At 40.2% G+C, this 230,686-nt stretch carries 158 protein-coding genes and 1 tRNA gene (2 of these 159 running past the window's edge); 91 read left to right on the top strand and 68 right to left on the bottom strand.

The window, feature by feature from the left end; all coding sequences use genetic code 11:
* From GGR21_RS01020 to GGR21_RS01090, 15 genes are all read left to right on the top strand, one after another.
* Nucleotides 1-325: the final stretch of a glycoside hydrolase family 38 C-terminal domain-containing protein gene (locus tag GGR21_RS01020; protein WP_183305469.1), read on the top strand. The gene continues 2,228 nt to the left of window position 1, outside the view; 325 of the gene's 2,553 nt are visible here — the last part of the coding sequence; the start codon falls outside the window, past its left edge; the stop codon is at nucleotides 323-325.
* A 16-nt stretch (nucleotides 326-341) separates the two neighbouring features.
* Nucleotides 342-2,675, top strand: coding sequence for a GH92 family glycosyl hydrolase (locus GGR21_RS01025; protein WP_183305279.1), 2,334 nt, complete (start codon nucleotides 342-344; stop codon nucleotides 2,673-2,675).
* 337 nt (nucleotides 2,676-3,012) lie between these two features.
* Nucleotides 3,013-4,857, top strand: a complete 1,845-nt coding sequence (locus tag GGR21_RS01030) for a RagB/SusD family nutrient uptake outer membrane protein (RefSeq protein ID WP_246347954.1) — start codon at nucleotides 3,013-3,015, stop codon at nucleotides 4,855-4,857.
* Nucleotides 4,858-4,881: 24 nt separating this feature from the next.
* Nucleotides 4,882-5,337, top strand: coding sequence for a DUF5004 domain-containing protein (locus GGR21_RS01035; RefSeq protein WP_183305281.1), 456 nt, complete (start codon nucleotides 4,882-4,884; stop codon nucleotides 5,335-5,337).
* A 14-nt stretch (nucleotides 5,338-5,351) separates the two neighbouring features.
* On the top strand, nucleotides 5,352-6,491 hold the full coding sequence (locus GGR21_RS01040; RefSeq protein WP_183305282.1) for a DUF4961 domain-containing protein: 1,140 nt from the start codon (nucleotides 5,352-5,354) through the stop codon (nucleotides 6,489-6,491).
* Between the two features lie 43 nt (nucleotides 6,492-6,534).
* Entirely contained in the window at nucleotides 6,535-9,735 is a 3,201-nt protein-coding gene (locus tag GGR21_RS01045; RefSeq protein WP_183305283.1) for a SusC/RagA family TonB-linked outer membrane protein, read from the top strand.
* 23 nt (nucleotides 9,736-9,758) lie between these two features.
* Nucleotides 9,759-11,501: a RagB/SusD family nutrient uptake outer membrane protein gene (locus GGR21_RS01050; protein ID WP_394353453.1), complete on the top strand. Its 1,743-nt coding sequence runs from the start codon at nucleotides 9,759-9,761 to the stop codon at nucleotides 11,499-11,501.
* Between the two features lie 24 nt (nucleotides 11,502-11,525).
* Nucleotides 11,526-14,618 (top strand): SusC/RagA family TonB-linked outer membrane protein, encoded by a 3,093-nt coding sequence (locus tag GGR21_RS01055; protein WP_183305285.1) that lies wholly within the window; start codon nucleotides 11,526-11,528, stop codon nucleotides 14,616-14,618.
* 114 nt (nucleotides 14,619-14,732) lie between these two features.
* Complete coding sequence (locus tag GGR21_RS01060) at nucleotides 14,733-17,780, top strand: DUF5005 domain-containing protein (protein ID WP_183305286.1); 3,048 nt, start codon at nucleotides 14,733-14,735, stop codon at nucleotides 17,778-17,780.
* Nucleotides 17,781-17,816: 36 nt separating this feature from the next.
* Nucleotides 17,817-18,704, top strand: a complete 888-nt coding sequence (locus tag GGR21_RS01065) for a porin family protein (protein ID WP_183305287.1) — start codon at nucleotides 17,817-17,819, stop codon at nucleotides 18,702-18,704.
* 164 nt (nucleotides 18,705-18,868) lie between these two features.
* Nucleotides 18,869-20,863 carry a sialate O-acetylesterase gene (locus tag GGR21_RS01070; protein WP_183305470.1) on the top strand — a complete coding sequence of 665 codons (1,995 nt, stop codon included), beginning with the start codon at nucleotides 18,869-18,871 and terminating at the stop codon, nucleotides 20,861-20,863.
* A gap of 36 nt (nucleotides 20,864-20,899) precedes the next feature.
* Nucleotides 20,900-23,173 (top strand): GH92 family glycosyl hydrolase, encoded by a 2,274-nt coding sequence (locus GGR21_RS01075; protein ID WP_183305288.1) that lies wholly within the window; start codon nucleotides 20,900-20,902, stop codon nucleotides 23,171-23,173.
* A 23-nt stretch (nucleotides 23,174-23,196) separates the two neighbouring features.
* Nucleotides 23,197-25,350: a GH92 family glycosyl hydrolase gene (locus tag GGR21_RS01080; RefSeq protein WP_183305289.1), complete on the top strand. Its 2,154-nt coding sequence runs from the start codon at nucleotides 23,197-23,199 to the stop codon at nucleotides 25,348-25,350.
* 32 nt (nucleotides 25,351-25,382) lie between these two features.
* The gene (locus GGR21_RS01085; protein WP_183305290.1) at nucleotides 25,383-26,039 is read left to right on the top strand and encodes a hypothetical protein; all 657 of its coding nucleotides are present in this window, start codon (nucleotides 25,383-25,385) and stop codon (nucleotides 26,037-26,039) included.
* A gap of 2 nt (nucleotides 26,040-26,041) precedes the next feature.
* Complete coding sequence (locus tag GGR21_RS01090) at nucleotides 26,042-27,190, top strand: glycoside hydrolase family 130 protein (protein WP_183305291.1); 1,149 nt, start codon at nucleotides 26,042-26,044, stop codon at nucleotides 27,188-27,190.
* Between the two features lie 50 nt (nucleotides 27,191-27,240).
* On the opposite strand, the gene GGR21_RS01095 is transcribed toward GGR21_RS01090, so the two are convergent.
* A complete protein-coding gene (locus GGR21_RS01095) occupies nucleotides 27,241-30,162 on the bottom strand; it encodes a calcium-translocating P-type ATPase, PMCA-type (RefSeq protein ID WP_183305292.1) in 2,922 nt (973 codons plus the stop codon).
* A gap of 453 nt (nucleotides 30,163-30,615) precedes the next feature.
* Nucleotides 30,616-32,463: a 4-hydroxy-3-methylbut-2-en-1-yl diphosphate synthase gene (locus GGR21_RS01100; RefSeq protein ID WP_183305293.1), complete on the bottom strand. Its 1,848-nt coding sequence runs from the start codon at nucleotides 32,461-32,463 to the stop codon at nucleotides 30,616-30,618.
* Nucleotides 32,464-32,679: 216 nt separating this feature from the next.
* Here GGR21_RS01100 and GGR21_RS01105 point away from each other — a divergent pair, with 216 nt between their 5' ends.
* Nucleotides 32,680-34,626, top strand: coding sequence for a sialate O-acetylesterase (locus tag GGR21_RS01105; RefSeq protein WP_183305294.1), 1,947 nt, complete (start codon nucleotides 32,680-32,682; stop codon nucleotides 34,624-34,626).
* A 68-nt stretch (nucleotides 34,627-34,694) separates the two neighbouring features.
* Here the strand turns inward: GGR21_RS01105 and GGR21_RS01110 are convergent, their stop codons facing one another.
* Both GGR21_RS01110 and xerD read right to left on the bottom strand, forming a co-directional pair.
* Nucleotides 34,695-35,243, bottom strand: coding sequence for a DUF3332 domain-containing protein (locus GGR21_RS01110; RefSeq protein ID WP_183305295.1), 549 nt, complete (start codon nucleotides 35,241-35,243; stop codon nucleotides 34,695-34,697).
* An 82-nt stretch (nucleotides 35,244-35,325) separates the two neighbouring features.
* Nucleotides 35,326-36,225 (bottom strand): site-specific tyrosine recombinase XerD, encoded by a 900-nt coding sequence (gene xerD / locus GGR21_RS01115; protein WP_183305296.1) that lies wholly within the window; start codon nucleotides 36,223-36,225, stop codon nucleotides 35,326-35,328.
* 80 nt (nucleotides 36,226-36,305) lie between these two features.
* On the opposite strand from xerD, the gene GGR21_RS01120 reads away from it, so the two are divergent.
* Nucleotides 36,306-36,608: an FtsB family cell division protein gene (locus GGR21_RS01120; protein WP_183305297.1), complete on the top strand. Its 303-nt coding sequence runs from the start codon at nucleotides 36,306-36,308 to the stop codon at nucleotides 36,606-36,608.
* Between the two features lie 9 nt (nucleotides 36,609-36,617).
* Nucleotides 36,618-36,977, top strand: coding sequence for a hypothetical protein (locus GGR21_RS01125; RefSeq protein WP_183305298.1), 360 nt, complete (start codon nucleotides 36,618-36,620; stop codon nucleotides 36,975-36,977).
* Between the two features lie 107 nt (nucleotides 36,978-37,084).
* Here GGR21_RS01125 and GGR21_RS01130 read toward each other — a convergent pair whose 3' ends face one another.
* The 5 genes from GGR21_RS01130 to GGR21_RS01150 form a co-directional block, all read right to left on the bottom strand.
* Nucleotides 37,085-38,329: a glycoside hydrolase family 5 protein gene (locus GGR21_RS01130; protein ID WP_183305299.1), complete on the bottom strand. Its 1,245-nt coding sequence runs from the start codon at nucleotides 38,327-38,329 to the stop codon at nucleotides 37,085-37,087.
* Nucleotides 38,330-38,410: 81 nt separating this feature from the next.
* A complete protein-coding gene (locus GGR21_RS01135; protein ID WP_183305300.1) occupies nucleotides 38,411-40,801 on the bottom strand; it encodes a glycoside hydrolase family 3 N-terminal domain-containing protein in 2,391 nt (796 codons plus the stop codon).
* Nucleotides 40,802-40,811: 10 nt separating this feature from the next.
* Nucleotides 40,812-41,642, bottom strand: a complete 831-nt coding sequence (locus GGR21_RS01140; RefSeq protein WP_183305301.1) for a glycoside hydrolase family 16 protein — start codon at nucleotides 41,640-41,642, stop codon at nucleotides 40,812-40,814.
* A 107-nt stretch (nucleotides 41,643-41,749) separates the two neighbouring features.
* Complete coding sequence (locus tag GGR21_RS01145; protein ID WP_183305302.1) at nucleotides 41,750-43,315, bottom strand: RagB/SusD family nutrient uptake outer membrane protein; 1,566 nt, start codon at nucleotides 43,313-43,315, stop codon at nucleotides 41,750-41,752.
* Nucleotides 43,316-43,337: 22 nt separating this feature from the next.
* Nucleotides 43,338-46,508, bottom strand: coding sequence for a SusC/RagA family TonB-linked outer membrane protein (locus tag GGR21_RS01150; RefSeq protein ID WP_183305303.1), 3,171 nt, complete (start codon nucleotides 46,506-46,508; stop codon nucleotides 43,338-43,340).
* 273 nt (nucleotides 46,509-46,781) lie between these two features.
* Between GGR21_RS01150 and GGR21_RS01155 the strand changes: the two genes are divergently transcribed.
* From GGR21_RS01155 to hutH, 8 genes are all read left to right on the top strand, one after another.
* Nucleotides 46,782-49,613, top strand: a complete 2,832-nt coding sequence (locus tag GGR21_RS01155) for a triple tyrosine motif-containing protein (protein ID WP_246347955.1) — start codon at nucleotides 46,782-46,784, stop codon at nucleotides 49,611-49,613.
* 183 nt (nucleotides 49,614-49,796) lie between these two features.
* A complete protein-coding gene (locus tag GGR21_RS01160; protein ID WP_183305304.1) occupies nucleotides 49,797-51,785 on the top strand; it encodes a urocanate hydratase in 1,989 nt (662 codons plus the stop codon).
* Nucleotides 51,782-52,603, top strand: coding sequence for a hypothetical protein (locus tag GGR21_RS01165; RefSeq protein ID WP_183305305.1), 822 nt, complete (start codon nucleotides 51,782-51,784; stop codon nucleotides 52,601-52,603). The genes GGR21_RS01160 and GGR21_RS01165 overlap by 4 nt, the downstream gene beginning before the upstream one ends.
* A gap of 4 nt (nucleotides 52,604-52,607) precedes the next feature.
* Nucleotides 52,608-52,868, top strand: coding sequence for a hypothetical protein (locus GGR21_RS01170; protein WP_183305306.1), 261 nt, complete (start codon nucleotides 52,608-52,610; stop codon nucleotides 52,866-52,868).
* A 21-nt stretch (nucleotides 52,869-52,889) separates the two neighbouring features.
* Nucleotides 52,890-53,792: a glutamate formimidoyltransferase gene (gene ftcD / locus GGR21_RS01175; protein ID WP_183305307.1), complete on the top strand. Its 903-nt coding sequence runs from the start codon at nucleotides 52,890-52,892 to the stop codon at nucleotides 53,790-53,792.
* A 97-nt stretch (nucleotides 53,793-53,889) separates the two neighbouring features.
* A complete protein-coding gene (gene hutI / locus GGR21_RS01180; protein ID WP_183305308.1) occupies nucleotides 53,890-55,134 on the top strand; it encodes an imidazolonepropionase in 1,245 nt (414 codons plus the stop codon).
* A 232-nt stretch (nucleotides 55,135-55,366) separates the two neighbouring features.
* Nucleotides 55,367-55,990 (top strand): cyclodeaminase/cyclohydrolase family protein, encoded by a 624-nt coding sequence (locus tag GGR21_RS01185; RefSeq protein ID WP_183305309.1) that lies wholly within the window; start codon nucleotides 55,367-55,369, stop codon nucleotides 55,988-55,990.
* A 4-nt stretch (nucleotides 55,991-55,994) separates the two neighbouring features.
* Nucleotides 55,995-57,497, top strand: a complete 1,503-nt coding sequence (gene hutH, locus GGR21_RS01190; protein ID WP_183305310.1) for a histidine ammonia-lyase — start codon at nucleotides 55,995-55,997, stop codon at nucleotides 57,495-57,497.
* Nucleotides 57,498-57,539: 42 nt separating this feature from the next.
* Here the strand turns inward: hutH and GGR21_RS01195 are convergent, their stop codons facing one another.
* Nucleotides 57,540-57,722, bottom strand: a complete 183-nt coding sequence (locus tag GGR21_RS01195; RefSeq protein ID WP_183305311.1) for a hypothetical protein — start codon at nucleotides 57,720-57,722, stop codon at nucleotides 57,540-57,542.
* Nucleotides 57,723-58,049: 327 nt separating this feature from the next.
* On the opposite strand from GGR21_RS01195, the gene GGR21_RS01200 reads away from it, so the two are divergent.
* The 4 genes from GGR21_RS01200 (at nucleotide 58,050) to GGR21_RS01215 (ending at nucleotide 62,821) form a co-directional block, all read left to right on the top strand.
* Entirely contained in the window at nucleotides 58,050-59,831 is a 1,782-nt protein-coding gene (locus tag GGR21_RS01200; protein ID WP_183305312.1) for a biotin/lipoyl-containing protein, read from the top strand.
* Nucleotides 59,832-60,009: 178 nt separating this feature from the next.
* A complete protein-coding gene (locus tag GGR21_RS01205; RefSeq protein WP_183305313.1) occupies nucleotides 60,010-61,344 on the top strand; it encodes a S41 family peptidase in 1,335 nt (444 codons plus the stop codon).
* 78 nt (nucleotides 61,345-61,422) lie between these two features.
* Nucleotides 61,423-62,190: a DUF5040 domain-containing protein gene (locus tag GGR21_RS01210; protein WP_183305314.1), complete on the top strand. Its 768-nt coding sequence runs from the start codon at nucleotides 61,423-61,425 to the stop codon at nucleotides 62,188-62,190.
* Between the two features lies 1 nt (nucleotide 62,191).
* Nucleotides 62,192-62,821, top strand: coding sequence for a 4'-phosphopantetheinyl transferase family protein (locus GGR21_RS01215; RefSeq protein WP_183305315.1), 630 nt, complete (start codon nucleotides 62,192-62,194; stop codon nucleotides 62,819-62,821).
* A 19-nt stretch (nucleotides 62,822-62,840) separates the two neighbouring features.
* On the opposite strand, the gene pepE is transcribed toward GGR21_RS01215, so the two are convergent.
* The 4 genes from pepE to GGR21_RS01235 form a co-directional block, all read right to left on the bottom strand.
* Nucleotides 62,841-63,551: a dipeptidase PepE gene (gene pepE, locus GGR21_RS01220; RefSeq protein ID WP_183305316.1), complete on the bottom strand. Its 711-nt coding sequence runs from the start codon at nucleotides 63,549-63,551 to the stop codon at nucleotides 62,841-62,843.
* Between the two features lie 61 nt (nucleotides 63,552-63,612).
* On the bottom strand, nucleotides 63,613-64,641 hold the full coding sequence (locus GGR21_RS01225) for an N-acetylmuramoyl-L-alanine amidase family protein (protein WP_183305317.1): 1,029 nt from the start codon (nucleotides 64,639-64,641) through the stop codon (nucleotides 63,613-63,615).
* A gap of 142 nt (nucleotides 64,642-64,783) precedes the next feature.
* Nucleotides 64,784-66,076: a phosphopyruvate hydratase gene (gene eno, locus GGR21_RS01230; RefSeq protein WP_183305318.1), complete on the bottom strand. Its 1,293-nt coding sequence runs from the start codon at nucleotides 66,074-66,076 to the stop codon at nucleotides 64,784-64,786.
* A 189-nt stretch (nucleotides 66,077-66,265) separates the two neighbouring features.
* Nucleotides 66,266-68,002 carry a right-handed parallel beta-helix repeat-containing protein gene (locus GGR21_RS01235; protein ID WP_183305319.1) on the bottom strand — a complete coding sequence of 579 codons (1,737 nt, stop codon included), beginning with the start codon at nucleotides 68,000-68,002 and terminating at the stop codon, nucleotides 66,266-66,268.
* A gap of 540 nt (nucleotides 68,003-68,542) precedes the next feature.
* On the opposite strand from GGR21_RS01235, the gene GGR21_RS01240 reads away from it, so the two are divergent.
* A complete protein-coding gene (locus GGR21_RS01240; protein ID WP_183305320.1) occupies nucleotides 68,543-68,782 on the top strand; it encodes a hypothetical protein in 240 nt (79 codons plus the stop codon).
* A gap of 259 nt (nucleotides 68,783-69,041) precedes the next feature.
* Nucleotides 69,042-71,864 carry an FAD-binding and (Fe-S)-binding domain-containing protein gene (locus tag GGR21_RS01245; RefSeq protein WP_183305321.1) on the top strand — a complete coding sequence of 941 codons (2,823 nt, stop codon included), beginning with the start codon at nucleotides 69,042-69,044 and terminating at the stop codon, nucleotides 71,862-71,864.
* Nucleotides 71,865-71,889: 25 nt separating this feature from the next.
* Here GGR21_RS01245 and GGR21_RS01250 read toward each other — a convergent pair whose 3' ends face one another.
* Complete coding sequence (locus GGR21_RS01250) at nucleotides 71,890-72,198, bottom strand: hypothetical protein (RefSeq protein ID WP_183305322.1); 309 nt, start codon at nucleotides 72,196-72,198, stop codon at nucleotides 71,890-71,892.
* Nucleotides 72,199-72,302: 104 nt separating this feature from the next.
* The gene (locus GGR21_RS01255) at nucleotides 72,303-72,563 is read right to left on the bottom strand and encodes a hypothetical protein (RefSeq protein ID WP_183305323.1); all 261 of its coding nucleotides are present in this window, start codon (nucleotides 72,561-72,563) and stop codon (nucleotides 72,303-72,305) included.
* Nucleotides 72,564-72,851: 288 nt separating this feature from the next.
* Between GGR21_RS01255 and GGR21_RS01260 the strand changes: the two genes are divergently transcribed.
* Entirely contained in the window at nucleotides 72,852-73,238 is a 387-nt protein-coding gene (locus tag GGR21_RS01260; protein WP_183305324.1) for a DUF4377 domain-containing protein, read from the top strand.
* Nucleotides 73,239-73,310: 72 nt separating this feature from the next.
* Here the strand turns inward: GGR21_RS01260 and GGR21_RS01265 are convergent, their stop codons facing one another.
* Complete coding sequence (locus tag GGR21_RS01265; protein ID WP_183305325.1) at nucleotides 73,311-73,748, bottom strand: DUF3836 domain-containing protein; 438 nt, start codon at nucleotides 73,746-73,748, stop codon at nucleotides 73,311-73,313.
* 813 nt (nucleotides 73,749-74,561) lie between these two features.
* Here GGR21_RS01265 and GGR21_RS01270 point away from each other — a divergent pair.
* From GGR21_RS01270 to GGR21_RS01410, 29 genes are all read left to right on the top strand, one after another.
* On the top strand, nucleotides 74,562-76,082 hold the full coding sequence (locus tag GGR21_RS01270) for an MAC/perforin domain-containing protein (RefSeq protein ID WP_183305326.1): 1,521 nt from the start codon (nucleotides 74,562-74,564) through the stop codon (nucleotides 76,080-76,082).
* An 81-nt stretch (nucleotides 76,083-76,163) separates the two neighbouring features.
* Nucleotides 76,164-77,234, top strand: a complete 1,071-nt coding sequence (locus GGR21_RS01275; protein ID WP_183305327.1) for a glycosyltransferase — start codon at nucleotides 76,164-76,166, stop codon at nucleotides 77,232-77,234.
* Between the two features lie 214 nt (nucleotides 77,235-77,448).
* Nucleotides 77,449-77,709 (top strand): hypothetical protein, encoded by a 261-nt coding sequence (locus GGR21_RS01280; protein WP_183305328.1) that lies wholly within the window; start codon nucleotides 77,449-77,451, stop codon nucleotides 77,707-77,709.
* An 18-nt stretch (nucleotides 77,710-77,727) separates the two neighbouring features.
* Nucleotides 77,728-79,422: a glutamine--tRNA ligase/YqeY domain fusion protein gene (locus tag GGR21_RS01285; protein ID WP_183305329.1), complete on the top strand. Its 1,695-nt coding sequence runs from the start codon at nucleotides 77,728-77,730 to the stop codon at nucleotides 79,420-79,422.
* Nucleotides 79,423-79,629: 207 nt separating this feature from the next.
* Nucleotides 79,630-80,766 (top strand): linalool dehydratase/isomerase domain-containing protein, encoded by a 1,137-nt coding sequence (locus tag GGR21_RS20850; RefSeq protein ID WP_246347956.1) that lies wholly within the window; start codon nucleotides 79,630-79,632, stop codon nucleotides 80,764-80,766.
* Between the two features lie 87 nt (nucleotides 80,767-80,853).
* A complete protein-coding gene (locus tag GGR21_RS01295) occupies nucleotides 80,854-82,269 on the top strand; it encodes a tetratricopeptide repeat protein (RefSeq protein WP_183305330.1) in 1,416 nt (471 codons plus the stop codon).
* Between the two features lie 168 nt (nucleotides 82,270-82,437).
* Nucleotides 82,438-82,510, top strand: a tRNA-Lys gene (locus GGR21_RS01300).
* A gap of 407 nt (nucleotides 82,511-82,917) precedes the next feature.
* Entirely contained in the window at nucleotides 82,918-86,016 is a 3,099-nt protein-coding gene (locus tag GGR21_RS01305) for a glycoside hydrolase family 2 TIM barrel-domain containing protein (RefSeq protein WP_183305331.1), read from the top strand.
* A gap of 652 nt (nucleotides 86,017-86,668) precedes the next feature.
* A complete protein-coding gene (locus GGR21_RS01310; RefSeq protein WP_183305332.1) occupies nucleotides 86,669-87,553 on the top strand; it encodes an AraC family transcriptional regulator in 885 nt (294 codons plus the stop codon).
* Nucleotides 87,554-87,703: 150 nt separating this feature from the next.
* The gene (locus GGR21_RS01315; protein ID WP_183305333.1) at nucleotides 87,704-88,969 is read left to right on the top strand and encodes a cellulase-like family protein; all 1,266 of its coding nucleotides are present in this window, start codon (nucleotides 87,704-87,706) and stop codon (nucleotides 88,967-88,969) included.
* Between the two features lie 143 nt (nucleotides 88,970-89,112).
* Nucleotides 89,113-92,271 carry a SusC/RagA family TonB-linked outer membrane protein gene (locus tag GGR21_RS01320; RefSeq protein ID WP_183305334.1) on the top strand — a complete coding sequence of 1,053 codons (3,159 nt, stop codon included), beginning with the start codon at nucleotides 89,113-89,115 and terminating at the stop codon, nucleotides 92,269-92,271.
* A gap of 40 nt (nucleotides 92,272-92,311) precedes the next feature.
* Nucleotides 92,312-94,000, top strand: coding sequence for a RagB/SusD family nutrient uptake outer membrane protein (locus GGR21_RS01325; protein WP_183305335.1), 1,689 nt, complete (start codon nucleotides 92,312-92,314; stop codon nucleotides 93,998-94,000).
* Between the two features lie 26 nt (nucleotides 94,001-94,026).
* Nucleotides 94,027-94,878 (top strand): hypothetical protein, encoded by an 852-nt coding sequence (locus GGR21_RS01330; protein WP_183305336.1) that lies wholly within the window; start codon nucleotides 94,027-94,029, stop codon nucleotides 94,876-94,878.
* 116 nt (nucleotides 94,879-94,994) lie between these two features.
* Entirely contained in the window at nucleotides 94,995-95,633 is a 639-nt protein-coding gene (locus GGR21_RS01335; RefSeq protein WP_221232870.1) for a GDSL-type esterase/lipase family protein, read from the top strand.
* Between the two features lie 8 nt (nucleotides 95,634-95,641).
* A complete protein-coding gene (locus tag GGR21_RS01340) occupies nucleotides 95,642-98,500 on the top strand; it encodes a glycoside hydrolase family 2 protein (RefSeq protein WP_183305338.1) in 2,859 nt (952 codons plus the stop codon).
* A gap of 111 nt (nucleotides 98,501-98,611) precedes the next feature.
* The gene (locus GGR21_RS01345; protein WP_183305339.1) at nucleotides 98,612-99,172 is read left to right on the top strand and encodes a glucose-6-phosphate isomerase family protein; all 561 of its coding nucleotides are present in this window, start codon (nucleotides 98,612-98,614) and stop codon (nucleotides 99,170-99,172) included.
* A 6-nt stretch (nucleotides 99,173-99,178) separates the two neighbouring features.
* Nucleotides 99,179-100,147 carry an ROK family protein gene (locus tag GGR21_RS01350; protein ID WP_183305340.1) on the top strand — a complete coding sequence of 323 codons (969 nt, stop codon included), beginning with the start codon at nucleotides 99,179-99,181 and terminating at the stop codon, nucleotides 100,145-100,147.
* Nucleotides 100,128-101,903 carry a class I mannose-6-phosphate isomerase gene (locus GGR21_RS01355; protein WP_183305341.1) on the top strand — a complete coding sequence of 592 codons (1,776 nt, stop codon included), beginning with the start codon at nucleotides 100,128-100,130 and terminating at the stop codon, nucleotides 101,901-101,903. The genes GGR21_RS01350 and GGR21_RS01355 overlap by 20 nt, the downstream gene beginning before the upstream one ends.
* Nucleotides 101,896-102,690, top strand: a complete 795-nt coding sequence (locus tag GGR21_RS01360; RefSeq protein ID WP_183305342.1) for a glucose-6-phosphate isomerase family protein — start codon at nucleotides 101,896-101,898, stop codon at nucleotides 102,688-102,690. The genes GGR21_RS01355 and GGR21_RS01360 overlap by 8 nt, the downstream gene beginning before the upstream one ends.
* A 325-nt stretch (nucleotides 102,691-103,015) precedes the next feature.
* The gene (locus tag GGR21_RS01365) at nucleotides 103,016-105,526 is read left to right on the top strand and encodes a beta-mannosidase (protein WP_246347957.1); all 2,511 of its coding nucleotides are present in this window, start codon (nucleotides 103,016-103,018) and stop codon (nucleotides 105,524-105,526) included.
* 11 nt (nucleotides 105,527-105,537) lie between these two features.
* The gene (locus tag GGR21_RS01370) at nucleotides 105,538-106,863 is read left to right on the top strand and encodes a sugar porter family MFS transporter (protein WP_183305344.1); all 1,326 of its coding nucleotides are present in this window, start codon (nucleotides 105,538-105,540) and stop codon (nucleotides 106,861-106,863) included.
* Nucleotides 106,864-107,615: 752 nt separating this feature from the next.
* Entirely contained in the window at nucleotides 107,616-109,139 is a 1,524-nt protein-coding gene (locus GGR21_RS01375; protein ID WP_183305345.1) for a sulfatase-like hydrolase/transferase, read from the top strand.
* 100 nt (nucleotides 109,140-109,239) lie between these two features.
* Entirely contained in the window at nucleotides 109,240-110,232 is a 993-nt protein-coding gene (locus tag GGR21_RS01380; RefSeq protein WP_183305346.1) for a glycoside hydrolase family 43 protein, read from the top strand.
* An 18-nt stretch (nucleotides 110,233-110,250) separates the two neighbouring features.
* Nucleotides 110,251-111,906, top strand: coding sequence for an arylsulfatase (locus tag GGR21_RS01385; RefSeq protein ID WP_246347958.1), 1,656 nt, complete (start codon nucleotides 110,251-110,253; stop codon nucleotides 111,904-111,906).
* A gap of 22 nt (nucleotides 111,907-111,928) precedes the next feature.
* The gene (locus tag GGR21_RS01390; RefSeq protein WP_183305347.1) at nucleotides 111,929-114,196 is read left to right on the top strand and encodes a BACON domain-containing protein; all 2,268 of its coding nucleotides are present in this window, start codon (nucleotides 111,929-111,931) and stop codon (nucleotides 114,194-114,196) included.
* A gap of 27 nt (nucleotides 114,197-114,223) precedes the next feature.
* The gene (locus GGR21_RS01395; protein ID WP_221232871.1) at nucleotides 114,224-117,388 is read left to right on the top strand and encodes a SusC/RagA family TonB-linked outer membrane protein; all 3,165 of its coding nucleotides are present in this window, start codon (nucleotides 114,224-114,226) and stop codon (nucleotides 117,386-117,388) included.
* 19 nt (nucleotides 117,389-117,407) lie between these two features.
* Complete coding sequence (locus GGR21_RS01400; RefSeq protein ID WP_183305348.1) at nucleotides 117,408-119,108, top strand: RagB/SusD family nutrient uptake outer membrane protein; 1,701 nt, start codon at nucleotides 117,408-117,410, stop codon at nucleotides 119,106-119,108.
* A gap of 153 nt (nucleotides 119,109-119,261) precedes the next feature.
* Nucleotides 119,262-120,530, top strand: a complete 1,269-nt coding sequence (locus GGR21_RS01405; RefSeq protein ID WP_183305349.1) for a hypothetical protein — start codon at nucleotides 119,262-119,264, stop codon at nucleotides 120,528-120,530.
* 3 nt (nucleotides 120,531-120,533) lie between these two features.
* Entirely contained in the window at nucleotides 120,534-122,033 is a 1,500-nt protein-coding gene (locus GGR21_RS01410) for a hypothetical protein (RefSeq protein WP_183305350.1), read from the top strand.
* A 54-nt stretch (nucleotides 122,034-122,087) separates the two neighbouring features.
* Here GGR21_RS01410 and GGR21_RS01415 read toward each other — a convergent pair whose 3' ends face one another.
* Nucleotides 122,088-126,104, bottom strand: a complete 4,017-nt coding sequence (locus GGR21_RS01415; protein WP_183305351.1) for a hybrid sensor histidine kinase/response regulator transcription factor — start codon at nucleotides 126,102-126,104, stop codon at nucleotides 122,088-122,090.
* Nucleotides 126,105-126,322: 218 nt separating this feature from the next.
* Between GGR21_RS01415 and GGR21_RS01420 the strand changes: the two genes are divergently transcribed.
* The 5 genes from GGR21_RS01420 to GGR21_RS01440 are packed head-to-tail and all read left to right on the top strand — an operon-like array spanning nucleotide 126,323 to nucleotide 134,975.
* Complete coding sequence (locus GGR21_RS01420; protein ID WP_246347959.1) at nucleotides 126,323-128,365, top strand: alpha-L-arabinofuranosidase C-terminal domain-containing protein; 2,043 nt, start codon at nucleotides 126,323-126,325, stop codon at nucleotides 128,363-128,365.
* An 8-nt stretch (nucleotides 128,366-128,373) separates the two neighbouring features.
* Nucleotides 128,374-129,927 carry a sulfatase family protein gene (locus GGR21_RS01425; protein WP_183305353.1) on the top strand — a complete coding sequence of 518 codons (1,554 nt, stop codon included), beginning with the start codon at nucleotides 128,374-128,376 and terminating at the stop codon, nucleotides 129,925-129,927.
* 42 nt (nucleotides 129,928-129,969) lie between these two features.
* The gene (locus tag GGR21_RS01430; protein WP_183305354.1) at nucleotides 129,970-131,100 is read left to right on the top strand and encodes a family 43 glycosylhydrolase; all 1,131 of its coding nucleotides are present in this window, start codon (nucleotides 129,970-129,972) and stop codon (nucleotides 131,098-131,100) included.
* On the top strand, nucleotides 131,097-132,764 hold the full coding sequence (locus GGR21_RS01435; protein WP_183305355.1) for an arylsulfatase: 1,668 nt from the start codon (nucleotides 131,097-131,099) through the stop codon (nucleotides 132,762-132,764). The genes GGR21_RS01430 and GGR21_RS01435 overlap by 4 nt, the downstream gene beginning before the upstream one ends.
* 6 nt (nucleotides 132,765-132,770) lie before the next feature.
* On the top strand, nucleotides 132,771-134,975 hold the full coding sequence (locus tag GGR21_RS01440; protein ID WP_183305356.1) for a glycoside hydrolase family 2 protein: 2,205 nt from the start codon (nucleotides 132,771-132,773) through the stop codon (nucleotides 134,973-134,975).
* 117 nt (nucleotides 134,976-135,092) lie between these two features.
* Here the strand turns inward: GGR21_RS01440 and GGR21_RS01445 are convergent, their stop codons facing one another.
* The 7 genes from GGR21_RS01445 to GGR21_RS01470 all read right to left on the bottom strand — a co-directional run bounded on the left by GGR21_RS01445 (nucleotide 135,093) and on the right by GGR21_RS01470 (nucleotide 147,299).
* Complete coding sequence (locus tag GGR21_RS01445; protein WP_183305357.1) at nucleotides 135,093-137,423, bottom strand: glycoside hydrolase family 20 protein; 2,331 nt, start codon at nucleotides 137,421-137,423, stop codon at nucleotides 135,093-135,095.
* Nucleotides 137,424-137,522: 99 nt separating this feature from the next.
* On the bottom strand, nucleotides 137,523-137,648 hold the full coding sequence (locus tag GGR21_RS20955) for a hypothetical protein (protein WP_262890036.1): 126 nt from the start codon (nucleotides 137,646-137,648) through the stop codon (nucleotides 137,523-137,525).
* A 112-nt stretch (nucleotides 137,649-137,760) separates the two neighbouring features.
* Nucleotides 137,761-139,497 carry a fimbrillin family protein gene (locus GGR21_RS01450; RefSeq protein WP_183305358.1) on the bottom strand — a complete coding sequence of 579 codons (1,737 nt, stop codon included), beginning with the start codon at nucleotides 139,495-139,497 and terminating at the stop codon, nucleotides 137,761-137,763.
* A 21-nt stretch (nucleotides 139,498-139,518) separates the two neighbouring features.
* Nucleotides 139,519-140,922: an aryl-sulfate sulfotransferase gene (locus GGR21_RS01455; protein WP_183305359.1), complete on the bottom strand. Its 1,404-nt coding sequence runs from the start codon at nucleotides 140,920-140,922 to the stop codon at nucleotides 139,519-139,521.
* 68 nt (nucleotides 140,923-140,990) lie between these two features.
* Nucleotides 140,991-142,487: a toxin-antitoxin system protein gene (locus GGR21_RS01460; RefSeq protein ID WP_246347960.1), complete on the bottom strand. Its 1,497-nt coding sequence runs from the start codon at nucleotides 142,485-142,487 to the stop codon at nucleotides 140,991-140,993.
* A gap of 39 nt (nucleotides 142,488-142,526) precedes the next feature.
* The gene (locus GGR21_RS01465) at nucleotides 142,527-144,182 is read right to left on the bottom strand and encodes a RagB/SusD family nutrient uptake outer membrane protein (RefSeq protein WP_221232872.1); all 1,656 of its coding nucleotides are present in this window, start codon (nucleotides 144,180-144,182) and stop codon (nucleotides 142,527-142,529) included.
* 9 nt (nucleotides 144,183-144,191) lie between these two features.
* Entirely contained in the window at nucleotides 144,192-147,299 is a 3,108-nt protein-coding gene (locus tag GGR21_RS01470; RefSeq protein ID WP_183305360.1) for a SusC/RagA family TonB-linked outer membrane protein, read from the bottom strand.
* A 224-nt stretch (nucleotides 147,300-147,523) separates the two neighbouring features.
* Between GGR21_RS01470 and GGR21_RS01475 the strand changes: the two genes are divergently transcribed.
* The 10 genes from GGR21_RS01475 to GGR21_RS01520 all read left to right on the top strand — a co-directional run bounded on the left by GGR21_RS01475 (nucleotide 147,524) and on the right by GGR21_RS01520 (nucleotide 160,975).
* Nucleotides 147,524-151,480 carry a hybrid sensor histidine kinase/response regulator transcription factor gene (locus GGR21_RS01475; protein ID WP_183305361.1) on the top strand — a complete coding sequence of 1,319 codons (3,957 nt, stop codon included), beginning with the start codon at nucleotides 147,524-147,526 and terminating at the stop codon, nucleotides 151,478-151,480.
* Nucleotides 151,481-151,728: 248 nt separating this feature from the next.
* The gene (locus GGR21_RS01480; protein ID WP_183305362.1) at nucleotides 151,729-152,982 is read left to right on the top strand and encodes a glycoside hydrolase family 88 protein; all 1,254 of its coding nucleotides are present in this window, start codon (nucleotides 151,729-151,731) and stop codon (nucleotides 152,980-152,982) included.
* Nucleotides 152,983-153,117: 135 nt separating this feature from the next.
* Nucleotides 153,118-153,990 (top strand): pyridoxamine kinase, encoded by an 873-nt coding sequence (locus GGR21_RS01485; RefSeq protein ID WP_183305477.1) that lies wholly within the window; start codon nucleotides 153,118-153,120, stop codon nucleotides 153,988-153,990.
* A 357-nt stretch (nucleotides 153,991-154,347) separates the two neighbouring features.
* On the top strand, nucleotides 154,348-154,905 hold the full coding sequence (locus GGR21_RS01490; protein WP_183305363.1) for a 4Fe-4S dicluster domain-containing protein: 558 nt from the start codon (nucleotides 154,348-154,350) through the stop codon (nucleotides 154,903-154,905).
* A 54-nt stretch (nucleotides 154,906-154,959) separates the two neighbouring features.
* Complete coding sequence (locus GGR21_RS01495) at nucleotides 154,960-155,805, top strand: CoB--CoM heterodisulfide reductase iron-sulfur subunit B family protein (RefSeq protein WP_183305364.1); 846 nt, start codon at nucleotides 154,960-154,962, stop codon at nucleotides 155,803-155,805.
* 19 nt (nucleotides 155,806-155,824) lie between these two features.
* On the top strand, nucleotides 155,825-157,825 hold the full coding sequence (locus GGR21_RS01500) for a CoB--CoM heterodisulfide reductase iron-sulfur subunit A family protein (RefSeq protein ID WP_183305365.1): 2,001 nt from the start codon (nucleotides 155,825-155,827) through the stop codon (nucleotides 157,823-157,825).
* Nucleotides 157,826-157,838: 13 nt separating this feature from the next.
* Nucleotides 157,839-158,318: a hydrogenase iron-sulfur subunit gene (locus GGR21_RS01505; RefSeq protein ID WP_183305366.1), complete on the top strand. Its 480-nt coding sequence runs from the start codon at nucleotides 157,839-157,841 to the stop codon at nucleotides 158,316-158,318.
* On the top strand, nucleotides 158,311-159,096 hold the full coding sequence (locus GGR21_RS01510; protein ID WP_183305367.1) for a 4Fe-4S dicluster domain-containing protein: 786 nt from the start codon (nucleotides 158,311-158,313) through the stop codon (nucleotides 159,094-159,096). The genes GGR21_RS01505 and GGR21_RS01510 overlap by 8 nt, the downstream gene beginning before the upstream one ends.
* Before the next feature lie 3 nt (nucleotides 159,097-159,099).
* Complete coding sequence (locus GGR21_RS01515) at nucleotides 159,100-160,122, top strand: 4Fe-4S dicluster domain-containing protein (RefSeq protein WP_183305368.1); 1,023 nt, start codon at nucleotides 159,100-159,102, stop codon at nucleotides 160,120-160,122.
* A gap of 13 nt (nucleotides 160,123-160,135) precedes the next feature.
* Entirely contained in the window at nucleotides 160,136-160,975 is an 840-nt protein-coding gene (locus tag GGR21_RS01520; RefSeq protein ID WP_183305369.1) for an FAD/NAD(P)-binding protein, read from the top strand.
* 115 nt (nucleotides 160,976-161,090) lie between these two features.
* Here the strand turns inward: GGR21_RS01520 and GGR21_RS01525 are convergent, their stop codons facing one another.
* From GGR21_RS01525 to GGR21_RS01570, 10 genes are all read right to left on the bottom strand, one after another.
* Nucleotides 161,091-163,094: a glycoside hydrolase family 97 protein gene (locus GGR21_RS01525; protein WP_183305370.1), complete on the bottom strand. Its 2,004-nt coding sequence runs from the start codon at nucleotides 163,092-163,094 to the stop codon at nucleotides 161,091-161,093.
* A gap of 129 nt (nucleotides 163,095-163,223) precedes the next feature.
* A complete protein-coding gene (locus tag GGR21_RS01530) occupies nucleotides 163,224-163,439 on the bottom strand; it encodes a hypothetical protein (RefSeq protein ID WP_183305371.1) in 216 nt (71 codons plus the stop codon).
* A gap of 61 nt (nucleotides 163,440-163,500) precedes the next feature.
* Nucleotides 163,501-166,893, bottom strand: a complete 3,393-nt coding sequence (locus GGR21_RS01535) for a glycoside hydrolase family 2 TIM barrel-domain containing protein (protein WP_246347966.1) — start codon at nucleotides 166,891-166,893, stop codon at nucleotides 163,501-163,503.
* Nucleotides 166,894-167,044: 151 nt separating this feature from the next.
* Nucleotides 167,045-168,439 (bottom strand): Gfo/Idh/MocA family protein, encoded by a 1,395-nt coding sequence (locus GGR21_RS01540; protein ID WP_183305373.1) that lies wholly within the window; start codon nucleotides 168,437-168,439, stop codon nucleotides 167,045-167,047.
* 548 nt (nucleotides 168,440-168,987) lie between these two features.
* Complete coding sequence (locus GGR21_RS01545) at nucleotides 168,988-170,118, bottom strand: acyltransferase family protein (RefSeq protein WP_183305374.1); 1,131 nt, start codon at nucleotides 170,116-170,118, stop codon at nucleotides 168,988-168,990.
* Between the two features lie 88 nt (nucleotides 170,119-170,206).
* Nucleotides 170,207-170,482, bottom strand: coding sequence for a DUF1905 domain-containing protein (locus GGR21_RS01550; RefSeq protein WP_183305375.1), 276 nt, complete (start codon nucleotides 170,480-170,482; stop codon nucleotides 170,207-170,209).
* A gap of 31 nt (nucleotides 170,483-170,513) precedes the next feature.
* Nucleotides 170,514-171,356: a GNAT family N-acetyltransferase gene (locus GGR21_RS01555; protein WP_221232873.1), complete on the bottom strand. Its 843-nt coding sequence runs from the start codon at nucleotides 171,354-171,356 to the stop codon at nucleotides 170,514-170,516.
* 27 nt (nucleotides 171,357-171,383) lie between these two features.
* Entirely contained in the window at nucleotides 171,384-173,969 is a 2,586-nt protein-coding gene (locus tag GGR21_RS01560) for a BamA/TamA family outer membrane protein (RefSeq protein ID WP_221232874.1), read from the bottom strand.
* A 13-nt stretch (nucleotides 173,970-173,982) separates the two neighbouring features.
* Complete coding sequence (locus GGR21_RS01565; protein WP_183305376.1) at nucleotides 173,983-174,324, bottom strand: MGMT family protein; 342 nt, start codon at nucleotides 174,322-174,324, stop codon at nucleotides 173,983-173,985.
* Between the two features lie 153 nt (nucleotides 174,325-174,477).
* The gene (locus tag GGR21_RS01570; RefSeq protein ID WP_183305377.1) at nucleotides 174,478-175,236 is read right to left on the bottom strand and encodes an NYN domain-containing protein; all 759 of its coding nucleotides are present in this window, start codon (nucleotides 175,234-175,236) and stop codon (nucleotides 174,478-174,480) included.
* 178 nt (nucleotides 175,237-175,414) lie between these two features.
* Here GGR21_RS01570 and GGR21_RS01575 point away from each other — a divergent pair, with 178 nt between their 5' ends.
* The gene (locus GGR21_RS01575; RefSeq protein ID WP_183305378.1) at nucleotides 175,415-176,740 is read left to right on the top strand and encodes a KamA family radical SAM protein; all 1,326 of its coding nucleotides are present in this window, start codon (nucleotides 175,415-175,417) and stop codon (nucleotides 176,738-176,740) included.
* Nucleotides 176,741-176,921: 181 nt separating this feature from the next.
* Here the strand turns inward: GGR21_RS01575 and mutL are convergent, their stop codons facing one another.
* The 6 genes from mutL to guaB all read right to left on the bottom strand — a co-directional run bounded on the left by mutL (nucleotide 176,922) and on the right by guaB (nucleotide 186,714).
* Nucleotides 176,922-178,766: a DNA mismatch repair endonuclease MutL gene (gene mutL, locus GGR21_RS01580; protein ID WP_183305379.1), complete on the bottom strand. Its 1,845-nt coding sequence runs from the start codon at nucleotides 178,764-178,766 to the stop codon at nucleotides 176,922-176,924.
* An 11-nt stretch (nucleotides 178,767-178,777) separates the two neighbouring features.
* Entirely contained in the window at nucleotides 178,778-180,739 is a 1,962-nt protein-coding gene (locus tag GGR21_RS01585) for an OstA-like protein (protein WP_317169854.1), read from the bottom strand.
* A gap of 29 nt (nucleotides 180,740-180,768) precedes the next feature.
* Nucleotides 180,769-182,139 (bottom strand): peptidylprolyl isomerase, encoded by a 1,371-nt coding sequence (locus GGR21_RS01590; protein ID WP_183305380.1) that lies wholly within the window; start codon nucleotides 182,137-182,139, stop codon nucleotides 180,769-180,771.
* A gap of 84 nt (nucleotides 182,140-182,223) precedes the next feature.
* Nucleotides 182,224-183,090 (bottom strand): peptidylprolyl isomerase, encoded by an 867-nt coding sequence (locus GGR21_RS01595; protein ID WP_183305381.1) that lies wholly within the window; start codon nucleotides 183,088-183,090, stop codon nucleotides 182,224-182,226.
* Nucleotides 183,087-185,102, bottom strand: coding sequence for a peptidylprolyl isomerase (locus GGR21_RS01600; RefSeq protein ID WP_183305382.1), 2,016 nt, complete (start codon nucleotides 185,100-185,102; stop codon nucleotides 183,087-183,089). The genes GGR21_RS01595 and GGR21_RS01600 overlap by 4 nt, the downstream gene beginning before the upstream one ends.
* Nucleotides 185,103-185,238: 136 nt before the next feature.
* On the bottom strand, nucleotides 185,239-186,714 hold the full coding sequence (gene guaB, locus GGR21_RS01605) for an IMP dehydrogenase (protein ID WP_183305383.1): 1,476 nt from the start codon (nucleotides 186,712-186,714) through the stop codon (nucleotides 185,239-185,241).
* A gap of 430 nt (nucleotides 186,715-187,144) precedes the next feature.
* Here guaB and GGR21_RS01610 point away from each other — a divergent pair, with 430 nt between their 5' ends.
* Both GGR21_RS01610 and GGR21_RS01615 read left to right on the top strand, forming a co-directional pair.
* Nucleotides 187,145-187,540 (top strand): DUF3244 domain-containing protein, encoded by a 396-nt coding sequence (locus GGR21_RS01610; protein WP_183305384.1) that lies wholly within the window; start codon nucleotides 187,145-187,147, stop codon nucleotides 187,538-187,540.
* Between the two features lie 99 nt (nucleotides 187,541-187,639).
* Nucleotides 187,640-189,358 carry a tetratricopeptide repeat protein gene (locus GGR21_RS01615; protein WP_183305385.1) on the top strand — a complete coding sequence of 573 codons (1,719 nt, stop codon included), beginning with the start codon at nucleotides 187,640-187,642 and terminating at the stop codon, nucleotides 189,356-189,358.
* A gap of 60 nt (nucleotides 189,359-189,418) precedes the next feature.
* Here GGR21_RS01615 and GGR21_RS01620 read toward each other — a convergent pair whose 3' ends face one another.
* The 23 genes from GGR21_RS01620 to rplS all read right to left on the bottom strand — a co-directional run bounded on the left by GGR21_RS01620 (nucleotide 189,419) and on the right by rplS (nucleotide 214,359).
* A complete protein-coding gene (locus tag GGR21_RS01620; protein WP_183305386.1) occupies nucleotides 189,419-189,871 on the bottom strand; it encodes a GatB/YqeY domain-containing protein in 453 nt (150 codons plus the stop codon).
* 27 nt (nucleotides 189,872-189,898) lie between these two features.
* Nucleotides 189,899-191,197, bottom strand: coding sequence for a cell division protein FtsZ (gene ftsZ / locus GGR21_RS01625; protein WP_183305387.1), 1,299 nt, complete (start codon nucleotides 191,195-191,197; stop codon nucleotides 189,899-189,901).
* Nucleotides 191,198-191,238: 41 nt separating this feature from the next.
* Nucleotides 191,239-192,564 (bottom strand): cell division protein FtsA, encoded by a 1,326-nt coding sequence (gene ftsA / locus GGR21_RS01630; protein ID WP_183305388.1) that lies wholly within the window; start codon nucleotides 192,562-192,564, stop codon nucleotides 191,239-191,241.
* A 55-nt stretch (nucleotides 192,565-192,619) separates the two neighbouring features.
* Nucleotides 192,620-193,354, bottom strand: coding sequence for a cell division protein FtsQ/DivIB (locus GGR21_RS01635; RefSeq protein ID WP_183305389.1), 735 nt, complete (start codon nucleotides 193,352-193,354; stop codon nucleotides 192,620-192,622).
* A complete protein-coding gene (murC, locus tag GGR21_RS01640) occupies nucleotides 193,351-194,721 on the bottom strand; it encodes a UDP-N-acetylmuramate--L-alanine ligase (protein ID WP_183305390.1) in 1,371 nt (456 codons plus the stop codon). Before murC ends, GGR21_RS01635 begins: the two co-directional genes overlap by 4 nt.
* Nucleotides 194,722-194,724: 3 nt before the next feature.
* Complete coding sequence (gene murG / locus GGR21_RS01645) at nucleotides 194,725-195,828, bottom strand: undecaprenyldiphospho-muramoylpentapeptide beta-N-acetylglucosaminyltransferase (protein WP_183305391.1); 1,104 nt, start codon at nucleotides 195,826-195,828, stop codon at nucleotides 194,725-194,727.
* Entirely contained in the window at nucleotides 195,825-197,081 is a 1,257-nt protein-coding gene (locus tag GGR21_RS01650) for an FtsW/RodA/SpoVE family cell cycle protein (RefSeq protein ID WP_183305392.1), read from the bottom strand. Before GGR21_RS01650 ends, murG begins: the two co-directional genes overlap by 4 nt.
* Before the next feature lie 84 nt (nucleotides 197,082-197,165).
* Nucleotides 197,166-198,500: a UDP-N-acetylmuramoyl-L-alanine--D-glutamate ligase gene (gene murD / locus GGR21_RS01655; protein WP_183305393.1), complete on the bottom strand. Its 1,335-nt coding sequence runs from the start codon at nucleotides 198,498-198,500 to the stop codon at nucleotides 197,166-197,168.
* Between the two features lie 95 nt (nucleotides 198,501-198,595).
* Nucleotides 198,596-199,858, bottom strand: a complete 1,263-nt coding sequence (gene mraY / locus GGR21_RS01660; RefSeq protein WP_183305394.1) for a phospho-N-acetylmuramoyl-pentapeptide-transferase — start codon at nucleotides 199,856-199,858, stop codon at nucleotides 198,596-198,598.
* Nucleotides 199,859-199,879: 21 nt separating this feature from the next.
* Nucleotides 199,880-201,331: a UDP-N-acetylmuramoyl-L-alanyl-D-glutamate--2,6-diaminopimelate ligase gene (locus GGR21_RS01665; RefSeq protein WP_183305395.1), complete on the bottom strand. Its 1,452-nt coding sequence runs from the start codon at nucleotides 201,329-201,331 to the stop codon at nucleotides 199,880-199,882.
* 12 nt (nucleotides 201,332-201,343) lie between these two features.
* A complete protein-coding gene (locus GGR21_RS01670; protein ID WP_183305396.1) occupies nucleotides 201,344-203,548 on the bottom strand; it encodes a penicillin-binding protein in 2,205 nt (734 codons plus the stop codon).
* 6 nt (nucleotides 203,549-203,554) lie between these two features.
* Entirely contained in the window at nucleotides 203,555-203,881 is a 327-nt protein-coding gene (locus GGR21_RS01675; protein ID WP_183305397.1) for an FtsL-like putative cell division protein, read from the bottom strand.
* Between the two features lie 10 nt (nucleotides 203,882-203,891).
* Nucleotides 203,892-204,803: a 16S rRNA (cytosine(1402)-N(4))-methyltransferase RsmH gene (gene rsmH, locus GGR21_RS01680; RefSeq protein ID WP_183305398.1), complete on the bottom strand. Its 912-nt coding sequence runs from the start codon at nucleotides 204,801-204,803 to the stop codon at nucleotides 203,892-203,894.
* A gap of 6 nt (nucleotides 204,804-204,809) precedes the next feature.
* Nucleotides 204,810-205,271 carry a division/cell wall cluster transcriptional repressor MraZ gene (locus tag GGR21_RS01685; protein WP_183305399.1) on the bottom strand — a complete coding sequence of 154 codons (462 nt, stop codon included), beginning with the start codon at nucleotides 205,269-205,271 and terminating at the stop codon, nucleotides 204,810-204,812.
* A gap of 246 nt (nucleotides 205,272-205,517) precedes the next feature.
* Nucleotides 205,518-206,882, bottom strand: coding sequence for a histidine--tRNA ligase (gene hisS, locus GGR21_RS01690; RefSeq protein WP_183305400.1), 1,365 nt, complete (start codon nucleotides 206,880-206,882; stop codon nucleotides 205,518-205,520).
* A gap of 199 nt (nucleotides 206,883-207,081) precedes the next feature.
* Nucleotides 207,082-207,795, bottom strand: coding sequence for a DUF4919 domain-containing protein (locus GGR21_RS01695; protein WP_183305401.1), 714 nt, complete (start codon nucleotides 207,793-207,795; stop codon nucleotides 207,082-207,084).
* Between the two features lie 168 nt (nucleotides 207,796-207,963).
* A complete protein-coding gene (locus GGR21_RS01700) occupies nucleotides 207,964-208,653 on the bottom strand; it encodes a ComF family protein (RefSeq protein WP_183305402.1) in 690 nt (229 codons plus the stop codon).
* On the bottom strand, nucleotides 208,634-209,173 hold the full coding sequence (locus tag GGR21_RS01705) for a regulatory protein RecX (RefSeq protein ID WP_183305403.1): 540 nt from the start codon (nucleotides 209,171-209,173) through the stop codon (nucleotides 208,634-208,636). The genes GGR21_RS01700 and GGR21_RS01705 overlap by 20 nt, the downstream gene beginning before the upstream one ends.
* Nucleotides 209,145-210,044 (bottom strand): peptide chain release factor N(5)-glutamine methyltransferase, encoded by a 900-nt coding sequence (prmC, locus tag GGR21_RS01710; protein ID WP_183305404.1) that lies wholly within the window; start codon nucleotides 210,042-210,044, stop codon nucleotides 209,145-209,147. Before prmC ends, GGR21_RS01705 begins: the two co-directional genes overlap by 29 nt.
* 76 nt (nucleotides 210,045-210,120) lie before the next feature.
* Nucleotides 210,121-210,477: a hypothetical protein gene (locus tag GGR21_RS01715; RefSeq protein ID WP_183305405.1), complete on the bottom strand. Its 357-nt coding sequence runs from the start codon at nucleotides 210,475-210,477 to the stop codon at nucleotides 210,121-210,123.
* 76 nt (nucleotides 210,478-210,553) lie between these two features.
* Nucleotides 210,554-211,774, bottom strand: coding sequence for a GTPase HflX (hflX, locus tag GGR21_RS01720; RefSeq protein WP_183305406.1), 1,221 nt, complete (start codon nucleotides 211,772-211,774; stop codon nucleotides 210,554-210,556).
* Nucleotides 211,775-211,791: 17 nt separating this feature from the next.
* The gene (locus tag GGR21_RS01725) at nucleotides 211,792-213,813 is read right to left on the bottom strand and encodes a glycoside hydrolase domain-containing protein (RefSeq protein ID WP_183305407.1); all 2,022 of its coding nucleotides are present in this window, start codon (nucleotides 213,811-213,813) and stop codon (nucleotides 211,792-211,794) included.
* 180 nt (nucleotides 213,814-213,993) lie between these two features.
* Nucleotides 213,994-214,359, bottom strand: coding sequence for a 50S ribosomal protein L19 (rplS, locus tag GGR21_RS01730; protein WP_183305408.1), 366 nt, complete (start codon nucleotides 214,357-214,359; stop codon nucleotides 213,994-213,996).
* 413 nt (nucleotides 214,360-214,772) lie between these two features.
* Between rplS and GGR21_RS01735 the strand changes: the two genes are divergently transcribed.
* The 6 genes from GGR21_RS01735 (at nucleotide 214,773) to GGR21_RS01760 (ending at nucleotide 221,100) form a co-directional block, all read left to right on the top strand.
* Nucleotides 214,773-215,195: a GxxExxY protein gene (locus GGR21_RS01735; RefSeq protein WP_183305409.1), complete on the top strand. Its 423-nt coding sequence runs from the start codon at nucleotides 214,773-214,775 to the stop codon at nucleotides 215,193-215,195.
* Between the two features lie 164 nt (nucleotides 215,196-215,359).
* Nucleotides 215,360-218,413 carry a glycoside hydrolase family 3 N-terminal domain-containing protein gene (locus GGR21_RS01740; RefSeq protein ID WP_183305410.1) on the top strand — a complete coding sequence of 1,018 codons (3,054 nt, stop codon included), beginning with the start codon at nucleotides 215,360-215,362 and terminating at the stop codon, nucleotides 218,411-218,413.
* Nucleotides 218,388-219,224, top strand: coding sequence for a hypothetical protein (locus GGR21_RS01745; RefSeq protein ID WP_183305411.1), 837 nt, complete (start codon nucleotides 218,388-218,390; stop codon nucleotides 219,222-219,224). The genes GGR21_RS01740 and GGR21_RS01745 overlap by 26 nt, the downstream gene beginning before the upstream one ends.
* Complete coding sequence (locus GGR21_RS01750) at nucleotides 219,217-219,894, top strand: M15 family metallopeptidase (RefSeq protein ID WP_183305412.1); 678 nt, start codon at nucleotides 219,217-219,219, stop codon at nucleotides 219,892-219,894. Before GGR21_RS01745 ends, GGR21_RS01750 begins: the two co-directional genes overlap by 8 nt.
* A gap of 56 nt (nucleotides 219,895-219,950) precedes the next feature.
* Nucleotides 219,951-220,664 (top strand): hypothetical protein, encoded by a 714-nt coding sequence (locus GGR21_RS01755; RefSeq protein ID WP_183305413.1) that lies wholly within the window; start codon nucleotides 219,951-219,953, stop codon nucleotides 220,662-220,664.
* A gap of 208 nt (nucleotides 220,665-220,872) precedes the next feature.
* On the top strand, nucleotides 220,873-221,100 hold the full coding sequence (locus tag GGR21_RS01760; RefSeq protein ID WP_183305414.1) for a winged helix-turn-helix domain-containing protein: 228 nt from the start codon (nucleotides 220,873-220,875) through the stop codon (nucleotides 221,098-221,100).
* Nucleotides 221,101-221,161: 61 nt separating this feature from the next.
* Here GGR21_RS01760 and GGR21_RS01765 read toward each other — a convergent pair whose 3' ends face one another.
* Entirely contained in the window at nucleotides 221,162-222,187 is a 1,026-nt protein-coding gene (locus GGR21_RS01765; RefSeq protein ID WP_183305415.1) for an FKBP-type peptidyl-prolyl cis-trans isomerase, read from the bottom strand.
* A 271-nt stretch (nucleotides 222,188-222,458) separates the two neighbouring features.
* Here GGR21_RS01765 and GGR21_RS01770 point away from each other — a divergent pair, with 271 nt between their 5' ends.
* Nucleotides 222,459-224,270: a DEAD/DEAH box helicase gene (locus GGR21_RS01770; protein WP_183305416.1), complete on the top strand. Its 1,812-nt coding sequence runs from the start codon at nucleotides 222,459-222,461 to the stop codon at nucleotides 224,268-224,270.
* Between the two features lie 56 nt (nucleotides 224,271-224,326).
* Here GGR21_RS01770 and GGR21_RS01775 read toward each other — a convergent pair whose 3' ends face one another.
* The 3 genes from GGR21_RS01775 to GGR21_RS01785 all read right to left on the bottom strand — a co-directional run bounded on the left by GGR21_RS01775 (nucleotide 224,327) and on the right by GGR21_RS01785 (nucleotide 225,821).
* On the bottom strand, nucleotides 224,327-224,518 hold the full coding sequence (locus GGR21_RS01775) for a hypothetical protein (protein WP_183305417.1): 192 nt from the start codon (nucleotides 224,516-224,518) through the stop codon (nucleotides 224,327-224,329).
* A 38-nt stretch (nucleotides 224,519-224,556) separates the two neighbouring features.
* Nucleotides 224,557-224,916: a hypothetical protein gene (locus GGR21_RS01780; RefSeq protein WP_183305418.1), complete on the bottom strand. Its 360-nt coding sequence runs from the start codon at nucleotides 224,914-224,916 to the stop codon at nucleotides 224,557-224,559.
* A gap of 278 nt (nucleotides 224,917-225,194) precedes the next feature.
* Nucleotides 225,195-225,821 (bottom strand): hypothetical protein, encoded by a 627-nt coding sequence (locus GGR21_RS01785; protein WP_183305419.1) that lies wholly within the window; start codon nucleotides 225,819-225,821, stop codon nucleotides 225,195-225,197.
* Nucleotides 225,822-226,110: 289 nt separating this feature from the next.
* Between GGR21_RS01785 and GGR21_RS01790 the strand changes: the two genes are divergently transcribed.
* The 4 genes from GGR21_RS01790 to trkA form a co-directional block, all read left to right on the top strand.
* On the top strand, nucleotides 226,111-226,842 hold the full coding sequence (locus GGR21_RS01790; RefSeq protein WP_183305420.1) for an energy transducer TonB: 732 nt from the start codon (nucleotides 226,111-226,113) through the stop codon (nucleotides 226,840-226,842).
* Nucleotides 226,843-227,111: 269 nt separating this feature from the next.
* The gene (locus GGR21_RS01795) at nucleotides 227,112-227,303 is read left to right on the top strand and encodes a hypothetical protein (RefSeq protein WP_183305421.1); all 192 of its coding nucleotides are present in this window, start codon (nucleotides 227,112-227,114) and stop codon (nucleotides 227,301-227,303) included.
* Between the two features lie 210 nt (nucleotides 227,304-227,513).
* Nucleotides 227,514-229,457, top strand: a complete 1,944-nt coding sequence (gene dxs, locus GGR21_RS01800; RefSeq protein WP_183305422.1) for a 1-deoxy-D-xylulose-5-phosphate synthase — start codon at nucleotides 227,514-227,516, stop codon at nucleotides 229,455-229,457.
* A gap of 11 nt (nucleotides 229,458-229,468) precedes the next feature.
* Nucleotides 229,469-230,686: the 5' portion of a Trk system potassium transporter TrkA gene (trkA, locus tag GGR21_RS01805; protein ID WP_183305423.1), read on the top strand. The gene runs 120 nt beyond the window's last position; the window shows 1,218 of its 1,338 coding nt (coding positions 1-1,218); it begins with the start codon at nucleotides 229,469-229,471; its stop codon lies beyond the right edge, outside the window.

The raw sequence follows: 230,686 nt of genomic DNA on the forward strand, positions 1-230,686 counted from the left end.
ATGGAACGAGTCTTTGGTCGCATCTTTCTATAAAGAGATTGCTCTGGTAGACAAATCGTTTTTTAATATAGATGAAACAGGGTATGAAGTTACTGCATTCAAAACCGAAAATGATAATATCCTGATCAGGCTATTCAATGCTGAAGGGGACGATTCGTTAAAAAACCTAACATTTGGTTTTCCGGTTTCCAGCATAGAAGAAGTTGATCTGAATGGTAACACTATCACAAAAAAAACAATCAAAAAGAACAGCATTTCACTCTCGATGCCTCGTTTTGGTATCAAAACACTTTTAATAAAAAAATTGACTAAAAATAAAATATAAATTTAGCCAAAATACTATGTATAAAGCAATAATCACATCTTTTGCAGGTTTATGCCTGTTGATAACGGGTTGCAGCAAAGAGGTTAAAACTACAGAAAAATCTACTCCATCTGATTACGTTAATCCGTTTATAGGAGCCAGCACCAGCGTGGGAGCAGCGGGAGTTTATCATGGATTGGGAAAAACGTTTCCCGGTGCAACCACACCATATGGTATGGTACAGGTGAATCCCAATACCATAACTGGCGGAGATAACAGTCCGGGCTACAGTTACGAACATAAGACTATCGAAGGTTTTGCTTTTACCCAGATGAGTGGTGTGGGCTGGTTTGGCGACCTGGGCAATTTCCTTGTGATGCCGGCTACAGGTGAATTGAAAATAATTGCAGGCAAGGAGGATGGAAGCATTAGTGGTTACCGCTCTCATTATAATAAAGAGACGGAGATAGCCACAGCCGGATATTATTCGACTGAACTTACTGATTATAATATCAGAGTGGAAGCTACCGCAGCTCCTCACAGCGGGATATTGAAGTTCACATTTCCTGAAAATAAACAATCACGCATACAGATCGATCTTGCCCGCAGGGTAGGTGGCACATCTGTTTATCAGTATGTAAAAATACTAGACGACAGTACGATACAGGGCTGGATGAAATGCAATCCCGACGGGGGAGGCTGGGGTGATGGTGAAGGGAATACCGACTATACCATACATTTTTACGCGCAATTTAGTAAACCGATCAGTGATTACGGATTCTGGAGTGCCGATATTCCAAATAACTGGAAACGTAAAAAGGATGATGTAGTCAGCATTCCTTATCTGAAAAGAGTATCGGAGGCGGCTATTATAAGAGATAAAAAGGAACTCGAAGGCAAACATCTTGGCTTCTTCACTGAATTTGAAACACAAAAAGATGAGGAAATTACGCTGAAAGTGGGGATATCCTTTGTGGATATGGCTGGTGCCGAAAAGAATTTCAAGGCTGAGATAATAGATAAAGATTTTGATCAGATACGTAAAGAAGCTAAAGAATCCTGGGATAAAGAACTGGCCCGTATCAAGATAGAAGGTGGAACTGAAGATCAGAAAACTATTTTTTATACTTCGCTTTATCATACAATGATCGATCCCCGTATATATGTAGATGTAGATGGCCGTTATGTAGGAGGCAATAAAGAAATATTCAATCGGACCGATTTTACAAAACGGACTATCTTTAGTGGTTGGGATGTATTCCGCAGCCAGTTTCCATTACAAACAATTATAAATCCCGAACTGGTTAATGATCAGCTGAATTCACTGATTACCCTCGCCGATCAGAGTGGACGTGAATATTACGAACGTTGGGAACTTATGAATGCTTATACCGGTTGTATGATCGGCAATCCGGCATTATCTGTTCTGGCAGATGCCTATGTGAAAGGTATCCGCAATTATGATATTGAGAAAGCTTACCAATATGCGGTAAATACATCAAAGAAATTTGGAAATGATAAGTTAGGATATACAGGTCCTCCGCTTAGTATTTCGCATACACTGGAATATGCTTATTTCGATTGGTGTGTGTCCCGGTTAGCAAAAGAACTTGGAAAAATTGATGATGAAAAACAATTTATAGAAAAAGGGCAGGCTTATAAGAATATCTTTGATCACGAAAAAGGCTGGTTTCGCCCTAAGAAAGAAAATGGGGAATGGGAAGCATGGCCCGAAAATGCAAGAACAATGGAATGGTATGGTTGTATAGAGTCCAACGCTTATCAGCAGGGATGGTTTGTGCCTCACGATATTTCGGGTATGGTGGAGCTAATGGGTGGAAAAGATAAGGTTATTGCCGATCTGACAAATTTATTCGAGAAAACTCCGGATGATTTTATGTGGAACGATTACTATAATCATGCCAACGAACCGGTACATCATGTTCCTTTTCTTTTCAATCGTTTGGAAACACCATGGCTTACTCAGAAATGGACACGCCATATTTGCGACAAGGCTTATGCCAATAAAGTAGAAGGAATAGTGGGTAATGAAGACGTAGGGCAAATGTCGGCCTGGTATATCTTGGCAGCATCGGGGATTCACCCGGTATGTCCGGGAGAAACACGGTTGGAGATTACCAGCCCGGTATTCGATAGAATCGAATTTAAACTTGATCCTAAATATTTTAAAGGAGATAAATTCAGTATAATAGCGCATGATAATTCTCCCGAAAATATTTATATCCAAAAAGCCATGTTAAATGGGAAGGAATATAAAAGTTGTTACATAGATTTTTCGGATATTTCCAGTGGCGGGACTCTTGAGTTATATATGGGAAATCAGCCCAATGAAAATTGGGGTATAAATTAGAACTTCGGATTTAATGGAATGAAACAAATTACACCTTGTCTGGAAAAATCTTTTATTATTTTATTTAGTGGTACAATCAGGTTAAAACGTTCATAAATTATAAACTTAACCTTAATTGTATAGAAAATGAGAAATACAAATCTCCCTGATTATTGTATGGAAACGAATAAGCAGAAAAAACTTCATCTGGTGGATACGGATTGTAAGATACTCTTCCTCATTTTATACAGAATGTCTGTTTTTGACAGCATAAAAATAAGTTTAAACATGTGCAGGTAATTATATCTGTCAGCATGAAAAATATAAAAATTATTTACTAACTAATTCAATTATGTATATGAAAAACATTTTCTATTCATTAGTATTTATGTTGATCATATTTTCCGGAACATCATGTAAAGATGCGAGTTTCCTGGATGAAACCGTAACATCGGATCTTGATTTGCCGAGAATATTTTCGGATAGTGCCTACACAGTTGGTTATCTGAGCGAGATCTACGTAGAACTGGGATTCGATGTCAGCCCCAGACGATTTTTTGACCGGGATGGGCTCCTTCCCCAAACATATGGAGGTCTGCAAGGTGGGTGTGATGAGGTAGAATTGAAGGTTAAACCCAAAATAACTACGGATCTGTTGTTTACGATGGGTACAGTAAATCCTGTGAATATAACCGATGATGCATGGAAATTATGTTATGAGAATATCAGAAGGGTCAACATCTTTTTCGAAGGCATTAATCATGCGCCTTTACAGGAAGGACTGAAAAGGACCTACAAAGCGGAAGCCCGTTTTCTGAGAGCCTGGTATTACGCAACATTACTGAAGCATTACGGAGGAATTCCTTTGATTGGCGATACTATATATACTGTATATGACGATATACACATGCAGAGAAATACATACGCAGAATGTGTCGATTATATTGTTAAAGAGTGTAAGACTGCCGAAGAATATTTACCATCCGTTACTTCAGGCCGCGATTTTGGCCGAATCAGTAAGGGCGCTTGCCGGGCATTGGTTGCAAGAGTTCTTCTTTATGCTGCCAGTCCGTTGTTTAATGGAAGCTCATTTGGCACGGATACAAAAACAGAAGCCGGAGAATCTTATCCTAAAGAACTGGTAGGTTATGAAGATTATGATAAAAACAGGTGGAAAGAAGCCGCGGATGCTGCTGCCGAAGTCATCAGGATGAATGCATACAAACTGTATGTGAATGAAGATTCTGAATATGGGGGAGTAGGAGCCGGATTTGCCAAATTGTTTTTCGGAGAAACACCCGAGTCGCATTGTGGACATATACTGGACTGGAGACGCCCAAGAGGCCGTGAAAGAGAAAACTTATTCCAACCACCTTCTTTTGGAGCTAACGGAATGGGTGGATTTCCGTATCAGGAGTTAGTAGATGCTTTCCCGATGAAAGATGGTTCTGTGTTTAACTGGAATAATCCTGATCATGCAAATAATCCTTATTCGAACAGAGACCCGCGGTTTTATCATTCCATTTATTTCGATCAGGTTATTCTCATAGACAGGGAGAATCCCCGGCCTGTTGATATTCACCTGAACGCAGATGGTTCCGAATCGAGCCAGGATGCTGTGCATAAAGGAACACCAACAGGTTACTATAGTGGCAAACAGTTGAAGCAAACACTTGCCGGAAACTATATTCACGGAGGAGAGCAGTCTATACCGGTTATACGTTATGCTGAGATACTGCTTAATTACGCTGAAGCCCAAAATGAATATGGAGGGCCTGCATCAGGTTTCAATTATTACGATGCAGGAGGAAACGCTATTGTGTTTTCACCTTATACAGCCCTTAAACTAATCAGGGAAAGAGCGGGGATAGATGCCGGAGATGGAAATTACGGCCTGAATCCGAATATGGATGAGAATGAAATGAGAGAGGCCATCCGTCAGGAAAGGCGTATCGAATTGGCCATTGAAGGACATCGTTTTTGGGATGTAAGACGATGGATGATTGCAGAAACTACGGATAATAAACAAATGACAGGAATGGAGGTTCAATGGCTCGATGTAGCAGGAACATCTAAGGTTTACCGGCGTTTTGATGTACGTAAACACATTTTCCGTACAGATAAGTCCATGTATTTGTGGCCTATTCCATATAAGGAAATAACCAAATCGGAAGATATGATTCAGAATCCTTATTATAATTAGAGAATAACCAAAAATCAGATAATTATGAAGATCATTTCGTATATAAAAATGATAATTGTCACCCTGATGCTTGTATGTGTCTCAAGCTCGTGTGATGACTTTAAAGACCAGTCTCCGACTATTCAGGGAGAGAGCATCAAAGATATTAGTGGTTCGTGGAAGATAGTTAAAGCATCCAGAAATAGTGTTGATATTACCTCTTCTTTCGATTTTAGCAAATTCCGGCTCAATATCAATCAGGATAATACATATTCTATAGATGATTATTTACCTTTCCTTGTAAGAGACAATGGTACATGGAATACCGATGATGCACATTTTCCTTTCAAGCTGTCTTTTCAGGAAGCAAATGCTCCCGAACCGATTGTATCTATTCTTAATTATCCCGTATCGGAGGGTAAAAGAGTGATAAAATTGACTTTTACGCCAGGCTGCCACTCTAATTCATATACTTATGAATTGGAAAGAGTATCCAACTAATAAAAATAATTGATATGAAAAGAAAAATAAATATAGATAAAAAATGGAAGTCTGTATTCGCTTTCATTGCTCTTTCCATACTACTTATTGTAGTGGCATGTGAAGTCAGTTTCCATGAAATGAAGATATTGAATGAAGATGGCCTGGCTGTAACTTCCGTAAATGCAGGAGACTCGGTGATCTTTACATTCGATGTCTACATTAATGCTACAGATGACAAAGCGAACGAAAAACTGATTGTCGGTGTGCTTACACCTAAATCATGGGATGCAAAAAATAATACTAAAATTACACTTTTAGCACCAAGCAGTAATTTAGGGAATGTCTGGCAGGAATTCGAACCAATACCAACCGGTACCTATCCGGCAGATAAAGATTATTCAGGGGTGGAATGGCCGGAAGCCCTGAAAATATGGATTAAAGATGATCCTAACATTGAGGATGCAGATATGGGATGGACTGCATTCATATCTAAAAACGGCGCCGATGTGATGGGTGGAGGTGGAGGTAGTACTGTAGATTGGAAAGACCTCAAACTTACCGTGAGAATGAAGACCGGTCCCGATAATGTGAGGAGTAAATTAGGATTTTATATCGGGAATAATAGCAATGCCTTAGGTGGCGATTTAAATGGAAGCCTTAAGTCGTATAATGACTGGACCTATTCCGATTGTTTCGAGGTCACTAATGGGGAAGGAGATCTGATCGATTTTTGTGTATTGCATTATAATTCTGCAGTACCGGGTAGTTCTACACAGAATGATTTAATCTCATTCAGATTCAATGGAGGAATAGATGAAAATCCTGGATTCTTCCTCAACGATCTTGCCTATGAGAGCGAAGTATATATAAATGCCAAGGCTTACACGATAGAGGGAAAAACATATACCCAAAAAATAAAGATGGCAAGACTTAGCGAATTTGGACGGTCATTCTCTGTGACCTGCTGGCCCGAACAGTTCTTCGGTATAGACAGAAGCGAAACGCTGAGCAGGATTGAGTACTATTTCTCAAATGAAGACGGCTCAAAATTTGTCGACTATCTCGATGATAAAATTCAGAGCGGGGTAATAACCGATCCTGATGTTTTGAATAATGGCAGGGATAGAAACAGGGAGAAAGAACCGTTTAATTTTAGCTTTACTTGCAGGTAATGAGGCGTATAATCCATTTATATTAAAATCAAAAAGGAAGTTTATGTATAAATTATATAAAGGAATTAATAAGAACGTTTTCTTGTTAATCACTATATGGATATTATTTGGACATGGCTTGGCCCATGCCCAGAATAGTAAAACCGATATACCTGGCTTTTCGGGTATGATCATCGACCAGTACGGGCGCCCGGTGGCAGGAGCTGAAATATCCGTAAAAAAGACAGGATTCAGTACATTCAGTAATGAAGAAGGAATTTTTAAGATGGATCGGACTTCAGGTAATACCCTGATGGTTTCTCACCCTTCATATATGGCTAAGGAGATCAAGCTACCGAAAGAAATCTTAAAAAACAGTGATACACAGGAAGCGGATACTGCTGTTTTTAGGATAAGGATAGCCGAAAAGTTATTTAAGAATCCTGAAACCCTTGATGTTGTATATGGAACTATGGATAAGAAAAGCTATCTGGGGTCGGCTGCGACAATGTATACTAATCAGATGACTACCACCTTATCAAGTAATATTGCGGCTTCGTTTGCCGGCAGATTGGCTGGTTTATATACAAATCAGGAAAGAGGGATGAGAGGTAGCATGATAGACGATAATTTCGATGTAGATATCTTTGTCGGAAATCGTCCCAAATTGAATATCAGTGGATATGGGGACAATACAGAATTTGGTATTACTTCCAGAACGTTAACTCCGATAGTGATTATAGATGGAGTACAACGCGACTTTTACTCACTCGATCCCGAAAATATAGAATCAATATCTATTCAGAAAGACGCCTTATCTTCCATGTCCTTAGGTATGAGAAGTTCCCGTCCGGTATTGGTTATAACTACCAAAAAACCAGTAGATCAGGGATTTCAGATATCTTTTACAGGAAAGTTCGGTATTCAGAAACCTATGAAAATACCGAAGGCACTATCTGCAGACCAGTATGTATATCTGTTGAATGAAGCATTACAAAACGATGGCAAAGAAGCTTCATATTCTTACAATGATTATATGCTTTATAAAAATCAGACCAGTCCGTATACTCATCCTAATACCGATTGGTACGACGCAGTACTGAAAGATCATTCCACTATTCAGTCATATTCATTGAATGCTACCGGAGGTAGTAAGGCGGCCCAATACTATGTAAGTTTGGGCTATCTGGAAGAAGACGGGCTGTTCCGTTCTTCTAAAACAGATAATTATGAGACAAATGCCCGCTATCAACGTTATCTGATTTCATCACGGGTGAATGTGAATGTTACGAATGATTTCAAGATAGATGTATCTCTTATGGGACGTATAGAAGACGGAAACCAGCCGGGAGAAAAGACAAATACTATTTTGTCAAGGCTTTATGAAACGCCTAATTTTGCATCTCCTGTATATAATCCCAACGGATCTTACGGGGGAACACTTTCCTGGAATAATAATCTTGTTTCTCAGAGTGTTAACTCCGGTTATATAAAGGACAACAGACGTGACGGAATGGCCGCTATAACTATGAAGTATGATTTCAGTAAATATGTTAAGGGGCTTTCCGCTACTATGCGGGGTAATATAACAACTCAAAGTATATCTGCGATACAGCGTTCAAAACGGGGATTGGTTTATCAGTATTATCCTTCGGCGACAGAAGGCAATCCGGGCTATTATGAATATTTTGGTTCACTAAGCACACAATCGAATGATTTCAAATCTGTAGGAAATTATCAACAAATGTATGGTCAGATTGCTGTGAATTATGAAACGTCGATAAATAAGCACAACATTGGTGCCGGGATATTTGGCGACATCAGAGAAGAAATATTGAACTACGACCTGCCAAAACGACCTGCTAATCTGAATGGCAATGTGAAATATAATTATGATATGAAATATTTTGCTGAGGCTTCGTTCAGCAGAAGCTATTTCAATCGCTACAGGCCAGGCAAAAGATGGGGTACTTTCTTTGCTGTAGGAGCAGGATGGGATGTAAGCCGCGAAGATTTTCTTTCGGATGTCAAATGGCTGGATCAGTTCAAGATACGTGCGGTATATGGTAATACAGGTAATGGAGTGGACAATGCCGGATATTATGACTGGAGACAAGCTTATGGCTCTGGCGACGGATACAGTAATTCTTACCTCACAGGATATAACAGAAGTACCATTGTAAGCGTGTGGGAAATCGATGATAAATTAGCAAACTGGAATCTTTCCTGGGAAAAGGCACATAAGATAAATATCGGTGCGGATATCTCTTTGTTTAATAATCGTCTTCAATTCACAGCCGATTACTATCGCGACAAGTATTATGACCTGTTGCAGACCAGAGGCAAGAGTATCGAGCTTATCGGATTGAATTACCCTAACGAAAATATCGGAAAAAATCTGGTCACAGGAGCCGAGCTCTCGATCACATATCAGGATAACATTGCTGACTTCAATTACTTTATTTCTGCTAACTGGAGCCGTCAGAAAACCGAGGTATTATTCATGGATGAGCAGGACACCAGAAATCCATTTAACCGTCGTACAGGTCAGCCGATTGGAGCATGGTTCGGCTATGTTGCCGATGGGTTCTTCCAGACTCAGGACGAAATAGATGATCCCAAGACTGCAAAACTAGCGAATTATGATATCAAACCGGGTGATATAAAGTATGTCGATCTTGACGGAAATGGTATTATAGACCAGTTTGACCAGACGGTTATCGGGAACGACAAACCATTATCTTATTTCGGGTTTAACTTCGGTTTTGAATATAAGGGTTTTGAACTTTCAGCCTTGATACAGGGTGTTTATAACCGGGATATTTATCTTGATGCCGCAGGCGGAGCTTATGTACAACCATTCTTTACAAACTCCTATACGAATGGAAGTTATGGGCAAGCTTACGAAAATGCCTTGAACCGATGGACTCCCGAGACTGCTGAAACTGCAACCTTCCCAAGACTGAAAGCCGGAGTAACTACTCAATATGGAGTAAACGATTATAATACGAATCCGGGACTGGATAGGACTTCTTTCTGGGTTAAATCAGGAAATTATATCAGGTTGAAAAATGTAGGTATTGCCTATACTTTGCCTGATTCGTTCTCAAGGAATTATTTAGGAGGATTAAGAATAAAAATATTTGTAAACGGACAGAACCTGTTAACTAAATCGGCATATGGAGATCTGGATCCGGAAGTCCTCAATTTTACAAATTATCCGAACCTCAGAAGCTTCAACACCGGAGTCAATATTAAATTTTAAGTTATCCTCAAACAATGAAAAAGATGAAACTATATAAATTTTATACGCTTGTAGGATTAATCGCGATACTGTCTTTCTCGTCATGTAATGACTATGAGGATGTGCCTATCGAGAGGTTTACCCTTGATTATGTCTTTTCACGGACAGATTCCATGGGAACTAAAGCCAAGCAATATCTGACCAATATATATGGAATGATGCCATACGGACATAACCGCATCGGAAATGAATACCTGGATGTTGCATCTGATGATGGAATTTCGGTTCAGAATACATCTGACATTTACAAGTTGCAGGTTGGCAGATACACAGCCAATGATCGCATAGCGACAGAAATGGTATGGGGTACCTACTATAATGGGATAAGGAAGTGCAACACCTTTATCCAGAATATAGATATTGTTCCTCTTAAAGACACTTTTAACGGAGGGATTTCTTTAAACAGGGCATGGAAAGCAGAAGCCCGTTTCCTCAGAGCGTTTTTCTATTTCGAATTGGTAAAACGCTATGGAGGTGTACCAATGGTAAATGATATATATGAATTGGGTTCAGATATGGAACTTCCACGAAATACTTTTGAAGAGTGTGTGGATTTTATTATTGACGAATTGGACGCAATAAAGGATAGCCTGCGTACTGTACCTATTGCCAATACTGGTGCAGATGGACACGTCGTTACCAAAGAGGCTGCGCTGGCTTTAAAATCCAGGGTGCTGCTTTATGCAGCCAGTCCTCTGTTTAATGGAGAAACACTAAAACAGGGAGATGCTCTTTTAGGATATACAGACTATAAGGAAGACCGCTGGAAAAAAGCTGCTGATGCCGCAAAATGGTTTATCGATAACTATGGGCCAGACGGAGAAGGCAAGTATAAACTGACGTCTGATTATCTCGATATGTTCCTTAATTACTATCAGGACGATTTTAAAGAATTGATCTTCTATCGTTCCGGAGGAAATAATAAAGATCTGGAAAAGAATAGCGGTCCTGTTGGTTTTTCAGGCAACAACCTGGGTACAGGGCGTAACAGCCCGACACAGGATCTCGTAGACGCATTCCTGATGAAAGACGGAAGAACTATTAAAGAAGCAATGGAAACAGGTGACTATTCAGATGAAAATATGTACAGGGACAGAGATCCACGCTTGGAATATACTGTATTGCACAACGGATCGCTGTGGCTCACTACCAATCTGGCTACTTATGAAGGAGGCATCAATAAACCATCGAATCTGGCAGTAAAAACTGTAACCAGCTATTATTTGCGAAAATTCTTAGGTAAATGGGAGACTAAAACCCAGTATGACGACGCTCTTCATGTGTGGGTTATGTTCCGCTATGCTGAAATCCTGCTCAATTTTGCAGAGGCGCAGAATGAGTATGCAGGCCCTTCGGATGAGATATATCAGGCTATAAAAGATATCAGGCAACGAGCCGGAATAGAGCCGGGAAGTGAAGGAATGTACGGATTGGAGAAAAATATGGATAAAGGCGAAATGAGGGAGATCATCCGGAACGAAAGAAGAATAGAAATGGCCTTCGAGGAACACCGCTATTGGGATATTCGCCGCTGGAAGATTGCCGGAAAGGTATTCGAAAAACCACTTCAAGGCCTTGTGATAGTTAGGAATTCAGGAGCAAACGAAATAAACAGGGTGGATGTAGTCACTGTCAATTTCGACGAGAAAAAGAACTATCTGTATCCGATTCCATATTCAGAGGTAATAAAGAATAAACATATGATTCAAAATCCGGAATGGGATTAATCTCTAATTAGCCATTAAATCGATATGAAAAGATTAATATTATTTATAATAAGTATCCAGTTCTTTACTTTCGCTTTTGCTCAGCAACAGTTTCAGGTGAGAGGTAAAGTATCATCAACTACCGGTGAGTTGCTAGTTGGGGTGAGCGTTGTTGTTGAAGGAACCACTAACGGCACAATGACCGATGTAGACGGTAATTATGAACTTACAGTAAAGCCGTCGGATAAACTCGTGTTCTCTCTGATAAGCTTCAAAAAAGTGACAAAAAACATTCAGGGGCAGAGAGTAATAGATGTAGTGATGGAAGAAGACCAGACTAACCTGGACGAGGTTGTGGTTGTGGCCTATGGTAAGGCGAAACGTATTACAATGACAGGTGCTGTCAGTGCTATCTCGGCAAGGGAAATCAGGACTATACCTACTTCGAGTGTGCAGAACGCCCTTTACGGGAAATTGCCGGGATTTTTTGCCCAGCAGCGCTCAGGACAGCCGGGAAAAGATGCGTCCGATTTTTATATCCGTGGGGTAAGCTCTTTGAATACAGATGGAAATAAACCACTGATTATTGTTGATGACGTGCAATACACTTACGATCAGCTGCAACAGATCAATGTCAACGAAATAGAAAGTATATCACTCCTTAAAGACGCTTCCACCACAGCAATATATGGTATAAAAGGAGCAAACGGTGTTTTAGTGGTAAGAACACGGAGAGGTTCGGAAGGTAAGCCCACGATTAATGTGCGACTGGAAACAGGAATTACAATGCCTGTACGTACACCGAAATTTCTGAACTCATATCAGGCTGCTCAGTTAGTGAACGAGGCTTATGAAAATGATGGTTTAATGAGTCAAAGACCGTTTTCCGATGAAGATATAAGACTTTTTAAAACAGGAGAAGACCCTTACGGACATCCGGATGTGAATTGGTATGACGCAATCTATAAAAGTACGGCCTCTCAGTCGAATGCAAATATAGATGTATCGGGAGGAACAAAGAAATTAAGATATTTTGTTACCGGGGGAATGTTCTCTCAGAATGGCCTTATCAAGAATTTTGAAGACCCGTTCAATGAAGTGAATACCAACTATTTTTACAGAAGGTTCAACTATCGTACTAATCTTGACTTTGATGTGACAAATACAACGAACCTGCGTTTGGATATGACTTCCCGTTTTATGAATATCAACGAACCCAGCAGTTACAATACAACAGGCGAGATTTACAATTTTTCTAAAATGAGACCTTATTCGGCTCCATTTATGAATCCTGATGGGAGTTATGCTTATCATTACGGAACCGATGATATGGACCCGACATTGAATGCCCGTTTGGCAAATGAGGGCTATAAGAGAACAAGGAGATACGATTCGAATATTTTATTTGGAGCGACTCAGAAACTCGATTTTATAACAGACGGGTTATCGGCTTCGGCACGTATTGCATATTCCAGTATCGATGAGAATAGCAGGCGTGTATTCCGGGATAAGAGCTGGTATCCTACCTATCATTACGATTCAAAAAGTAACTCATATTCTTTAAGTCCTAAGGGTAAATATAACTACGATCCGTATGAATTGCTGGGAGATGCCGAGAAATCTATAAAAGATTTGAATATACAGGGTTTCATAAATTACGAAAAAGTAATAAAAGAAGATCATAATCTGAAAGCAATGTTTGTCTATAACAGGCAAAGCCGTACTGTTGACAAAGACGGTCTGGCATCGGCCAGTGTTCCCGAAAACTTTGAAGGATTTACCGGAACTGTCAATTATAACTATAAAAATAAATATTTATTAGACTTTAATGTAGCCTATAATGGTACAGACCGTTTCGGAAAAGATAACCGTTATGGATGGTTCCCCGCTGTGGGTGTCGGATATAATATTGCTGAAGAGCCTTTCTTCCAGGAAAAATTTCCGAATGTGCAGTTACTTAAAGTCAGAGGATCTTTCGGTTTGGTCGGCTCGGATGTTACCCCTGGCGACCGTTACCTCTATCGGCAGATATACAAAGAAGGAGACGGATACTATTTTGGAGATAAAGCCGAAACTAAGTGGACTTCCTATAAGGAAGGCAATCTGGCCAATCCGAATGTGACCTGGGAAAAAGCCCGAAAGTTTGATGTCGGTATCGATGCGAACTTATTCAATAAATTATCTTTCACTGTCGATTATTTCTATGATTACCGTTACGACCAGTTGGTGCAAAGAGAGAGTATTCCTTTGATCATTGGCGGAGATCTGCCAAGGGAAAATCTGGGTGAAACAGAAAACTGGGGATTTGACGGGCAGATTGCATTTAATGACAAATTCGGTGATTTCGGATTCAATACTAATTTTGTATTTTCTTATGCAAAGAATAAGATTATCTATCAGGCCGAAGCTCAACAAAGATATCCATGGCTGGCAAAGACCGGTAAACCGATAGGACAACCATTCGGATATACCTGGGATGGTTATTATACTAAAGAAGATATTGATATTATCAACGCAGGTAATCCTGATAAGAAAGTAGCAGTACCAAATGTGCCGGTGGTTGCGGGAGACCTCAAGTATAGAGACCTGAATGGAGACGGAGTAATAGATGATTTTGATAAAGGGCCTATCGGAAAACCAAATCTTCCTACTACAACGTTAGGGTGGACTATAGGTGGTTCATACAAAGGTATAACACTCAGTGTATTATTCCAGGGATCTTTCGATTATAGTTTCAGTATTACAGGTACAGGTATCGAGTCGTTCAAAAGCCAGTTCCAGCCGGTTCACCTCAAACGCTGGACGCAAGAGAGAGTCGATAACGGTGAAAAAATAGATTTTCCACGCCTGACAACAAATCCTTCTACCGTAAGCAGTAGCGAAACGTATATGTCGGATTTCTGGCTGGTGAACGCTATGTATGTCCGGTTGAAAACAATCGACCTGAGCTATCAGCTTCCAGCAAAGATATTACCTAAAGGAATAGACAACGCGAGATTATACATGAATGCTTATAACTTGTTTACATGGACAAATTTCGATAAATATCAGCAAGATCCTGAAATAGAGTCGAATTCGGCCGGTGATGCGTATATGAATCAGCGTGTGATCAATTTCGGTGTTCAGGTATCGTTCTGATGGTAAATATTCAGAGACTATTACTTATCGGTAGTAATCCCGGTAAGTAATACTCTCCGGATAAAATAGTGTTTATACTCGGATACGAAGTTTAATTATTTAACCTTATTATACATGGAAAAAATTTACTTTTCTATCAGGGCTTCAAAATGGTTGCGTATTTTACCATTATCATTATTCCTGATTTCGATTGCTCTATATAGTTGTTTCAAGCTCAAGTCACTGGATCACCCTGCGACAGCAGAAACGAATAGTTACTTTGATGTGAAATTTGTTTGTGAACCCGACGTTAGCATCAAAACAGAGGGGAGAGGCTACTTTGGCGCACTTTTGCCTAAAGGATGGCGTGTACAGGATTATACTGATTATGTGGTGGCTTTTCCTGCAGGGTATAATAATATTAGCGGGCGTCTTAGCTATGACCAATATTATACTGCGCGTTTAGAGGAGAGCTTTACGGCTCCCGAAGGATATTTTTGGTGGGGAGGTCGTTCAATAGATGATCTTGAATTGATTAATTCGAGTGAAGTCAAGTGTGAAAACTTCTCATTTACATTCCGTATTTATACAGATGATAAAACAGGAGATTTTAACCTCAGGTATGTAGTCGGAACTAACGGAAACGGTGAAAATCCTGTTGGCAATGGTAAATATATTGATGAGCAACGGACAATAACTATTACACAGGGGGCGCAGTTCCCGATGAAAAAAGAATATGACTGGCAGCTTTTGGCAAATAACGGCTGGAATGAAAATGTGAAATTTTACTCAGATAAAGATTACGATGGATTCTTTACCCGCTGGTACGGTTGGAATGGTGGTGATATAGGAATATCCTCTCTATTGAATGATGGCCGCAGCATCTGGGTTTGGGGTGACTCTCACACAGGTATAGTAACGTCTGACAGAGCAAGATCAACCCAGGAAGCCCAGTTCGAGCGGAATTTCATTATTTTGCAGGATGGAGAAGACTTTAGCGCTTTTAAACTAATAAATGAAGGTACACCGGGGAATATAAAGGAAGCGGTTATACCTACCGACGATGCAGGTAATGCTTTAGATAAACATAAAGAGTGGTATTGGCCCAACGGAAGTGCGGTTTATTACCGTAATGGAGTACCCGAATTGCAAATGGTACTTAGCCGCATGGAAGCTGCGGGAGAAGGCATGTGGGGAATGAGAGGGATAGGTACCGATGTCGCTGTATTCTCTTTACCCGACCTGAAGCTGCAAAAAGTTGAAAAATATAAACACCGGACAGTATATATTGAGAAGGGTAACGATACATATAGCCTGGGATATTCAGGGCAGGTGTTCAAAGATGATGATGGCACAGTGTATGTATATAGTTCGGCAGGCGTTCCGGGTATTTGTCAGGCAAATGCGGTAGTAGCCCGTGTAAAGGATGGAGATCTTACCGGAGAATGGGAATATTACAATGCTGAAACAAAGCAGTGGTCTGCTGATCCAGAATGGCATAACGATGCTGATAAGTGGGCTAATGCCTTTATCAGAAAAGTGGAAATAGTAGAAGAGAATGGAACCCAGGTAGAAAAAATAGTATCGACAGACAAACTTATGTTTGTGTTTAAAGACGCCGGAAAATATTATGCTTTCGGGATTCCAAACTGTTTTGGCCGCGAACTATTCATCTACGACGCTGATACCCCGTATGGGCCTTTCAGGAACGAAAGGATGGTAGGAAAACTGCCCGATGAAATATCTGACGGTTATGTACCTTCTTTACCCGGAATACATCATCAGTTTTCAAAGAATGGGGAATTACTTTTCTCAATAAGTAAAAATTACGATGATAATGCAAGGGCAGAACAAGGCTTGCCACCACTCTCATGGTACGATGTCCCTGGATGTGCCGATGAGTATCGTCCTTACTTTTTCCGTATAGAGAATTGGCGTGATAAATTGAGTATTTCTAATCTCGATGCTACTGATAATAAAGGAACCCTTACTGCACAATATGAAGACGGTAGCACGAGAGCGACTGACAATGACGAGAAAACAATTTACACTGCCCCATCCGGTTCAGCATGGATTCAATATGAATCGCTTACTCCTGTCAATTTAAGACGTTATACAATTACCTCTGCTGAAGACGATCCGGATAAAGACCCTTTGCATTGGAAGCTATTGGCTTCTGATGATGGAGAAAACTGGACTGTAATTGATGAACGCTATTATGCTGAATTTAAAGAACGTTCACAAACTGTAAGCTACATTGTCCCTGTCGATGGGGAATTCACGCACTTCCGTCTCGATATACTGGCATCTAAAGGCGGTTCGGCTCTACAAATAGCTGAATGGCAGATGTTCGGTAAATTTGAATATGAGAAAGAATCTACGGCAGAGCTGGAACTGGTGGCGATGAATGATAATCCTATAGGAAGCATAGAAGACGTTATTTTTATTGATATACCTTCCATAGCTTCAAGTCCGGTTGCTATCGATTTCAAAGCTAAAGATTATGGTAATATTAAAAGCGATGACATTAAATTTATCGTTACGGAAGAAAGTCCGGGTGTAAACAGATATACAATGGAGGCCAAAGTGGAAGAATCAGGTCTGACAGTTTACAATCTGACAGTAATATCAGAAGATGAGAAAAATGAAAAAGACTATAAGCTTGTATTAAGCCGCCGGTATCCGTTCGAAGACCTTGTAAAAGTGAAATGGAATAATACCCTGATGCTTTACTTGAATAAACTGGAAAGTTATGACGTGACCGGATATCAGTGGTATAAGAACGATAGTCCGATGAGTGGAGAGACAAAGCAGACCTATTCTGCCGGATCAAAGAAAGACAATCTTCTTGACCAGAATGCTACATATCATGTTGTAATAAATACAGATGATGGAGCAATGCGGAGCGAAGCTAAACAGATAACCCTTAAAAAGATGGATGTGCAGGTTTATCCCAATCCTGTAAGATTGAATGAAGCTGTCACTGTAGAAGCGGACCTTGAAGAGGAATTACTTGCCGGGGCATTTGTGGAGGTATATAATATTTCAGGAAATAAAGTAAGCACAGCCAAAGTACAAGGGGCTTCCACGACTCTGACCATGCCTTCAGGTATTGGTACATATATGCTCAAGTTCAAGACAAACGGCGATTTTGAGAAGACACTGAAGGTAGTGGTTAAGTAGAATGAAAGGATTAAGAACAAAGAAAATATTGGAATAATGAGAAATATAATATTAAGAAGCCTGAGAGCAATTTTCATTTTGTTTGTTTCTGCTACGATGGTGTTTGCGCAAGATAGTAAACATGAATTATCTGTATCAGTTGGCGGGGGACTGTCTACCTTGTCCTACGAATCTGCAATCGGAGATAAAAGCAACAAAGCAGGAGGCAATGTCGGAATTGGCTATACCTATTTTTTTGCAAAAAATTGGGGGATAAATACAGGGCTGGAATTCTCCTTATATAGTGCAGAGATGAAAAGGGAATCATTTAATGATGTGCAAAGGTTTTTGACAGATACTTCTGATGGGGAATTATACGACTTTTATTCTTCAGTCAAAGGCTATAAAGAAAAACAGGAGGCAATGTATATCAACATTCCTTTGATGCTACAGTTTCAGCATGGGGAAAAGAATAAATGGTTTATGTCTGCCGGCGTTAAAATAGGAATCCCTGTAAGCGGAAAATATAAATCTTCAGCATCGGAGATCATCAACAAAGGTTATTTCTATGATACCGGTAATTGGGGTGAAAGCCAGGAGTTCATGGGCTTTGGTACTTATGCCAATTATAAAAATGATGAGGATATTGATTTCAATGTCGTTTGCCTGTTCAGTGCCGAATTAGGAATGAAATGGGGCTTAACCGATAAGATGTCTTTATACACGGGTGCTTACTTCGATTATGGATTGAATGATATCGTCAAAGGAGGACACGACCGGAGTTTTACTAAATTGGTTGAAACTCAGGACGGAATAAAAACATTGAATAATAGTATTTTAAATTCTTCTATAGGTTATAGCAACAATACTTTTACTCAGGAACTGACCGAAAGGGTTGTCCCAATGGCTGTAGGACTTAAATTAAGATTGTCTTTTGCTATGTAAAATAATTAATTGAATAGAACCCGGATTTGTACAGATGCAAATCCGGGTTTTCTTTTTATACGGAAAGATTAATTTTTTAAAAGGTTGTTTAGTGGTAAAACTATGGTTATCCGTCCTACCTTTAGGATGATAATCTTTTTGATCAATCCATTAATCTAATTATGATGAAGAAACTTTTTGTATTATTTATCGCTTCTTTATTTCAAATTGCAGGTATTACAGCCCAGGTAAAACTATCTCCTCTCTTTTCAGACAATATGATCTTGCAGAGAGAGACGAATGCACCTATATGGGGAAAATCTGATCCAAATAAGAATATTGAAATAACCACATCTTGGAATAATAAAAAATATACGGTTTCAGCCGATGCACAAGGTAACTGGAAAATCAGTGTAGAGACTCCTGCGGCAGGTGGCCCTTATACAATCACCATTTCAGACGGGAAGCCTGTAAAACTCAATAATGTATTGATCGGTGAAGTATGGATATGTTCCGGCCAGTCGAATATGGAAATGCAGGTGGAGGGATGGGGAAAAGTGACCAATTACCAGCAGGAGCTTGTGGAAGCGCAAAACTATCCGAATATTCGCCTGTTGCAAGTGGAAAGAGCCACAAGCCCTCAGCCACTCGAAGATATAAAAGTAGCTGGTAACGGCTGGCAGGTATGCTCTTCAAAAACCGTAGCTGATTTCTCTGCCGTAGGCTATTTCTTTGGACGTGATATACATAAGTATCAGAATGTTCCTGTCGGATTGATCAATACCTCATGGGGAGGTACTATTATTGAAACATGGACAAGCGGGGAGGCATTAGCTACAATGCCAGATTATAAAGAAGAAATAGCATCGATAAAAAAAATACCTCAATCACCGGAAGAAAGGGAAGAACTATTTTATGAGAATGTAGAATTGTGGAAAAAAGATATTGAAAAAATAGACAAAGGTTTTAATAATGGTCAGGCTGTTTGGGCATCTATTCAAAATGACGATTCCGGATGGGAGCAAATGAATATTCCCAGCATTATGCAGGAGCAAGGATTAAAAGGATTTAACGGTATAGTATGGTTCCGCAAGACAATCGATATCCCGGCTAAATGGGAAGGGAAAGAACTTACTTTGAACCTCGGGCCTATCGATGATAATGATTTTACTTATTTCAATGGGATTCAGGTCGGGCATACCGAAGGCTGGATGGCCCAGCGTTCTTATAAAATACCAAAAGAACTGGTGACGAAAGGTAAAGCGATTATCTCTGTCCGTGTGATGGATACCGGAGGAAACGGCGGCATTTTCGGCAGTCCCGAAAGTATTAATCTACAAATAGCGGATAATGACCGTTTAGCATTAGCCGGACCATGGAAATACAAAGTATCATTGAATATAAAAGAAATACCTCGTATGCCGGTCAATATGACTACCGAGCCAAATATCCCTTCTTTCCTGTTCAATGCTATGCTTAATCCGCTGATTCCATATTCTATCAAAGGAGCCATCTGGTATCAGGGCGAGGGTAATACGGGTCAGGCTTATCAATACAGGGAATTGATGCCGTTAATGATCACAGACTGGCGCAACAGGTGGGGATATGATTTCCCGTTCTATATGGTTCAATTGGCAGCTTTTACCGCACTACAGACAGAACCTGTAAATTCTACATGGGCCGAACTCCGTGAAGCACAGACACTGACTGCCCAGCATCTGAAAAATACAGGAATGGCCGTAACAATCGATATCGGCGATGCATATGATATTCACCCTAAAAATAAACTGGATGTAGGTAAACGCCTCGCTTTGCAGGCAAGGGCTAAAACTTATGGAGAAAAGATACCTCATTCAGGCCTGATGTATCATTTCTACCAGATAGAAGATAATAAGATCAGGATATTTTTTAGAAATTCCGATGGTGGATTAAAAGCCAAAGACGGCGAACAGTTGAAAGGATTTACTATTGCCGGAACAGATCATAAATTTTATTGGGCAGATGCTGTAATCGAAGGAAATACAATCGTTGTCTCATCGCCGGATGTAAAATTACCGTTAGCTGTTCGTTACGCATGGGCTGACAATCCTATATGTAATCTGTATAACGGAGCCGGACTTCCGGCATCACCTTTCCGTACGGATGACTGGCAGGGAATAACTTACGGGCAGAAAAGATAATATTCATAAAATAAATAATACGTCTTTAAATTCACCATGAAGAAAGTTTTGTCGATCGTTTTGATTTCCCTTTTATCAGCAACAGGGATTAATGCCCAGTTAAAAGATCTGGTACAATATGTAAATACCCTTCAGGGCACCGATTCCAACTTCGGGCTCAGCTATGGAAATACGTATCCTACAACTGCCATGCCTTACGGTATGCACACGTGGGCTCCCCAGACGAATAAGAACGGCGAGGGATTCAAATACATGTATGCCGACGACAAAATACGTGGTTTTCAACAGGCTCACCAGTGCAGCCCGTGGATGAGCGATTATGCCGTTTACTCATTCATGCCGATGATAGGTAAACTGGTGGTTAACGAAGACGACAGGGCTGCAAAATTCAGTCATGCGAACGAAACTGGCAAACCGCATTATTATAAAGTAACGCTCGACGACGGCATCACTGCCGAAATGGCGCCTACGACTCGTGGCGTACATTTGCGTTTTTCTTTTCCCAATAAAGGAGACGCTTATATGGTGCTCGACGGCTTGAAGGACATGAGCGAGGTGAAAATCGATCCTGTAAAAAGGCAGATTACAGGCTGGGTAAATAATCAGCGCTTTGTGAATAACTCGAGTAACTTCCGTAATTATTTTGTGGTCCAGTTCGATAAACCTTTTGAAGCTTACGGAACATGGGAAAATCAGAACAATGAGATTTTTGCAGGAGAACTTCATCGTGGAGGAAAAGGCGCAGGTGCATACCTTAAATTCAAAAAAGGTACGAAAGTACAGGCGAAAGCCGCCTCATCTTATATCAGTCCTGAACAGGCATTGCTTACCCTTAACCGCGAACTGGGCAATGATAGAACATTGGAAGTAACCAAAGCGCGCGGTGCCGAAACATGGAATAAGCTACTAAACAGGGTAATCGTAGAAGGTGGTACTGATGATCAAATCAGGACATTCTATTCTTGTCTTTTTCGTGCAAACCTATTCTCCCGTAAGTTCTACGAGCGCAACGAAAACAATGAACCGTACTATTACAGCCCTTATGACGGTAAAATCTATAATGGATATATGTATACCGACAACGGGTTCTGGGATACGTTCCGCACACAGTTCCCTTTGTCGAATATACTGCATCCTACTATGCAGGGACAATATATGAATGCATTACTTGATGCGCAAGACCAATGTGGCTGGTTACCGTCGTGGTCTCAACCGGGTGAGACCGGCGGTATGATCGGTAATCATGCGATCTCACTCCTTATAGATGCATGGGCAAAAGGCATCCGTACATTCGATCCGCAGCGCGCTTTAAAAGCCTATGCACACGAAGCTATGAATAAAGGCCCGTGGGGCGGTGCAAACGGCCGTATTTTCTGGAAAGAATATTTTCAGTTGGGCTATGTTCCTTATCCCGAATCGTCGGGTTCTACTGCGCAAACACTGGAATATGCTTATGACGACTGGTGCGGTTACGAACTGGCTCGTATGACGGGCAATCAGTTCTATATGGATGTATTCGAAAGGCAAATGTATAATTACCGTAATGTGTTCGATCCGTCGGTAGGCTTTATGAGAGGGAAAGGCATAGACGGTAAATGGCAGGAGCCGTTCGATCCTTTTGTATGGGGCGGCCCTTACTGTGAAGGCAATGCATGGCATTATACCTGGTCAGTTTTTCACGATGTACAGGGATTAATCGACCTGTTTGGTGGCCCTGATAAAATGACCACCAAAATGGACTCGGTATTTACGGTACCAAATGTTATCAAACCGGGTACTTATGGTGGTGTTATCCACGAAATGAAAGAGATGGAACTGGCCAATATGGGACAGTATGCTCAGGGTAACCAACCAATCCAGCATATGATCTATATGTATTCGTATGCAGGACAACCATGGAAAACCCAATACTGGGCGCGTCAGATAATGGATCGTTTGTATAACCATACCGAAAAAGGTTATCCGGGCGACGAAGATCAGGGAGGTATGTCTTCATGGTATATACTGAGTGCTTTAGGTATTTATGCTGTTTGCCCTGGTACCGACCAGTATGTATTAGGTAGTCCGCTATTCAAAAAAGCGACCATTACCATGGAAGACGGAAAAAAATTTGTGGTCGAAGCCAATAACAACAGCAAGGATAATGTATATGTACAATCTGTTTCTTTAAACGGCAGTCCATTAACCAAAAACTATATCACCTATAAGGATATAGTGAATGGCGGAATGATAAGATACAAAATGAGTAATCAGCCAAATAAGGACAGAGGTACAACAAAAGATGCTGCACCGTTCTCTCTTTCAAAGTAATTCCATAATATAAATATATATATATGAATAATAAGATATTAATTTATCTGTTCTTTGTTATTGTTCCTTTTGTTGTAAAAGCACAAACAGTCGAAACAGACTATGCACTAAAAGTAAATACGCTTATGGGCACCAAAGGCGTGGGCTGGGCTTCCGGTTATATGTATCCGGGTGCTACTTATCCGTTTGGTATGGTACAATTTACCCCATCCTACTTTTCAAAACAATCGGGATTTGTCATCAACCAGTTGAGTGGCGGAGGGTGCGACCATATGGGCAATTTTCCTACCTTTCCCGTGAAAGGGAAACTGGAAATGTCGCCATTCGATATAATCAGCTACCGTGTAAACCTTACAGAAGAAAAAGGTCACGCGGGTTACTACCAGACAATGGTGCAGGAAGATATTAAGGCGGAACTTACCGTAACCGAACGTACAGGTATGGCTCGTTACGAATATCCGCAGGGTCAGAATGTAGGCACGGTAATTATCGGTGCGGGAGTAGCTGCTACCAATACTGAAAATGCAACGGTTGTCATCACCGGGTCGAATACTTGTGAAGGTTATGCTGAAGGAGGTCAGTTCTGTGGATATCCTACTCCTTATAAAGTCTATTTCGTAGCCGAATTCGATGTTAAAGCTGTTGAGACAGGTACATGGAAAGAAGACCGGATAAGAGAAAAATCGACTTTTGCAGAAGGGAGGAATTCTGGTGTTTATTTTACTTTCGACGTTAGTAATAACAAGACAATCCAGTATAAAGTAGGCGTTTCCTACGTGTCGGTAGAAAACGCAAGGGAAAATCTGCGTGCCGAAAATACAGCATGGAATTTTGACGCTGTTAAAAATCAGGCGGAAGCTAAATGGAATGATTACTTAGGGCGTATAGAAGTAGAGGGAACAAATCCCGACCGTATCACGCAATTCTATACCCATCTGTACAGGGTACTGATTCATCCGAATGTGTGCAGTGATGTAAACGGAGAATATATGGGAGCCGATTTCAAGGTACACAAAACCCGTTCCAAACATTATACATCTTTCAGCAACTGGGACACTTATCGCACACAGATACAACTCTTGACGATACTAGATCCTGATATTGCTTCGGATGTGGTGATCTCCCATCAGCTTTTTGCCGAAGAAACGGGAGGTGAAGGTTTTCCACGTTGGGTAATGGCAAATATCGAAACAGGTATTATGCAAGGTGATCCTACCCCGATACTTATTGCCAATGCGTGGGCATTCGGGGCAAGGAATTATAATCCTAAACCCATATTGAAAATCATGCAGCACGGAGCAGAAATACCCGGCTCTATGTCTCAGAAAGTGGAAGTTCGTCCGGGATTAAAGCAGTACCTCGAGAAAGGATATTATAATGCTTCGGAACAACTCGAATATACGTCTGCCGATTTTGCAATAGCACGCTTTGCATTACATGCAGCCAACGACCAGTTCGTAGCCTGGCGTTACGAACATTTTTCCCGCTCGTGGAAAAATCTCTACAATCCTGAAACGGGATGGCTCCAGTCTCGTAATGCCGATGGATCGTGGAAATCGTTAGGTGATGACTTCCGTGAATCGACTTACAAGAATTATTTCTGGATGGTACCTTATGACATCGGTGGATTGATTGAGATTATAGGAGGTAAAGCGAAAGCAGAAGCCCGGCTCGATGATCTTTTCAGACGTCTCGATGCCAGTTATAATGATGATTGGTTTGCTGCGGGCAATGAACCCAGTTTTCAGATACCGTGGATATATAATTGGGTTGGCCGGCCGGATAAATGCCAGAAAATAATCAACAAGGTGCTTAATGAACAATATTCGAGTGCCATAGACGGTCTTCCGGGTAATGACGATCTGGGTACAATGGGTGCATGGTATGTATTTGCCTGTATGGGGTTATACCCCGAAATACCCGGTGTGGGCGGTTTCTCAATAAATACGCCAATCTTTAGCTCTATAAAGATTAAGATGAGGAACGGAGATTTAATGATTAAAGGAGGTTCTGAAAAGGATATCTATATCCAATCCTTGAAGGTAAATGGTAAACCCTATGAAAGCACCTGGATAGACTGGGACAATATATCGAATGGAGCTATGTTGGAATATAATACGTCTGCTAAGCCAAATTTGCAATGGGGTACTAAGGTAGATCCACCTTCGTTTCCGTAAATATGGGAATTAATCCCTAAATATGCTATATTATGAAAAGGTATTTACTTATATTATTCAGCGGTTTGCTTATTATGACAGTTGCTGGCCAGAATAACGAACAGAAAGGGTTTCTTCTTGATCACTTTGAGAGGGGGAAAATCCTTTACCTGAAAGATAACCAGGCAACTGAAAGTTATTTCAATTATGAGACTATCATAGAGAAGATGCTTTTTATAGCCCCCGATTCGACAATATATGAACTTGCCAGACCTGATATTGTCTCTCATGTAATTATTGGGAGCCGTGTATTTGAGCATATAAGCAAAGGGATGTTCTACGAACGGCTCAATGTAGATAACGGCTCTTTCTATATCAGATGGAAATCAAAAGTAATCTCCGAAAAAGAGGGGCCTTACGGTTCGTCGCGTGGAACAGCACGTATCGATAATATTACTCAAATGTCGTCGATGGGGGGAGTATATGACCTGAAAGCTGCTGAAAAGGTAAAGGTTGATCCGGCTAACATCTATTATCTTAAAGAAAAGAACAGGTTTAAGCGCTTCGACTCATTTGATGCCCTCGCCAAAAACTTTAAGAAGGACAAAGAGGAGATTAAAACATACATAAAAGAGAATAACCTGTCTTTTAAGAAAGCAGATGATGTGAAAAAGGCAGTTGAATATTGCTATCAATTAATAAGTAAATGATAATGAAGAAAAGTATCATTAAGGCAAGCCTGATTCTAATGGCTGTAGTATTAGTATCTTGTAATGAAAAGAAACAGGTAGAAAAGGTTCCGGATTTTCCCGATTGGGCTTGGGCCGGTTTCCAACGTCCGGATGGGATCAATCCAATAATCTCACCTGATACCACAACCCGGTTCTATTGCCCGGTAACTAAAGATTCGCTGGCGTGGGAATCGAACGATACCTTCAATCCGGCAGCTACTATCAATGACGGAAAAGTTGTTGTGCTTTACCGGGCTGAGGATAAATCGGGAGAAGGGATAGGTGGACGTACATCCCGGTTGGGTTATGCGTGGTCGGAAGACGGGTCGAACTTTCAACGGAAATCCACTCCGGTGTTTTACCCTGATAATGACAGCCAGAAAGAACTGGAATGGCCGGGAGGATGTGAAGACCCGCGCGTTGCTATGACTGAAGATGGCCTGTATGTAATGTTATATACCCAATGGAACAGGAAGCAAGCGCGTCTGGCCGTAGCTACTACCCGTGATTTGCAGAAATGGGAAAAACACGGCCCGGCTTTTGCAAAGGCCTACGACGGACGTTTCAAAGATGATTTCTCCAAATCGGCATCTGTCATCACCCAGCTGGTAGACGGAAAACAGGTAATAGCCAAGATTGATGGTAAATACTGGATGTATTGGGGAGAGAAGTTCGTGAATGTAGCGACTTCCGAAGATCTTGTCAACTGGACTCCGATATTGGATGAAAACGGAGAATTTATTAAGCCTGTCATACCTCGTCCGGGTAAATTCGACAGCTCATTGACTGAGTGCGGGCCTCCTGCAGTAATAACTGATAAGGGTATTCTTCTTCTTTATAACGGTAAAAATGCTGTAGGAGTTGAGGGCGATACATTATATACGGCAAATTCATATTGTGCAGGACAAGCCTTGTTCGATCTGAAAGACCCTACCAAGCTGATCGCCCAACTGGATAAGCCTTTCTATGTGCCGGAAGCAGACTTTGAAAAAAGTGGGCAATACCCTGCCGGAACAGTATTTATAGAAGGACTGGTTTATCATAACCAGAAATGGTTCTTGTATTACGGCTGCGCCGATTCGCGTGTGGCTGTAGCTGTTTATGACCCGAACAAGAAAGACGCTAAATAATAAACTGAACAAACAAGGGCTTCTCCAAATAGAAGCCCTTGTTTATTAGATTATTTCTTTCTTATCAATCTTGTTATCTCTCCGATCCACAGGACAACGGACGTACCTCCGATTATTATCCCCCAATCTCTTATTTCAAGAGGCATAGTGCGGAATACATCACCTCCGAAGGTTACAATAAGTATTTGCCCTATCAGTATAATCAGGGCAACCATTTCAAAACCTGCGCTTTTGTTCATTCCTGCGAATGCTGATTTGCCTGTTGCGTAGGCTTTTGCATTGAACATATTCCAGAACTGCAACAATACAAATACAGTAAAGAAATAGGATAAGAAGTACCTTTCCCTGTCTCCTTCTGCAACATAGCTGAAAAATGAGTTCAGATGCTCTGGGTTGGCGAAATAGTACATCATTCCCAGCAGCAGGATAACAAACAGGATGCCGGTAATGAGTATATGTCTCGCTATAGACGGAGTAATAATAAAGTCCGAATTCTTTCTTGGCTTACTGTTCATCACATTTGGATCGGGTGGTAGGGATGCCAGCGCGCCTGCTGCGAATGTATCCATTATCAGGTTTACCCAAAGCATTTGTGTGACTGTCAGTGGCAATTCCTGTCCGAATATGGATCCTAAGAATACAATTAGCAGGGCAGCTACATTTATCGTTATCTGGAAAAGGATGAAACGCTGGATGTTTTTGTATAACGAGCGTCCCCACATAACGGCGGTGGCGATGCTGCTGAACGAGTCGTCGAGCAATGTGATATCACTGGCTTCTTTTGCGACCGAAGTACCCGATCCCATAGACAGGCCTACATCTGCATAATTCAGGGCAGGAGCATCATTTGTCCCGTCTCCTGTAACAGCAACAATTTCGCCCCTTTTCTTCAGCAGATGTACCAGTCGCTGCTTATCGGTAGGGCGTGCTCGGCACATGATCTTCAGGTCTTTAACCCTGTTGTAGGCCTCTTCATCAGAGAGAGCTTCAAAATCGGTTCCTGCTATAATGTTCCTGTCCGTATCTACTTTATCTTTCCATATACCTATCTGGCGGCCGATCTCTTTGGCTGTCCCGTAGGTGTCGCCGGTGACGATTTTTACGCCTATTCCTGCGTTCAGGCATTGCTGTACTGCGTCGGGAACGTCTGTGCGTACAGGATCGGAAATGCCTGCAATCCCCAAGAATATAAGGTCATTAGCAGCTAATTTATCCACAGGGGTATTTATGTCTGTGTCGTCTATGTATTTATAGGCGAATCCTAACGTGCGCATCGCCTGATCCTGATATTCCAATAGTTGTTTGTCTATAACTTGTTTGTAACCTTCCGTAGGGATAAGACCTTCTGATGTACTTACAGATTTACTTTTTGATAAAACCACTTCCGGAGCCCCTTTCACATATAGGATCTTCCCTCTCAGTTTAGGCGAATTTACCAGTGTTGCCATAAATTTTCGTTCGGTAGAAAATGGCAACTGGTCTATAACCTGCTCTTTGTTACGGATATTGCTATATAGTATTCTGCTTTTATTGAGCCATAATAATAGAGCACCCTCTGTAGGATTTCCTAAAGACGCTGTTTTGCCCGGATTGGAAAAATCGAGATAAGCTGTGGAGTTCACTGATATATTACCTATAACCAGACGGCTGATCTCACTGTCTGTCAAACGCTGTTCCGGTACTCCGTAAAAATTGGTGCTGGCTACCTGCATTTGATTCTGAGTAAGAGTCCCGGTCTTATCGGTACAAATAACAGTAGTGGCACCCATGGTTTCCACAGCGTGCATTTTACGCACAAGGTTATTCATTTTCAGCATGCGGCGCATACTCAGTGCCAGACTGAGTGTAACGCTCATCGGCAAGCCTTCAGGCACAGCTACCACAACCAGTGTGACAGCTACCATAAATGCCTGCAGGATTTCGGTCGCAATGTGCAGGTTTACCCACGAATCGCTGTCTAATGGATCGACGCCGAACAGGTAGCCGCTGGCTGCTATGATGACAGTAATTAATGCCCCTGTCAGTAACCATCTAAGCCAACTTCCTTCGGCGACGGCTTTGGGTAATTTTACCTTTTTTCCGGTCAGTTCTATTCCATCGTAAATAATGGGCAACCATACCTTTGTCATGGCAACGATAACCCCTAAGATAGCAGCTCCCAGCAATGCAAGCTGATCTAAGGAAACAGAAACGGCAGGATTGAAAAATATGTCTTTTGCTACAAGTACCGAAAATGTAAGCACTGCGAGAACAAGGCCTACAAATCCAATGAATTTGGCAAGGGAATCCAGTTGGCGGTTAAGGGGTGTTTGCCCTTCGACTTTCTCTGTCGCTTTTTCGGCTACCTTCCCGAATTCTGTGGCATCACCTACTTTGCTTACTTCAAAAACACCGTGCCCGTTGATTACTTTCGTTCCCCGGTACACCCAGTTGGAAGGGTAGGTGACGCCCTCTTCGAAATGTTCGGGATCGGTTGTCTTGTCTATGCTGAGTTCTCCTGTCAGGCTCGATTCGTCTACCTGCATCGAGACAGCGTCAAGCAGTTCTCCATCAGCGGGAACCTCGTTTCCTATCTCAAGTAAGACAATGTCTCCGACTACAATATTCTTTTTAGCGACCTGCGTTACTATGCCGTTACGAATGACCATCAGCATCTCTTCGTCGTTTACCTGATTGAGGACGTCAAACTTCTTGTTGGCATCCATCTCGAACCAGAAAGCAACACCCGTGGCCAGAAATATGGCACAGAATATGCCGATAGTCTCTATATACTCGTTGTGTATGACAGATATTCCCAGCGATAAAAATGCCGCGATGAGCAGGATACGTATAATAGGATCTTCAAACTTCTTGAGGAAGAGTTTCCATAGAGGCTCTTTCTTGGGCGGAGTAAGTATATTTGCTCCGTGTTTTTGCCGGCTCTCTTTTACCTGGCTGTCTGTAAGTCCTGTATAATTTTTATTTCCTTCCATTTATTATGTATAAAACATTTATTTAAATCTTAACAAACAATATATTGATGTTGTTGCAAAAGGCATCAAAGATATTGTTATTCAACTGCAAATATAACCTTTACTTGTTAAATTTTTGTTACGAAACGGTTTATTGCAGGTTAGAAAATATGTATCTGTAAATATAAAAAGTTGACAAAGTTGACGCATATTTTAGTTTTTGATTATCCTTTTGTTATTGACTACACTTCGTCCCGTCGAATTCGAAGAATCGGCGGAGCCAACAGTTGTTTCTGGGGAACGAGGGTTTTCTCTTTTTTAGATGCTTGGCTTCGCTCTAGCATGACAAGTTGTAGAATCTTACAAATTTTACGCCTCCCATTCATAACTTATGACTATTTTATATATATTGATAAAGTTTTCAATTTTTAATCAAAAATAAAAGAGCAGATTTTTACTTCTGCCCTTTCTGTTTTATTCTTCAGGTTCTTTCCAGTCCCCGTTTTCTTTTATGAGTTGTACCAACCGTTTTACCGCTTCTTCGGACGGGATGTTCTTTTCTATCAGGTTCTTTTTCTTATACAACGAGATTTTACCTTTTTCGGCACCTACATACCCATAATCTGCGTCAGCCATTTCTCCCGGACCGTTTACGATGCAGCCCATTACACCGATCTTTAAGTGTTTAAGATGCGATGTAGCGCCTTTTACTAAGGCAACAGTGGTTTGCAGGTCGAATAATGTACGACCGCAACTAGGGCAGGATATATACTCGGTTTTACTGGTGCGCACGCGCGATGCCTGCAAAATACCGAACATATAGGCATCCACGTTTTTTAATGGAATATTACCTTTATTTTCCAGCATAATGCCATTGCCGAATCCGTCGAGGTAGAGTGTTCCCAGGTCGGCAGCAGCTTTTATTTGTAAGTCTTCTGCTTCGTTTTCATTATATATACGGTTGAAGATGGCAGGCGTATCGCAATCGTTATTCATCAACGTGTGGATAAAGGCGCGTTGCTCACCCACTCCGTTGATATGGTTTGTTGTAAGGATTATAACAATCGACTTGTCGGATTTCAATAATGTTATGATCTCTTGTGAAAGTTCAGGATATGACAGACGCAGGAATTTTATAGCAGATGTGGTTTCGGCTATCTTTTTCCAATTAGATGCATCGAATAGAGGATAGGTATTCTTCTCGTCTTTCCAGCCTGCGATGTCTATGATAGATGGAATGGCACGGGGTGCCTGCAATGGTAATTCCTTACCCACATATAGGTAATCGGGTAGAAAATGGCTGTTCAGTTCGAAATTGCCTTGCGAACGGTCGGATATAACCACAGGTACATTGTCTCCTCCTATACTACCAACAACATAAGTCTCTCGCCTGTCTGTAGAAAAAGGTGAAAATTTATCGCTTGCAGTAGCTATAATCTCAGGGTGGTTTTCTCTTGCAATAATGTAATTAACGAGTTTTTTTGCAACAGGTATCTCATATTCAGGGTCTTCGCTCAGCGATACACGTATTGTATCCCCGATTCCGTCAGCCAGAAGTGAACCTATCCCTACGGCCGATTTTATACGTCCATCCTCTCCGTCACCCGCTTCTGTCACGCCCAGATGCAGCGGAAAGGCCAGCCCTTCCTTTTCCATGCGGGCAATCAGCAGGCGTACAGCCTTAGCCATTACGACAGTATTGGATGTTTTCATGGATATAGCGATATCTTTGAATCCTTCGTCGATACAAATATGCAGAAATTCCATGCACGATTCTACCATTCCTTCGGGTGTATCGCCATAGCGGCTCATAATGCGGTCGGACAGCGAACCATGATTTACCCCTATACGGATAGCAGTTTTATGCTCTTTACATATATTCAGTAATGGGATAAGTTTTGCTTTGATCTTCTCTATTTCCTGAGCGTACTCTTCATCCGTATATTCGAATGTTTCAAAGGATTTCACCCTGTCCACGAAATTACCAGGATTGATACGTACTTTCTCCACAATTTTAGCAGCTGCTTCGGCTGCACGCGGATTGAAGTGTATATCTGCAATTAAAGGAGTCGCATAGCCCTGTGATCTTACAGCATCTTTTATGTTTTTCAGATTATCCGCTTCACGCACACCCTGGGCAGTCAGGCGTACATAATCGGCTCCGGCTTTTACTATTCTGATAACCTGTTCGGCGCTGGCTTCTGTGTCGTTTGTGTTTGTATTTGTCATCGACTGGATACGAATAGGATTGCTGCCACCCAGAGGGGTATTCCCTATTCTTGTCTCGGAAGACAACCGTCTTTTATAATTGAAGTAACTCATCTGCGGTTTTTTAGTTGTAATTCGAAATATTATAACAAAGATAGAGTTTTTTTGTTTCGCATTATGCAGCCTGTTTAGACTATCAGTTATAAATCCTTTCTAACAAGGTTAATTGCTTTTGGTACAGTCTCTATAGTAAATATTCGTATAAAATATAAACAAGCTCTAAAGTTCCGGATTTTAATATTTACTTTGTAATACAAAAAATTTATTACTATGAGTAAAATTCTAAAAATTGTATTTGCGATATGTTTCGTAAGTCTGATCACTTATGATCTGCACGCTGAAGTGAAATTGCCATCCATATTCTCGGATAATATGGTAATACAGCAAAATAAGCCTATAAATATCTGGGGTTGGGCTGATAAGAATGAATCAGTCGAGGTTCGTTTTATGAATCAGACGAAGAAAGTGAAAGCCGATAAATTGGGGAAATGGTCGCTTATTCTCGATGCCGTGTCATACGGAGGACCTTATATATTAGAGGTAAAAGGTAAAAGTAATAAAATCGTTTTAAATAATATCCTGGTAGGGGAAGTCTGGCTATGTTCGGGTCAGTCGAATATGGAATGGACTGTAGACAGGGTAAATAACACAGAGCGTGAAATAGAAAATGCCAATTGCCCGCAAATAAGATCTTTCAATGTAGTGAAAGCCGTCAGTATGAAGCCAGAAGAAGAACTGAAAGGAGAGTGGCAGGAATGTACGCCTTCCACGGTTCCTTATTTTTCGGCTGTTGCCTACTTTTTTGCGCGTAAGTTAAATCAGGAGATGAACATTCCGATAGGAATCATCAACTCTTCGTGGGGCGGAACAGATATAGAAACATGGATTAGTAAGGAGCCGTTCGGAAAATTGGACGATAAGTTTAAACGCAGATATGAAGCTTTTGAGATAACAGACTTCGATAAGTTTATCAAAGAAAACGATATAAATAAGAAAGCATATCTGAATGCTATGAATAATGATCCGGGTATCGCTCAGGAATGGTATAATCCTGTCTATGATGCTTCCTCATGGAAGAAAATGCAGTTACCCCAGCTATGGGAAAACGTGTTGGGACAGGTAGACGGTATTATATGGTTCAAGTATAATATTTCCTTGCCTGAAGAAGTAAATGATGATTCTGCCCTGATACGCTTTGGTACCATAGACGATGATGATGCGGTATGGATAAACGGGGAGAAGATCGGGGAGACAAGAGGATATAACAAAGACAGGGCATACAACATACCGAAAGGATTCCTGAAAGAAGGAATAAATACGATCACGGTAAAAATAAGCGATTATTCCGGAGGCGGAGGAATTTATGGGTCAGCTGACAATCTCTATCTCGAAGCCGGAGGGAAAAAATATCCTTTAGCCGGAGAATGGCTGTACAAAGAGGCTGTAACAAACAAACTGTTCAATTATGTTGGATTCTCACCCAACTCGCTGCCATCGTTACTCTATAATGCCATGATAAATCCGATTACGGGATTCGGGATAAAAGGCGCAATCTGGTATCAGGGAGAAAATAATGCAGGACAGGCATATAATTATCGCACATTATTTCCTGTAATGATCAATGACTGGCGGGCTAAGTGGGGGTATGAATTTCCGTTCTATTGGGTACAGCTGGCTAATTTTATGGCCAAAGACAATGTTCCGAAGGATAGCGAATGGGCCGAACTCCGCGAAGCGCAAACAATGACATTGTCACTTCCTCAGACAGGACAGTCGGTGATTACGGATATAGGAGACGCAAATGATATCCATCCGCGCAATAAACAGGATGTGGGATTGCGCTTGGCTCTTAATGCTTTACACAAAGATTATGGCAGAAAAGACCTTGCATACACCGGCCCTGTATTCGAAACGATGAATATAGACGGAGATAAAGCTATTATCGAATTCGGCAATGCAGACAATGGATTTGTTGTAAAAAATAAATACGGATATATAGAAGGTTTTACTATTGCCGGAGCAGACAAGAAGTTTGTATGGGCTAAAGCTTATATCGATGGCAATAAAGTTGTCGTATATTCCGATCAGGTAAAAAATCCAGTGGCTGTCCGTTATTCATGGGCTAATAACCCGGATGTAAACCTGTTCAATAAGGAAGGGTTACCTGCAGTGCCATTCAGGACTGATAACTGGAAAGGCATTACACAGCATGACTAGATAAGAATAGGGAATAAAAAAGCCGCTTCTTAAAAAAGAGCGGCTTTTCTGTATAATAAAGGATTTCTTTATTTAGCGGCAAGATATACAGCATTTTCAACTGATTGGCGGAATACCAAAACTCCGTTGTTAGAAAGCTCAACGTTTCTTTCTTCCCCGTTCGGAAGGTAAACTATGGCACTCTTGTTATCTTCGTCTATAGAGATAAGTTTAGTTGTCTTTTCATTAGCAACCAGGCTCCATGTATTTGTTTCCTTGTCATAGATAAACTGGCTTTCCTGTCCGTTTTCATCTTGGATATTGTAACCGTTTTCTAAAGTTTCAACGGTGTAAACACCATGTTCTCCCTGAACCTTTTTCACAATACCTGCTTCTACAGGATTATTTCCCGACCAGAACTCGATAGAGTTGATAACAAGGATATCAGCCAACAGAGATACTTCATATACCGGAACTATCCAGAAAGCGAAGAATACCAACTCATTAACAAATTTGTTGTCAATGGTCTGATTCCATGCCAGAAGCTTCTTAGATAAACTGAAAGAACCGATACAGGAGCTTAGTAACAATGTGCTGGCTAGAGTAATAGCGGTTAGTTTAAAAAGTCTTTTCTTCATAACATTGTGAGTTTGTGAATTAAAAAATATAAAATAAGATTACGCAAAGATATAATTAAATTTATTAAAAAAACGGAACGTTTTACCTTTTATTGCGGGGATGGTGTTCAATGATCTCCTGCCGCAGATATTCCCTGTCCATGTGTGTGTAGATCTCGGTTGTGGTTATTTTTTCATGCCCCAGCATCAATTGTATCGCTCTTATATTTGCCCCGCCTTCGAGCAGATGGGTTGCAAAAGAATGGCGGAAAGTATGCGGGCTGATTGTCTTTTTTATTCCGGCCATTTCGGCATATTGTTTAATGAAATGGAATATCATGATGCGGGATATGGCTGTGCCTCTGTTACTTAAAAAAAGAGCATCCTCGAAACCTTTTTTTACCTCTGCTTGTTTACGGTAACAGAGGTATTTTTCTATTTCGTTGATCGCCGTGTGGGATATGGGAACAAGCCTTTGCTTACTTCCTTTTCCTTCGACTTTGATAAAGCCTTCATCAAAAAACAGGTCTGAAAATTTAAGTTTAGTAAGTTCAGATATACGTAATCCGCAGCTATATAGAGTTTCCAGAATAGCCCGGTTACGCTGACCTTCCTTTGTGGATAAATCTATGACCGACATAAGATTTTCTATTTCTTCCAACGAAAGAACGGTCGGTAGCTTTAATCCAATTTTTGGAGTATCCAGTAATTCTGTCGGATCGGTCTCCATATAGCCATCCAGCACCATAAAGTTATAAAAAGACCTTATCCCCGAAATGATACGAGCTACCGACCGTGCATTTATTCCTATATCGTAGAGTTGTGCGATGAATTGCTGTAGGTCGTCAAGTGTAACATTTTCTGCCTTTATATCTTCGTTTTCGAGGAAGCCCGTCAATTTTCCTAAATCTGTCATGTAGGCTTCTATAGAATTTGCAGACAAAGACCGTTCGAGTAACAGATAATTTCTGTATTTTTTTATTATAGAATCTTTTGTTGTCATCGACATGCAAAATATAAACGCAAATATATATCTTTGCAAAGATAGTTCCGGCAAAAATCCTGATTAATTTCCTTTCGGCTATGAACATTTTGAAATCGATATTCAGATATCTTACTACCAGATATACGAAAATACAGTTGTTGATAATACTGGTTATCATAGTGTTTGCTTTCTTTATCACCGAAAGTAATATTTTTGCCCGTTTAGGTTATGATAGTAAGATCAGGGAACTGAACGGACAAATCGAATATTATCACAATCAGACCGAGCAGGACAAACAGAAACTGGAAGAACTGGAATCGGAAAAAGACCAGATCGAAAAGTTTGCCCGTGAAAACTATCTGATGAAAAAAGATAATGAAGACGTCTTCATTGTAGAATAACTATAGTTGATGAAATTAAGCCCTAAACTTAAAAATACATTTTTTCAGGTATCGGCAATCCTTATTCTGGTTGCTGCTGTTGTATACTCTTTCTATCCGGTTGTTGCCAAATATATGCTGGCAGTTGGCGCGGCAGGCTTTGCCGCCATTACCTTTACCTCACCCTACCCAGGGAAAAGTATCCGGGGGAAACGTCTTTTCAATATTCAGATATTCGCTGTAATACTGATGGCTGTGTCTGCTTTCCTTATGTTTAAGGATATGGGAGGCTGGGTAGTGACATTGCTTATTGCCGCTATTCTTACTTTATATAGTTCTATTACATTGCCTAAGGTTTATAAAAAAGAGCAGGAGGGGGAAGATTTGTAATTATACGAAACGAAAGGAATTATCTGTGGAGGAGATAATCCCTTTCATAACCACTGTTTACAATGCGCCTTATTTTAAGGCAGAGAGACGTTTACTCTGTCTGCATACTACGGTTTCATTCCCAGAGCTGAAATGTATCCCTCATTTTTTATACAATTATTAAATTTCATATTTTCCAGCAAATCTGTCATTGCTTTTCTTACTGCGGCCTGATCAGGGCGTGCTTCACGTATTTTGGCGAATGTACCTCTGTCTTTCTTTGTATATTCCACAATCAGGTCCCAATTGTCGGGTGTCGGAATAGTTACCATACAACTCTTAGGAACCATTTTCTTATAAGGCCAATAATGCCAGCCAATATTATTCCGTTCCATCAGCCGTGTCCATCCGGCGATCCACTGATCGGTATTTTCTCCTGTCTCACCCATATACATAGGTAGATTGACACTATCGCGGAAGGCGACGAAGTCCTGTATATCAGCCTGTAATGTGTCGCACCAGTAACGATGGCAGGTGTACATCAGGTTATCATCGAATTTAGAATCTTTAAAAATACTGAAGTTGCTGTTCCATTGCGCACCGCCAAGTAATACGATATGGTTCTTATCTACTGTACGGATTGCCTCGACGCATCTTTTATACACAGACTCCAGTGAATCGTTCAGATGCGGATAATCTTTCACAAAATAATGGGCGACCGGTTCGTTTAGAAGATCGTATCCGAGTATGATCGTATCATTCGCATAATGTCCGGCTATATTTTTCCATATATCACACAGTTGTTGTTTACAGCTTTCGCTTTCTATCAACCACGGATAGCCATAACTATCGTCGATGTTATCTCCTGTTTGTCCACCCGGCGCGTCGTGCATATCCAGTATCACATATAAACCTTGCTGGCGGCACCATTCCACGACCTGATCAATGAGTTCAAAACCATTGTGAGAACTGTCGAGATTCATATAGTCTTCATTTGTAAACAACTTGTAATGGAAAGGAATACGGATAGAATTCATCCCTGTCTGTTTGATGTACTTTATGTCGTCCTCTGTGATATAGTTCTTCTTAAATTCTTTCCAGAATTCTCTGGTGAAATCAGGCCCTAGCAATTCGCAGAAAGCCTCATTTATTTGTCTATAAGAAGCGGCTTCTGCCTCGAACAGAAACATATATCCTTCAGGATTAAGCCAGTTACCCAGGTTTATTCCCTGAATGAAGAATTTTTCACCATTTGGCTTTATCAGATTCGGGCCATCTACCCGTAAGAAACGGGCTGCCGTTCCTCCTTTCTTTTTTGTCTGACAACTTAAAAGTATAATAGATAAGAAAAGGAAAATTGTTGTTTTTTTCATGATATATTTTTAACGAATAAAAAAAGGCACAGGTATTATGAAAATGTGTGTTTAATCATCCTGTGCCTTCTACTTTTCACCTTATTCCGTTATGGAAAAAGAACCTTTTAATATGGCGTTGCTGTCCCCGCCAACCCAAATATTGAAATCGCCTGCTTCGGCTTTCTTTATAAGATCACGGCCATAGAAAGCCAGATCATCGGTAGTTAACTGAAACTCTATAGTTTTACTTTCCCCGGCCTTCAGAAATACACGTTGAAATCCTTTCAGCTCTTTTACCGGACGTACTACCGAACCTACTTTATCCTGTATGTAGAGTTGTGCAACTTCGGTGCCATCTACATTACTTATATTCTTCAAAGTTGTTCTTACTGTCATGCTACCTTCCATCGGGATAGAGTTTGACGACAGATTAAGGCCTGAATATTCGAATTTGCTGTATGACAATCCATAACCGAAAGGAAATAACGGATCTTTGCCTGAGTCGAGATAAAAAGAAGTATTCCCGAGAGAAGTCTGTCCGGCTTCCAGTTCTATCTCATCCAGAGTCATTACTTTTTCAGGAGCGGGACGACCTGTACTATTGTGATTGTAATACATCGGAATTTGTCCGATTTCCCTTACGAATGTCGCAGGCAGTTTTCCACTGGGATTTGCCTTGCCGAAAATAAGGTCTAAAATTGCCGGGCCACCCATTGTTCCCGGGTGAAAATTGAATAATACGGCATCGGCGTAAGGCAGGTCGCGTTCAATTGTTAAAGGACGACCTGCCATGATAACCAAAACAACTGGTTTACCTACGCTTTTTACAGCTTTAAGTAAGTCTGATTGTGCTCCAATCAGATTTATGTTTGACAAAGAATGCGCTTCGCCCGAAAGTATAGCTTCTTCGCCTAGGAACACTACGGCTACGTCGGCAGAAGTTACGGCTTGTTTTGCTTTTTCAAAATTAGAAGTGTTTTTATCTCTTGAATAACCCAATGCCGGCTCGTACACATAATTGATATGTTTATAATCTCCTTTCAATGCTCCGATTGGTGTCACGGTATAATTCTTGTCCCCGTCGAATACCCATGTCCCCATCTGATCGTGAGGCGCATCGGCCATAGGGCCTATGATTGCGATTTTTTTACTTTCGGCTAAGGGTAATGTGTTATTATCGTTCTTTAATAAAATGGCAGATTCCACGGCTGCTTGTCTTGCTGCTTTCAAGTGATCTTCTGCATACAATACGGATGATTTTTTTGTGTCTACATACGGATTTTCAAACAGTCCCATTCTGAATTTTATGCGAAGAATATTACGCACAGCATTATTTATGGTTTCCATCGACACTTTGCCTTCTTTTATCAGTTCAGGCAGATATTTGACATAAGAACCTGTTACCATTTCCATATCGAGACCTGCGTTAGTCGATATCTCGGCTGCTTGTTTGTCATTTTTCGCAAAGCCATGAGGTATCATTTCTCCTATCGAGTTCCAATCGGAGACAACAAATCCGTCGAATTTCCATTCGTCTCTCAATATATTTTTTAATATATAGCTGTTGCCTGATGCGGGTATGCCGTCATTATCATTGAATGAGGTCATCAGAGTCGCCGCTCCTGCTTTGACCGCCTCATGAAATGGAGGAAGATATACATTCCGCATTTGGATAGGGGGAATATAAGTGCTGTTATAATCACGTCCACCTTCGGCAGCACCATAGCCTATAAAGTGTTTTACACAAGCTGCGATTGATCCCGGATCTGCCAGATTTCCGTTGCCCTGGAATCCTTTCACCATGGCAGCACCTAATTGTCCCCCCAGATAGGGGTCTTCACCCAAACTTTCGGCTATACGTCCCCAGCGTGCATCGCGAGAAATATCGAGCATCGGGGCAAAAGTCCATGTAACGCCTGTCGAACGGGCTTCTACAGCCGCAATACGGGCGCCGTTTTCCACGAGTTGGGGATTGAATGATGCTGCTTGCCCTAACGGAATAGGGAAAATTGTTTTAAATCCGTGGACAACATCCCGTCCGATGATCAATGGGATTCCCAGACGGCTGTTTTCCAAAGCGGCTTTTTGCATCTTGTTTACCATTTCGGGGTCGGAAATATTCAGTAATGAACCTATTTTCCCTTCTTTGATAGGCTGGGTAAAGTTCTTATCGAGCATTTTTTCAGCTTCCTGCCTGATAAGTTTTATTTTTTCATTTTTAGTCATTTCGGAGGGCTTCTTCTGTCCCTGGCCACCTGCAATACCCATCCGGACAAGGAATGTATCCATGTCGTCGTCGCTGTATTGGGCAATAGCCTTGTCATCTACGGCAAAGAAACTCAACTGGTTCATCTGCCCTATTTTTTCGTCCAGTGTCATTTTGGATAGCAGATCCTCGACACGTTTCTCCACATCGTTTTGTGCGTAACCTGCCGAGAAAACACCCGATAGAACTAATGCGCCTAATAGACCTAATTTTCTGATTTTCATAACTCTTAGCTTATTTTTGATATACTCTTACATAATCTATTTCGTAAAGGGCTGGGAATATTGCGGGATCCACTCCTTCCCGCCCACCCCAATCTCCTCCTATGGCAAGGTTGAGTTTCAGATAGAATGGTTTGTCGAATGGCCATGTCTCCATATCTCCTTTTTTGTCATTCTGGAATGTGAAATAATGGATACCGTCAACATACCCTTTGATATAGTCTTCTGTCCATTCCACACTGTATGTATGGAATTCATTTTCTATATCTTTTATATGATGTTCTGCCGATTTTTCTGTTTTTATGGCATGGTTATAGGCTTTTGTATGTATAGTGGCATGGGTGATGCCCGGTTTATAGCCTACGTATTCCATGATGTCTATTTCGCCGTCTAGCGGCCAGTGTTGAAAATTTTCGGGAAGCATCCAGAATGCAGCCCATGTTCCTTTTCCTGCGGGGACTTTAGCCCGCATCTCAAAATAACCGTATTTCCACGATTTTTTTGTGTTCATCCGTGCGGATATAATATCGGATCCCTGATATGGGATTGCTAATTTGTAGGCTGTTATTATCAGTGAGCCATTTTGTATTTTAGCTACCGTGTCGTTGCCTGATACACGGTCTACATAGTTTTGCAATTCATGATTTCCCCAGCCATGATTTCCTGTTTCGAACCACCATTCTTTGTAAGGGAGGGTTTTCTGATTGTTGTTAAACTCATCCTGCCACACAAGGGCGTATCCTTCGGGGACAAAGCCGGAGGGTTTGGCGTACGTTTCGTTTTGAGCGTAGGCAGAATGTATGCTTGTCGCAAGAAACAGAAGAAAGAAATATATCAATTTCATGGCTTTATTTTGAAAAAGGCTGCCTGTAGGAATTGGCTTTCATATCAGGCAGCCTGTGAATAGTTTAATGAAGTGTGAAACCTTTAAGTACTCGTTTACTTTATAGCTTAATACGGATTCTGAACCAGAGAGCCCTTCGAAGCCTCAATCTCACCCTGAGGAATAGGAAGATATTTTTTATTCTCGGTCCACTGAACGCGTTCAGGTATTGCATCTATTATATAAGAGCCTCCTTTTTTATCCAATACTTTTCCTCCTTTAGCTTTTAGTACTTCGGCAGCTTTTCCAAAGCGCACAAGGTCAAAATAGCGTTTTCCTTCGCCAACAAACTCAAGACGGCGTTCCAGCAAAATATTATCGAGTGTTGCAGGAATAGATGTCAGTCCGGCACGGTCACGTACCTGATCCAGATATCCTTGAGCTGAGCCATCGCCGGTACGTAAAGCCAGTTCTGCTGCATTTAATAATGTTTCTGCATAACGATAGATGCGTAGATTGTTGTCCCAGTTAAGGTCTGAACTACCCAGACTGCCTGTATTTCCACCTATACGTCCTAAATATTTTCTCAGGAAAAAACCGGTGTTTTGGTAACGTCCGCCATAAGTAACGGTTATGTTATTAGCCGCGTTATCTGCAATGTATTTTTCCATATTGAGTATACTGAGATCGCGGCGTTTGTCGGCAGGATCAAAGGCATCGTAAGCTTCTTTGGCCACAGGCTCGAATCCCCAGCCGCCTACATAATCGGGACTACCGCTTAATCCATCGATGCCAATCATGGCCGGAACGACTGTTCCTCCGGTAGAGACGGCGCCATCGTCATCCCAGTTTCTCTTACCACCTTTAGCTATATAGTTGATGTCGAAGATTGTTTCGTTATTCCACTCATATTCTGTTTCCCAAAGATTTCCATATGGCTGTAAAGAATATTGAGTTGAAGAAATAATGTCCTTCATATATTTCAGGGCTTTACCATATTTGGATTCGTCTTTCTGATACATTACAAATTCTGCATATAACATTGCTCCCATTGCCTGTGTGGCACGTCCTGCCCATTGGGCGGATTCTTTCATCGGTAATACATTGCTGTCAAGTACATCCGCCAGATCAGCTTCTATCATGTTATATATCTCAGTAGCTGTTTTTTGTTCCGCTATATAAGGATATTCAAGATTCACATCATAATATGGGACGTTGCCCCATAATTTCCACAATACGGAGTAGTACCATGCACGCAATACACGCGCCTCTGCTATAAATTTATTCCTGTCGGCTTCAGCCATTTCCATCTCGTTTACATATTTTATGATAAGATTCGAGCGGTTGATCCCTGTATAACTGGCACTCCACGCACCGGCGATAGAATTGTTAGGATCGGACAGGTATTGTGATATCAGGTGTAGCTGGCCCTGGTCGCTGGTATTAGATCCTCCTACATATACATCATCACTCATACAGTCGTATAGGAAAGACAATGGTGCCCATCCCCGGTAGTAGTCGTACCATTGTGAAGGCTGGTATGCTGCGACTACCGATTCCATGATGCGGCTTTGTGAGTCGTAATATCCATCTACAGGCAGCTTACTGGACGGTTCGACAGATAAGAAATCGTCTCCGCATGAAGTGGCTCCGAACATAGTCAGAATAATGCCACAAGTTATTATTTTTTTCATATCGTTTATCTTTTTCTATGTATTAAAAATTAAGATTGAAACCAACAGTAAAGGTGCGTGCTTGTGGATAGATACCTCTGTCGATGCCGCTTGAATTACCATAAGAGATTTCCGGATCGAAGCCTTTGTAACCGGTCAATGTCAACAGGTTCTCGGCTGCCACATACATTCTCAGGCTCGAAACAAAAGCTTTACTTGTTAACTTTCTTGGAAGGGTATAACCCAGTTGAATGTTTTTCAAACGCATGTAGGAACCGTTTTTAATATAAAGATCCGAAACACGGTTGTTGTCATTGTTATTTGTCCATGAGTAACGAGGCATCTTATTTGAAGTTCCTTCCCCATGCCAGCGTCCCATCATCTCTTCGGATAGATTCACATAATTCAGGTCTACCCGGCGGGTTGCATCAAAAATGTCGTTTCCGATAGTCCCTGAAATCAACATACTGAAGTCGAAATCTTTCCAACCGGCCTGGAAGTTGAAACCGTATGTCCAATCCGGAGTTCCTTTACCAATTTTGGTTTTATCCTTATCATCGATTACTCCATCTTTATAGACATCAACGAAGATTACGTCTCCCGGTTCGGCGTTCGGTTGCAATTTTTCACCTTTGTCATTTACATAGGCGTCGATCTGAGTCTGGTTCTGGAAAATACCAGCAGTCTTGTATCCATAAAAGTATGGATATGGTTGTCCGTTTTCGGCACGGCTGACATTTCCTATAATATGTACATGGTCAGACATTTCAAAACCATCGGCGTTACCCAGATCGATCAGTTTGTTTTTAAGGTAGCTGATGTTGGCGCTGGTTCTGAAGTTAAAGTCTCCTACTTCGAATTTATATCCCAGATCCATTTCAATACCCGAGTTTTCCATATCTCCTACGTTACCCCATGGTAGTTTTGCGCCCAGATAATTAGGGATACTCATTTCTTTCAACATTCCGTTTGTCTTCTTTTTGAAATAGTCTACACTGAATGTCAGGGCATTTCTAAGGAAAGCAAAGTCAAGACCTGCATCATACTGTTCCGATTCTTCCCATTTCAGGTTTGGATTAGGGGTTCCTGTAGGTCTGCTACCTCCAATGATCGATTGGTTAGTACCTCCGCCAAATACATAGTTGGCATTCATCTGAACATTAGCTGCATACAAGAATGGATCGATGTTTTCATTACCATTCTTACCCCATGATAAACGAAGTTTTGTACTTGTCAGCCAGTTTGGACGGTTTTCCATAAATTTTTCGTTTGTAAGATTCCACCCCAGAGAAACAGAAGGGAATGTAGCCCATTTATTATTTGCTCCGAATTTTGATGAACCGTCGCGGCGGACAGTGAACTGGAACATGTAACGCTCGTCGTAGTTATAGCTGAGACGTCCGAAATATGAAGCTAATGTAGTAGGATCAAAAAGTCCGCCTTCTGCCATTTGCTTTCCATCGGAAGGCAATCCTGAAGTGAAGTCAATATTTGCTTTGTCTCCCATCAGACCGATCATATCGGTACCTTCTCCTTTCAAACGGCGGCCTGTATACTCTTTTGCCGACTGTCCTAAAACAACAGAGAATGAATGTAGATTGAAAGTCTTGTCGTATGTTAATACATTTTCAATTTGCCATGTAGAGCCACGATTCATTTCCGACCAAACGTTCGATTTGTCATTGTGAGCATTAGCCGCGATAAAATAAGGCTTACTCCATCCGTCAGTACCCCAGAATGCCAGGTCGACACCGTAAGATGTTTTGAATTTCAGGTTATCCCAAATGGATAATTCGGCAAAGAAACTGGCAACAATTTTATCTGAATTGTATTTTTCTCCCGGCAAAGACAAATAAGCCAGAGGGTTGGATATTTCGTTAAAATCTTTATTCGGAATATTCAATAATTTACCTGTTTTAGCATCTCTTATCGGATCGCCATATTTTTGGGTGTCGATATTATGTTCTTTTATCAGGTCTGCTTCGTTATCTGCATATACGTCCATTAATGGGGAAAGGAACATGGCATTACCCAATGCCGAGCCGGTCAGACTGTTAGTCTCTATAGATGTATTTTTAATGCGGGAATAGCCTGCATTTACACCAATTACCATTTTCTTTAACCAGCTGCGTTGATTGCTTTCGTCAAATAAGGTATAGTTTGAATTAGAACGCATAGACATACGTCTGTAGTTGGAGCGTCCATAGTCACCACCTACAATACCCTCCTGGTTATAATAACCCAGAGATAAATAATAACTGGCTTTATCGGTGGCTCCGCTTACACTTATCTGATGATTTTGTACAGGTGCATCATAGTTGAAGGTTTCTTTCTGCCAGTCTGTACCTTTTCCATATTGGGCTACATTTGCGTACATATCTCCCTGTCCGGCATAGTTGCTGGCTTCGTTCATCAGGGTGGCATATTGGGTCCCGTCGAGCATTTTGCGTTCTCTCCACGGACGTTGCCATCCATAAGAGAAGTCATAGGTAACTTTTGTTTTCCCCAGCTTTCCGCTTTTAGTGGTTACCAGTACAACCCCGTTGGCTGCCCGTGTACCATAAACAGCACCTGCTGCTGCATCCTTTAATATTTCGATAGATGCGATATCACTTGGATTCAGATAATCAATTCCTCCATCGACAGGCATACCGTCAATAATATAAAGCGGATCGGAATTGTTGATCGTACCAGTACCGCGGACACGAATTTTTGAGGCTGCTCCCGGTTGTCCGGACGAAGTTGTTACCTGTACACCCGAGACCAAACCTTGCAAGGCATTATCTACTCGTGGTGAAGGGGCATTGAGTAAATCATCGGCAGTTACTCTCGAAATAGCTGCAGTAACCACGCTTTTCTTTTGTACACCATAACCGATCACAATTACTTCATCCAACATTTGTTGTGAAGCCGTTAAGTTTACATTGAGGGTTGTCCCGGTAGCCTGATGCTCTTGTGGATCATAACCCACATATGTGAATACTATCGTAGCTCCTTCGGGTACTTTAAGTGAATACTGACCGTCAATATCGGTCATCGTGCCGTTGGTTGTCCCTTTTTGGGCTACTGATACACCAATTAAGGTTTCTCCTGTTGCAGCGTCTGTTACAACACCTTTTATTTCGGATGTCTGTCCGAATGCAACAAAAGAAGAAAACATGAATAAAGGAAGAATGGTTAGAAACATTTTCCAGAATGAGGATTCTCTCTTCATGATTGCTGAATTTAAGGTTGGTATTAAATTATTTTATTAATGGTTATTAGACTCTTTGTGAAGATTCCTTTGCAAACCTACATGCTTATTCTAATAATTTAAAATATTTTAATACATCAAAAACTCAAATATCTTTTATTTTTAATACTACATCGATACTACACTGTGTTTTTATATAATTGATAATGATATTATTGTGAAAATAATTAATTGCGATTACATTTATTTATTATGAATATTGTATATTTGATTTTTACAAAAAAAAACAATTCGATGAGGAACTCAATATATTTAATTATTCTACTTTTTTTATTCTCTCCCCCAGGAAAAGCATCTCCTGTTTGGCAGCGGACAGTTATTAATTATGAACGCAGTCAGTATAAAGCAGGTTTTCAGAACTGGATGATTGCCCAGTCTGTGAATGGGTGGATGTATTATGCCAATTCGAAAGGACTTCTCGAATTTGATGGCATTAACTGGAATTTATATCCTATTTCAATAAATGCGGTGATGCGTTCACTTAAAATAATAGATGGCAGAATCTTCATAGGAGGAAGTACGGAATTCGGTTTCTTTTCGCCAGATGAAAAAGGATTATTAACATATCATTCTCTTTCCGAAAAGACGACTAATTGGGGAGGTGAAGTATGGAATATAGTAGATGGTGGAAATGATATCTATTTTTTGTCGGAACATCATATACATATTTATAATAAGACCGGAGGTGGCATAATCACTATAGATGCCATTATTAAAATAGATTGCTCCACTCTTTATCGAGGACGTTTATATATTGGAACTCCTGAGGGAATTTTTTATTTGAATGATAATAATATGCTTTCAAAACTATCGTCCTCCAGTGTTTTGAAAGGAGAAAAACTGGTAAGCGTATTGCCTTACGATAATAAGTTATTGGTGACTACAGCACGAAAAGGATTATACCTGCTTGAAGAAAATAAAATAGAAAAAATAACCTCGATCGCCGACGATTTTATCCGGGATAACCAATTATTCTGCACATCTATATCAGGCTCGAAAATAGCATTGGGTTCTGTGCAGAACGGGGTTTTGTTGTTCGACCTGAACAATGGTTCTTACAAGGAAACCTTCAACCTGAAAAACGGACTGAGTAATAATACTATTCTTAGTTCATTTTTCGATAAAGATCAGAATTTGTGGTTAGGACTCGACAAAGGGATAGGATATGTAAACCTGAATTCACCCATTCGTCCACTGTTTGCAACTACTTCGCCTATCGGGGCAGGTTATTGCTCGATAGTATATAACGGAGATTTCTACCTGGGTACAAATCAGGCTTTGTACCGGGTAGATAAATCAGGAGAATATCAACTGGTAAATGGTTCGGAGGGGCAGATCTGGTCTGTCATGATTATAGATAATACTTTATTCAGTGCAGGAGATAATGGTATTATGGTGATTTCTCCAGCCGGAGCATATAAGATAGATGTACCGGGAGCATGGCGTGTTTCTCCTTTGGCGGCAGATCAGAACAAGCTGATTGTAAGTACATATTCAGGCTTTTCTATACTGAAAAAAGAAAACGGGCGCTGGAATTATTCACACAAAGCTCCTGATTTTATCGATTCCTGCAGAGGGTTTATTGAGGATGAAGAGAACTATACCTTCTGGGTGGTCAATACGAATAGCCAGATACAGAAAATCTCCTATGATGCAGCTTTCAGCCGGATGCTTAACCGGAAATTATATACGATAAAAAATGCGCGGTTCGATGCGAATAATATTTTCAGGAAGATTGACAATAATCTGGTGGTATGTACTACCAATGGAATATATCAGTATAGCAGGATAACAGATTCTTTCGATCGTTATCCTCAATTGGAATCAATGCTGGATGGTCCCAGATACTATGAGTTCCTATATGCAGATGTGTACAAGAATATATGGTTCGTATCCGATAAGCAGCTCAAAATGCTACCTTATCAGAACGGCTATAAAGGATATTATAATTGGGGGCTGGCAGATGAATTGATCGACAGTTACGAGAATGTTTTCATGCTGGATTCGGCGAAGGCAATTGTGTCGGTTGATAATGCATTTGTAAGGATCGATCTGGCGAAAAGAACCGATTTGCCGCATGATATAAAAACGTACATAAGGAGGCTGGTCAGTAGCCGTAATGATAGTATAATCTCTTTCGGCAATACCGAAAACCCTGTAATGCTGCCATACCGGCTGAATTCTATAAGTGTGCACTATGCTGCTACAGATTATACAAGGATTCTGAATGTTTTGTATACCTATCGCCTGAAAGGATTGGACGACGACTGGAGTGTACCTGCTGCTACCACATCAAAGGACTATACAAACCTGCCCGAAGGAAAATACACATTCGAGGTAAAAGCTATTGTCAATGGGAATATAAGTTCTGCCATCACCTATATAACATTTACAATACAGCCGCCATGGTACAGGTCGGTATGGGCCTATCTTTCTTATGCCGCTCTGTTGATCCTGTTCCTGCTTGTTTTATACAAAAAAACAGTCAGCAAACAGAAGAAGATCATTCACCAGAAAGGTGAAGAGCTTATTGCCCAGTCGAAACGTTTTGAAGCTGAAACCAGGCAGAAAGATGAAGAAATTTATGAATTGCAGCACGAAAACCTGAAAAATGAATTGAAGTATAAAACCCAGGAGATAAACGGATACATATTGAACATTATCAGGAAGAATGAAATACTTGAGAATGTAAAAAAAGATGCATTGAATATTTCTAAAGCAATTGACGAAGATAAGCAGTTACCAATAATACGCCAAAAGGTAATGCGCCTGATTAGCCAGATCGACAGCAATATCGAGCATGATGATGATTTCGAGGTTTTCCAGTCTAACTTTGATCTGATCCATAAAGATTTCTTCAAACAACTGGATGAGAAGTTTCCGGAGCTTACACGAAATGATAAGATCTTATGCGCCTATCTGAATATGAATTTATCGACGAAAGAAATAGCCCCGTTATTGAATATTTCTGTCAGGGGAGTGGAAGTCAACCGTTACCGTTTGCGCAAAAAAATGAATTTAGACAGGGATGTTAGCTTGTCCGAGTTTTTGCAAAATTTAAAATAGCTTTTCTGTCATTTTGATAGTATTTGTGTTGTGTATTGTTCTTTTAGGTTTGAATGTGTCTTGTTGCGTCTAATGTATATGGGGTATTATATGATCTATTTGTCAATAAAATATACTTAAATCCTTTTATTCTAAAAATATAAATCTTATCTTCGAAAGTCATAATAGAGAATCGAAGATAGTATGGAAATAAGGCTTGATAATCGATTACCGCAATACCCTTCTTTCGCCGAAGGAATACGTCGTGCACCCGACAGAGGTTATAGGTTGACTCCGGCTCAGACCGAAGTTGCATTGAAGAATGCTTTGCGCTATATTCCAAATGAGTTACATGAAAGATTGGCTCCCGAATTTTTGGAGGAACTCAAAACGCGTGGACGAGTGTATGGCTACCGCTATCGTCCGCAGGGGGATATTTGCCCGAAACCAATCGATGAATATAAAGGTAATTGCATTGAAGGAAAAGCTTTTCAGGTGATGATTGACAACAATCTGTGCTTTGATATTGCTCTTTATCCCTACGAACTGGTTACCTATGGCGAAACAGGGCAGGTCTGTCAGAATTGGATGCAATACCAACTGATAAAGAAATATCTGGAAGTTCTTACATCTGAGCAAACACTGGTCATCGAATCAGGTCATCCGCTTGGATTATTCAAATCGAAACCCGATGCCCCACGTGTGATTATAACCAACTCTATGATGGTCGGCATGTTCGATAATCAGGCCGATTGGGAAATCGCTGCACAGATGGGTGTTGCAAATTACGGGCAGATGACAGCCGGAGGATGGATGTATATAGGTCCGCAGGGGATTGTTCACGGTACGTTCAATACTTTGCTGAATGCCGGACGCCTGAAGCTTGGTATCCCTCAGAATGAAAATCTGAAAGGCTACCTGTTTATTTCTTCCGGGCTGGGAGGAATGAGTGGAGCACAACCAAAAGCTGCCGATATCGCAGGGGCAGTTTCTATTACGGCAGAGGTGGATTATTCACGCATCGAAACCCGCTATAATCAGGGATGGGTGCATCATATTGTGTCGCATGAAAAGGATGCGTTTCAGCTGGCACAGAGAGCCCAAAGAGAAAAACGCCCGTGTTCCATTGGCTATTATGGTAATATTATAGATTTGCTCGAATATGCAGAGATCAATAAAATACACATAGATCTTCTTTCCGACCAGACATCGTGCCATGCTGTTTACGAAGGGGGCTATTGTCCTGTAGGCATTTCTTTCGAAGAGCGCACCCGTTTGTTGAAAGAGGACAGGGAGATGTTCCGTCAATTAGTAAACAGATCATTATGGCGTCATTTCGAAATAATCAGGAAGCTTACAGCAGCAGGTACTTATTTTTTCGATTATGGTAATTCCTTCATGAAGGCCATTTACGATGCCGGAATAAAAGAAATATCAAAGAATGGTGTTGATGAAAAAGACGGCTTTATCTGGCCATCGTATGTCGAAGATATTATGGGGCCCGAATTGTTCGATTACGGCTACGGTCCGTTCCGCTGGGTATGCCTTAGCGGAAAACATGAAGATCTTATAAAAACTGATCGTGCGGCTATGGAATGTATCGATCCCGACCGCAGGGGACAGGACAAAGACAACTATGACTGGATTCGTGATGCGGAAAAAAATCAACTGGTAGTAGGTACGCAAGCCCGCATTCTTTATCAGGATGCTTTGGGGCGGATGAATATTGCCCTGCGCTTCAATAAACTGGTGCGTGACGGCGAGGTTGGCCCTATTATGCTGGGGCGCGATCATCATGATGTTAGTGGTACGGATTCTCCTTTCCGCGAAACCGCCAACATAAAAGACGGTAGCAATGTGATGGCAGATATGGCTGTGCAATGCTTTGCCGGAAACGCAGCCCGGGGCATGAGTCTTATAGCCTTACATAACGGGGGTGGCGTAGGTATTGGCAAATCTATAAATGGCGGCTTCGGACTCGTTTGTGATGGCAGTGAACGAATCGATGAGATTATACGTTCATCCATGATATGGGATGTGATGGGAGGTGTAGCCCGCCGTTCGTGGGCACGGAATGATCATGCGATGGAAACCTGCGAATCGTTCAACCGGTCGCACGAAGAAAAAGGCTACCATATAACCATGCCTTATCTGGCAGATGAAAATCTTATAAAAGAATTGTGCAATAAATGAAAAAACTAATAATACTGATACTTATATTCTTTTCTATGAATTCTTTTTCCCAGACAATAAATCTTAGGGAAAAAGCAGAAGAAATCATGCAGGAGGGAAAGCTTCTTTACCGTCTTGAACTGGCTGCATGGCATGGGTCGGATATTTTCAGGAATAGTTTTCAGGAAAATGAACGTATCGGTGGCTATTTTTCCTATGTGGACAAAGATACTCCCAAATGTTTATTCTTTTCAAAAGGGGAAAACCCGAGAGTGCTCGGAGTAGTGTCGTTTGGTGATATCAGTATTGTTGAAACGGCGACGATCGATTTTAAGGAAAGGGATTTCAGGGATTTCGAAAAAGATCTGTATATCATACGGACAAAGGCGTTGGTTGAGGTACAGCAGGATACTTTATTTAAAAGCTATTCGAATTCAAACCTGAATCTTATCCCGGTATTCAATAAGGACGGAGGAAAAGTATATGCGCTCACGGCTCCAAATAAAGAAGGTGTAGTTCTTTTTGGTAACGATTATGTACTGACATTCGACAGGGAAGATAACCTGATCGGAAAGAAACAGATACATCAAAATCTGATCCCGATATATTTCGGAGAGAGTGAGGGAAAGGAAGTTGTTGCCACAGTACATTCACATGCTCCCGGAACAGGGGATTTTATTACACCTACCGATATTTGTACCCTGATGCTGTATGCTAAATTTGCCGAATGGAAAAGGCATTTTGTTATATCGGGGAATTATGTCAGTATATGGGATGTTGAAACTGAAACTCTTAAGATTATAACAAGAGAGGATTTTGAGAAAATGAAAGAGGAATAGTACAATGACCTTTAGTGAAAAGAAAATATATGACGCAATTGATTTGATCCTTTGGGAAGACTGGGATCCCATCGGAATCAATGATAATGAAAATATCAGGGATGAATATCAGGGATATACCCCTCTTATTTTCCGGCTCAAGATGCAGGGTGCCGATGAAGTGAAAATTTCCAAATACCTTTTCGAACTGGCTTGGGAAAATATGGGAATGACCAGCGATATGGAACATTGCCGGTTTGTAGCACATAAAATATTTGAAATCTGAAATCTTGAAATTTATATATTTATGAATTCGAATAAAATAGTTGAATGTGTTCCAAATTTCAGTGAGGGACGTGATCTGGAGAAAGTAGAGAAAATAGTCAGCGTTTTCCGTGCGAAAGAAGGTGTAAAACTACTCGATTACAGTGCTGACAAAGACCATAACCGTATGGTAGTAACAGTTGTTGGAGAGCCCGAAGCTCTTAAAAACGCAGTGGTCGAAGCCGTAGGCATTGCGGTGGATATTATCGATCTGACAAAACATGAGGGTCAGCATCCCCGTATGGGTGCAGTCGATGTCGTACCGTTTATCCCTATCCGCAATATGACGACAGAAGAAGCTGTTGCGCTTTCCAAAGAAGTGGCTAAAACTGTTGCCGACCGCTACAATCTGCCTGTCTACCTCTATGAAAAAGCCGCGTCTACCCCTGATCGGGAGAACCTGGCTAAGATACGCAAAGGAGAATTTGAAGGCCTGAAAGACAAAATGGCTAATCCGGAATGGAAGCCCGACTTTGGTCCTGATCAACCACACCCTACAGCCGGAGCAGTGGTAATCGGTGCCCGTATGCCATTGGTAGCATACAATGTAAACCTGAATACAGACAAACTGGAAATAGCTGATGCCATTGCGAAGAAAGTACGTTTTTTAGGTGGTGGTCTTCGCTTCTGTAAAGCGATGGGTGTGGAACTGAAAGAAAGAGGAATCGTGCAGGTGTCTATGAATCTGACTGATTTCACTAAAACAGCGATTTACCGTGCGCACGAACTTGTCCGCATCGAGGCCAATCGTTATGGGGTAGCTGTAGTAGGAGCGGAAATTATAGGGCTGGTTCCCATGGATGCATTGATAGATACAGCGGCATATTACCTCGGACTTGAAGATTTCTCTACCAAGCAGGTGTTGGAAACTCATTTGATGGAGTAGTTTTTCTTTTGTCTCTGTCATGTTGAGTGTAACGAAACATCTCTTTTAATATAGATTCTTCACTCCGTTCAGAATGACAAACTAACTAATATAAAATATGAGGCAAGGAAACTTAATCATAAAAAACGCATCCCAACTCGTCACTTGTAGTGCATTTTCAGCTAAGAAAGGACGTGAAATGTCCGATCTGCAAATTATAGAAGACGGTACAGTGATTATTACTGACGGAGTAATTACCTATGTTGGTAAGGATGCTGATTGTCCGGTGTTATCCGATTTTCCCAATCACAAGATTGTAGATGCTACAGGGAAAGCTGTTTTACCCGGTTTTGTGGATTCGCATACACATTTCATCTTTGGAGGTTACAGGGAGGAAGAATTTTCGTGGCGGATGCGTGGCGACAGCTATATGTCCATCATGGAACGAGGCGGCGGCATTCATAATACCATGACAGCTACACGCAAAGCCACTTTCGATGAGTTGAAAGAAGCAGGTCGTAAGCGACTCGATTCTATGCTTAAACTGGGTATTACCACAGTTGAAGGTAAAAGTGGTTACGGTATGAATAAGGAAACAGAGTTGAAGCAACTCGAAGTTATGAAAGCCCTGAACGAGGAACATCCTGTCGATATTGTCAGCACGTTTATGGGGGCGCATGCCACACCTGCGGAGTATAAGGGCAGGGAAGATGCTTTTCTCGATTATATGATAAAAGAAGTAATGCCCGAAGTTAGGGAGAAAGACCTTGCTGAATGTTGCGATATTTTCTGTGAGAAGAATGTATTCGATATCGGACAGTCAAGACGATACCTGACTGCTGCCCGTAATCTTGGTTTCAAACTGAAAATACATGCTGATGAGATTGTTACTTTAGGTGGAGCAGAACTTGCAGCCGAACTAAAAGCTCTTTCGGCCGATCATCTTTTACAGGCTTCGGATAATGGGATTGAAGATCTTGCGGAAAGCGGGGTAGTCGCTACATTATTACCTTGCACAGCATTTTCACTGAAAGAGCATTACGCCCGTGGGCGCTATATGATCGATTCGGGTTGTGCGGTGGCTCTGGCTACAGACCTCAATCCGGGAAGTAGTTTTACCAACTCTATCCCTCTGCTTTTTGCTTTAGCCTGTATTTATATGCAGTTATCACCTGAAGAAGCAGTAGCAGCCCTGACTATCAATGGCGCGGCGGCTGTCGGCCGGGCTGATAAGATTGGTAGCATAGATGTAGGGAAACAAGGCGATCTGGTGATACTTGAATTCCCGTCATATAAGTTTTTGCCTTATCATATAGGGATGAATATTGTGGAAAAAACAATTAAGAACGGGGTTGTTTATTAATTTCAAGATTTCAGATTTCAAAATTTCAAGATTGGCTAACACCGATTTTATTTGAAAATGATTATATAATTTTGAAATATAAATTATGGCAAAAATAAAAAGGTTTTATCAAATATCTTAAACAAGCAGAAATAAACGGACTAAAGAATAAATAAAATATTAATAACATGAGATTTCAGCCTATCAATCTTGAAATTTTGAAACCTGAAATCTTGAAATTAATCTTAATACCATGCTAGTAAACTTAACCATAAAAGAATTCCTCTCCAAAACAGCAGGAAGCGATCCGGTTCCCGGAGGAGGTAGTATCGCCGCTCTGAATGGAGCAATAGCTTCTGCATTGGCCGAAATGGTCGCTAATCTGACTATCGGAAAGAAAAAATATGAAGACAGGGAAGAGCAGATGAAACAGATCGCTGCTTCAGCGAACAATCATCAGATGCTCTTCATTCAGGATATCGATGCCGATTCAGATGCATACAATAAGGTATTCGACGCATTTAAATTACCTAAAGAAACGGACGAAGAAAAAGCAGAACGCAGCAAACAGATACAGGCAGCGACTAAAATTGCCGCCGAAATTCCTATGGAAGTAGCCCGCCGTGCCTATGCCATAATGGATTTGATAGCCGAGGTCGCTGAAAAAGGCAACCAGAACGCTGTTACGGATGCCTGTGTGAGCATGATGTCGGCACGGACGGCTGTATTGGGGGCGATACTCAATGTGAAGATCAATCTGTCTTCGCTAAAGGATGAAGAGTATGTAGCTAAAATGAAAGCCGAGTGCGACCAACTGGAAAAAGACGCTGTTGCTAAAGAACAGGCATTGCTGGAGAAAGTAAACAAAATGTTGTAAGCCTATGAAGAATGTATATTATGTAGGTTCGGGTGATCTGGATTTTGAAATAATCGAAAAGATAATAAATAAAAATCTAAAACTCGAATTATCCGATGAGGCAAAACAGCGTATTCAGAAGTGCCGTGATTATCTCGATCAAAAGATAGAATTATCCAAAGAACCGTTATATGGTATTACAACCGGTTTCGGCTCATTGTGTAATAAGAATATATCTCCTGATGAACTGACCCGCCTACAGGAAAATCTGGTAAAATCTCATGCCTGTAGTGTAGGCGAAGAGATTCCGGCAGTGGTTGTAAAGTTGATGATGTTGCTCAAAGCGCACGCCCTTTCTCTTGGATATAGCGGTGTGCAGGTAATCACCGTACAACGTATTATCGACTTTTTCAATAACGATATTATTCCTATCGTTTGCGACCGTGGATCGCTAGGTGCATCAGGTGATCTGGCGCCGCTGGCAAACCTGTTCCTCCCATTGATTGGGGTGGGAGACGTATATTATCAGGGTAAGAAGCGTGAAGCGATGAGCGTGCTCGACGAATTCGGGTGGAAGCCGATCCGTCTGATGAGCAAAGAAGGCCTGGCCTTGCTGAATGGAACCCAGTTTATGAGTGCGAACGGCGTATTTGCTATGCTGCGTGCTTTTAAAATATCTAAAAAAGCCGATGTAATAGCTACACTTTCACTCGAAGCATTCGATGGATTGATCGATCCGTTCTACGAAGGATTGCATATTATGCGTCCTCATAAGGGGCAACAGGATACATCCGCTAATTTCCGAAAAATGCTCGATGGAAGCGAACTTATTTCACGCAAGAAGGAGCATGTTCAGGATCCGTATTCTTTCCGTTGTATTCCGCAGGTACATGGTGCAACTAAAGATGCGATCAATTATGTGGCTTCTGTTTTACTGACCGAAATCAATTCAGTAACAGATAATCCGACAATTTTCCCTGATGAGGATAAGATCGTTTCGGGAGGGAATTTCCATGGGCAACCTCTGGCCATTACTTACGATTTTCTGGCAATAGCTTTGGCCGAACTCGGAAATATATCGGAGCGCCGTGTGGCGCAGTTGATTATGGGATTACGGGGATTACCCGAATTCCTTGTTGCCGATCCGGGTGTAAACTCCGGTTTTATGATCCCGCAATATACGTCGGCCTCGATGGTGAGTCAGAATAAGATGTACTGTTATGCGGCATCGAGTGATTCGATTGTTTCATCTAATGGACAGGAAGACCATGTGAGTATGGGTGCGAATGCGGCCGTAAAACTATTCAAGATAATGGACAACCTGAATCATATACTTGCCATAGAGTTGATGAACGCCGCGCAGGGAATAGATTTCCGCCGTCCGGCAAAAACTTCTCCGGTGCTGGAAGAGTTTCTGAAAGAGTATCGAAAGGAAGTACCTTTTGTTAACGAAGACATTGTGATGTATAAGGAAATACATAAAACAGTGGCTTTCCTAAACAGGGTATCCCTCGATTTTATAGATTAAGTAGTGTTTTAGTGCAAGTGGAGGGTGTGTCAAAAGTATTTTTTACTTTCTCTCTGTCATGTTGAACGGAGTGAATTGGAAATCGGCAGAGCGAAGCGGAGCCAGATATCTTGTTTCCGGAGGGTCGGGATTCTTCGTTGTACTCAGAAACAACGTTCGACGGAGTGTTACGTAGTCAATGACAAAGAAGGTAACAATTTGATAGTGTACTATTACTTTTGGCACAGCCTCTTTTTTCGCCCTTCTTGCATGTTTCTTTTATTATCAGAATAAGCAATCTTTACCTGTACTGAAAATATGAAATTGTCATCTTTGCCTGACAAAAAGCTGCTCACATTTCGCCTTTCTGTGCAGCTTTAAGAAACGGTCTCTGTAAAGCATGAGAAATACATTTTTTTTATGACAAATTGATAATTTTAGTATTTATTTTATTCTTTTATTCAGAGAGAAAGGCTTAAATTTGTATGATAATTGCGCTGAATGAATTAATAGATTCTAGAGCATAGCTATATGCTATGTAGCTCTTATTCAATATAACATCTAAAAACAGTTATGGGAAGAGAAATTAAATTTAGTCTTGTCTATCGCGACATGTGGCAGTCATCTGGAAAATATCAGCCACGTGTGGATCAATTAACACAAATTGCGCCGGTGATTATCGACATGGGATGTTTTGCCCGTGTAGAAACAAACGGTGGCGCTTTCGAACAGGTTAACCTTTTATATGGTGAAAATCCGAATAAATCTGTTCGTGAATGGACTGCACCATTTAATAAAGTAGGAATACAGACTCACATGCTTGAACGTGGATTGAATGCCCTACGTATGTATCCGGTTCCGAAGGATGTGCGCCAGCTGATGTTTAAGGTAAAATGCGCTCAGGGAACGAATATCTCCCGTTCATTCGACGGGTTGAATGATCCCCGCAACCTGGAACTATCGGTGAAATATGCAAAAGAAGCAGGAATGATTTCCCAGACTGCCCTTTGTATTACCCACTCTCCGATCCATACTGTTGAGTATTATGTAAATTTTGCAGATAAACTGATCGATTTCGGAGCTGACGAAATCTGTCTGAAAGATATGGCCGGAGTAGGCCGTCCCGCTTTTCTGGGAAAACTGGTGAAGGCATTGAAAGACCGCCATCCTAATGTTCCGATCGAATATCACGGACATACAGGCCCTGGTTTTTCTGTAGCTTCTATGCTTGAAGTTGCCCGTGCCGGAGCCGACTATCTTGATACAGCCATCGAGCCATTGGCTTGGGGGATGGTTCATCCTGATGTTATTACAATACAAGCTATGCTAAAAGATGCCGGATTCTCAGTCCCTGACATCAATATGAGCGCTTATATGGAAGCCCGTGCTTTGACACAATCTTTCATCGATGATTTCTTAGGTTACTGGATCGACCCGTCAAACAAAATAATGAACTCGTTGCTTGTAGGTTGTGGACTTCCGGGCGGAATGATGGGATCTATGATGGCCGACCTTCGCAATATGCACCCAGCTATCAATATGGCGCTTCGCAATAATGGCAAGGCTGAAGTTTCGTTGAATGACCTTGTTGTGCAATTGTTCGAAGAAGTAGAATATATATGGCCTAAGCTTGGATATCCGCCATTGGTAACTCCATTCAGCCAGTATGTGAAGAATATCGCATTGATGAATATTTTCGCTATGGCTCAGGGACAAGCCCGTTTTTCTAACATCGACAAAGACAGTTGGAATATGATCCTCGGTAAGACAGGAACACTTCCAGGCAAACTGGATGACGAGATCATTGAACTTGCTAAAGCCAAAGGGCTTGAATTCTATACAGGCAATCCTCAGGACGAATATCCGGATGCCCTTGACGAATATCGTAAGGAGATGGATGCGAACGGTTGGGAGTATGGTGAGGATGACGAAGAATTGTTCGAACTGGCTATGCACGACCGTCAATACCGTGATTACAGATCAGGCCTTGCCAAGCAGCGTTTCAATGAAGACCTGGAAAAGATGAAGGAAAAAGCAGGCGCGCCGATCGTAGTTACACGTCAGGTTGTGGAAGTTCCTGCGTTCGACGCGGAAGCTATCGCAGCTAAATATCCAGATGCAAAACCGTTGCAGGCTACTGTTAGCGGACAAGTTATCTGGCAGATCGACGTGGACGATGTGTCTACTGCTCCTGTTATCGGAACCGATGTGAAAGAAGGACAAACTGTATGTTTCATCCAGACTTATTACGGAATAGAAGAAGTGAAAGCTTTAACTTCGGGTAAGATTGTTCAGATAGAAACCAAGCAGGGAGCTAAGGTTCAGAAGAATCAGATTCTTGCATATATTAATTGATATTCTAATTTTTATCATAGGAAAGGTTGTTCCAAAACTTGGACAACCTTTTTGCATTATTTTATTATATCTTTATCTATACACGGAAATAAGGGTGATTGGAGAAATTGATGAAAAAGGAAAATGAAGTACTTTTATATAAATATCATATCCCAATTAAAATAAAAGCCTGGCAAAAATGAAAAAGATTTCTTATTCGTTAATACTATTTTTCCTTTTTATATCCGGCGTTACTGCGCAGAAGAAGCTTGGTAAAGAACAATTGGTCGCCGATGCCGATACTTTACATACGCGGATGTATGACATTCATCCCAACTTGTTCGCTGTTTTTCCCCAGACGGAATTTGAAGAAGATATGGCAAAAGCAAAGTCCCAATTTCGCGATTCGATGACAGTTGTAGATTTCTACCGGATAATTAATCCTTTGGTCGTGAAGCTGGAAGACGGGCATACCTCTGTTTCCGTTCCTGCGGGACTGATTGATAAGAATAAGAAAATTGTCTTTCCTTTTGAGGTAGATATAGATAAAAAGAAATATGATGTCACTGTTAAAAATAATTATTCCGAGAAAGATATACCTGCGGGAGCAAAAGTTCTGTCAATAAACGGACGAAGTACTAGAGATATTCTCAATAAATTTTTGACTTATGCCAGCGGGGAAAATAATCTGTTTAAGTTTGAAAGAGTAAAATGGAATTTTCATTTATTTCCTTATATGATATATGGGGATTCTGTTTTTAGTATAACTTATCAGACTGGTGATGAAAAGAAAACTGTTTCCCTGAACGGAATTACGCTGGGGCAGTACAATGAAATAACAGCAAAAAATAAAAAGGAAGAAAAGAAGGAAGTTAAGGAGGATTTTGTATTGACTGTTGATAATGAAAATAATACAGCCATAATAGATTTCCGTTCGTTCAGCGATCATGATAAGTTTGTCGCTTTTCTCGATTCCACATTTACGTTAATAAAGAAACAGGATATTAAAAATTTGATCATAGATTTACGGGAAAACGGAGGTGGTAATTCCCGGCTGGGGGATGAACTGTTCCAGTATATTTCGCCTGTTCCGTTCCAGCAATTCGGAAAAATGGAGATGAAAGTGTCGCCCACTCTGAAAAGGATATTCAATGATACTATCCGTACTTTAGGCATCAGTACATACGAGGGTGAGTTAGAAGATCTTCGGGAGAATGATAAGCGTTTTTCCGGTAATTGTTATCTGCTTAGCAGTAATCATACTTTCTCGTCTGCGGCCGATTTTACATGGACATTCCATTATTTTAAAATGGGTAAGGTTGTTGGAGAAGAAACAGGTGGCCTTATTGTCTGTTACGGGGATGTTGCCAGCTCGAAACTACCTAATACCGGAATGCGGTTTGGTACATCATGGAAAAAATTCTACGGATACGGCGCTGACGACTCTTATACTCATGGAGTGAAACCCGATTACGAAGTTCCGGCAGATAAAGCACTGGATTATACAATAAGATTAATAAAATCACAAAAATAGAAAAAGCTGCAAAAGTGTAACTTTTGTAACTTTTTTATTAAATATATATTGAAAATAAGCGGTTTAGATTAATTGAAAATGAAGAGAACAGTACTATTTTTTGTTGTCCTATTTTGTTTTATAATAGGCAATGCTCAGGTTAAACAAGATCATAAATATACGATATTACTTACCGGTGCCTCCTTTGCTTCGTCAAACAATGGATGGTTCGAACTCGGTTGTAAATATCTGGATGCAACACCCATTAATCGTGCGGTAGGCGGACAGGCTATAGCCGATGGGGCGAACATGATGGTAGAAGGCAAGCTTTATACGGCGGAAGAACTGGAGAATATAGATGCCCTTGTTATAATGCATGTCCATGATAAGAATGTGGCGGACACAGTCGGTCTGAAGAAAAATTATACCGATTATACAGTTCCTTTCGATCGTTCGAACTATGCAGCAGCTTACGATTATATGATAAAAAGATATATTACGGAATGCTATAATCTGAAATTCGACAAGAATTCGAAATATTACAATACTCCCGCAGGAAAACCTGTTGTTATCGTATTTTCCACTCATTGGCACGATGTGCGTGTGACTTACAATCAAGCGATAAGACTACTTGGCGAAAGATGGGGTTTCCCTGTTATCGAATTCGATAAATATATAGGCTTTTCGAAAGACTCCTTGCATCCGGTAACAGGCAAACAATACAGTATCATCTATTCTCATAATAACGAAAAAGTGAGTGGTGAAGAATTCGGCTGGCATCCTTACAATGGTGAAAAAGAGTATATACAACAGCGTATGGCAGCTATATTTGTAGACCTGATGAAAAAAGTCTTACCTTTGAAATAGAATGCTTTACCTGAAAGAATATATAACAGCGTCTACTTTTGTCGGGATATGGAAAATCGAAGAATCTCGGGATGAATTATTATCCTTTCTTTCCTGTCACGAATGGATTCAGAATATCTATTCCATAAAGTCCGAATCGCGTGTGCTGGAGATACTTTGCGCCCGTATTCTGATGAAAGAGTTGATGGGCGAAGAGAAAGAAGTATATTATAATCAGTCGGGCAAACCTTTTCTTACTGATAAATCTTATCATATAAGTGTGTCTCATACAAAAGGTTATGTGGCTGTAGCTGTGAATCAGGTGAAACACATAGGTCTCGATATAGAGCAAATATCAGAAAAAATAAGACGGGTGCAGAGCCGGTTAATAGCCGGGAGTGAATATATTGACAAAGAGAATGAATTAATACACCTCTTGCTTCACTGGTCGGCAAAAGAGGCTATGTTTAAATTTATAGATGTGGAAGGGGTGAATTTTTTAAGTAATTTGTTTGTTGATAAGTTTATCCCGTCACAAAATGGCGGAACATTCCGTACTTCGGAAACCCGTACAGAGAAAGCATATAAGTTTAATGCCTATTATAAAATAGATAAGGATTTTGTCTTGGTATGCCTGGAGGCCGATGTTTGACCTCCACATACCAGGATATTTATTTTTTCAGTAAGAAGCTGAAATCGTCGTTCTTTGACAATTCTACACTCTCTTGTCCATATTTGAATATGCGGGCTGTTTTATCTCCGATCAATTTCAATGTTTTGCCTTCGAGGTTAAGCATAGATCCTTCACGAAGGCCGACAACATACATATCAGGATTTTCGGTGATAAATTCCCTGATACGATCCTCACGGGTCTCACCGCCATGTCCTTCTGGGTGTACATCCAGATAGTGAGGGTTGATCTGGAATGGAACAAGATTAATCACATTAAAACCTTTCGGGTCGATAATTGGCATGTCATTAGTCGTGCGCAGGGTAGGACAGGCTACATTCGATCCGGCACTCCAACCAATATAAGGTGTCCCTTTTTTCACTTTCTGGTTGATGAGCCTGATAATGCCATTGTCGCGCATAGTGCGAACCAGTTTCCATGTGTTTCCGCCTCCGACTACTATCGCATCGGCTTCTTCGACCGCTTTTTTAGGGTCTTTAAAATGATGGATACTTTTCACACTGTGTCCGATTTCCTTAAAGCGGTCATTCACTTTCTTCTCATACTCGTCGTAAGAAAAGGTTACTGCTGCATAGGGGATGAAGAGTGCTTTCACAGGCTTCTTTCCTAGAAATTCCTTGATATTGTTTTTAGGATAGTCCAGATAGGCTTCACCCGGATTTGTAGAGTTGCTGATCAGTAATAATCTCATGGTTTAATTATTTAAGTGATTTTTACAAATATACCCATTCTGATCTGGAATTAGCGCATTCTCATTTACCTTTTTTCCAATTCTCATAATCTGTTATAAATCCCCTGCACATCCAATTGGCCAGAGCCTGCCGGTTGTTGGGATCGAGGAATCTTCGCTGATCGAAACTGTTTTGTATATTACCCAGTTCTGCATATAATCCCACTGGCGTCGTATTGTCAAGAACATAAAGGCTTCGTTGGCTTACTGTTCCTGTAAAGCCCCTGTTTGGCTGATGTTTATCGTAGTGGCTGGCAAAGGTCTGCCGCATAGTATTGGCCAGTTTTCGTCCTCCGCTGCTGTTTTTTGCATAATAGAAGAATACATCCAGTTGCTTCTTTTGGCTACGGCTATCCAGGTGGATAAACACAGCCCGTTTGTATTTCTCTTTCGACTGTCGGGCAAGACTGTTTATCTTATCACTCCGTTGTTTTAGTCTCAGTGTCTGGTTCAGGGGGATGGCAACACCCATACAGGTTTCTCTCTTGCTATTGGCTAAATAGCGATCGTCTCTTATCCCGTCTTTGGCATCTTGTATTATCATGTGTACGGTAGCGCCTTCTTCCATTAAAGCACGGGCAAGGCGTAATGTAATATCATAGGCATATTCATCTTCGTGAACTTCATATCCGTCTATTTTTCCTATTGCACCCGGGTCAGGACCTCCATGTCCGCTGGAAAGAAAAAATACAGCGCCTTTAAGTTTTTTCGATTTAATGGTGTAGTCCTGATATTTCGGGCCGAATAGTCTGTTTGTACTTTTTGTTTCTTTTGTCTGTTTTGGAGAGGCTTTGGCTGAAGCAGCATTCACCGTATTATTTCCGTATACTGGAGGTAGGGTATAAGTGATGCCTTTTAACAGGGAGTTATTCTTGCCAAATTTACCTTTATTCAATTCAAGAAACTTGTCGTAATCTCCTTCATTTGTTCTTTTGTGCCTTTTAAGAAAAGTATGAGTACCTTCTCCATTGCGGGGCTTTGCTTTGTTGTCCTGAGCTGGCAAACAGATACAAAATATAGAGAACAGAATAAGTAAGTAAAGATGCTTCATAAGCTATAACCAGATTTTTAATAAGGGACTATGTCTTTGCAGTGTGCTATTTATGCAAATATAATCAGAATCATATAAAAGCAAAAACCGATGTCTGTTAAAGACATCGGTTTTCTATAATATTTAAGATACTTAGTTCTTATTATTTACGTTGAACGCGTTTCCATCCGTAAACAGCTTTTTCGCCAAGTTCTTCTTCGATGCGAAGCAATTGGTTGTATTTAGCCATACGGTCTGTGCGGCTAAGCGAACCGGTTTTGATCTGTCCTGAATTTGTAGCAACTGCGATGTCAGCAATTGTAGCATCTTCAGTTTCGCCCGAACGGTGAGAAGTTACGCTTGTGTAACCTGCACGGTGAGCCATTTCGATAGCATCAAGAGTTTCAGAAAGCGTACCGATTTGGTTTACTTTGATCAGGATAGAGTTTGCACAACCGCTTTCGATACCTTTTTGAAGGAAGTCAACGTTTGTTACGAACAAGTCGTCTCCTACAAGCTGAACTTTGTTACCGATAGCATCGGTAAGTTTTTTCCATCCGTCCCAGTCTCCTTCGTCCATACCGTCTTCGATAGAGTCGATAGGATATTTCTCAGACAGTTCTTTCAGGAATTTAACCTGGTCGGCAGCTTTGCGTTTTGCAGCTTTCTTGCCTTCGAACTTAGTATAGTCATATACCTTAGTTTTCTTGTCGTAGAACTCAGAAGCTGCACAGTCAAGAGCGATAGTTACTTCCTTGCCTGGTTTGTAACCTGCATCTTTAATAGCTTTAAGGATAGATTCCAAAGCGTCTTCTGTTCCTTCAAGAGCCGGTGCAAATCCACCTTCGTCACCTACTGCAGTGCTAAGACCACGGTCGTGAAGAACTTTTTTAAGTGCGTGGAAAATTTCAGCACCCATTCTCAAGCCTTCTTTGAAAGATTTTGCACCTACAGGGCGGATCATAAATTCCTGGAATGCGATAGGGGCATCAGAGTGAGAACCACCATTGATGATATTCATCATCGGTACAGGAAGTGTATATGTATTTGTCCCACCGATATAACGGTAAAGCGGCATTTCAAGATAAGCAGCAGCAGCTTTAGCTACAGCAAGGGAAACTCCAAGAATAGCGTTAGCTCCAAGTTTTGATTTTGTTTTTGTTCCATCAAGTTTAAGCATCGCATGGTCGATTCCTCTTTGATCAAGTGAAGATTCCCCTTCCAATGCAGGAGCGATAACTTTGTTTACATTTTCTACGGCTTTAGTAACACCTTTACCGCCATAACGTTTTTTGTCACCGTCGCGAAGTTCCAATGCTTCGTTTTCACCTGTCGATGCTCCGGAAGGAACTGCAGCACGCCCTACAATGCCGCATTCAAGTGTTACATCAACTTCGATTGTCGGATTTCCTCTTGAATCCAGGATCTCACGTGCGAAAATTTTCTCGATTCTCATTGTTTTTATTAATTTAGAAATGAATAATGTATCTCGTTTTTTCGTTTGTTAAAATTGACCCACAAAATTACGTCTTTTTCTTGTATTTAGCCAATTAATGCAACTGATTTTACAGAGTTTCTATTAATTTATCTTATTTCGAATGAGAAATGCAGTGATTTGTTTACCCGGCATGACAATTTGTAAAAGTTATCGATTAGTCTCTTTTATTATAACAGGCAATATGCCATTATTTTTAACTGTAACCGGATCTGTGTCTTCTGTGTATATGGCGTTGATACTTCCTAGTATTTCATTGTCGGATATGCTTACATTTTTTGCTCCCGAGATGTAGATCGCATTCTCTCCTTCGGCTTGTATTGTATTGTTCCTTATAATAATATTCTCATTTAAGAATGCAGGTTTGGTTTTCAATCCGTTAATGCTGACACTCACAGCGGTACCTTTTTGACTACCATGGCCATATCCGCAACCTATTATCCAGTTATTCTCAATTAATACATTTTTTACAGGATTGCTTTCCCGCCAGCTCGCTTCAGCTCCTAATTGTATAGCCGACCCGCTACTGCTTTGTATTACATTACCGGATATTATAACATTGCGGGTCTTTATCAGGAAAGCTCTTGCCATGTGGCTACGCACGGTGTTGCTTGTTATTTCAACAGATGGCTGTCGGGTTATGTTGGTCATAAAATATTCTTCCGGATTATATTTCAATTCTTTGTCCAAAATAACCTTTACCCGCATATCAGATGATGTAGTATCGACCTGTTTTGTAATAAAATATTCCACAGGTTCGAGGTTTTTTCTCGACACAAGAGCTATCGTATCATTTACATCGGGATAATCCAGGGACAAGGCATGCAGGTCTGCTTTTTCTACGGCGATGAGCACTTCTTTCCCGGATTTTCCCGGATAAACACTCCAGTAATAGTTATGGACATTTGTGCAATCGTCACCTTGTCCTCCAAATTTGCAGGCATCCAGTACGATCTTGCCTTTGCAGCTTGCGAAATGGGTTGCATCTGTATTTGTGGAAACCACGCTTCCCGGCTCGGGGATTATCTGAAGGTTTCTCATTGTTATATTCTCAGATCTGTGTCCGACTATACCCATACCGGGCTGGCTGTGTATTTTTACATTTTCAATTAATATATCAGAAGACTCTTTTATAAGAATTCCCGGCCTGTAATGTGCGCTATGCCTGAGAATACAAAAATCATCTTTTTTAGGGCAGACTTTAGAGTATATCCTGATTGTTTCCCTGTCTAACAATTCTTTTCCTTCGTGCCGTGAGCCTGTATAGATGCGTTGTCTATCGATATCATAAAAGTGTATTCTGCCGGTGATTTTATCATCAAGATACGGAAACCGGGTTGTATCTATCCGCATATCGAAGTAATCTTCTGAAACATTAATAATTGTTCCCATTGTGAAAGGCGGTCTTTTATGGGTTATTGTCAGCCCCTTTAGCCGGATATTGCTGGCATTCACAATGGATATTGTTTCGTACCACCCTTCCAGCATAAGTGTAGCGCCATCAGCCTCGATAGATATATTTTTACACCCATGCATATCCAACGCTTTTACATAAGGGGCATCTATTTTAAATAAGCGTCCTTGTACGTCTTCTCCATATTGTCCGCTTATAGCTTCGTATTCTATTTTAGTTGCTTCTTTATCTTTGAAATTATATATGCCGGGTGGAATAAACAGAGTAGTGTTGGGTGTTTCCCTGCAGAATTTCATGGCAGCCCTGAAAGCATCCGAGTCATCTATTCCATCATCAGGGATAGCCCCGAATGTCGATATATCAATCCTTTTAGATTTGGCGGCAGCTTCTTTTATAGATTGTGAAAGAACTGTGCCGGAAAATCCGGAAATTAGAAAACTCAAAATTAAAAATGAGCATTTAATGTTTTTCATGATAGTTACTTTATTTGAGATATCTTGATAAGGTCGAATTGTTTCACTTAATTGTCAGCCGTGAAAAACTGGTGTAAGTTACAAAAATCCAGTGACGTTTTGTGATATTGTTTTCTCATTAATGTCAATATGCAGTATGAATTGTTAAAACTTGACAAAGTTGACACATATTTACAGTTTACAATCAACAGTAATCAGTTATCAACTTTGATTCCACACTTTTGCGCCTCTGCGTCTTTGCGGGAATAAAACCTGACACTTCTGATAGATTATCATGCAAAAACGCTAAGCCACAAATTATAATCCTCCTTAATTGGCTCCGCCGATACTTCGTATTCATAACTCATAATTCATAATTTATAATTCCTTTTTTACATAGATAAAGATCTCTAAGAAAAATACAGATTTCAACTACTGGTGATTTACATTATTAATGCGAATCAGTAGTTAGATTTAATTGTTCAATTTTCTACTGCGCGTAATCGAAGATTACTTACCATCCTTTTTTCCTAAGCAAAAAAAGGATGCAAAAATGCTTTGGTGGCTCATCCTCCATGCGACCCGTTACAGGCTCAGGAGCTAAATGGAAAGATTGTCCTGCGGACGCTTCCCATTTCACGCCCCTCTCACCTGACGGGTGCCCCGCACTACGGATTAATGCCACCGGGCGAAGCCACCTCAAGGGAGGGTAATCCCCTGTCGTGCGCCAGCTTTCCGTGCATAGGTTCCTACGACGGGCACCTGTCCGGTGAAGACGGCGTGAAACCAAATATTGTCTGAACCGAAGGCGAGTTTATTTGGTTTAGCCGGCAAGCCGATGACAGGTCGGCGGGGAACGAAGCACTAGCCTTTTGTTTCGTTTTGGGCAATACCAAAATGAAAAACAACCCCGAAGGGTGCGTTAGTAAAATTGAACGATTATTTTTTACAATTATAATAGTTTCAACTACTGATTTACATTATTAAATATCAAATATGTTTTATAACTTGCAGTGCCTTTTAAAAATGAGAGAATCGAAAGAACTAAAAATATTAAGTTATGTTGCCTGCTAATTACGAATTATTGAAGCAAGAATTATCCAAAACAATTCCTGCGAAACGCATTATTACAAATCCGCTACAATTGCTTGCTTACGGGACTGATGCCAGCTTTTACCGTCTCATTCCTAAAATTGTGGTACAGGTGCATAATGAAGAAGAGGCTGTAGGAGTAATACGTCAGACAGGCAGGTTGAATATACCAGTGACTTATCGTGCGGCAGGAACAAGTCTTTCGGGGCAGGCGATAACTGATTCCGTATTGATGGTAGCAACCCACGAATGGCGTAAATATACTATTCTGGATGACGGATTGAAAATCAGACTGCAACCCGGTATTGTAGGTGCAAGGGCGAATGTATTTCTGAAACCGTTCGGACGGAAGATCGGCCCCGATCCTGCGTCGATCAATGCTGCTATGATAGGAGGGATCGCTTCTAACAATGCGAGTGGAATGTGTTGTGGTATCGATCAGAATTCATATAAAACGGTTTCGGATATTCGTATTGTATTTTATGACGGGACTATTCTGGATACTGCGGATGATAACAGTAAAAAGACTTTTCAGGAGAAACATCCAGAGATAATAGAAGGGGTAGGGAATTTAAGAGACGAAATAAAGGCTAATCCGCATTTAAGGGAGCGTATTAAACAAAAATTCAAAATAAAGAACACGACAGGTTACAGTATAAATGCGCTTGTCGATTATGAAAATCCATTTGATATTATCAAGCATTTGATGATAGGGTCGGAAGGAACATTGGCTTTTATATCGGATATTACCTACCATACTGTTGTTGATGAAAAATATAAAGCTTGTACGTTGATGATCTATGAAACAATAGAGACAGCCTGCGATGTAGTTCCTTTACTTAAACAAACACCTGTTTCTGCAGTCGAACTTCTCGACAGGGATTCGATCCGTTCTATTGAGGATGACCCAGAGGCACCTGCTTATTTCCGCACTTTGCCTGAAACTGCTTGTCTGTTATTAGTCGAGATACAGGGAGATACCGCTGAAATCATGGAACAAAAAGAGAAGAAGATAAGGGAAGCTATTGTCTCTATCCCGACCATACAACCATACAAATTCACATCAGATCCGAAAGAATACAATTTTAACTGGAAAGCCCGCAAAGGCTTATTGTCTACGATTGGCGGATTACGGAAGACTGGCACCACCTGTCTGATAGAAGATGTCGCTTTTCCTATCGACAAGCTTGGCGAGGCTTGCGTGGCGTTGAAAGAGCTTTTCAAAAAATATGAATATGCAGATGCTGTTTTATATGGACATGCATTAGATGGGAATTTCCATATTGTATTTTCGCAGGATTTCAATACACCGAGCGAAGTGCAGCGTTATGCTGATATGATGGATGAACTGGCCGATATTGTCGTTAACCGGTTCGACGGATCACTCAAAGCAGAGCATGGAACCGGACGCAATATGGCTCCGTTTGTAGAAAAAGAATGGGGGGAAGCGGCATATAAGATAATGAAGCAGATCAAGCAGATTTTCGATCCCAATCATCTGATAAATCCGGGTGTACTGATCAATGAAAATCCGAAAATACATCTTGAAAACCTGAAACCCCTTCCTGCGGCGAATGAGATTGTCGATAAATGTATGGAATGTGGTTTTTGTGAACCACATTGTGTTTCGGAAGGACTTACACTGTCGCCCCGGCAGCGCATTGTGATAGCTAGGGAAATCGCACGGTTAAAAGCATTAGGGGAAGATACTGCCCGGTTGAAGCAAATGCTGAAAGATACAAAATACTATTCTGATGAAACATGTGCCACCGATGGTCTTTGCGGATTGGCTTGTCCTGTTAAGATAGATACTGGGAAGTTTATAAAAGACGTGCGACATGACGAAGCATCTGATACAGCAAAGAAAGTGGCCGGGTATATCGGGCATCACATGTCCGGCACTACTTCGTTGATGCGTAGAGGGCTTAATTTTGTAAATGCTTTCCATACTATACTAGGCAGTACATTGATGGGTGGTATCGCTTCGGCTATGCGGACTGTGTCATTCAAAATGATCCCTAAATGGAACAAGGATATGCCGAAAGGCGCGCACAAAATACAAAATACGATAGTAAATGACGGGAAACCGGATAAGGTGGTTTATTTCCCTTCCTGCATTAACCGATCGATGGGAAAATCGAAAGGCTATGAAAAAGGTGATGTGGAACTCACTAAAAAGACACAGGAGTTGCTGGAGCGTGCCGGATTTACGATTATCTATCCCGAAGGAATCAACAGCCTTTGCTGTGGTATGGCTTTTAGCAGTAAGGGACTGAAAGAGGAAGGCAGCAGAAAATCGAAAGAGCTGGAAGACGCTTTGCTTAAAGCTTCAGAGAACGGCAAGTATCCTGTCCTGTTCGATATGAGCCCATGCTTTTATACTTTCCACGAAGCGTATACAAGTGATGACCTGAAGATATACGATCCCATCGAGTTTATGCTCGATTTTGTAATGCCTAAACTGCAGGTGAAAAATCCGCGTAATATTGTCACTGTTTTTCCCGTTTGTTCGGTGAAAAAAATAGGCATGGAAGAAAAGTTACTTGAACTTGCCAAAATGTGTTCCAAAGAGGTTTCCTTTGTAGAAAGTAATTGCTGTGGCTTTGCCGGAGACAGGGGATTCACTTATCCCGAGCTGAATAAGCATGGACTCAGGCATTTGTCAGAACAGGTTCCCGCCGATTGCAAAGATGGTTATTCTACTAGCCGTACCTGCGAGATAGGATTGAGCGAATACGGGGAGATAAACTTTAAGTCGATATTCTATCTGATAGATGAAGTGACACGATAGACAAGAAGTTATTCTTTCAGCCTGTTTACAATGAACAGGTCGTACCCATGGCCGTGATATAAGATTGGTTCTTCATATACAGCCTGCCATATATCCTTGAAGCGGACTGAACACCAGTTGTTTCTATTGGATTCTGATATTTGTCGTATTTTGTGATATATGTTTTAGTGTCCCATCCGAGGTCGCTGGGCATTAAATTATCAAAAATAATACTGCTTTTTCTATCACCTTCAGTGTAAATCATATCCCCGTTCCTCCAGATATCTATATCCACAGAAATGATAGTATCTCCGCTCATGCCTACAGGGAATACTTTGAATATATGCGCAATCATACAAGCTGAAACTTGTACGGGAAAAGCTGTAATAAATAGAAGTGTTAAGACTCTTGTATCTAAAAGTTTATTCATTACGCTTTGCAAATATAACGTTTACATATTCAATTTCCACAAGGCTTAACCTCCGGCAGCCCGTTGTCATAATATATTTCTACTTTATCGCCCTCGGATACGCTGTCATAGAAATCTTTATCAACAGTATATATCATATTGTCGATTGTCAGGATCCATTTGTCTACAGGATTCATTTTTTGACCCCAAAGATTTGGGAATAAGTCTCCCAATACCGGAATATAAAGCGATCCGCTTCCGGTTTCAAAGTCGACTTTGTATTCTTTTTTTTGTATTACTCCAGTTTTCATCCCCATAAAATTTAGTTAAGGCTGGCCACATAACAAGCGGCTGCATTCAATCTCTTTCTATATCCCCGTGTTTCGTTTTAACGCTTTTTTGTAAAGCTGTGTCAGTTTCCAAAAATAATAAAAATATTCCTTATCGTGCAAATATTTGCATGGGAGTTTGTATTTTCGGATTTGAACCGGAATTTCATGAAATTCGACCCTTCACGTATTAATATTGAACTTTTCCGATTATACTATTGTTAGTAAAACAACTAAAGATAAATTATCAACATTAAAAAATAAAAGATTATGCATAAGTCAGTTTTATTCTTATTTGCTATTACAATGTTTTTTGCCTCATGTGGCAATTCTGAAAAAACGGAGAAATTAACGGTGGCTTCACAGCTGGGAGATTGCATTGGTGTGGCTCCTATGAAATGTCTTTATGTGAAAAAGGACGGTCAGACCGAATGGGAATTTTTCTACAATAATATCAATGGGTTCAACTACGAGCCCGGATATGAATATGTGATTGAAGTTAAAGTCGATAGTGTTGCAAATCCTGCAGCAGACCGGTCTTCTTTAAAATATACATTGGTAAAGGAAATATCCAAAGAGCAGAAAACTTCAGAAAATCTTCCTCAGGTAAAAGTTGAAGAATTTGACGAAGTCCTTACTCTGGACTCTATACAATAATAACAATTATCTCATAAAAAAGCGGGAACCTGTTTGCTGGTTTCCGCTTTGCTTATATTATCCGGGTTTAATTTATTTCTGACTGGCATAGGCAACGTCTTCTCCGTTCAGGTCGATTTTTTCCACGGCCATAAAATTACCTTCATTGTCGTATATGTGAATTAATTGCTCAGCCTGTACCGATCTGTTGTTTTCCCACTTCGTGAAATTTAGATAGGCCAGTTTACCGTCAACATTATACTTATAATCGTAATTTTTAAGGATTACCCAGCCTTTTTCAGTATTCCAGTTATAGACGGTTTTACTTGCCAGAACTCCATTACTATTATAGATATATACTATTTTGTTTTCTCCCTGAGATATTTTAGTGTTATAGCTTATATATTCCTTTTTCACTCCGGCGTCAGTAGTCTCTATGTTTTCGTAAACTGTGGTCTTAGGATTTCCTGCTGACAAACTTGCTACTGATACAAGTGCTGCTAATACTGATGATATAATTAAAGTTTTCATAATAATTGTTTTTTATGGATTGTTATTTTTTTGTTTCATTTATTAAGCGCTTTCTAAAAATATGACGAATGTAAGATGAAAATGGTTACAACTTTTTTTGAAAAATTTTCATTTTTTCATTTAAGTGTTTGTTTATTAGTGAAATGAAAATTTGTTTTTTGTTGACGTTTTATTCTATTGTTGAATATCGTATATAAATAATGCCAATTGCTAATTGAAACGACCGTTGATTACACTGCAATTTGCCAAAGTGAAAACGAGGTCATTAACAATTCCGGGAGTAAACAAAGGCTATGTAAGACATACTAGCAGATTGTAAGCACCGAATGTTAAAACTTTACAAACTTTACATGTTTTTCAAGTTTTCTTATTGCCATTTCTCTCATATTGATACTTTTTTTCTCTTTTTCTGTCGATATGTTATTTGTCAAAGATCGATTTTTTATTAGCCTTTAGCTGTTAGCCTTTAGCCTTTTGAGCAAAACCTGACACTTTTTAGTTATCTGTCAACAACATATTCTTCATTCTTCATTTTTCTACTGACTACTATCTACTATTTCTACATAGATAAAGTACCTGAAATAAAATGCAGATTACATATACTTTTCATATCTGCTGTAAACTTAATAAGAGTGAATATTTTTTAAGGTTAATTTATTTAAACAAGGCCATATTTTGGGGCAAGTTTACTAATTTTGAGACATTAGAATTCTAATAAATGTCCTATATACGCTAGTATAGAATAATTAATGAAAAGTAGCCCAATCAATTAACATTATTTTCTATAGAATTACCATCAAAAATTATCTATTTATGAGAAAGTTTGTCTATTTCGCATTCGTATTCTTTTTGACGAGTTGCACAAATGATGAAAATTATGGTGTTGGTAATGAAACTACTGACGCCGAAAGAGATTTATCTCTAAAAAATATGGACCCGGCAAAATATCATGCCACCGGATATGGCTATGATATAACGGAGGGTTTTTTAAGCTATGGGGCACTAAAAGCACCAGTTTTAAATTTAGTTACATTTACAGCGGATGATCCGGCTGCATTTTCTACCCCACCGCCTCCTGCTGAAACAAATAATACGTTTTACTATGGGATTAATTCTATAGAATATATTCATTCTATAGTAGAAAAAACTAATCTACAAGGTTCTATTGGGGCATCGGTACTGTCACCAGAGGAAGGACAAACCAAAAGTGCCACCTTAGAAATAATGCCTTTTAGTAAGGGGGTTACAATTGATCAAATATCAGGTAAACCATTACCAAGTTATAGCTATTCGAGCAAGTATTCTTTTGCACATGCTGATTTTTGGAAATGGTTGAGAAGGTATGTGTTAGATGCTGATCCTACTAAATTTGCCAATTCAAGATATTTGCATCCATATTTTGTTGAAGATTTGAAAAAAGTAACCGATGCTAATACTGCATATAAGTTTGTTGAAAAATATGGAACAAATGTGTTAACAGATTTTGTAACAGGCGGTATATACAGATGTAATTATACCTCGAGTGTAATAAAAACATCAAATTGGAGAGAGACAACTGATGTAGTAAAGGCAGGCCTTGAAGTAAATCTTAGTATTGTAAAATTGGGAGCTAGTAGCGAGACTACAACAGAAGAACAAATAAGATTAAATGAACAAAACAATACTTATTCGGGGCGTATTCACACAATCGGTGGAGATACAAATGGTTTATCAGCAGAATTTAGTAACGAGAATCCGCCAAAAATCACTGTGGATTTTGGGGCTTGGGCCAGCACTGTAGACGATTCGAACTCTAGAGTTATAACAATCAATTGGGACAAAGCATATCCTGTATATGACTATATTACAGATCCGACAAAAAAGGCACTGGTAAAAGCCGCAGTACACCAATATATAGTAGATTCCCAGCCGAATGTTATTTCTACTGTTCCGTTTTATAGATATTTGCATGACAGATCTGTCGATCATTTTTATACAACATGGTGGAATGATACACAAGGGGAAGGGGCTTGGCGTTTTGAAAATGTAGAATGTTACATTTTAGATAAACCAACTACAGGGGCTATACCTCTGTATGAATTCTGGAATGCAAAATGGGTTGATCATTTTTTAACGACAGATCCTGTATCATCATGGTTAGGGTCAGGATGGACTAAAACATCTGATATAAAAGGATATATATACACAACGCAAAAAGAAGGAACTGTACCCTTACACCAATATTGGAGTGAAAGGTATAAAGATCATTTTTTCACCGTCCATTATGCTCCAACAGAAGGTAACGGAGAATGGAAGTATGAACATATTATAGGATACGTGTATCCTGCAAATTGATTATTAATTTAATTTTTTATAAAGGAGATGGTTTGTGATAAAGCCATCTTCTTTTTATACATTTGTATAATATCTAAATTAATGATGGAAAAAAGATCTCAATTAAAAATACTTTACATCAATAATTATGCCTGTGATATCTCATATTATAAAGAGATTAAGAACTTTGACTTTGGAGCTAACCACTACTGGGGAGTCTATGAAATGCTTCAGAGGGGGAACCATGTAGAGTTTCTTCCTTCCGATAAAGCACCGGCAATGAAAGGCAAGAAGAATTTTATAAAAAAACTTATTCTTAGTCTGAAAAGAAAGATTTACAGAAAGAGGGTTTTAAATAAATATAGAGATTTTGACATTATCTATTCTGCCATGACAGGTTCTATGCAGATGAATTATTATTCTCGGTTAAAAGAGAAAGGGAAGATGAAAGCTAAACTAATAGCAGTATTACATCATCCTGTTAACACACTAAAATATCCTTCTGCTTATCATAAAATATTATTTCTATCGAAAGGTGTAGAGACTGGATTCACTTATCCTCATAAAGAATATCTGTTTTGGGGACCTGATTTATCTTATTATGATTATTGGATAAACAAATTACAGAAAAATAGGGAGATGAAAGATATTATTTTCATATCTAATGGAAAGTCCCATCGTAACCATGATGAATTTTTGTATGTTGCCGATAAACTACAAGTAAAAGCAATTGTTACGTGCGACAATACAACGCTCCCTGAAAAGAAGTATCTTAATAATAAGAATTTTAATATATTATACCCGAACAACTCAAAGAGGGCGATAACCAGTAATGAAAATATAGAACTTGTATTATCTGCCGATGTAATGGTAATCCCTGTCAGGACAGATAATATACACCTTTGCGGTCTTACCAGTTTTGTGGATGCTATCGCTTTAGGGAAACCGGTTATCATGTCAGACAATACTTTTATTGATATCGATATAGAGAAAGAAGGTTTTGGATTTATTTATAAAGCAGGAGATGTTTTGGATTTAGAAGCAAAGATGAATGTCTTTTTGGAGAATAAATTTCTTGCTCTAGAAATGGGCAAGCGAGCCCGAGAATTTGCTCAAAAAATGAATTTTAAAGATGTTTGGGCGAAGAGGTTATTGGAAATAATAGAAGAATGATCAAATGTATCCCAGAAAACGGAAATTAATGCTGATGTTATAGTTAATGCTTTTATAATAATTGTTTTTTCAGATTGCTGCTTTTTTAATTCCTTATTATTAGCTAAATAAGAATTATTCTTTTTGCTGTTTTCTTATTCTGTTTTGTGAAAATGTAATTTATCGTTCGCAACTTATACCGAAAGAGTTATCTTTGTATCCTTATTTTTTATATATGAATAAACTTGTATCTTTATTAGCTATTATTTTATTGTTTCTGTGTGTCTCATGTTCGTCTGTAGATAGCGATGCGAAGAGAGCAGCAGAATTAAATTTAAAATCCATTGAATACATCAAAGAACAGGATTTACAAGAAGCAGAGAAACTATATAAAGAATCGCAGGAAATAGTAAACAAGTATAAGAATACCGAAAACTCGAAAGAATTTTACGCAGCATATAATAAATATCTCTCAGGAGACGACACTAATAAGTAATAACAATACTCCAGTCATATGTCTGAAAACAATTTAAACACGGAAGAACCTAAAAGAAGCCTCAATTTTATTGAAGTAGCAGTTGAAAACGACCTCAAAGAAGGGAAAAACGACAGCCGCATACAAACCCGTTTCCCACCCGAACCGAACGGCTACCTGCACATCGGGCATGCAAAAGCTATTTGTATTGACTTTGGCATTGCCAAAGAATATGGAGGAGTATGCAACCTGCGCTTCGATGATACCAATCCGGTAAAAGAAGACGTGGAATATGTAGACTCCATTATGGACGATATAAAATGGCTGGGATATAATTGGGAGAATGTATATTATGCTTCCGACTATTTTCCCAAACTATGGGATTTTGCCATCCAGTTGATAAAAGAAGGGAAGGCATATATTGACGAGCAGCCATCCGAAGAGATCGCTAAACAAAAAGGTACTCCTACCCAACCGGGAATAAACAGTCCATACCGGGATCGTCCCATAGAAGAAACGCTCGATTTATTTCAGAGAATGAATAAGGGAGAGTTTGCGGAAGGTAGTATGGTGCTCCGTGCCAAGATAGATATGGCATCGCCCAATATGCATTTCCGTGATCCTATTATATATCGTATTATCGATCATCCGCACCATCGCACGGGTACAGAATGGAAAGTATATCCGATGTATGATTTTGCACATGGGCAATGCGATTATTTTGAAGGAGTGACACACTCGTTGTGTACACTCGAGTTTGAAGTACACCGCCCGTTATACGATTGGTTTATAGACCAACTGGCAACGAGCGACTACCGTCCCCGTCAGTATGAATTCAATAAGCTACAGTTTACATATACATTGTTGAGTAAGCGTAACCTCAGGCGAATGGTAGAAGAAAAGATTCTGAATGGCTGGGACGATCCGCGTATGCCTACTATCAGAGGATTTCGCCGGAGAGGTTATACGCCGGAGGCTATCCGTAATCTGATGGATAAGATCGGTTATACTAAATATGACGGGGTGAATGACATCGGATTGTTGGAATATGCAGTCCGTGAGGATCTGAACAAAAAAACCACCCGTGTGTCGGCAGTTCTCGATCCTGTTAAACTGATTATCACTAATTATCCGGAAGGAAAGACAGAGGCTATGAAAGCGCAGAATAATCCGGAAGATGAAACGGCTGGAGAACATGATATACTTTTCTCCCGTGAGTTGTTTATCGAACGGGATGACTTTATGGAAGATGCTCCTAAAAAGTATTTCCGCCTCACTCCGGGTAATGAGGTGCGTCTAAAGAATGCTTATATCGTAAAATGTACGGGTTGCAAAAAGGATGAAAACGGGAATGTTACCGAGGTGTATGCAGAATATGATTCACAAACTAAGAGTGGCATGCCGGACAGCGGACGCAGGGTGAAAGGAACTATTCACTGGGTGTCTACTGAGGGTTGTTTCGATGCAGAGGTCCGTTTATATGACCGTCTGTTTATTGTTGAAAATCCTGCTGATGATGAAAGGGAATTCACTGAACTGCTTAACCCTGACTCTTTAAGAGTGTTGAAAGGCTGTAAGATGGAATCTTTTCTGAAAGAGGCTAAAGCCGGAGACAAGTTCCAGTTCCAGCGTACAGGTTATTTCTGTGTAGACCCTGATTCTACTGATGATAATATGGTGTTCAACAGAACTGTATCATTAAAAGACTCATGGGCGAAAGCAAAGGATAAATAAAGATATCCGGATATCTTTATCTATATAATAAATTGCGTTCTTTTTGTTAATGTTTATTTTTAACATGAGAATGCAATTTATCTTTTTAGAAGCACATATCTTTAATAATAAGATGCAAAGAAAACCAACAGTAAAAGATCACGAAATATTACTTTCGTTACTTTTTAGTTAAAAATGAAAGACTGGATAAAAAATAGAATAAAAAATATGAAGCTGAGAAATAAAATATTCCTTGGCTTACTATTCTTGTTTGTTATCTGGTTAGTTGCAATACAATTTCAAACTTATACATATCCGGATGCTGAAGAAATAGATAAAAGATTAAATTATCTGGAGAGGGTTGTTTACCAGCCGTTGGATCCGGATGGCGAGATCTATCAAATAGGGTATGAGAGCCACGAATTTATGTTGTTTTCATATGCTTATTCAGCCTATGCACTTACCAATATTGCTGTAAAAGATTCCACATATAAAGAGAGGGCAATACCTTTGATCAGGGAGTGTATTGCCAAATCGCTGACTAGAAAGATATATTCAGCTTATGGCGTTGATGAATCATTAGCTCAGCAGGATTCTGTTGCCAGCTTTTCGGTTTTGTATCTGGGGCATCTGAACCTTATGATGGGGTGTTACAGGCTGTTGTCGGGCGATAATGCATTTAATGATCTGAATGACAAGATAACCAGATACTTAGCAGGCAGATACGAAAATACTCCTTTTATGAATCTCGAATCTTATCCTGATGCTATATGGATACCCGATAATACAGTCGCTTTGGCTTCATTAAAGCTCCATGACGCAAATACGGGCAGTGGGTATGGCGATATCTGCAAACGATGGATAGAATATGCGAAAGTTCATTATATAGAGAGTAAAACGGGTGTGTTGTATTCTACCGTCGCAGCCAAAAGCGGAGAAGCATTGGAAGAACCCAGAGGATCGATGCTGGGCTGGAGTATTATGTTTATCTATCAGTTCGACAATGAATTTGCTATAGAATTATATAACAATTATAAAAAATATTTCAGTTTTAACTTACTTGCATTCAGGTTGTTTAAGGAAAGGAGCAACAGCTTTGAAATAAGTCTGGGTGATATTGATTCCGGCCCCTTGTTTTTTGGATATAGTATTCCTGCCAATGAATTTGCTTTAGGGGGAGCTGTTATCTCCGGAGATGTCAAAACAGCCCGTCAGATTGAACGGTTAATAGAATTTGGGGCTTCGGAAAAAGAAGAAAATAATGAACTGAAATATAAGATACGTTTTATAGATATGAATATCAATCCTATGGCTGAGGCACTTGTCCTTAATTCATTGACCCTTACTAGATGGGTAGAAGAATAATTAACTCAAAAAATGATACAAAAGTATTACCTTTGATCCGCTTTGGTGATCGTTGATTGTTACTTTTTAGTTAAAATGCAAATATAAATGTCCGAAAAAGATATAACACAGCTCATAAACAGATACGAACAAGCCCTGCATTCAGGAAAAATCCCATATTTCGATGCTGATGAATTCGGAGATCTGGCCGACTATTATGATTCGAAGGAAGATTTGAGTACTGTCCGGAAAATAATAGACGCAGGCTTGTCGATTCACCCGGGTAATACATTCCTGCTTGTAAAGAAGGCAAAGCTTGCCGTCTATGACGGAGATTATGAAAATGCGTTGAACATACTGCAATCTTCAACCGAATATGATTTTGATTTATATCTTTTAAAGATTGAGTGCTATCTGCAACTGGAAGAATATCCTGATGCCTACAGGTTATCTGAAGAGCTTTTGGAGAAGGAAGATAATGAACCATTGGATCATGTACTTGCTGAGCTTGGTTTTCTGCATGTTGAGGCCGATTGCTTTAAGGAAGCTGCTCTTTATTTTGAAGAGAGCCTGAAATATAATCCTGACAATATAGAGGTGTTATCGGATATGGCATATTCCTACGAAATGCTCGGGGACTATGATAATGCAATCGTTGCAACAAATAAGATTTTGGATATCGAATCTTATACCTACGAAGCTTGGGTGAATCTTGGTAAATTATATTCCCTGAAAGAAGAGTTTGAAAAAGCGATAGATGCTTTTGATTTTGCTTTGACCATAAATGATTCTGATCATAATATCCTGAAACTCAAAGCTCATTGTTTAACGCTTATGGGCAGGCCGGAAGAGGCGATTGTGATATTCAGGGACTTATTGTCTGTTGACCCGGAAGATACTTCTACTCTGCTTCTATTAGCGGAATGTTATCAGTCCTTGGAAATGTACGATGAGGCACTTGAGAGCCTCAATATGTATCAGTCAATAGAAGGTATAACAGAGGAGTTGCAATCTAAACAGGCTTATCTCTATCTGCAGAAAGGAGACCTTAGGTTAGCTACATCCATGACGGAAAAGGGATTAGAGGAAAACCCGTTTTCTGTAGATATGAACATGATTGCCGGAGAAATCGCACTGAGACGGGGAGAATTTGATATTGCTGAAAATTACTATTTAAGTATATATATTGGAAATGAAGATAACTTTCAGTTATTAGACAGGCTTGCGATAGTGAATATAAAAAAAGAGGATTATCAGGAAGCGGCTTTTTACTCTGAGAAAATGTTGGCGCTGGACCCTTATAACCTGTCGGTTAAAGAGCGTCTGGCATTACTTTATTTTGAACTGGATGATAAAGGACAGTTTAATAGCATATTGGACCAGTTTTCTGACACAGAGTTGTTATCATTATTTGGCCTGATATATGCGCCTCAGTCTTCAGATTACTTTGACAGGGATATGTTGATCTCTTATTTAAATAAGGCGAGAGAAGCAAGGACTTTATTTAAAAATATGAAATATTGATGTATTTTCTTTGTGACTGTCTATTTTGCTGAAAATTAATGTTCTATGAGAAAATATATCTTCCCGGAAAGGATAAATCTGAAAATATAAGGTGATTTTTGCAATCATTTATTTGGATAATAAATAATTTACACTACCTTTGCACTCGCTTTAATAAAGCAACAGGGAGATTCCGTAGCTCAGCAGGTAGAGCACATCACTTTTAATGATGGGGTCCTGGGTTCGAGCCCCAGCGGGATCACTAAACAAGAAGCGGTAAATCATTGATTTACCGCTTCTTGTTTTTTTAGTGTTTGGGAAGTACTTAGATTTTTTGAAGTATTTATTTATAATTTATTAAATATTTCACTTTCAAAAAAGCGATTTTTAAATATATATTATACACGTTTTATAGTTAAAATACCTCTCTGAAAAATCTAAGTAGTATAGTGGAGGTATTCAATTTTTCCGTATTAGGCACAATTCCATAAAAAGGAACAAATAAATAATTTAATTATAAATTTGATAAAATGGGCTTTGTGAAAAGATTTTTCTCATAATCGTCCTGATACCAATGCGTTATTGGAAGAATTGGAGATTGCTATTTCACATTCTTTTCGTATTTTCGCTAAATAATATCCGTTATCACTCAATCTAATATCATTGAATATGAGACTAACATTCATTTTAGTATTTCTATTAGTAATTACCAATATTACATCCCAAGTTCCCGAATGGCAGAATCCGGAGATATTTGCTGTAAACAAGGAAAAGCACCGGGCAACATTCTTACCTTACCCCGATCAGACATTAGCAATTCAGGACAACTATAATTCATCGCCTTATTTCCAATCATTAAATGGCATCTGGAAGTTCAAGTGGACAGCCAAACCGGCAGATGCTCCTGCTGATTTTTATAAAGAAAATTATAATATCAGCGATTGGGCTGATATGCCTGTTCCCGGGAATTGGGAATTTAATGGGTTCGGCATACCTATATATACTAATATAACCTATCCTTTTCCTGTAAACCCTCCGTTTGTAGATGTGAATGATAATCCGGTAGGTTCATACAGGTACGAATTCGATATTCCGCGAAGTTGGGATGGACGCAAAGTATTTATTCATTTCGAAGGTGGAACTACAGCTATGTATGTATGGGTTAACGGGCAAGAAGCAGGATATACCGAAAATGCGAAAAGTCCTGCCGAATTTGATATAACCCCTTATATCAGGCAGGGTAAGAATACATTGGCTTGTCAGGTATACAAATATGGTGACGGATCATATCTTGAAGATCAGGATATGTGGCGCTTAGGTGGTATCAATAGAAATGTATACCTTTATACTACCGCCCAGACCCGTATATCAGATTTCTTTGCTCATCCTGATCTTGACGCTAATTATAAGAATGGGGTATTTAGTCTTGAGGTTGAATTAAAAAACTATACGAATGAAAATAAAAATCAATCGCTAGAAATCTCCATATTAGATAAGAGTGGCAAAAAGGTATTCAATAAATTCCAGAAAATAGATATACTGGCCAATGCATCTAAAGAAGGCCAGTTCAGAGGTACGGTTTCCAATCCATTGAAATGGACGGCAGAAACGCCTAACCTGTATACTTTGCTTATAACGCTGAAAGATGAGAAGAATAATATTGTAGAAGTTACTTCTCACAAAATAGGATTCCGTAAGATAGAAATAAATGACGGACAGGTATTTGTCAATGGAAAAAAGGTTTACTTCAAAGGTGTGAATATGCACGAATACAATTATAAGACCGGGCAGGTTGCTGACCGTGAAACGATGATGCGTAATCTGCAACTGATGAAAGAGCTGAATATTAATGCCGTGCGTACATCGCATTATCCTCAACCGCCGCTATGGTATAAGCTTTGCGACGAATATGGTATGTATCTCGTAGATGAAGCCAATCAGGAATCGCACGGATTGGGATATGGTCCCGAGAATGTATCTAATCGACCGGAATGGCTCGCTACCCATATGGACCGGATAAAAAGCGTAGTGGAGAGGGATAAAAATCATGCTTCGGTAATCTTCTGGTCTTTGGGTAATGAATCCGGTAACGGAAAAGCGTTTTTCGATATGTATGACTGGGCCAAGCAACGAGACATCAGTCGTCCTGTGCAATATGAACAGGCGCATCAGAAAGACAGGAATACCGATGTGTTTTGCCCGATGTATCCTTCATGGGAGTCTATGAAACGGGATGCAGCGAAAGACCTCGGTAAACCTTATGTTATGTGTGAATATGCGCATGCAATGGGCAACAGTATGGGTAATTTTCAGGATTACTGGGATCTGATGCGCAGCAGCAAAAACATGCAGGGTGGTTTCATCTGGGAATGGCACAATCACGGTTATCCAGCGAAAGACGATCAGGGAAGGTCTTTCTGGGCCTATGGTGGCGATCTCGGCGGATACAACCTTGTAAATGACGGTAACTTCTGTATGGATGGTGTTATCACCCCGGATCAGCAATATATGCCGCATACACATATTGTGAAGAAGGTTTATCAGAATATATTGTTTGAGAAAAAAGACCTGTATAATGGCGTTATAACCGTGATAAACGACTATAAATTTACCGATCTCACTGATGATAACTATTATTATGAATGGGTACTTTTAAAGAATGGGAAGATCGATGCCGAAGGCAAATTTGAGGTGCTCGTTCCGGCTGATTCCCGCAAAGATATTAAATTGAATATCCCTCAGGTGAAGGCCGAGGCCGGTGTGGAATACTACTTGCAGGTATTTGCCTATAACAAAAAAGAGACTCCGTTTCTTAAAGCCGGATTCGAGGTTGCACGGGAAGAATTTGCTTTCGACTCTAATAACTACTTTGTAAACAAAACGAATTCCGGTTCATTAGATATAACTAAAGAACAGGATAAGATAGTGGTTACCGTAGGTGCTATCCGATATGAGTTTGCTACAAACGACTCATCGCGAAGCCTTACTGGGTTTGAAAACAACGGAAAACGTGTGATGAATGAGCTACCACGGCTTAATTTCTGGCGGGCACCTACCGATAATGACTTCGGGGCAAACGACCAGATCAATCTAAGGCTTTGGGAAGTTGCAGGAGATAATATCCGTTATCATTTCTCGGGTAGCGAAGAAAAGGATGGAAATATAACTATTAAATACGAGTGTACATTATCGGCTGTAGATGCAATAGTAAACCTTACCTATACTCTTAACAAAGACGGTAGCCTGACTATCGATTCCCATTATAAAGCCTTATCTGATAATCTTCCTGAAATGATGAGGTTCGGTATGATTATGACTTTAGCGAAAGACTTTAATGACTTTAGCTGGTACGGACGCGGCCCGCATGAAAACTATGTAGACCGTAATGCCGAAACATTTATTGGTATATGGAACAGTAAAGTGGAAGACCAGGCTTTCCCTTACTACCGTCCTCAGGAAACCGGAAACAAAACAGATGTAAGGTGGCTGGCTCTGAAAAACTCACAAGGTAAAGGTATATTAATCGAAGGATCACAACCTTTGTCGGTAAGTGCGACTAACAACAGGCCGGAAGATCTCGATCCGGGCAGGACTAAGAAACAACAACATTGGTCTGATGTCCTTCCACGCAAGGAAGTTGTGTTGTGTGTTGATCTCTTCCAACGGGGACTTGCAGGGCTTGATTCGTGGGGTTCAAGACCGTTAGATAAATATAAATTTAAGAACAATGAGTATGCTTATGGATTTACCATAAGATGTTTACCATGAACTGAATAGAAAAAGCTTACAATAATTCAGAGGCGTAATCCCGTTTTATCTGCGGTTTCATGATGTCGCATGTATATCACGGAAGTACTGCTAAAATCTGCTTTTTAAAATTCAAAAACAGCAAGTTATGTTCATTTGTGGATGTGAGGGATACGACTTAAAAACAACTGGAGTTCGCTACTCTGCTTAGGATTTTATAGATTCAAATTTTTTATATATGCGATGAACGTCTAAAATAAACGCTTCAAATTTGTGTAGGTATTATACAATTAGAAATGAACAAATATTTATTTGCAATAGCATAGCATATTGTCAATGCTGTTGCAAATGGAATTAACTATCGCCTGTTTATTTCCTAAACTAAACAAAATTGGAATACTTTGGAAAATCAAATGCAGATGGTTACCTTTTAATGCTTTTCTTAACTCCCGGAATCTCAAAAGAGCACCTGTTTAACATATTACAATATGAGTGCAAAATACATCATTAATTTTTATTTAGAAGGGATTGAATCTGCTAAAAAACAAAAATGTTAATGGTAAAATACCATAACATGAAGCTAAAATATGAATAATATTATATATATTAGTTCATTATATTTGTAAATAAGCTGTTAACCTGATTATAATATTCAATTAATACTACATTAGATATGATACCGCTATATCAAAAACTACCCTTTGATAATACTAGATATATTAATTTTTATAAGGAAGATTTGCCACATTTCATTGTTCCGATGCATTACCATCCTGAAATTGAAATCATGTATATATTGCAAGGAACAGGAACACGGTTTGTTGGAGATCACATCGACCTGTATGAAGAAGGAGATGTTTGCATGCTGGGGCCTAAAATAATCCATGAATGGCGAAATGATGAGGTCTATTTTCGTAAAGATGCGGGATTAAGATCTTCTTGTTTATGTCTGTTTTTTACAAGTGATATTTTCGAAAAAAACTTTATTTCACTGCCAGAAATGGATAATATCCGGTTATTGCTTGAGCGTTCGCGCCGAGGTATTAAATTTATAGGGGAAACCCGCTCCCGGATAGGTGCTCTTATGGAAGAATCAGCAAAACAGGCAGGTGTAAATAAAGTGGTTAACTTTCTGAGAATTCTGGATGTAATGTCAACAACAGAGGAATATGAATTACTGACCAGTGTAGGGTATACTGAATCGGTCAATTCAACAGACTTCCAGCGTTTCGATAAAATATACCAGTATATCATGAAAAACTTCTCTGAACAAATCAAGCTTGAAGAAGTTTCCGGTTTAGTAGGATTAACTCCTAACGCATTTTGCAGATATTTTAAGGGACGGACGAAGAAGACGTTTGTGCAATACCTTAATGATATAAGAATAGGACATGCAAAAAAACTGCTAATCAAAGGGAGGATGAAAATATCCACCCTTAGTATGGAGTGTGGATTTAATAACCTATCTAATTTCATAGAGCAATTTAAACGCTCAACAGGTATGTCACCCTCCGAATATCAAAAAAGGTTTGGAGTAAAAAACCAAAAAGCAATATAAAACAGTAATTGATAAAATACCAAAACTATTTGAGAAGATCATGGTAGTTTTCCATTACATCTATCCATATCTTTACAATATGAAATACTAGCCTTTTCAGGTAGCTTCATAAACACGATTGATACCATTGAAATACATACAATAAACGGAATGGACAGAAGGCATTTTATAAAAAAAGCAACTGCGACGGCTCTGACAGGAATTGCCTCTATAGATTTAATCAATTCCCAATCGTTGACAGATCATTCCTTTGATAAAAAGGAATATTCTTCAGTCTCGCCAAGAGCTATCACCATGTGGGACTTTTCATGGCTGGAACGTCGTTGGCCGGGTGCCGGGTATGAAGATTGGGATAAAGCCCTCGATGAACTGGCCGACCGTGGATATAATGCCGTACGAATCGACGTCTATCCGCATCTGATAGCAAAAAATCCGACTAAGAGATGGATGCTTAACGAAGTATGGAATCAACAGGTTTGGGGTAGCCCCGATTTGAATGAGGTACAGGTTCAGCCATATTTGAATCAATTTCTTGAAAAATGCGGAGAAAGAGATATTAAGGTGGGAATATCATCATGGTACAGGCAGGATACCGATAATACGGTTATGTCGATCACCTCTCCAGAAATCATGGCTGATTGTTGGATTAAAACATTGCAGTCTATCGAAGCGGATGGACTTTTAGATACAGTTATGTTTGTGGACTTGTGTAATGAATGGCCGGGAAACCTTTGGGCTCCATATTTTTCCAGTCAATATCCGCATGTAGTCTGGGGGCAATGGTATAAAGATGAATCCCTGAAATGGATGAAAACTGCGTTGAAAATAATGAGAGGTAAATATCCGGAAATGCCTTTCTTATTCTCTTTCGATCATGGTGATGTGGAAAAATACAATGAAATAGATACTTCATTTCTAGACTTATACGAACACCATATATGGATGGTTTATCAGAACGGTAGTGAGTTCTACAAAGCAGTTGACTATAAAGATGGACAGTTCTCTCCTCAGGCATACAAGAATGTTGTTGCACGGGCTGAAAAATTATATAAAGAAAAACCCGAATACTGGCAACAACTCCTTGTTGACAAAATCGAATTAATGGGTAAAGTAGCAAAGCAAAACAAACGTCTTGTGGTGACTACTGAATGCTGGGGAATTGTGGACTATAAAGATTGGCCGTTGCTCAGTTGGGATTGGGTGAAAGAACTCTGTGCGTTGGGAACCATAACCGCTGCTAACACAGGAGCTTGGATAGGAATTGCAACCAGTAACTTCTGCGGGCCTCAGTTTGTCGGTATGTGGCGGGATATCGAGTGGCATAGGAATTTGACAAAAATAATCCGCTCTTCCAAACTCGATAAAACGATTACAGAAGATAATGAAATTGTACATAAATTACTAAGAAGAATATAATATAGACAAATTATCAGATTGTAAATAAGCTTAAATTTAATATCAAAACTCTAACTATTACTATGAAAATGGTAGACAAGGTCAATCCGGATATAAGCCCTTGTTAATCATTAGAATTATTAATCTATCAAATTAATTATTTTATGGAAAAAAGAAATAGAATTATTTCCTTTAAGGCCTTTCTTTTCTCAAAAAAGACGGTGCTACTTCCGGTTTTTCTACTCATATTTTGCCAGTTGATACAGGCACAAAGTGGAAAAAACATTGCAGGGATTGTAACTTCCCTCTCAGACAATGAACCTTTGATTGGGGTGAGTGTCGTACAAAAAGGAACAACAAATGGAACGTTAACCGATATCGATGGAAAGTTTGAATTGACTGTTCCTTCCGATTGTGTACTCGAAATCAGTTATATTGGTTTTATCCGTCAGGAAATAAATGTAAGGCCCGGAGATACCGACATCCGGATATCCCTGAAAGAGAATTCTCAGGAATTAGAAGAAGTCGTTGTCATGGGGTATGGTGTTCAGAAAAAGAAACTTATCACCGGCGCTACTGTACAGGTAAAAGGTGATGATATTCAAAGAATGAGCACAGTAAACCCACTTACAGCTTTGCAAAGCCAGACTCCAGGCGTTAACATTACCCAGACTTCCGGTATGCCGGGCGAAGGATTCAAAGTCAACATCCGTGGTATAGGAACTGTCGGAGATTCCAGCCCCTTAGTGGTTATCGACGGAATAGTAGGAGGTGATATAGGTACGCTCAATCCCGGAGACATAGAGTCGGTGGATGTACTTAAAGATGCGGCTTCCGCAGCTATCTATGGATCGAGAGCGGCAAATGGCGTTATCCTTATTACGACTAAACAGGGAAGAAGTGGAAAAGCAACAATCTCATATGATGGATATTTTGGTGTGCAGAATGTGTATAAAATGCCCGATCTTCTTAACGCGCAGGAATATGCAACAATAATGAACGAAGCCAGATTAATGGACGGACTTCCTGAATATAATTTCAGCAGTCTGGTTCCTGATTGGGAAAGTATTGCAAATGGAAGCAATCAGGGAACAAACTGGTTCGATGCCATAAGGAATAAAAATGCTCCTATGCAAAACCATTCTCTCAATATAACTGGTGGTAACGATCAGGGCATATATTCTATCGGCATTTCATATACTTCGCAAGAAGGTATACTGGGGAAACCCGTTGAACCGAACTATGACAGATACAATTTCCGGGCAAATTCAGAATTTACTCTCTATAAAAAAGACGGACTTGATATCATAAAATTCGGTGAAAATGTAACATATTCATATACTGAAAAATCGGGTATTGGTATCGGAAACATCTACCAGAACGACTTGCGATATGCGATGCGTGCCAGTCCATTTATGCCTGTCTACGATGAAAATGGCGACTATCATTCTGCTTTGCAATGGAATCTGATGCAGGCAAACCCTATAGCATACATGGATTATGAAAGAGGACAGAATATGCAGAAAAATCATAATCTGAGGGCAAAAGCATTTATAACCATACAACCGGTTAAAAACCTGGTAATCAAGAGTAACTTTAGTATTGGTCTCAATGGAATATCTTATCGGGTGTTCAAACCGGAATATAATTTATCTTCCAATGCATATAGGAATGAGAATTATGTCTCTCAGGAAATGGCGTTAGGCCTTGGATGGTTATGGGAAAATACGGTCAATTACAGCTTTAATCTGAATGAAAAGCACAACTTCGATGTTTTGGTTGGTCAATCATTAGAGCGTAATGGGCTGGGTGAACGTATGAAAGGAGAAAATGTAAATTCCATATTCAATGATTTTGATCATGCTTATCTCACTAATACAAATGTAATCTATGCTGACAAAACGAAATTGATCGGTTCGCCTTATGCCGACAAGCATGGTATTGCTTCTTTCTTTGGACGTGTAAATTATAACTACAAAGAAACATACATGGCCTCATTGATTATGCGCGCCGATGGGTCATCTAATTTTGCAAAAGGTAACAGATGGGGTTACTTCCCGTCCATATCTGCCGGATGGGTAATTTCTAATGAATCATTTATGGAACCGACAAGAGGATTTATGGATTTCCTCAAATTACGGGCGAGTTGGGGACAAAATGGAAACCAGCAAATTGATCCTTATCAATACCTGGCACAGATTTCCTTTACCAGTTCTAATTATTTCTTTGGAAACGATAAGAAAACAATATCTTCAGGATCATATCCTTCTCTGTTAGCAAATCCCGACGTCACATGGGAAACATCTGAACAATTAGATTTTGGATTTGATGCCCGATTCCTCAATGGACGCTTAGGTGTAAACTTCGATTATTACACTAAGACGACCAAGGACTGGTTAGTTGTAGCCCCTACATTAGATCTTTACGGAGCTAACCCTCCCTATAAGAATGGAGGAGAAATCAAAAATAATGGAGTCGAAGTTCAATTGAACTGGAATGATCATATTACTGATTTTACTTATGGCGCTAATCTGAATTTCACTTATAATAAAAATGAGGTGACAAAAATAGATAATACAGAAGGTATTATTCAGGGAAGAACTAATGTATTAAGCGAGGGAATGACCGAAATATATCGTGCTCAGGTTGGTTATCCTGTAGGATATTTCTATGGATACAAAACCTTAGGTGTTTTTCAGACAGAAAAAGAAATAGCGGAATATAAAGGTGCTAAATTATCGAATTCACAACCGGGAGACCTTATTTACGAAGATTACAATGGAGATGGATCTATAGATGATAAAGACCGCCAGATGATAGGTAATCCAAATCCTGATGTAATCCTTGGTCTTGGATTAAACTTTGGATACAAAGGTTTTGACTTGTCGATAACAGCAAATGCTTCGTTAGGACACCAGATAGCAAAATCGTACCGTTCTTTCACTGACAACCCGCTCGATAACTATACTACTGAGATTTTTGGACGCTGGCATGGAGAAGGAACATCTAACCGTCTGCCAAGGCTTACTTCAGGCTCTAGTTCAAACTGGCAATACATGTCTGATATTTTTATTGAAGACGCTGATTATCTGCGTATCCAGAATATTACCATAGGCTACGACTTCAAAAGACTATTTCCTCGCATGCCTTTGGGACAAGCACGACTTTATTTTACTGCGCAAAACCTGTATACATTTACAGGCTATTCCGGTCTTGATCCTGAAATAGGCTGGGGTGCGGATGCTTCATGGGCTTCTGGTATTGATGTGGGTAACTATCCTGTACCACGAACGTATATCGTGGGAGTTAACCTAAAGTTTTAATAATATACAAATATTGCCTTTACAATAAAAATGTATAAATATGAAAAAAATTATATTTCTTTTAATAATAACATTCACGCTTATATCCTGTGATGGGTTCCTCGACTCAGAAAACATGGTGCAAAAGGATACCTCAAACTATCCTACAAATGCTAAGGAGATTGAAGAACTGTTGACAGGTACTTATTCTGTATTTCCCTCTGTAAATGTAAATCAATGTACGTTTTTTGTTTCTGAGTTAATGTCCGACGACCGCCTGGGAGGAGGAGCAGCAGTCGACAGAAGTTGGGCAGCATTAGATCAGATGAAGAAAATTAATGATAACATGTTTTCCGATTTCTGGAAAAAGATGTATTACGGTATTTATCGTACGAATCTGTTGTTGGAAGTGATCGACAATATTGAGACTTGGAATACCCCTAATCAAAAGAATATTATAAAAGCGGAGACTCATTTCCTGCGGGCTTACTTCTATTTCGAACTGAGCAGAGCTTTCGGGAATGTACCTTTAAGTCTGAATACTCTGGATGAGAATCTGCCACGTGCTTCAGTTGAAGAAGTTTATGGACAAATAGCAGCCGACCTGAAATATGCGATAGAAACACTAACAGATAATACTTTTGAACAGGACAAAGCCCGTTCAGGACATGCTACTAAATGGGCCGCCCAGGGTATGATGGCACGTGCGTTCCTATTCTATACCGGATATTATAAAAAAGAGTCGATGCCTCTCGCAGGAGGAGGAGAAATGAGCAAACAGCAGGTAATAAACTGGCTCGACGACTGTATAAAAAATAGTGGTCACGGCCTGATACCTAAGTTCCATAATCTTTGGCCTTATGGAAATAGGGCTACAGCGCCTGATTACAAATATGTCGTGGATAATGATGTTCAATGGATAGGTGAAGAGGGTGCAAATTATGAGACAGTCTATGCAATAAAATATTCAGCAATGGGTGAAGATAATTCAACAAGCCTGTATTATTCCAATCAACCCGTTCTTTATTTTTCGATACGTAATCAACCTAGTTTTGCTGACATATTCCCATTTGGCGAAGGATGGGGCGGAGGTCCCGTGGCTACAAATATGATAAATGACTGGAAAAGTAAAGAGCCGAATGATCCAAGACGCGATGCTTCTGTCCTTGATGTGGAAAATCCGGACGAAGGATTAACAAATTATACATGGGGAGCCAGTATGCAGATTCAGGAAACAGGACTTTGGCAAAAGAAATATATAGCTATCAATGCTTACCACTCTGAATATGGTCTCTGCAATTACAGTTGTTCTTTATATGGCCGGTCACCAAGTTATAAGGCAGATAATACTCAGGATCAAATCATTATTCGTTTCGCTGATATCCTGTTAATGATGGCCGAATTGACGAAGGACGCGTCATATATCGATCAGGTAAGAGACCGTGTAGGTTTAGGTTCTGTTGGAGCCTATACTGAAGAGGCGTTGCGCAACGAACGCCGTTGGGAGCTCGCTTTCGAAGGATTACGTTATTACGATCTTCTCCGTTGGGGTATTGTTGGTGACGCGCTCAACAAGCAAAATGGAATTCAGGTGAAAAATAATGGAGTAGATGCAGTAATGAGTTATGATAACATCAATGCACGTTACCAGCAAACAGGAGGCTTCCTGCCTGTTCCACAGACTCAGATTGACCTCTCCGGAGGTGTTTTAACGCAGACTCCTGGTTGGGGAAGCGATGCAATTTATTAATAAAATAAATTTCTAAATTGAAGAATATGAAAAAAATAACATTAATATATTCCTTTTTATTCTCTCTTATATTTATGTTCTCCTGTGATCCTATCGAGGATAGAGAGGGTATGGGAGGTATAGTTCCTGCAAGCGACTTCAAACTGGAGACTTACTCTATTTTAGTAGACAATGTGGCCAGTAATAAGATTGTAATGAAGAACAGCACCTTTGGCGTCGGTTCATTCTGGGATTATGGTTCAGGATTTTCATCTCGTCAGCAAGATACAGTTATTGTACCGTTTTTGGGTAATCTCCCAATTACATTCACCGGAATATCCAACGGAGGAACAGATACAAAAAGCCAGACAGTACAAGTCGATAAAATAGTATTTCCCGTAGACGAAACATGGAACCTGTTAGCTGGTTATGACGCAAATGGCAAGACCTGGATGTGGGACTTTATCGATCCTGGTAATGTGGTCTTTGGTAATGGTGCTGCATTAGTAAATTACGGGCCGGCATGGGCACAAAACTCCGCCGCATCAATGGATACAAACGACCCTACAGTAGGTATGAACGGCACAATGACTTTCGACTTGAATATGAAAGCGAATTTTACCAAAAAGAACGGTAGTGGAAGTGTGGTTGAGACAAGTTCTTTCTCGTTCGATATGACAAAGACAATTCTATCGGCCGATGGTGTGACCGATTGGTCGATAGGCCAGCTTAATATTCCTGATGCCTCTGTAATGCATGGTATCTCCCCGAATGCACCTGGTCAACCGATTGTTCACACTTACGAAATATTGAAACTCACTGAGGATGAAATGGTTCTTGCAATCATTAGTCCTAATGGGTGGGAAGGATGGTATTGGAAATTTAAGGTAAAAAGATAATGGGATTTTAGGCTAAACAAATTTTATGCATTCTAATCAGGAGCAGAGTGAAAATCTCTTCCTCTGTTCCTGATTTACCTTTATTTATGATGAAAAAAAATATACTTTTTATTTGTTTGATATTTAACACTGTTCTCCTTTCTGCTCAGTATCAACGGGCTGAAATGTGGGCAGAAAAAATAGCCGAACTCGACGATAAAAACCGTAAAGAAGGAATTATTCAGGATTGCGTTCTATTTATAGGCAGTTCTACTTTCACACGTTGGGGAAATGTTGCAGATTATTTTCCTGATTTTAAAGTCGTAAACAGGGCCTTCGGAGGCTCTATGTTATGCGATCAGATCTATTTTTTTGATAAGGTTGTAAAACCATTCAATCCGAAACAAGTTGTTATTTATTCCGGAGATAACGACCTGAATGATACACCTACCACACCGGAACAATATATGGAAGATGTTATATGCATGACCAGGCTTATTCATTATCATTTTCCGCAAGCTAAAATAATGTTTACATCCGTAAAGCCATGTCCGGCACGGACACATTCATTCAAAAAATATAAGAAGGCAAATCAGCTAGTAGCCGGATATGCTGCTAAGTACGATTATATAGATTATGTAAATATATGGGATTGTTTCTTCGATAAAAAAGGAAAACTAATTCAGGAATATTTTACCGAAGACAATATACATATAACTAAGGACAGCTATCGTTTCCTGAAAGAAGCGATGTATGACAAAATACTTCAAAAATAGACGGTGATATGAAAAATATATTTGGGATTATTATATTATTCCAGTTTATTGCAGGTTTTCAAAATCTGAATGCCCAATACGAACTCAATTTCGGGCTTCAGTCGAAACAAGCGGAAAGTGAACTGCCGAAGTCAAAAGCGGCATACATCCCCCCCACCCCTAAAGCTTATCAGTATATAAATGGAGAGCTACAAAAAGATGAGGAAGGGAATTTTACAATAAGCAAAGGTTGGGAAATGACAGAAGCTTATAAGCTGTTTGAAGAGGGAAATTCTTTATGGAAGACTTCTTCAGGTAATACCGGCTGGTATAACGCGACTGTCCCCGGAACTGTATTGACTACCTTAGTCGATCAGGGAATATATCCTGATCCTTATTATAGTCTCAACAATCTACATATCCCCGATACCTTATGCCGTATGGACTGGTGGTATCGTGTAGCTTTCGATATTCCGGCAGATGGACTCGATTCCGAATACGAACTTTTATTGAACGGTATCAATTACAAAGCTGATGTTTGGCTGAACGGGCAACGGCTCGGAAATCTCGCCGGAGCATTTAAAAGAGGCATCTTTCCGACAAAAGGAATATTGAAGAATAATGAAAAAAATATTCTGGCGATACATATATTTCCACCTAATAATCCGGGCATACCTCACGAGCAAAATAAGCTGTCATTCGGTGGCAACGGAGGAGCCTTATGTCTCGATGGCCCCACTTTTATTTCATCCGAAGGATGGGACTGGATACTTGGAATGAGAGACAGGAATATCGGTATATGGCAGGATGTTAAGCTAGTTAGGATGAACAAGGTCAAAATAATAGATCCGTTTATTATTACAGACCTGCCTCTGCCTGATACTTCTTATGCCGATTTGACGATAAAAACAACACTGGAAAATATCACAGACCAGTCACAAATATTTATATTAAAAGGGACAATAAACAACATTACTTTCTCAAAAGAGATTACGCTTAGCCGCAATGAAAAGAAAGAGGTAACCATTGACAAAAATGAGTTCAGCCAGTTAAGGATACAAAATCCACAACTATGGTGGCCAAACGGTTATGGAAGTCAATTTCTCTATAATCTTAAACTGTCGGTAGAACAAGAAAATAAAATATTACAAACCAAAAATATCCGTTTCGGTGTTAGGGAACTGTCTTATGAACTGATGGCTCAATCCGAAGCCAAAGAAAACGTTCGTTTCAACTACAGTCCTACCGATGCGGGTAAACCTTTATTCAATAATAAAAATGCCGTAAAATTGGAAAACACTCAATATCCCGACATCTTTGTGCCGACTTTTGAGAGCGGTGCGGAAAAGTATATCAACAGAATAACCGCTAGCGAAGAAAAAGATAATCCTTACCTGACTATACTGGTAAATGGCAAAAAAATATTCTGCCGTGGTGGAAACTGGGGAATGGATGACGGGATGAAGCGGGTGTCGAGGGAAAGACTCGAACCATATATCAAACTCCATAAGGAGATGGGCTTCACCATGGTGCGCAACTGGACAGGTGAAACAACCGAAGAATTGTTTTACACGCTGTGCGATGAATATGGATTACTCGTATGGAACGATTATATGATGTCGACTCAGACTTTCAACCTGGAACCCTTAGACCATAAACTCTTTCTTGACAATGCGGAAGACATTGTGCGCCGTTTCCGCAATCATCCGTCCATTGCTATCTGGTGTCCTCGCAATGAAGGGTATGCTCCTGCGGCATTGGAAGACGGTTTTCAGAAAATAATCACAGAGAACGACGGAACACGCCATTATCATGGAAACTCGATGAAACTCAATCTTCGTCCAAGTGGGCCATGGCATTATCTGGTAAAATCTATGGATTACCTGACTGAGCGTTCTGATGGATTCACTACCGAACTGGGAGCGCCATCCGTACCTACAGCCAATACTATCCGCAAGTTTATAGCAAAAGAAGATCTGTGGCCGATAGGAAACGTATGGTATTACCACGACCTGCACATCGAGAGTTTCGACTGGAAAGATTATATCCGTGATGTAAACCGTATAGGTAAAGAAGAAAGTAAAAATATAGATGAATTTGCTGCGCGGGCACAGTTCAAGAATTACATCCTCTACCGTAATATGCTGGAGGCGTGGAATAACAAAATGTGGAACCATGCCAGTGGAATACTGCTGTGGATGAGCCATCCGGCATGGCCCAGTATGACATGGCAGACATATTCTTATGATTATGAAACTCCCGGATCGTATTTCGGAGCAAAAAAGGCCTGTGAACCTGTGCATATTCAATGGAATTGTATCAACAACCAGTTACAGGTTATAAACACAACCTTGGCAAGTCTGCCTTCAGCTAAAGTTAGCTTTGGAATATATGATTTAAAAGGGAAAAAGCTTTTCAACAAACAACTGAAAGTGAACATCGGAGAGAATAGTGCAACTAATTGCGGTGAGATGACTATTCCTTCGGATATTCAAGAAGAATTGCTGTTAGTGAGGGTAGTATTGGAAGATGCCAAGGGAAAACAGATTTCAGTAAATGATTACTGGATCAATCAGAAAGACAGTAACGATTATACTAAAATATCAGATATAGGAAAAGCCGGAATTAAGATCATAGAAAAAGGAACTAATTATAAAAACGGAATTCTATCACTCAAAGCGGAAGTTAAGAATACGGCACCGGATATAGCCCTGACTGTCAAGCTAAACGCCCGGGAAAAAGAAACCGGTCAGATTATACTCCCTGCTTATATTTCCGATGGGTATTTTAATTTATTACCTGGTGAAACCCGGATTTTAGACGTGGAAATACCATTGCAGGAGAAGAGAGAAATATACATGTCGGCAGAAGGATTAAATACATTCTAAAGAGAAAATAAAAGGTAAAAAGTACAGATTAATTATACAAAGAATACATTACCATGAAATAGAAATATCTTATGGATAGGGAGAAATTGTCTCAAAAAATAAAGAACGAACATGGATAAATCGAAAATTTTGTTTCCAAAAGCAATATTCACGAATAATCTTTTAACCGGGGAGAGCGTAAAATGTGACACACGCAAACTATCCGATCTGGAGAATATATTTCTGGATAAAGAAGCTTTCCGCAATATGGACTTGCAGCAAACAGTCTACAATGTCAACAGCCTGCTTCCCGTAAAGGAAAATACTCCCGGAGGGCTTTTTTTCGGTATCACTACTATTTATCCGGGAAAAGTAGGGAATGAATTTTTTATGACAAAAGGGCATTTTCATTCAAATCTCGATACTGCCGAATTTTATTGGGGAGTGGAAGGTGAAGGAATGCTTATAATGATGGATATGGACAGGAATGTATGGGCCGAAAGAATGTTTCCGGGAAGCCTGCATTATATACCGGGAAAAGTTGCCCATCGTGTAGCGAATACCGGCTATCGAAAGCTGGTATTCTCTGCCTGCTGGCCATCAGATGCCGGGCATGATTATAAATCGATCGCGAAAGATGATTTCGCCATGCGGCTGATAGAAAAAAATGGAGTTCCTGTACTGATTAAATAAAAAACGATGAAAGAAACATATACAATAGGAATCGATCTGGGAGGTACATTCGTAAAGGTGGGATTGATTGGCAACGGGCTAATTATTGACTGTTCTGTATTCGAGTCTAATATGCATAACGGATTAGAAGCTAATTTGCCTGACCTGAAATCGACGATACTGGATATTATCGATAGGAATAATGTCCTGGTAAATGAACTGACCGGCATTAGTCTCGCTTTCCCGGGCATAGTAGATGCGACTAACAGCAAAGTATTATCGACGAACGAAAAATATGATGACGCATGCCGGTTGAATCTGGAAGCATGGTGCGAAATAAATTTCGGAGTGCCGTTCTATATCGATAATGATGCCCGGCTTGCCACAATAGGAGAATGGAAATACGGCGGCGCAAAAGGCCTCAATAATGTAGTAATGATGACTCTCGGCACGGGAATAGGCACAAGCGTCATTCTGGATGGCAGGGTGATGTACGGAGAGCATTTTCAGGCGGGATCGCTGGGCGGCCATTTTGTGGTAGATTATAAAGGACGGAAATGCTCGTGTGGAAACATCGGATGCGTAGAAGCTCATGCTTCATCATTTTTCCTGCAAAGAATAATCGAGGAAAGTGATAGCTTATCCGCTGCATTTAAAGCTGAATCAAAGGAGTACACTTTCGAAAAATTGTTTTGCCTGTCGAAAGAGAATGAAGAAGCCCAATCATTGATAAATGAATGCCTGAATGTGTGGGCTGCGGCAATAGTCACTTATATACATGCGTACGATCCTCAGATAGTGATCGTAGGAGGAGGAATTATGAAAAGTGAGGATTTAATCTTACCATTTCTTCGCCGCTATGTGGACGAAAACGCATGGTGCCCTACACAAAAAGTAGAGATAGTAGCTTCTGAACTGGGAGATAATGCCGCCGTGTTAGCAGCAGAATATTGTTTAATAAATAAAATAAGAAAAAGTGAATCCGCTAAAATATAAATCAAATTATGATAAATATCCGGTGGTTCAATTACCGGACGATTATATAAAAGATTGTTTCCCAGGCTGGAATGCAATATTAAGTGAAATAGCTTCTAAACTGCAACAGAAAGTTGGGAAAAAAAATATCCTTGTCATAGAATGCTATCCTGGGGTATTTGAAAAAGAAATTGAAGATAATTTTCTATCTAAATTTCCTGATGTACTGATTCTGAATTCATCATCGGCAATGCTCTGTGAGGATAAACTCAATGCCTTGCTGAAAGAAGATATAACAGACGATGAAATATTCGGCTATATGACCCGCCGGAATATCGACTGCTATTTCGACACTATAAAAGTTGAAGCATTACGAAGCCAAATAAAAGAAGCGAAGAATGATCTTATAATCATTTTTGGTACAGGCGCGGCTTATATACAACCGGAATCCGATATTCTCATGTATGCCGATATGGCAAGGTGGGAGATACAGATGCGTTTCCGTAGAAATGAGTTAGGCAATATCGGAGTCAATAATAAAGACGAACGGGCTTCTCTGAAATATAAAAGAGCTTTTTTTGTAGACTGGCGCATCTGTGACCGATTCAAAAAGAAATTAATGCCAAAATGGGATTACGTCCTCGACACGAATATCAAAAACGAACCTAAAATGGCTACGGCCAAGGCTATACGTGCAGGACTGAAACAGGCTGCAAGCCAGCCATTCCGTGTAGTTCCTTTTTTCGATCCCGGACCATGGGGCGGACAATGGATGAAAGAAGTCTGCGACCTCGACAGAGATCAAAAGAACTTTGCATGGTGCTTCGATTGTGTGCCTGAAGAGAACAGTCTCTTGCTTGGTTTCGGCGATGTGAAATTCGAATTGCCGTCTATAGATTTGGTTTTCGCACATCCCTGTGATTTGTTGGGAAAACCTGTGCATGCTCGTTTCGGAGATGAATTCCCTATTCGCTTCGATTTCCTCGATACAATGGATGGAGGTAATTTAAGCTTACAGGTGCATCCTCTGACAGAATATATACAGGAAAAGTTCGGGATGCACTACACGCAGGAAGAAAGCTATTATATGCTCGATGCCCGAGAAGATGCAGTAGTATATCTCGGTCTGAAGAACGGCATAGATAAGGATAAAATGATCAGTGAACTTGAAGATTCCCAGACTACAGGAAAATTCGACGCAGATAAATATATAGGGAAATATCCGGTAAAAAAGCACGACCATATCCTTATTCCTCCCGGCACGATCCATTGTTCAGGGATTAATGGAATGGTACTCGAAATAAGTGCAACTCCTTTCATCTTTACCTTCAAACTATGGGACTGGGCCCGTCTGGGGCTTGATGGCAGACCACGACCTATCAATATCGAGCATGGAAAGAATGTGATCCAATGGAACAGGGACGAAAACTGGGTGAAAAATGAAGGTATCAATCAGATAGTGAAGGTGGCTGAAGGCGATGGCTGGCATGAAGAAAAAACCGGATTGCACGAGTGCGAATTTATAGAAACCCGCCGTCATTGGTTCTCCAAGACAGTACCTCATAAAACAAATGGTAGTGTAAATGTACTGAACCTGGTGGAAGGACGTGAGGCGATAGTGGAAAGTCCGACAAACGCATTCGAACCGTTTGTTGTGCACTATGCCGAAACTTTTATCATCCCTGAGGCTGTGAAAGAATATACAATACGTCCTTTCGGCGAATCGGAAGGGAAAGAATGTGCTACCCTCAAAGCTTATGTGAGACACAATGGATAAGAAAATTCTTCAATTCGATCCAGGATTTGGAATTCAGCCAGTCAGTAATCCTTTAGGTTTTCTCTACGACAATGATGTATTTGGACCTGAGGTTGAAAACAGACGGTTGGACGATATACGAAAAAGCCTGATGCAACCCGATTGCGATGGCCCGGAAGTGGTCTATTCCATTGCTATGGATGTAGGAAAAAAAATACACCGTGAGATGCTAATCGACAGGCACCTCTTGTTTGGAGTGGTGACATTTGCTGCCGGGAAATTAGGTGCAGAGCCTATACGCAGTCAGGGACATATACATAAAGTCTCACCGATAAGTAACTGGTCTACTCCCGAGGTATATGAAATATGGTCGGGTGAAGCCATTATATATATGCAGGAATATGCAGAAGACGATCCGGGACGTTGTTTTGCTGTGTATGCCAAGCAGGGAGACGTGGTAATTGTTCCGCCTTATTGGGCTCATGCCACTATAAATGCGAATCCGGACAAGGAGATGACATTCGGGGCGTGGTGTGACCGAAAATACGGATTTGAATATGATGGCGTGAGAAAGCATAAGGGTATAGCATGGTATCCGCATTTCGATGAGAATAATACATTGGAATGGGTGGCTAATCCCCTCTATAATAGTTCATCTTTAATATGCAAAACGCCTGAAAAATATCTTTCTTTAGGCATTAAGGATAATAAGTCTATATATCAGTTGTTTGAAGAAAATCCTGATTTATTTTCGTTTGTTCCTTTTCCTCAAAAAAAGAAGGATGTATGGGTGGATTTTGTGCCATAGAAGTAAATTAATTTAAAATAGAAAAGTTTATCTATATATTTTAGGTGTAGGAATAGTTATTAAAAACGATCTTTGAAAAATAGAAAGTCAGGTTTTAATAAAATAAATACACAATAAAAATCCTGCAATAGTGTAACATTTGCCTCGCCTTCGCTTCGGCGATCGTTGATTGTTACTTTTTTGTTAAAAAGCTAATGGCTAACAGTTAAAGGCTAAAATACTAATTCGTATATTTAAATTTCAAAATATGAGATTTTTTTATTTTTTACCAGTATTATTTTTTATTATGTTGTCTTCCATAGTTTTGGCACAGAAACCTATCTATATGCAGATAAATGAAAGTTGGCAATTCAAACAGGCCAGGTTGGATAATTGGTATCCGGCAACAGTACCCGGAGTAGTGCATACCGATCTTGTCAAGAATAAATTGATAGAAGATCCTTTCTTCGGGCTCAATGAACGAACCATGCAATGGATAGACAAGGAGGATTGGATCTATGAAACAAATTTTGACGTATCATCCGAAATCTTTGAGAAGAATAACATTTCTATTTTCTTCAAAGGATTGGACACTTATGCCGATGTATATCTTAATGAGGAAAAAATACTGGCAGCGGATAACATGTTCCGTGAATGGAAAGTAGATGTAAAGAAATTACTGAAACAAAAAGATAATAAACTAAGGATATATTTTTATTCCCCGATAAAAAAAGCGTTGCCCGAATGGCAGGCCAGTCCGATCACTTATTTTGCATCTAACGATCAATCGCAAAACGGCGGAATGTTCGATGCGAAAGTCAGTGTTTATACCCGTAAGGCCGGATATCATTACGGATGGGACTGGGGGCCACGGTTGGTTACTTCCGGTATCTGGAAACCGGTTATACTGGAAGCATGGAATGATGTGAAAATAGAGAATGTACATTACATACAGAAAAATGTAACAGCCCGCCATGCTGATATTGATACTGGCATCGAAATATTATCAGATAAGGATGCACAGACAGTAAAGATTCAAATACTGGACGAGAACACGGATAAGATATTAACCGAAACTTCATCTGAACTGACAGCAGGAAAAAACATAGTAAATGTAAACTTCAAACTGAAGAATCCGACCTTGTGGTGGAGTAACGGGCTGGGTAAACCTCATTTGTACAGTTTCAAAACAAAACTGATACTGAATGGTGAGACTGCCGATGAAGATAAAACCCGCGTTGGTATCCGTTCCATAGAAGTAGTCAGAAAGCCTGATAATGAAGGCTTGGCATTCTATTTTAAACTGAATGGAGTTCCAATATTCTCGAAAGGAGTTAACTACATACCCGGAGATGTTTTTTTGCCCCGTCTAACAAGGAGCGACTATGAGAAGACGATAAAAGATGCAGTAGATGTCAATATGAATATGATACGTGTCTGGGGAGGCGGTATCTATGAGGATGATATATTCTACGACCTTTGTGACGAAAATGGCATTCTTGTATGGCAGGACTTTACATTCGCCTGCAGTGTATATCCTTTAGGCGATAAGATGAAAGAAAATATAAGACAGGAAGCTAAAGACAACATTCGCCGTTTGCGCAACCATGCATCGCTTGCTCTCTGGTGCGGCAATAATGAGATTATGGATGCGATATTCAATTGGGGATGGATGGAAAAATATAAAAAGGAAAATCCGGAACATTTTAATATTATTCTGAAACAATATTTTGATCTTTTTCACGAACTGTTACCTGAAGCGGTGGCAGAACATAACCCAGAGACTTACTATCTCCCTACATCACCTTTCAATGATATGAAAGGCACACGAAGCGAGACTTCGGGCGATTATCATTACTGGGCCACCTGGCAGCAGGGGCTTCCTATTTCAACATTCAATGATGTTCGGAGCCGTTATTTCAGCGAATATGGTTTTCAATCTTTTCCGACGATCGAAACTGTGAAAAAATACGCATCCGACAGCCGTGACATGAATATATATTCAGATGTGATGATGTGGCATCAAAGGGGTGGAATGAACGCCAATAAAACAATAGAGAAATGCATTATCAATGAATATGGCAAAGCGAAAGATTTCGAATCCTTTCTGTATCTCAGCCAACTGTTGCAAGGCGATGCCATGAAGATCGCCATGGAAGCACACCGGCGCGATATGCCATTCTGTATGGGTAGCCTTTACTGGCAGCATAACGATTGCTGGCCTGTGGCCTCATGGTCGAGCAGGGATTATTGCGGGCAATGGAAAGCGCAGCATTATTTTACAAAAAAGGCTTTCGATGAAATATTGATATCGACTGATCTGAAAAATAATAACTTAGATGTATATATTATTTCCGACAAGTTGGAAAAACTGAAAAGTAAATTAAGGATACAGATTATAACACCGGATGGGAAAGTTATCTCCGATATAAGTAAGGATATCATTGCCGTACCAAATTCGAGCACCAAGGTTTTAGAATTAAATCTTGCTGAATTACTAAAAGAGGAGAAAAAAGAAAATGTTATTATTTATTCATATCTTGAAAACGATAAAAAACCGCAGTATGAAAACATTTCATTCCTGACCGAGCAAAAGAATATGCAATATCCAGCTTGTCAAATAACCCAAAATATACTTGCTATCGATGGAGGATATGAAATAAATTTAAAGAGTGATAAATTCGCAAGAGGTATCTTTCTATCGATAAAAGGAACTGATCATCACTTTAGTGATAACTTTTTTGATTTACTTCCTGGTAAAGAATATAAGATAAATGTGACTACATCTTTATCCCTGAATGAATTTGAGAAACAGCTAAAAATAATATCAATAGCAGACGCCTTAATAAATGAATAAATAATAAAAACATGAAAAACAGCAAATATTTATATTGGATCACATTTGTAGCGATTAATGGAGGATTGATGTTTGGGCTTAACATGGCATCTATTTCAGGCGCTACGGAAATGTTGCAAAGCGATTTTTCATTAAGCAACAGCGGCCTCGGAATGGTTACAGGCTCAATGATGCTCGGTTGTCTGATTGGGGCATTATTCACGGGAAGTCTGGCTGAAAGATTCGGCCGGAAAAAGATAATGATATTCGCTGCTATTTCTTTCATCATTTCAGCGTTGGGTTGTGCATTATCCAATAGTCTGGCTATGCTGACCGCTTTCCGTATTCTTACAGGTATTACCGTAGGCTCAATATCTGTAGTCGGACCCATGTATATTTCGGAAGTTGCACCTGCAAAAAAGAGAGGAACACTGGTGTCGTTTAATCAATTAGCGATAACTATCGGAATCCTTTTAGCTTACTTTCTGGATTATCTGTTGGTTGATCTGGGAGACCAAAGCTGGAGGTATATGCTGGGAATTCCTGCTGTTTTCGCTGTACTATTCCTAATTTTCCTTATTATATCCTTTCCCGAAAGCCCGCGTTGGTTGTTGAAGCAGGGTAAAAAAGAGTTATCCCTGACTATCTTTGAAAAAATAGAAGGAGGTATTCCTGAAGAATTATCAGAATTAAAAATATCGAATAACAACACTACCTCTATTTCTATCAAAGACTTATTTAGAGGAAAAACAGGAAAGATCGTATTCATCGGTACACTGATCGCTGTATTTCAACAAATAACAGGGATAAATGCGGTTCTTATCTTTGCCCCTGATATTCTGAAATCGGCAGGCGTCGGAGGAGAAACTGCTTTGCAACAATCGATGCTCGTCGGGCTGGTTAATTTCTTAATGACCATTGTCGCTATTCGCTTGGTGGATAAGAAAGGACGCAAGACATTGTTGCTATCAGGGGCGATAGGAATGACCATCGCATTATCTTTCCTTACTTATCAGTTTACTCAACCGGACAGGAACTCCACTCTGGTACTGATCGCATTATTATTGTATATTGCTTTTTTCGCAGCATCTTTCGCTCCTGTAATGTGGGTTATTATATCGGAAATATACCCTGCTGATATAAAAGGACTGGCTATGTCTTTTTCTACAGCAGTGAGCTGGGTGTTTACGTTCATAACTGTTTACACAGCTCCTTTAATCCGCTCCAACTGGGGAGATTATGCTCTATTTGCGATTTATGCCTTATTTTCTGTATTGGCTTTTATTTTTGTAAAGAGATATATACCCGAAACAAAAGGCAAAACATTGGAACAAATACAAGAAGAACTGAAATTATAGTTCTACAGAGTGCCTTTTCTTCTGGAATATCTTTGCTATAATGAATTTAATCGGACTTTTCGCGACATTCTAAGTCGGTCTTATTTGATGTTTAGACAGGATTCTCCAGATTGTGGCAGTTTAACATTAAGTTAGATAATACTCGGTTGATTCTCTACCAACCAAATCTATTGAGTTTTGGAAACTGCCAAGTTTATGAAATGACCATATAACACCATCTGTTATAGTTATTTCAAAACCATTAATAATTTCATTAATTTTCAGAGGCGAGTATAGCGAGTATAGAACGTTCTCTATTTCCTCATTTTCTATGCTATAATAAAAGGTACCAATATTTCCATTAAAATTATGGAAATATTGGTCCGAAGCGGATCCCTTCTAAATATTATCTGCAGCTTGTAGATATAATAAATTAGTAGCCTCTGTTATCTCTATTTAAAAACGAAATCTCCAGAATCGTAAGAATTATTGGCTGATTGAACAATTATCCCACCGGCATTTAATACCCAACATCTTTAATCAAATTGAAAACTACAATATAGTCTGTTATGATATTCTAAACTGGCTCTGGCAATTTTCTTATCGTCTGTCGATAAGCTAAATGCTAAAATAGCCCTATAGCCATCTTTCATTCAATAAATATATGCTTCTGAAAACAATAGTACTGTAAGTTGCACATATTTTCTATTTCATCGGTGTCAAACAATCTATATTTGCGTACAGAAATACAATAAAGTACGTACATAATACCTATGAAAAACTCAATCTTATATTTATCTACATTGTCTTTAATAGGATGTGCTGCTCAACCCGAAGAGAAGCCCAATATTATCGTTATTCTCGCAGATGATTTAGGCTTTGGGGATGTCAGTGCCTATGGTTCTACAACAATACATACTCCAAATATAGACAGACTAGCACATGAAGGCGTTTGCTTTACTAATGGATATGCTACCTCGGCAACATCCACCCCAAGCCGTTATGCATTAATGACGGGAATGTATCCATGGAAAAATAAAGATGCTAAGATCCTTCCGGGTGACGCACCACTTATTATAGACGAAAATCAATATACACTTTCCAAAATGATGCAAAATTGCGGATATGCAACAGGAGCTATTGGTAAATGGCATTTAGGAATGGGTAGTGGCAATGTTAACTGGAACGAAACAGTAAAACCGGGTGCAAAAGAAATCGGATTTGATTATTCATGTCTTATTGCTGCGACTAACGACCGGGTACCTACAGTGTATGTGGAAAACGGGAATGTTGTTGGCTTAGACCCAAATGATCCTATAGAGATAAGTTATGAAAAGAATTTCGAAGGTGAACCTACTGCTATATCCAATCCCGAAATGCTGAAAATGAACTGGGCGCACGGACACAACAACTCCATAGTCAATGGTATACCGCGTATCGGTTATATGAAAGGGGGAAAAAAAGCCCGATGGAAAGACGAAGATATGGCCGATTATTTCATAGATAAGGTTAAAGGATATATAACAGAACATAAAAACTCCCCTTTCTTCTTATATTACGGCCTGCATCAACCTCATGTGCCACGGGCACCTCATGAACGCTTTGCCGGAAAAACAACAATGGGGTCCCGGGGGGACGCGATTATAGAAGCAGACTGGTGTGTAGGTGAATTATTGGCTCATTTAGAAAGAGAAGGACTTCTGGAAAATACGATCGTTATTTTCTCCAGTGATAACGGGCCTGTTCTTAACGATGGGTATAAAGACGGTGCAGCTGAACTGGTTGGTTCGCATTCTCCTGGTGGAGGTTTGCGTGGTGGAAAGTACAGCTTATTTGACGGAGGAACCCATGTGCCTTTGTTTGTGTATTGGAAAGGTAAAATTCAACCGATAAAATCTGATGCATTAATTAGCCAGATGGATCTTCTTGCTTCTTTGGGAGATATGCTGGGTGCATCTATCCCCGAAGGTTTGGATAGTCGTAATTATTTAAATGCATTTCTTGGAAAAGAACTAAAAGCCCGCGAAAATTTTGTTGTCGAAGCTCAGGGCAGGATGGCATATCGTAGTGGAGAGTGGATTATGATTCCTCCTTATAAAGGTTCGCAAAGAAATCTGACAGGAAACGAACTTGGTAATATCGACGAGTTTGGTCTATTCAATGTGAAATCGGATAGGGAACAACAAACGAATGTTGCCGTACAGCATCCGGATGTTCTTGAGAAACTGAAGCAGGAATTCTTTTCTCAGGTAGAAGGCTTTTATAGTACTAATGTAGAAGAAGAACCATTGAAATAAAATATTGAATGATAAGCCCGGGAGGCTTTCGTACAGGAAGCACAGTATTGTCTGCTATGTTTGTGTAATAAATAGTAAATAATTAAATAGTAATAAATATATGAAAGTATCTATACAATTATTAATGGCATTTATAATATTAATGTGTGGAAGTTGCCAGACAACAAAAGACAACAAGGTAGATACACAGCAGGATGAAATTGCGTTTGCCGACCCGACTATATTTGTCGAAAACAACAAATATTACCTGACAGGCACACGTAACAGAACCCCTCAGGGTTTTTCGATATTCGAATCAACAAATCTGGAAGATTGGAAGACTGCAAACGGAGATACTCTTCAGCTAATTTTACGGGAAGGAGATTCTGCGTATGGAGAAAGAGGTTTTTGGGCACCTCAGATATTTAAAGAGGGGAGCAAATACTATATGACATATACGGCAAGTGAACACACAGTATTGGCCTCGTCCAATTCAATATACGGTCCTTTCCGGCAGGACGAAGTTCGCCCTATTGACGAGAGTGCCAGAAATATCGATTCGTTTTTGTTTAAAGATTCAGATGGAAAATATTATCTCTACCACGTACGCTTCAATAAAGGGAATTATCTATGGGTAGCAGAGTTCGATTTACCCAATGGTCGTCTCAAATCCGAAACACTCAAAAAATGTTTTGACATAACAGACTCCTGGGAAGCGACAACCAATTACAACTCTTCCCCCGTAATGGAAGGGCCTACAGTTGTTAAAATGGATGATATTTATTATCTGTTTTATTCTGCAAATCATTTCAGAAACATAGATTATGCGGTTGGTTATGCAACATCTAAATCTCCTTACGGGCCATGGGAGAAATACGCAGGTAATCCTATTATTCATCGAAGTATTGTACACGAAAACGGCTCCGGACATGGCGATTTGTTCCATGGGCCGGATGGACGTTATTATTATGTATATCATGTACATAATTCCGACAGCATTGTGCAGCCCCGCAAAGCACGAATTGTACCAATGATTATGAAAAAGAACAGAGAGACCGGGATATATGACATATCTGTTGATCCATCAAATATTATTATACCTAGAATCAAATAATTACTATACCAGATTATTATGAGGAAAAACACTATCTTACCTTTAATGTGTGGAATAGGGGCAACAGCAGTTCCCTTATCAAACGCACATGCCCAACAAACGGCCGACAAACCTAATATCGTATTGATATTATTGGATGATGTTGGCTACTCGGATTTTGGCTGCTATGGTTCTGAAATTGAAACTCCTAATATTGATCAGTTGGCAGACAACGGGATCCGGTTACGCCATTTTTACAATCAGGCGCGTAGTGCTCCTACTCGTGCATCATTATTAACGGGATTATATCCCCATCAGGTTGGTAATGGCGCTTTAGGCAAGGTGCCGGGTTACAGTGCATATCAAGGACATCCCAACGAAGAAAATGCATTTATTCCTGAGGTCTTAAAATCTGCTGGATACTTTAGTGTAATGACCGGTAAATGGCATCTTGGCCAATATCAGGGAGTAACTCCGATAAAACGTGGTTTCGACCGATCGTTGAATGCTCCTTTCGGAGGCTTCTATTTTTCTACGGATGTAAATAGTCCCAAAAAGGCTAATGGAAATACTTTATTTCTGAATGATGAGAAAATCGCTTTCGATGATAAGCGTCTTCCCGAAAACTGGTATTCTACACATTTATGGACAAAATACGGGTTAGAGTTCATCGATGAAGCAATTGATAAAAAACAACCATTTTTCTGGTATCTGGCTCATAACGGAGCGCATTTCCCTTTACAAGCCCCCCAAAAAACGATCGATAAGTATAAAGGGAAATATATGAATGGCTGGGAAGATGTGCGCAACGCACGTTTCCAAAAACAGCTGGAAATGGGATTGTTTGAAAGTCCCGATCAACTGACACCCCGTAACCCTAAAGCCCCAGACTGGGCTTCTCTCACGCAGGTCGAAAAAGAGCGCTATGATTTACAAATGGCTATTTATGCAGCAGTTATAGAAGAAGTAGACCGGAGCATTGGAAATGTAGTTAAACACTTGAAAGAAAAAGGCGTATTAGAAAATACATTAATCATCTTACTTTCAGATAATGGCGGAAATGGAGAGCCGGGCATAGAAGGTCGCTTTGTTGGTAAAAAACCGGGTGCGGTGAATAGTACTGTATTCCTTGGTGCTGCATGGGCTGATGTTGCCAATACACCATTTTTTCTCTATAAACATCATGGACACGAAGGTGGATGTAATACACCATTTATTGTTTCTTATCCGAAAAAAATTGATAAAAGTTTGAACAATACTATTCAGAAAGATGATTACGGTCATGTTATCGACATCATGCCTACACTGGTAGAACTAACCGGAGCCACTTATCCTTCCTCACGCGATGGACATAAGGTTCCTCCAATGGAAGGCGTTTCATTATTGCCTTTATTAAAAGGGCAGCATGTTAATCAACTAAAACCGGTTATCGTCGAACATGAGGGTAATAAGATGCTCCGCGAAGGAGATTGGAAGATAGTGCAGGAATATAAAGAACCCGAATGGAGGTTATATAATCTGAAAAACGATCCGACCGAGATGAAGAATCTTGCAGAAAAAGAACCGGAAGTATTGAAGCACATGGTTGGTGATTACAATAAAATGGCAGACCACATTGGAGTCGAAAGTGAAATTGAGTTCAAGATTGGTAAATGGTATACTCCGGTGGAAGAATATCTCAATAATAGAAAATAGCATAATCCTTAATTTATAACATATGAAAAATAAGTATTCTAAACTAGTTGTTACAGTATTGACCGCTGTATGCTTCATGGGATGTCAGGAAGATGGTATTATATACCCTGAGGCGAATGCAGAAGTGGCAGCAACTTACCTGAACCTTGACGAACTGAGCCAATCGACAATACAGGTACAGGGTGTAGAGGGTAGCCATATATTGAAGGTTAAATCCGATGAAAAATGGACATTATCCAGTTCTCAGGCTTGGTGTAGCCCTTCTGATACAGAGGGTTTCAAATATTCTCAGATATCCCTGTCCTTTTCTGAGAATTCATGGAACGAGCCTCGTACCGCAATCCTGACTTTCGTCATCAATGAGACACAGGAAGAAAAGAAGGTAACAGTAGAGCAGGAAGCCAGTGAAACCACTTTTGCTACAGATGTACCGGAATTGCAATATAACATAGGAGGTGGTGAAAAGAGTATTGAATTGCAAACCAATGCAGTGGAATGGGAAGTAGAAATAATAGACGAAGCCACTAATGCTCCGGCAACATGGTGTTCTGTGACCCCTGCAACCGGAAAAGGAAAAACAACATTGAAAATTACTGCCGGGAGCAACGCAACAAATGTATTACGTAAGGCTAAGTTAGTTTTTACAGCAGCTGATAAGAGTCTGAGTGTTCCAATTATCCAGGTTGAAAAATTAGATGCTCCTGTCGTTAATCTGGAAGATAATGATGCATTCTTACTTTCATGGGATGAAATAACCGGTGTGGATGGCTATAAATTGAAATATATAACAAGTTTAGGCGAAAATACAATAGATATACCTTCGGGAACCATATCTTATGACCTGAATCTTATTGATTGGAATGGTTATGTAGGAATGATCTCTGTTCAGTTGTTCTCTTACGCAAATGTGGGAGGAGGAGCAATATCCCAGATGGGAAGTGAAGTTATAAATGTGCATAATTTATTTGACGATGCCAGTGGAAACGGAGGAGAATATTCTGAATATATTATTACAAAACCGCGTCATTTAAGGAATGTCAATAAGTACCTCGATAAACATTATAAACAGACAGCCGATATCGACTTGGCTAATGTCGATTTCTCTCCTATTTGTGCCGATCTGGTAGCTAATGTTTATACCGGTAATTTTACGGGAGTGTATGATGCTGCTAAAGGTAGTATCGTGGATGCGAACACAAAACGTTCTTCCGAACAATATAAGATAAAAAACTGGACATTGAGCAAAGGCTCTAATTCAAACTGTGGCTTATTTGCTAATATAGGAACAGAGGGCATTGTTCGGAATGTGAGTATCGAAAATGCAGTTATCACAGGAAAAGCGAAGGTTGGTGCTATTGCTGGAAGTTGTTTGGGTAAGGTTATATCTTGTCATACAATAGGTAGTAGTAACATCAGTACATCGGCAACTACCGATACCGAAATCCATCTTGGTGGAATTGTAGGATATCTTACCGAAAAAGGAGAAGTTTCTTATTGTTCTAATGCGGCAACAATAGACGGTTCAGCTGGTTGTGTAGGAGGAGTTGTGGGAATGGTGATGCGTGATGCAAATAATGCCCCTGCTATTTCATATTGTATAAACAGTGGTAATGTCGTTTGTAACAATAAGTCGCCGTTAGGAGGCGTCGTTGGTTCGATGGGAGGCACAGCTGGTACAGATCCGATCAAAGTAACCACTTGTATAAATATTGGAAATGTATCAGGAAGCCAGGCGAATAACCAGGTTGCCGGAATAGTAGGCCGTGCAGTTGTAGATACAGAAATATCCCAGTCCTACAATGCAGGATCTATTACTGCGGCAGGTTCGGCAGCTGGTATTATCGGACGCATGGGAGGAAACAGTGCAACAATCAGAGATTGCTATAATGCCGGTTCAATCAAGAGCACAGGTACAGTTACAAACGGGAATAGTAATGCTGCAGGCATTTTGGCTACATGTACAGTAGCTGCAGCGGGTACTATGACTATCGAAAATTGTCATAATACAGGAAATATGGAAACCGCAAACGGAGCCTCTCAATATAACGGATTGTTCCATCGTACCGATGGTAAGATTTCCCAGATAACAATGAAGAGCTGTTTTACCCTGAATGAGGGTTCCAAGTCTCAAAGTAATAGTAGCGATTCATATATATCAGGAGGTTCTTCAAATTATAAGAACCTGTCTGTGAGTGATATGAAAAACACTTCTTCATTTACAGGATGGGATTTTAGTACAATTTGGAAAATGGGAAGTGAGTATCCAACATTACAAGCATTATCAAAATAGAATTTAATAATCAATGAATATAATATTATGAAACAAAGGATTCGATTTAAGTTGATAGGTAGGTATTTAGCCCTGTTGGTATGCTTTTTGGGATGTGTATCAGCCGTATCAGCACAAACCCATAAAATTACCGGTATGGTAATTGATGAGGGAAATATTCCTATCATCGGAGCTACTGTTCAGGTGAGGGGTGCAAATAACGGAACTATTACAGATGCTGATGGAAATTTTACCCTGGAAGTAAGAAATCCGAAAGCCATATTGCAGGTGTCATATATCGGGTTTACCAGTATTGCCGTTCCGGTATTACTAAACGAAAAGATGGTAATTACAATGACAGAAAGCGCCCGTGACCTCAACGAAGTAGTCGTTATCGGTTATGGAACTGTTCGCAAGTCCGATCTCTCCGGAGCAGTGAGTGCACTCAGTATGAAAGATGAGGCGGAGGTTTTACCGATAACAAGTGTCGACCAGTTTTTGCAGGGACGTGTATCCGGTGTCAACATTTCGTCAAATAGTGGTGCGCCCGGAGCAGGGATGAATATTCAGATTCGCGGAACCTCTACACTTTCGGGCAACACCGACCCTCTTTATGTAGTTGACGGTTTCCCTATCGAAGCAGCTACTGCAAGCATAAACGGCAGCACCAACGAGTTGAGTCAGCAACCGGCAATGAATCCGTTAGCTGCTATCAATCCAAATGATATTGAATCTATTCAGATTTTGAAAGACGCCTCGGCTACGGCTATTTATGGTTCCCGTGCTACAAATGGTGTTATTCTGATCACAACGAAACAGGGAAAAGAAGGAAAAATCAATATAAGCTATAATGCACGTGTTGACTTTTCTACTATTGCCAAGAAATATAATCTGTTGAATGCTTATGAATACGGTCTTTATGAAAATGAACTGGATCGGACTTCAGCGGGATATGATATGCAGGGAAATGTTATTCCTGGCACGACAGTTCCCAGACATACTGACGATATGTTGGAAAGATATAAAACTTATTCAACCGATTGGCAGGATTTAATGTACCAGACAGCAGTAACTCACGATCACCAGTTAGTGCTCAATGGGGGAGGTAAAGCAACCCAATATAATATTACAGCCGGCTATACCAATCAGGAAGGAATTATTATGAATACCGGACTTGAACGTTACTCTTTTCGTATGAACCTTAAGTCCGAACTTGCTAAACGTTTGGTATTACAGGTAAATACAAGTTATTCACAGACAGAACAGAAACAAACATCGCATTCTCAGTCGGCTAGTATGAATCAGATGGTACGGCGTATCCTTACTACTAAACCGACGTTGATGCCCGGAGACGTTATTTATGAAGATGAGAATGTGGAATATGTTGCTGCAGATAATCCTTATGTTATGGCTACAGAGTTGAAGGACATACTGAAACAGAACTTCTTTATTTTGAATGCATCTTTGAATTATGGTTTTGGCAACGGACTTTCACTGAAAGCTGCCGGAAGTATTAATCGCACGGACGGCTCACGTTCAACCTATTATCCAATAGGTACCAATGCAGGAAACAGTGCCAATGGCTTGGCATTCCGTGGTGAGGATGATCGTCAGAATATTGTATTGGAAACTACAGCTAATTATGATCGTAAATTCAAGAAAAATCATCATATAAATGCTGTCTTGGGGTATACGCATGAAGACCGTCAGAGAAATACTTTAGGAATTCAGGTTGGGGACTTTGCCAGCAACGACTTGTTGTATTATGCTATCGGAGAAGGAACCAACACTATGGATAAATCCAGTTCAGTGATCCAGACAAAGCTTTCATCTTTCTTGGGGCGTGTAAACTATACATTGTATGATCGTTATATATTCACGGCAACCGGACGTTACGATGGATCTTCGCTGTTGGCAAGTGGCAATCAGTGGAGCTTCTTCCCTTCGTTTGCAGCGGCTTGGCGTATCAATCAGGAAAGCTTCCTGAAAGATATAAAACCAATCTCGAATATTAAACTTCGTTTAAGTTATGGTGTCACAGGTAATCAAAGTATTGCGTATGCAGCTCCACTTGCCATCATGAATCACGTTCGTTCATATTCCGGAGGTTCAGTAACTCATGGTATGGTTAACGGGAAACTGGCAAATCCTGATTTAGGCTGGGAAAATACGACTACTTATAACGGTGGGTTCGATTTTGGTTTTGTAGATAATAGATTCAGAATTACCGTAGACGCTTATAAGCGCGTAACTAAAGATATGTTGATGAATTTCGGCCTGCCTTTATCTTCCGGATATGGATCTATACCTTACAACATGGGGGAAATGACAAATAAAGGATTTGAATTAGAGGTGAGTGCCGATATATTAACAGGGCCTGTAAAATGGACACTAGGAGGAAATATCTACCTGAATAGGAATAAAGTGAACAATGTGGGAGGAAATGAATTATTGGGAGCTTCATATTTAGCAGGAGGCGGAGTATTCAGCCAAAGTATACATATAACCAAAGCTGGTTATCCGGTAGGTAGTTTCTATGGTTATATAGTAGATGGCGTTTACCAGAACGAAGAAGAGGCAAAATTAGCACCTTACGATACACCTCAGGCTACTCCGGGATCTTTACGCTTCAAGGATATTAGTGGCCCTGATGGCCTGCCTGATGGGAAAATTACTTCTGATGATATGACAATCATTGGAAGGGCAGAACCGAAATTCAATTATGGTATTTCTTCCGAATTAGCATGGAAGGGGCTGTCTTTATCTATGATTTTCACAGGTCGTGCAGGGGGCGATGTTGCCAATCTGAATCGTTACTTCCTCGATTCCTATACAGACAGTAGCGATAATATCCGTGCCGAAGCGTGGAATGGCAGATGGCAGGGAGAAGGTACCAGTAATTTCTATCCGGCAGTAAATGGTGCACAAGGTAGTTCCTATTTCAACAAACGCTTCTCTAACTTCCTGCTTGAAGACGGTTCATTCTTTCGCTTGAAAAATGTGACTCTTGCTTATCAGTTCAATGTGAAGAAATGGAAATGGATACGTAATATACGTGTGTTTGGAACCGCTACTAATGTATTTACAATCACCAATTATAGTGGCTATGATCCCGAAGTGAGTATAACATCAGGGGCAATGTCGCCTAATGTCGATTATGCTGCCTATCCTTCCAGCCGGACATATTCTTTTGGTGTAAATTTTGCTTTTTAACAATGAAATATTGAAAAATATGAAGAAATATATATTATCCTTACTGATAGCGACACTTACTTTTTCAAGCTGTCTGGACGTAGACATGGTAGACCGTATAGAAAAAGAAGACGGTTTCTTCAAAACCGAAGACCATGCTTTGATGGCTATTAACGGAGTATATTCCACATTATACCAATTTGCTTATCATAAAACAAACTGGCCTATTATACTCCCAACTTTCGAAGATGCGATGTTTTCTACCGGAACAGCTGTGCCGGCCACAGCTTCCAATAATACGCACAGTGCTGGTTCGGCTCCGGTTGTGAATTTTTGGGGGACATTGTATGATGGTATTAAAAACGCAAATGAAGTGATTGCGCGTGTTCCTTCGATCGAGTTTAAAAGCGAAAATGATAAGAGCCGCATTATTGCAGAAGCTTATTTTCTGAGAGCACTTTACCATTACGATTTAATGCGCTTGTTTGGTGGTGTTAATGGCATTCCTATTGTGACCGAACCGGTGACAGGAATCGAAAATGCATATATTCCACAATCTTCAGCCGAAAAGGTCTACGAGTCAATAATAAATGATTTCCAATATGCTGCTGGAATGAATGATGATGGAACGCCCCGTCTGCCTAAACGTTTAGATACCGGTTATACAGTAGGGCGTGTAACGAATGGAGCAGCTCATGCATTATTAGCAGAAATTTATCTCACTTTAGGCAGATGGAGGGATGCAGCCGATGAGGCTCAAATCGTTATTGATTCTAACCAATATGAGCTTGTTAGTGATTATCGGAGTTTATGGGATGTTGACCAGGAATCTTCGGCACAAAAAGAGCATGTGTTCTTTGTCCCGTTCTTCCGCGACAAAGAAGCATCGGCCGACGTGTCATTGGGTTCTAATATTGCTCATCTGTTCAATCCGAATGGTGTTGAGGTCGGAGGAAAGCTGCTTTCGGGAAATCCTTATGGAAAAGGAGCGGGAGTTCATAGAGTACAAAAATGGTTCATAAAATATTTTCAGGACGATCAGGGTAATCTGGGATATAGCGATCCGTTAGTTGATGCGTCAATTGATGAAGCGAAATTGGTATCGAAGGATTACCGGATTGAAACTACGTTTTGGCGCCGTTTCCAGCAGAAGAACAATACCACAGGCGTGTTGGGGAATATTGTAACTGCATATCCGGCCGCCGGAGGGAATACTCAGGAAAACTGGGGGTATATCCGTAAATTCATCGATCCGCAGGGTGTGAACAACCGTACCAACGAAAATGATATGCCACGCCTGCGTTTGTCGGATATGTATCTCATAAAGGCAGAAGCATTAAACGAACTCGGAGAATATACAGAAGCATGCAAAGCGATAGATATGGTACGCGAACGTGCTCGTAAGGCCGATGGTGTCGGGCGTGATTATCCTAAATATATAGGCATGGATAAATCGGATAACATTGGGCGTACATTGACAAAGCAGGAATTCCGCTGGTTAGTATTCATGGAACGTGGTCTGGAATTTGCCGGAGAGCAAAAACGTTGGTTCGATCTTATCCGTATGAAATATGATGAAAACACATTGATGTATGATTATATGAAAAATACTTTCATTCCGTCATTGCCTGCTGCGGATGTACAAAAACAAGGTGTTATGGCCGAGCGGAAGAAATATTTTCCGATCCCATTTGCAGAAGTTACCCGCAATAATGGTGTGCAGCAGAATCCCGGATATTGATTTTACACCTGTAAAATCAATACACTGATACTTGTTTAATTAGCTTTGAGTATTAGAGCCTGTTAAAATTTTTCACGAAAATATTCTTATAAAAGAAAGTTAGTAGTTCAAAAGATTTTAACAGGCTCTAGATAATTATAATTGCCTATGCCGATGAAGAAAATTTTGATAATGATTTCCGCTATTCTGTTCATCTTGCTTATAGGATGTTCGGAAGATGGCGAAGTGTCGATAAACGGGAATGAAGAAGAGAACAATGGGGATAATGAAACTATATTTTCTACTCAGTTAGGTGCCAATTTCAACGAGAATATAGATGAGATTGCCGATGTGACAGACTTAATGTACGACTCGCATGTAGAGTGGGTACGGTCGTTCGTACAAATAGCCCAGAATTTCCTTAAGAAGAACAACGGTGTCATAACAGGTGTAAAAGACGAAGCATTCGATACCTATACCGAGACGCAGGATTTCATAAAGATAAAGACCGAGTCAAACAATAAGGTTAAGCTCATTATGAGCCTTAAGATACCGTTTGGTAACTTTACACATAGTGTTCCCGGTAAAGACAGTAAGGAAATGGGTTATGTAATAGAGGCTTGTCGTAAATTTCTCTTGTTGCATAACTTGGGTGGCAATATAGATATCCTTGTCATGGGTAATGAACCTATGTGGGAAAATGGAGGCAATGAGGAAAATTACAAAGATTACCTGGATATAATGGCCTCTAAACTTACTGAATGGAAAGAAACTTATGGTTGGAACTTCAAGATATTTGCCGGAGCTTTGAATCGTATTTCATTGAACGCCTCGACTAATCCGCTTATCCCAATAGTTATAAACGAAGTCAATCAAAATCCGCTGATAGACGGTTTAGACCTTCATATTCACGCTCTGGATATAGGGGAGGTCGGTAATTCCCTAAAAATGATCAGGGAGGATTTCGAAATGAAGAAAGATATAATTATCACCGAATTCTCGATGGTATGGTTGTATAATCAGCATGTGAACGACGATCTGGGGCAATGGGGTAAGAATAATGGCTACACATCGGATATGAAGATGTATGAATGGCTCAATAATGCAATCGATAAGGCGCAAGACGGGACTCCTGTCAGCCAGGAAGAGTTTTCCTCCTTTTTCGATAGTACAGAATGGTATCCCAAAAATTGGTTTAAATCATTTTATGATGAGTTTGTCAAATATGAGGTTTTATGCGCAACAGGACGTTTTTCATGTGCGCTTAAGGAAGGTGATAATAATGAGCGATATACTTCATCTTCAACCATGTGGGATTTGAATGCTATTTTTAGTTCGAAACTGCTGGGTGTGAGTCCTTCTACCAAACTTATGAATCCAAGTCCGTTGGCATACCCGGACTATAAAGAGATAATTGAAAACAAATTCGGAAATATAAATTAATATATGAAAAAAGTATTTTGTGTATTTGTTTCGTTTGCAGTCATACTTATGGCTTGCGACGGCAAAGAGGGGGAGTCAGGTCTGGTGGGATCTGAACCAACATCACCTACTGATGGATCAGCGGTAGTTATTGATTTTTCGGAATCGGGGCTACCCAGGTTGGACATCAAGAGGGGGTATGTACTCCGTCCTGCTATTGACCGCCTGAATACGCGTATAATGGATGAATTGAAAGCATTGCCGGATATGGGTATGCAGCTTGTAGCCATGCCAAAAGATCTCAATCAGTTTGATGAAAACTGGAAAACAAACCCTCGTGGCGATTATTTTCTCAGCTACCGTTCGATGGGGAATTCATATTTAGGTGGCGATGGGGAAAAGGAAGAATTCAGTAAAAATTCTGAAGGAGGAATAGATGTCAGTATTAATTCCAAATATCTTGAGCTTTGTCGTACAGCCCGTAACCTTGGGCTTCAATTGATCGTTCAATGTTCTGGTGTTCCCGTAGAGGGCAAAGAGGACGGCTCGGTCGAACACCTTTTTCCCTTAGACGACAGACGGTCATTTCACGGTAGTGCACGCTATTACCCTTTACCGGCTCCTGGTAATTACGAAGCCAATGCAAACGTGATTTTCGAATGGATGAAAAAATTGCATGATGAATTGGGCGGTGGCAATACTATCTATGCCGGAAATCAGGAACCATCCCATACTACAGGTTACTTCAATGGTACGCAAACCGATGCGGCAACTATTCAAAACTTGCAGGTATATCCCGCTATATGGAAACCTATAGCCATGAAGTTGCAAAATGGAGGGATGTTGAGTGCGGTATCACAGCTCAACGAGGTATATAGTCATTACGATCCTTCTGTTGAATCCATAGTATCAAAAGGAGTACCGATGGATTATTATTCTATCCAGAATTATAGAGCGCAGAACAATCGAACTATTCTTACTTCTGTTAAAAACGCCCTGGAGAAATATGGGTTATCAACATCCAAGAAAGTCCTTTTCAATCGATATGATTATGGGGAAATGCCGGGATTGACAACCAATGATTTGCGGTTTGGTACTGCTCCCGGGATTATAAAGTTTCTTGAATCGGAACTTGTACTTTGCGAGTATGCCGATATGGTATATGGATATTGTTTTTTTACAGGTGCCCAGAGTTACGAAATGATGAATTCGACCTTTACATTTCTCAATCGGATGCCGCAAATGCGTAAAAAGATATTGAATATTCCTGACGGTCTGAAATATATAGCATCGGCGGACGAGAATAAGGTGTCGGTTATAATCTGGAATCCCGGTGATAACGATTGTCTTTTCGACCTGGATGCATCCGGTGCAGGTAGTGGCACTGCAGAATTATCGATACTGAAAGGTTCAGAATCAGAGATTTCCCAATATAGTCCGGCGGGATGGGATCAGACATCTAAAAAAATATCGGGGATAGACATTAAAGGTAAAGAGTTTATACTTATAACTTTACAACTTTGATAGATTGCTGAAAAGCAAAGAAAAAGGACATCTCATTGAGATGTCCTTTTCTTTTTATTTTAACTGCTTGATGAAATCAGTAGGAGTTATGTTAAACTCTTTTTTAAAGCATTTGGTGAAATAGTTTGGATCAGTCATCCCCACAGCATAGGAAGCTTCGGAAACATTCATGCCATTTTGCAAATGAATCCTGGCTTCTTTCATCCTGATAGTCCTCATAAACTGGGTTATGGAGCATCCGGTCAACGATTTGAGTTTTGTATGCAATAGGCTTCTACTTACCTTCATGTGATTGATGATTTCGGTAACGCCAAACTCTTCGTCTTTAATGTTAACCATAATTAGGTCTACCAATTCTTTCATGAAAACCTCATCACGCGGACTGTTGGTGATTTGTGTGATATTCAATTTTTCGATTCGTTTGAAATATTCAATATTGCGTTTTCTGTTAGTACGTATGTTCTGAACTAATAACTCCAGATTTTGTGCATTGAAAGGTTTGGTGATATACGCGTCTGCTCCTTTCAAATATCCCTGGGTATGATCCGACTCATCTGTTTTTGCTGTCAACAAAATTACGGGGATATGGCTGGTATTCAAATCTTGTTTGATATGTTCTGTTAGTTCAAGACCATCCACACTTGGCATCATGATGTCCGTGATGATCAGGTCAGGTAATTGTTTTTTCAATAACTTGAATGCTTCAGCACCGTCGTAAGCCCGGAGAACCTCGTAATCTTTACTGAATATTTCAACTAGATAATCATTTATTTCTTTATTGTCTTCTACAATAAGGATACTTTCTCTGGTAGTAGCACTATCTCGTTTTGCAGATATTAACTGTTCCGGAATCAGCTCAACAGTCTCTTTCATGTGTAAATTATATTTCCGGATTTCTTCGGACGTAATATTCTCCAATGACCTTTCAGAAGGACTATACGCCGATTCTGAAACATTTAAATTGACAATAAATTCTGATCCGTTCCCAACCTCGCTCTCGACCCTAATATGACCTTTATGCATCTGAATAAGCGATTTTGTAAGCGATAATCCTACTCCAAAACCTTTTCTATGGTCTTTTTTCTCCACCTGGAAATAGCTATCGAAAATTTTGTCCTGTGCTTCCTTCGGAATTCCCCTGCCACTGTCTTTTACTGAGATTTCAATAAAGGTTTCCGATTCTTTCTTAATTAACTTGGCACTGAGTTTTACATAATCGCCTGGCTGGGTATATTTGAAAGCATTAGATAATAGATTATACATAATACGCTCCAGTTTGGACGGCGAAAACCAAACCTCTTCGTCAGTCTCTTCGAGGCTAACGATGAAATCAATTTCCTTGTCTTTGGAAACTATATCGAAGATATGAGATAATTCGTCCAGAAAATGGATAATATTCCCTTTCCGGACATTAATCTTCATCTGGTTCATTTCTATTTTACTGAAAGTGAGCAGTTCGTCGATAAGATAATGCATTCTGTTGGCATTATGGTAGATTACTTCTAATTTTTCACGGTAATTATTTCCGATTTGCCCTTGCTCTATGAGTCGTTGGAGTGGTGATAAGATCAATGTCAATGGAGTTTTTAAATCATGGGAAACATAAGTAAAGAAATTGATCTTCGACTGGTTTAGTTTTTCCATATTAACTCTTTGTTCATGCTCTGTTTTCAGCCTCATAAGAAGAATTAATCTGGCTTTAGTATATTTATAAGCTAAAAAAATAACACAAAGGACTAATATCGCATAAATCAGATATGCCCATGGGGAAAGCCACCATGGAGGAAGCACCTGAATCGCTAATGTTTTCTGTCCTTTTTCATCCCAGTTGATACCGTCACTGCTCGCTTTGATTCTTAGAGTGTAATTGCCGGCCGGTAGATTAGAAAAACGTACCTGATGCTGATTCCCTACGATTTGCCATTCTTTGTCTATACCTTCCAGTATCATGGCATATTGTGTCTTATCTTTATATTGATAGTTAAGTCCCGAATATTCGATGCGTATAGACTGAGCCTGCTTATGGGTGAGTACTATAGCGTCACTTTCGGAAATAGAGGCAGGTAGTAGCGCATCCGGATTACTCGGGGATAAAAAATTGTTATTGCTCCATATCTCTGTCAGCGCAATATTGAAATGAGGTTCTACCGGATGTACCTGATCGGGATAAAATGAAATCATTCCGTTTATTGTTCCAAAAAATAGTTCACCGTCAGGTGTTTTACAAACTGAGGAGTAGTTGAACTGATTGGTTGGTAAGCCATCGGCTATGGTATACCTGTTGATCAGGCCGCTTTTTGTTTGGATATTGCATAAGCCATTATCTGTCCCTATCCAGATAGAGTTTTGATTATCTTCTATAATACCCTTTATAGCATTAGACCCTAATTCCGTTTTAGAATAGCTCTTTAGCTTTTCACCATTCTTATTCAATACAAACAGCCCATCATTATTGGTTCCCATCCAAATATTTTCCTTTGAATCTATATAAAGATAGGTTACATATAATTTATTGGATGAAAATTGCGGAAGAGGTGTCTCTTTTTCTGTTTGTTTATTTATTTGATGAACACCATTAACCCGATTTCCGGTCCATATAATGCTATCATTTAGATTGAGCATACAGAAAACAGGGAAAGATGATATTTTTTTTAACTGAAATCCACCATGTTGCCTTGTCAGGGTAAATAATCCGGTAGGGCCTCCATACCATATTTTACCTGTTTCGTCTTCAATAACACAAAATCCGGATGAGTTTTCGCCGGCTCCACTATTGAACGAGAGTGTTTTATTCTCTTTAGGCATGTAATATTTCATTCCTCTAAGAAATAAACCAATCCATAGGTTTTGATGACTATCAATTAACAAAGAATGGATGTTTCGGTTTTTTATATCCATTTGCTTTTGGATTTGCTCCGATCGTGTGATCTCCCGATGGGCATTCAAATAATTTAGTCCTCCATCCTCGGTAGCGACGTAGAGGCCATTGTTTGGTGCATTGATAATTTGACGTACAGCTTTGCCGCTAATATGATTAAGTGAATTGCCATAAGGATAAATCCGGAATTGATCCGAATTATATATAAAATAATTTACTCCTCCAAAATAGGTTCCCACCCACATATTATGATTCGAATCTTTGAAAAGGCTATAAATCGGAGAGTCGTTCAGATTACTTAAATCGCTTTCAGATTGCTTATAATTTGCAATTAGCCGGAAAGTTTGGTCATAAACAAAAATACCATTCTCGGAGCCTACCCAAATATTATTTAAACAATCAGTCGTTACACATCTGAATTGTCTGATTTCTTCAATTGAAGTAAGAGTATATAATGAATTATTATTGATATTATAGACAAATACTTCCTGAGAAGTAGTGAATAACAACTGGTTATTAGGCAGAAGAGCCAGATTGATACATGTGCTGAGAAAAGGTTTTATAATTGAAGATAAAGGTTCAAATTGTTCTTTCTTAAGATTATAGCGTTTTAATTCTTTATTCGTATTGATCCATAAAATGCCATTTGAGTCTTCTATCAATCCCCGTATATTTTCACCTTTACTATCACATAATAAAAACGGAATGAAACGATCGTTTTTTTCGTCATATTGAAAAATACCATTGCTGCATCCGGCCAGGAATTTATTATTAGAAGTATTTAGAAGGAGAACATTATTCTTATTATTACCTTCAATATGGTAGCGTGTAAATTGTTCATTTTGGGTGTTGTATTTACAGACTCCTTGTTCGGTGGAAATCCAGAGAGTATTTCTGTAAGAATCATTATATAATCTGGTAATAAAATCGTGGCTAATAGAGGTAGAATCATTCTCTTCATGTACATATTTCGTGATGTTATACCCATCATACCTGCACAGGCCATTCCTGGTGCCAAACCACATAAACCCTTTACAATCCTGAGATATGGCGTTTACAGTGCTATGTGCAAGCCCTTCTGTAATGCTTAGTTGTTTAAATCGGATGTTACTATATTGAATTTTCCCTTCAATGAAGACAGGACAGAGTAGAGAAAAAAGGCATAAGATTACTGATATATATTTTTTGTGCATGATATTTTCCGTGTATAATTGTATTCCTCTTTTAATAATCGAAGATAAGATTTTTTAGCAGGGTATTATAGTACAAATGTATATTCTATTAGTAATTATGTGCATGAATGTGATTTTATGAACCTGTTAAATACATGATTGCTAACATTGAAGCAGAATTTACGAATACCGACAGATTGAAAACCTTAAATTTGTATTATAAATCAAAAGATAAAACTATGAAAACAGGTTTATGTGGAATAATATTATGTTGCCTGTGTTATTTTGTTTCAGCGCAGCCATTAACAGGGCAAATAAATAATACTTATGACGGTGTTCTGCGTATCGACAAACAAAAAACAACCAAAGTGAGTCCCGTAAAATACGGATTTCATTACGAAGAAATCGGGATGATGGGAGAAGGTGCCTTGCACGCAGAGTTAATCAGAAACCGTTCATTCGAAGAAGCAACTCCTCCCGCTGATTTGGCTGTTAAAAATGAACTGTATCAGGATGTGCCCAATCCGCGGGGAAAAAATAAAGAGGTATTCCATGTAGATCCTCTTATCGGATGGACAGCATACCCCTTGTCTTATTCCCCTGTTTTTATCAGTCGTACCGCCGAAAATCCATTGAATAAAGATACTAAATATTCCATGTTAGTCAATGTGACCGCCGATATTGTGAGCAATCCAGAAGCGATGATCCTGAATCGGGGATATTATGGGATGAATCTGAAAAAGGATTTATATTATAATCTTTCTCTGTATGTAAAAAGCCTGAATTATAGTGCTTCTTTACAAATAATGCTGGTAGACGAACAGGGGAAACCGGTCAGCGCACCCATTGTTTTGGATGCGAAGGATAAAGAGTGGGTGAAAATGAGTGGAACATTGAAGCCGGATCGGAATGTGAAACGGGGTATGCTGGCTATTAGACCTTTGGCTGTCGGGAAGTTTCAACTGGATGTTGTCTCTTTGTTCCCTTCTGATACTTGGGATAGCGGGAGATCTATTTTCCGTGCTGATATTGTACAAAACCTGAAGGAGTATGCTCCTGATTTTATTCGCTTTCCCGGAGGATGCATCGTACATGGAGTCAATGAGGCTACAATGTATCACTGGAAAAAGACAATAGGGCCAACTGAAAACCGGCCAGGTCAATGGAGTAAATGGGCGCCTTATTACCGGACAGACGGAATCGGCTATCATGAGTTTTACGAACTGTGCGAATATGTGGGAGCTGATGCAATGTATGTAACTCCTACCGGAATGGTTTGTACTGGTTGGGTTCGAGAAAAGTCTTTCTGGAATTTTATACAACCGGAAGTCAATTTAGATGCTTATATTCAGGATGCTTTGGATGCGATTGAATATGCAATTGGTCCTGTAACATCTAAATGGGGTGCCTTACGTGCTCAGAATGGGCATCCTAAGGCCTTCCCACTGAAGTACATCGAAATAGGAAATGAGGATTTCGGCCCTGTTTATTGGGAGCGTTATGAGAAAATTTATCAGGCATTGCATAAACAGTATCCCGACTTGATTTATATAGCCAACAGCATCATAGGTAAAGAGAATACTGATAAGCGTATTGATATTGCCAAATTTGTAAATCCTAAAAACGTGAAAGTATTCGACGAACATCATTATCAGCCGGTTGAATGGGCGTGTAAACAGCATTATCGCTTCGATGAATATGAACGGGGTGTGGCTGATTTATTTATCGGGGAATTAGGTATTGACGGAAAATATCCTTCTAACTTGTTAGCCAGCGGTGCGGTGCGGATGTCGCTGGAACGCAATGGAGATATGAACCCTTTATTGGCAGAACGGCCTGTAATGCGTCATTGGGATTTCATGGAGCATCGTAATATGCAGCCGATGTTGATAAATGGTGTGGATTGCAGTATAAAGACACCTTTTTATTACCTGTCGAAAATGTTTAGAGATAACACCTTTGATGTTTGTTTGGATGCAAGTATTCAGGGAATGAGAGGATTGCAGGACGTATTTGTTACTTTAGGCTATGACAGTAAGAGCAGGGAATATATATTGAAATTGGTGAATTTAAAGAAAAAAGAAGTTAAGCTGCGGACGGAAATGAAAGGATTCGGGAAAAGCATGCAAGCACAAAAAAACATATTGAGTTTAGAGACAGACAAAAACAATACACCGGAAACACCGGATGTGGTAAGGCCTGTTCAATCAACTGTCTCTCTGAACTTGAACCAAGATATTACAATAGAAGCTTCTTCGATGGTGGTATACCGTTTTAAATAAATACAGATATGAAAAATACGGCTTTAAGTATTACAGGATTAGCGCTACAGGGTTTGTGTATACCATTGGCGGCACAAACTGAAAAACCGAATATTGTAGTAATTATGACTGATCAGCAGCGCGCTGATTTGTGTGGCAGGGAAGGTTTTCCTTTGGAAGTAACGCCTTTTGTAGATCGATTAGCTAAAGAAGGAGTATGGTTCGATAAAGCTTATACGGTAGCCCCGGCCAGTTCTCCGGCTCGTTGTTCCATGCTCACCGGGCGTTTCCCTTCGGCTACTCATGTACGCACAAATCATAATGTCCCCGATGTCTACTTCGAGAAGGATTTAGCGGGTGTTCTAAAAGAAAATGGATATAAAACAGCCCTTGTTGGTAAAAATCATTCTTATCTGAAACCTGGAAACTTGGATTTCTGGTCTGAATATGGTCATTGGGGAAAGAATAAAAAGATAACTCCTGCAGATAAAGAAACTGCCCGCTTTCTCAATCAGGAAGCTAGAGGGCAATGGCTGGAGCCTTCTCCGATACCTTTAGAAGAACAATTGCCAACAAAAATTGTAGATGAAACATTAGCATGGATCGAAACTCAGAAAGACAATCCATTCTTCGTGTGGGTATCTTTTCCGGAGCCTCATAACCCCTATCAGGTTTGCGAGCCTTATTATTCCATGTTTTCACCGGATAAACTGCCTGTTCTGAAAACATCCCGTAAAGACTTGGATAAAAAAGGGGAAAAATACCGTATTCTGGCAGAGCTGGAAGATGCTTCCTGCCCCAATCTCGAGAAAGACTTACCCAGAATTCGTGCTAACTACATTGGAATGGTTCGTCTGATAGACGATCAGGTAAAAAGATTGGTTGAATCATTGAAAGCAAATGGACAATTTGAAAATACTGTATTTGTAATCTTGTCGGATCATGGTGACTATTGGGGAGAGTACGGGCTGATCCGTAAAGGAGCCGGACTTTCAGAAAGCCTGAGTCGTATTCCAATGGTGTGGACGGGTTATCAGATAAAAAATCAGTCTGCTCCCTTGGATAGCCATGTATCGATTGCAGACATTTTACCTACATTCTGTTCTGCTATTGGTGCTGAAATTCCGGCGGGAGTTCAGGGGCGAAGCTTATGGCCTATGCTGACAGGAAAAGCATATCCTAAAGATGAATTTTCCAGTATTGTTGTGCAACAGGGTTTTGGCGGAGCGAATGTCGGGTTGGATTCATCCCTGACCTTCGAACAGGAAGGCGCATTGACTCCGGGGAAAATAGCACATTTTGATGAATTGAACACATGGACTCAAAGCGGTACATCGCGGATGATAAGAAAAGACGATTGGAAACTGGTTATGGATAACTATGGTAACGGAGAACTGTATAACCTGAAAAAAGATCCGGCGGAAATAAATAATTTATTCGGTATAAAAGAATATAACGCTGTTCAGACAGAGCTTCTGGCAAAAATGCTGACATGGGAATTACGTCTGCAAGATCCATTGCCACTTCCACGGAAGCGTTATCATTTCAAGCAAAACCCATATAACTATCTACATACAGAATAATAGTAAACCAAAAGAATATACAGATATTAAATACTATAACATATGAAACTCTTTGTACGACTAGGATTTATTTTATTGACAGGACTTTTATCAGCTTGTTCAGCATCGTCACAATCATACGGTACGGCCGATACAAAAGCTCCCGAATTACGTGTTCCGCAATTTGTAGAACCTGCATTCGATTATTGGATGAGGGATACCTGGGCTATTTTAGGACCGGATGATTATTATTATATCACAGGTAGTACTTCTACCCCCGCCCGGGAATTTCCGGGGCAGAAGCACTGTTGGGATTGGAACGATGGCTTGTATTTATGGCGTTCCAAAGACATGAAGTCGTGGGAGGCAATGGGGCAAATCTGGTCGATGGAAAAAGATGGGACATGGCAGAAAGAACCGAAAGTATATAAAGAGGGAGAGAAATACCAGAAGAAGTCACTTAATGACGATCCTTTGGATAACCGTTTCCATGCGGTGTGGGCTCCTGAACTGCATTATATAAAAAGTGCAAAAAACTGGTTTATTGTGGCTTGTCTGAACGAGTCGGCAGGAGGAAGGGGGTCTTTTATTTTACGGAGCACTACCGGAAAACCGGAAGGGCCTTATGAGAATATAGAAGGAAATAAAGATAAAGCCATCTATCCGAATATCGACGGTAGTTTGTTCGAAGATACAGATGGTACTGTGTATTTTGTAGGTCATAATCATTATATAGCACGGATGAAGTCAGATATGAGTGGTTTAGATGAAGAGATAGTAACATTGAAAGAGACTAAATTCGAGCCGGAACCATATTGTGAAGGAGCATTCATTTTCAAACATGATGACAAATATCATCTGGTACAGGCTATCTGGGCACATCGTACAGCAGAGGGAGATACATATGTAGAAAAAGAAGGGATTACTAATAAGAAAACACGCTATAGTTATGATTGTGTTATCGCTACTGCCGACAATGTATATGGCCCATATGGGGAGCGTTATAATGCGATCACAGGTGGAGGGCATAATAATTTATTTCAGGATAGGGATGGCAATTGGTGGGCGACTATGTTTTTCAATCCACGTGGAGCTCAAGCTGCCGAGTATGATGTTACATGTCGTCCGGGACTGATCCCTATGCTTTATGAAAGTGGTAAGTTTAAACCTAATCATAATTACAGGGCACAATGAAGATACCATTATTAATCACCGGTGGGCTGGCTATAGGAGCAATGTCTTTTGCTCAGCAGAAGCCTAATATTATAGTTATATTAGCCGATGATATAGGTTTTTCCGACCTGGGTTGTTTTGGAGGAGAGATACAGACACCTGTTCTCGACAAAATGGCGGAACAAGGAGTCAGGATGACTCAAATGTATAATAGTGCACGTAGTTGTCCGTCACGAGCTAATCTGCTAACGGGACTTTATCCGCATCAGACGGGTTTAGGACATATGGATGCTATTCGTCCTGCATGGCCGAAAGGATATGCAGGTTTCCGCTCCAACTCAGATAATGTCACCATTGCCGAGGTACTGAAAGAAGCCGGATACTTTACCGCAATGTCTGGTAAATGGCATTTGGGAAAAACAACTGATCCGATAGATCGTGGTTTTCAGGAATATTATGGTTTGCTGGGTGGTTTCGACTCCTTCTGGAACCCTAAAGTGTACACCCGCTTACCGGAAGACCGGACACTGCGCCAATATAAAGAAGGCGAATTTTATGCTACGAACGTAATAACCGATTATGCAATAGATTTTATTAATCAGGCACATCAGGAAGAAAAGCCTTTATTCATGTATCTGGCTTATAATGCCCCTCACTTTCCATTACATGCTCCGAAAGAAGTGACTGATAAATATATGAAAACCTATTTGCAGGGATGGGACAAAATTCGGGATCAACGTTGGAAACGGATCCTAGATATGAAGCTTCTGCAAGGAAAGCCACAACTAAGTCCGCGAGGGGTTGTTCCCGAAAGTTTGTTTGAAGATGAAACCCATCCACTACCGGTATGGAGTTCACTTTCCAAAGAGCAACAAGTTGATTTAGCTCGCCGGATGGCTATTTATGCAGCAATGATAGATATTATGGATAGCAATATCGGGCGGATAATGGAAACATTGCAAAAGAATGGAGAGTTGGATAATACATTTATCATGTTCATGTCTGACAACGGGGCCTGTGCAGAATGGCATGAATTTGGTTTTGATAAACAAACAGGAACGGAATACCATACGCATACAGGCAAAGAACTAGACCAAATGGGGTTATCAGGTACTTATCATCATTATGGAACCGGTTGGGCAAATGTGTGCTGTACCCCATTCTCACTCTACAAACATTATGCGCATGAAGGAGGAATTTCTACTCCCTGCATTATTAGGTGGGGTAACCATATTAAATCTAAAGGAGGAATAGATCACCAACCGACACAATTCTCTGATATTATGTCGACTTGTATTGAACTAGCCGGAACGACATATCCGGATGAATACCAGGGTAGAAAAATTATACCTACACCGGGAAAATCAATTCTTCCTATAATACGTGGAGAAAATATGCCGGAACGCTATATTTACGCAGAACACGAAGGGAACCGGATGGTACGCAAAGGCGAATGGAAACTTGTTTCTGCAAATTTCAAAGGCGATGAATGGGAACTCTATAATATTAAAGAAGACCGCACAGAACAGTATAATTTGATAAAGATGTATCCCGGAATAGCGAAAGAGCTTGAAAATGCTTACTTCGAATGGGCGGATAAGAGTGATGTACTTTATTTTCCTAAGGTATGGAATACATATAACAAAGGACGTCGAAAAGATTTCAAAGAATATAAAGCAAAATAAGAAGTAATGAATAGAAAGTATTTAATAGCCTTATTAATCAGTATTACAGCATATACCTTAGTTAATGCGACAAATACTAAAGAAGAAAAAATTAAGACAGTTTGGGGCGAAAAAGTCACAGCAAATAATGTGTGGCAGAGCTATCCCCGTCCACAATTACAGCGGTCGCAATGGATGAATCTGAATGGTTTCTGGAATTTTTCGGTCACTGATCAGGAGACTCTAAAAGAACAGGTAAAATTTGAAGAAAGAATACTTGTCCCGTTTGCAATAGAATCTTCATTGTCGGGTGTACAACGTAGTTTTCTCCCTACCGAAAAGTTGTGGTATCGACGTGAATTTACTCTGAACGAAAAATGGAAAGATAGGAATGTAATCCTGCATTTTGGTGCTGTCGATTATGAGTGTCAGATATGGGTAAATAACAAATTAGCCGGCAGTCATAAAGGTGGGAATAATCCTTTCTTCTTTGATGTAACCAGATATTTGAAAAAAAGCGGTCCACAGGTTATAGAAGTTGCAGTTATTGATCCTACAGATACAGAATCTATATCGCGAGGAAAACAACAATTAGACCAAAAAGGAATCTGGTATACACCAGTATCCGGTATTTGGCAAACAGTGTGGCTCGAGGCAGTAAATCCGATACATATTCTTCAGGTTCTTCCCACAGCTGATATCAATAAAAAGACGATTAGCTTGGATATAAATGTGGCTGAAGCAAAAGGAAGAGAGACCATTAAAATAGAAATACTGGATGAAGGTAAAGTCGTAAATACAACAGAGCAAAAATTAACATCGAAGATAGAATTAGAGGTTCCTAATGCTATTCTCTGGTCACCAGATTCTCCAAAGCTTTATGATCTGAATATTGAGTTACTTAGTAATGGGAAACTGGTAGATCAGGTGAAAAGCTACTTTGCTTTGCGTGAAGTTAGTATTAAAAAAGATGAATGTGGTTATCAACGCATTTGCCTGAATGGAGAACCTATATTCCAATATGGAACGTTAGATCAGGGCTGGTGGCCAGATGGATTGCTGACACCTCCATCGGAGGAGGCTATGCTTTGGGATATGGTGCAATTGAAGGAGATGGGATTCAATACCATTCGCAAGCATATCAAAGTAGAACCCGAGCAATATTACTATTATGCCGATTCACTGGGGTTAATGATGTGGCAAGATATGGTTTCAGGCTTCTCTACAGAAAGGAAAGATGAAGAACACATCAAACCGAATGCACAGGCTGATTGGAATGCACCTGCTTCGCATACTGATCAATGGCAGCAGGAAATGTTTGAAATGATCGACCGTTTGCGTTTCTATTCGTGTATTACCTCATGGGTCGTTTTCAACGAGGGATGGGGGCAACACAATACAGTAGAGATTGTAAAAAAGGTAATGGATTATGATAAAAGCCGCATCATCGACGGAGTGACCGGATGGACAGATAGAGGTGTAGGACATATGTATGATGTTCATAACTATCCGGTAACTTCTATGATTCTTCCGGCCCATAATGGAAATCGTATTTCTGTTTTGGGAGAATTTGGAGGATATGGTTGGGCAATTCAGGATCACTTATGGAACCCGAATATGAGGAACTGGGGATACAAAAATATTGATGGAGCAATGGCTTTAATGGATAGTTATGGAAGATTGATATATGATTTGGAAACTTTAATAGCTCAAGGCCTTAGCGCCGCAATCTACACTCAAACGACAGATGTCGAGGGAGAGGTGAATGGCCTGATCACTTATGACCGTAAGATTGTAAAAATACCAACAAGCCTACTGCACATTTTACATGACCGTTTATATCGGGTGAAGCCGGCCAAGGCTGTGTCTTTGATAGCTGATGCACGCGATGAAACGAAGAATACTCGTCTGGTTGGATTAAATGGTAAAGAACTAAAGAATATATCACTTCCTTATTCCACAAAACCAGATTCAAATGTAGTGTCAGAAACAGCCTTTTCTATAGAGAATCCTTTCGAGCACTTATCCTTATGGTTAAATGTTGCAGGTAAAGCTCAGGTATGGCTGAATGGAGTCAAGGTCTTCGAACAGGAAGTAAAACAGACGAGGCATTATAGCCAGTTTAACATCAGTGATTATGTCCATTTATTAAGAAATGGGAATAATATATTTAGAATAGAGGTAACTGATACAGGCAAAATGAACTTCGATTATGGGTTAAAGGCTTATTAGACGATAGCCTGGCATGTTGCCTGTAAAAATAGATTAAGGCATCTCATACTTGAGATGCCTTATTTCTTATCCTTGTTCAGGTTCTTAGAAATACTGGAGAGCAAAACCAGTATACTGTCAATTTACCTCAATTTCGTCTACAAATAATAATCCGGGAACTCCGCTACCGTCGTGCCAGGACGGAATAATAGTACTGGATAATGAGACTTTTACATAGCGGACTTTTACAGGAGAAAATCCAACTCCAATTGCTACTCTTTCAATAGGGGTATTCTTGGTTGGTTTATCAACGTTTTTCTCTGCTAAAAGATTATAATTCTTACCATCGGCCGAGCCTGATACCTTTATTCCCGATGCTGCAAAGATCCAGTTCGGTGTGTCACTCAGTGTTCCTGCCTTTACAGAAGAGATTTCTTTTTCTTCGCCTAAGTCTATTATTGCAGCCAGTCCTGTTTTTCCGCTAAAACCAACCCAGTTGCCATCAACATAAGATGCTGCTCCATATTTGCAATCTACCAGTCCCGGGGCTCCGTTAAAAGTGTATTTAGGATTGGTCGGTACCAGTAATTCTATTGGTTTATATGTAGCCTTGTTGAATCCCGATTTATACTCAAATATACTGCTTGTTGTATCGGGATGCACGGCAACAGCCTTCAATATACCGGCAGAAGTTATTTTGATGGGAGATGTATACGGCATACTTTCTTTAGTCGGGGTTGTCCCGTCTGTTGTGTAATATATCTGCCCTTTGCCGACAGTATAAAGGCTCAGTAAAGTTCCCGATTTATCTTCCGATGGATTTACGTCAGAAGTGATGCCATATAAATGTTTCGCAAAATTACAGCCTTTCTTCTTATATATCCCGAGCATATTATCCATACGGATAAGGAACGACCGATAGTCTTTATTTTCCGGTAATACCCATTGTATTTCAGACAGGGCCGCTAAACGTGGCAGCAGCATATATTCGGCATGCGCAGGAGTTTCTATATACTCGGTCCATAGATTACCCTGTGGACCAATAATATATCTGGCCTCTTCTTTGGTCAGTTCGCTTGGAATCGGTTCATAATCATATACTTTGCGTACAGGGAGATATTCTCCGATAGACAGGGGTTCTTTACTCAGATCTTCTCCCTGGTTATAATCTAAGTACAAATTGTAATGTGGCACCATTATCACTTTATGCTGTTTCTTTGCTGCGGCGATACCTCCTTCTGTTCCGCGCCAGGACATGATAATCGCACTTGGCTCTACACTGGCATCAAGTATCTCGTCCCAGCCGATAATTTCCCGGCCTTTTTCTTTCAGTATCTTTTCGACGCGGGATACCACGTAGCCTTGTAGCTTTGTTTCAGCAGAATGTTCACTATCGGCTTTCAACCCAAGTTTATGAATCATCGACTGGCATTTCGGACATTCTTTCCATTGTGTTTTCGGACATTCGTCTCCGCCGATATGTATGTATTGGGACGGGAACAATTCAGCGATCTCGGTGAACACTCCTTCCAGAAATTCGTAAGTTTTTTCATTTCCCGCACAGAGAACATCTTCAAATACTCCCCATTTGGTTGCAACCTCATAAGGCCCGCCTGTACAGCCAAGTTCAGGATAGACTTTCAATGCAGCAAGCATATGCCCCGGCATATCGATTTCGGGAATTATTGTAATAAACCTGTCCTGAGCATATTTTACAATTTCTTTTATCTCATTCTGTGTATAATATCCTCCGTATGGCTTACCGTCAAACTTGTGCGGAGTGTCTTTCAGCAAATGTCCTACAAGGGTTTCTTTACGGATAGAACCGACCTCTGTCAACTCTGGATATTTTTTTATTTCTATGCGCCATCCCTGATCATCAGTCAGGTGCCAATGGAAATAGTTTATATTATGCAGAGCCAGCAGGTCAATATATTTTTTTATGAAATCGACAGGAAACATATGGCGTCCCACATCGAAATGCATACCCCGGTAACCGAAACGTGGATAATCTATAATGTCGGCAGCCGGAAAAATTACCAATTTATTATCTGAAGCTACAGGTATTGATTTTCTTAATGTCTGTATTCCATAGAATGTTCCCGCATCACTGGCTCCATTCACCAGTATCGAATTTTGTGTTACTGTCAATTGATATGCGTCCTTATTATCGTTTTGTAATCCGCTCTGCAACTTTATTACTTTACCTTGGGCGTCGGGTTTTACCGGTAACTGTACGGATGTGAAGTCTTTTATATAATCGGCCAAAAACCTGGCAGTCCTTTCCAGAGCTTCATCTCCGTTGGGGTAGCTAATTACGGTTTTCCCATCGAGTTCAAATGCGTCATCATCAGTGTATGAGATTTGCTGAGGCAATGGCACAATATTATAATCGGCCTGTATAACGGTTTTTTTACATGAGACAAATACAAAAGCAAATATAATGATGGTAAAAGGTAGTTTTTTCATTTCAGTTTTATTTATTTTTATTTATGTGAATCGGTCGTTCAGATTGTTAAAAGTTGACAAAGTTGACACATATTTCAGTTTTTAATTAGCCAATAGCTGTCAGCTTGTAGCCATTAGTTTTCTTGTCATCCTGAGGAACGAAGGATCTCCTTCCGGATGCTTCGCTTTGCTCAAGCATGACAAGTCGTAAAACCTGACAAACCTGACACTTTTGATTCTTTCCATTCTTCATTTAAATATTAGCATATCGGCATGTTATCACATTTGCTCATTGTTTATTCTATTGATAAAGTTCCTAAATAATAATGCAGTTTCAGATACTGATTCACATTATTTATTAATATTCTTTTACACAGCGCACCGACCGTCCTGCGGCTTTGCCACCGCCAAAACTAAGGTTGACAGATGTAAAGTCGAGGCGCAACGTTGTACCCGATTTCGCAGTATGATAGAATCCGGCGCTTCCGGCATAGGTTGTGCCACCTATAGCAGTCCTTTGCCCGGCAGCAGGGTAATATCCCAGAAGTGGAGTTTCTTCGAAATGCCATCCGCTACCCCATTTATTCTCGTCTTCAGGCAAGACTAAACCGTTCCATGGTGATTCGCCGTCACTACCGGTTGCTGCTACCCGCCATCCTTTCGGACACGGATCGAATGGTGTTTTAGTATTTTGTTCACCGTCCCAGCGGTCAAGTCCCAGGCTCCCCGTCTTTGTATACCAGTCGTTCTGACCGGAAGAAGAGGTTATGTAAGTATTAGGATAGATAATGGAATTTGCAAGATTGGTCTTTATCTCTGAGGTAACTTCTGCCATTTCCACATTGCCGCGTGTGGGGAAAGGATCTTTTCTACCCCATTGATAATACAATCCGAATGTACGGTCTCCACCAGCTTTAGGATTGCCTGTTGCTCCCAGGTTACGATCCATGAATGTGAGTCCGTTAAAATCATATGTAGTGCCATTCTCTTTTGATAAAGGATTGTAATCAGATACCCATAACTGCCAGCTCCAGCGGATAGTCTCACCTATCTTCAGAGCGATAACAGCATTTCCTTCTTTATCTGTTTTCGTTTTCACATGGATTATCGCATTTTCACCTGATCCGATGACTTCAATATCTTCGACAACCTCATAGGAGTCTTCCTGCCATACAGCCTGCGAACTTACTTCCCCACTCAGGTCGGGAGAGGTAGATAATAATAAGCTGTTTGTCTTCCATATCTTATAGGCTTTTTGTGCAGATATATAAATGTCTTCTCCGGGTTTTACCATAAAAGTATTCGGCAGGTCGGAAAGGTTATCTACCGTATAATTCACCGGAATGATATTCTCTTTGTTCTCTTCTACCCGGAACTGTTCCGGCAAATTATAGTTTATAGTCTTATCTCCGTCTTTTATGTCCAGTAAAAGTTTATTTCCGGCAAGGACCTGTTCGGGCAGATAGGCTATGAAACATCCGTTATCGAATGTCAGTGTTTGGTCGCTGTTGCTTTCGGAAGCTTTAAAGTCATCATCTTCTCCAAGTTTCGCAGGATAAAGTGTGCCGCCGCTTAATGCTCCTTTTAATGTCACCTGTACCGTGGATAAGATATCCATATCCGGTATCACGACTTTTACTAAAGTATTTTTGTTTTGTAAGGCCAATTTAACCTGAGTATTATCATTTCCTACATTTAAAACACGGCCAGTCATTATACAAGACACCGAGGATATCGATATTTCATTCGTTCCAGCCTGGCCTGTATATGGATAGTAAGCATATATATCCAATGGCATACCATCCTCGGATGTATAAATAATATCATCGGAACCCGCAGGGCTCCAGTTGCCATCTTCCTGATATATCCATTTAATATTTGTTTTGTAATTGCTATTGCCGGCTACCGACTGTGTATTCCGGTCTGACCTTTTTTCGACAAACAAACCGATAGCATCGCCTGCCTTAAAATTATAGGAGGACTCTATGCTGAGTTCGACTGCTTTGCTTTCAAAGCTATTGTTGTCATCATCGCTGCTGCATGCGCATAAAACAGCAATCAGGAAAGTGCAAGTGATTATTTTAAATTTATACATCTTGTTTTAAAGTTTTGAGGTTTAAAACTCTATTGACGGAATATATTCAACCCGGTAGAATATCTGGGGAGTGGAGATAGCCCTTAATACCTTAGCTTTAGGCTGGCTGTCGGTGAAAAGGATTAGCCGTGCTGTTCCCGAACCGAATATGAGCATATCGTCCCCGATCTTCTGCACATTGCTCCTGTTGGGTGAGCTGTACTCCTGTGGTAATTCGCTGTTGATGATGATGTCGGCAGAACCTTGCGATTCATTCACTTTATACATTATAGCCCTGGAACCTTCACTCTCATTACGGGCATTGTCTATTATCAATACTTCGTCAGGTGACTGCGGATTGGCGCAATGCATACCGTTAGCGTTCCCTTCCTCCGGAATGTTTACAGTTCCGTCTCTTCCTACACGGTATTTTACTTCATCCGATTTTGGATCTATTTTCCAAAGCTGGCTGATTGTATTGAAAGTCATATAGTAATTGCCTTCCGAATCGTAATTGATAGAATTGGCATGTAGCCAGTCCGATTTGCTTGACATGATTTTTGGATCATCGGCAGGATTCATTTCATCAAAGCAATCCCAGAGTTTTGTAATATTTCCTTCGATGTTCATAATCACATAACCATCGCCCTTTACCGTTTCATGCTCTGTACCTCCCTGTGATCTCAGGTCAAATTCACGGTCTACATAACTGACCATGATAATACTTCCGTCGGGCAAAGGGCGGCATTCATGGTGTATCTGCCTGTCGGCCAGTTCGGGTATTGCGGTCAGGTCTTTGGAAAGTATTGTGTTGCCGAACAGGTCAATAACCTTTACATATTGCCCGTTATAAGCGTATGTCTGGTCTGTTGGTCCTGTAAGCATATAAATACGGTTTGTCTTGGTATCGATATTGGCAACCAGAACACCTTCCTTCACCAGTTCGTACCATACCAGATTGCCTTTGGTATCCATCAGGTAGACCGAGCCTGGCGTATTCCTGTTGTATGAAAGAATATATCCGGGGAAAGCCTCTTGAATATCATCTATATACAAATCATGTTTCGGAATAGCTACGGGTGCAGCTTTGGTAGTAAATGTTTTCACTTCCGATTTTCTGTCACCGTCATAAACAATACAATATGAATATTCGGTTTCGGGTTTTAATATGATCAGGGTAGCTGATGAACTTGACGTACCTTCATAATTCTTGGTTGTCCTTTTGGTTGATTCATCTTTTGTTTCCCAGTATTCAATTTTATAAGAGGTAGCTTCCGTAAAACTGGTTTGCACTTCAGCCCTTAGCATATTAGATGAGGAGATAGAAGCACTGAAAGATTTTATCTCTGTATTCCCGGCAGGAAGTGTATCATCATTGTCGCTGCTACACGACATAACAGACAAGATGATAGCTGACAGGCAGAACAGTAATTTTATCTTTTTCATATGGATGAATTTTATAAACCAGAGTATCCCTGATTAATGAGGGGGATACTCTGACTTCAATTGTTATTTTAGTATGCGGTATATTCTAAATAGTCAAATTTAGCAGCATATTTCTTCGATATATCATTACCCGGCATCCATGCACGATTAGACTCCGCCGATGTAATGAACAGGAATTTAACAGTGTCGGGGCCGTATGCCGTATTCAGTGTGTATACTATTTCATCATTCAACAGCCAGACAATCATATATTTACCGCTGATATTCTTCAACTCTACCGACAATTTATAATCGGTATCCGGATCTAATACAGCTACATTTTTATCGACAGAAGGTATTTCTGAATATACACGCAGTAATAATTGTTTACCTGTAGCTCCCAGTCTTGTCCTTTCTGCATCAGGTCCATACCATCCGACCATCGTTATGGTGTGGTAACCTCCGGCCTCATTGGCTGTATACAGAGTGCCTCCCGACATAAATCTTTCGGCTCCTGCCAGTTCGGGGAATTGAACACCCCATGTGTATTTGCCAAAACCAACGGCTGTATTATATTCAATTTTTGAAGTAATACAATAACTATCGTTAGAGAGGTTCAGATATCCGTCTTTCACTCCGTAATATGCCGGGCCGTCTTCTCCGACACTTGTCCATGCTTTCCAGCCTGCAGGCATATTGCCATCGTCGAAATTCCATGTAACGGTTTCACCTTCCTCTGGTTCTGTTGGCGGATCTACAGGGTTTGTAGGATCTTCCGGAGTGATTGGCTCCATCGAGTAAGAGTAAGGTGTATATGTAACATAGTCCCATAATCCGTAATTATCTTTGTATGGCCATGTATCACCCACAAATTTGAGATTCTCGGTACTGCAAAATATATAGAACGGGTAATCTTCACCAAAAGACAATTGCTGGGCTGCACAAGCCACTCCATCGATGAGCCATGTGGCAAAATACTTTCCGCCTACAAGCTTCAGGTCTATCTGGAATATATGCCATGCATTTTTCTTGATCTTCACCCCCTGATGCAGCCACGGATTTGCCTGACTGGTCATATAAGCTATAACTTCATCTTCTGTGGCCTGTAGTGCTGTCCTTTCCTCTCCTGTGCCCGAGCCGATTTCAAAATCCAGTTCGTGCTCGTCGTCGTGCCATAGCCATGAACCGATACTTACACGCTCCACTTCTCCCAGATCGGAGATATAAGTCCTCCATGTGTAAAGCCCTGAACCGTATTGTTTCGAGGTTCTCACTTTTTTACGTTGCTGGCTATTGGCTTCGGTATATATCTTGAGTGCTTTGCCGTCTTCACAGTCCGCGTTGTTTTCTATCGATGTATGATCGGTTTCGCTGTCTTCACCCTGATTTGCGAGTTCCCATCCGTTAATATCTGCAAAATCCCATTTCGTCACTTTATCTTTCAGTAGTTCGCCTTCCTGGGGAGCCGTAACCCAGCTGTTGGGATCGTCTGAGAATCGGTCGTCTTTGCTGCTGTCATCGCATGCAGTTGTCATAAACAGGCAGCATGCTGCAATTGCCAGTGTATTTATCATATTTTTTTTCATTATGTTCTGTTATTAGATTAATTTGAGAAAACAAGACTATTATTCTTCTGCAAAATCCCGGTTATTCATCAAATCAGGGAATTTGCTGCTATACACTTTCGGTATAGGATAATAACGCCTCTTGTCGTATTTCTTCAGAGGACTGCTTGAGAATTTAGGGTATACCGACCATTCAGCGCTTAATGTGCCGGAGGCTACACCCATATTTTGTTCTTTCTTTTCCACTTTTGCTTTGATTGCATCCATATATTTATCCATACGGTCTTTCCATAGTCCCATACGGATCAGGTCAACACGGCGGATTCCTTCGTTATTCAGTTCAAACAATCGTTCGTCACAGATTGCACTGCGAAGTTCGTCTTTTGAAGAAAAATCACCGGTTGTATAATTATGGCCGCTGTTGCCAAACGCACGCTCCCTTATCTGGTTTATCAGTCCGACCGATTGCTGGTTGACATCATTCAACTCATTCAGGATTTCAGCTTTGCATAGCAGTACATCTGCATACCGGAGCAATGGAAGGTTATTCGGGGTATTATAGTTATAAGTGCCCGCCTTTTCGTAAAAATATTTGTCTGTATATGCCTGTGCCAGTTCCACAACAATAGGGCTGCTGGTCTCATCGTTAAGAGTTCCTGTTTCATTTATACTGGAAGGAACCTTATATAATTTGTCCGGATCATAAACATCGGTGTATTCTCCTACCATAAGCTTTGAGAAACGTTCGTCCGCAGGATCGAATTGCCAGTAAAGTTCGAGTGGAATACTGAAAATATCCCAGCCGTAATTATAGTACCATGGAGTAAAATACAGGGCAAGGTCTGAACTTCCCGAAGGGATGTCTTTACTGGAACGGACTGCAAAAATAATTTCGTTATTATACAAACTGGCATCACTTGTCGGATCAAACACATCCCATATAGTTGGCCGCAAAGAGTATTCACCTGTGCCAATCACATTATCGGCATAACTAAGGGCTGATCTCCAGTTCGATGTCGCATCCTGTCCCTGCTCACGCAGGTAGCCTGCCTTACGCATATATAGCCGCATAAGGTATCCGTATGCTGCCCCGATAGTCGGGCGGCTGCCATCCTTCATTTCCCTTGATGATGGTAAACCATTGAGGGAGATAAGTAGATCTTTCTCAATCTGGTTATCCAATTCCTCGACTGTGGCCAATACCGGATTGGATGCAGCATCATGAAATCCGTTGGTGATAAGCGGAACACGGTAGTAGATGTTCGTTAACTGGTAGTAAGCAAAAGCTCTCATAAAATGGGCCTCAGCCAGTAATTCCGCCTTTTTATTTCCCGAAAATTGACTGTCATCCATTAAGGTGATGTTGTCGATTGCTGAATTTGCACAACCTATCATCTGCCAGTTTCCGTTGTAAGCTCTTGCCACATCGACGTTTCCCGACAAATTGTTATCATTCATTATTTCATAGTCCAGCCCCGATTTGAAACAGGCATCAGTAGACATGTCGTTGAGGTAAAAAGTAGCAGGATGAGTCCCTGCATTCAGATAACGAAAGATGCCGTTTACACCTTCCTGGGCATTTTGTTCGGTTACATAGGCATTGTCTGTACCATATACAGAGGTAAGTTCTTCATCCAGGTTACATGAGGCAAAACCTCCTATAACCAGTACTTGAAGCAGGCAATATATTAGTTTTTTTGTCAATTTATTCATCATTTCTGTTTTTTAGAAAGTTACTTTTGCTCCAAAATTGAATGTACGGTAAGTAGGATATGAGTTCAGGTCGAGCCCCTGAGATATGGCGCTGCTACCGTTGGTGCTGGTATCAGGGTCAAATCCTTTGTAACCTGTTATAGTGAAAAGATTCTGAGCACCTACAAAAACCCTCATATTCTTTATGTAGTTACTTGTCTTTCCCCACTTCTTCAAAGGAAGAGTATAACCTAATTCTATATTCCTTAGTTTAAGATAGTCTGAGTTTTCCACAAAACGGGAATTTATATATGATCCGTATTGTATTTCAGAGTTCCGCTGATATCCTTTACGGGGTACTGTAGTCGATGCGTATCCGGTAGTGGTGTATGAATTACCGCTTTCATCGGTCATTACACGTCCTCCCTGTGTCCATCTTTGTTCAGAGTCTTTCAGCCGGTTATTATCTTCAAGATAGATGCGTGTAAGGTTCAGCATTTTTCCTCCCAGAGAAGCATCAAGGAAGAAAGAGAAATCAAAACCTTTGTATGTGAATGTATTACTAAGTCCCAACATCATACCCGGTGTGCCATGTCCCAGCACTTCACGGTCTTTATCGTCTATTATTCCATCCCCGTTAATATCCTTGAATTTAGGGTCTCCTGCTACCGAATTAGGTTGTGCACTATAAGTCTCACCCTGTTGTATAATGCCGTCGAATACATAGCCATATATCGCACTCAGTGGCTTGCCTTCCTGTAGGATAATATATTCCTTTTCATCATACGACCCGTGAGGTCTTATATATTGGAAGCGGGATTCTCCGTTATTAAGTTCTAATACACGGCTGCGGTTAGTAGAAAAATTAAATGATGAGCTCCAATTGAAATCCTTCGTACTGATATTTGTTGACTTAATAGCGATTTCGAACCCTCTGTTATCTATTTTACCGTCATTTACCATCATGGCAGTATATTCATATCTGCGACTGTTGGTATCTGTATAATTAGGGAATCCTCCGGATGGATGTATTGGTGTAGGATTTAATAAATCTTTTGTGCGTTTTATGTAAAAGTCCAGGCTGGCTTCGATCCTGCCATTCAGGAAAGTCAGATCTGTACCAATATTCCATTGCGCGGTTGTTTCCCATTTAAGGTCTGGATTGTATGGGTTCGACGGATACATTCCTTTGGAGGCATTGCTTCCCCCGATATACACATCGCGTACCGAATACTGGTATTGCGACAAGCCAAACCGGATTCCATCGTTACCGCTCAATCCATAACTTGTACGTAATTTAATCCTTGAGAAAACTGATTTTGAGAAATCCATGAAGGATTCGTCCCCTATATGCCAGGCTACAGATCCTGCAGGGAAATATCCCCAACGGTTATTTGCTCCGAATACGGATGAGCCATCTGTACGGAACGAAGCATTAAATATATATTTGTTATTCAGCACATATTCGGCACGTCCGAAGAAAGATGCTTTTCTTAAAGATGACTCGCCCGAACCGATCCAGTCGATATGCTCTGCGGCTCCCATATTCTTGAAAGAAAAAACATCAGATGCGAATCCATATGCTTGGACTTCGTCACTTTCTCCATTCTGAAAAATGTAAGATGCGCCACCGACAGCTTTTACATCGTGTATCTCTCCGAATTTCTGATGCCATGTTGCTACACCTTCTATCTGGTGTTTTGTTGTTTCCTCATGTCCAACAAAAGCCTGACCGTTGTAGGATTGCCCTGTTGTAGTGGAGCGGTCATAATATTTCTGGGTTTTCAGATTGTCGTAGCCATAAGTATATTGTCCGCGCATGGTTAATGAAGGCAATAAATCTACTTCAGCAAATACTGATGCATACATCGTATTGTATTTCTGGAAAAGCTGAGCGCCCTGCATTTCTTCGAATACTCCCGGACGACGGTCTTTTGTGCCGAAAACATCATATCCTTCTTTATCTTTCCATGGTTCCAGATTAAAAATACGGTACATGATATTTTTATCGGAAGAAACGGTTCCCATATCCAGGAACTTTTTCTTTGAATGCGCAAAGCTCATATTCGCCCCTGCACGTATGCTGTTACTGATTTTATAGTTGATATTGGTACGCCCGCCAAACCGTTCATAATCGGTGTTCAGCAATATACCCGGCTCGGTCATATAGTTTGCCGATGCAAATGCTGTGAGTTTGTCACTTCCTCCCGATACCGATAATTGATGAAGGTTGGTAGTTGCGTTGCGGGTGGTTTCTTCTACCCAGTCGGTTCCTTTTCCCCTGTATTTTGCCTGTTCGGCTGTCCATTTGCTACTGGTAGCCGTAGGGTCTTCCTCATAAAGACGGCGTGTCAAAGCTATTGTTTCCCCGGCATCCAGCAAATCCCATGGATTATACATCATTTTCACAGATCCGCTGTATGAATACTCAACGTTAAATTGTCCGGATTTACCTTTCTTTGTAGTAATAAGGATAACCCCATTCGCGCCCCTTGCTCCGTAAATGGCTGTAGTGGAGGCGTCTTTCAGAATTTCGATAGACTCGATATCATCAGGATTTATATGAGTCATATTATCTGTCTGAAAACCATCAACTACATACAACGGTTCGTTCTCTGCACTCACAGAAGATGCTCCTCGCACGCGGATAGATACACCCCCGCCCGGTTCCAGAGAATTCTGGCGAACCTGGACACCTGCTGCCCGGCCTTTAAGTAGTTGCGACATATTGCTGATAACACCTGCTTCTATATCGTCAGGTTTGAGGGAGGATATAGCGCCTGCCAGATCGCGCCGTTTGGTAACGCCGTAACCGACAACCACAACATCATCCATCATTACTTCATCCGATTGAAGTTTTACATTTAATACAGACGGCGTTGTTCCGGTCACATTTACTTCATAAGCGTTCATGCCAATATAAGAATAGGTCAGTGTCTGGCCGGCAGAGGCCTGGATCGTATATTTACCATCAACATCGGTCATCACACCTATGGTCGTCCCTTTCACAACAACCGATACCCCGATAAGAGGTTCTTCGTTTTTAGCGTCTGTGACTATTCCGCTTATTGTCTTCTGCTGGGCATATAAGCCGGAGCACAAAAACACAAGTGAAAATAAAAGAATTAAGATTTTTTTCATAATTAATTATTAGTTTAAAGATAACGTTTTGTTTAACTTTACATTTCCAAAGTATCCATCACTATCATACAATCACAAGGAGATATGCGTTTGCATGACAAACATATCTTTATTATAAAACAAAGTTGTTTAATATTGTCTAATTTTTTTTTGTTTTCGTCTATAAAAACAATATTAGACATCTTTTTAAACAGAATATTGCTTATTTAACTTTATGACTGGTTATGCTACATTATATCTTGAGATTGATTCTTTCCTTCATTATATTCATTACCTTACTCTCCGCTGAAGCGAGTGCATCGGATTATTTTTTTAAACGTATATCCATTGAGCAAGGTTTGTCACAGCCGGGTGTAAACAGTATTTTACGCGATCGCAGTGGAATTTTATGGATTGGGACGCGTCAGGGGCTTAACAGGGTAGACAGGAATGACCTGAACATATATTTTCATGATAGTGGTGACTCAAATTCGCTACCCGGTAATTATATCTATAACCTGAATGAAGATGAACAAGGCAACCTGTGGGTTGTCTCGGACGGTGGATTATCCTTATACAACAGGGAAGAGGATAATTTCATAACCAAAATCACCAATCGTATCCAGTCCGTGGTAAATACGAAGGAAGGTGTGTTGTTTGGCGGATATACTGCTATCTATTTCTATAGTTATCAGACAAAGGAAACAGAACGATTGCCTCTGATAAATAAAGACCCGGGAAAAGATATTTCCGATAAAGATTATTTCATAGCGCATCTTACGCCTATCAACGATTCAATTGTACTTGCTGGAACGGAAGGAGATGGTATCTTCCTGTACAATCTGAAGTCACACGATTTCACACCACTCATTACGAAGAATATACTTCCTCTGCAGGCCATGTTATTCGATCCTGCTACAGATGAAATCTGGGTTTCTGTTTTCCAGAACGGTTTGTACCGTTACAACCTGAAAGGAGAAATGAAAGAGCATTATACAGTAAGTAACTCAGGTTTATCCAATAACATCATTCTCGATGTTGAGAAACATAATGACAAGATATGGCTGGCCACCGATGGCAGTGGGGTAGATATCCTGGATATCAGAACAGGGCAATTTGATAATATCCAACATATTCCGGGCGATATAAATTCATTACCGGTCAATTCGATTACGATTCTGTATAATGACAGTAACAACAATCTGTGGGCGGGAAGCGTGCGAGATGGTGTTTTCCTCTTTAAAGAAACATATATCCGCACGTACAAAGATATAACCCTCGGCAGCAATAAAGGTTTGAGTGAAAGAGTCGTGATCAGTCTCTTCGAAGACAAAAAGGGAAACCTGTGGATCGGAACCGACGGTGGTGGAATAAATATGTTTAACCCTGATACGGAAACATTCACACACCACCTGAAAACATACGGGGATAAGGTTGTTTCTATTACCGATTTGTCTGACACTGATTTATTGGTATCCTTATACGGAAAAGGTGTCTTTACATATAACACAAAAACACAGACTTATAAGCCTTTTATAATAATTGATAAGGAGAAGAATGAAGAAGAGTGTTTTAGCGGATTCGTACCTTTTTGCTACAGGATAACTCCTGACAGGATACTGATACTATCAAAAAATGCTTATATATATAATGTCAGTTCCGGCCGGTTCGATACCCTTCATTACGATAAAGGTTTGGGCAATATACATTCATTACAGCTTGTGTATAGTGACAGCGACAGGTCTTTTATGACAAAGGGAAACACAATATACGTGCTTGAAAATAAAGATAACCTTATCAAAAAACTATTGGTGCTGGAGGATAATGAATATGTAAACTCTACGAGCTATGATAAAAGTAAGAACCGATTATGGATAGCTTCTACCGCGGGGTTGAAGTATTATGATATAAACTCGGGAAAATTGGAAAAGATCGGAACAAACATGTTTCATCGTATCTCATATATGTATCATGATGCAGAAAACCGCTTATGGATCAATGCTTCCAATATGTTGTTCTCTTACGATGTAAAGGATGAAAAATTTATGATATGGGACGATTCGGATGGCTTTTTATCTAATGACATATTAACGTTATATGTAAAATCTTCCCAATCGCGCTATATTTATATGGGTGGATCGAATGGCTTGGTACGGATCGATAAAATGATCAGTTATGACGATGACGAGCCTGTTACATTCAGCCTGCAGGATATAGACATGGACGGGAAAATATATCTTGGAAATACCCTGTCAAGTTCACGGAAATTCAGCGTGCCTCAAAATTATAGTTCGCTGAAAATCCGGATCGATCTGAATGAGAAAGATTTATTCCGGCGCATTCTTTTCAGATACCGGATAAGTAATCCGAACAATAATTCGGTTGTGGAATCTTATAGCAACATTCTCGATCTGGCTTCTCTGGCTCCGGGGAAATACGATATATACGTTTCGTGCATGACTAAAAGCGGGAGCTGGACAGATGAAACGAATCTTGTTACTCTTGAGGTGGTTCCACCCTGGTACAACCGCACATGGTTTATAATCTCCGTAATATGCGTTATTGCAGCACTGGTTGTGTTATCAGTGCGTTCCTTACTTAAAAGGAATAAACGGAAAATGGAATGGGAAATGGCTATTCATCAGCAGGAGCTAAATGAAGAAAAGATACAGTTCCTGACTAATGTCAGTCACGAATTGCGTACCCCTCTTACCCTTATATATGCTCCGTTGAAGCGTATGCTGGACAGTAAAGGGGAAAGTATGGAAAACGAAGAGCATAAAAAACAGATCGAAAGTATTTACCGTCAGGCAAATCACATGAAGGGAATCATTAACTGGATACTGGATTATGATCGCAATACAAGCCTTTCAAACGATTTGAACCTGGCATTTGTAGATATAAACGAATTGATACGGAAAGCGGCCGGTGACTTTACACAGGAGTTTGAGGAAAAGCAGATCGGCATAGAATTTAGGCTGGATGATACATTAAAGCCTGTTGAAATAGATGCGACCAAGATTAGGGTTGTTATTTCCAATATAGTGATGAATGCCCTTAAATTCAGTGAACCTGAAACAAATATTACAGTGGGGAGTTGTATAAGAGGAGAATATATACATATCTGGGTCGAGGATAAAGGTATCGGTTTGAATAACGTGGATACTAACAAGTTGTTTACCCGGTTTTATCAGGGGAACCATGATTTTAAAGGAAGTGGGATAGGTCTTTCATATTGCAAAGAACTGGTGGAGAAACATCAGGGAAGAATCGGTGCGGTTGATAACGAAGGAGCCGGGGCTACTATATATTTTGAACTGCCTTATAGGATAACATCAGACAATATGATACTCGGCCGGTTCGACGACTCTGAAATGTATAATAGTCTTATCGAACAGGAAAATGTTTCGGAAACACTTGACACATCAAAATACTCCATATTAATAGTAGATGACAACAAGGAATTCTTGCAATATCTGGAAAGTGAGTTAAAACCTCTGTTCAGGAAAGTTTTTAAAGCAAATAACGGTGCTGAAGCAACAGACGCATTAACTAAATATCAGCCTGATATATTGATAAGTGATGTGATGATGCCTGTAATGAATGGTTACCAGCTATGCAGATATGTGAAGGAAAAAATTGAAATCAGCCATATTCCTGTAATATTACTTACAGCAAAGGGTGATGGCGATAGCCAGAAAATGGGATACAAATTGGGTGCGGATTTTTATCTGGCAAAACCCTTCGATATAGAGCTACTGCTATCCGTAGTCCGCAATCAGCTAAAAAATAAGGAGATTATCAAACAGAAATATCAGACAGAAATATTGACTATAACTCCCGAACAGGCAACAATAAGCAATGCTGACGAACAATTCATGGCCAAACTGAATCAACTGATAAAAGAAAATTACAGCGATGCCACGTTTGATGTTTCTGCTATAATTGATAGCCTGGCTATGAGCAGGGCATCTCTATACAACAAGATGAAAAATATTACAGGAATAGGAATTAGTGACTATATAAACAAATACCGCATATCAGTGGCCTGTTCTTTACTAACCGATACGGATAAAAGTATTGCCGATATAGCTTTTGAAACCGGATTTACATCCCAGCAGTATTTCAGTACGGTATTTAAGCAAGCAATGGATAAAACACCGTCAGTTTATCGCAATGAAATGAGAGCTGATCTTTCATAATATTGAGAATAACACACTTTTATATCAATCAGGCCGGAAATCAATTTTACAAATTCTTCTTGGTTTTAAATATAAGGTGAAAACACTTATAGATTTTTCTTACCTTTACATCCTATTCTTAGGAATACTAAATGTCTGATTAAAAGGAGTATTTGCTATTTTGAAATATAATATTGATATGAATTTTTAAAATAATGAATAGCTATATTTCTCATATTTGTGATGTAAAATAACGAAAACCTAAATCAATGAGCAAACTATTTATCCTGATTACTTCCTTCATCATTATCCTGGTATCATGTAAAAGTAAAAAAACAGAGAAAACAGATATCGTTCAATCTGATTTCAATTTTGCATCTGCGCAACTTAGCTATGCAATGGTCGAAGTAGATAAGGGCATTACAGAAGAGCCTGAAGAAAGTAAAGAAAAACGGGAAAAGAGAGGGCATAGCCCTTTAGTCTCTCCAAGGTCCATAGATGAAAACGGTAAACTTATACTCGTGCCCTCGCGCGACTGGACCAGTGGCTTTTTCCCGGGCGAATTGTGGTACATATACGAATATACCAAAGATCCGAAATGGGAAGAAGCCGCACGTAAGTATACTGCCCCAGTCGAAAGGGAAAAAACAAACGGCGGAACTCATGATATGGGCTTTAAGGTATATTGTAGTTTTGGAAATGGATATCGTCTGACCAACGATGAAAGTTACAAAAAAATTCTCCTAGAATCGGCATACACACTGATAACACGCTACAGACCCGGTGCTAAAATCATTCGCTCATGGGATCACAGCAAGGATAAATGGGAAACTCCCGTTATTATCGATAATATGATGAATCTGGAATTATTATTCTGGGCATTTAAGGAAAGTAACGATTCCACATTCTACAATATAGCTGTAAATCATGCTACAACCACAATGAAAAACCATTTCAGGGAAGATTACAGCTCGTACCATGTTATTGATTATGATACCATAACAGGTAATGTGTTGAAGAAAAATACGCATCAGGGCTATTCGCACGAATCGGCATGGTCGCGCGGACAGGCATGGGCAGTTTATGGTTATACCATGTGTTACAGGGAAACGAAGAAAACTGAGTATCTTGAACAAGCTAAACATGTAGCAAATTATATCTTTACTCATCCTAATTTACCAAAAGATCTGATCCCGTACTGGGATTTCGATGCCCCGGAAATACCAAATGAGCCGAGAGATGTTTCTGCGGCTACAGTTACCGCATCCGCACTCTATGAACTGAGCCTTTACGATGCAGACAATGCTGCAAAATATAAAGAATGGGCTGATACAATACTTGAAAATCTATCCAATAACTATCTGGCTAAGGCAGGTGAAGATTTCGGATTTTTATTACTTCACAGTACAGGCTCCAAGCCCGGAAAACTCGAAGTGGATGTTCCCCTTTCATATGCTGACTATTATTTTCTGGAAGCCTTGTTAAGAAAGAAAAAACTGGAAGAAACTGGGAAACTATTTTAAATATTATAAGACAAAAATCTGAAGTCAAGATGATTTCTATAATAAACATATTTTTTTCAAAATAGATATACTATGTTTAGGATATATTAATACAGTCGACTACATTTGCTTACTACTAAGCAAGATAATAAGATGATGAGACCATATAAGACAAAGAAGATAGTAGCTATACACGACTTATCAGGAGTAGGAAGGGTTTCTCTGAATGTCGTAATCCCCGTATTAACCTCAATGGGATTTCAGGTAGTGCCATTGCCAACGGCTATTCTTTCTAATCACACCCAATATCCTCATTTCACCTTTTTAGATTTAACAGGAGAAATGAAAAAGATCATTGCTGAATGGGAAAAACTGGGTATAAATTTCGATACATTCTATTCCGGTTATCTGGGTTCCCCCGAACAGATTGAAGTCGTTGATGATTTTATTAAAAAATTCAAAAAAGAAGAAGACCTGGTTATTATAGATCCTGTATTGGGTGATAATGGGAAACTCTATACAGGTTTTGATAATAGAATGGTTGAAAAAATGCGTTATCTGATTAGCTCAGCCGATGTTATTACTCCAAATCTGACGGAACTTTCCCTTTTGTTGGACATTCCGTATGAAGAGACAAATACGGACGAACAATTAAAAAACCATCTTCTGAAACTATCGGAGAAAGGCCCTGAAATAGTTATTATAACAAACGTGCCTGTCATAGACGAGCCTCATAAAACATCTGTTTATGCATACAATCGCAATGGTAACCGTTTCTGGAAAGTGAAATGCCCTTATCTTCCTGCTCATTATCCGGGTGTGGGAGATACATTTACCAGTGTACTTACCGGAGCTTTTATGCAGGGAGACAGCCTGCCTATAGCTCTGGAGCGTGCCACTCAATTCTGTTATCAGGGCATAACTGCAACATTCGGATACGACTACGATTCACGCGAAGGTATCATGCTCGAGAAAGTGTTACACAATCTTAATATCCCTATCCAAATAAGCAGTTATGAGATAATTTAACACTGATCTTTCTTTATTCTTGTCTTTTTTTAGTATATTTAGAAACCTTATTTCTAAATAGTTATTGTTTCGCCCATTTATATGGGCCTTAATTTTTTACTATAATTAACCTATATACAACCGGCAAAAGAGTCTGGAAAACTATTTAGGCACTTATTTATATAAATTGAAAAATTGTGTTTTATAACATAAAATAAATAGCATTTATAAGCAATAGAATAAATATATTTGCATCAAATTGCAAACTCGACTTAGCAAAATCAACTAAAAATACACTAAAATACCGAAGATCAGATAATTTTCTTCGATTTATATGAGACCATGATAAACGACATCTGAAAACTAAAAAGCTATTATATGTCAATAGAAAAAGAAGGCTACATATCAGAAATCAAATCACATACAGGAGTGAACGTTAACCGTTGCTACCAGTGTGGAAAATGCTCGGCAGGATGTGCAGTCAACGAAGAAATGGACTATCCGCCAAGCATGGTTATGCGTATGCTGCAAACAGGTGAAGAGGAATGTTACAATACAGTTCTTCATTCGCAGTCTATCTGGCTATGTGTAACGTGTCAGAATTGCCTTACCCGTTGCCCGATGGAAATCGATATCCCCAAGTTGATGGACTATATGCGCGAAAAGTCTTTGGCAAAAGGTACTGCAAGCAAAAAAGCTAAAAATATCATTTCCTTTCATAAATCATTTCTCGATTCTGTAAAATATACAGGACGTCTGTATGAAATAGGGTTGGTAGGCGGTTACAAAATGCGCTCATTCAAACTATTGCAAGACCTGAATGTAGCACCCGGAATGTTTGTTCGGGGAAAATTACCTCTGTTGCCTGAAATGGTGAAGGATAAAAAGCAAATCAAAGAAATTTTCTCTAAGACCAAGAACAAGCAGGGGGAATAATAATATAAAAGATCAACTAATACTGTCACATTTGGCAGATAAGATATACTAACCATGGAAATAGGATTCTATCCGGGCTGTTCACTCAAAGGTACGTCTTCAGAGTATGCCCAATCGACTTTGGCTTTAGCAAAAGCATTTGGCATCAATCTGGTCGAAATAACTGACTGGAATTGCTGCGGTGCAACTGCTGCCCATAATATGAATCACGACTTAGCTGTTGCCCTGCCTGCGCGGGTGTTAGCTCTTGCCGAGAAAGACGGCATGAAAGAGATCGTCGTTCCCTGTGCGGCTTGCTATAATAGATTGTCGGTTACTCAGCATGACCTCAACAAGGATAAAGAACTGAAAAAGCGTGTTGAGGAAATTCTGCAAATGCCGCTATCAGGTAATCTGGAAATACTGAATGTTATGCAGTTTATCGACAAATATATTGCTGACAAAATAGAAGAGAAAGTAGCCAAACCATTCGATCATAAAGTAGTATGCTATTACGGCTGTCTGCTGGTACGTCCGCAGGAGGTGCTGAAATTCGACAGGCTCGAAGATCCTCAGTCTATGGATATACTGATGGCTAAAATAGGAGCGACCAGCCTTGAATGGGGATATAAAACCGAATGTTGCGGAGCGGGATTTTCTGTTTCCCGTACCGATATTGTAGGCAAATTATCCGGAAAAATAGTTAAAGATGCTATTGACAGAGGTGCTGAAGCTATTATTGTTGCCTGTCCTATGTGTCAATCCAATTTGGATATGCGCCGTCCGCATATCGACAGTTACCTGAAAATGAAAACAAATATACCTGCCATGTTCATTACGCAGGCTATCGGGCTTGCCGTAGGTGTTAGCAGGGAAGATTTGGGACTGAAAAAACTATTCGTAGCACCTGCATTCGTTTAAAAAGAAAGGAGAACATTATATGTCAAAAATAGGAGTATTTGTTTGTCATTGTGGAGAAAATATCGGGGCTACGGTCGACTGTGCAAAAGTAGCCGAAGAAGCTTCGAAAATCACGGGTGTTGATGTTAGTGTCGACTATAAATATATGTGTTCCGATCCCGGGCAAACGATCATCAAAGACGCTATTCGGGAAAAAGGGCTGACAGGAGTTGTCGTTGCTGCTTGTTCGCCACGCATGCATGAGCCTACATTTCGTAAAGCTTGTGCCGAAGCAGGCCTTAACCCTTTTATGTGCGAAATGACCAATCTGCGTGAGCATTGCTCATGGGTACACGAAAAGAATGAACAGACCACAGAAAAGGCAATTGACCTAGTCCGCATGTTAGTTGAAAAAACGAAGCTGAACAAGCCGCTAACCCCGATCAAAGTACCGATCTCAAAAAAAGCATTGGTTATTGGTGGAGGTATAGCAGGCATACAAGCTGCACTCGATATTGCCAATGCAGGACATAAGGTAATTATGGTAGAGAAAGAACCATCGATCGGCGGACACATGTCACAACTATCGGAGACTTTCCCTACCCTCGACTGCTCACAATGTATTCTTACTCCGCGGATGGTGGATGTGGCACAGAATCCGAATATTACATTATATACTTATGCTGAATTGGAAAAGCTGGAAGGATTTATAGGAAACTTTAAGGCTACAATCCGGCTGAAAGCAAAGAGCGTAGATCCGAAAACTTGTACAGGCTGCGGCGAATGTATGACCAAATGTCCTAGTAAAAAGATACCAAGTGAATTTAATGAAGGGTTGGGAAACCGTACAGCAATTTATACACCATTTCCACAAGCTGTACCGAATAAGCCAGTTATCGACAGGATAAATTGCCGCTACTATCAGACAGGCAAATGTAAAGTCTGTCAGAAAATATGTCCTACGGGAGCGATCGAATTTGATAAGGAAGATGAATTCATCACCGAAGATATCGGAGCTATTGTTACCGCAACGGGCTTTAATGTACTGAAACCCGATTTCTTCCCTGAATACGGCTATGGTAAATATAAGGACGTGATAACCGGATTGCAGTTCGAACGCCTCGCATCTGCATCAGGTCCGACTCTAGGTGCAATACGTCGTCCATCGGATGGAACGGAACCGAAGAAGATAGTATTTATTGCCTGTGCGGGTTCACGCGATCCGGCTAAAGGCAAGCCATACTGTTCCAAAATATGCTGTATGTACACTGCCAAGCATGCCATGCTATACCAGCACAAAGTGCATGATGGCGAGTCGTATGTATTCTATATGGATATACGTGCCGGGGGTAAAAACTATGAAGAATTTACACGCCGTGCTATCGAAGAGGATGGAGCAAAATATATACGTGGGCGTGTAGCACGTGTCTATGAGAAGAATGGAAAGCTAATCGTTTGCGGAGTAGATACCTTACTCGGTAGTCGTCCTGTGGAGATAGAAGCCGATATGGTTGTATTGGCCAGTGCAGGGATTGCCAATGAAGGCTCGGAAGAACTGGCACAAAAAATGCATATTTCTTACGACCCATATAAATTCTTTGCAGAAGCGCATCCGAAACTAAAACCGGTGGAAACCAATACAGCAGGGATTTATCTCTGTGGAGCTTGTCAGGCACCAAAAGATATACCCGAAACTGTAGGCATGGCATCGGGAGCTGCAGCAAAAGTAATCGGGTTGTTTTCGAACGATGAACTGACCCGCGAACCTGTTGTAGCCGTGGTTAATCGTATCGCTTCACATGATGTATCAACATGTGTAGGCTGTTTCCTTTGTGAAACCGCTTGTCCTTATCAGGCTATAGAACATGAAGAAATAAAGAACCGCGCGGGCGAAGTGGTTAAAACAGTTGCACGTGTCAATCCGGGGCTTTGTCAGGGATGTGGAACATGCGTATCGTTCTGCCGCTCGAAGTCGATAGATATACAGGGCTTTTCTAACGAACAGATGTATGCCGAAGTAATGGCCGTATTAGAAGAATAAAACAATACATTATATGACTAAAGAATTCGAACCAAAAATATTAGCCTTTGTCTGCAACTGGTGTACATATGCCGGAGCCGACCTGACAGGCACAAGCCGTATAAAATACGCATCGAACGTAAAGATCGTACGCTTCCCATGTACGGGGCGCATCGACTTTATGTTGTTGCTGAAAGCTTTTGCAAACGGTTCCGATGGCGTAATTGTATCGGGCTGTCACCCTAATGACTGCCACTATACATCTGGTAATTTTCATGCGCGTCGTCGTTGGATATTGTTCCGTAGCTTGCTTGATTTTATGGGAATAGATATCCGTAGAATCCAGTTTTCCTGGGTGTCGGCTGCCGAAGGTGCAAAATGGGCAGATATTGTAAATCAGACTGTTGCTAATATTCGTGAACTCGGTCCGTATATGGAATATCAGCGTGCAGCTGAATTTCTTGCAGGGAATGAAGACGAACTGGCTAAAGAAATGGAGGTGAACAATGGATAATCTGATCAGTAAAGCAAAAGAATTACTGGCAAATGGAGACATTGACCTTTTTATCGGTTATGAAAAAGGTACCCGTTTGCCTCGCCCTGTTTTTATCTCATCCCTAGAAGATACCGGCAAGCTTATCTTTGATGATCGATGTACAGGAAATCTGTCCGTTTACCTTACCAGAAAAGATTTGGTTGGAGGTAAGAGAGTTGGAATTACTGCTTCTTATTATGCGTTGAAAAGTATAAGCCAATTATATGATGAAAATCAGATAAAAGAGGATTCTTTAAAAGTATTCGGATTGATTGATAATTCTCTCAAACAATTCGGAAATATTGAGGAAATAAAGGAATATCTGAAAACAGCCACTCCTCCGGCAAAACAAACAGACGACGAACTTGTAAGCCAGATAGACGCCATGACGATGCAAGAGCGTTGGGAGTTCTGGACAAACGAACTTTCGAAATGCTTTAAATGCTATGCCTGCCGCGCTGCCTGTCCGATGTGTTATTGTACTAAATGTATTGTGGAAGTAAACCGTCCGCAATGGGTGCAGCCTTGGGCTGCTACAGCAAGCAATATGGAATGGCAGATCAACAGGGTGATGCATATGGCCGGGCGTTGTTCCGATTGCGGATCTTGTGGAGCAGCTTGTCCGTTAGGCTTACCTGTCCATATACTAACACATAAGATGGCTGCACTGGTAAAAGAACACTTCGGAGAACAGGATGGAAAGGGCAATGTACTTTCCACATTTAAACCCGAAGATAAAGAAACCTTTATTTTGTAAGTTATGGAAAAACGATATATAACCGAGAGTTCGCTAAAGAACTGGCTGTTGAAGATCAAAGACGATGGCTCGCATATATATGCACCTGTACCGAAAGGAGATAAGACAGATTTCAAACGGATAAAATCCATCGACGAAATATCTATGGAGCATATCCAGACTACCCAGTCGGCCAAAGCTATTGCTTTTCCACGTACGGAAAAGTTGTTTTCCTTTACAAGGCAAAAAGGTGATATTTCCTTGCAGGATTACGATACATCAGCCATCCCTGAAACAGTGGTATTTGGCATGCATCCATGTGATGCGACAGGATTTAAACCGTTGTCTTCTATTTTCAATTGGGGTACGCCGGATCTGCCTTTTAATGAAAGGATGAAACGTACGACTTTGATCAGCGTTAGTTGTTCAACGTGTGATGAATACTGTTTCTGTACCTCTGTAAACGGTAGTCCGGGTAATACGGAAGGCAGCGATATATTACTTACCAGGATAAACGATGGTTACCTTGTTGAAGTGATTACAGATAAAGGAAAAGCACTTGTCGAAAAATACAACGATCTATTTGGAGATGCACCTGAAGTAAATAAGGAAGACTATCTGGCAAAAATTCCTGTACGATTCAGTCTGGATGAATTACAAGGCAAAATCTCGGGTATGTTTGAAAGCGAAGTATGGAAAAAACAATCGGAACGATGCCTCGGTTGCGGGGCTTGTGCTTTTGTCTGTCCTACCTGTGCCTGCTTCGATATACAGGAAGATTCGAAAGGCAATACAGGAAACCGCCTGCGCTGTTGGGATGCCTGCGGATTCTCTTTGTTTACCGTTCATACATCGGGACATAATCCTCGTGAAGTGCAAAGCCAGCGATGGAGGCAACGCCTGCTACATAAATTCTCTTATATGCCCGAACGGCTTTCGGTGACAGGCTGTACAGGCTGTGGCCGTTGTTCACGGGCTTGTCCGGTAGATATGAATATATGTGAACATTTGGAATCGATCAGCGAACTAGAAAAAGAGACAATCTGAAAATTAGATAATTATGGATAAACCAAATATATATCTTCCCTATTTAGTTACAATAGAAAAAATAATAGACGAAGCACCGGGGGTAAAAACCTTCCGCCTGAAATTTAAGGATGAAGAAGTAGCACAGAACTTCCAGTTCAAAGCCGGACAATTTGGTGAATACTCTGCATTTGGCGAGGGAGAGAGTACCTTCTGTATTGCATCTTCTCCTACCCGCAAAGGATATATTGAGTGCACATTCCGTGAGGCCGGAAAAGTAACTTCTGCATTGGCGAAGTTAGAAGAAGGACAGACAATGGGATTCCGCGGGCCATTTGGTAATACATTTCCGATAGATGAATGGAAAGGGAAAAACCTGTTGTTCATTGCCGGAGGTATAGCATTGCCCCCTATGCGCTGTGTAATCTGGAATACACTGGATACACGCGAGAATTTTAAAGATATAAGTATCCTTTACGGAGCTAAATCTGTTGCCGACCTGGTATATAAACATGAGCTGAAAGAATGGGATGAGATGTCCGATGTACGGCTCGTTACTACAGTCGATCCGGGAGGAGAAACTCCTGACTGGAAAGGCGAAGTGGGCTTTGTTCCATCGGTATTGGAGAAAATGAATCCGTCGCCGGAAAATACAATAGCTATCGTTTGCGGGCCTCCGGTAATGATCAAGTTCACATTTCCGGTATTGGAGAAACTGGGCTTTGCTCCGGAGAATATATATACAACACTTGAAAACCGTATGAAATGTGGCGTAGGTAAGTGCGGGCGCTGCAATGTCGGTAGCCAGTATGTGTGTAAAGACGGGCCTGTATTCTCAAGGGTACAACTCGAAGCCTTACCAGCCGAGTATTAACAAAACGAGATCATACAATTAATTAATATATAGAACTCATTAAAGTTTTTACAACAGAAAACCTCTGATCCGTGATGGAACAGAGGTTTTCGCCTTTATGTAATAATATCGTGTTTTACTTCTTTGTTATCTTAATTACATATCCACCTCCCGGAGCCATTGATATCGGAAGCTTTTTGTTAGCCGGAATATCAATGATTTCTTTCTTATAGTCGCGGGCTGCTCTGTCGGCATTCACTCCGTCTTTAAAGACTTCTCCCTTGAAACTACCTTCCCCAAGGAAAGACAGATCCAGTTCAAGATTACGTGCATCCCAGTTAGTCATAGAGCCTACATACCATGTGTCTCCTTTCTGGCGGGCTATAGAAACATATTTACCAATTTCTCCGTTCAGAGATACTGTATTATCCCATATAGTTGGAACCGCAGCAATAAATTTAGTGCATTCTTCTTCCCGTTCATAATTGGAAGGGCTGTCGCAAAGCATGTTTATCGGAGATTCGAAGATGACATACTCAGCTAGTTGGCGGCAGCGTGTGCCCTGACTCATGGCTTCACTGTTCACACTCTTAATATTATTTTTTGAAGCATTACGCATAGCGCCTTGTGTATAATCCATAGGGCCTGCTACCTGACGGATAAATGGAATTATTACATCGTAAGTAACCTGATCCAGTTTTTCTGCACCCCATTTCATTTGCTCCAATCCGTTTACACCCTCAAAATTGATAACGTTTGGATATGTCCGTTGTAAGCCTGTAGGTTTGTATGTCCCATGATAATCTACCAGCATTTTATATTTAGCAGCCATCTGGGCACCACGGTGATGAAAGTTGACCATGATCTGGTCGTCCCTGTCCATAAAGTCTACTTTAAAGCCCTTGATACCCATTTCACTGTAATGTTTGCAGACACGTTCCATATCCCTGTCGAAAGCCCAGTAGCCTGCCCAAAGAATAAGGTCTACATTTTTCTTTTTACCGTATTCAATTAATTCTTTCAGATCGATTTCAGGTACTACCTGAAACAGATCGGCTTGTTTGTTTACAGCCCATCCTTCATCCAGGATAACATATTCGATACCATATCTGGATGCGAAATCAATGTAATATTTATATGTATCGTTATTGACTCCTGTTTTAAAGTCAACGCCATACAGGTTCCAGGCATTCCACCAGTCCCACGCAACCTTTCCGGGTTTCACCCACGAATAATCGCCTTGGGCTGGAGTAGCTAGTTTGTAAACCATATCGTTGTCGGCCAGTTCCGAATCCATTGCTGATATAACAACGGCACGCCATGGGAAATCTGTCGCACCATCGAATTTAGCAATGTAGCTTTCTCTCGATTTCACAAGCATTTGTAGCATATTGTGTCCGCCTTGTTCCACATCTTTAGGATATGGTGCAAATATACCTTTTAGTGATCCTTGTTTTTCATTCGGATAAAGGAACATACCCGGATAGTTCATCAGGTCGGCTTCTACGATACAAACTTTTTTACCGTTTACACCCTCAACCACAAGCGGCGAAATACCAAGACGTTTCTTATTCCATTCTGATAGCAGGATATGATGGTAAGGCTGCTCGAAAGAGTTCATATACTGGCTCTCGAATGTTCCTTCCGGCTTATTGGCATAATTGACAAATGCTTTGGCATCGGAAGGGAAATTAAATTCAACCTGTTCGTTTTCTACCACAAAAGGTTTTTTTGTTGTGGATACAAAGCGATAGGCAACCCCGTCATTATAAGCTCTGAAAACAATGTTGTAATCTCCTTTGAAACGAAGAGTCAGCTCATTATAGTTGTCAGTTATTTTGTTTCTCTTGTATATAGTTGCATCTATTGTCTGATTAATGGAACTTGTAGATGATTTTGTCAACTTTGGATCAACCCCGAATGTACTGCCATCTGCTAATTGCATGGATATGGCCGATTTGTCGAGCATGAGATCCCCTTCATGAGAAACTGAATATTCAATAATTTTACCTACTGAAATCTGCGCTCCTATCTTTCCATCAGGAGACTTTAATGTGAATTGTTTCTGGGCTGAAACTACTGTTGAAAAGCATAAAAATATGCTTAGGAAAGTTGTGATCAGCCGTACATTTTTCTTCATATTGCTTACTGTATTTAGGTTAATTCTTTTCAAAGATAATTAACAATTAATGCGAACCATTAGCCGGGGTTGTTAAAAGTTGACAAAGTTGACACATATTTACAGTTATCAGTCAACAGTTACCAGTTATCAATTAACAAAAAAGTTACAAAAGTTACACTTTTGCAACTTTTTCAAAAAACCTGACACAATTTTCAGTTTATTAGCTTGTAGGGGAGAACCTATGTGTTCGCCCACTATATTATTTATATTATCTGGGTAGGCACATAGGTCTACCCCTACTAAACCTGAAGCTTTATAAATATTATTTTTCTTTTTCATTGGCATATAATCATATTTGCTCATTGTTTATCTTATTGATAAAGTTACCGAAGAAAAATGCAGATTCAACCCTAGATCTGTATAATTAATATTTATACTCTGTTTTTCCTGAAATTTCATTCGTATTATTTATCGGTACCAGTGTGAAACCCCAGTTATATTCTTTATTTGCAGGAATACTATATTCCGGTTCGGGACGTGCTCCCCAACTATTGTAGCCTGCAACGCCCATCTGCTTCATATCCACGCACACCTCAACAAAGTTGCGAGGGGTAATATCTGATTCATGGGTTTGTTTGCGAAGCACATCTTTCGCTTTTTCAGGATCTTTATCAGCAATTTCCTGTGGTGACATATTCCGCCACTGGTAATCAGCATTCGATTCCTGGCAGTCAAAGTCTTCTACCGAATTACGCAATGCATTAAAGCCGATTGTCTTATCTGCTACAATAAGAATGCCTTTACCCCCGGCCTGATTGAGAGCTACCCAGCGGGTGTCCAAATGATGTCCGTTTTCCTGTGGACGAACATACGGATAATACATATCTTCGGCAGACGTTTTATATAATCCGACTAAAGTACCCTTATGGCGATCAGGATAATTTTCTTCCGGGCCCCGGCCTAAGTACTGCACTTGGTTCATTGCCACAGGTATACGGAAACGCACCCCAATACGTGGTACTTCCAGTTTGGAAGTCTCGCGTCTTATCCTGTCCCTTTCGGCACTTTCAGACTGCGTGGCCTCTTTCGCTTCGGCAGTCAGTTCCGCTTTTGTTTCTTCGGCAGTTGCTGCTGTGAACTTTATCGCAGCGTTAACTACCCCCGAAGGATGGATTTTATATGTTACTATATAATCGTTTCCTGCTGCCAGTTCGTAAGCCACACTCAGTGTTACTGAATTATCGGGATTGCCGGTTGTCTCTGCTTTTGAAACTTTAAAATCTTTGCTGGATTGCTTCCATATCTGTAGACGTTTGGGTGCACCATTGCCATAATCATTATCCACCGGTGCCCGCCAGAAGTTCGGCTGAATACCGAATCCGTCAGCAAAATATTCCGTCCCGTTTACGTTGTAGGAAGTTACTATACCCTGCTGTTTGTCGAAGACAAAATTTACTTTGGACGAACTGATATTTATCTTGCCTCCAGCGTCTGAAATCGCAAGTTTGGAGCCGCCTGTATTTTTATATAATTCTTTTTCTCCCGTTGCAGGCAGTTCAAACTGGTCGTAAGCGACTATATGTCCGGCGGGAACAAGGTGTTCCGCTTTCTTACTTATTACTTCAAAGTTTACAAAATATTCTGTTCCGGGCTTAGTCTTTGACTCTGGTAAAGGAATAGTTACAATCGTTGAATCCTGTGGAGCCAGATTTAAAGGTAATATGCTTTCCTTTATGCTTTTACCATTTTTCAATATCCGGTATTTAACTGTATAACCGGCCAGATCTGTAAAGTAAAAACGGTTTTTTATTTTAAACTGTCTCTTATCCGGATCAGCAACCTCAAATCCTACATTCTGGTGCGTATATTTGACTTCAGCCATAGCAGGATGTGGATTCTGGTCAGGATTAACAATGCCATCGGCGACAAAATTACCATCCGAAGGTTGATCTTTGCCGAAATCCCCACCATAAGCCCATATTTCCTTACCATCTTTTTTATATTTCACGGCATGGTCTATCCATTCCCAGATATAACCTCCCTGAAGATTTGGGTATTTGTATATCTGTACCCACTGATCGTAGAGATTGCCACTGGAGTTACCCATGGCATGCGAGTATTCGGAAGGTACATAAGGACGGTTATTCATATTTTCGTTTCGTCGTCCGTTTTTTCCGTAATATTCAAAAGATTTGGCTGATGGATACTGAGGCACTATCATGTCGGTATTCCATTCCTCTAGTGCCCTTTCATAATTAACGGGACGTGCCATCAGGTCTTTGTCCAGTTCCTTTAGCAGGGTATATGCATTATAGAAATTGAATCCGTTTCCGGCTTCATTGCCCAATGACCAGATAGTCAGAGACGGATAGTTTTTATTCCTTTCAAACATGTTGCGGATACGGGAAAGATGGCTTTCCAGATAATCCGGGTTATGCCCCAGTGTACCTCTTTTACGTCCATCGATATGACCTACTGCACCTTTTCGCATATCGTCCTGATAAATGGTATAATACATACCGTGCGATTCTATATTAGCTTCATCATACACATAGAGGCCGTATTCATCACACATCTCGTAAAATTTACGGTCCTGAGGATAATGGCTCAGACGAACCGAGTTTATATTATTCAGTTTCATCAGTTCGAAGTTCCGGCGCATCTGCTCTGGGGTTACGTAATGTCCGTCCTCTGATGTTTCATGGATATTCGTTCCTTTTAGTTTTATTGGCTGGCCATTGACATAGAAAAGCCGCAAAGTTTTTTTATTGACTATAATATCGCTGTCTTTTATCTCTATACGGCGGAAACCTACTTTGAATGGAACCACTTCAACAACTCTTCCGCTTTCTTCCACAGTCATTACTAACTTATACAAACCTGGATTTTCTGAAGTCCATGTAGCAACATTTGCTATTGTATAATCGAAATTAGCTGTTTCCAGGCTCTTACCTTTAATCGTTACACTCTTTGAATCGGAAGTAACAGAATTGCCTTTTGTGTCAGTAAGATCATATTTTACAGTCAGGTTCTTATCGGTAGCATTCGTGTTTTTCAGGTCTATGTCCAACTTAAATATCCCGTCTTTGTATGTCTCATTCAAAGTAGATACTACTCTGAAGTCTTTTATCGCTGTTTTGGGTTGCGACCAGAGGAATACATCCCGCTCTATCCCACTCACCCGGAGAAAGTCCTGGCACTCGAGCCATGAACCTGTACTCCATCGGAATATTTTTAAGGTAAGGACGTTCTTACCTGCCTGTATATAAGGATTTATCAGGAACTCGGCAGGATCTTTCGAATCTTCGCTATAGCCGACCTCTTTTCCGTTAATGTAGACATATACGCCCGATTTGGCTCCGGCAAGATGAAGGAAAATATCCCTGTCCATCCAGTCAGATGGGATTTCTATATCGCGACGGTAAACGCCTACCGGATTTTCTTCCGGCAAAAGTGGAGGAGTCGGATTGTAGGTGGCAAATTCGTATGGCTGATTCACATAGAACGCTTCACCGAAGCCCTGCAATTCCCAATTTCCAGGAACTTTAATATCATGCCAGCTATCCGTATTAATATCAGCATTTGTTATGTTCTGAGGGAGTTTCTTATATGCATCTGTGAAATAAAACTTCCAGGTCCCGTTCAGGTTAATATGCCATTTGCTTTTTGTATAATCGGTGTAGGCACCCTCTATAGCTTGGCGGGCATCCTGTTCGTTGCCATAACTCATAAAAGTAGTACGTGGAGCTTCTTTGTTCACTCCAATTACTTTCACATCCTGCCAGTAGGGTAGGATATTCTGGGCAGAGACGGTCATGAAAAAGGGAATAGCTGAGATTATTACAGGTAATAGTTTCTTTATTTTGGTCTTCATGTTAACATTGATTGATAAGTATGCTGCGGGCATGCAGTACTAACTGACAGAAAGCCTGTCTGAAAACAGGCTTTCTACTATATGTTTATGGGATTTACTGTGCGAATTTCAATCCGTCGAGTTTATTCCATGCCCCACGGGTAAAGTCTGGTATTTCAACCGGAGCAGAATTATTATCAAGGGATATTTCGGTCAATGGTATCAGGCAGCACCATTCAGCTAAATCATATACGTCCATGTCGAGAGGCAAGCCTTTTTGGAGACAGTAGATCAGGCGGTAATCCATGATAAAGTCCATCCCTCCATGTCCGCCTACCTGTTTCGCTTTTTCTTCAATATCTTTGGCTATAGGATGTTTATATTTTTCCATCAACGCTTTTTTTACATCGTCCGGAACAAAGCTATGTGTAGTCAGGTTTTCATGGTTCTTTGTCATTTCCGGATCAAGGTCTTCGGCTCCCAGCGCGTAGCCTTGCACAGGATATTTATTGGCAAAACCTTTTGTTCCTGTAAGCTGATACATACGGTTATATGGACGAGGCGAAGTGATATTATGCTCGATCAGTATAGAATTTCCTTTTTCAGTGCTGATAAGTGTACACGTGTGGTCTCCGTTGCGGAAGTCTTTCACGTCTTCCCCTCTCTTTTCTTTCAGGAAAGCCGGATTACCTACAGCTTTAGTATCTACCGAAACCAGGTAATTAAGCTTATCTCCACGGTGAATATTCATAGCTTGACATACAGGGCCCAGACCATGGGTAGGATATACATCTCCTCTGTGATTTTTATTATAATCCATACGCCAGTCGTTCCAATACTCATCCCAATACGGCTGTAAACCGTGTATATAGGCTCCTTCTCCATGGATGACTTCACCTAACAGGCCTTGTTGAACCATGTTTAAAGTTGTCAGTTCAAAGAAGTCGTAAACACAGTTTTCGAGTTGCATACAATGTTTGCGGGTTTGTTCCGATGTATTGATCAACGCCCATATTTCATCCATATTCATTGCTGACGGAACTTCAATGGCTACATGTTTACCGTCTTTCATGGCTTGTACACCTATCGTTGCGTGCGATTTCCAGTCAGTAGCTACATAAATAAGGTCTACATTTGGTAAAGCTGTCACTTTACGCCATACAGTAGTATCTCCGTAAAATTCCTGAGCTTTAGGTAATCCCTTTTCTTCAAGCATCTTATTGACTTTCTCTGTGTTCTTTTGTTCCACGTCACACAGGGCAATGATTTCCACTCCATCGATGTGTGTCATGCGTTCCACAGCACCAGGACCTCGCATCCCAAGACCGATAAAGGCTACCCGAACTGTCGGTAGAGGGTCGGTTCTTAGTTCCAGAACATCGTTCTGTCCGGCTGGTCGTTCAGGCACCGGAGTCTTGATCATTGTTGAGGGCTGTCCGTCCTTTGATTGCTGGGTACAACTGATGAGTGCCAGACTGAAAATTAACAACGTAAATAATACTTTTTTCATGGTTGATTTCTGTTTCTGTATATAATAAGTTAACTGATTCCGCTTTTCCAGAGTATTAATCTTCTTTTTCTGCCATCCTGCTTAACCTCTTTTATCTATACTGAAAAAGTATTGAGAATAGCTATGTTTTTGTCGTATATTAATATATTATACCTTGGTTTTACTATATATACGATTTTATCTCTGTTTTGTACTCACTTTTTGTCGATAATTTTTGCCGAAAAATGTTAGTCTCAATGGTTATAATGGAAGATACTTTACAAAGAGTGACTTACCATTTTTTATAATTCTTCTTTTTGATGATCCTTCCGTTCGATCAAGAAAACTATTCAATTACAAAAATATGATTTTAAAATCAAATAGTCAAAGTACAGGTTGTATTATTCATTATCAAAAAGTTGAAAATCATTAATAATGAGAAGGGATTCAGTTTTAGAGGTAAATATTAAAATATATAACAGTATGGTAAGGGTAGAATGAATAAAACTTTCAGATATTATTTGTCAACAATACCTGAAAGTATTTCATCTGCATTTATCTTAGTTCTTTTATTTCAGAAATCTTTTACGAAGCCATTCTCTGACAGGAATGTCATAGAATCTCATCGATATATATGCAACCAGAACAGACGCACATACTACTAAAATACCTTGCATCCATGAATCTTCCAGCCCATAGCCGTTATTTGTAGCCCAGCCCATGTAAACGTAGGCTATCGGATAGTGGGTGATATAGATAGGATAAGAAATATCCCCAAGAAATTTACAGAGTTTTGATGCTTTTCTTCCTTTTACCTTTCCTCCTGCACCCAGCAATACAATGACAGGAAACATGATTATCAGGCAAAAGCATTCGTATAATCCATTCATCCAAAGATTTTCCGTACCACCAAGGCGTGGTATCGAGAACAATATTACCAGTAAAAGACTGGCTGTAAGAAAGGCATTTTTCGTGTAACGGAGTTTCACTGTGCGGGCTAAAAGCAGTCCGGCCATAAATGGAAATGCAAGGCGTGTGAAACCGATCCGCAGTTGTGTGGGATCGTCGATAGACCATCCGCCGATTATATCACCGTTCGGATTGGTCAGCGCATAATGTATTGTTATTCCGGCAGCAATAGCAACAAATACACCTAGTAAGATTTTGGATAGATGGCGCAAAACTAATGCGTATATAATATTAGCTATGTATTCGAAAAACAAAGACCACGCGGGACCGTTCAAAGGATGCATTTCGTGCCAGCCTCTTATGTCTAAGCCTTTGCCGACAGGAATCAAGGTACAACCGATCAGCATGACAAGCAACATTTTCCAGACAGGGACGTCGGCAATACCGGCCCACCCCAATCCGGGTGATGCCTGAAAATAAAATAATGCCGCACCGATCAGAGATCCGATTATAATCATAGGGTGGAGGCGAATGATCCGTCGTTTAAAGAAATCCTTCAATGTCATTTTTCCCCAGCGGTCGTCGTAGGCATAACTGATAACATAACCAGAAAGCATAAAAAAGAAATCGACGGCTAAGTACCCATGATTTATTATCTGTTTTGAATGGTCGCCATGCGAATGAATTTCAAATACATGGAAAAACACAACGACCAGGGCCGCTACACCCCGCAATCCGTCGAGTATTTCGTAGTGTGGCTTAGATTCTGCTAAACTTAGGCTTTGCTTCATTTTAAAGAAAAAAGGTTTAGAACAAATATATTAATAGAACGATCGCAAAAATAAGACAATTTTTAAAATACCTATTATTTTAATCCTTTTATCTTTCTTTTATCATTACATGAACTATGTCGCCGGGCTGCTTCCCTATTTGTTTTCGTATCTCCTTTCTGATACCAATAATATGTCCTGGTGTCCCCATTCGTACAATGCTTCCCTGATAAGGGACTCCATCAAAAGTCGCATTGACGGGAACACGCCCTTTGCCGAAAGCTTCTTTTACATCGAAAGGGATTTCTATATAAGCTCCGTCAATATCCGGCACTTTTTGTATCACGGCATCAAATTCACAAACTTTTTCTGCTGTCGTCTGCATTCTGCTCGATTAAAATTAATATTAATATGAATCAAAGTTCAAGCTTCATATCTAGTTGGTCGATATAATTTTCAAGACCTATATTCAGGAGAAATGAGTTTAGCGGCTCAGAATTTTTATCAATATTAACGATCGATAATTCAGTCCCCGGTTCTTTTGTTATTGATGCGATTAATGCAGAGGCTATCTTTTTTCTGCGAAAGTCTTTGTGCACAGCGATCTGCTGAATTCTTCCGTTGCCGGGATTATAGATTATAAAACCTGTTAACTGCCCGTCTATATATGCTCCCAGTGATTTATTAATGCTTTTGAGTTCATCCAGTGCATGAGCCGAATTCTGCCATGTAGGAGTGAAATCCCAGAAGGATTGCATCATATCCCAGTCGTAACCGGCTAATTCTTTAATGGTAACGTTGTCGGCTTTTCCGCTTAAAGAGGTTTGCCCTTTATAACATTTTAGCTCCCGGGCAATTTTAAATCCGACTCTTTCGTAAGATTTTATTGCCTGGATGTTTTTGAAGATAACTTCCAATGTCAGATAGTCAATGCCTTCTTCTTTTAATCTTGGGAGGATAAAATCATACATCTGCTTTGTCAGTCCCTTTCCTCTTTTTGAAGGAATTACTCCGGTTCCTCCATTGTAAGCAACTTTTTTATCCTCTATAATATCCGTTCCGTGGAGGATGAACCCGATAAGCTCCTCTTCTTCAAAAGCTCCGACTGAATATTCAAGGTTTACCCTGTCCGATTTCATCTTTGCACTCAATTGCTCCAATGTAAGATGGATAGGGACAAAATAATCGGAAAAGGCCAGGTTGAAGGTGCCTGTTATCTTTTCAAGGCTTGTTTTGGCTAGTGTTTTAATCTGTATCATAATATTATAGTTTAAGTTATTTTAGAATTAGAAACCCATCCCTAACTGGAACATAAAGCGGCTACCATCGCTCGATCCGAAATATGAAAATTTACCTGTGAATTTACGTAATATGGTAAGCCAGAAACCGCCTCCGTAAGAAGAATACCACCTTTCTGAACTTTCCCCGTCATACCAGACCCGTCCATGATCGACTCCTGCGAATACCCCATATTTCAGCGGTGTGAGCGGATTTTTGAGTTTACCCATATCGAGACGGATATCGGAGTATTGATAGAATGATTGTTGTCCGATAAAACGGTTGTCACGAAATCCTCTTAGCTCGGTAGTCGCCGCCTGATAGAATTCGTATTTAGAAGACGACAAGGCAGTTGCCTTAAACTGGGTAGCAAATGAGATGCGATCGGTTATTTTAAAATTCAACCCCAGTTTTGCCTTTGTATAAGCATAATTCCTGTCGGGTTCATCTATATTAAAATTCCATCCACCTGTAACGGCAAAAGATACTGAGGAAAGAAAGTATGGTAACTCTTTATTCAACTCATAAGTCATGCTCAGGTTCATAAAATAGTTTGGGGAGTATATATAATGCCCATCTTCATATATTGTATTAATAAAGCGATCTCTTCCTGAAGGATTTTTTACCTTATATACTTCGAAAGATGCCGTTGTGTAAATCGTTTGTTCTTTTGTGATATTATAATACAAAGCAGGAGCAAGCATATATTTTGTAATATTTACACGATTGTATTTTTTACCTTCGTCTTTATAGCCACTAGTCCTGTTCCCAAAGCCAAAGAAGTTGGAGAAATAGGCCGGGCTACCTAAATATGCTGCCACATGCAGGCTCTTTTTGTGGTCGTAGCTCGGAAAAATCCCCTGATAGGTGAATCCGTTCGTATAATCGTAGCTCACCTGATGGCGCCGGGTATACGGGGCTCTGCGAAATCCATATAACGTATATGAAACCGAAGTTCCTATATTCAGCCCGAGATCGGAGTCATACAATCCTATCGGGGTAACCGACACAGTGGAGTATTTCAATTTCCGGTAATCGTAGTCAAGAGCGCTTTCATCATTTGGTATAACCAACTTAGCAGCTTTTACCTCTTCTTTTAATCGATCTTTCTCCGGTTTGTATTCATATACCGATACATTTTTTCCAGGCCCTATCTTATATTCGTTTTTACCCTTTCCTCCAATCAGTAATAAGGATATGTTCCGTTTCTTTTTGTCTACTTCAAAATCATCATCACCTCCCAGACCATAAAGCCATATTTCTTCGGTATACTTTTCTATATACAATTTATCAAAAGTCAGGGTATTAGTCTGTTTGTCAAAGATTCTGATTCTTAGGTTTTTGTCCTCGTCCTGTTCTATCGCAAACCGTTCGCTTTTATCCGAGCCTGTCAACACTGGTGTTTTCTGTGTATATTTATAATATTCCAATGCAATTCTTTCCAGATTCTTTTTTCGCTGCTTCAGGTTCTTTCTGATCAAATCTGATTCTTTATTCTGCATCTCTTGTGGTAATTTAGAGAATGCAAGATCTATAACATCGTCAGCCAAGAGTGACTTTAGCTCTTTTGCCTGCTGTTGCCAGTCGGCTGCAGTACAGCTTTGAGTAATGGCGATATCCAGAGGATAAGATAATTTGTTGAATTTTCTTACATCCTTCAGATTACCTTCATAATTTGTAATAAAGCCTACTCCAAGCATATTCAGTAATTCTTTGAAGAACACCCCATCCACTTTAGTGAAAGCATGGCTACGTTCTAGCGACTGGGGGGTGTAAATAGTAAAATTACCATCTGTCGATGGTATCCAATACCAGTTTTCAGACACCTTATTCCAGTCTCCTATCAGCATATCGAACAGACGGGCTTTAATGTACTTTTGCTGATCGATTTTCACAAAATTATCCTTGTGTAATATCTCCAGTAATGTATCTGTATCATTAATCACTCCTGATTCTCTTATATCGGGAAGTCGTGATATTCCGACAAGCTTGTCTTTTAGCTCGCTTCCATCCGATATGGTGTCACACTCGTTCCCTTTGGCAATATATACGATTGCCGGGTCTGAGTCTCCCAGTTGTGCGGCTTTTGCCAGACGTTCGGCAGCTATGAAAATATATGGGTGAACAACCGTATAGGCTTCTCTAATAAAATCATTAAGATATGTCCCTTTAAAATCTTCACGCTCGTATACATCCTGAAAAAATTTAGATTCAAGAAAACTGGACGATCCTCCAAGAGGTTTCAACAGGTACAACTGTTTTTGTTGGTTTTCCAGTATGAGGGCATGTAGCTTTGGTATTTGTCCGGCAATGGATAAACCTCCGGCCAGATTGTCTAACGATGCGGTTTTCACGGTGACAGGCCGGTAATACAGATCACTGTAATGCTTTCCCCATGCCCATCGGTAGAATCCGCCGTGCGTCTTAAAATTATCAGTATAAATGGACTTTTCGGTCTTCTTGCCTAGTTGTACAGGTATGCTGTCTTCTGTAAGGATCTGGCTTGCTAACGAGAGAGGAAATATGAAAAAACAGAATATATATAGGATCAATCGTTTGTTTATGCTTATAATATATGGGGCAGTTAAACTCATTCAGTTATATTGTTTATTCCAGTTTTATTTCTTGGAGCGGGTTCCAGTATACCTTCCTCCAATTACAGATCTTGTTATCTTTTACTTTAATATTTTCGGCTTCCAGCAGCTCCTGCATCTTGGTTGGTGTTTCAAAAGCAAATCGTCCGCTCAGATATCCCTGGCTGTTGACCACTCTGTATGCGGGAATTTTCTCTTCAGAACAATCGCCCATTATGGCACCGACCATACGTGACATATTCGGATATCCCACCGCCTTGGCTATAGCTCCGTAGCTCGTTGCACGTCCAAGTGGAATAAGCCTGACTATGTCGTAAACAGCTTTTTTGAAGCTTTCTTTATCCAATATAACCATATAACTGCCGGAGTTGTTTAACTAAAAAGTAACTATATCAGTCAGCAGTGATCAGTAAACAACGCATTTCATTCTTAATTCTTCATTTTTTCTTCTGACCACTGTCTACTAATTACTTTTTCCGGGAAGATAAATATCCGTAGATTTGAAAGATCAATCTTTCACTTTCACATAAATAAGCTTTGTATGGCTCTTTTTATCTACTTCGCGTTCATCGATTTCAAATACCTTATTTTGTGATTTGATGAGAGGCGTTAGTTTTGGAAAGCCATATATGCGGGGATCGAAATCGGGGCGTTTTTTGATTATCAGATTGCCGACTTCACCCAGGTATGCCCAGCCATCGTCGTCTGCAATATCCCTGATCGTTGCTTTTATCAGTTGGATAAGTTTCTTGTTGATAGTCTCTATCTTTGTTTTCTTTGCTTTCTCCCTGCCTTTTTCCGTACTGTCTTGCGGTATCTCTGTATCTTCTTCCAGTATTTCGAGATAAATGAATTTATCGCAGGCTACAATAAACGGATTAGGTGTTTTCTTTTCGCCGATTCCCAGCACAAACATTCCCGATTCCCTCAGTCTTACAGCCAGGCGGGTGAAATCGCTGTCGCTGGATACAAGACAAAACCCATCAACTTTATCACTGTGGAGTATGTCCATCGCATCGATGATCATCGCAGAGTCGGTCGCATTCTTCCCGGTAGTATAACTATATTGTTGTATAGGTGTTATCGCATGTTCTAGTAATGGCTGTTTCCAGCCCGATACGGTAGGCTTGGTCCAGTCCCCGTATATACGTTTGATTGTAGGATTACCAAACTTTGCGATTTCGTCCAACATCCCTTTTATATTCGAGTATGGTATATTATCGGCATCTATCAGTACTGCCAGCATCAGGTCTTTATTATTTCTCATATTTTATAAGTAATTTAGATATTCAAATATACAAGTTTTTCATTTGCGTAAGGTCCGGGAATGTTATTATATTTTAAAAAATGTATACAGAAAGCCTGCGTAATTGGCTTTTAGCCCCATTTTTTGTATATTGTAAACATCAGAAAAACATATCAACTAAAAAACATATTAATTTAGCATGAGCAAACAGATAAAGACGTATGCACTGCATAACTATCTGTCTATTCCTCAAATGGCATCTTTACCGGATGAAATGAAGAAGGAAATAGACGTAGTGGGCAGGGTATTACCATTCAAAACAAATAATTATGTAGTAGATGAACTGATAGACTGGGATAATGCAGAGGTTGATCCGATCTTTACATTGAATTTCCCAAGACGGGGAATGTTGGAGAAAAGACATTATGCGGCAGTTGAAAAACTGCTGGATGAAAATGCAGATAAAAGAATTGTTGATGAAAAAATAAGGCAGATCCGGTTATCACTCAATCCCAATCCTGCCGGACAGGAGCATAACGTACCTTATCTGGGAGAGGTCCGATTGCGTGGAGTGCAACACAAATATCCCGAAACAGTCCTGTTTTTCCCAAGTCAGGGGCAAACCTGCCATGCTTATTGTACGTTTTGTTTCCGTTGGCCTCAATTCTCAGGTATGAGTGAACTGAAGTTTGCCATGAAAGAGGCCGATCTGCTATTGAAGTATCTGCGTAATCATAAGGAAGTAACAGATATTTTGTTTACCGGAGGAGATCCGATGGTTATGAATGCTTCTACTCTCGCCACCTATATCAAACCATTGCTTCATCCCGATTTTAATCATATTCATTCTATACGTATAGGCACAAAATCATTGGCTTACTGGCCTTACAGATATCTTACCGATCAGGATAGCGATGATGTGATCAGGCTTTTCAAAGAAATTGTATCAGCAGGTAAGAATCTTTCTGTACAGGCGCATTTCAATCATCCGAGAGAATTATCGACCGAAGCTGTTAGGCAGGCAATTACACGTATCCGAAACACCGGGGCACAGATACGAACCCAATCTCCATTATTGCGGAATATCAATGACAAATCGGAATTGTGGTCGGAAATGTGGCGCAAACAGGTCGATCTGGGTTGTATACCATACTATATGTTCATTGCCCGCGATACAGGGGCAAAGCATTACTTTGAATTACCTCTCGATAAATGCTGGCAGATTTTCCGCAGGGCTTACCGCAAGGTGAGCGGACTTTGCCGTACGGTAAGAGGGCCGAGTATGAGTGATCATGCAGGAAAGATTCAGGTGTTGGGCGTTCAGGAGGTAAGGGGAGAAAAAATATTTGTCCTGCGCTTCCTGCAAGGGCGAAATCCCAAATGGGTAGATATACCGTTTTTTGCAAAATATGATGCGAAAGCGACATGGTTCAATCAACTGGAACCTGCTTTCGGAGAGGAAAAATTCTTTTTTGAAGAGGAAAAAAAGAGATTGGAGATTACCAAACCGTTTTTGTTTGAATGAAAAAAGAAGCTGTCTAAAAAATAATTTTTATTATCTCTTTATCATGTTGAACGGAGTGAAACATCTCGTTTCCGGAGAGTCGGGATTCTTCGTTACACTCAGAATGACAAAGGGAAGTAACACTTTGATAGTGTAATCTTACTTTTGGGACAGCCTCTTTTCTTATAAAATATTGTTGTATTTATCTGAACATTTTATCTATCACATCATCTTCGAGAACAGAGATGATTGTCTTCCCTTCCGGAGTGTGTTTGTGAGTAGATGAAGCAAACAACTGGTCTACTATTTTATTCATTTCTTCGTCGGATAATTTGTGTCCGTAGGGAATAGCAGCGGAATGAGCCATCGATAAAGCAAGCGACTCCTGTATTTCTTCTTTTACATCGCTTCCTGTATCTACACTTTTCCCTATCATATTATGAATGACCTGTATTGGGTCGAGATTGGTTATTTCGGAAGGTATGCCATTGATCGCATATGAATTGTTGCCGAGATTACTCAGGTCGAATCCGATAGCTTCCAGATCGTCCATAAGGTAAGGAACCATGGCCGATTCGGAAGGGGATAGTTCGATAATCTCCGGAAAGAGCGTACGCTGAGATATTCCTCTTTTCAGCCTGATCTGTGAAAGGAATTGGTCGAATAATATTCTTATATGTGCCCTGTGCTGGTCTATCAGCATCAGTCCCGATTTAACCGACGTAAGTATATATCTGTTTTTATACTGGTAATGCACTACCAGATCGGTTATGTTGTTGTCTATCCTTTCCTGCTTCCCTTCTGTCGAATTAAACAGGTTTGTATCATGTTGTGGTTCAGCAAATATGTCATTTTCTTTTTTCTCATTCTCAAAGCCTTCATAGAATTGTTCCCAATCCAACTTTGGCCTTTTATAACCGGAAGACCCTATACTTGTTGTTTTAAAAGGATTATAAGACGGATTTATATTTACCTGAGGCTGGCTCACATTTCGCGATGGATCGTGGATCGGTATATCTATCGCTCCTTCGGTGTCGAAATCTATTGTTGGCACTTCATTAAATTTACCCAATGCTTCTTTTACTGCGGCAAAAAGTATCTGCCAGATCGGTTGCTCGTTTTCAAACTTGATCTCAGTCTTGGTAGGGTGGATATTTACATCTATAGTTGATGGGTCTACCTCGAAATAAATAAAGTAATTCGGGTTTTCTCCTGTTGGTATCAATGGCTCGAATGCGCTTATTATAGCCTTGTTGAAGTAGGCATGACGCATATATCTGCCATTTACGAAGAAGTATTGCAGGGCACGGGTTTTTCTTGCGCTTTCGGGTTTGCCTACATATCCTTTAATTTTTACCAGAGAGGTTTCTATATCGATGGATATAAGTTGCTGATTGAAGTTTTTGCCTACAACATTTACTATCCGTTGCCGCAGATTTGCCGCAGGATAACGTAATACTTCGATATCGTTTTCAGCAAAAGAAAATTCTATTTCCGGATTTACCAGAACAATGCGTTCCAGCTCTGTTAGTATATTTCTACGTTCGGTATCGTTCGATTTCAGGAATTTCCGCCGTGCAGGTACGTTAAAGAATATGTTCTTTACAGAGAAGTTACTGCCGGAAGGACAGGCGATACATTCCTGCGATTCTACTCTGGAACCTGATATTTGCAGTAACGTGCCCAATTCGTCTTCTTCCTTGCGTGTACGCAGTTCCACCTGTGAGATAGCAGCTATAGACGGCAGCGCTTCGCCACGGAAACCCATTGTGCGAAGGCTGAACAGGTCGTCAGCTGATTTAATTTTCGATGTGGCATGCCTTTCAAATGCCATGCGGGCATCAGTCGCCGACATCCCTTTTCCGTTGTCTATGACCTGGATAAGAGTGCGCCCGGCATCCTTTATGATAAGTTGTATGCTGTCTGCTCCGGCATCTATTGCATTTTCAACCAGTTCTTTTACCACAGAGGCAGGACGCTGTATAACTTCTCCCGCGGCAATCTGGTTGGCAATAGAATCGGGCAGTAGATGTATGATGTCGCTCATTTGTTTTTTCTTTAAAATTCTTCGAATGGCCTGTCGAAGACAGAAGACCGTTTAGGCCGGGTGTCCGCAGCTTTCTTTTCCACTTTTCTGAAAATATCGTCCTTATCAATAGGCCGCAGATAGTCGTACCAATAGAATTCGCTAAGACGTAGTTTATCAGTCAGCAGTAAGCTGAATGGTGTCGCTTTGGCTACAGGAGTAGGCCATGCTACCAGTTTAGAAAATGCCCCGTCTTCCATAAATATCTCAAGATAACTGCTGGTCAGCCAGTTTTGTATCAAATTAAGTGAGCCGTCTTTCTCTTCAGGATAAGATATGGTTTCTACATTACCTTCGGCTAATACTCTGTTGACTTTCTTGTTCTCAAAATTTATTTTCAAGGAGCGGCTTTTCAGCTGGTTGAAGTGTATCGAGTCCTTTTGTTCTATAGAGAAACTATATTGTTTCACATGCATGCGGTCTATCGTGCTGTCATTCATGTAAATGTCTATAGTGTCACCTGTCAGTTGCCTGTTGGTGTTCCACAGTATCGGGTCTTTATACATGTGCAGAATGGAATCCCGTGAACTGAACTGCAAAGAATCGCATACGCCTTGCATATCCGACCGGTAGAATCGTACTCCGTAATACGCTTTTATCAGGCGGAATCGTTCGGGTACAGTATCAGAGGCCTGTGGTTTTGGCAGGGTAGGAGGTTTACTTTCTATAGAATCTCCCGGAATGACTACTTCTTCATCTGTAATATCAGCTATTATTGCCTCCGATTGAGTCTGAACTTCTTCTGCTATTTGTGCGATGGAATCCAAAGGTAAAGATGCTGTCCCTATAGAATCGGTCAATTCCAGTGCTTCTATGGCAGCCGGTTGTTCCAATATCTTATTTAGTTTCAGCTTTGTGCTGTCAACTATTGTAATGAGCTTTAATGTATCAGCATGAATATATAAACTATCTCCTTGCGAATATTCGATTGCAAACGCCGAATCGGTAGCCAGTGCTGAGTCGTCCAATTCGTTATAGATACCGTAATGACCTCTTAAAATAACATGCTTGGCTGTATCCTGTAAGTACATATTGCCAAACACCTCTCCGTACCCTTGTGCCTTATAATAGAAGATAGAATCTCCCCGGAGATAACGGTTCCCTTCTTTATTGACCACAGTAGATTGGTCTAGCAGTAGAGACTCTTCATTTTCGGTATTGTACCAGCCATTACTGGTATATATGTAACCACTGTCGGATACTATGGTTGTGGGAGTTGAGATAAGGGCTATTTTCCGGTCTGTATCGTACTTTAACTGATCGGAATACAATACAAAATTAGGATTTGTCAGTATTACGCTGTCGCGGAATGTAGCCATATTCAGATTTGGTTCATACTGTCCCCAAAAGGAGGTCAGCTCGTTCAGTGAATCGACAAGCATACCTCCATCGAAATAATATCCCAGATTCATATTGCGATCATAGTTGAGACTGTCAGTAAACAGGGTAACAATGTTTCCCTTGTCCTGTGGTACATGTTCAAGACTCACATCCCGCCGCACCTTTACCAATTTAGTGTTTCCGTCGTAATGCATGTATCTGCCATTCAGGAATAACGTATCACCCTGCTCCATGCGTACATTGCTGAATGCTTCGAATGTATTGTTATTTTCGTTCCAGTACGCGCTGTCGCAATACAGATAAGCTCCATCATGAAAAAAGATAACACTGTCTTTTAGTATCTGATGATCAACGTTCTGAGGGTGGAATAAAATGTTTGAATTAATGATCTCTATAACTTTTACCCCTTTGTCTTTCGGTTTGGTCTGTTTTTTTATAGAGTCCTGTGGTTTTTGGGGGACCTGGTGCTCTTCTAAAACAAGCCGGGGAGAAGTCAGCGATTGGGCTGTCGCATATAGAGCAATGAGGCACAGAACACTCACCAGAGAGATTCTATGCCTTTGTGTCAGATATTTTACTGTTTTTCTTAACACAGATGTATTTTCAATTCAATTATTCTTGTTTATTCCTTCACCCACCCTGAATACAGGAAGTCACAGTTTTTCCAGTTGTCCTCTATTCTGATGTAAGTATCTTTTATCTTATTTTGCAGCCATTTTTTCAAAACTTCTTCTTCTTTCTTGGCTTCCACTATTTCTTTCAATGCCTGATAGTCATCCGACACATTGGCCACATGGCCTTCGGTACGGGAGCGTAGCTTTACTATTGCTACTGCTTCTTTTCCGTTGTTTTGCATCATCTTGAATGGCGCGGAAACTTCACCTATTTTCATCTTATCTACAACTCTACCCACTTCGGCAGGAAGTTCTTCCATTGTAAATCTCGGTGTTCCGTAGTTTGAACTTTCTTTACGGTTCACCATCAAGCCATTGTTGCGACGGGTATCTTTATCTGTAGATATTCCTCCGGCTGCTTCCTCAAATGATACCTTGTTCTCTTTGATGTATGTAGCTATAGTGTCAAGCCGATTAATGGCTTTATCTATTTCTTCTGCAGGTACTTTCGGACGCATAAGGATATGGCGCACATTGATGAGATCGCCCCTTCTTTCTATTAACTGAATGATGTGAAATCCATATTCGGTTTCAACTATATTCGATACTTTTTTAGGGTCATTCAGCGAAAACGCCATACTTGCAAATTCCGGAACCCACTGTCCACGTCCGTTGAATCCGGTTTCTCCGCCATTAGCGGCTGATCCGTCTTCTGAATACATGATTGCCAGAGAAGAGAAACTGGTCTCTCCGGCGTTTATACGATTGGTGAAGTCTCTCAGCCTCTCCTTTACTTTGTCTATTTCGGTCAAAGGAATTATAGGCTCAATAGTGATGATCTGTACTTCTACTGTCGTTGGTATATAAGGAAGGCTGTCCTGTGGCAGTTGAGAATAATATCTTCTGACCTCGGACGGTGTTAATGACGTTTTCTTACCCACGATGTTCTTTTTGGCTTCGGTTACCAGATAATCGTTTCTGATTTCTTCCCTCCATTCTTCCCTGAGCTGGCTCATCGGGGCCTGCATATATTCTTCAGCCTTCTCTTTCGATCCGAGATTGGCTATTACTCTCTTTTCATAACTGGCGACACCTCTGGATAATTCTGATGCCGGTACATCGACACTGTCTATCTTGGCCTGATCCAGAAACAGTTTCTGAACAGCAAGCTGCTCGGGAATGAAGCAGTAAGGATCGCCTTCGATACGTTCGCCTCGCGAAAGTAGCATAAGACGGGCTTTTTCTACATCCGATTTCAGAATAGCTTCGTCGCCTACAACCCATATTATTTGATCAATGATATTGTCCTGTGCTTTACAAAAAAGTCCTGAACCTAATAATACTAACAATAAAATAAATCTTCCGGCTTGTTTTACCATGTTATATGTTTAATTAAAAATCGCGTAAATATAGTGATTATATGTATCACTTTTTTCTCTTAACGTGAAAAAAGAGATTATATTCTATTTATTATAAAACTTAATTTCTTTATCTGATACAGCCTTTTCATAAAGGTCTTTTCTTACCTGTTTCAGATAGTCGGCCTTTCGTTGTTCCAGATATATTTCGGAAAGTACACCTTTAATGTATTCAAAAGGCGCCTGATCTCCGGCCAGTTTAAATTCTTTAATATTTAACAGGTAAACAAAAAGAGAATCTCTTACTTCAATGTTTTTATTAACTCTCAGATATTGCTCTTTATTGTCTATTATAGATGGAATATTTTCCATTATAGCATCAAAGCTCACCCATTGGTCGTAAAAGTATTCATAGCTGGCAGCATTTTGTAACCTGTTTTTTTCTATGTTCTCTACTGCGGCATCTGTTCCTTGTTTATACCATTTTATGAAATTATTAAGCTCCTTCGAGTTGGATGGGATTTTCAGATACAGTCCTTTTATTATATTCTCTTCAAGCTTAAATTTCTCTTTATTTTCTTCATAATAAGCCTTTAATTGTGCGCCGGAAACCTCCCGGGAGAAATGTTCTTTCAAGAGTTGTTCCTGATATGAGTTGACTATCAGTGATTTTTTGTAATCTTCGACGAGGCTTTCTATATCGTTTTTGTTCACAATGTTTTGTTCGGCTTTGTCGTACATAAGCTGGTCGTGTATCCACATATCCATATATGATTGGGCAGCCATAATACTATCCTCCCCGGTAAAGCCAATAGGAATGATCTTTTCTACGTCGGCTTTATATAGTGTTTTATTTTTTACCGATACCAGGGCCGGACTGTTTTCATCTACAGAAGTCTCGGTCCCCTTTTTACATGAGAATATTATGGAGGAGAGGAGTGCTGATATTAAAAGAACTAATGGATATTTCATTTCAAATTCTTAATAAACGGTTTATTAAACTCAATCATGTATTTACCCCTTATGTATGCGTTCCAATCATTTTCCAGTTTTTCCTGATAATCGGCTTCAACAGTACTCCTTACATCAGTAAAGTCTTCGGGCTTATCTATCAGCCTGCCTGAAACGAAATAATAAGGGAATCGCTTGTTCTGTACTTTTGGCTCGCTTCCATTAAATACTTTATAGTCAACATACTGATTGGTGCCTTTTTCCCATAATCCGGGCTCTATTGTGACTGTTACAGAGTCTTTGTTCAGACTTCCCCTTATTTTGTCTGTAAAAACTTCTCTAGTGTCTGTACTCTGTAGCATGTTTTGGGCTTCAGTCAAACTTTTTATATCTTTGGCATATACGATCATGCCTTTATATTTTTCTCCATCCAGCGTATATTTCGACTTGTTCTCCAGAAAAAATTTATTCAATCCCTCTTCGTCGGCCTTGGCACGTTTCCAGATATTTTTGTCTTTTACTTCAAACAAAAGTACACCATCTGCATATTCATCCATTACTTGCCTGAATGCAGGAACTCTTTCTTCCAGTATAGATTTTTCATAATCTTTGGCTAAAAAAACAGTAAAGGCATCAAGGTATTCTTTCAGTATATCTGTCGACAGGCTATATGGCGTAGCTTCTTCGACGCGTAACATCTGTAGTTCGTTAGGGTCTGATTCCAGAAGCTTTTGCCGCATTTTGATATATTTGTCAAATTCTTTTACCTGATATTTTCTTTTTCCGTCTATACTCAATAATATATCATTTCCGTTTTTTATCAGGGTATTGAACACCGAATCACGGGGGGATAACGATGCCGCAATATTTTCCAGTTCGGCATATGCTTTTTTATTTATTTCCACATGCATTCCTTCCATAATCTGTTTACGGCTGCCATCACTTAGTTCCTGTGCCTTGTCACTCTTGATTATCTTTTCTTTTAGTTGATTCTTTAGTTTACCAAATTCGGGAACCGGGATTTTACGGAGCAACCTTAATATGTGGTAACCATAATTACTTAAGGCAGGCTTGCTTATGTCACCCGGTTTTTCGAGATTGAACGCGGCTGTTTTAAAATCGGGGTACAAGGGTGAATCCAGCCCGATGATACCGAAATAACACCCTTGATCACCTGTCTGATGAACCTTGGAAAATTCTTCACATAGCAGAGTGAAATCAGCTGAGGAACGGATGTTGTTATACTCTCTTTCTGCCACCGCTTTTACACTGTCTATCTGGTGATCTGTAGGGGGAATTTTGGGGAAGTTGAACATGACTTGTTCCACCTCGGCCGAGCCTGTTGCCGGACGCCTGTCCAATACCTGCACTATGTGATAACCTCTGTGAGACCTTATAGGCTGGCTTATTTCTTTTATCGGGAGCGAATACAATGCATTTTCTACTTCGAAAGGGAGCATAAAAGTGGTAACCCATCCCAGATATCCGTTGTGATCCTCTGTCTTAGCCATAAATGGAGTGATTCTGGGAGATCTGAATTCTTCGAGGTTAAATCCGTCTTTTATAATTTTATTCCTTACCTCTAGGGATTTTCGGTATATTTCTACCGTATCGGCCGGTAGTACCAATTCATTGGCGAAAGGAATAAGTATATGGTTTACTTCTACATTTTCCAGTATGCGTCCGTATATTTTCTTCACATACTGGGATTCATAGACAGTATCCCTGATCATATATGCATCTGCAATTTGGTTTTTGAATGATTCGTATGATCTCTTGTATATGTATGTTGTGTCTATACCCTGTGCCCGGGCTTCTTCAACGTTGCTTTTATAATCGGCGTATGTCTTGATGAAATCAGCGATGGGTTCTTTTTCTTCTGCATATTCATTACCTTTATCGTAAGCCTGCTTAACCTCAGACCAATAGACCGGCTTCCCGTTTACCTTGAATACAACAGGGTCGTCTTTTTGAGAAAAGACAGTAGTTGAAGTTAGTAGTGTAATTATTATAAAGAAAAGTTTCCTGCGCATGTTATTAAGTAGTTAAGATATATCCCGGACAAAGATACAAGAAATATAAGCTTCTAAATTTTAAAATAATCTAAAATGAAGAACCCTGTGTATTTTTTTGATACACAGGGTTCATGCTATATGCTTTGTGTGTTACTTATTCTCCTCTGCTATAATTCGGAGCTTCGCTTGTAATAGCCACATCATGTGGATGGCTTTCGGCAACTCCGGCATTGGTGATGCGGGTAAATTTGGCATTATGCAGCTCTCCTATATTTTGAGCTCCGCAGTAACCCATTCCGGCACGGAGACCACCTGTCATCTGGTAAACGACCTCATACAATGATCCTTTGAATGGTACACGGGCTGCGATACCTTCCGGAACAAGCTTTTTGATGTCTGCTTCCATATCCTGGAAGTAACGGTCTTTCGAACCTTTTTCCATTGCTTCCAATGAACCCATGCCCCGGTATGACTTGAATTTACGTCCGTTGAAGATAATGGTTTCTCCGGGAGACTCTTCTACTCCTGCCAATAGTGAGCCCATCATAACAGAATATCCTCCGGCAGCCAGGGCTTTTACTATATCTCCCGAATAGCGTAATCCTCCGTCGGCGATCAATGGAACCCCTGTCCCTTTCAGTGTTTTGGCTACATCGTAAATTGCCGATAATTGTGGTACCCCTATGCCTGCCACAACTCGTGTAGTACAAATTGAGCCCGGGCCAATACCTACCTTCACCGCATCAGCTCCTGCATCCACCAGATACTTCGCTGCTTCGCCTGTGGCAATATTACCTACAACAATGTCGATATTAGGATAAGCCGTTTTTACTTTCTTAAGCATTTCTACCACTCCTTTCGAGTGTCCGTGGGCCGTATCGATGACTATGGCGTCTACTCCGGCTTTAACCAGAGCGTCTACACGTTCAAGGGTGTCATAAGTCACCCCGACTCCGGCGGCTACGCGCAAGCGGCCTTTTTCATCTTTGCAGGCGAATGGTTTGTCTTTTGCTTTAGTTATGTCTTTATACGTGATAAGGCCGATAAGTTTATTATCGTGGTCTATCACTGGCAGTTTTTCTATCTTATGATGCTGCAATATGTCGGCTGCTGCTTCAAGGTCTGTTGTTTGCTGAGTGGTGATAATATTTTCTTTGGTCATCACATCATCTATCAGCTGGCTCATGTCGCGGCGGAAACGCAGGTCCCTGTTCGTGACAATACCTACCAGATAGTTGTTTTCGTCGACTACAGGTATACCTCCGATCTTGTATTCGGCCATCATTGCCAGTGCCTGTCCTACGGTTTTGTTTCGTAAGATGCTCACAGGGTTTGATATCATACCGTTTTCGGCTCGTTTTACCGATCTCACCTGTTGCGCTTGCGCCTCTATAGGCATGTTTTTGTGAATAACTCCGATTCCGCCTTCACGGGCAATGGCAATTGCCAGTTTAGCTTCGGTAACTGTATCCATAGCGGCAGATACAAACGGAATGTTTAACTTGATGTTGCGTGAGAAATTTGTCGAGAGATCGACTTCGCGTGGGAGAACTTCTGAATAAGCGGGGATCAACAATACATCGTCGAATGTCAATCCATCCATGACTACTTTATCTGCAATAAAAGACATATATTAAAGAGCTTTTGAAATTTATTGCGCGCAAATATAGTTGTTTTTAGCGAGATTAAGGATATAGAAAGCTAAAAAAAGATGTAGAAATGAAAAAAATAAGAATTTAAAACTTTAAAAAATATATTGTATATTTTGAAAATATATACTTATATTTACCATTGAAAAACGTAAGGCAATTAATGTAAATGACCTCATAAGCCCGGAAAGAGGTGCATAATTACACTCCTCTGTACTGAGGCTTATCTTCTTGGCTTATCAATAATTTTTTTATACTAACCTTTAACATATTAAGATTATGGCTTTAACAAGAGGTGGCCCTTGAATGGAGGATTTGTTATATTTAACCTTTTTAGCTCACAAAACTATTTCGTTGCCGGGTACATTAAATGGGAAGCAGCGGTAATATTAACTTTTATATAAAATTTAAATGATGAAAAATAAACTGTTTTTATTTATAATGATGTTTGCCTGTATGGCTACAACGGTCTATGCGGATGATATAGACTTTTTTGACAAAGAGGGAGATGGAGGAAATGACACTGGCGGCGGCGCCGTTAAACCTCGTAGTTTAAGACTCGCATTATTTACTGCAGAACTGACGGAGGATATGAATATCGACTTCACCTTTACACAAAACATAGGTAGTACTGAAATCGTAATAAAAGATGAGAATGGAGTGGTATATTGCACCAGGACTATTAATACATCACAAACAAACAATCTGACAATAGATGTATCAGGCTTGATCCCTGGCTCATACACTATTACGGTTAAAAATTCGGCAGGAAGTATAAATAAATATGGTAAATTTGTAATTCATTAGGCTCTCAAATTAGACTAAACATAACTACAGGAGGCCGGGGGAAAACCGGCCTCCTGTTAACTACAACGACTTACACAAGGGAAAATACTAGAACTGGGCATGAAAAAGTTTGTTTTTGTATTATTTATATTTATAATTTTATATTCCTGCGACCGGGATAGCCGGTCTGTTGTTCTATTAAAACAAGCCTTAGAATTAGCAGAGAATAATTCCGCTGAAGCATTAACTTTATTGGATTCTATACCATCTCCTGAAAATCTGAATAAGGAGCATTATATGCAGTATATTGTAATTAAAACACAGGCTAAATATAAAAATTATCAGGATATTCACAACGACTCGCTTATTCTTCAGGCTCAACGATATTTTGTTGAAAACAACAACAATCCATATATGTGTGCACTTGCTAGTTATTATACCGGAAGTTACTATTATGAAAATGAAAATTCACCCAAAGAACTCGAAAATAGTTTACTTACAGTATATTATGCTCAAAAAACAGATGATAATCTTCTGATAGCAAAGAGCTTGCATAGTGTAGGGAATATATATTATGAAAAAGAGATGTATAATGAAGCGATTCTTAATTTAGAGCAGGCTTTAAATTGTTATGAAAAGGAAGAGCATATTGATATTAATAAATTAGAGGTAATAAGACTCTTATTGATTACATATAATTCAAAAAAAGAAAAAGAGCAGGCTCTTTATTATTATGATAAAGGGATGCAACTGGCGAAACAGAATAATGCCATTGATTTTATTACGACATTTACTTATTTACGGGGATTAATTTATTACACACATGGTGAGTATGATATAGCAATACCCTTTTTTCATCAGGCATATTATAATAATTCGAATAAAGAAGAAGCAGGAAGGGTAAATTTGAGTTTACTTCTTTCTTATAATGATATGAACCAATTAGACTCAGCAAGATATTACTCCAATCTTTTAATAAAAGAATTACCAAAGATAACGTATCTCTATACATTGCGAACTAGCTATAAGGCTATCTCTGACTATTACGAAAAAGTTGGAGATTTTAAACAGGCTTTGCCTTATCGTAAACTTTATGAAGATACTACAACGGAAGTTTATAAAGCTAAGAATGCCACAGAACTAGCAGAAGCTCAGCATAGATATAACCTGGCTTTAATGGAGAAGGAGCAGGATAATGCAGCAATGCGCCACCACACCTATATGGCTAGTATTGCTGGGGTTGCCTTGTTAATTATAGTTATTGTTGTATTTAAAAATGTGCAGCAGAAACAGAAAAACCGGTATCAGGCAGAACGGAACAGGTTACTGAAAGTACAGTTGCAAACTCAAAATCAGATGGTAGAGCAACAGGCTGATAATATGGTGTATATGCAGAGTATATACAGAAGTATTGTCAACGAATGGGTTGCTATAGATAAGGAAGTCAAGAAACTCGCTATCGAATTCGGTGCGACAGAAGAGCCTGAATTGTATACAAGAATGAGACTGATGATAGAGAATTTCAGGCAAAACACAAATAAGCAAATGATTGTTCAGGCGAGAGACTTTTTTCAGAAACAACCTTATGGCGAAGCTGTTCTTTCGTCACTCAAGGAAAAGGAACTATTACTCTTCATGCTTTATTATTCGGGGTACAAACGTGTTGAGGTCTCATTGTTACTGGGGGTGAATCATAAACTGGAAAATATGATTTTCCGTAAATTAGACTTAAAGAACAAATTACTCAAAGCAGGGATGCCTGAGGAGAAAATAGAAGAAGTGCTATTTACAGAGAATGAAGTTCCTAAAAAGAGGGAAAAGGATGATATTCCGATTTAATAAAAAACAGGAGCATTTGACGAATGCTCCTGTTCAATTATATCTGAGTGCAATTACTTACTAATTACTAAGCAACTTCTTTACCGTTTCTGAAATAGCCTTTCCTGCGGCAACTCCGGCCAGAGCTTTAGTGGCAACCCCCATTACTTTACCCATATCGGCAGGAGATGTTGCTCCAACCTGAGCGATAATTTCAGTGAGTTTCGCATCCAGTTCTTCTTGAGAAAGCTGTTTAGGCAGGTATTCTTCCAGTACGGCAACTTGTGCCAGTTCGTCTCCGGCCAAGTCTTCGCGCCCCTGGGTTTTATATATATCGGCGCTGTCTTTGCGCTGTTTCACCATCTTCTGCAAAATGAGGATAGCTGTATCATCAGACAATTCATCGTTTGCTCCCTTTGCTGTTTTTGCTTCAAGGAATTCTTTTTTTATCCCGCGCAGAGCTTCCAGTCTCACTTTGTCCTTGGCACGCATTGCGTCTTTTATGTCTTCGCTTACTTTATCAAATAAGTTCATAATAATATATTGTGTTTAGTTGTTGTTTTAGTCGTTGAACAGGTCGCCCTGTTTTTTTGCTTCCGGGCGATATTCACTCGGATTGAACTTCTCGTCACGTTTAAATACAGGTGTATTTTCCAGTGCGTCTATAATGCGGTCGTTATCCAGTTCTTCGGCAGAAAGGATAGTCGGCTTAGGACTAAAGAATGAAGTCCTTACGGCCATTGTCTGCACACCGTCTTTACCGTAATGCTTCTCGATCATTTCATTGATACGGCGTTTTTCTTCCTCCTCATGGCGGATGCGTTCTTCCTCTTCGGCTTCTTCCTCTTCCGAAAGTTCACGGTAATGCTCGTCGATACCCGGAATACTTGACATGCCGAATCCTGTGGCCAGAAGCGTTATCTTCACTTTCTCTTCCAGTTTCTTATCGGTTGCAGTTCCCCAGATTACTTCTATTTCAGGGCCAAAGCGTTTCATAAAATTGGCAACAGCTTCCATTTCTTCCACAATAAGAGGGTTCTCTTCGCTGGAATAGATATTGAAGAGTATCTTCTTCGCGTCGAATACATCATTATTATTCAGCAATGGAGAATGCAGTGCATTTACAATCGCATCTTCTACACGGTTTTCACCTTCACCATATCCACTACTCATAATGGCTACCCCACCATCTTTAAGAATGGTTTTCACATCGGCGAAGTCGAGATTGATATGGCCATGCACTGTGATGATCTCAGCGATACCTTTAGCTGCGATAGTCAGAGTATCATCAGCTTTTGCAAAGGCATTTGGGATTGTCAGGTCTGCATAAATGTCGATCAGGCGCTCATTATTGATAACAAGCAGGGCATCTACATTCTTAGCTATATTCTCCACACCTTTCAGTGCCTGTATGATCTTTTTTCGTCCTTCAAAAACGAATGGAATGGTAACGATACCTACAGTGAGTATACCCAGGTCTTTGGCAATGCGGGCAACTACAGGTGCGGCACCCGTTCCTGTTCCACCTCCCATACCTGCAGTGATGAATACCATTCTGGTGCCGTCGCTAAGCAGGCGTTCCAGGTCTTCTTTGCTCTCTTCAGCAGCCGCTTGTGCTACTTCGGGGCGGTTGCCGGCTCCAAGACCCTCTGTCGTTTTACGTCCTAACTGGACACGTGTCTCTACTGGCGATTGGCAGAGAGCCTGATTGTCGGTATTACATAATGCGAAAGATACATCGTGTATGCCTTCGTTATACATATGATTGACTGCGTTTCCGCCACCACCGCCTACACCGATTACTTTAATAATGGTCTGCGTTTTTCTGGGAAACTGAAAATCTAATATCTTGTCATCCATATTGTTATAGGCTTTGTTTGTTGCTTTTTAATTGTATGCTTTTACTCTTCATCATTGAACATTGTTCCTCCGAAGTTCTGTATTTTTTCAAAGAACCCGAAAAGGGAAGTTTGCTTTCCATCTTTTTGTTTCTTTTCTTTTTTTGACTTCTTTGGTTGTTCCTCTTCCTCCTCTATTACAGGGGGAGCCTGAGTGACAGTTGTATTTACCACAGGAGTAGGCTCTGCCACCGGAATTTCTTTTTTCTCACAGTTTTCATTTGCGAAAAGAAGGAGGCTCAATGCTTGTGTATAAAGCGGATTCTGTAGGAGTTCGGCCGCATTGTTTATGTAAACGCGTTTCGCTACGGCACGTTTGACTGACATCTGGGATTTTTCGGCCAGATGATCTACGAGGCCGTTTATCTGAGATGCTCCCCCCATAATGATAATTCCTGCATCGAGCTGGTCACCGTACCCCGATTCTTTTATCTGATTAATTACGTTCAGTATGATTTCGTCTTCACGAAGTTGGATTACCTTGTTTAATTCTCTCAGGTCAACCTCCGGAGCTATTTCGCCGCTCGATCTGTTTTTATCTTTGCCCAGTTTTCCGTAACGGATTTTATACGTTTCGGCCGAATCGAAAATGAAGCCTAATTCCTGTACATCCTTCGTGATTGTGCGTCCGCCAAAAGGAATAACAGTCATATAGCGGAGTAAACCTCCTTTGTAAATTGACAGGGTAGTGGTGCCTGCTCCAAAATCGACAAGTGCACAACCGGCCTGCCTGTCGTGTTCGTCAAGTACTAATGCCCCTGCCGCTACAGGTCCAACTATGAAACCTGCTATTTCTATTCCGACTTTGTCTGTTATGCTTTTTATCAGGTTCGTCTTTATGTTCGGACGGCCTATTACCAAACGGTAATGTCCTTCGATAGAAGATGCTACCTTGTCAATAGGATCCTCTTCGTATTTGCCATCCAGGTAATATTCGGGGGCAAGGACACTGTAATTGGTATAAAAATCGGGTTTGTTTAGTTTAGCCTGTTGTTCCATCCCATCCAGTACGGCAAAGGTGATAGGCGTCATTCCGTCCAGAAGTTTCACTTCTTTATGCTCTATTGCCCGAAGCGACTTTCCGGCAACAGAGACATAGGCTTTACCAATTTTCTTCCCCGTTTTATTTTCAAGCAAGCTGATCAGCTTTTTAATTTTGCCTGCAACTTCATCTATATTATAGATTACACCATACTTTACGGCCGAGTCGGAGGGAACGCTTTCCGATGCCAGTATGGAGATCACACCCTGTTCATTTTTGCGGCCAAGTACTCCGACTATTTTCGATGTACCCAGGTCGATACCTACTATAAACCCTGATTGTTCCATATGTTTTTACCTTTTAACCGGTCAATTTGATCAATTGATCGGTATACTAATCTAATTAACGTCTTGTACAAACAACTTGTTTGTCAAATTTTAAATTTATGGCCGAATATTTATTCCAACCTGTTTCATTCAGTCCGTTTTTATAGAATGCAAACAGTTTGTCGAGTTTCTCTTTATATCCGGATAAGCCTCCAAGTATGATCTCGTGATCTCCCACACGTGGAATAAGCTTGATATCCTTATTTGGAAGCACGATAATTTGCTCTATCTGCGCATTCCAAAACTCGTTATCATACAAAAATAGTGCAAATTTATATAATTCCGACTTTGCAAAGTCCTCTTTTATTGTACCTGTGGCTATGGGCAGATAGGCTGTAAAGCGCTTCGAAAGCGGCATTCTGTTACCATCGTTGTCTATATAATAATTTTCTCCGGTATTGCTAATAATTCTTAATATAGGCTTGCGCTCCTCTATGGAAGCCTTAATTGTATTATTGTTGGTTATGAAAACGCTGGCCTTTTTTACCAACTGATTGGTCAATATCGCTTCTTCTATAGCGTTGGTGTTTATGTCTTTGAGTTGTTTTCCTGTGGGATTCAAACCTTTTTCTTTTATGAAAGCTTCAATATCTTTTGTCTCCACAAACTGATCGGACGAGGAATTGTTCTGAACTTCAACTTCAAAGCCTGTGCATAATCCGTCTTTCGGCTTTTCCTGAAAATAGATAGCTGCAAATATTAAATAGCCTGCCAACAGGCATATTCCGGTTATGACTAATGCTTTTTTCATAATTTTTCCTCCAGAATTTCTTTTATCGGCATTAATAGCTGGTCGATGTCTCCTGCACCGATGGTCAATAAAACTTCAATGTCGTTTTTATTTTTCAGTAAGGGAAGAAGCTCTTCTTTATCACATAATGTCTTTGGACAGGTAATATCATCAAATATGATTTTTGAAGTAACTCCTTCTATTGGTTTTTCTCTCGCAGGATAAATGTCTAACAAGATCAGTTCGTCCAGTAAAGACAAGCTCTTAGCAAATTCAGATGCAAAATCTCTTGTTCTTGTATATAGATGTGGTTGGAAAATACCTGTTACTTTTTTGTCCGGATATAATTCTTTAACAGAGGTAATACTGGCTGCCAGTTCTTCGGGATGATGCGCATAATCGTCGATCATCACTATCCTGTTTGTTTTCAGAAGGAAGTCGAAGCGGCGTTTTGCTCCCTGGAAAGTGGATATGGCATGACGTAGCTCATCAGCCGTAACACCATTCAACCAGGCAATGGCCATTGACCCCACGCTGTTTTCAATATTAATCTTTACAGGTACACCGAGTTGTATATTTTCTATGGTTTCGGCAGGAGTAACAAAATCGAAGCGGATTTCTCCGTTTCCTATTTTTATATTTCTGGCATGAAAATCACCTTTGTCAATAGAATAGGTGTAAATACGAACTTCTTTTCCGGTTTTGGGCGAAAGCTTTATATTGTTTTTCATTATTAAAGCCCCTCCTGGTTGTATCAGGCTGGTAAAATGTTCGAAACTTCTCACATATTCTTCTTCAGTTCCGTAAATATCCAGATGATCGGGATCGACAGATGTGACTAATGCCATATACGGATGCAGCCAATGAAAAGAACGGTCATATTCATCGGCTTCAATAACGGTATATTCGCTCTTTTCGGAAAGCATCAGGTTGCTTCCGTAATTTTTAAGGATTCCGCCCAAGAAAGCACTTGTATCAAGATGTGATTGTTTCAGTATATGGGCCAGCATGCTCGATGTGGTGGTCTTACCATGCGTACCAGCACAGCAAAGCGCTTTACTTGCTTTGGTGATCGTACCTAAAACCTGTGCACGTTTCTGTATAGAGAAGCCGTTCTTATGAAAATATCTCACTTCTTCGTTATCCATAGGTACGGCCGGAGTGTATACAATCAATGTACTACTTTGATTTTTACAATATTCGGGAATAAGGTTTATATCGTCGTTATAATGAATCTCCGCACCTTCTTTTACCAGGGCTTTTGTGAGTTCTGTTTCGGTACGGTCATATCCGGCTACTTTTATTGCTTTCGACATAAAATAGCGTGCAAGGTTACTCATTCCGATTCCGCCGATTCCTATAAAATATATCGATTGTATATTATTCATTTTTTATTTCACAAGTTTGATGACTTCGTCCACAATCATATCGGTAGAGCCGGGATGAGCCAGTTTAAGTATATTCTCTGAAAGAAGATTCAATTTTTGGTTGCTATTAATAGTTTCCAATACAGTCGGTATCAGTTTTTCCATGGCTTCAGAGTCTTTGATAAGTATAGCCGCCTCATTGTTTACTAAAGCCATAGCATTTTTTGTCTGATGATCTTCCGATACATTGGGTGAAGGAACCAGAATGGTTGCTTTTCCCAACAGGCTAAGTTCGGTGATAGAACTTGCTCCTGCTCTTGAGATCACCAGATCGGCGGCAGTATATGCCAGATCCATCCTGCTTATGAATTCGTACATATGCACATTGTCAGGATTCCCTTTGCTGGCAAGATCGAGATTCAGCTCGAAAGAATAAAGTTTTCCACATTGCCAGATCAACTGGATGTCGGACTGAGCAATGGCATCTATTCCTGAAAATATACTTTTGTTGAGAGTCCGGGAACCTAAGCTGCCGCCTATTAATAATATTGTTTTCTTGTCAGGATCGAGATCGAATTCTTTATAGGCATCTTCCTTTGTCAGAGATGGAGAAAGCAGTTCTTTACGGTAGGGGTTTCCTGTTATAACAATTTTGTCTTTAGGAAAAAACCTTTCCATACCCTCATAGGCCACACAGACGGTAGATGCTTTCTTCCCTAAAAATTTATTTGTAACACCCGCATAGGAATTCTGCTCTTGTATAAGTGTCGGAATTTTCATTTTGTTGGCTTGATATAAGATAGGACCACTGGCATATCCGCCTACTCCTATAGCCACCTGAGGTTTAAAGTCATTTATTATCTGCCTTGCTTTTTTCAGACTTCTCCGGAATTTTAGTATAGTGGAAAAATTTTTGAAAATATTTTTCCTGTTCAGCCCGGCTACTTCAAGTCCGATAATCTCGTATCCTGCTGCGGGTACTTTCTCCATTTCCATACGCCCTTCTGCTCCAACAAACAGAATGGTAGAGTTAGGATAACGCTCTTTTATGTTATTTGCAATCGCAATCGCAGGGAAAATATGTCCGCCTGTCCCACCTCCACTGATAATCACTCTTAACTCTTTCATCCTTCTAAATTCTTTTCCATTGAGTCGAATGACTCGAAATCCACATTCGCAATGCTTTCGTCCACGTCTTCGTGTTCTGCATCATTTAGTTTTGAGGAACAAGCCAGTATGATTCCAAAATAGGCACATGTAATTATGGTTGATGTTCCTCCGCGGCTTACCAGTGGCAAAGGCTGTCCTGTAACAGGAATCAGATTGACTGCCACCGCCATATTTGCAAGAGCTTGTATCGTGAGTATGAGGCCTGCACCCAGAATCAGATAACGAGGGAATTTCTTCTCACATTTCGAAGCTAAGACTCCACACCTGACCATCAAGGCAACATACAGTAATAAAACAAATAATCCACCCAAAAGTCCCATTTCTTCCAGGATAATGGCAAATATGAAATCCGAATACGCCTGTGGAAGAAAATCACGTTCTGTCCCACTTCCGGGTAATCCAATGACTCCTCCGTTGGCTATTGCTATCTTGGCATGGGATACCTGATAGTTTTCATCGGTTATTTTATAGGCCAGAGTGCCGTCTTCGTTCAGGTCGGTAACAGCTACCTGACCTTCATTCGAGTGCCGTTCGATACGGTTCTTCCATGTAGCCAGACGATCGGGCAAATATTCTTTTGCAATGTCATCGGGTACTATAGCCAGACTTCCAAGCAATAAAAGAATGCCGGAAATGCCGATCAATGCGATCATCCCCAATTTCTTTATTTTTACTTGCCCTATAAACATCATCAGGAAACAAACGCCAAAGAGAAGACATGCCGTAGACAAGTTTTCGGGAGCTATCAACAGGCATAATAAACCAACTCCTATAATGAGGGTATTGAATATCCAGTTTTCGTTCTCCGGTTTCATTTTACTCAAAAAGAAGGCGACAAAGCCGATGGCTGATATTTTGGCAAATTCTGATGGCTGTATTGTAAAGGCTCCTATTCCCAGCCAGCGTTGGGCACCGTTTACATCTTCACCCATAAACATTGTAATGACAAGGAGGAGAGCCGAAACAGGGAGACCTAATAAAAGTACAGAGAAGAAACGGCTGGGAATTCTTTGCAGGAACATAACAACAAAGAAACCGATGAGAAGGAATGCTCCATGTCGTAGAATCGGCGACCAGTGGTTGTGCTGGCGGTATGCGATTGTACTGGTTGCACTGAAAACCTCAAGCAAAGAAATGATACATAATGCGATGAAAATGCACCATATGACTTTGTCTCCTTTGAATGCCCGTCCTAAAAAATTGAATTCCATAATTTTTTTATTTCAAGATTTCAAGATTTCAGGTTTCAAAATTTCAAGATTAATCTTACAATTTTGAAACCTGAAATCTTGAAATTATAACTTTCTGACACATTCTTTAAACTGCTTGCCCCTGTCCTCATAATTCCGGAAAAGATCGAAGCTGGCACAACAAGGCGATAACAGAACGGTATCTCCTTCTTCGGCCAGGGCATAAGATTTTTGTACAGCATCTTCCATAGAAGATGTATCTTCTATCTTTTCTACTTTTCCGTCAAAGAATTTATGTAATTTAGTATTGTCCACACCGAGAAACACAAGAGCCCGTGCTTTCTCTTTCACCAGTTGCTCTATTTCGGTGTAATCATTTCCTTTGTCAGTTCCCCCCAGTATGAGGATGACCTTTGTCTTCATGCTTTGAAGGGCGTACCAGCATGAGTTTACATTAGTGGCCTTCGAGTCGTTAATGAATTGGATGCCTCTTACTTTGGCCACCTTTTCTAAACGATGCTCCACTCCCTGGAAATCACTGAGTGATTGGCGGAGATTTTCATCTGTAATATCCAATAATTTGGCGGCGATACCCGATGCCAGGGAATTATACAGATTATGAATTCCCTCTAAAGCCAGTAAATCCTGTTCCATAACAAACATAGATTTAGGGGTGTTTATAATTATTTTGCTGTCCATAGTATATGCCGAAGCATCTCCTGTTTTAAATTCAGCAAAAGTGTATTGTTTTCCTGAAGAAATCAGCTTTTTGATTTCTTTGCTCACGATAGGATCTTCCTCCCAGAAAATGAGGGCATCCTCTTCGGTTTGGTTTTGTGCGATGCGCATCTTTGCATCCACATATTTCTGCATATCGTGGTCATACCTGTCCAGATGGTCGGGAGTAATATTCAACAGAATAGCTATATCCGCTTTGAAAGAATACATATTTTCCAGTTGAAAACTGCTTAGTTCCAATACAAAATAATCGAAATTATCTTCAGCTACCTGGCGTGCAAAGCTACGTCCTATATTTCCCCCAAGCCCTACATTGAGTCCTGCTGATTTCAGGATGTGGTATATCAGGCTGGTAGTAGTGGTCTTTCCATTGCTTCCTGTTATACAGATCATTTTGGCGGTGGTATATCGTTTGGCGAATTCCATTTCTGATAAAACAGGTATGCCTTTTTCCGTAGCTTCTTGAACAAGTGGCGTGTAATTAGGAATTCCCGGACTTTTAATAATTTCTGAAGCAGCCAGAATAAGGTCTTCAGTATGTCCGCCTTCCTCGAAAGGAATATTATATCGGTTCAGTTCGGTTTTATACTTTTCCTGCAATATGCCATTATCTGACAGAAATACATCAAATCCTTTGGCTTGTGCAAGGATTGCCGATCCTACACCGCTTTCGCCTCCACCTAATATGATTATCTTGTTCATAATTTATATTTCAAAATTTCAAAATTTCAGGTTTCAATATTGGAGACAAAACTAATCTTGGAATTTTGAAACCTGAAATCTTGAAATGATATATTTTATCGCATTTTTAATGTTGCCAATGTAAGTACAGCTAAAATAATGCCTATCAACCAGAAACGTACGACTATTTTAGATTCGGGTATAGGTGCTATTGGTCTTTGAAACCTTGCCTGTATACCCGCATTTCCGGCTTTTTGGAAATGATGGTGAAGCGGAGTCATCTTAAAAATGCGCCGCCCTTCTCCATATTTTTTCTTTGTAAACTTGAAATAGAATACTTGTATCATTACCGAAATGCTTTCCACAAAGAAGATTCCGCAAAGTATAGGTAACAATAATTCCTTATGTATAATAACTGCAAATACTCCGATGATGCCCCCAAGGGTAAGACTCCCTGTATCTCCCATAAATACCTGCGCAGGGAAGGCATTATACCATAAGAAGCCTACTGTGGCCCCGATAAATGCGGCGGCAAATATCACCAGCTCCTGACTACCCGGTATAAACATAATGTTGAGGTACGATGCAAAGCCAATATGCCCCGATACATAGGCTAGTATTCCCAGTGTGACTCCTATAATAGCGGAGCTTCCTGCAGCCAGTCCATCGAGCCCGTCGGTGAGGTTTGCCCCGTTAGATACGGCTGTTACAATAAATATAACTACCAGAACGAACAATATCCATGCAGCCGGTTCGGCGTAATCGCCCATAAAGGAGACCAGGCTTTCATAATCGAGATTATTGTTTTTTACAAAAGGAATTGTAGTCTGGGTAGATTTTACTCCTTCTTCTATGTAGCTTACATGTTCGATAACATTATCCTGATTCCTGTATTCCACATTTTCCCTGATGATGACATCGGGGCTGAAATAGATTGTTAGTCCTACTATTAGTCCCAGGCCTATCTGGGCTATTATTTTAAACTTGCCATGAAGTCCTTCTTTGTCTTTTTTGAATACTTTGATATAGTCATCGAGAAAACCAAGTGTTCCCAGCCAAATGGTTGTAATGAGCATCAGTATTATATATATATTATCTAAGCGAGCAAGAAGTAATACTGGAACAAGGATGGCGATTATGATAATAATCCCTCCCATGGTGGGAGTTCCTTTCTTGCTCAGCTGTCCCTCAAGTCCGAGATTGCGGACAATTTCCCCGATCTGAAGTTTTTGAAGTTTATCAATTATTCGTCTTCCGATAACGGTTGATACAATAAGTGAGAGTATCAGGGCTACTGCTGCTCTGAATGAGATGTATCTGAACATTCCTGCGCCAGGGAAATCCAACTGGTCTAAAAAATCGAAAAGATAATATAACATTATATAAGCTCTGTTTTACAATTATTCTCCAAAAATATTTCTGACTACTTCGCGGTCATCAAAATGATGTTTTACGCCTTTTACATCCTGATAGTCTTCGTGTCCCTTACCAGCTATGAGGATTACATCTCCCTCCCTGGCCAGAGTACAGGCCGTTTTTATAGCTTGTTCCCGTTCCACAATCAACAATGCTTTTTTAAGTTGCTGGGCGTTCAGTCCGTCGGCCATATCGTTGATAATGGCCTGAGGTTCTTCCCAGCGTGGATTATCGGAAGTAAGTATCACCTGATCACTTAATCTTACGGCTTCACGCGCCATTATAGGACGTTTGGTCTTATCCCTGTTTCCTCCACAGCCTACGACAGTGATCACCCGGCCATTACCATCCAGCACTTCATGGATAGCTTCCAATACATTGGTAAGGGCGTCGGGGGTATGTGCATAATCTACAATAGCCGTTACGTTTTCGGAAGAACGTATCGTTTCGAAACGTCCTGCTACAGGTTTTAATGTGCTGAGTATAAGTAATGCCTGATCAGAATCCTGTCCTAATAACATTGTTGTACCATACACTGCCAGCAGGTTATATACATTGAATACACCCACAAATTGAACTTGAAGTTCCTTCCCGTTTATTTCGATAGCTGTTCCATCGAAATGTTTTTCGATGATCTTTGCTTTGAAATCGGCCAATGCCCGTACGGAATAGGTATGTTTGTTTGCTTTGGTGTTTTGGAGCATTACTTCGCCGTTCTTATCATCTGTATTGGTAAGGGCGAATGCTGTTTCGGGCAGATTATCGAAGAAGGCTTTCTTCGCTTTCAGATATTCGGCCATAGTGCCATGATAATCAAGATGGTCTTGTGTGATGTTGGTAAATATCCCTCCTTCAAACTTCAATCCACTGATACGTTTTTGGTGAATGGCGTGTGAACTGACTTCCATAAAAGCATAATCACAACCTGCGTCTACCATTTTAGCTAACATCTCGTTCAGGGAAATAGGATCTGGTGTCGTATGCGTGGCATGATAAGCTTTTCCATCAATATAGTTGGCTACCGTGGAAAGTAGTCCGGCCTTATATCCCAGTTTGCGGAACATTTCGTAGAGTAGGGTAGCGGTTGTTGTTTTTCCGTTTGTTCCTGTCACTCCCACTAATTTCAACTTTGCAGATGGATCGCCATACCAGTGTGTAGCCATTTTTCCGGCTGTGTCGGCGCTGTCGGTTACTTTTACATATATAATGCCATCTTTTGACGTGTCAATTTTTTCCTGGTGTACTACTATTTTTGCACCCAAATCAAGGGCATTATTTATATATTGGTGTCCGTCTACCTGAACTCCTTTTAGTGCAATAAACGCTGATCCGGCTGTTGCCTTGCGCGAATCGGTAAAGATACCGGTTACTTCTGCATTCTCGTCTCCCTTTATTTCTATTACATCAACTCCTCTAAGTAAATCCTGTAATCTCATATCTGTATCTTTTTAGTTTAATTCAATTGTAATGGTTGAACCTTTCACAATGCGGCTTCCAGTCTGAATCGATTGTTTTCTTACTCTCCCTGAACCCACAAGGTTCACTCTTAAGCCCTCATTTTCGAGAAGGTAAATGGCATCACGTGCTCCCATACCTATAACATTCGGAACTAGTCCTTGTTTTACTGTCGTATTATTTTCAAGAACAATATCATTGGATAACGAGTCGCTTTTTGCTTTCATCCATTCCATATCTCCCATTGGAGAGAATGATTGTCCCAGTTTTTTTAGTACCAGTTGTGTGTTTTTCGACGAACCGCTCTTTACAGCCGGAGTCAGTGGATTAATTGTATCTTTTGGCGCTTGCACTGGCGTAGCTACCAGATTCCGGGTATAGATGCCCTCTGCTATATTCTTGAATACTGCGCCCGGCATAAGCCCTCCCGATGGTGATCCCTGTGGCCTGCGGATGCCTACAAAGCAGGTATATTTAGGATTGTCAGAAGGAAAATATCCACAGAAAGACACATAATAACCTTCATAGCCGCCTCTTGCGGCGATCATGGCTGTTCCTGTTTTTCCGGCAATGGGAAATAGTTTAGATTCTACGGCTTTACCAGTTCCGTCTGTAACAACTCCTCTTAATATATCCCTGACTTCGTTTAAAGTTTTCTCGGAGCACAAGGATGGGTTGATAACTTCGGTTTCAAACTCTTCCTCTATTTTCCCGTCTTTCATAAATGCTTTTGTCAGGAACGGTTTGATCATTTTTCCGTTATTGGCAATGCCGTTGTAGAACATCAGCATATAGATGGGTGGAATCTGTGTTTCATAACCGAAAGACATCCAGGGTAATGTGGTTTTTGACCATGGGTTCCCTTTGTCATTTGGAAAGCGTATTACGGAAGTACCTTCTTTTCCTTTCAGTGGAACGTCCCATTCTATTTTCTTGGTTATGCCCAGATCGTGTATGTGTTGCACATATTTTTGAGGATCGTTTTCATATCCTTTCAGAATCATCTTTGCAATAACTGTATTCAAAGAAGAGTACATTCCTCTCGATACGGTAACATAACCTCTGTTAGATCCTTTGCGCCAGTCGTGGTCACGCACTACGCGTCCTTTATATTCAAATAATCCGTTTCCGGCATGGATGGAATCATTGGGAGTGACTACTCCGTCTTCGAGAGCAACCATCAAAGAAACAGTCTTGAAGGTCGATCCCGGTTCCGACATGTAAGAAAACGCATTCGGATTACCCTCAGCATACACACCTTCCGATACCCTGTCGAGATTGGTAATCGCTTTTATTTCTCCTGTAGCCACTTCCATAACGATGGCAACACCCGATTCGGCTTTTGTTTCCGCCAGTTTAGCGTAAAGAGCACGTTCAGCCAGGTCTTGAATATCTACATTCAGGGTTGTTTTTATATCCAGTCCATCGGTTGGTTCTTCCAAAACAATATCGATCCATCGTCCTTGTACCTTTTGACGGGTTTTGAGTCCGGGTACTCCCTTCAGTATGGAATCGTATTTCATTTCCAGTCCACTGGCACCTCCCGATTGAAAGTCTTTGAAAATAGACCCGACTGTGCGACCGGCAAGACGTCCGAAAGGTTTCAGTCGCATTGTTTTTTCTTCGGTGAATAATCCGCTTCTGTTGCTTGGCTGATTGAAGAAAGGATATGTGTATAACTCTTTCAGGTCGACATAGTTTATGTCGGGGCGTATGATGCGGATGTAACGGCTACGGACTTTTACTTTCTTGTTCGATCCGTTCTCTTTATTGCGTTTTATGTCTGCCAGTTCCTTGCGGCTCAGATCCCATCCGTCGAGTATCACTCTTTTGTATTGGGCTGCATTCCTGTCCGGGAATTTCTTTGCCAGTGCCTGGGAAAGAGGTGTCACATATTTCATCAGTGTATCTTTCCTTATCCCGTCGGCCATGAAGTCCATGTATACGCCATACAGAGGTTCACTGGTCGCTAACAGGCGGTTATCATCGGCATAGATGTTCCCCCTGTTAGGGCGTATTTCCCTGTCCTTTTTTACAGTTTCCTGTTTTCCGAGTTCTCTCCATTGAGATCCTTCTGCATATTTTATTTTGAAGATGCAAACGATAACAGCAATAAACACCAGGGATAATATGAATACAAGCCAACCGTAGCGGCTGACTGCTATGTTCTTCATATTTCCTTCCGACTTCTTTGCCATCTTCTGTTATTTTTTGATCTTATATGTAGGTTCTTCAGTCAGACTTATATCCACGCCGTTCTTCTGAACCAGTTCTTCTACTTTTGCTTCGCGGCTCACACCCATAAGTTTTGCCGAGATGGTGAGTGATTCATATTTTGCATCTTTGAGTTCACGTTGCAATCTCTCTATTGTGGCCATTTTTTCGATACAGCTGTATCTGTTGCTGATATAAAGAACAATGATGATGAAAACAGTGATGAAGAAGCGTGCGTTCTTCCAAAAGAAATCTTCTGTGAGGACTGTTCCACCCAGAATGTACATGATTTTCTTTTTAATGTCTTTAGCCTTCATTGTCTTATGCTTAAATCTTTTCTGCTATCCTTAGTTTTGCGCTTCGCGAACGGGGATTCTTATCCTGTTCCTCGGGCGAAGGTATAATTACCTTGTTGTTCACCAGTTTAAACGGCGTTTCGAAGTTTCCGAAGATGTCTTTATCTACCTTTCCCTCGAAATTTCCTGTCTTAAAGAAGTTCTTGACCAAACGGTCTTCTAATGAATGGTAGGTGATAACAACAAATCGTCCACCCGGTTTTAGTATATCCAATCCCTGTCCCAGCATTTCTTTCAGTGTTCCCATTTCTTCATTCACTTCTATGCGAAGTGCCTGAAATGCCTGTGCCAGTACTTTCTTCTCTTTCTCACCTCTTCCTACGAATGAATTAAGGGTATTCAGCAAATCGATGGTTTTCTTGTATGGCTTTTCTTTCCTTGTTTTTATTATTATGGAAGCGATCCGTCTCGATTGCTTTAGTTCTCCATAAAGATAAAATACGTTGGCCAATTGCTCTTCTGTATATGTATTCAGGATGAGTGCTGCTGTCTTTTTTGACTGCCGGTTCATGCGCATGTCAAGGTCACTGTCTTCGAAGCGGAAAGAAAACCCTCTGTCTTCCGCATCGAAGTGATGAGATGATACACCCAGATCGGCAAGTATAGCGTCTACTTCTTCTTCACCGTGATACTTAATGAAGTTTTTCAGGAAACGGAAGTTGCTGCGGATAAAAGTAAACCGTTCGTCCGGTTGTATATTGTTTATGGCGTCTTCATCCTGGTCGAAGCCGTATAGATGACCTCTCCAGTCTAGTCTTGATAATATTTCGCGTGAATGGCCTCCTCCTCCGAATGTCACATCTACACAGATGCTGTCGGGACGGATATTCATTCCGTCTACACTTTCTTTGAGTAGTACAGGTGTATGATATACCAGTTCCATAATCGATCAGTCGTTTTGTGTATTGTTGTTCATAAGAGCCTGTATGCGGCTGCTGAAATCATCGGCGGGAATAAGCGTTTGCTCCAGAGTGTTGTTTGTCCATATCTCGATGGTGTTGTCGACACCAAGGAACCGGACTTCAGAGGATATTCCTGCCATCTGACAATAGCGTTTTGGGATGAGTATGCGGCCATTGGTATCCATTTCGAGCCGTTCGGCATCTACAACGAATTGCCTGAAGAGAGCCTGCTGTTCTCTGTCCCATCTGTTTAACCGTGAGCGTAGTTTTGCCACTTCTTCTTCCCAAACTTGTAGTGGGTAGAGTACGAGGCAATTTTGGAAAATGTCTTTTCTGAGAATCAAAGTGTTCTGGTCGGCAGATTGCAGGATCTTACGAAAAGCAGCCGGCACAAAAATCCTTGCTTTTGCGTCGATCTTAGCTTCTATATTTCCTAAAAACTGTAACATTAACACTTTGAATTTTAACAGTATACAATTAGAGATGGTAAAGGTATAAAAATTATACACTTTTCCCCACTTTTCCCCACACAAAATGCCAAAAAACTTATTAACAGGTCGTTAATAAGTTTTCAACAATGGTAAATAGTTGATACATTGTTGTTTATCGAAAGTTATTAACAGCTTATTAACCGATGATTAAAAAGAGTTTATGTCCTCTGTTTCAGAAGGTTTGATGTTTTGCCGTTAAATAGCTTACTGATTATTCAGTTTGTTGATGCATTCCTGCAGATTTACAAGCTGTTGTTCACCGGTTTCCATATTTTTGAGGGTGATCTTGTCTTCTTGCATTTCACTCTCTCCTATGATAGCGACAAAAGGGATTTTATTGGAGTCGGCATACTTCATCTGTTTATTCATCTTTGCCGATTCCGGATAAATCTCCACAGCGATATTTGCCTGGCGCATTTTCATTGCCAGAGGAAGGATGTAGGATTCTTCTCTATCCCCAAAGTTTACAAAAAGTATCTGTGTTCCTTTTGTTGAATCTCTCGGATACAGGTCGAGTTGGTTGAGGACGTCAAAAATACGGTCGGCACCAAATGAGATACCTATGCCCGATACATCTTTCAGCCCGAAGATTCCGGTGAGATTATCATATCGCCCACCACCTGTAATGCTGCCTATCTCTACATCGAGCGCTTTTACCTCTATGATTGCACCTGTGTAATAACTCAGTCCACGGGCAAGAGTAAGGTCAAGTTCCAGTTCGGAACGAACACGTGTGATTTTTAGTTTGTTAAGGATGAATTCCAGTTCTTCAACGCCCTTGATCCCTGTTTCAGAATCTTTGAGAACTGTTTTCAGTGTATTTAATTTTTCTTCGTTTGTTCCTTTTAATAAGATAATGGGCTGAAGCTGATCGATAGCTTTTTGCGGAATGCCTTTCGAAGCCAGTTCTTCGTTTACTTTCTCCAAACCGATCTTGTCCAGTTTGTCTATAGCAACAGTAATATCGACTATCTTATCAGATTCACCGATTATTTCGGCGATACCTGAAAGGATCTTCCGGTTATTCAGTTTGATGCAAACACGGACTCCAAAACGGTTAAATACTTCATCGGTTATCTGGATGATCTCTACTTCATTCAGTAAAGAATCCGATCCTACAATATCGACATCGCACTGGAAGAATTCACGGTAACGCCCTTTTTGCGGACGGTCGGCACGCCATACAGGCTGTATCTGGAAACGGCGGAAAGGGAATGTGATTTCGTTACGGTGCATCACTACATAGCGGGCAAAAGGCACAGTGAGATCATAACGGAGTCCTTTTTCGCTTAGTTTTGTTGCCAGACGGTTTATATTTCTTTCGGTTAGTTCTTCGTCTGAAATGTCTTTCAGATAATCTCCCGAGTTTAATATTTTGAAAAGTAATTTATCTCCTTCTTCTCCGTACTTTCCCATCAGGGTAGACAGGTTTTCCATTGCAGGGGTTTCTATCTGGCGGAAGCCATAGAGTTTAAACACTTCGCGTATGGTGTCGAAAATATAGTTGCGTTTCGCCATTTCTTCGGGCGAAAAATCTCTTGTTCCTTTAGGAATTGAAGGTTGAGCCATTGGTTTTATTGTTCTAATTCTTTAGTTGTTTTGCGAGACTCGGCATACTGTGAAATAAATTTCAATCCGGCTCTCGCTACTTAACATTCGATAATATTAATGGTTGCAAAGGTAGGAATAATCGGTTAACAGTCATCAGTTCTCAGTTAACAAAAATGTTATAAAAGTTGACAAAGTTGACACATATTTCACTTTTCTGTTATTTCGCTTTTTGCTTATTTAAATTACTTTCCTTTACACGCGCAGAATTGTCGATAAGCTCCTGTTGCCTTATCAGTTTCCTCGATATATCGAAATATATTTCATTTACCTGGTAGTTTCCACTGGCTTCGATATCGAATTTATCGCACAAGTTCACTAATTGTTGTTTGTGTATTTTTTCGATATTGAAGTAGCTGTACATCATGTTATATTCGTCCGATATATAGATAACTTTGAAGGCTGTTTCACAAGACAAGCCGTTTCCGCTGTATGCTATCACTTTTCTCAGTTCTCTGTATCTTTTCTGGTACTTTTTCCATTCGTCTTCAGGTTTGTCAAGTTTGAATAAGGAGAACCCCATATAGTTATTTGCAGCCAGGCTTACAGGATTCTTCATCAGAATCTTTTTACATTCTTCAATAGCCAGTTCATACTGTTCCGAATCGATTAGGTTTAATAACTCTTTTTCATCGGGCTGCTTGTTAAGATAATCTTCCTGAAATGTAAATCCATAGTAGATAAATGAATACTCTTCCATAGTTAACAATTGATCAAAATTGTTGAACCTTGTCAGTAAACCGGGATAATAATACGGGGAATTTTTATCTTCAATCTTTTGCTTGATTTCCTGATAGTTGATCTCTAATTCATCCTGTGAGTAAATGAACTGAATACAGATTAACATGCATAGTGTAATTATGAACTTTTTCATAGGAGTAAATTTATAGGTGTATAAAAAATAAAATTAATCAAAAACCTGATTAGTCAACTGATTTTCGGATATTTCAGTAGTTTTTGATATTCAGATTCTCAGTTTTTTTGTATAGATAAATATAACCGGATTACATGAATTTATTTTCTAAATGAAGATGTAAAATTATTAACCTGCTGTTCCTACGGCAAAGATACTGATCTTAGCATCTTTGCTCTTTAATATTTCCTTTGCTGCTGATTCTAAAGTAGAACCTGTGGTAATCACATCATCTACTAATAAAATATGCTTGTCTTTGAACGCATCTGTATCTGTAATGGAAAAAATATCTTCTACATTTTTCCATCGGTCGAAACGGGAGTTCTTTGTTTGTGACTGGTTATTTATTTTTCTGATTAATGTACTCTGATCAACAGGTATTCCTATACTTTCTGATAACCCTTTACATACCTCCAGAGACTGATTGTATCCTCTTTGTTTCTCCCGCTTTGGATGCAGAGGGATGGGTACCAGTAAATCGACAGAGGAAATAAAATCACTACCCTTTATCTGTTCTCCGCATAATCTGCCTATAAACTGCCCGATCCGGGGATTTCGGTTGTATTTCAGTTCATGGATAATCTGCTGAATACTTCCTCCCTTAATAAAATAGGCATAAGCAGCGATCTTTTCGAAAGGAATCCGTCCGGCGAAAAATTCTTCGAGACGGTTGTCAGGTTGCAGATGAAAATTTGTTTTAGGCAAAAGCAGGAGACAATCGGTACAGATATGTTCCTCGCCTTCGGATAATCTGCTATTGCATACTACACAAAGGTTAGGAAAAAACAGATTAAGGAAATTATGAAAAATCGTTTTCATAATCGCCACCCATTAGTTTATTCACACACTTAATAGTAGAACCCATAGAAAAACCTCTTCCGATAGCAAAACGAATAAGCTTTGTTTTTTTCTCGTAATCGTTCTTGCCTTTTACACTTTTTATTTTTACCGAAAGTATATGTATCAATTGTTCTTCGAATTCGTCTGCCGATAATTCTTCGAAGATAGGATTGTAAATGGATTCTGATATTTTTCGTTTACGAAGTTCGAATATTATTTTTGTTTTTCCCCATTTGTTGAATTTCAGTTTATCGTTGATAAAGCTTTTCGCATAGCGGTCGTCATTCAGATACCGTTCCTTTTTCAATCTGTCTAATATCCGTTTTATAGCATCTTCCGGCAATTCCCACGCTGCAAGTTTTTTTCGCACATCGAATTCACACCGTTCGGCACGGGAACAATAGTCGGCTATGCGGTTAAGGGCTTGAGGTTCGGAAATAGCCCCTCCTAACCTCCCCGTAGGGGAGGAATTAGATTGTTTCCCTTTTTGTGCTTTCATTTTCAGTCATGGTATTAGTTTCCCCTCCTTCGAAGGGGCTAGGGGAGGCCGATGTCATCCTGTCATTCTTATTGATATCCTGATAGAGAGTCACATTCGAGAATCCCCTGTTTTCAAGCATCTTTACAGTCTCTTTGCCTAGTGCCTGATTGATTTCAAAATAGAGTTTCCCGTCCGGGTTAAGTATATCTAAGGCGATATCAGCGATCCGTTCATAGAAAATCAATGCTCTGTCATCAGGAACGAAAAGAGCAATGTGCGGTTCATAGTCCAGCACATTCTTCTCCATATCCCTTTTTTCACTCTCCAATATATAAGGCGGATTACTTACGATGATATCATATTTTTTATCTGTGGGATAATCTATTAAGACATCTACCTGTTCAAAATCGATATCCACAGCATTTCTTTCTGCATTTCCTTTGGCTATCAATAAGGCATCTTTCGATATATCCCAGGCCGATATTTTCGCTTCTTTTTTATATTTAGCTAAGGCAATAGCGATAGCCCCACTACCTGTACCTATATCAAGGATATTGAGTTTGTCTTCCTTGTTTTCATTAAGAATAAGCTCTACTAACTCCTCGGTTTCGGGCCGTGGTATTAAAACATTCTTATTGACAATAAAAGGCAGTCCGAAAAATTCTGTTTCACCCGTGATATGTTGAATCGGTTCGTATGTCCTGAGCCGTTTAATAATGTTGTTGATATTTCGGGCTTGTAATTTTGAAAGCTCTTTATTCTCAAGCATTGCCTGAGCATATGGTTTTCCTGTTATATATTCTATAATTATACGGATAAACCCCGAAATTTCACTTTCGGGGTAGTATTTATGCAATAGTGTTTTTATGTATGTGATTGTTTCCTGCATAATAAGAATTCGTGGGTGACGTAATTCGATTATATATAAATAGAGGAAGAATTTTCTTCCTCTATTTGACTATAAATTATTTTAAACTGATCAGGTCAAATGTCTCTGGATCAATAATTACATCTTTAATTTCAACGAATCTAAAAAAATAAGTATATTTTTCAGTACTTAACCCTAATTTTTCAGCTATTTCTTTGGACACTTCTTTACTTTTTATTTTGGTTTTATATTTTTCAGCTTCCCCCAAAATCTCTTTTGATTTAATGGAATCTTTTACCAAAATGCCATTAAAAACATTAAGCCTAATTATTCTTTTTACATTAGCCGGCCCAGTAGTAACTATCACACCTTCAAATTCCCCATATCCATTCTGACAAAAGGAGGTGACAGCAAAAAATAATAATAAACCAGACGTAATTAATAATCTTCTCATAGATTTATATTTTTATTAATCTTCTCAACTAAAAGGCGAGTATATGAAATTTGTCTTTAAAAACAAAGTATTATAATTATTCAGTTTCCTCATCGTATTTCTGAAACAGGAAGTCATTGTATGGATAGCGTTCGATGTGTATGGTTTTCACACGTTCATACAGCAGATTCTTCAATTCGTCTATGTTTTCCTTGTTCTTTGCTGATATGAAGATACAATCGTCATGCATTTTGTTCATCCACGATTTTTCCAGCTCTTCCAGAGAAATGTTTTCCTTGGTTTTTGGTGTCAGGTCGTCTTCATCTTTTGGTTTGTAGGTGAAAGCATCTATCTTATTGAATACAATAATAGTCGGCTTTTCTTCCTTATCGATTTCCAAAAGTGTATTTTTTACAACCTCTATCTGCTCTTCAAAGTTAGGATGAGAAATATCTACTACATGCACAAGCAGATCGGCTTCACGAACTTCATCCAGTGTCGATTTGAAAGATTCTACAAGGTGTGTAGGCAATTTTCTGATGAATCCTACCGTGTCGGACAATAGAAAAGGTAAATTTTCTATTATCACTTTTCTTACTGTCGTATCCAGTGTAGCAAATAGCTTATTCTCTGCGAAAACTTCCGATTTGCTCAATAGGTTCATAAGGGTAGATTTTCCCACATTGGTATACCCTACAAGCGCCACACGTACCATCTTCCCTCTGTTCTTCCGTTGCGATGCCATCTGGCGGTCAATATCTTTCAGTTCATTTTTCAGGAATGATATTTTAGTCAGGATAATACGGCGGTCACTTTCCAACTGGGTTTCACCCACACCACGCATCATTACACCTCCTCCCCGTTGACGGTCGAGGTGGGTCCACATGCGGGTTAGACGCGGTAATAAATACTGATATTGAGCTAATTCTACCTGTGTTTTAGCATAAGCAGTTTGCGCACGCATAGCGAATATGTCGAGAATAAGGCTGGTGCGGTCAAGTATCTTTACCTGTAATTCCTTTTCTATATTTCTTATCTGTTTGGGAGACAGCTCATCGTCGAAGACTACGACGCCGATCTCGTTATCCTCCATATATTGCTTTATCTCCTGCAATTTCCCTGTTCCTACAAATGTTACAGGATTGGCATAATCCAGTTTCTGGGTGAATTTCTTTTCCGGAATTATTCCTGCTGTGTCAGCAAGAAATGCCAGTTCATCGAGATATTCTTTTACTTGTTCTTCTGTTTGTTGCGGGGTAATGAGTCCCACAAGGATTGCTTTTTCGTTTTTTGATTCTGATATGATAAAATCTCTCATATAATTTTTGTCTGGTTTTAATACTCCAGTTCCAGTGTTCCGCCTTTGATCAGTTCATTATGGTCAATTCTGAAATCAGATACCGGAGCTTTGTTAAATGTCACCTTTTTTATAACATCGTCAGGCGACTTTCTGTTTTTCGTTTTAATATTGATTTTCTTTCCGTTGTCTAACTTGATCGTTATATTATCAAAAAACGGAGAGGTGATTTCGTACCAGGATTCACCTACTATCAGCGGGTATAATCCTAAAGTGGAGAATACATACCATGCCCCCATTGTGCCGTCGTCTTCATCCATTTCAGGCATGAATCCCTCTGTGGCCATCCTGAACGGTTTCCCTACATACGGCTTAGGGTATTCGGCATTTCCTCCATAGCGATGTACTAAATCTTCTTTTATAATGCGTCTTATATTTTTCTGTGAATTTTCATATTTTCCTAATCTGTTAAATATATATGGAGCATGAAGTCCGACTTCGTTGCTCTGGTTGAAAAGATTGTTTGCAAAATAATAATCCAGCTGGCTGGTTAATGTCTCTTTTCCTAAACTTTCTGTCATATAATCGAGATATTGAGGCAGAGCCCAGCGATATTGCCATCGTGTTCCCTGGTATAGCCCATTGTCTTTCATCTGAGAGAAAGTGCTGTCTACGTTTTTAAAGTCTTTATTCCATGTTTCTATAAATGTGTTTTTAGCTTTTTGGCTGTATTTCTCAGCATCTTCGTTCTTGTTCAGTATTCCGGCTATCTGCGCCATCGACCACCAGTCGATACAACTCTCTAATGCCTGGTCGGGACGGCTCGCCGGAAGGTTGTCCATTTCTTTCTTCATTCCTTCGTAGGCTTTAGTCAGATTGATATTTGTAATGCCCTTTTTGTAAGCGTCGAGTATTACAGCAATGGAGTGTTCTGTACGTACAGTCGGGGTAGATTCAAATTTTGTAGCCCAGTCTTTTTTACCATACGCGTAAAGATTACAGAGCGAGTTGGCAAAATTGCGCATATTTTTAGAGTCCAGTAAAGTTATTAGCGGAAACTTAGTACGGTATGTATCCCACATCGACCATGAACTATAATAAGTAAAATCTTCGATTGGGTATATGCCGCCATCTGTTCCCAGGAATTTACCGTCCAGAGATGTTACATTAGCCGGACTGAGAAAAACTCTGTAAAGGGATGTGTAAAACATGATTTTGTCTTCTTCACTGGCTCCTTTGAGTTCTATTCTCGATAATATGTTTTCCCATTCATCAGCGGCTTGTTTCTTTACTTGTTCAAATGTCAGTTTTTTTACTTTTTCATTTTCTTTTTTTGCTGTTTCGGTGTTTATGGGGGATAATGCAACTCTTACTTCGACTGGTTTCAGTCCTTCACTGCCAAAAGATAGTTCGGCTTCCCGTTCTGTTCTTGATTTTACAGTGAAAGGTCTGCTAGTTGTCAGATTGAAATAAAGCTTGTAAGCTCCGTGGTCACAAGTGTTTCCTGCCTGAATATAGCCTTGTATTTCACTGTCTGATACTATTTCGTATTTTACGTCCAGAACCTTGGTGAAAGAGGCGGCAAAGTTAATTGACATAAGCGCTTCCTTCCATATCGGGTAATGATATTGTTCGAAGGCCACATTGTTTGTCGCTGTAAATTCCGCTTTTACACCATTGTCTAATGATGTTATGTAATAGCCGGGCATTGCCATTTCGTAATTTTTGTCCAAATATAACTCAGTCTCTTTAAGTGAAGGTTTAATACTTATATTTCCTCCTGCTCCGCTGCATCCTATACCCGAAATCCGGTTGACTGAAAATCCCGATATCTTGGTTATGTCGTAATCATACCCTGCATGAGATCTGGGGTCTGAATCGGGGCAAACTCTAGCCATACCATATGGTACACAGGCGGCAGGATCTACTTGCCCGTTGTCGCCGGCTGTGCCTATAAATATTTTTACATACTCACTGTTTTTCTGAGCCGAAACAATGCTGAAGTTTGAGAAGATTAAAAAAATTATAGCTACTGCAAAATAAAGATTACTTTTTCTCATAATATCAAGATTCCAAAAAGTTATAAAATGGAGGAATTAAAGATAAGAACAATTTCTTCTAGTTAAAACGCAGTGATCTAATTTTTTTCGATTTATATGGAAAAATAAGATAAAACAAAGAGAGCCTGCTGTGCAGCAGGCTCTCCAATATCTTTCTTGTGCTTGTCAGCCGGGAAAAGATTAATTGTTTTTGCTTGTAACAACTCTCTTTTCTTTGATTCTGGCTTTTTTACCTGTAAGACCACGAAGGTAATACAATTTAGCACGACGAACTTTACCTACTTTATTTACAGTAATACTGTCGATAAATGGTGATTCGATAGGGAAAATTCTTTCCACACCTATATTGTCAGACATTTTGCGAACAGTGAAACGTTTCTTTGTTCCATGTCCGGAAATTTTGATAACAACACCACGATACGACTGCACACGTTCTTTGTTGCCCTCTTTAATGCGATAAGCTACCGTTACCGTGTCTCCACTTTTGAATTGAGGAAACTCTTTTCCTGTGGCAAATGCTTCTTCTGCAATTTTAATTAAATCCATGATTATATGATGGTTTTCTTGTTAAATACGCAATATTCACGAGCCCGTCCCGTCAGAGATTACGCAAAGCGGATGCAAAGATAAAAATATTTTGCAAATATGCAAAGGCTGTCTAAAGGTAAATGCTAAAAATATTTTTAAATGAAGAAGGAAACTGTATTACTATTTTTATATTTCTGTAAATATATAAAAAAAATATGTTTTTGCTTGTTTTTTGTTGATTACTATGTATTTTTGTCCTATAATATAGGAAGGATTACTTTACACTGTTTTGTTTACAACATTATATTAGGAAAATTGAATGGTTAATAAATTTTCCTGAATTTTCATCGAAAAGACAGACGCTCGGACCTTACAGAAGCAAAAAAAAAGGAAATCAGAGGGGGATTCTTATGACGACAAACGAACTTATAATGGCAGTTGTTAATGCCGGCTCAAAGGTCCATAAGGCTTGTGGTGTGGGCTTATCTCATAATGTTTATGAGGAATGTATTGTTTATGAACTATCAAAGATTGGGATAAAAGCAGAAAGGCAAAAGCAAGTTTCTTTGAAATATGAGAAGCTGGAGTTTTCCGATGCTTTTACTGTGGATATTTTAGTGGAAAATAAACTACTGGTAGGGCTGAAGCCTGTAAATGTTAGCCCGGAAGCCTACAGCCTCTTTGTAGAAGGGTATATGAAGCATTGCAGTTCGTCCGTCGGTTTAGTACTTGACTTTTATGTAGTCAATTTCCGATCCGGAGTGAAAATTATAGAAAAATCTGCTTTTAAGCCTATCGCTCATCCTTTGATATATACCGAATATCAGTACGGTAATAAGAGAAATAAAAAATAAATTTCTCTTTATCAGTAAAAGTGTTGACAGTTTGTTGAGCAATGAACTGTCGATGTTAATCTATGTTTATAATTTGACAGATACTTTCCGGTAAAGCATATTCCTTTTATTTTTGCATATAATGAGTTGTAACAGACTTCTGGAATCTTTACATAAGAATTATAATGAAAATAAAATATATATTATCGATTATAACGCTCTTTTTTATAATTAGCTTCAATAATTTAGTTGCCGGTCAAGAGAAGACAAAACCAACAATATATCAACAAGCAGACAAAGGAAAACTAACCCAATGGGTGGATTCCGTTTACAATCAGATGACGGAAGAACAACGCATAGGGCAGTTATTTATGCCTATTGTTGCCGGGGATATTTCAGAGGCTAACAAAAACAGAATACAAAGTTTGGTGCGTAATCAACATATTGGGGGGATTCTGTTCTCAAAAGGAACTCCGGCAAATCAGTCGATGCTGACTAACCTTGCTCAAAAAACAGCAAAAGTGCCCCTTATAATATCGCTCGACGGGGAATGGGGTTTGTCTATGAGACTTTCCAATACAACAAAGTTTCCCCGCAATATGATGCTGGGGGCGATACAAAACGATTCTCTTCTTTATTATTATGGATTGGAAGTTGCGCGCCAATGCCGCTTGATGGGTATTCATGTGAATTTTGCACCCGATATGGATGTGAACAGCAATCCTGCAAACCCGGTGATAGGGAACCGTTCGTTTGGTGAAGATCCAGAACTGGTTGCCCGACTGGGTATTATGTATGCTAAAGGTCTGGAGGCAGGAGGTGTAATGGCTGTAGCCAAACATTTTCCCGGGCATGGAGATACCTCTGTCGATTCTCATAAAGTCTTGCCAACAATAGAGCATGACAAAAACAGGCTCGATTCGGTAGAATTATATCCTTTTAAAAAGTATATAGATGCGGGACTATCTGGTATGATGGTAGGTCATTTAAATATTCCCGCTCTGGATGAAAAAACACAGCCGAGTTCGCTTTCGGAGGCTATAACGACCGGATTGTTACAAAATGAGTTGGGCTTTTCGGGGCTGGTGTTTACAGACGGATTGCAAATGAAAGGAGTTTCGGACGAGGAGGACTATTGTGTGCGCGCATTGCTGGCCGGAAACGATATCCTCCTGGGACCCGTAAATCCTGTGAAAGAATTCACTGCGGTGAAAAAGGCTGTAGCCGACGGAGTTCTTAGTGGCTCGCTTCTCGAGTTGAAATGCAAGAAAGTATTATCTTATAAATATATATTAGGCTTAAGTAACACGAGGTCGATAGAAGCGAAGAATCTTGTCAGGGATTTAAATGCCCCATATGCTGATTGGTTAAACAGGGAGCTACATAAGGCTTCTGTAACATTGCTGAAAGATGACCAGCAAATAATTCCGCTAAAAGAACTGGATAAAAGAAAAATTGCAGCAGTCTCAATTGGCGGAGGTATAAGTAATGCTTTTCATAAGGCACTTCGTCTTTATGGTGATGTAGCATGTTTCAATGTCGCGGATAGTGATGCTCTAATGAGGCTTAAAAACAAGCTTGGGGCGTTTAATACAATTATTTTTTCGGTACATAATAACCGGTCTAATGTTAGTGCTGCTATTCAGAATGTTTCGAAGGAGAAGGAAGCTATACTGGCCTTCTTTGTAGTACCGTATCGGATGTCTTCTTATGCTTCGGCGATAAAGTCAGCCGATGGGGTTATTCTTGCTTATGAGAATACGGATATGGCGCAGGATTATACGGCTCAGGCATTATTCGGGGGGAATAAAATAGATGGAAAGATTCCCGTTTCGGTAGATAATATTTTCAGGAAAGGAGATGGTATCAGTACAGAAAAGACACGCCTTAGTTACGATATTCCCGAATCGGTGGGGATAGAATCAGGCAGATTGACGAACATCGAATCTATTGTTAAAGAAGGGATAAAAGAGAAAGCTTTCCCCGGAGGACAAGTATTGATTGCAAAAGACGGAGTGGTTATCTATAACCGCTCTTTCGGTTCGTTTACTTACGATGAAAAGAGGAAAGTAACAAATGACGATATATATGACCTGGCTTCGATGACAAAGGCTTCGGCGACGTTGCCCGCCATTATGAAACTATATGATGATTCAAAATTGAAACTGAATGATCCTTTGAGTTCGTATATCCCCGTATTGAAAGGAACGGATAAATCACGGATTACTATTCGGGAGGCTCTTCTGCACGAAACAGGGATAAGGTCTTTTATTCCTTATTATATGGATGCGATAGATGATTCCAGTTATCAGGGGAAAATGTTCAGCCGGATAAGAACAGCACTGTATACAGCTCAGTTTGATGAAACCACATGGGCCAGGATAGATTTTAAGTATAAACCAAATCTGATTTCCACTACCGCAAAGACGGGATTTCTTCCATTGGGTGACAGGCTGTATGTAAATAAGTCATACAATGATACCATTGTGTCTGCCATTGCTAAATCGAAGCTAAGGAGCAGAAAAACGTATTTGTATAGTTGTCTTAATTTTATATTATTGAAAGAGGCGGCAGAAAAGGCGGCGAATAAAAGCCTGGATGTATATGTGCAGGATAATTTTTTCAAAAAACTAGGTGCTTACACTACTACATACAACCCATTGAAGAAGTTTGAAAAAGAAGATATTGCTCCTACCGAAAAGGATGATTTTCTGCGCAAGCAGCTTATTCAGGGTTATGTACACGACGAGGGTGCGGCGTTCATGGGTGGGGTGTCGGGCAATGCAGGTCTGTTTTCCACAGCCAATGATCTTGCAAAACTCTATCAGATGTGGCTCAATAAAGGGTCTTATGGGGGCGAAAGGTATTTATCGGAACGTACCTGCCAGCTTTTCACCAATACAAAAAGTTCTTCTTCCCGCAGAGGTCTGGGATTCGACAAACCCGAGCCCCGTACCAATAAATCAAGCCCCTGTAGTTTTAGTACCCCGGCAAGTACGTACGGCCATACCGGATTCACTGGGACATGCTTCTGGGTTGATCCCGACAATAATCTGATTTATATATTTCTGACAAACAGGGTATATCCGAAACGCACCCACAAGAAGCTGATGAGTATGAATATACGTCAGCGAATTCAGGAAGAGATATATATGGCAATGAAAAAAACAAAAAATAAAGAAGATATAATAACCACAACTAATACAGAAGAAGATGACGAACAAACTGATACTGAATGAGCAAATCCGGGAATTCCTTAACTCAGACGACAAAGACCTATGGAATCTTATATTAGAAGATAAGATAGATGAAATTTCTCCAAGAGAGGATATTCTTTTAGATAAAATCATACTGGAACTATTCTCAGAAAAGCAAAGTGCAACATTAAACGGTTATGACTTTGTAACATTAAAAGAAACTAACAGCACATTGTTCAAAGATATGGTGCGGCTGGTACTCGCTTTAGATGTAAACGGAAAGCATGATGATCTCCGTTTGCTGGTGGGAGATAAGCTTTTCGATCTTATTCCCGATGTTGTAAATAATATAAAAGAACAATCGAAAGGATATCCGAGGAATCCCATGAATGCTTTAGTTTGGGCTGAAGGCGCAGGCTTTCGTGCTGCATTGAATGCATTGATATATTATTACAGATTGAAGGATAATGCAGATACACTCCATTTCCTGATTATGAACCGCACACAGATTACCCTGTCCATAATGGGGCATTACAGGCATCTGGTAGGGCCTGATATGTTGGAGTCTGCACAAATAAAAGAACAATTAGGTGATACTGATGCGGCATTATCTTTTTATAAAGCTGTGGATGCCGATTTCAAAAATGAACTAAGCTGGTTTGCCAATACACCCGAAGCCGGACTAAATGAAGAAGATGTCGTTACTTTGGAGTCGTTGAAGAAGGCTTGGGAATCTATTGATAGACTATCGCAAACTGACCAGTATTCAGAACTTTGTAAGCAAATAGACGAGGTGCTTAGTCGTGAGCACATAGAAATACCCGATTTTGACGAAGAAGATGAGGATGAGTAGGGCAATATGCGGGATTTTTTTGTTTCTGTTATTTCCGGCTGTATCAGCCGCGCAGACTAAAAGTATTTCCCGGCTGGAGCTCTATTTGCAAGCTCAGAATATGGTGAATGTCAGCGATAAGGACAGGACTATCCGATGTGATTTAAAATATGCGACAACAGACAATTTCACGAAAACAATCCTGTACGATACATTGTTTAATATATATCTGCACACTATTGCTGCTGATAAACTGATGAAGGCTCAGAAATATCTGAAGACAATTGATCCTGAGCTTAGTTTACTCGTTTACGATGCAGTCCGTCCTTTGAGTGTGCAGCGAAAAATGTATGAGGTAGTGCAGAATACTAAATATGCACCTTATGTAGCTAATCCTTCGCGTACGGGACTGCATAATTACGGTATGGCGGTTGATCTGACTATTTGCGACAGGAATGGCAAGCCGCTGGATATGGGTACTCCGTTCGATTATTTTGGGAGTGCAGCGGGAATAAATAAAGAAGACGAACTTGTTCAAAGAGGTATTCTTACCAAAGAGCAAGTGAAAAACAGGCAGTTACTGAGAAAGGTAATATTGTATGCCGGCTTTATTGCAATAAGAGGCGAATGGTGGCATTTCAACGCTGTTTCGTTGTCCGAAGCAAAGCGATCGTATAAAGTAATAGAGTAGAATATATGCGATAACACAATTTAATTGTTTCATATATTCTCATAAACAGATCAGATATGAAACGAACTTACACAATATTATGTACATTATTGCTCTTGTTTTTATCGAAACAGGATATTTCCGCACAATTTGTAGTGGCTCGGGATACCATAAAGGGTAGTATAGACTTCAGTCCCCGTCTTGGGGATTTAACACATCGGATTCTGGTTCCTAACGATTCGGTATTCTATATGTATCCTGCTGATCCCGAAATAGACCCCTGGCGATATGTGGATTATTATACACCATCGCGAACTATCGAAAGGGGGTATATCAGAGGAACTAATCTGATGAGGGTAGATGATTATGAAATGATAGAGGTTGAAAGACTTTCTGCTCATGGGTCGGTTTCGTTTCGGGGTGATGATGTACGGGTAAATGTCTCTGTTACTCCCGTTAATTCAAAAAATACCGCATTGGAACAACGGGTGAGAGGGTATCTTATCAATGGTAAGCCTGTGATGGGTGTAGGTAGGAATGAATCCCCGAAACTGAAATATCAGTCGATATCAGTTTCTATCAAAGGTAAGAATATAATATTCCCCAAAAAGGTGTACGAGCATCTGCTAGAGCCCGAAATCGATAATATGGCAGTATATTACAATGCCACAAAAAAGACTGTCTACATTATGGCTAACAATGGCGGGATGGCTGCACCGTATAATGTTCTTTGGGTAGTATCCCCTAAAGGTGCGGCGAATGTGTATGTTTTCGATCCAATGACAAAATAACACCTGTGTAAATATATGAATAACTTATTGCAATAATATTTGAAAATTCAGTATTTTATTTATATTTTTGTTTTAAGAAGATATGCTTCAATGCCCTTATACGTTAAATCGTTAACGTACTTTTCTTTGTGAATTTACCGCAGAAGGTAAATGCTTTTTCTGTTCTAGTGAGAGTTGTTTAAAATCCAAGTACTAAAAATGTAAAATCATGATTAAAGATGATGTTGGAATCAATGCCGGTAATATCCTAAGCTTATTATCTGACAAAGGGAAATTATCCATTCGGGAGATTGGGGAGTTTACAAATTACAAAGACAAAGTAATATTCATTGCTTTGGGTTGGTTGCTTAGGGAAGATAAAATCAGTTGCTCCGAAAGGAACGGGCTACTATGTATAGAAACGAAGTTGTCTTGTGCAACTGAAATCTATTATTAATAAAATAGAAAACGGGGCTAATATGAATTTGGCCCCGCTTTGTTTTTCTATAGTATGTCTTTTATTTTGCGATATCAATCAGCTCTACTTCAAATATCAGATTTGAGAAAGGCTTTATTGTTCCCTGATCTCTGCTTCCATATGCCAGGTCATAAGGAATATATAGTATCCATTTAGAACCCACAGGCATCAACAGCAATGCTTCTGTCCAGCCTTTTATTACCTGCCCTACGCCGAATGTAGCGGGTTCTCCTCTGTCGATACTACTGTCAAAGACAGTTCCGTCTAGCAAAGTGCCTTTATAATGCACTGTTACGCGGTCGCTTGCAGTTGGTATTTCGCCAGTCCCCATTGTTATCACTTTATACTGTAGTCCATTAGGGAGGGCGATCACTCCGTCTTTAGTTTTGTTTTCAGCCATAAATTGATCCCCTTCTGCTATCTGGGTGGCATATTGCGCTTTTAGATCTTCTGCTTTTTTTGCTTCGTTTGCTTGCTGTGCTTTCATTGCTGCGTTCTGAACAAGATCGTCCGTGTTTTCTATCAGCATTTTCTCGTCTTTCAGGCTGCTGGTAAATGCCGCCACAAAGGCGTCCATATTTATTGTCTTTCCTTCTCCCAGTACTTCGCCACTAAACCGTTCTGTTGCTGAGGATATCTGGCTTCCAATAGCAACACCGGCATTGTATGAGCTTTTGCTCTTATCTTGATTCAGCGTTTGAGAAAAACCTGAAAGAAATTCGTCAAGACTCTTAGTGTTAGCTTTGTCTATAGAGTCTTTTTTAAACTTTAGCTCACTTTCTAATTTAGCTATTTTCGAAGCGTCTTTTTCATTTGCGATTTTTGTAGCATAATCGGAACTGATATTTGCAGTATCGGCTAAAACACCCATCTGTTGCAGGTAGCCTTTTAGTCCGTTTTGCACCATTGATGCTCCCAGCGCATAAGAGATGGAATCTTCTGCTGTCTTAAGGGTGATCTCTTTTATCGGCGAGACCTTTTTCGCTGCTGTTTTTTTCTGAGCCGATATAGCCAAAGGGCTCAATATAGCGCATGCAATTAGAGTGAGTAGTAAAGAATTCTTCATTTTTTATGATTTTATTTATTGATATTCATTTTGTTATAGTTCTCTTATCTAAAGTAAGTGTTCTTTTAACAATTAAATGCAAAAATAGTGTTTTTTATTCTTCTATTTTGATTATCTGTATAAACTTATTCTAAAATCATGTGAAAACATAAAAACTAATCGCTATCTTTGCGCCTCTTTTATGGCTAACTCTTTTATGTCGAATGTTTTTTGGGTGGGAGTGAGTCATGTAAAGACTTAATTACCACAATAGATATTTGAAAATTTTTTAATGAGAACATTTGAAGAGTTAGGGGTTGCCGCGAATATTCGCAAGGCGATCGAAGAAATGGGATATGAGAATCCTATGCCTGTTCAGGAAGAAGTGATTCCATACCTGCTTGGCGAAATTAGTGATGTAATAGCATTGGCGCAAACCGGAACAGGGAAAACCGCTGCATTCGGCTTGCCGTTATTACAAAAAATAAATGTAAAAGAAAATGTGCCTCAGGCGCTTATTCTTTGTCCTACCCGCGAATTATGCCTACAAATTGCCGGCGATCTTGCGGACTATTCCAAATACATCGATAATTTACGTGTTCTGCCCGTTTACGGCGGCTCCAGTATCGAAAGCCAGATCAAGTCTCTGAAAAGAGGAGTGCAGATCATTGTTGCCACTCCGGGGCGTCTTATCGACCTTATCAATCGCAAAACAGTAGAACTGGAAAATGTGAAATATGTAGTGCTGGATGAGGCTGACGAGATGCTCAATATGGGATTCATGGAAAGTATTGATGAGATACTGGGTAAAGTCCCTGAAGAAAGGACAATGCTCCTTTTCTCGGCTACCATGCCGAAAGAGATAAGCAAAATCACTCGTAAATACATGCAGAGTCCTAAAGAAATAACTATAGGACGTAAAAACGAGGGTGCGAATAATGTGAAGCATGTCTACTATATGGTACATGCAAAGGATAAATATCTTGCGCTGAAACGTATTGCCGATTATTATCCCAGTATTTACGGAATCATATTCTGCCGCACCCGTCGCGAAACACAGGAAATAGCTGATAAATTAATCCAGGATGGATATAATGCTGATGCTTTGCACGGAGACTTGTCGCAGGCTCAGCGTGATTATGTAATGCAGAAATTCCGTATAAGGAATCTACAGTTGCTTGTTGCTACTGATGTGGCTGCCCGTGGAATAGATGTGGATAGTCTTACACATGTGGTAAACTACGGCTTGCCCGATGATATAGAATCTTATACGCACCGCAGTGGCCGTACAGGGCGTGCGGGTAAAACCGGTATTTCTATTGCGATTGTCCATGTAAAAGAAAAAGGAAAGATTCGCGAAATCGAGAAAATAATCAACAAGAAATTCGAACAGGGAGTTATTCCATCGGGTGAAGCTATCTGTGAAAAGCAGTTGTTCAGCCTGGTAGACCGCATAGAAAAGGTAAAGGTGAACGAAGACGAAATATCGAATCTTCTTCCTTCGGTATACCGCAAACTGGACTGGCTCGAAAAAGAAGATATTATCAAGCGCGTGGTAGCTCTTGAGTTTAACCGCCTGATAGATTATTACCGTGATGCCGAAGAAATAGAAACACCATCAGACCGGTCTTCCCGTGACGACAAGTCATTCCCGAGACGTAAAGACAGGGAACGTTCCGATCGTTCAACAGGAGGGCGTGTTGCGGAAAGAGGATATTCGCGCCTGTTTATCAATGTAGGCCGTACCGATAATGTAAATCCGGCTACACTGATGGGGCTTGTAAATGATTTTGTGCCCGAAAAGATTGCCATAGGCCGTATAGATATCATGCAGAACTTCTCTTTCTTTGAAGTACCTGAACGCGATGCTCAGAAAGTAATAAAATCGATGAGCCGGCAGGAGCAAAACGGTCGTCGCCTGTCTGTAGAAGTTGCTCAGGGCGGGAACAGTTCTGCCGATAGAGATCGGGGAGGGCGGGAACGCGATCGCGACCGTGGAGGTTTTCGCGATAGGAGTCCCCGTAGGAATACAGATTCCAGACCTTCGAATTCGGGTTCATCAGATAAGAAAGGTCACAGAAAAGGTCGTAAACCAAAATATTGACAAATAATAGAGAATAGCTGTTTTGAGATCGAAGCAGCTATTTTTATTATGTGATGTCACCTCGGCTTTTTTGCTCTTCTGTCCATTTCTTTGGAATGCAAGAAGATGGCAAGGGGAAGAAGGGCAAAAGCAAGAACAGTATACATTTTTTTTCTTTTGGGTGATATTTTCTTATCACTTGATACTCTATCAACGAAGACCAAACGGTCATCCATATTCATCTTGTTCAGGTCTTGTATTTCTTTCATTTTGTCCAATTGGTTTTAGCTGTAATCAACAGATTCTTCTAGAAGATCATACCTAATAGGTCCTGTTCGTACACAAATTGCAGAATCATGTTTACCCCGCACATTATAAGCATTATAGAAGAAATAACTAATGCTATAATACTTTTATAATTATGCGTCCTCTTAAATATACATATTGCCGATATGATTATACTTACTGCCGACAAGCCAAAAATAAGAAACATCATAAGAATAGAACCGTAAACATATATGTAGCTTATTATCAGCCTTATTTCATTATGGTTATACCCGGTCTTGGGAAGTTCGAATGTAAGAAAATTAACCAAAAGGAGCAGAAATAAAATTCCGACTCCCAGCAGAGCTAATGTAAGGTTTAATTTAGGGATATTCCGATTCATGCTGTTCATTTTATATTAAGAAAATTCTGGGAAAAGTGTGTCCCTCCTTGTTTTTCGATTTAGATATTAGTTTTTGTTAGATTCTATAGGATAGAATAGCTAAGGCGAATAAAGTATAAATTAACTTAAAAAGCAATAAGGTGTTGTATGTTGTTCAACATATCTGAAAGTCCGTATATGAATTAAAATCAGATAATGGAATCGTCTCTATTTTTTATAGAACCCCGCATAACTCGGTTACTCCGTGGTGAAAAATCGAGTTGAGTCTTGTGTGATTGTTAAAACTTGACAAAGTTTACATGTTTTTTGATTTTTTCCCTTGTCATGTTCCTCTTCTTTTTCTGTTCGTTTTTCCTCATAACAGGGGATATTGGACGGCTCACGTCTTTTTCAGCACAGGCCTCCGAAACCGGGGCTTTTACAATTTCTTCCCTTTCTTCCTGTTTGCCGGGCAATTCTTCCTCCTTTCTTCCTGTTTCGTTTTCTCCGGGTATATACTTTTCGTCTTTGCCCGTTTGCGACTGCGAAGAATCTTTCTTATCGTTCCTGTCCAGCAACATTTTTATTGTCCGTAAATCCGGCGGGCATTCCTTTTTGGTTATCGTCTTCGACTTCAGTACAGCTTCGCCTGTCGTCTCATCAGGCACATACACATCTTTCTCCACAAGGGTATAATACCCCTCCAGTTTCTTTTTCAGCGAAGCCTGCACTATACCCATGAGTTCGGTTTCGCGGTGTTTCATTGCCTGCTCTATCTCCAGCCGGAACTCTTCTTTGCTGTCCATCCAGTTATAAAATGCCTGTCTGCTGACTCCGGTTGCCATGCATACTTCCGAAATAGTGTAAAACTCGTCTGCTATGAGACCTGCCATTTTTTGTGCTAATTCAATACTGTACTTTGCCATAATTATTTTTTTTAGGAGTTAAAAGGAGTTAAGTAGATTATTTCTATGCTCTGACTCCTTTAACTACTTTCTCCTATAGATAATTGGTAAAATAAATTATTAATATTATTAACTTAAAGTCCAATTTTATATCTTATTTTTATCAAACAGGTTTGTTAATTGCAGAACTTATGTTTTCTTTGTTATAACATTGTTAACAAATTAAGAAAATAAAACAAACATGGTATTATCTGTTTCACGATTATCTTTTTTACTTTTTCTCTTCTATATTGTTCTTCCACAAAAGGCTTTGGCTTCAAATAGAGGTCTGGATGGCGGGGATACTATTTATGTTTCGACTGATAATGACAGGTTAAAGCAAAGTCTTGATCCGGACGCTGTTTTTATCAAAGTCGACAAAAAGCCTGAATTTGAAGGAGGGCATGAAAAGATGAGCAAGTATATAGAAAAAAATCTTCGTTATCCGGATGTTAATGCCGATTCGTTGATAAGTAAGACGGTTTATCTGAAATTTGTTGTGACAGAACGTGGAGATATTAAAGATATAACGGTACTCAAAGGCCTTACTCCTGCGTATGATGCCGAGGCTGTACGATTTGTGTCTTCTTTTCCTAAAATGACACCGGGAATGAAAGATGGAAAAGTGGTGACGACCCATTTCTATTATGAATTGCGTTTTATGAAAATAGACCTGCCGGAACAATATGCCGATAAGATGCCACGTTTTGTGGGTGGGGAAGGAGCTTTGGTCGCTTATATCCGGCAAAATCTGAAATATCCTAAAGAAGCAGAAGAAAGAAAGATAGAAGGGAGAGTGCTGGTTCGTTTTGTTGTCAGTAAGACCGGCAAAATAGGAGACATTCAAGTATTGAAGGGCGTCGGTTATCATCCGCTCGATGCTGAAGCTTACAGGATTGTAAAGGATATGCCCGATTGGGAACCGGGATTATTTGAAGGAAAACCGGCATCGGTCTATTTTACACTGCCTATTGTTTACCGCCTTAGAAAGCTTGGAAAGTAGATTATAAGACAATCGATAGTTAGGTTTAATCTAACGCACCCATCGGGTTTGTTCTTCATTTTGGCATTGCCCAAAACGAAGCAAAAGGATAGTGCTTGGTTCCCCGCCGACCTGTCAACGGCTTGCCGGCTAAACCAAATAAACTCGCCTTCGGCTCAGACAGAATTTGGTTTCACGCCGTCTTCACCGGACAGGTGCCCGTCGTAGGAACCTATGCACGGAAAGCTGGCGCACGATAGGGAATTACCCTGCCTTGGTGGCTTCGCCCGGTGGCATTAAGCCGTAGTGGGGGGCACCCGTCAGGCGAGAGGGGCGTGAAATGGAAAGCGTCCGCAGGACAATCTTTCCATTTAGCCCGTGAGCCTGTAACGGGTAGCACGAAGGATGAGCCACCAAAGCGTTTTTGGTTCCTTTTGGGGATTTGGCCAAAAGGGACACAAGCAATCTCCGATTGCGCGTAGTAAAAAATAATAGAACTATTAATTCTAACTACTGATAGGCAAGAATATCTGTGGTATATCGGCAGATAAGAGGCGTAGGTAATCCCTGTGTTAAATAAAGCGGATTTCAAGTGTAAATTAAGAACAATAAGGCATCATAACTGGTTTTTGTTTTATATATTTGCTTGTTTATTACGGATGTAATAACGGTTCTTATATAATAGAAAAGTTATGAGCGAACAACACGATATATCAATATTAGAGAAAATAAATTACCCATCTGATCTGAAGAGCCTGACTATGGAAGAGTTAGAGACTCTTTGCTCCGACCTCAGGAATTTCATAATAGACCAGCTCAGTAATAATCCCGGACATTTTGGTTCCAGTCTGGGGACAGTAGAACTTACAGTTGCACTTCATTATGTATATGATACCCCCTATGATCGCATAGTATGGGATGTAGGGCACCAGGCCTATGGACATAAGATACTTACAGGCCGGAAGGATAAATTTAATACGAATCGCCAGTTTGGTGGTCTTTCGGGTTTTCCCAATCCGGAAGAGAGTGAGTATGACGCCTTTATCGCAGGACATGCTTCCAATTCGATCTCTGCAGCATTAGGAATGGCTGTGGCTTCGGAATTGAAACATGAGCACAGGCATGTAGTAGCTGTTATCGGTGATGGATCGATGACCGGGGGACTTGCTTACGAAGCGTTGAATAATGCCAATTCTCAGCCAAACGATATGCTGATTATCCTGAATGATAATGATATGGCTATCGACAATAATGTAGGCGGGATACGTGACTATCTGGTGAAAATGACTACATCGCCCACCTATAACCGGGTGCGCAATGATGTTTACCAGAAATTTAAAAGAGGGAACCTGATCAGCGATCAGGGTAAGAACTTTATCCTGCGTTTCAACAACAGTCTGAAATCGCTGCTCACCAAGCAGCATAACCTTTTCGAAGGATTCAATATACGTTATTTTGGCCCTGTGGATGGACACGATCTTCGTAGCCTGATTCGCATCCTGCAAAATATAAAGGATATGAAAGGCCCGAAGATGTTGCATGTGCACACAGTTAAAGGCAAAGGGTTTAAACCCGCAGAAGTATCTGCTACAGTCTGGCACGCTCCGGGTAAATTTGATAAAGAAACCGGGGAACGGATTGTAGTAAAAAGAAAAGACCAGCCACAATTATTCCAGGATGTTTTTGGCCATACGCTGGTGGAACTGGCCGAAAAAGACGAACGTATAGTAGGCATTACTCCGGCTATGCCAACAGGGTCTTCCATGTGTTTTATGATGAAACAATTTCCCGACCGGGCATTCGATGTGGGCATCGCAGAGGCACATTCTGTCACTTATTCGGCAGGATTGGCAAAGGAAGGGCTCATACCTTTCTGTAATGTCTATTCTTCTTTTATGCAGAGAGCATACGACCAGGTGATCCACGATGTTTCGTTACAGAAATTGCACGTTGTGATGTGCCTCGACCGTGCTGGTATTGTGGGAGAAGATGGGCCGACTCATCATGGAGCTTTCGATCTTGCTTATATGAGGATAATCCCCAATCTGATAATAGCCTCGCCATTCGATGAGCATTATCTGCGCCATTTGATGTACACAGCCGCCTATGGCAATGACGGCCCGTTTGTAATTCGCTATCCGCGCGGGCAAGGAGTTCTCATCGACTGGGAATGCGAAATGAAGCCGCTGGAGATCGGTAAAGGGCGAAAACTGAAATCGGGGAAAGATCTTGCTGTACTTACCATCGGGCCTATTGGCAATACTGCGCGTGATGCTATAGCTACGGTGGAAGAACAAGGCTATTCCATCGCCCATTATGATATGATATTCTTAAAACCGATCGATACGGATATACTGAAGGAAGTTGCCGAAAACTTCAAGAACGTCATGATTATTGAAAACGGTGTGATAAAAGGCGGATTAGGTAGCGCCGTATTAGAATATTTTGCGGAAAACGATTATCAGAATATAAAGGTAACCCGTGTAGGGCTGCCTGATGAATTTGTCACACATGGTTCGATTAAAGAACTGAATAAACTTTGTAAACTTGATATTGATGGCCTGATTCAAAGGATGCAGGCTGTGTTGAAAACAGCAGACGTCAGTAAAAAGGAAGAAATAAAAGTTGTAAATTAAGTGTCGGTGAAATGAACATTGTAATTGCAGGAGCAGGAGCAGTAGGAACACATTTGGCTAAACTATTGTCAATGGAGAACCATGATATTGTGCTCATGGATCTTGATAAAGAGAAACTTAGCTTTACAGGGAGTAATCTCGAAATGATGACAATGACAGGCTCGTGTACCTCGTTGAAAGACCTGACTGAAGTTGGTATCAAAGAAGCTGATCTTTTTATTGCTGTTACACCCGAGGAGTCTACAAATATTACAGCGTGTATGCTGGCTGCAAATATGGGAGCAAAGAAGACCTTTGCACGTATCGACAATTACGAATATCTGTTACCTAAAAACAAGGAATTTTTCGATAAACTGGGGATAGGTTCCATGGTCTATCCCGAAATGCTGGCTGCAAAAGAAATAGTATCAGCCCTGAAGCGTCCCTGGGTACGGCAATGGATAGAACTCTGTGGTGGGGCTATAATCCTTGTTGGGGTGAAAGTGAGAGAAAATTCGGAATTGGCAAATAAACATCTCTTTGACCTGAGCAATGCCGAGAAGAAATTCCATATTGTAGCTATAAAGAGAAATAATAGAACTATTATCCCGACAGGTAAAGACCAGGTGCTTCCGGGAGATATCGTGTTTTTTACTGCCACAAAGGAGAATGTGGAAGAGCTTCCCCGGATAGCCGGGAAAACAAGCTTTGAAGTAAAGAATGTGATGATAATGGGCGGTAGCCGCATTGCTATACGCACCAGCCAGTATTTACCCGATAGTACAAATATAAAATTACTGGAGTCGGATAAGGAAAAATCATATAAATTGCTTGAAAAATTACCGGGCAATGTCACTGTATTTCATAATGACGGGCGCAATGCCGAGTTTCTTCTTCAGGAAGGGATCGAAGATATGGATGCCTTTGTAGCCGTAACAGGTAACTCCGAGGCCAATATTCTTGCTTGTATGGCAGCCAAGCGATTCGGGGTGCGTAAGACTGTAGCCGAAGTGGAGAATATGGATTATATGTCGATGGCCGAGAACCTCGATATTGGCTCTATTATCAATAAGAAACTGATTACAGTCAGCAATATCTACCGTTTCCTGCTCAGCGCCGATGTATCAAATGTGAAATCGTTGACAATAGCCAATGCGGATGTGGCAGAGATAATCGCCCGTCCGAATTCATATATAACCAAAAAAGAAGTAAAGAAAATAACACTTCCTAAGAATGTGACCTTAGGGGGT

It is taken from the genome of Dysgonomonas hofstadii (genome assembly GCF_014196915.1).
GTDB lineage: Bacteria > Bacteroidota > Bacteroidia > Bacteroidales > Dysgonomonadaceae > Dysgonomonas > Dysgonomonas hofstadii.

What these genes read in the sequence shown, in the direction of transcription:
- GGR21_RS01150 (WP_183305303.1), bottom strand. Translation starts at nt 46,508, where the DNA reads ATGAAGAGAGAATCCTCATTCTGGAAAATGTTTCTAACCATTCTTCCT.
- GGR21_RS01740 (WP_183305410.1), top strand. Translation starts at nt 215,360, where the DNA reads ATGAAAATAAAATATATATTATCGATTATAACGCTCTTTTTTATAATT.
- GGR21_RS01535 (WP_246347966.1), bottom strand. Translation starts at nt 166,893, where the DNA reads ATGACCGTCTCTGCCCAGAATATCCTACCCTACTGGCAGGATGTGAAA.
- GGR21_RS01620 (WP_183305386.1), bottom strand. Translation starts at nt 189,871, where the DNA reads ATGAACTTATTTGATAAAGTAAGCGAAGACATAAAAGACGCAATGCGT.
- ftsA (WP_183305388.1), bottom strand. Translation starts at nt 192,564, where the DNA reads ATGGAACAATCAGGGTTTATAGTAGGTATCGACCTGGGTACATCGAAA.
- GGR21_RS01425 (WP_183305353.1), top strand. Translation starts at nt 128,374, where the DNA reads ATGAAAAATACGGCTTTAAGTATTACAGGATTAGCGCTACAGGGTTTG.
- GGR21_RS01110 (WP_183305295.1), bottom strand. Translation starts at nt 35,243, where the DNA reads ATGAAGAAAAGACTTTTTAAACTAACCGCTATTACTCTAGCCAGCACA.
- GGR21_RS01345 (WP_183305339.1), top strand. Translation starts at nt 98,612, where the DNA reads ATGGATAAATCGAAAATTTTGTTTCCAAAAGCAATATTCACGAATAAT.
- GGR21_RS01460 (WP_246347960.1), bottom strand. Translation starts at nt 142,487, where the DNA reads ATGAAAAAAAATATGATAAATACACTGGCAATTGCAGCATGCTGCCTG.
- GGR21_RS01075 (WP_183305288.1), top strand. Translation starts at nt 20,900, where the DNA reads ATGAAGAAAGTTTTGTCGATCGTTTTGATTTCCCTTTTATCAGCAACA.
- GGR21_RS01205 (WP_183305313.1), top strand. Translation starts at nt 60,010, where the DNA reads ATGAAAAAGATTTCTTATTCGTTAATACTATTTTTCCTTTTTATATCC.
- murD (WP_183305393.1), bottom strand. Translation starts at nt 198,500, where the DNA reads ATGAACAAGATAATCATATTAGGTGGAGGCGAAAGCGGTGTAGGATCG.
- GGR21_RS01765 (WP_183305415.1), bottom strand. Translation starts at nt 222,187, where the DNA reads ATGAAGAATTCTTTACTACTCACTCTAATTGCATGCGCTATATTGAGC.
- GGR21_RS01685 (WP_183305399.1), bottom strand. Translation starts at nt 205,271, where the DNA reads ATGTTACAGTTTTTAGGAAATATAGAAGCTAAGATCGACGCAAAAGCA.
- GGR21_RS01735 (WP_183305409.1), top strand. Translation starts at nt 214,773, where the DNA reads ATGGCAGTTGTTAATGCCGGCTCAAAGGTCCATAAGGCTTGTGGTGTG.
- xerD (WP_183305296.1), bottom strand. Translation starts at nt 36,225, where the DNA reads ATGACAACAAAAGATTCTATAATAAAAAAATACAGAAATTATCTGTTA.
- GGR21_RS01400 (WP_183305348.1), top strand. Translation starts at nt 117,408, where the DNA reads ATGAAGAAATATATATTATCCTTACTGATAGCGACACTTACTTTTTCA.
- GGR21_RS01450 (WP_183305358.1), bottom strand. Translation starts at nt 139,497, where the DNA reads ATGTATAAATTTAAAATAATCACTTGCACTTTCCTGATTGCTGTTTTA.
- GGR21_RS01255 (WP_183305323.1), bottom strand. Translation starts at nt 72,563, where the DNA reads ATGAAAACTGGAGTAATACAAAAAAAAGAATACAAAGTCGACTTTGAA.
- GGR21_RS01520 (WP_183305369.1), top strand. Translation starts at nt 160,136, where the DNA reads ATGGATAAACCAAATATATATCTTCCCTATTTAGTTACAATAGAAAAA.
- GGR21_RS01775 (WP_183305417.1), bottom strand. Translation starts at nt 224,518, where the DNA reads ATGAAAGAAATACAAGACCTGAACAAGATGAATATGGATGACCGTTTG.
- GGR21_RS01715 (WP_183305405.1), bottom strand. Translation starts at nt 210,477, where the DNA reads ATGAGAAGATTATTAATTACGTCTGGTTTATTATTATTTTTTGCTGTC.
- GGR21_RS01600 (WP_183305382.1), bottom strand. Translation starts at nt 185,102, where the DNA reads ATGCGCAGGAAACTTTTCTTTATAATAATTACACTACTAACTTCAACT.
- GGR21_RS01315 (WP_183305333.1), top strand. Translation starts at nt 87,704, where the DNA reads ATGGACAGAAGGCATTTTATAAAAAAAGCAACTGCGACGGCTCTGACA.
- GGR21_RS01060 (WP_183305286.1), top strand. Translation starts at nt 14,733, where the DNA reads ATGGAAAAAATTTACTTTTCTATCAGGGCTTCAAAATGGTTGCGTATT.
- ftsZ (WP_183305387.1), bottom strand. Translation starts at nt 191,197, where the DNA reads ATGGATGACAAGATATTAGATTTTCAGTTTCCCAGAAAAACGCAGACC.
- GGR21_RS01670 (WP_183305396.1), bottom strand. Translation starts at nt 203,548, where the DNA reads ATGGCAAAGAAGTCGGAAGGAAATATGAAGAACATAGCAGTCAGCCGC.
- GGR21_RS01595 (WP_183305381.1), bottom strand. Translation starts at nt 183,090, where the DNA reads ATGAAATATCCATTAGTTCTTTTAATATCAGCACTCCTCTCCTCCATA.
- GGR21_RS01420 (WP_246347959.1), top strand. Translation starts at nt 126,323, where the DNA reads ATGAAAACAGGTTTATGTGGAATAATATTATGTTGCCTGTGTTATTTT.
- GGR21_RS01260 (WP_183305324.1), top strand. Translation starts at nt 72,852, where the DNA reads ATGCATAAGTCAGTTTTATTCTTATTTGCTATTACAATGTTTTTTGCC.
- GGR21_RS01560 (WP_221232874.1), bottom strand. Translation starts at nt 173,969, where the DNA reads ATGAGTTTAACTGCCCCATATATTATAAGCATAAACAAACGATTGATC.
- GGR21_RS01555 (WP_221232873.1), bottom strand. Translation starts at nt 171,356, where the DNA reads ATGATACAGATTAAAACACTAGCCAAAACAAGCCTTGAAAAGATAACA.
- GGR21_RS01530 (WP_183305371.1), bottom strand. Translation starts at nt 163,439, where the DNA reads ATGAGCAAATATGATTATATGCCAATGAAAAAGAAAAATAATATTTAT.
- mutL (WP_183305379.1), bottom strand. Translation starts at nt 178,766, where the DNA reads ATGAGCGACATCATACATCTACTGCCCGATTCTATTGCCAACCAGATT.
- GGR21_RS01445 (WP_183305357.1), bottom strand. Translation starts at nt 137,423, where the DNA reads ATGAAAAAACTACCTTTTACCATCATTATATTTGCTTTTGTATTTGTC.
- GGR21_RS01545 (WP_183305374.1), bottom strand. Translation starts at nt 170,118, where the DNA reads ATGAAGCAAAGCCTAAGTTTAGCAGAATCTAAGCCACACTACGAAATA.
- GGR21_RS01235 (WP_183305319.1), bottom strand. Translation starts at nt 68,002, where the DNA reads ATGAAAAACATTAAATGCTCATTTTTAATTTTGAGTTTTCTAATTTCC.
- murG (WP_183305391.1), bottom strand. Translation starts at nt 195,828, where the DNA reads ATGAAAGAGTTAAGAGTGATTATCAGTGGAGGTGGGACAGGCGGACAT.
- GGR21_RS01200 (WP_183305312.1), top strand. Translation starts at nt 58,050, where the DNA reads ATGGGAAGAGAAATTAAATTTAGTCTTGTCTATCGCGACATGTGGCAG.
- GGR21_RS01485 (WP_183305477.1), top strand. Translation starts at nt 153,118, where the DNA reads ATGAGACCATATAAGACAAAGAAGATAGTAGCTATACACGACTTATCA.
- GGR21_RS01370 (WP_183305344.1), top strand. Translation starts at nt 105,538, where the DNA reads ATGAAAAACAGCAAATATTTATATTGGATCACATTTGTAGCGATTAAT.
- GGR21_RS01635 (WP_183305389.1), bottom strand. Translation starts at nt 193,354, where the DNA reads ATGAAAAAAGCATTAGTCATAACCGGAATATGCCTGTTGGCAGGCTAT.
- GGR21_RS01390 (WP_183305347.1), top strand. Translation starts at nt 111,929, where the DNA reads ATGAAAAATAAGTATTCTAAACTAGTTGTTACAGTATTGACCGCTGTA.
- GGR21_RS01025 (WP_183305279.1), top strand. Translation starts at nt 342, where the DNA reads ATGTATAAAGCAATAATCACATCTTTTGCAGGTTTATGCCTGTTGATA.
- GGR21_RS01760 (WP_183305414.1), top strand. Translation starts at nt 220,873, where the DNA reads ATGATTAAAGATGATGTTGGAATCAATGCCGGTAATATCCTAAGCTTA.
- hflX (WP_183305406.1), bottom strand. Translation starts at nt 211,774, where the DNA reads ATGAGAGATTTTATCATATCAGAATCAAAAAACGAAAAAGCAATCCTT.
- GGR21_RS01500 (WP_183305365.1), top strand. Translation starts at nt 155,825, where the DNA reads ATGTCAAAAATAGGAGTATTTGTTTGTCATTGTGGAGAAAATATCGGG.
- GGR21_RS01755 (WP_183305413.1), top strand. Translation starts at nt 219,951, where the DNA reads ATGAAACGAACTTACACAATATTATGTACATTATTGCTCTTGTTTTTA.
- GGR21_RS01360 (WP_183305342.1), top strand. Translation starts at nt 101,896, where the DNA reads ATGGATAAGAAAATTCTTCAATTCGATCCAGGATTTGGAATTCAGCCA.
- GGR21_RS01480 (WP_183305362.1), top strand. Translation starts at nt 151,729, where the DNA reads ATGAGCAAACTATTTATCCTGATTACTTCCTTCATCATTATCCTGGTA.
- GGR21_RS01185 (WP_183305309.1), top strand. Translation starts at nt 55,367, where the DNA reads ATGCTAGTAAACTTAACCATAAAAGAATTCCTCTCCAAAACAGCAGGA.
- GGR21_RS01770 (WP_183305416.1), top strand. Translation starts at nt 222,459, where the DNA reads ATGAGAACATTTGAAGAGTTAGGGGTTGCCGCGAATATTCGCAAGGCG.
- GGR21_RS01305 (WP_183305331.1), top strand. Translation starts at nt 82,918, where the DNA reads ATGAGACTAACATTCATTTTAGTATTTCTATTAGTAATTACCAATATT.
- guaB (WP_183305383.1), bottom strand. Translation starts at nt 186,714, where the DNA reads ATGTCTTTTATTGCAGATAAAGTAGTCATGGATGGATTGACATTCGAC.
- GGR21_RS01615 (WP_183305385.1), top strand. Translation starts at nt 187,640, where the DNA reads ATGAAAAAGTTTGTTTTTGTATTATTTATATTTATAATTTTATATTCC.
- GGR21_RS01540 (WP_183305373.1), bottom strand. Translation starts at nt 168,439, where the DNA reads ATGAAAAAAGTATTATTTACGTTGTTAATTTTCAGTCTGGCACTCATC.
- GGR21_RS01035 (WP_183305281.1), top strand. Translation starts at nt 4,882, where the DNA reads ATGAAGATCATTTCGTATATAAAAATGATAATTGTCACCCTGATGCTT.
- GGR21_RS01160 (WP_183305304.1), top strand. Translation starts at nt 49,797, where the DNA reads ATGGAAATAAGGCTTGATAATCGATTACCGCAATACCCTTCTTTCGCC.
- prmC (WP_183305404.1), bottom strand. Translation starts at nt 210,044, where the DNA reads ATGCAGGAAACAATCACATACATAAAAACACTATTGCATAAATACTAC.
- GGR21_RS01430 (WP_183305354.1), top strand. Translation starts at nt 129,970, where the DNA reads ATGAAACTCTTTGTACGACTAGGATTTATTTTATTGACAGGACTTTTA.
- GGR21_RS01550 (WP_183305375.1), bottom strand. Translation starts at nt 170,482, where the DNA reads ATGCAGACGACAGCAGAAAAAGTTTGTGAATTTGATGCCGTGATACAA.
- GGR21_RS01225 (WP_183305317.1), bottom strand. Translation starts at nt 64,641, where the DNA reads ATGAAGCATCTTTACTTACTTATTCTGTTCTCTATATTTTGTATCTGT.
- GGR21_RS01780 (WP_183305418.1), bottom strand. Translation starts at nt 224,916, where the DNA reads ATGAATCGGAATATCCCTAAATTAAACCTTACATTAGCTCTGCTGGGA.
- rsmH (WP_183305398.1), bottom strand. Translation starts at nt 204,803, where the DNA reads ATGGAACTGGTATATCATACACCTGTACTACTCAAAGAAAGTGTAGAC.
- rplS (WP_183305408.1), bottom strand. Translation starts at nt 214,359, where the DNA reads ATGGATTTAATTAAAATTGCAGAAGAAGCATTTGCCACAGGAAAAGAG.
- GGR21_RS01295 (WP_183305330.1), top strand. Translation starts at nt 80,854, where the DNA reads ATGTCCGAAAAAGATATAACACAGCTCATAAACAGATACGAACAAGCC.
- GGR21_RS01275 (WP_183305327.1), top strand. Translation starts at nt 76,164, where the DNA reads ATGATGGAAAAAAGATCTCAATTAAAAATACTTTACATCAATAATTAT.
- GGR21_RS01505 (WP_183305366.1), top strand. Translation starts at nt 157,839, where the DNA reads ATGACTAAAGAATTCGAACCAAAAATATTAGCCTTTGTCTGCAACTGG.
- GGR21_RS01455 (WP_183305359.1), bottom strand. Translation starts at nt 140,922, where the DNA reads ATGAAAAAGATAAAATTACTGTTCTGCCTGTCAGCTATCATCTTGTCT.
- GGR21_RS01165 (WP_183305305.1), top strand. Translation starts at nt 51,782, where the DNA reads ATGAAAAAACTAATAATACTGATACTTATATTCTTTTCTATGAATTCT.
- GGR21_RS01510 (WP_183305367.1), top strand. Translation starts at nt 158,311, where the DNA reads ATGGATAATCTGATCAGTAAAGCAAAAGAATTACTGGCAAATGGAGAC.
- GGR21_RS01435 (WP_183305355.1), top strand. Translation starts at nt 131,097, where the DNA reads ATGAAGATACCATTATTAATCACCGGTGGGCTGGCTATAGGAGCAATG.
- GGR21_RS01135 (WP_183305300.1), bottom strand. Translation starts at nt 40,801, where the DNA reads ATGAAAATCAGAAAATTAGGTCTATTAGGCGCATTAGTTCTATCGGGT.
- GGR21_RS01145 (WP_183305302.1), bottom strand. Translation starts at nt 43,315, where the DNA reads ATGAAAAAAATAATAACTTGTGGCATTATTCTGACTATGTTCGGAGCC.
- GGR21_RS01410 (WP_183305350.1), top strand. Translation starts at nt 120,534, where the DNA reads ATGAAAAAAGTATTTTGTGTATTTGTTTCGTTTGCAGTCATACTTATG.
- GGR21_RS01375 (WP_183305345.1), top strand. Translation starts at nt 107,616, where the DNA reads ATGAAAAACTCAATCTTATATTTATCTACATTGTCTTTAATAGGATGT.
- GGR21_RS20850 (WP_246347956.1), top strand. Translation starts at nt 79,630, where the DNA reads ATGAAGCTGAGAAATAAAATATTCCTTGGCTTACTATTCTTGTTTGTT.
- GGR21_RS01210 (WP_183305314.1), top strand. Translation starts at nt 61,423, where the DNA reads ATGAAGAGAACAGTACTATTTTTTGTTGTCCTATTTTGTTTTATAATA.
- GGR21_RS01140 (WP_183305301.1), bottom strand. Translation starts at nt 41,642, where the DNA reads ATGAAATTGATATATTTCTTTCTTCTGTTTCTTGCGACAAGCATACAT.
- GGR21_RS01090 (WP_183305291.1), top strand. Translation starts at nt 26,042, where the DNA reads ATGAAGAAAAGTATCATTAAGGCAAGCCTGATTCTAATGGCTGTAGTA.
- GGR21_RS01395 (WP_221232871.1), top strand. Translation starts at nt 114,224, where the DNA reads ATGAAACAAAGGATTCGATTTAAGTTGATAGGTAGGTATTTAGCCCTG.
- GGR21_RS01065 (WP_183305287.1), top strand. Translation starts at nt 17,817, where the DNA reads ATGAGAAATATAATATTAAGAAGCCTGAGAGCAATTTTCATTTTGTTT.
- eno (WP_183305318.1), bottom strand. Translation starts at nt 66,076, where the DNA reads ATGAGAATCGAGAAAATTTTCGCACGTGAGATCCTGGATTCAAGAGGA.
- hutI (WP_183305308.1), top strand. Translation starts at nt 53,890, where the DNA reads ATGAGGCAAGGAAACTTAATCATAAAAAACGCATCCCAACTCGTCACT.
- GGR21_RS01040 (WP_183305282.1), top strand. Translation starts at nt 5,352, where the DNA reads ATGAAAAGAAAAATAAATATAGATAAAAAATGGAAGTCTGTATTCGCT.
- GGR21_RS01665 (WP_183305395.1), bottom strand. Translation starts at nt 201,331, where the DNA reads ATGAGATTACAGGATTTACTTAGAGGAGTTGATGTAATAGAAATAAAG.
- GGR21_RS01030 (WP_246347954.1), top strand. Translation starts at nt 3,013, where the DNA reads ATGAAAAACATTTTCTATTCATTAGTATTTATGTTGATCATATTTTCC.
- GGR21_RS01695 (WP_183305401.1), bottom strand. Translation starts at nt 207,795, where the DNA reads ATGAAAAAGTTCATAATTACACTATGCATGTTAATCTGTATTCAGTTC.
- GGR21_RS01125 (WP_183305298.1), top strand. Translation starts at nt 36,618, where the DNA reads ATGAAATTAAGCCCTAAACTTAAAAATACATTTTTTCAGGTATCGGCA.
- GGR21_RS01155 (WP_246347955.1), top strand. Translation starts at nt 46,782, where the DNA reads ATGAGGAACTCAATATATTTAATTATTCTACTTTTTTTATTCTCTCCC.
- GGR21_RS01070 (WP_183305470.1), top strand. Translation starts at nt 18,869, where the DNA reads ATGAAGAAACTTTTTGTATTATTTATCGCTTCTTTATTTCAAATTGCA.
- GGR21_RS01705 (WP_183305403.1), bottom strand. Translation starts at nt 209,173, where the DNA reads ATGAAAGCACAAAAAGGGAAACAATCTAATTCCTCCCCTACGGGGAGG.
- GGR21_RS01515 (WP_183305368.1), top strand. Translation starts at nt 159,100, where the DNA reads ATGGAAAAACGATATATAACCGAGAGTTCGCTAAAGAACTGGCTGTTG.
- GGR21_RS01050 (WP_394353453.1), top strand. Translation starts at nt 9,759, where the DNA reads ATGAAACTATATAAATTTTATACGCTTGTAGGATTAATCGCGATACTG.
- GGR21_RS01215 (WP_183305315.1), top strand. Translation starts at nt 62,192, where the DNA reads ATGCTTTACCTGAAAGAATATATAACAGCGTCTACTTTTGTCGGGATA.
- GGR21_RS01590 (WP_183305380.1), bottom strand. Translation starts at nt 182,139, where the DNA reads ATGGTAAAACAAGCCGGAAGATTTATTTTATTGTTAGTATTATTAGGT.
- GGR21_RS01570 (WP_183305377.1), bottom strand. Translation starts at nt 175,236, where the DNA reads ATGAGAAATAATAAAGACCTGATGCTGGCAGTACTGATAGATGCCGAT.
- GGR21_RS01095 (WP_183305292.1), bottom strand. Translation starts at nt 30,162, where the DNA reads ATGGAAGGAAATAAAAATTATACAGGACTTACAGACAGCCAGGTAAAA.
- GGR21_RS01470 (WP_183305360.1), bottom strand. Translation starts at nt 147,299, where the DNA reads ATGAAAAAAATCTTAATTCTTTTATTTTCACTTGTGTTTTTGTGCTCC.
- GGR21_RS01105 (WP_183305294.1), top strand. Translation starts at nt 32,680, where the DNA reads ATGAGTAAAATTCTAAAAATTGTATTTGCGATATGTTTCGTAAGTCTG.
- GGR21_RS01650 (WP_183305392.1), bottom strand. Translation starts at nt 197,081, where the DNA reads ATGGAATTCAATTTTTTAGGACGGGCATTCAAAGGAGACAAAGTCATA.
- GGR21_RS01330 (WP_183305336.1), top strand. Translation starts at nt 94,027, where the DNA reads ATGAAAAAAATAACATTAATATATTCCTTTTTATTCTCTCTTATATTT.
- GGR21_RS01085 (WP_183305290.1), top strand. Translation starts at nt 25,383, where the DNA reads ATGAAAAGGTATTTACTTATATTATTCAGCGGTTTGCTTATTATGACA.
- GGR21_RS01565 (WP_183305376.1), bottom strand. Translation starts at nt 174,324, where the DNA reads ATGGTTATATTGGATAAAGAAAGCTTCAAAAAAGCTGTTTACGACATA.
- GGR21_RS01575 (WP_183305378.1), top strand. Translation starts at nt 175,415, where the DNA reads ATGAGCAAACAGATAAAGACGTATGCACTGCATAACTATCTGTCTATT.
- GGR21_RS01610 (WP_183305384.1), top strand. Translation starts at nt 187,145, where the DNA reads ATGATGAAAAATAAACTGTTTTTATTTATAATGATGTTTGCCTGTATG.
- GGR21_RS01100 (WP_183305293.1), bottom strand. Translation starts at nt 32,463, where the DNA reads ATGAGTTACTTCAATTATAAAAGACGGTTGTCTTCCGAGACAAGAATA.
- GGR21_RS01325 (WP_183305335.1), top strand. Translation starts at nt 92,312, where the DNA reads ATGAAAAAAATTATATTTCTTTTAATAATAACATTCACGCTTATATCC.
- GGR21_RS01250 (WP_183305322.1), bottom strand. Translation starts at nt 72,198, where the DNA reads ATGATTGCGCATATATTCAAAGTATTCCCTGTAGGCATGAGCGGAGAT.
- GGR21_RS01270 (WP_183305326.1), top strand. Translation starts at nt 74,562, where the DNA reads ATGAGAAAGTTTGTCTATTTCGCATTCGTATTCTTTTTGACGAGTTGC.
- hutH (WP_183305310.1), top strand. Translation starts at nt 55,995, where the DNA reads ATGAAGAATGTATATTATGTAGGTTCGGGTGATCTGGATTTTGAAATA.
- GGR21_RS01785 (WP_183305419.1), bottom strand. Translation starts at nt 225,821, where the DNA reads ATGGCAAAGTACAGTATTGAATTAGCACAAAAAATGGCAGGTCTCATA.
- GGR21_RS01380 (WP_183305346.1), top strand. Translation starts at nt 109,240, where the DNA reads ATGAAAGTATCTATACAATTATTAATGGCATTTATAATATTAATGTGT.
- pepE (WP_183305316.1), bottom strand. Translation starts at nt 63,551, where the DNA reads ATGAGATTATTACTGATCAGCAACTCTACAAATCCGGGTGAAGCCTAT.
- dxs (WP_183305422.1), top strand. Translation starts at nt 227,514, where the DNA reads ATGAGCGAACAACACGATATATCAATATTAGAGAAAATAAATTACCCA.
- GGR21_RS01130 (WP_183305299.1), bottom strand. Translation starts at nt 38,329, where the DNA reads ATGAAAAAAACAACAATTTTCCTTTTCTTATCTATTATACTTTTAAGT.
- GGR21_RS01080 (WP_183305289.1), top strand. Translation starts at nt 23,197, where the DNA reads ATGAATAATAAGATATTAATTTATCTGTTCTTTGTTATTGTTCCTTTT.
- GGR21_RS01495 (WP_183305364.1), top strand. Translation starts at nt 154,960, where the DNA reads ATGGAAATAGGATTCTATCCGGGCTGTTCACTCAAAGGTACGTCTTCA.
- GGR21_RS01245 (WP_183305321.1), top strand. Translation starts at nt 69,042, where the DNA reads ATGTTGCCTGCTAATTACGAATTATTGAAGCAAGAATTATCCAAAACA.
- GGR21_RS01120 (WP_183305297.1), top strand. Translation starts at nt 36,306, where the DNA reads ATGAACATTTTGAAATCGATATTCAGATATCTTACTACCAGATATACG.
- GGR21_RS01415 (WP_183305351.1), bottom strand. Translation starts at nt 126,104, where the DNA reads ATGCACAAAAAATATATATCAGTAATCTTATGCCTTTTTTCTCTACTC.
- hisS (WP_183305400.1), bottom strand. Translation starts at nt 206,882, where the DNA reads ATGGCTCAACCTTCAATTCCTAAAGGAACAAGAGATTTTTCGCCCGAA.
- GGR21_RS20955 (WP_262890036.1), bottom strand. Translation starts at nt 137,648, where the DNA reads ATGGAAAGAATCAAAAGTGTCAGGTTTGTCAGGTTTTACGACTTGTCA.
- mraY (WP_183305394.1), bottom strand. Translation starts at nt 199,858, where the DNA reads ATGTTATATTATCTTTTCGATTTTTTAGACCAGTTGGATTTCCCTGGC.
- GGR21_RS01285 (WP_183305329.1), top strand. Translation starts at nt 77,728, where the DNA reads ATGTCTGAAAACAATTTAAACACGGAAGAACCTAAAAGAAGCCTCAAT.
- GGR21_RS01490 (WP_183305363.1), top strand. Translation starts at nt 154,348, where the DNA reads ATGTCAATAGAAAAAGAAGGCTACATATCAGAAATCAAATCACATACA.
- GGR21_RS01525 (WP_183305370.1), bottom strand. Translation starts at nt 163,094, where the DNA reads ATGAAGAAAAATGTACGGCTGATCACAACTTTCCTAAGCATATTTTTA.
- GGR21_RS01440 (WP_183305356.1), top strand. Translation starts at nt 132,771, where the DNA reads ATGAATAGAAAGTATTTAATAGCCTTATTAATCAGTATTACAGCATAT.
- GGR21_RS01350 (WP_183305340.1), top strand. Translation starts at nt 99,179, where the DNA reads ATGAAAGAAACATATACAATAGGAATCGATCTGGGAGGTACATTCGTA.
- GGR21_RS01475 (WP_183305361.1), top strand. Translation starts at nt 147,524, where the DNA reads ATGCTACATTATATCTTGAGATTGATTCTTTCCTTCATTATATTCATT.
- GGR21_RS01700 (WP_183305402.1), bottom strand. Translation starts at nt 208,653, where the DNA reads ATGAAAACGATTTTTCATAATTTCCTTAATCTGTTTTTTCCTAACCTT.
- GGR21_RS01045 (WP_183305283.1), top strand. Translation starts at nt 6,535, where the DNA reads ATGTATAAATTATATAAAGGAATTAATAAGAACGTTTTCTTGTTAATC.
- GGR21_RS01750 (WP_183305412.1), top strand. Translation starts at nt 219,217, where the DNA reads ATGAGTAGGGCAATATGCGGGATTTTTTTGTTTCTGTTATTTCCGGCT.
- GGR21_RS01675 (WP_183305397.1), bottom strand. Translation starts at nt 203,881, where the DNA reads ATGAAGGCTAAAGACATTAAAAAGAAAATCATGTACATTCTGGGTGGA.
- ftcD (WP_183305307.1), top strand. Translation starts at nt 52,890, where the DNA reads ATGAATTCGAATAAAATAGTTGAATGTGTTCCAAATTTCAGTGAGGGA.
- GGR21_RS01385 (WP_246347958.1), top strand. Translation starts at nt 110,251, where the DNA reads ATGAGGAAAAACACTATCTTACCTTTAATGTGTGGAATAGGGGCAACA.
- GGR21_RS01465 (WP_221232872.1), bottom strand. Translation starts at nt 144,182, where the DNA reads ATGATGAATAAATTGACAAAAAAACTAATATATTGCCTGCTTCAAGTA.
- GGR21_RS01405 (WP_183305349.1), top strand. Translation starts at nt 119,262, where the DNA reads ATGAAGAAAATTTTGATAATGATTTCCGCTATTCTGTTCATCTTGCTT.
- GGR21_RS01310 (WP_183305332.1), top strand. Translation starts at nt 86,669, where the DNA reads ATGATACCGCTATATCAAAAACTACCCTTTGATAATACTAGATATATT.
- GGR21_RS01170 (WP_183305306.1), top strand. Translation starts at nt 52,608, where the DNA reads ATGACCTTTAGTGAAAAGAAAATATATGACGCAATTGATTTGATCCTT.
- GGR21_RS01745 (WP_183305411.1), top strand. Translation starts at nt 218,388, where the DNA reads ATGACGAACAAACTGATACTGAATGAGCAAATCCGGGAATTCCTTAAC.
- GGR21_RS01725 (WP_183305407.1), bottom strand. Translation starts at nt 213,813, where the DNA reads ATGAGAAAAAGTAATCTTTATTTTGCAGTAGCTATAATTTTTTTAATC.
- GGR21_RS01280 (WP_183305328.1), top strand. Translation starts at nt 77,449, where the DNA reads ATGAATAAACTTGTATCTTTATTAGCTATTATTTTATTGTTTCTGTGT.
- GGR21_RS01320 (WP_183305334.1), top strand. Translation starts at nt 89,113, where the DNA reads ATGGAAAAAAGAAATAGAATTATTTCCTTTAAGGCCTTTCTTTTCTCA.
- GGR21_RS01055 (WP_183305285.1), top strand. Translation starts at nt 11,526, where the DNA reads ATGAAAAGATTAATATTATTTATAATAAGTATCCAGTTCTTTACTTTC.
- GGR21_RS01265 (WP_183305325.1), bottom strand. Translation starts at nt 73,748, where the DNA reads ATGAAAACTTTAATTATATCATCAGTATTAGCAGCACTTGTATCAGTA.
- GGR21_RS01340 (WP_183305338.1), top strand. Translation starts at nt 95,642, where the DNA reads ATGAAAAATATATTTGGGATTATTATATTATTCCAGTTTATTGCAGGT.
- GGR21_RS01365 (WP_246347957.1), top strand. Translation starts at nt 103,016, where the DNA reads ATGCAGATAAATGAAAGTTGGCAATTCAAACAGGCCAGGTTGGATAAT.
- murC (WP_183305390.1), bottom strand. Translation starts at nt 194,721, where the DNA reads ATGAATAATATACAATCGATATATTTTATAGGAATCGGCGGAATCGGA.